This window comes from Adlercreutzia equolifaciens DSM 19450 (assembly GCF_000478885.1).
GTDB lineage: Bacteria > Actinomycetota > Coriobacteriia > Coriobacteriales > Eggerthellaceae > Adlercreutzia > Adlercreutzia equolifaciens.
Map to the genome: position 1 here is coordinate 1,841,667 of NC_022567.1, position 230,686 is coordinate 2,072,352.

The window sequence follows — 230,686 nt, forward strand, 5'->3', positions numbered from 1 at the left end:
AAGTCCATGGAGGACTGGGAGGCGCCCACCTTGAAGCCCGTGGCGATGACTGTGATGCGCACGGCGTCCTTCAGCTCCTCGTCGATGATCTGGCCGTAGATGATGTTGGCGTTCTCGTCGGCACAGGCCTCCACCGTGCGGGCCGCCTCGGAGACCTCGGTCAGCGTGAGATCCGGGCCGCCGGCGATGGAGAACAGCACACGCGAGGCGCCGGCGATGGAGGACTCCAGCAAGCTGGAAGAGGTGGCCTGCTGGGCCGCGTCCAGCGCGCGGTTCTCGCCCGTGGAGATGCCGATGCCCATCATGGCCGTTCCGGCATCCTTCATGACCGTGCGGATGTCCGCGAAGTCGAGGTTGATGAGGCCGGGGATGGTGATGAGGTCGGTGACGCCCTGGATGCCCTGGCGAAGCGTGTCGTCGCAGATGCGGAAGGCGTCGATCATGGACGTCTTCTTGTCGACGATCTCGAGCAGGCGGTCGTTGGGAATGACGATGAGGGTGTCGACCTTCTGGGAGAGCAGATCGATACCCTGGTCGGCCTGATTGCGGCGAAGGCGCCCCTCGAAGGAGAAGGGCTTGGTGACGACGCCCACGGTAAGGGCGCCGATCTCCTCGCGGGCGATCTCGGCCACGATGGGGGCCGCGCCGGTGCCCGTGCCGCCGCCCTCGCCAGCGGTGACGAAGACCATGTCGGCTTCGGCCAGCGCCTCGCGAATCTCCGCACGGCTCTCCTCGGCGGCCTGACAGCCCACCTGGGGGTTGGCGCCGGCGCCGAGGCCACGGGTCAGCTCCTCGCCGATGTGGATGGTCTTGTCGGCATCGGACATGAGAAGGGCCTGGCGGTCAGTGTTCACGGCGATGAACTCCACGCCGCGCACGCCGGCTTCCACCATGCGGTTCACGGCGTTCGTGCCGCCGCCGCCGACACCGACGACCTTGATGACGGCCAAATGTTCAGAGCCTGGAATGTTCGGCATTTCGTCCTCCACACCTGTTGCGTTTTACTGCTGCGTTTGTCTCGTTTCCGCGCGCCGTTGCTCGGGCGCGCCCTGCGGTCCGCTCAAAGGCGGCATTTATGCAGGACATTGTACACGATGCCCATTCGTTTGCAACGCAAATCACCGCCAAAGGAGTCTGCAGATACACGAATACGACAAGAAACCCACCGCATCGCGCTTCGCGAAACGGCAAAGCGGAGCCTCGGGCTATGGATTCTTCTCGAAATCGGAAGGACGTGAGCCCCCCGCTCCAAGTCATTCGGGCTCCTCGGTCGACGAAGGGGTCATTTTCTGCAGCAAATCGCGAGTTATGAGCGTCTCGATGCGGGAGAGAAGGCCCGCAGAAGTTTCTATATTTGCAAAACCCCAGGTCACGAACATTCGCTGCGGGGGTTTCAAAGAGCTCCGTACCCCCTAGACGCTTATAACTCGCGATTTGCTGCAAAAACGGGGGTGTTCGCCGACCGAGAGCCGCGACACCTGTACGGTAGGCGCGGCCGAGAGGGGCGACCAAGGTCGCCCCCTACGGGAAAGATCGCTCGCGGGTTCGCCCAAGGGAGTCAGCGAGGGGCCGACAGGCGCCTGTCGGATCCGCAGTGTCGGCGGGGCTTGTCCCCCGCATGGCGAGCGGAGGCACCCGTCGAAGAAAAAGCCTCAGCTGGGCGAAGTATCCTCGATGCCCGCGAAAGGGAACCCTAGACGGCGCGCCAGGTGGGGCGGTCGGGGACGCGGACGTTGATGTAGGAGACTTTGCCGGGGTTGTCGGCCATGATCTGCAGGACGATACGCTCCTTGTCGCGGATATCCTCGGCGGTGCCGAAGGCGATCTCGATGCCGTTGTCCAAGGTCAGGCACGTGGAGGCGGCATCAGTGGCCGTCACCGTCTTCACCTGGTCGGCAAGTTCCGTGGAAAGGCCGTCCAGAATAGCCAAGGCGTTGTTCACGTTGCCGTCGGCGCAGTAGGTGCCCACCTCGGGCGTGAGGCCGAAGGGCACGCCGGTGATGTGCAGCACCCGGTCGGCGTCCTCGTAGATCTGCGGGGAGATGGTGGCACCCAGCTCGGAATCGCGAGCCGGAATCTCCATGAGCCACATGCCGTCGGAAGCGATGGCCCACATCTGCGTGACCTTCGCGTTGTCGGCAGCCACTTCCACGATGGCGGCGATCTCGCGCTCGGTGACGTTGATTTCCAGCGTATCGGGGAAAATGCGGTTCACGGACACGTCGGCGACCCAGGCGTCGCGGTCGACGCTGTTGGCCACCGAGGAGGTGTCCACGTTCAGAAGCGTCGTGCCCTGGGGCACGGCAGCGAGAATGGCCATCTCGTCGTTGGTGAGGTGGTCGGCACCGTTCACCTTCACCGACGTGATGGCGAAGGCCCCGCCGAAATAGAGGGCCGCGTAGGCGATGCCCAGCACGCAGGCGAGCACGAGCGCCACGATTGCGGCCTTGAAGGCTCCGGAGCGCTTCGGTCGCGCGATGGCCCTAGCCGCCGGCGCGCGTCGGTCGCCGCGCGACGCGGGCAAATCCCCCAGGCGCACCGACGTGGTCACCGTGCGGGGCGCGGGACGGGCGCCCGAGGCGCGGCCGCCGGCAGCGCGGCCGACCGTCGCGGGGCTTGCCGCGCTGCGGCCCGAGCGCGAGGCCGGGCGCGACGATGGGGCCTGGCGGGAGGAGGCCGGGCGCACCGGCGCCGCCGCAGGGCGCCGCGATGGCGAGACGCCGCCGCGCGCGCTCCCGCGCGAGGTGGTCCCCCGGGGCACCGAAACATTACGATTGCCGGATCTTCTAACCACGGCGACCATCCTCGCCGTGTTCCTCGCTCGCAAAGGCTACTCGGCCCTCGCCGGCGCTGACGCGCCTGCGTTCGCCAGCAAGCGTGCCGTCGACGCCGCCCGCAAAGACAGCATTCGCCTCGGACTGAACGGCGCGCCCGCGTTCGCCGATGCGCACGCCGTCTACGTCCGCATCGGCGCTTGCATCGGCAGACACGTCGCCAGCACCACGTGCAGCAGCCGGAAAATCTTCCTCAAACCCCAGCAGGCGCACCTCGGGCGCCAGCTCGATACCGGCACTCGCGAGCACCGCCGCGCGCACCCGCTCCATGAGCGCGCGCACGTCGGCGGCCGAAGCACCGCCGCAGTTCACGATGAAGTTGCCGTGCACATCGGACACGCGGGCGCCCCCCACCTCGGCGCCCTTGCATCCCGCCGCCTCGATGAGACGGCCGGCCGAGGCTCCCTCGGGGTTCTTGAACACGCTGCCGCAGGTGGGTTCGGAAAGCGGCTGGCAGCCCTTGCGCCGGGCGAGGTTGCCCTCCATCTTGTCGCGCACCCGATAGGGATCGGCGGCCTCGGCGGCCAGCTCGCATTCCAGAATCACCTCGTCCGCCGCAAAGGAGCTCACGCGATAGCCCCATGCGATCTCGTCGCCGCGGCGCCGGACCAGGCCGCGGCCCGGCCGGTAGGTGGTGACGGAAACGACGCGCTGCCCTATCCACTCGTCGGCTGTGCCGGCGTTCATGCGCAGGGCGCCGCCTATGGTGCCCGGGGTGCCCACGGCGAACTCGAAGCCGCCGATGGCGCGCTTGAAGGCCTCCTGCACCACCGAGGAGAGCGAGGCGCCGGCGCCCACGACGAAGCGATCCCCATCGAAGCGCAGGGTGCGGAAATCACGTCCGAGGGCGATGGCCACGCCGGGGAAGCCCCCGTCGGCCACGAGCACGTTGGAGCCGCGGCCGAGCACGACCCAAGGCGTGCCCTCGGCCGCGCACACATCGACCAGCCCCGTGAGCGCCCCCACGGAATTCGCGCGCACGAAAAAGCGCGCCGGGCCTCCGATGCGGTAGGTGGTGTGGCGACTTAAGGGCTCGTGGGCGTAGACGTCGCCGTCGAAGCGGTCGTCCACGAGCAGCGATTGCACGGGCGAGGCGTGGCGGGCCATGGGACTCCCTTAGCGGCCCAGCTCGTCCACGAGCTGCGGCGCGATGGCGGTCACATCTCCGGCGCCCATAGTAATGACAAGGTCGCCGGGCTCGGCCACTTCCAGCATATGGGGCACCACGTCGATGCGCCGGGGCACGAAGACGGCATGGGGATGGCCGTGATCAGTGACGACGTTCAAGAAGGTCTTGCCGGTAACGCCCGGCACCGGTGCCTCGCCGGCGGAGTACACGTCCATGAAGGTGACGGTGTCCGCCTCGTCGAAGGCGCTGCCGAACTCGTCGCGCATAATGTCGGTGAACAGGGCAACGCGGGAATAGCGGTGCGGCTGGAACAGCACGTGCACACGGTTGAAATCCAGGGCCTTGGCCGCCTTGATGGTGGCGGCGATCTCCGTGGGATGATGGGCGTAGTCGTCCACCACGGTCACTCCCCCGGCCTCGCCGATAAGGTCGAAGCGGCGGCGAACGCCGGCGAACTCCTGCAGCTTCTCGGCCGCCAGATCGACATCGAGGCCCAGAAGCGAGATGAGCGTCAGCACCGCGGCGCCGTTGGAGACGTTGTGCAGCCCCGGGTTCTGCTTGATGCGGCTGGCCACCACGCGCCCGTCGGGCAACCGCAGGGTGAAGCGGGTGCCCACGCCCTGAGCCTCCGTGGCCAGGATACGAGCGTCGCAATCCTCGGAAAAGCCGTAGGTGGTCACCGCACGACCGGTGCCGCGGGCCACCTCCGCCAACTTCGGATCATCGCCGCACACGACGATGGGGCCGTCTTCGCGCACTCCGGAAAGGAAGGCCGCGAACTGGGCGTAAATCTCGTCGAGCCCCTCATAGTGGTCCAGGTGATCCGCCTCGATGTTCGTGACGATGGCCGCCGCCGGGGAGAGGTAGGTGAAGGACTTGTCGGACTCGTCGGCCTCCACCACATAAGAGCGCCCCCGACCGGAATGGGCGTTGGTGCCATAGGCCCGCACAATGCCGCCGATGAGGAAGGTGGGATCGTAGCCCATGGCATCCAACGTGCTGGCGAGCATGGAAGAGGTCGTCGTCTTCCCATGGGTGCCCGCCACGGCCAGCGTGTCCAGATCGCGCCCGAGGCGGGCGAGCATCTGGGCGCGGTGCACGATGGGAAGGTTGCGCCGGCGAGCCTCGATGAGCTCGGGGTTGTTCTCCAGGATGGCCGTGGAGACGACCACCGTCGCATCGCCGTCGGGGATGTTCGCGCCGTCCTGGCCGATGAACACCGTGACGCCCGCATCGCGCAGCTGCTTGGTGTAGCGGCTCTCCTTGATGTCCGAGCCCGACACGGCCATGCCCTGGTCGTGGGCGACCCGGGCGATGCCGCTCATGCCGACGCCGCCGACCCCGATAAAGTGAAGCTGCTCTTGTTCGCTATTCACGTCGCCTCGCCTTTCGTCCTCGTTGCAATCCCGCTATTGTAAAGCATCAGCGCGCCGTGGCGACGCCGACCACAACATCTGCCAAGGCGGCCGCCGCCTCGCCGGTCTTCTGGGCCCGGGCCGCCGCGACCATGCCCTCGCGCACCGACGCGTCGTCGATGAGCGCGAAGAGCTTGGCTTTGAACTCGTCGCTTCCCAGCTCGTCGTCGGGCATCATGAACGCGGCGCCCGATTCCACCCACGCGCGGGCGTTGGTGGTCTGATGGTCGGCCGTGGCGAAGGGATAGGGCACGAGCAGCGCCGGAATGGCCAGCGCGGAAATCTCCGCGAGCGAGGTGGCCCCGGCGCGCGACACGATGGCGTCGGCCGCGGCCAAAGTCTCCCCCATGCGATCCTGGTAGCCCAGAAGGTGCCAGCGGCGCGCCTCGTCATCCGTGAGCGCCAGCGCCTCGGTCACCGCATCCAGCTCCTTGGGGCCCGTGATGTGCACGATGTGCAGGTTCGGGCGCGCGAGCAGCTCGTCTTTCAGGGCGACAACGGCCTCGTTGATGTGGCGCGCGCCCAACGAGCCGCCGAAGACGAGCAGCATGAAATCATCCTCGGTAAGGTCGAACATCGCCCGGCCCGCGGCGCGATCGGCCTCGATGACCGAACGGCGCACGGGATTGCCCGTCACGGTGACCGGCGCGGCCGCGCCCAGGCTCTCCGCCGAGCACTCGTAGGTCACGCAGACGGCGTCGGCCCGCCGGGCCAGATACTTGTTTGCCATACCCGCCACGGAATTCTGCTCGTGCAGCACCACGGGCACGCCGGTCTTCTCGGCCGCTCGGGCCACGGGAATGCACACGTACCCGCCGAAGCCCACGACGACGTCGGGCTTGATGTCGGCGAACCACTTTTTCGCCTTGCCCGTGGAGGCGGCGATCTTCGCCACGCCCTTCGCGAGGGAGGCCGGATGGGACCGGTCGAACCCTGAGGCCTCGAAGGCCGTGAACGGGATGCCGGCGGCAGGCACGAGGCGCGACTCCACCCCGCCGGGGGTGCCGGCGAAGCGCACGTCCCAGCCGCGGCTTACCAGCTCGTCGGCCAGGGCGAGGGCGGGGTTGATATGCCCGGCGGTGCCTCCGCCGGAAAGAACGGCCAACATGGGCTTACCTCCTGTAATTGGAACGGTTAGATGGGCGCGCGGAGCGGGATCGGGCCGAAGCATCGATGCGGCCGGATCCGCCGCGGCCCGAGGCGGCCGCGGAGCGCGAGCGCGAAGACTCCCCCGACCGCGCCCGGCCCGACGGCGCAGGGGGCGCCGACTCCCGGCGCACGAGCCGCAGATCGGCCCGGCGCTGCTCGTAAACGGACGGGGCGGCCGGCGCCGCGGACACGGAGAGCACGAGCCCCACCAAGATGAACGAGGCGATCATGGACGTGCCGCCCGACGAGATGAAGGGCAGCGGCTTTCCCGTCGTGGGAAACACGCCGATGACGCAGGCGATGTTCAGAAACGCCTGGAACACGAGCATCACCGTGGCACCGCCGGCGATCATGGCACCGATGTCGTCGGAGGCCCGCTCGGCGATGGCGAGCCCCGCGTACAGCACGCAGAAGAACAGCCCGATGACGAAGAGCGCCCCCACGAGCCCCAGCTCCTCGCCGATGACGGCGAAGATGAAGTCGCTCTCCGAGGCGAACAGGTACTGGAACTTCTCGTGGGAGTTGCCGAGCCCTACGCCGAAGATGCCTCCCTCGGCCAGCGCGTAGTAGGAGCGGATGATGTTGTAGCCGGTGCCGTAGCCGCCCTCCCCGTCGTTCCACGGATCCATGAACACGAGGCGGTCGGAACGGTAGCCGGTGCCGAAAATGGCCACGAGTCCGCCGAGCACGGCCACGCCCAAACAGGCGAAGATGACCCGGCGCGACACCCCGCCCATCCACATGACGGCGAGAATGCCCACGAAGCAGATGGCCGTGGTGCCCAAATCGGACTGGGTGCGGTACATGAGCGCGATGGGGGCGATGATGAAGATGAGCGCGCGCACCATGGTGGCGCGGCTCTCCACGAGCCCCGCCCGCCAATCGACGACGAGACGCACCGCCACCAGAATAAAGGCGATCTTGCAGAACTCCGAGGGCTGTAGCCCAATGGGCCCGATATAGAGCCAGCGCTGGGCGCCGTAATGGTCGGTGCCGGCGAGCCACACGGCGAAGATGAGCGCCACGGCCACGGCCCACACGGCCCACACAATCGGCCCCACCCAGAAGCGGTAGGGCACGACCTTCCACAAGAAGAGGGCGCAAGCCGCGCCAAAAACCACATACAGGAGCTGGTCGGTGAAGAAGTCCGTCGCCGGCTTGCCGGCATCCAGCGCCTTGACCATGGAGGCGGAGTACACCATGACGAGCCCCACCAGCACGAGCGCCAGCACGCACAGAAGCAGCAGAACGCGAGGCCCCTGACTGGAGGGGCCCGCGGACGTCTCGCTATGTCGGGAGGAACGGCTCAAAGGCCTAGGCCTTCCCGGCCCGGTCGGCCACGAGGCGCTTGAACACGTCGCCCCGCTCCTCGAAGCAGCTAAACTCGTCGAAGGAGGCGCAGGCCGGCGAGAGCACGACCACGTCCCCGTCCTCGGCGATGGAGAGGGCCGCGTCCAGCGCCTCCTCCATCGTGCCGGCGGAGAGCACCGGGGAGACCGCCGAGTCCGCGAAAGCCGCTAGGAACCGCTCGCGCGCCTCGCCGAAGCAGACCACGGCCCGGGCGTTCTCTTCGCAGGCCGCCACGAGCGGGGCCAAATCGGTGCCCTTGTCGCGGCCGCCGAGCAGCACGATGGGGCGCGTCGGCAGAAAGGCGGTGAGCGCCACCAGCGTGGCGTCCACGTTGGTGGCCTTCGAGTCGTTGTAGCAGGCCACGCCGTCCACGAGCCCCGCCGGCTCGATGCGGTGCTCCAGGGGGCGGAAGGTGAGCAGGCCCTCGCCCACCGCCGTGTCCGTGGCGCCCAGCACGAGCGCGCATGCGGCGGCGGCCAGGGCGTTCTGTTGGTTATGGCCGCCCTTGATCTGCAGATCGTCCACGAAGACGAGATCGGAGACGTGGCCGTCCCACGCCACGACGAGCTGACCGCCGGCGCCGCGGAAGGCAGCGGCATCAGCGCCGCAGGTGGCGCGCATGTCGGCGCCGAGACCGGCAGCGCCCCCGATGGGGATGTAGCGGAAGGGAACGCCGCCTCGGGCCCGCAGCTCGCGGATCTTCGCGCGCACGGCGTCGTCGCAGGCATCGAGCACGGCCACACCGCCGCTGGCGCCCAGATTGGCGAGCACCTTCCACTTGGCCGCGGCGTAGGCCTCAAGACTGCCGTGCCAGGACAGGTGGTCCGGCGTGATGTTGAGCACCACGGCCACATCCGGCGCGAACAAGCGCGTCGAGGCCAGCTGATAGCTGGAGGTCTCCGCCACGTACACGTCGGTGTTCCCGGCGGCCACCGCATCGATGCAAGTCTCGCCGATGTTGCCCACGGCGGCCGCGTTCGCGCCCGCCTCCCGCAGCAAATGGCAGGTGAGCGCCGTCGTAGTGGTCTTGCCGTTGGTGCCGGTGATGGCGACCCACTTCGAGGAAGCGTCGCTCTCGCGCCAGGCGAATTCCACCTCGCTGATCACCTCGGCGGAGGCCGCAGCGGCGCTCCGATAGAACGGAGAATTCTCGGAAATGCCGGGGCTCGCGATACACAGATCGTAGGCGCCCTCGATGGTCTCGTGATCGAAGAGCACCACGGCCCCGCGCTCGCGGGCGCCCTCGGCCCAGGCCAGCGCTGCCTCGCCCGGCGCGCCGGCGGCCACGGCCAGCGCCTCCACGCGGCTGCCCAGCACATCCAGGCAGTACTCCGCCGCCGCCGTGCCCGACTTTCCCAGCCCTAAGATAAGCACGCGCCCGAGGAACTTCGGGGCGTGTTTCTTGCCTGCGATCATCTCCACGTTTTCCATGCCTTCCACCGTCATAGCCCTTACGCCCCCAACGTCGTCGCGAAGTACAGCACAAAGCCGCAGGCGGCCAGCATGCCCGAAACAATCCAGAAGCGCACGACCACCTTCGTCTCCGACCAGCCCTTCTTCTCGAAGTGATGGTGCAGAGGCGCCATGAGGAAGATGCGCTTCTTGGTCTTCTTGTAGTAGAACACCTGGATCATGACCGAGAGGGCCTCGGCCACGAACAGACCGCCGATGATGATGACGACGAACTCCGTCTTGGTCACCACGGCAAGGCACCCCAGCGCCATGCCGAGGGCGAGCGAGCCGGTGTCCCCCATGAAGATGTCGGCCGGGTGCGAGTTGAACCAGAGGAACCCGATGCAGGCGCCGGCGAGCGCCCCGGCGAACAGGGCCGGCTCCAGCACGCCCGCGCGGAAGGCGATGGCGGCCATGACGAGCATGACCACCATGACCGTGCCCGCGGCCAAACCGTCAAGCCCGTCGGTGAGGTTCACGGCGTTGCAGAGCCCCACGAGCAGGATGAGACAGTAGATGAGGTAGAGCCAGGGGATGGCGATGCCGTCGCCCACGGGCACCACCGTGGTGAGCACGCCCAAATCGAGGGTGGCCACAAACGGGATCTCCACGGTGGGCTTGATGTCGAGCAGGTTCACCGCCACCAGCACGAAAACGGCGGCAATGAGAAACTGGCCGATCAGCTTCGCCTTGGGCGTGAGCCCGAGCGATCGCTCGTGGGCCACCTTCGAGGCGTCATCGATGAGCCCGAGGATACCGGTGGCCACCGTGGCGCCGAGCAGAAGCCACAGCTCCGCGGTAGGGGCGCCCACCGAGGCAAGCAGGGTGAAGACGATGACGGCGATGAGCATGATGACGCCGCCCATAGTGGGGGTTCCCTGCTTCACCAGATGGCTCTGGGGGCCGTCGGCGCGCACCTGCTGGCCGATGTGGCTCGTCTTCAAAAAGCGGATCCAGGCGGGCATGAGCACCATGGTGATCACCATGGCGATGGCCACGCCGAGGAAGATCATGAACGTGGGGTAGGCGGAGAACAGAGAGAACATCAGTTGACCAATCCTTCGACGATACGGGTAAGGCCCATGAAGTGCGAGGCCTTCACGAGCACGGCGTCGCCCGGCTCGAGCAGCGCGTCCAGCTCCTCCAGCACGTCGGCGACGGTGTCGGCGCGGCTGATGCGCGCCGCGTCCATGCCGGCGGCCTCGGCGCCTGCAGCGATATGCCGCGCCAGCTCGCCGATGCAGATGAGCTTATCGAGATAGTGCGAGGCAGCAGCGGCGCCGACGCCCTCGTGGCAGGCGGGGGCGAAGCTGCCGAGCTCGCCCATGTCGCCGAGCACGGCGATGCGCCGGCCGGCCACATCCGTGGCGGCGAAGGTCGCAAGCGAGGCGCGCATGGAATCGGGGCTCGCGTTGTAGGCGTCGTTGATGACAGTGAAGCCGCCGCGGGCGGCGATGATTTCCTGGCGGCCCGGCTCGGGCACCGACGCGCCCAGCGCGGCGGCGATGGTGGCCAAATCGAGCCCCAAGGCGAAGCCCACCGAGGCGGCGGCGCAGGCGTTGTCCACGTTATGGGCACCGGTGAGGGAGAGCGCGCAGGGCACGCGTTCCACGGTGGCGAACAGGGCGCCGTCGTCGTGGTCGGCGGCATCGCGGGCGCACAGGGTGAAGCGGGGGCGGCCCTCGGCGTCCAGCGACACGTCCTCGGCCCAGACCGCCTGATCGCAAGCGGCGCTCTCGCGCTCGAGCGCCTCGCGGAGGGCCGTATCGGGATGCCCGGCGAAGCCGGAGAGGGCCACGGAGCGCTCGGACAGGCGTCCGCGTTCGGCCATGAAGGTGGCGAAATCGTCGTCCAGGTTGGCGAAGGCGCGGCCCACGCCGGCGGGAAGCGCCTCGAAGAGCTCGGACTTGGCCCGGGCGATGTTCTCCCGGCTGCCCAGAAGCTCGATATGGCTCTCGCCCACGTTGGTGATAAGGCCCCACACCGGCCGCACGAAATCGCACAGCTCGGCGATCTGCCCGCGGCCGCGCATGCCCATCTCGACGACCACCACGGCGGTCTCGGGATCGGCATTGAGCAGCGTGCGGGGAACGCCCAGCTCGTTGTTCTGGTTGGCCTTGGTGGCCACCACGCTGCCGTAGGCGGCGCACACATCGCGCGTGAGGTTCTTGGTGGTGGTCTTGCCCACCGAGCCCGTCAGCCCGATGACGCGGCCTCGCAAGTGGGAGCGCCAGGCCCGGGCCAGATCGGTGATGGCCGAGGCCGTGTTGGGCACCTCGATGATGGCGGCCCCCAGCTCCCGGGCCAGAAGAGCGCAGGACTGCGAGGGGGCATCGGTGACCAGCGCGCCCGCGGCGCCGGCGCGCAGGGCGGCTTCCACGAACGCGTGGCCGTCGACGCGCTCGCCGGGCAGGGCCACGTAGAGCCAGCCCGGGCGCACTTCCCGCGAATCCCAGGTGATGCCCGTCATGAGGGCGCTGGCGTCGATGGGGTCTACAAGGAACTGGCCGCCGGTGTATGCTGCGATTTGTTTTGCGTTGAGGCGCACGCCGAGTCCTTTCGCCTAGTTCGAACACGCACCGCCGAAGGCGCGCTCCAACTCCTCGGCCGCCACGACGCGGTCGTCGAAGGAGAGCACTTCATCGCCCACGAGCTGGTAATCCTCATGGCCCTTGCCGGCCACGAGAATGGCATCGCCCGGGCGTGCGAGCGCGATGGCGGCCGCGATGGCACTACGGCGATCGGGCTCCACGGTGAAGCGCTCGGCGTCTTCCATACCCGCCACGATATCGGCGATGATGGCATCGGGCTCCTCATGACGCGGGTTGTCGCTCGTCACCACGGCGTAGTCGGCGGCCAGCGCCGCAGCTCCCATGATGGGACGCTTGGTGGCGTCGCGGTTGCCGCCGCAGCCGAAGACGACGATGGTGCGTCCGTGTGAGAGCTCCTTGATAGAGGCGATGGCCTTGGTGAGCGCGTCGGGGGTGTGGGCGTAATCCACGTACACCGACACCGGCGCGTCCACCGCAGGGCGCACGCGCTCCAGGCGGCCGGGAACCGCCGGCATGGTGGCCAGGGCCTCGGCGATGATCTGGGTGGGAATCCCTAAGGCCAACGCGCAGCCGAAGGCCGTCATGACGTTCTCTACGTTGAAGCGCCCCACGAGCGGGTACTCCACCGCGATGCGCGTCCCGCGCACCTCGAGCACCGCCTTGGTGCGGGCGGCCTCGTAGGTGACTTCCACCGGATGGATCTGGGCGGAGACGTCGAAGCCCGTGGTGATGACCTCGTCACCAGCGGCGGTGCAGCGGCGCAAAAGCTCGCGCCCCCAGGAGCCGTCGATGGAGATGACGCGGCGGGCCGGGTAGTCCTTCGAGAACAGAAGCGCCTTGGCCTCGAAATAGTCGTCGAAGGTGTGGTGGTAGTCCAGGTGGTCCTGGGTGAGGTTCGTGAACGCCGTCACGGCGAAGTCGGTGTCCCAGGTGCGGCGCAGATCCAGCGCGTGCGAGCTCACCTCCATGGCCACCACCGTGCAGCCGGCGTCGCGCATCCGCGCGAACAGCTTCTGCAGGTCGGGCGATTCCGGCGTGGTACGCTCGGCGTGCTCCATGACGCCGGCGATCTTGTTGCCCACGGTGCCGATGACGCCGCAGCGGTTGCCGGCCACGCTCGCGATGTGCTCCACCAGATAGGTCGTGGTGGTCTTGCCGTTGGTGCCCGTGATGCCCACGAGCGAGAAGGCCCGGGAGGGGTTGTCGTAGTAGTTCGCCGAGGCGTAGGCCATGGCCTTGCGCGAGTCGGAGACGACGACCTCGGTGACATCGGTGGCGTCGGCCAGGTACACCTTGCGCTCGGCCACCAGCGAGGTGGCCCCACGGTCGATGGCGTCCTGGGCGAAGGAGTGGCCGTCGACGACGGTGCCGACGATGCAGAAGAACATATCGTTCGGGCGAACCTCGTCGCTGCGGAACGCCAGCCCTGCCACCTCCTCGTTCCCGTTGCCGATGATGGTGCAATCCATCCCTTGGAAGAGCTCTGAGCAGGTCTTGGTCATAACGGTATCGTTCCTCTAATTCGACGGCATCGAAGTAATGTTGTACTGCTTGACAGCATTCTCCATTATATCGTTGAAGATCTGCGTGGTCTGGCGCATGGCGTAAACCTCGTTGGCTCCTACAAAACAAACTAAATTGCTTGACGAGTTGTCAATGAAGCCGCAGAAGCCGATGTTATAAACTTCCTTCTTGTAGCCGCCCTCTTCCGAGGCGATTTCCGCCGTGGACGTCTTGCCGCAGACCTCGTAGCCCTCGATGTCGGCGGCGGCTCCCGTGCCGTCGGTGACCACCGAGCGCAGCATCGAGCGCATATCGGCGAGCACCGTTTCATCGACGCCCGTCTCGGCGCTTTCCCATTCGGCCACCTCCCCGCTCTGGGGCTTCGAGATGAGGAAGTGCGGGGTCACGAGCGTCCCGTCGTTGGCGATGGCGCTGTAGAAGCGCACCATCTGCAGCGGCGTCACCGCGATGCCCTGGCCGAAGCTCACGTTGTAGCCGGTGATCTTGGCCCAGTTGTCGAAGTCGAGCACGTTGCCGCCCGCCTCGCCGGGATAGTCCACGCCGGTGGGCTCGGTGAAGTGGAAGCGCTTGATGTTGTCGTAAAGCTTGTCGAAGCCCGCCTGTTCCGTGGCCAGCGAGATGCCCACGTTCGACGAGTGGTTCAGGATCTCGCGCAGCGAGTAGGTCTCGCCGTCGCGCTCGTGGGAGTCGGAGACGTCGTAGTCGTCGGCGGAGATGGAGCTCGGGCAGAACATGGTGTCCTCGGGGCCCATGGTGCCTCGCTCCAGGATGGTGAGCGCCGAGACGGACTTGAAGGTGGACCCGGGCTCGTAGGCCTGGGTGATGGCCTTCACCGATTCGCTGCCCACCTGCGACGAGGACATGTCGGCCGGGTTCATGTAGGGCAACGAGCATGCGGCGTAAATCTCGCCGGTGGCGCCATCCATGACGATGGACGAGCCCTCCTCGGTCTCCAGATCCTTCACGCCCTCGGCGAGCGCCTGTTCCACGGTGTCCTGCAGCTTGATGTCGAGGGAGACCATGATGTCCTGGCCGTTGACGGCCGGCGTCTCCTCCTTCACGCCGCCGGGAATGGGGAATCCCTGCTCGCCGCGCTCGGCGGTGTAGGTGCCCGGCGTGCCGGAAAGGATGTCGTTGTACTGCAGCTCGAGGCCGGTGATGCCCTCGCCGTCGACGTTGCAGTAGCCGATGACCTGGCCGCCGATGGAGCCGTTGGGGTACTCGCGGCGGGTATCGGCGATGAAGTAGACGCCGTCCAGCTTCAGTTCTTTGACCTTATCGGCCACTTCCACGTCGGCTTGGCGCTTGATGTAGACGAAGGTGGTGGAAGGAGTGGACAGAAGCTCGCGGTAGTCGGCCGCATCTCCCCCGAGCACCGAGGCCAGAGACGCCGCGTCGGCCGCTGCATCGGTCACCTCCACGGGGTTCGCGTAGATGGTGGTGGCCTCCACCGAGGTGGCCAGCACGATGCCGTTGCGGTCGTAGATGGTGCCGCGGCGCGGCGTCGTCTCGAAGCTGACCGTGCGGGACTCCTCGGCCATGGCCGAGTACTGATCCGATACGATGACCTGCAGAAACACCAAGCGCAGGAAGAACACGGCCGCTATGGCGGCGAAAGCCAGCAGCAGCACCTTGGCGCGCCCGGAGACCGTCGGCATGGCCGCGTCGATGGCGGCGCCCACGCCTGGGCGGCCCGGACGAGCGGCGCCCGCACGCCCCGAGGGGCGGCCGGACCGGTTGCCGCCTGCAAAGCCACGACCCTGCGAGGAGGCCGAGGCCCGACCCGTGCGCGAGGAGGCGCGCCGGGGCTCGTCGAAGGCGCGTCCGCGGACGCGCCCGGTGCGCGAGGCATCGGCGCGGCCGCCGCGGCCGCTTTTGTCGGGGTAGCGGTAGCGTTCCATGGGATTAGAGCCCCTTCATGCGCGCCACCGACTCCGACAGCGACAGGCCGCCGGCGCCATCGGTGGCGACGATATCGGGAGCCAGCGTGATCTGCTCGCTGTATTCGGGGGCCGGGGCCGCCATGCCGAGGGCCGTGGCCTGGGCCTTGATGCGCGAGGGGTTCGCCAGCACGCTCTGGGACACCTCAAGCTCGTTGCCCTCGGCCCGGGCGGTCTCGATGCTCGTCTGCAGCGAGCGCGTCTCCAGCGCGCAGGAAGCGGCAGCCGAGGTGATGGCCACGCGGGCCATGGCGATGAGCGCTATGACGATGCAGATGACGGCGCAGGCCTTCGCCAGGGAAAGCGCCGCCGTCGAGATGCCCTCGCTCTGGGCGCGGCGACCGGCACCGGGCACCACCGAGATGGAGGGCGCCTCTTCGAAGGAGAGTTCCTCGGCCAGAGACGAGGAGACGTAGCGGGCGCCGCGGTAGCTGGAGGCAGCGCCGGCGCGTCCGGCGGAGGAGCGACCGTAAGAGACGCGGTCGGTGCGAGGGCGCGACGTGCGCGAATATGATGCGGCGCTCATCTTGGCCCTCCTCACTCATTCTGCGGCTCAAGCGTCCATTAAGGCTTAACAAGCCCGATGACAGCGTCCTCGGGCTTGCTTTTGTTCTCTTGTCGGGCGACTCCCCTAGCGCTTGCGCGCCACGCGCAGCTTGGCACTGCGCGAGCGGGGGTTCCGCTCGATTTCCTCTGTCGTCGGAAGCAGAGGCTTGCGGGTGATAAGATCGAGTACCGGCTGCTTTCCGCACACGCACACCGGGATGTCCGGCGGGCAGGTGCATCGGTTCGCGAATGCCGCGAAGGCGTCCTTCACGATGCGGTCTTCCAAAGAGTGGTAGCTGATCACCGCGATGATGCCGCCCGGATTGAGCCAGCGGACCGCCGCATCAAGGCCGCGACGCAGAACGGTCAGCTCCGAGTTGACTTCAATCCGAAGGGCTTGGAAGGTGCGCTTGGCGGGATGTCCCCCCGCGCGCCTCGCCGAGGCGGGTATGGCCGCCTTGATCACATCGACCAGCTGACCACTCTCGGTTATCGGAGCGTCCGCCCGCGCCTTCACGATGAAGTCCGCGATGCGGCTCGCCCACTTCTCGTCCGAGTAACTGCGAATGATCCGAGTGAGATCTGCTGCGTTGTAGGTGTTGACGATCTCTTCTGCGGTTAGGGTTTGTTTCCCCGGATCCATCCGCATGTCGAGGGGGCCGTTCTCCTTGAAGGAGAAGCCACGTGATTGCGTGTCTATCTGCACCGACGAGACGCCCAGATCGAACAGTATCGCGTCGATGCCGGGGATCTCGCAACTCGCGAGCAGCTCATCGAGGTCGCCGAAGTTGCCGCGCAGAAGCGCGAGTTCGGGACGATCGCCCGCAGGTATCGTTTCCAGCTTCGCGGCGGCCTCGGTGAGCGCCACCTCGTCCTGGTCGATGCCGATGAGCAGGCCGCCTGGGCCCAATTGCTTGGCCGCCTCGAAGGAGTGCCCCGCGAAGCCGAGCGTGGCGTCCACGAACACCGGATGGTCCGGAAGGTCGAGGGCGTCGATGCATTCGGTGAGAAGAACGGGTATGTGCCGGTATTCGCTTGTCACGGTTCGCTCGCTTTCCGCCTAGCTGTAGAACAGCCCCAGATCGACTTCGTCGCTCATGGCCTTGAAGCGGTCAGCGTCCCAGATCTCGAAGCGGCCCGTGTTGCCCACGACCACGACTTCCTTGTCGATGCCGACGGCGGCGCGCACTTCCGGGGACAGCATGATGCGCCCCGAGGCGTCCACCTCGACATCGCGGGCGCGGCTCTTCAGCACGCGGCGAAGCTTGACGTGCTCGCGGTCGGACTCCTTGTACTCGCCGAACCGATCGATGAACAGCTTCTCGACCCATTCGTTGAAATCGGGCGTCTCGAACACGTACACGCACTCGTTGGTCAGCTCCGGCGTCACCACGAGATCTTTGGAAAGAACCTTGCGGAACTTCGCGGGAAGGGCCATGCGACCTTTGCCGTCGACCTTGAAATGGAACTCGCCGTTGAGATCTACCCCATGTTGGGGCAGCTCGCTTGTCCCTTCGGTGTCGGCAGTGGCGGCCACGTGTTCCTTTCCGTGCTGCGTTTTGAGGGGGATTTGATTTCGTTTGGAGTGCGTTTCGAAATCCCGCTCGGTCGTTTTCCACAGCACGCATATTACCCCACAATGCCCCACTTCGCAACATTTTCTCCCACTTTTGCCCTATTTTCGCCCCACTTGTCATCCTCAAGATATGGAAGGGTAACCAAAGGAAAATGAGAGTATTTCCCATATCTTGTATTCGTATTGAGGTATTGCGCACAATGGCCACTAGATATGCCCGACCCATGGGGATGGTGGGGCGCGATGGGGCATGTACCCGTGCACGCGCCACCTGTGAACGAGATTTGAAGAGGCGCGCCAAGACGGGCGCTGAGCGGCTACAATGAGGCCCGCGCACCCTGCGCCGAGTCCTGCGCCGCCCCGACCGGAGGCGCAGCGAGAAGTCGGAAGATCTCCCGAGAGAAGGAGCCCCGTGTTCGAATTAGAGAACGCCCTGGACGAGTACTTGTCCCATCTGCGCATCGAGCGCGGGGCATCGCCGCGCACGGCCGAGGCCTACCGACGCGATCTGGAGGACTACCTCGCCTTCCTCGACGGCGAGGGCGTGGAGGGCTTCGACGACATCGACCGCGAGAAGGTGGCCGCCTTCGAGCGCAGCCTCATGGAGCAGAACCTCGCCGTCACCACCGTGCGCCGGCGCATCTCCGCCGTGCGCGGCTACCACCGGTTCCTCGTGCGCGAGGGGCTCACCGATGCGAACCCGGCCGACGCCGTGGACATTCCCAAGGCCGCCGACCGGCTGCCGGACGTGCTTTCCATCGAGGAAGTGGGCGAGATGCTGGACGCCTTCGTGGGCACCCGGCCGAGCGACTTGCGCGACCGGGCGCTTCTGGAAGTGCTCTACGGCTGCGGGCTGCGCGCCAGCGAGGCCGTGGGGCTCGATATGGAGGCCGTCAACTTCGACGACGGCTTCCTGCGCGTGTTCGGCAAGGGGTCCAAGGAGCGCATCGTGCCCATTGCCGGCGCGGCCGAGCGCGCGCTGCGCCGGTATTTGGCCGAAGGGCGCCCGGCCCTCGCGCGCGCGGCCGCCAACCCGACCGCCGATGCTCTGGCTGCGGTGTTCCTGAACCAGCGGGGCGGCCGCCTCGGGCGCCAGAGCGTCTTCAACCTGGCGCGCAAGGCCGGCCGCGTCATCGGCCGCTACGATCTGCACCCCCACACCCTGCGCCACTCGTTTGCCACCCACATGCTGAAGGGCGGCGCCGATCTGCGCGTGCTGCAGGAAATTCTGGGCCACGCCGACATGTCCACGCTGCAGGTGTACACGCACCTCGACCGCACCCACCTCCACGAGGAATACGCCCACGCCCATCCCCGCGACAAAATGAATATCTAGACCGTCATCTCCCCGGCGAGGGGGCGCGCCACGGCGGCGGCCACCTCGGCCGCCGTGAGGCCCTGGCCGAACAAGTGCATGAGCTTGGTGAGGGCCGCCTCGCAGGTCATGTCGTAACCGGACACGACGCCGGAGCGCGCCAGAGCGTCGCCGGTGGCGTAGCGTTTCTCCTCCACACCGCCCGCAGGGCACTGGGTCACGTTCACGACCACCTTTCCCGCGCGCACCGTATCGGTGATAAGCTCGGTGAACCACGACTCGGTGGGCGCGTTGCCGGCGCCGAACGTGCGCAGCACGACGGCCTTCACGGCCTTCGATTCCAGCTGGGGCCGCAGCACCGCCTCGGTGATGCCGGGATACAGAAACACCACCGACACCGCATCGTCCATGGAAAGCGCCGGCGCCAGCGTCCCTCCCGCAGCGGGCCGGGCGAGCAGGCGCTCGCGGAACACAATGTGCAGGTCCATGTCGGCCAAGGGCGGATAATTGAACGATTGGAAGGCGCCGAAGTTCGTGGAGCTGACCTTCGTCGCGCGGTTGCCGCGCCACAGATGGCGCCCGAAGGAGATGGTCACCTCCTGCACCATGGGCGCGCCGGCCTCGGTGCGGGCCGCGGCGATCTGCAGCGCCGTGATGAGGTTCTCGGTGCCGTCCTCGCGGATCTCGCCGATGGGCAGCTGGCTTCCCGTGAGCACCACCGGTTTGGCCAGACCGGGCAGCATGAACGAGAGCGCCGAGGCGGTGTAGGCCATGGTGTCGGTGCCGTGCAGCACGACGAAGCCGTCGAAGTCCTCGTAGCGGTCGGCGATCACGGACGCTATCCGGGCCCAGCAGGCCGGGTTCATGTTCGAGGAGTCGATGGGCGGATCCATCTCCACGTGATCGAGGTTAAAGCCGAGACGCCCGATCTTCGGCACGTTCTTCATCAGATGATCGAAGCTGAAGGGCACGAGCGCGCCGGTGGAGAGATCCTCGGTCATGCCGATGGTGCCCCCCGTGTACACGATGAGAATGCGCGGTTGCATAAGCTAATCCTTTCGATGGCGAAACCACGAGGCGCGGGTAGCGGGCTCCTTCTTGCGATGCAGGGTGGCGCGGCGAAACAGCTCGGCGCAGAAGTGCTTGGCCGTTCGCGCGCCACGGGCCACCTTCGGCGTGAGGTCGGCCTCGTCGGAGGTCTTCCAATCGTAGTACACCGACAGGTAACGCAGAAATACCACAGTGAACACGCAGGCTGCCGCCGCCAGCACAAGCGGTGCCTTCGCGAAAGCCATGGCCGCGAACACGAACGCGCCGCCGAATCCGGCCACCGCGTAGAAGTTCGAGCGCTGGAACACGCCCGGCGTCTCCCCCACCGAGATATCGCGCAGAGCGCCGCCGCCCACGCTGGTAAGCGCGCCCAAAATGACCACCATCACGAAGCCCTCCCCGCAAGCGAAGGCCTTGTTGGCCCCGGCCAGAGCGAACAGGGCCACCGAAAGCGCGTCGGCGAAGAACAGCACCTGGCCCGTGTGGCGAAACAGCCCCCGGAAGTAGAACACGAACACCGCCAGGCAGATGCATATGAGGATGACCTCGGGATATTCCATGAAGTAGACCCCGTGATCCTGCAGCAGCAGATCGCGGATGATGCCGCCGCCGTAGGCCGTCACGAGCCCCAGCACAATGGTGCCCACGATGTCCAGCTTGCGATCGCAGGCGAAGATGGCCCCGGTGAGAACGCCCACGGCGACGCTGAAGAAGTCGGCCCCGAAGGGCACCTGCAGGGCGCCTCCCCCGGCGAAGAGCTGCTCCATGGCTTATTTGTGGTAGTAGCGATGCTGCTCGTACTTCGGCTCGCAGCACACGTTGATGCCGAGCGTGCGGTAGAGCTTCTCGTCGGCCGCCGAAATGATGACCGAGAAGTAGGCGTCGCAGCCGCGCAGCTTGTCCACGTTGTCGATGAGCCTCTCCGCCAGCGGGTTGTGCACCGAGGAGATGGACAGCGCCAGCAGCGTCTCGTCGGAGTGCAGGCGCGGATTGTGGCTGCGCAGATGGGCGGTCTTCAAGTGGCAGATGGGCTCAAGCACGTCGTCGGAGATGACGTACAGCTCGTCGTCGACCCCCGAGACACCCTTGAGCGCATTCATGAGCAGAGCCGACGCCGCGCCGAGCAAATTGCCCGTCTTACCCGTGACCACGCGCCCGTCGGGCAGCACCATGGCGCCGGCGGGGCCTCCGGTGGTCTCCTCCTTCAGCAGCGCCGCGGAGCGGGCCGGCGAGAGGTTCTGGTTGATGCCCGCCTGGTTCATCAAAAGCTCGATCTTCTTCAGGGCCGCCTCGCCCACGCCCGTGCGCTTGATCTCCTCGGCCGTTTGGAAATAGCGGCGCACGATCTCGTTGTTGCCCGCCTCGCGGCACACGGCGTCATCGGAGATGGCGAGCCCCGCCATGTTCACGCCCATGTCCGTGGGCGACTGGTACGGGCATGCGCCGGAGATGCGCTCCATCGTGGCGCGCAGCACCGGGAAGATCTCCACGTCGCGGTTGTAGTTCACCGTGGTCTCGCCATAGGCCTCCAGATGGAAGGGATCGATGATGTTGTCGTCGTCCAGATCGGCCGTGGCCGCCTCATAGGCGATGTTCACCGGATGGGTGAGCGGCAAATTCCAAATGGGGAACGTCTCGTACTTCGCATAGCCGGCGGTGACCCCGCGCTTGTGCTCGTGATAGAGCTGCGAGAGGCAGGTGGCCATCTTGCCCGAGCCCGGACCGGGGGCTGTCACCACCACGAGCGGGCGCTCGGTCTCGATGTACTCGTTCTTGCCGAAGCCCTCATCCGAAACGATGTGATCGATGTCGTTGGGGTACCCCGGAATGGGATAGTGCAGATAGCTCGTGATGCCCATGGCCGTGAGGCGGCGGCGGAACAGGTCGGCGTTGGGCTGGTTGGCATAGCGAGTGATGACGACCGAGCCCACCTTGAATCCCATGGAGCGGAAGATGTCCATGAGACGCAGCACGTCCTCATCGTAGGTGATACCCAAGTCCCCGCGCACCTTCGAGCGCTCGATATCGTTGGCGTTGATGGCGATGACGATCTCCACCTCGTCCTTCATCGACTGCAGCATGGAGATCTTCGTGTCAGGCTTGAAGCCGGGCAGCACGCGGGAGGCATGGTAGTCGTCGAAGAGCTTGCCGCCGAATTCCAGGTACAGCTTGCCACCGAACTGGTTGATGCGCTCGCGGATGCGCTCCGCCTGCAACTCGATGTATTTGTCGTTGTCGAAACCTTCGCGCATAGGGCGACACTCCTTCGCATGAATGGGACCGCGGCGGCGCCTCCGCAAACGGGCACCGGCAACCGCCAGCGTCGATGACCGATCCAGTATAGCGCAGGCCCTCGTTTCGCCTCCGTTAAATCATCGCGTTCGCGTCTTTTGCACAGACGGCGCAACGCCCGGAGTTGGGGGCACTTGCCGACTATCGGACCGATCGCCGACACTCTACCGATCGGTAGCGCGTTCTATGAGGGTGATGAGCTCTTGGCGGGAATGGACGTCGCATTTTCCGTAGATGTGCTTGATGTGAGAACGCACGGTGTTGGTGGTGACGAACTGCAACTCCGCGATGAAGGCGGCAGAGCGACCTGCGGCGAACAGCCGCAGCACCTCGGTCTCCCGCGGCGACAGCCGGAACCGCTCGGCCACGAGGGTCACGCCCTGGCCGTAGGGGCCCGATGCCGCCGGATCGCGCACTGCTTCCGCATCGCCGACCTCCGCACTGGACACTGCACTGCCCGCGTCACATTCTATACCCGCAGCCTCCAAGGCTTCCGCACTCGCACCGCCCTCCGGCTCCCGCGCGGCGACCCCAGCCGCAGGTTCGCCGCCACGGCCCCACAGCAGATCGTTCACGTGCTTCTCGGTGAACACCCACACGGCGCACACGAGCAGCGCCAGGGCCAGCACCGCCGCCACCATACGCCCGTCGAGGGCGCCGGCATCGGCGGCCGCTTCCAGTGAGCAGCCCACCAGATAGCCCACGGTCTCGATCAGATAGAAGGCCGCGAGCAGCGACAGCGGCCGCACGCGCAGGGACAGAGCCAGCTCAGCCAGCACCAGATAGGTCGTCATCTCGAAGAGGGAATAGCCCGTGGACATGAGGGCGCTCGACAGGGGCGAGTAGCCGCCCTGGGCGAGGAACACGAGAAAGGCCGCAGTGGCGAAAGTGATGAGCGTCTTGGCCAGCATGGCGACGAAAGCCGATCCGAGCAGCCCCGCCACGGCCACGAACAGCAGCACAGCGGCGAACTTAGTGCCCGTGATGACGCCGACGACCACCTCGATGTCCTGCTGGTAGAGCAGCTGCTGGAGAAAGCCGAAGCCCGCGGACACCACCGCCAGGCCCGCTACGAGGGAGGGCGGGAAGGAACCGATCCGCTTGAACACCGGGTCCGCACAGGGAGCCCACGCACCGCGCCTCCACGCTCGATAGGAAAGCCCTAAAGCCGCCGACCCGGCGACGAGGAGCGCGATGGCTCCGCCGAAGGGCGCCCCATCCCCAATAGCGGCCAGCGGCGCGTTGACGAGCGCACTGCCCACCACCGCACGGAGAACCCACAGAGACGAGCAGGAGCACAGCAGCTCGAGCACCATCACGGTAAGGAGCGCCGAGGCTCCCTGCACGCACGTAACGCCGATCCACGCAGAAGCGATGCCGTAAGCGCTGTCCGACGCACCCGCGCACAGCAGCATGCCGAGCACATTGGCAGCGGGCGCCACCGCGAAGAGCCACGGATGAGCGATTGCGCTGCCGATAGGTCGTGCTGCCGCGAACAGCAGCCCGTAGGCGGCTACCGAGAGCAGCTCCGGGCCCCCGAAGGCCGTAAGCGGCGGCCCCGGCGTTCCCGAGAGCGCCTGCAACGCCCCCACGGGAAAGGCCGAGGATGTCTCCATGGCCGCGAACAGCAGAGCCATGGCCCACACGAGGGGCATGGCCAGTGTTGCACGCGCTGTTTGCCAAGCGTTGTTCACCACGTTCCTCCTTCCAGGGGCATTATGCCAGATAACGCCCCTCCCCTTTCTCAATTTCACCCAAAAGTGGGGATGGCCGAACACCCCGGTTAGCGACATTTTCATCAGTTTCGCGGTCTGGGCGACCAACCGCGATCGCCATAGGATGACGAAGGCACCCGCGCCAAAGCGACACGGATCCTTGCAAGGAGGCTCCGAAGCTGAAAACGGCGCAAGCCCCTTACGCTCAACGAGAAAGGATATGGGAGGATGAGCACGATGCACGAAACCCGAAACGATACAGCGCTCTCGCGGCGCGGATTCTTCAAAGCGGCGGCCCTCGGCGGAGCCGGGCTGGCCGGCGCTGCCATGGTAGGCGGCTGCGCAGCCCCGTCTCCCTCGTCGGCCGGCGCCGCAACCAGCGACGACGGCCTCGCCGCCACTGGGGAGCCCTCGTTCCTCACGGCTCCCACGCCCATCGACGCCAGCGAGATCACCGAGACCATTGACACCGACGTGCTCGTCATCGGCTCGGGCATCGCCGGCGCCGTCACCGCAAGCAGCTGCACCGAGCACGGCCTAAAGGTACTCCTCGTGGAGAAGGCCGAGGCCCCGCGCAACATCGGCCTCGACTACGGCCTCGTGAACCCCAGCATCATGGCCGAAAAGGACATCGAGCCCGTGGACGTCTACGAAGTGGCGCGTGACCATATGGAGAAGTCTTGCCATCGTTGCCGTGGCGACAAAGTCTATCGTTTCATGACCGAGTCGGGCGCAGCCGGCGACTGGTACCTCGAGAAGGCCCGCGGCTACGGGTTCGTGCCCGAGGTCATCGCCATGAAGAGCAACAGCGACCACTTCAAGAACTATGTTCACGTCGTGGAACTGTGGCCGGACGAGGGCACCGTCACTGACGACGGAGATTGGTACGCGGCCACGAAGGCCATGATCGCAAACCTCCAGCAGGAGGTGGTGGACGGCGGCGGCGAATACCGCAATCTCACCGAGGCTGTACAGCTTCTCACCGAAGACGGTCGCGTGACCGGCGCCGTGTGCAAGGGCAAGGACGGCTACCTCCAGGTGAACACCGCCAAGGGCGTCGTGCTGGCCGCCGGCGACTACGCAGCGGACCCCGAGATGCTGGACTACTACACTGCCTGGGATTTCGACAGCTTCGATCCCGACTTCTTCATCAATGAGAGCACCGGCACCGGCGACGGCCACAAGATAGGACTATGGGCCGGCGCCGCAATGCAACCCGGGCCGCATCCCCTCATGACCTTCATGGCCTACGCCTATTCCTACCTGCGCGTGAACAACCTGGGCCAGCGCTATGTCAACGAGGACACGGGTTACACCGGCGGTGGCAACGCGCAACTGATTCAGCCCGCGGGCGCCTCATGGGCCATTTGGGACGATAAGTGGCGAGAGGAGCTGCCAGCCCAGATGCCCTATGCTGGCGGCATGAGTTGGGATCAGGACGGCCGGCGCATCCAGGATCCGTGGACGCCGGAAGGCGAGGAGGAGCTCGCGTTCTCCTGGGAAATCGAGAGCGGCCTGCTCGTACAGGCCGATAGCTTGGAAGAGCTAGCCGGCGCCATGGGCCTTGCCCCCGAAGCCACGGACACCTTCCTCGCCACAGTGAAGCGCTACAACGAGCTCGTCGACGCGGGCGACACCGACTTCGGCAAACGCCCCGAGCTTATGGCGAAGATCGAGCAGCCGCCCTTCTACGGCCTGCGCATGAACGTGGAACTCGGCGTAAGTGTTGGAGGCCTCACCACGAACGCCGATTCCGAGTGCCTCACCGCAGCCGGCGAGGTCATCCCCGGGCTGTACGCCGTGGGCAACAACGCCGGTGGCCTGTTCGGCATCGACTACAACGAGGTGACCATCCCGGGCATCTCCCTGGGCCGCTGCGTCACCTTCGGCTGGCTCCTCGGTCAGCATCTCGCGAAGTAGCCCCGACTTCGGACGGCTTCGCGGGCAGTTTCGCGCTCGGCGCCGCGGGCGACCCCATGTCCCGCGCCCCGAAAGCAACCTGCCTCCCCACGCGGCCGCGCCCCTCCGCTCCAGGGGCGCGGCCGTTTTGCGTGCCACGAGACCGCCATGGACCTTACGGGCGCTTTCGCAGTTGCTAGCCATAGAAAAGGGCCCCGATGGGGGCCCTTAAAGAGCTCAGTCGCGACAAACGCTAGCACTTGCCGAGCTCGCACTTGAGCTCTTCCTCGTCCTTGATGGACAGCGAGGTCTGCAGGATGTCGCCGCCGAAGGGGCGCATGGCCTCGGCGAACTTGTCCTCGGTCATGGAGCTGACCACCATGAACACGGCCGCCTCGTCCTTCTGGGTCAGCAGGTTGCGCACACGGTCCTGGAAGTCCTCGTCCACGCCGCGCTTCACGAAGAAGCCCGTGAGCGCGCCCAGGCCCGCGCCGATGGCGGCGCCCCAGAAGGGGATGAGAAAGATGAGCCCGAACAGCATGCCCCAGAACAGACCCCACACGGTGGAGTTGCCGATGGGCTGGCCCGGCGTGACCACGTCGAACTTGTCGTTGTCGCGGCGGGCGACCACGGCCACCGACTGGAGGTTCACGATGAAATCGTCGCCGAGGCTCAGCACCTCCTGATAGGCCTCCTTGGCCTTCTCCTCGGTGGGATAGCCCAAAACGAGCAGCGTAGACATAAGCGCGTCCTTTCTCTTGGAAACTGCGTTGACGCCCAGTCTAAAGATGACCCCGCAGCAAAGCGCAACGCGCCCGCGAACCGTCACTGCGCGGAAGGCACGCCGTTGTCGGCCCGTTATAGGATGCGCGACCGGATGGCGCGCGCCCATCTGCGCCTCCCTCACTGGCCGCCCGTTGCCCCGGTGCTCCCGACTCGTGTTTCGAACGCGTTACAACGTCGGCGCGTTTCATGTCGGAAACATTGGGGGCGTAGGCTGGTTAAGCGTTGGGAAGTCGCGCGGGCGCACGGCTTCGAGGCGCATGTTTCATGCCCGGGCGCGAGCCTGCGGCGGAAGGAGGCCGGCATGGCCAAGCACATCTTCGTTACCGGCGGCGTTGTCTCGTCGCTTGGCAAAGGCATCACCGCCGCGTCCCTCGGCCAGCTTCTGAAGGCGCGCGGCTATAAGGTGACCATGCAGAAGATGGACCCGTACCTGAACGTGGATCCGGGCACCATGAGCCCGTTTCAGCACGGCGAGGTATTCGTCACCGAAGACGGCCACGAGGGAGATTTGGACCTGGGCCACTACGAGCGATTCATCGACGAGAACCTCTCCCGCGAGAGCAACTTCACCCAAGGCTCCATCTACCAGACGCTCATCGCCCGCGAGCGGCGCGGCGACTTCCTCGGCGGCACCGTGCAGGTCATCCCGCACGTGACCGAGGCCATCAAGGAGCGGATCCGCCGCGCGGCCGAGCAGTCCGGCGCCGACATCGTCATCTCGGAAATCGGCGGCACCATCGGCGACATCGAGGGCCTGCCCTTCATCGAGGCGGCGCGCCAGTTCAAGAAGGAGATGGGGCCGGGCAACGTGCTGTTCGTCCACGTGACGCTCGTGCCGTACATCGCCGCAGCCCACGAGGTGAAGACGAAGCCCACCCAGCACTCGGTAAAGGAGCTGCGCAGCTTGGGCGTGCAGCCGGACTTCATCGTGTGCCGATCCGACCACGAGATCACCGATGGGGTGCGCGAGAAAATCGCGCTGTTCTGCGACGTGGACACCGACGACGTGCTCGCCTGCCCCGATGCCCCCTCCATCTACGAGGTGCCCATCAGCCTCTACGAGCAGGGATTCGACATCTCGGCCCTGGCGAAGATGGGCCTGGCGCCCCGCAAGATCAAGCTCGCCCCGTGGCGGGCCTTCCTGAAGGCGAAGGACGCCTGCGCAGGCGAGCTGGACATCGCCGTGGTGGGCAAGTACGTGAGCCTGCCCGACGCCTACCTCTCCATCAACGAGGCGCTCGTGGCCGCCGGCATCGCGGCAGGGCGCCACGTGAACGTGCACCTCATAGATGGCGAGGAGCTCACCGACAAGAACGCTGAGAAAGTGCTCGGCGCCATGGACGGCATCCTCGTGCCCGGCGGCTTCGGCGCCCGCGCCTTCGAGGGCAAGATCGCCGCGGCCCGCTACGCCCGCGAGAACAACGTGCCGTTTCTGGGCATCTGCCTGGGGCTGCAGGCGGCCGTCTGCTCCTTTGCCCGCGACGTGTGCGGCTTGGACGGCGCCACTTCCGCCGAGTTCGCCGACGCGGCGCCCGCGGGCACGCCCTTCGTCATCGATCTGATGCCCGAACAGGAGGACGTGGAAGAAAAGGGCGGCACCATGCGCCTGGGCGCCTACCCCTGCAAGGTGGTGCCCGGCACCCGCGCGGCGGCGGCCTACGGCGAACCCATCGTCTACGAGCGGCACCGCCATCGCTTCGAGGTGAACAACGCCTACCGCGACGCGCTTGTGGGAGGCGGCCTCGTGATTTCGGGCCTCTCCCCCGACGAGCGCCTCGTGGAGATGATCGAGCTGCCCGACCATCCCTTCTTCGTCGCCAGCCAGGGCCACCCCGAGTTCAAGAGCCGTCCCGGCAAACCCCATCCCCTCTTCGCCGCCTTCGTGGAAGCCGCCAACGAACGCAAGGGAGCGTAGAGCCTACACGGGGCGCGGATGGCCTTCCTCGGTGGTGAGGACGACCGGGCCGTCTTCGGTGATGGCGACGGTTTTCTCGAAGTGCACCGAGGGCTTCCCGTCGCGGGTGCGCACGAGCCAGCCGTCAGAGCATTGCTTCACCTTGCGGGTACCCATGTTCACCATAGGCTCGATAGCGAGCACCATGCCCGGCAGAAGCTTCAGCCCCGTGCGGCGACGCCCGAAGTTCGGGACGTTCGGATCCTCGTGCATCTCGCGTCCGATGCCGTGGCCCACGTAGTCGCGCACCACCGAGTAGCCGGCCGCCTCGGCCAGCGACTGCACCGCGTGCCCGATGTCGCCGAGGCGCTTGGTGGGACGCGCGTTGTCGAGCCCCTCCCACATGCAGCGCTCCCCCACCTCCAGCAGGCGCTGCACCTCGGGTGCCACCGTGCCCACCGGATACGTCCAGGCGTTGTCGCCCACCCAGCCGTCCACGATGGCCCCGGTGTCGATGGAGATGAGGTCGCCCTCGCGCAGGACGAGCTTCCTCGAGGGAATGCCGTGCACCACGGCGTCGTTCACCGAGGCGCAGATGGAGCCGGGAAAGCCGCCGTAGCCCTTGAAGGACGGAACGCCGCCCTCGGCGCGGATGACCTTCTCGGCGATGGCGTCCAGCTCGGCCGTGGTGATGCCGGACTCGACCGCCTCGCCCACGCGCCGCAGCGCCAGCGCCGACACGCGGCCCGCCTCCTTCATGGCCTCGATCTGAGCCGGGGACTTCAACTTCACTGCCATGGAATCACGCTTTCTGCTTGCTGATCTTATCTGCCCGAGGCCCTGCGACCTCGCACGGCGCGCACCGTGCGCGCGGACGCGTCGCGTTATCGCCTCAGCTTCCGGGCGACTTTGCGGACGGCGCCCGAAATGAAGGACGCCTCGGGCCAATCGCCGCGCACGGCGGGGCCGAACGTCACGACGAGGGCCGCGCACCCGCCGGCAACCACGTAGGCGAAGGCGCGGACGACGCTGCCGTCCATGGGCCCGAAGCCGAGCGTGAGCCCCACGAGCACCCCGTAGCCCACCACGGCTCCGGCGCCGCCCAGGGCGAGCGCCACGATAAACGAGCGCATCACCGCGCCGAGCCCCATGGGCCCGAAATGCAGCCGCAGGTACGCGAAGGCGATTACGTCGCCGATAACGTAGGAGACGATGGTCGAGGCCGCAATGGACTCCAACGTGACGTCCAGTCCCTGCTGGTAAGCCCAGGCCGCCCCCAGCGTGACTGCCACCTGGGCCGCCACCGCCGCAAAGTTGATGACCGAGAAGACTCCCATGCGCCGAATGGAGCTGAATATCTTGTTCAAGTAGGCGTTCACCCCGTAGAACGGCAGCGCCACGGCCATGACGGCCAGATAGCTCGCGATCTGGCCTATGGCATCGGCGGTGAACGCGCCGATATGGTACAGCGTCACGAGCGGTGTCGCGAACACCATGAGGTAGAGCGCCATGGGGATCATGAGGAAGAGAATCTGCCGCGTGCCGTCGATGATGCCCGCGATGACACCGCGGGTGTTCCCATCGGCCTGCATGTCCGATAGCTCCGTGAACAGCGTGGTGGTCACGGGCACTGCGAGGAACGAGTACGGGAACGTGAACCACAGCCGTGCGTAGGCGATGACCGAAGGGCCGTTGTCCGCGAACACGTAGGAGGCGGCGTTCTGGGCCGACACCGTGGCGAACGAGCACACCGTGACGAACACCGCGGGCGCGCCGAGGCGCAGCGTGTCGACCAGCGCCGGATCGCGCCAGTCGATGCGGGGGCGCAGGCGGATGCCCACCTTCTTGAGCGCGGGAATCTGGAAGGCCATCTGCACGAAGACGCCGAGGGGGTTGCCGATGGCGATGGCGAGAAAGGCCAGGTTCTGATCGGTCTGGGCGATGACGGCGTATAGGATGAACGAGGCGATGACGATGAGGTTGTTGAACACCGGTGCGAAGGAGGACCAAAAATATTCGCGGTTCGCGTTCAGAAGGCCCGACACAATGGAGGAGGCGCCGTAGAAGACAATCTGGATGGAGAAGAACTGGAAGAAGAACACCGCCAGCGCCATCTCGTCCTGGTTCGAGTAGAAGCTCTGGGTGTAGATGATCTGCCCGGCAAACACCATGCAGAGCACCGAGACGATAGCGAGCAGCACCACGACGATGGTGAGCAGATTCGATGCGTACTCGTTGCCCCGCCTGTCGCCGAGCTGCTTTTTCACCGAGAGGTACACCGGTAGAAACGCCGTGATGAGCATGCCGCCCATGACCAGCTCGTAGAGCATGTTCGGCAGGTTGTTGGCCACCTGGTACGAGCTGGAGACGAAGGTGGAGCCCAACGCGAAGGCCATGGCCCAGGTGCGGGCGAAGCCGGTGATGCGGGAGATGATGACACAGATGGAGATGAGGGCCGCGCTCGCCCCCACCGATTCGGCCGACAGCTCGCCGGCGTTCGCGCCACCACGGCCCGCAGCCTCGGCCTCGGCGGCCTCGGCGACGATCACCTCCTGCTGGCGGATGGACGCCTCGGACGTGGCGCCGGGGATGGTGCGGTCGAGGCCCGCATGGGAGCCGACGACGGGGATGAGCCCCGTAGCGCCCGGGTCGGTCGGGGGACGCAGAAGCGTCTTGTCCACGCCGCGATGGCGACCGCGGGCGGGAATGCGCGCCTCGGCGTTCGCCCGCGGGTTGTTGCGGGGCGCAGCATTCCTATCCGTCGGGTCGGGCGGATTCGAGCGTATATGACGGGCTCGTTGGAGCTTGTCGGACATGGGCGAACTCTTCGATGATGAGCGGTATAATTCATCCATCATAGCAAACTCGGAAAGCAGAGCCCCATGCACATACTTGTCGTACGCAATAACTCCAACCCGCAAGCTGTTGACGCCTCGCTGCTGCTCACCGCCTATCTTACGAGCCAGGGAATCGAGGCGCTGCTCGTCGATTCCTCGTCGCTTGGCACCGACCAAGGGCGCCGTGACGTGCGCGCGCAGCTGCCCGGGCAGCTGGCGCTGGTCGTCGTGCTCGGCGGCGACGGCACCGTGCTGCATACCGTACACCTGCTCCATGACCGCCAGGTTCCCATCCTGCCCATCAACTTCGGACGGCTGGGGTTTCTCGCCAACGCCGATACCGATGGCGTGGTGCCGCTGGTGGCCGAGGCCCTGGCCGGCGACTTGCGCGCCGAGCGCCGCAGCATTCTCTCCATCGAGGTGGTTTGCGAAGGCGAGCACGATCCGTACGGGGAGGCGAACGGGGCCGGAGAAGGCGCCGCCTGGGACAGGCCCGACGTGAACGCGAAGCCGAGCGCCGCCACCCCTCCTTCGGTTCGCAGGCCCGGGGAGACCGAAGGCGCCCCCTGGACGCCCGTCCCGGGCCGCTTCGGCGTCAACGGCCGGGGGCTCTCCGGCGCACGGCAGTTCTTCGCCCTGAACGAGGCGGCCATCACCCGCGGTGCCATGGGACGCATCATCGAGCTGACCCTGAACGTCTCGGGGGTGGACGTGGCCCGCATGCGCGGCGACGGCCTCGTCGTCTCCACGGCCACCGGCTCGACGGCCTACGCGCTCTCGGCCGGCGGCCCTTTGGTCTCCCCCGGCTTCAAGGGTATGATCGCCGTGCCGCTTGCGCCCCACACCCTGCGTTCCCGCGCCGTGGTCACCGATGCCAGCGACGTTATCGAGGTAGGCTTCGACGACACCGACGAGTTCCGCGAGGCGACCTTGTTCGTCGACGGCGATATCGTTCCGTTCGACGCGCCCCTGCGGAAGATCTACGTGCAGTGCGCGCCCTTCGACGTCACGCTCCTGCGCGCCGACGGCGCCTCCTTCTACGACCGCATCAGCAAGGACTTCTTCGGGGAGTAAACGCAAAAGGGCCCCGCCGAAGCGGGGCCCTTGCTCTTCGATAGAGAATCGTCGATTTACTCGGCGGACTCGGTGTAGGCGCGGGTCACAGAGGAGTCCACGGAAACACCGGGAGTCATGGTGCCGGACACGGTGATGGACTTGACGTACTTGCCCTTGGCCGCGGCGGGCTTCATGCGCAGGATCTCGTCGTAGACAGCGCCGTAGTTCTCGGCGAGCTGCTCGGGGGTGAAGCTCACCTTGCCGAGGACGACGTGCGCGATGCCGTAACGGTCGGCGCGGTACTCCACGCGGCCGCCCTTGAGCTCCTTGATGGCCTTCGCCACATCGTTGGTGACGGTGCCGAGCTTCGGGTTGGGCATGAGACCGCGGGGGCCGAGGATCTTGCCGAGACGGCCGACCTTGCCCATCTGATCGGGCGTGGCCACAGCGGCGTCGAAGTTGAACTCGCCGGCCTGAATCTGCTGCATGAGCTCGTCGGTGCCCACGATGTCGGCACCGGCCTCCTCGGCGGCCTGGGCAGCGGCGCCCTCGGCGAAGACGGCCACGCGGACGGTCTTGCCGGAGCCGTTGGGCAGGCTCACGGTGCCGCGCAGCTGCTGGTCGGCCTGACGGGTATCGATGCCCAGGCGGAAGTCGCCGGTCACCGTCTCGTCGAAGTTGGCCACGGAGATCTCCTTCAGCAGCTTCATAGCGGCGAGCGGGCTCACCGGCTCGGCCGGAATCTGCTTCTCGGCCTCAACGTACTTCTTTCCGTGCTTAGTCATTGCATTTCCTTTCGTGGTAATGGCGGGCGCTTCTCACCCTTCCACTGTTGAATCAAACTTAGTCGACGGCCTTGCCCTGAAGCATGGCGGCAACCTTGCGGCTGGGCACGTACTTCTTCTTCATCTCGCGGCCCTCGATGCGCACACCCATGGAGCGGGCGGTGCCGGCCACGATCTCCATGGCCGCCTCGATGTCGTTGGCGTTCAGGTCGGGCATCTTGATCTCGGCGATCTCGCGGAGCTGATCCTCGGTCAGCGTGCCGGCCACCTGAATCTGCGGAATGGCGGCGCCGCTCTTAATGCCGAGCTTCTCCTTGATGAGCACGGCCGCGGGCGGGGTCTTGCACACGAAGGTGAAGGACTTGTCCTCGTACACCGTGATCTCGACCGGGATAATGGTCCCGGCCTGGTCCTGCGTCTGGGCGTTGAACGCCTGGCAGAACTGCATGATGTTGACGCCCTGGGCGCCAAGGGCCGGGCCTACCGGCGGGGCCGGATTGGCAGCGCCGGCGGGGATTTGCAGCTTTACAAATCCAGTGACTTTCTTGTCAGCCATCTGTGACTACCTTTCAGATGAATCGACGTTTACTTCTCTATCACTCAAAACTCGAAGGCCGCGAGAAGCCCCGGTCCACGCGGGCACGACGATCGAGTCAAAGTGCTTGCAAAATTAGATCTTGGCCACCTGGTCGAAGGAAAGCTCGACGGGGGTCTCGCGGCCGAAGATGGAGACCATGACCTTGACCTTGCCCGCATCGGGCATAACCTCGGAAATCGTGCCGTCGAACTCGGCGAGAGGACCGTGGGTCACCTTCACCGACTGGCCGACCTCGAGGTTCGTGGAGGTCTTCTTCGGAGCCTCGCGGCTCGTGCGCTTCATGATCTTGTTGTACTCGTCGCGGGTCAGCGCCTGGGGGTTGCCCTGGCTACCCACGAAACCGGTAACGCCCGGCGTGTTGCGAACGGCGGCCCAGCTGCGGTCGTCCAGCTCCATGCGGACGAGCACGTAGCCCGGGAACACCTTCTTCTCGCTCTCCACGCGACGGCCGCCCTCCTTGATCTCGGTGACCATCTCCGTGGGGATCTCGATGCCGAAGACGTTGTTCTCGAGACCCATGGCCTCGATGCGCTGCTCGAGATTCGACTTCACCTTGTTCTCGTAGCCCGAGTAGGTGTGCAGCACGTACCATTTCTTAGCCATCGATTACGCCCCAATCCCAGAGATGAACACGAGCAGCGGCGTGATAATCACGTTATCCAGCAACGCCACGAAGATGCCGAAAAACAGCAGGGCCACCACCACGACGCCGCTCCAGCGGAGCACATCGGTGCGGGTCGGCCACGTCACGCGCTTCATCTCGGACTTCACGTCACGGAAGAACTGGAAGCGCTTCTTCTTCGGCTTGTCGTCCTTCTTGGAGGACTTCGCGGTATCGTTGGAAGACGCAGACTTGTCCTCGGAGCCCTTCTTGAACAGGCCGCCCTTCTTCTCTTCCGTCGCCTCGGCAACGGAAGTCGGGTTCTGCTCTTCCAGCTCGCGGTTGGCCTTGCGCTGCTGACGGGCAGCGGAGGCCTTGGCCTTCTGTGTCTTGGATTTCTTTGCCATGGAATTCCTTATGGAAAGTCTCTTGTCTAATCGCCAAAAAAGCAGCCTCTAGGCTGCTCACGAAAACAAGCTGGCAGGCCAGGAGGGACTCGAACCCCCAACATGCGGTTTTGGAGACCGCCGCTCTACCAATTGGAGCTACTGGCCTATGCCTGTTTCTTCCTTAACCTCTTATCGGGTCTCTTTGTGCACCGTGTGGGCGTTGCACCACTTGCAGTACTTCTTGAGCTCGATGCGGTCAGGATTGTTCTGCTTGTTCTTCTTGGTCGTGTAGTTGCGGCGCTTGCACTCAGTGCAGGCCAGAGTGACCAGAGTACGCATGAATTCTCCTTTTACCTATAAAGCGAAACGCAGGGTTGATCATACACATGAAGCGCAGGGGGCAGGGCCTGCCTCGCAAAAGACAGGCCCCGCGAAATCACTCAGTAAGAAGGACTTACTTGAAGATCTTGGTCACGCGACCAGAGCCCACGGTACGGCCACCCTCGCGGATAGCGAACTTCAGGCCCTCTTCCATGGCGATGGGGTGAATGAGCTCGCCCTTGATCGTCACGTTGTCGCCCGGCATAACCATCTCGGTGCCCTCGGGGAGGTGCGCCACACCGGTGATGTCGGTGGTACGGAAGTAGAACTGCGGACGATAGCCATCGAAGAACGGGGTATGACGGCCGCCCTCTTCCTTGGTCAGGATGTAGACCTGGCCCTCGAACTCGGTGTGCGGGGTCACGGAACCGGGCTTGCAGAGAACCTGGCCACGGACGATCTCCTCGCGCTTGATGCCGCGCAGCAGGCAGCCGATGTTGTCGCCGGCCTGGGCCTCATCGAGCAGCTTGCGGAACATCTCGATGCCGGTGCAAACGGTGTTCTGGGTCTCGCGGATACCCACGATCTCCAGCGGGTCGTTCACATGGAGCACGCCGCGCTCCACACGGCCGGTGGCAACGGTGCCGCGGCCGGTGATGGTCATGGTGTCCTCGACAGCCATCAGGAACGGCTTGTCGACGTCGCGGTCGGGGGTCGGGATGTAGGAGTCCACAGCCTCCATGAGCTCCCAAACCTTCTCCTGCCACTCCTTGTCGCCCTCCAGGGCCTTCAGAGCGGAGCCGCGGATGATCGGGGTGTCGTCGCCCGGGAACTCGTAGCTGTCGAGCAGCTCGCGAACTTCCATCTCGACGAGCTCGATGAGCTCCTCGTCGTCGACCATGTCGCACTTGTTCAGGAAGACCACGATGTAGGGCACGCCCACCTGACGGGCGAGCAGGATGTGCTCGCGAGTCTGGGCCATGGGGCCGTCGGTAGCAGCGATAACCAGGATGGCGCCGTCCATCTGGGCCGCACCGGTGATCATGTTCTTCACGTAGTCGGCGTGACCGGGGCAGTCGACGTGAGCGTAGTGACGGGTATCGGTCTCGTACTCGATGTGAGCGATGGAGATGGTGATGCCGCGCTCGCGCTCCTCGGGGGCCTTGTCGATCATGTCGAAGGCAGTGAAGTCAGCGTGCGCCGTGCCGTGGGAGCCGTCGTTCTCGGACAGAGTCTTGGAGATGGCGGCCGTCAGCGTCGTCTTACCGTGGTCGACGTGACCGATGGTGCCGATGTTAACATGCGGCTTCGAGCGCTCGAACTTCTCCTTAGCCATGTTTCATCCTCCTTCAAGGGTGATTGCGAAACGAATTGCAACAAAATAAACGCGCCCAGAAAGGACGCGGTAAATCTAAATGGTAGCGGTGACTGGATTTGAACCAGTGACGCCACGGGTATGAACCGTGTGCTCTGACCAACTGAGCTACACCGCCAAGTGGAGCCTGCGACCGGACTTGAACCGGTGACCTCTTCGTTACCAACGAAGTGCTCTACCGACTGAGCTACACAGGCAGAAATGGTGGGCGCGCTAGGATTCGAACCTAGGTAGGCATAACCAACGGGTTTACAGCCCGTCCCCTTTAACCACTCGGGCACACGCCCATTTCGGCGCTTAATTCATGTGTACTTTTCAAGCTGCCACCCGTCTTTCGCGTTGTTCCGCGAAAAGCGAGCGAACGGAATAATACGCTACGGCAACAAGCGTGTCAACCATTTACACGCCCCCGGGCGTGTCTCCACGATTCCTCCCCAACCTCGAACGAGGAACTCGGCAACCGCGCTTTCTTCTTACTATATATAGAGACACTTGGACACCATATGTTGGATGAGAAAGCGCACCTCTCCCCCAAGGTATGGAAATCCTCCCTCACTCATGATTTTTTTCGGCCGCGAACGGCGCGAATTCCCGCGCGGATGGGCTGAGGTCGGCTTGTGAATCCCTTCTGTGGGGGTCGTGAAGAGGCGCCATCCGTGCTATGATATGAAACTAGTTTGCCCCAACGCACTAGATGCTCAACCAGGAGGATACTTTTATATGAGTGAGCATACACGTCCCTTCAGCAGACGCGCCTTCGTCGGCGGAGCGGCCGCTTTCGGCATCTCGCTGTGCCTGCCCCCGCTCATGCCCGCCAAAGCCCACGCCGTCACGGCCGCCGAGAAGCAGGCCGAGGCCAACGCGGCACTTGAGAAGCTCAACGCCATGCAGGAGAAGCTCGACCGCGCCGAGGTCTCCCTCTATGCGGCTGAAACCGAGCGCGACGATGCCCAGGCCCGCATGGACGAGGCTCAGGGTCGCATCGATTCCGCTTCCTCGCGCATCAGCGAGCTGCAGGACAAGCTCGGCAACCGCGCCCGCTCCATGTACCGTTCCGGCTCGTCTACGTTCCTCGATCTTCTTCTGGGAGCCACCACGTTCCAGGCCTTCGCCTCGAACTGGGACCTCCTGAACGATATGAACCAGAACGACGCCGACATGGTGGAGGAAACCAAGACCCTGCGCTCCGAGGTGGAATCTGAGAAGGCCGTCTACGAGGAGCAGCGCAACGTCGCCGCCCAGAAGGCCGAGGAGGCCGAGGCCGTCAAGAAAGAGGCCGAGAGCCTCGTCTCCCAGATGCAGGACACCTACAACTCCCTGTCCGAGGAAGCGGCCCAGCTGCTCGCCGAGGAAGAGGCGGCCCGCGAGGCCGCGGCACTCGCCGCCGCCCAGGCCGCTGAAGAAGAGGCCCGTCGCCAGGCCGAGGAGGAAGAGCGCCGTCAGCAGCAGAGCAACTCCGGAGGAAATTCGGGTGGCGGATCTGGCTCCGGCGGAAATTCCGGCGGCAGCTCGAGCGGTGGCTCCGGCAGCTCCGGCGGCGGCTCGTCGAACAACTCGAAGCCCCAGACCGTTGGCGGCACGGCCGTCGATCGCGCCTACGGCGAGCTGGGCAAGCCCTATTCCTGGGGCGCCGTGGGGCCGGATTCCTACGACTGCTCCGGCCTGGTGAGCTACTGCCTGCTCGGCCGCCACAGCCGCTTGGGCACCGCCGCCAGCTTCATGGGCTACACGCGCGTCTCGAACCCCAAGCCGGGCGACATCTGCTGCAACGATCACCACTGCGGTATCTACATCGGCGACGGCCAGATGATCCACGCGCCGCGCACCGGCGACGTCGTGAAGATCTCCGCCGTGCATTCCGGCATGATCTACACGCGCTACTAGGGCGCATCTGCCAGCTAGCGAAGGGGCTCCCGACGGGAGCCCCTTTTTCGTGCCGGTCTTTAAGCCTTCCCGTGGAAGAGGCTCACATAGTCGACAATAGCGTCGTGCAGGGCATTCAGGCCCTCCTCATCTTCCACCCATTGGTGGGTAAGCGGAGCCTCCGGCAGGGTGAACTTGCAGCTCTCCAGGGCCTGGTACACCTCGTTGGGGCCCATGGGCGCCCAGCCGTAGCTGCCGAAGGGAATGCCGACGCGCCCGGCCGGCGCCAAACCGCGCATGTAGCAGAGAAACGACGCCACCGTGGGCATCATCGTCTTGTTGAGCGTCGGCGAACCCACGGCGATGTAGCGCGCATCCAGCACCTCAGCCATGATATCGGAGATGTGGTTCACCTTCAGATCGAGCAAGCGCGCGGGAATGCCCATCTCGATGAAGGCCTCGGTGATCTCCGTGGCCATGGCCTCGGTGGTGTGCCACATGGAATCGTAGACCACGAGCGCGTACTCCTCGGGGATGCCGCTGCTCCACTTCTCGTACATCTCCAAGATCTCCGGCACATGGCTGCGCCAGATGATGCCGTGGGCCGGGGCGATCATATCGAAGGCAAGACCGGAGAGCGCCTTTAGGGCCGCTTCCACATTCTTGCCGTAGGGCATGACGATGTTGGCGTAGTACTTCTGCGCCTGAACGAGCACCTCCGGCAGCCCCACCTCGTCATCGAAGCGTTTCGAGGAGGCGTAGTGCTGGCCGAAGGCATCGTTGGAGAACAGGATGCCGTCGAACTCGTCATAGGTAACCATGGAATCGGGCCAGTGCACCATGGGCGTCTGCACGAAGGCGAGCGTGCGCTTGCCGATGTTAAGGGTGTCGCCGGTCTTCACGCCCACGAGGTTAAGACCGTCCCCGTAATGGGCGCGAAGCCCCTGGACGCCCTTGGGCGCGCCGGTGACGATGGCGGCTGTCGGGGCGATTTCAGCCAAAGCCGGAAGGCCGCCGGAATGATCCATTTCCACGTGGTTCGACACGATATAGTCGATGGAGGCAGGATCAATGATGTCGGCGATGCGGTCGATGAGCTCGCCGGTGAAGGGCTTCTTGCAGGTGTCGATGAGCGTGATCTTCTCGTCGAGGATAAGATAGGCGTTGTAGGTGCTTCCGCGCTCGGTGGTGTAGCCGTGGAAGTTGCGCTCGTTCCAATCGATGCCGCCCACCCAGAACACGTCGGGCTTGATCTCGATGGCCTTCAACATATCGCTCTCCTTGTCTCGCGGTTGACGTTCGCATGGTAGCCCGAAACGCGACCACGAAGCCACGCAAACAGCCCCTGTTGGAGAATCGTTTGGATCTGCGTTGCATAAACTTTGGAGGTATTGGCCACAAAAGCGACTTTTGGGTTTTCCGAATCCGCAATAATCTAACCTACCGCATCTTCTTTCAAAAACTAATATCGTTTCTCGTGTATTCTCTCGACTGATTCTTCATCCTACAGCGCCATATGCCGCAAAGAGAGGAGAAGAGAAACCCAGAACTAGAGTTTGTGACCATTTTTTCAGAAGTTTTTGCAACGTGAACCAAAAGAGCCGCCCGGAGGCGGCTCAAAGGCAGGACGAGAGACGATCTACACGTCAAGCTCCATATAGGTGTCGAAGTCGTCGGTGACTTCCTTGCTGGGCTCAGGCGTGAGCTTGGAGACCACCACGATCACGAGCAGCGCCAGCAAAAAGCCGGGGAGCAGCTCGTACACGGCGAACCAGCCGCCGAGCGGGGCAATGAGGTTCTTCCAGGCCACCACCGTCACTGCACCGGTGAGCATACCGGCCACCGCGCCCGGCAGCGTTGTGCGGCGCCAATACAGCGAGCACAGCATGAGCGGGCCGAAGGACGCGCCGAAGCCGGCCCAGGCGTAGGACACGATGTCGAAGATGGAGGAGTTCTGATCCATGGCCAAGAAGATGCCCAGAAGCAGAATGACCGTCAGCGTAATGCGGGCCACGATCATGACCTGGTTGTCGGTGGCATCGCGCTTGATGAGGCCCTTGAAGATGTTGGTGGCCACCGCGGAACCGGAGATGAGCAGGTAGCTGGAAGAGGAGCTCATGGCCGCCGCGAAGATACCCGAGACCACCAGGCCGCAGAAGAAGCTCGGCAGCAGCATCTTCGACAGCACGATGAACACGGACTCGGCCGCCGACTGGGTGAGGAACTCGGTCGGGATGACCGCGCGGCCGATAAGGCCGATGCACACCGCTGAGGACAGGGAGACCACGAGCCAGATCATGGCGATGATGCGCGACTTCTTGATCTCGTCGGAGTGGCGAATGGACATGAAGCGGATGAGCACCTGGGGCATGCCGAAGTAGCCGAGACCCCATGCCAGGCCGCTCACGATGGTGATGATGCCGTAGGTGCCGGCCGGACCGAACATGGGCTCGTTGCCCTCGATGAGCTGGTTGCCCGCCTCATCGAGCAGGGGCGTGGCAATCTCGGTGCCGGAGAGGAAGCCGGGAATGTTCTGCAGGAAGGTCACCGTGTTCTCAACGCCGCCCGCAGCGGTGACGGAGCCGATAAACACCGTGGCCAGGGCCAGAAACATGAGCGTGCCCTGCACGAGATCGGTGGTGCACACCGAGAGATAGCCGCCCATGAACGTGTAGAGGAACACGATGATGGCGCCGATGATCATCATCACGCCGTAGTCCCAGCCGAACAGCGTCGCGAACAGCTTGCCCACGGTGACGAAGCAGGAGGCGGTGTAGATGGTGAAGAACAAAAGGATGATGACCGCGGCGATGGTCATGAGGATGTGCTTCGTGTCATGGAAGCGGTTGGAGAAGAAGTCGGGCACCGTGATGGCGTTGCCGGCCTTCTCGGAGTACTTGCGCAGGCGTTTGGCCACGAACTTCCAGTTCAGATAGGTGCCGATGGCCAGGCCGATGGCCGTCCACATGGCATCCGACGCGCCGGTGAAGTAGGCCACGCCGGGCAGGCCCATGAGGAGCCACCCCGACATATCCGACGCTTCGGCCGACAGGGCCGTGAGCCACGGTCCCAGGCCGCGGCCGCCGAGGAAGTACTCCTCGGACGACGAGTTGGAGCGCTTGGCGTACACAAAGCCGATGACTACTACTACGACGAAGTAGAGCAGCATGGCAAGTACGACTTGCATATCGCTTTCGATCATGTTTCCCCTTCCGCGAGAATCCTTGCAACACGTTTGGAACTCCCAGGGTCGGTTTCGGCAAGAGGCGCCAGCGGGCCAGCCCCCAACGCCGCCCTGCCGAAACCGACACCGTATGGCCAGCCATTCTTGCGAAGCGCCATATTCCGTGTCGTTTCACTGACCTTTGGGATTATACTTTACCGCGATGGAGTGACACTCCGTATCTTATGCAGACGAGCAGTTTTACGGCGAAAGGACGGGATATGCCGCGCTACGCAGAGATGTCCAAGGCGGAATTGGAGGCCGAGCTAGCCGAGGTGCGCGCCCGCTACGGCGAGATGGCGGCCCGGGGCCTCAAGCTGAACATGGCCCGCGGGAAGCCTTCGGCCGCACAGCTGGAACTGTCGCTGCCCCTGCTGGATGTGCTGGACTCCGCCGCCGACCTTGCCGCCGAGGACGGCACCGACTGCCGCAACTACGGCGTGCTCGACGGCATCCCCGAGGCGAAACGGCTCATGGCAACGCTTCTGGACGATGAGCCAGAGAACGTCATCGTGCTCGGCAATGCGAGCCTGACGGCCATGTACGACGCCATGGTGCGCTACCTGGTGTTCGGCGCCTTGGGAAGTACGCCCTGGGGGCGCTTGCCCGAAGTGAAGTGGCTCTGCCCGGTTCCCGGCTATGACCGGCACTTCTCGATTTGCGAAGATCTCGGCATCGAGATGATTCCCGTCCCCCTTTGCGAGGACGGCCCCGATATGGAAGAAGTGGAGCGCCTCGTCGCCGCCGACGACACCATCAAGGGCATCTGGTGCGTGCCGAAGTACTCGAACCCCTCCGGCATCACCTACTCCGATGAGACGGTGCGCCGCCTCGCCGCCATGGAATGCGCCGCCCCCGACTTCCGCATCTTCTGGGACAACGCCTACGCCGTGCACCATTTCTCCGACGATCCGGCCGAGCAGGACATCGTGCTCGATATCGCCGAGGCCTGCCGTGAGGCGGGCAACCCCGATCGCTATCTGAAGTTCGGCTCCACGTCGAAGATCACCTTCCCCGGCGCGGGCGTGGCCGCTTTGGCCGCAAGCCCCGCCAATATAGCCGAGATCAAGCGGCACTTGGGCGTTCAGGCCATCGGTCACGACAAGCTCAATCAGTTGCGTCACGCCCGCTTCCTGGAAGAGGGCGCGCGCCTGCCCGAGCATATGGCCGCTCACGGCGCCCTCATGGGCCCGAAGTTCGAGCTCGTCGAAAAGAAACTGGCCGAAGAGCTTGCCGAGGCCGGTATCGCCACGTGGACCTCGCCGCGCGGCGGCTACTTCGTGAGCTTCGAGGGACCGGCCGGCACGGCGCGCCGCATCGTCTCCCTCGCCAAGGAGGCGGGCGTGGTCATGACGGGCGCCGGCGCCACCTGGCCCTACGGCGACGATCCGGCCGACTCCAACATCCGCATCGCCCCGTCGCTGCCGCCTCTGGAGGAGCTGGAAGAGGCCATGGACGTCTTCACCTGCTGCGTGAAGCTGGCCGCCCTGGAGCAACTCGTCGAGGGATAGGCCCCTCCTCTTCGAGCAGGCTCGCGCTGCGGCTCGTCGTAAGGAAAAGTTACGCCCTCCTTACGCTTTCGTCAGCTTTTGCTATGGGAAGCGTAATGGAGGGCTTTCCTATCATTTCTCCTGAACGAAAACGAGCGATGTTCAGGAGATGAGTTTCATGGAGAAGACGGACGCCCCCGATGTGCTGCCGGTGATCCTCGGCGGAGACATCGGCGCCTACAGCCTCGCCCGGGCCTTCCACGAAGCTTACGGCATCGTGCCCTTGGTACTTTCCCAGGCCGACTGCCACATGTGCGGCGACTCCTCCATCCTCGTAAATCGCGTGGTGCCGCACCTTGAGCGGCCGGCGGTGCTCCTCTCCACCTTGGCCAACACTGCCGAGTGCTTCGGCAACCGCCCGCTGCTTTTGCTCGGCTGCGGCGATTGGTACGTGCGGCTCATCGTCGAGAACCGCGCCGTGCTGGAGAAGTCCTTCATCATCCCCTACATTGGCGAGGAATTGCTGAACCGACTCACCGAGAAGGATCGCTTCTATGAGCTGTGCGCGGAAGTCGGCGTGCCCGTGCCGCGCACCGTGGTGTTCGACGCCAGCGCAGACGGCGACGACCCGGCCACCGTGACACTTCCCTTCCCCTTCCCCGTGGTGGCGAAGCCCGCATCCTCGGCCGCCTACCACTACGCCGACTTCCCCGGCAAGCAGAAGGTCTTCTTCCTGCGCGACGCGGCGGAGCTTCGGGCGACGCTTGCGGCCGTGCAGAGCAGCCGCTACGAGGGGAAGCTCCTCATCCAGGAGATGATCCCCGGCGACGACACGAGCATGCGCATCCTCACCACCTACTCCGATCGGGACGGAAAGGTGCGCTTCGCCTCTTTCGGCCAGACGCTTTTGGAGGATATGCGGCCCATGGGCGTGGGCAACCCGCTCGCCATCGTGAGCCGCACCGACGAGACGATCGTGGCCGAGGCCGCGCGCCTTCTGGAGGCCGTGGGCTACACCGGTTTCGCGAACTTCGACATCAAGGTGGACCCGCGCGACGGCAGCCACCGTTTCTTCGAGATAAACACGCGTCTGGGTCGCAGCAACTACTACGTGACCGCCGCCGGCGACAACGTGGCCCGCTGGCTCATGGACGACCTCGTGCTGGGCCGACCCCTGCCCGAAGGGCTCACGGTGGCACGGGGCGAGTCGCTCTACACCGTGGCGCCCAAGGCCATCCTGCTCGACTACATCCGCGACGACGCCCTGCGTCGGGAGGTGCGGGGGCTGTACGCGCTCGGCCGCGATGCCGATCCGCTGGACTATCCGGCCGAGAAGAGCCTGCGCCGGCGCCTGTACCCCCTCGTCTTCGCGTTCCGCCAATGGAAGACCTGCCGGGCCGCCATGGCGGATAAGCGGGCCCGGGAGAAGGCGGCGGAGGATTTGGAAGGCGCCGGGGCCACAGCCGATCACCGCACGAAGGGGACTGCCTCCGGCAAAGACGACGAGCATGTTGCCTCCGCCTCGCCGGAGCTCCCGTTGGCAGACGGGCTGGCGGCCTGTGCGAAAGCGGCATCGTGAGCGGGCGCTTGGTAGGCGTGCTCGGCGGCACTGGACCTGCGGCCACGGCCTACTTCCTGCAGCGGCTCGTCGAGCGCACCGAGGCCCGCTGCGACCAGGATCACGTGCGCACCCTCGCCTTCAACGACACGGCCATCCCCGACCGCACGGCGTTTCTGCTGGGACGAAGCGACCGCTCTCCCCTCGAGGCGCTCATCGAGGATGGGCGTCTTCTGGAAGCCTGCGGCTGCGATCTTCTGGCGCTGCCCTGCAACACGGCCCACGGCTTCTTCGACGAACTGCAGGGCGCCTTGGGCATCCCCGTCGTCCACATGGTGCGCGAGACTGCCGCCGCCGCATCCGCTGTGGGCTTGGCGCGCATCGGCGTGCTCGCCACGAGCGGCACCGTGGCCGCCGACCTGTACGGGCGCGAGGCCGCACGGCTCGGCGTGGACTGCCTTTATCCGGACGCGACGACCCAGGGGCAGGTGAACCGCGTCATCTTCGACGAAGTGAAAGCAGGACGGCCCGTGGATGCGGCGGCACTCGAGCGGCTGGCGGCTCCCTTGCGGGCTGCGGGCTGCGACGGCGTCGTGCTCGGATGCACCGAGCTGTCTTTGGCCTTCGGCGGCGTGACGCGGGCGGCAGGACTTCCCGTGGTAGACGCCTTGGACGTACTAGCCGACTGCGTCATCATGCGTGCCGGCCGGCCGTCGAAAACCTCGAAAAACTTGTCACTTCAAAACTAGCCATTTGACCTGCAGTTTTCTTTGATATCACCAGGTCAGGAGCTTGGCAAGTTTTCCGCGCTTTGCGACACGAGCTTTCAGGAAGGATCCCTTATGTGCGGCTTTGTCGGCTTTATCGACGAGAACGACCAGACCTACGACCACCGCGCCGCCATCGTCGCCATGGCCGATGCCATCGCCCATCGCGGGCCCGATTCGGAAGGGTATTTCGAAGACGGCCGGGCCGCCTTGGGTTTCCGGCGTCTGGCCATCATCGATCTCGCCGGGGCGAACCAGCCCCTCTACAACGAGAATCGCTCGCTCGTGCTCGTCTTCAACGGCGAGATCTACAACTACCGGGAACTGCGCCGGCAGCTGATCGCTGCGGGCCACGCCTTCTCTACCCAGGGCGATGCGGAAGTGGTGCTCCACGGGTTCGAGCAGTGGGGCGAGGCAGTGCTCGACCGCCTGCGCGGCATGTTCGCCTTCGCCCTGTACGACACCGCCACGGGCGAGCTTTTCTGCGCCCGGGACGCCTTCGGCATCAAGCCGCTCTACTACGCCGTGGAAGGCGGCCGCATCCTGTTCGGCTCGGAGATCAAGGGGCTTCTCGCGCACCCGAACGCACGCCGGAGCCTGAACGAGCGGCGGCTCGCCCACTGGCTGTGCATGGAATACCTGCCCGACGAGGAGACCCTCTTCGAAGGCGTTCGCAAGTTGCCCGCCGGCCATTGGCTGCGCTGGCGCAACGGGCGCGCGGAACGCGGCCGCTGGTTCGTCCCGCGCTTCGCCCCCGACGCGGGACGCAGTCTAAAGGAGAGCACCGAGGCCATCGAGGCTGCCTTACGGGAGTCGGTGACGGCCCACGCCATCGCCGACGTGGATGTAGGCTGCTTCCTCTCGGCCGGGGTGGATTCCAGCCTCGTGGCCCGGGAGACCGCCCGCATCATGGAGGCGCGCACGTTCACCATCGGCTGGGGCGAGGGGCGCTTTTCGGAATTGGAAGCCGCCGCAACCTTCGCCCGGGCCACAGGGTTGCCGAACGAGGGGCGCATTCTCGACGCCGAGCAGTTCTTCGCCTCGGTGCCCGCCGTGCAGTACGCCATGGACGAGCCCCTGCCGAATCCCTCGGCGGTGCCGCTGTACCACCTGTGCGCGATGGCGGCCGAGTCGGTGAAGGTGGTGTTGTCGGGCGAAGGGGCCGACGAGCTGTTCGGCGGCTACCCCTACTACCAGGAGTGCCTTGCCTTTGCGCCTTACATGACGGTGCCCGCGCCCGCCCGCCGCGCCCTGGCCGCCGCAGCCCGGCACCTGCCCGAAGGCACCCACGGGCGGCGCTTCCTCATGCGCGGAGCGCACCCGCTTCCCGAGCGTTATATCCGCCTGGAATACAACTTCCCATGGGCCGAGGCGCTCGATCTTCTGGCGCCCGAGCTGGGCGCGCGCTGCGCCGCGGCTCCGACTCCTTGGGAACTTGCGGCGCCCCTCTTCGCGGAAATCGAGGCGGATGAAATCACCGCCATGCAGACCGCCGACATCCTCACGTGGATGCAGCAAGACATTTTGCTGAAAGCGGACAAAATGTCCATGGCGTCGTCGCTGGAGCTGCGCGTTCCCTTCCTCGATCGCGAGGTGTTCGCCCTGGCAAGCACGCTGCCCGCCTCCCAGCGCGTCGGACGCCGCGAGACGAAAATCGCCCTGCGCGCCGCCGCAGCCCGCACGCTGCCGCAAGCCACGGCCGCCATGCCCAAGCAGGGCTTCGTCACCCCGCTCGCCCAGTGGCTGCAGGAAGAGCCCTGGCGTTCCCAGGTGCGCGAGATACTGAACGGCGAGCGTGCCCGTCGTTTCTTCCGCACCGACCGCTTGAATGCACTACTTGACGAGCACCAGCACGGCGCCCGCTCCCATATGAAGAAGATCTGGTCGGCCTACTGCTTCCTCATCTGGCACGAGCAGTACTTCGACTGACGATCCCTTTGGCTTGCGGGAATGCCCAAAGCCAATCCTCATGGAAGATTGCACGAGCATCGCAGATGCCTAAGCGCTTTTACCTGCCAGAAGTAAGATGGGATTGCATAAACAAGAAAACGACTGAAGTTCGTCTAGAGAAAAGACAGGGTTTGAAACAAGACAGGCGAGGCACCGGGCAAATCGGGAGGGAGGGGGGTGAATCTGTCCGGTGCCCGCCTCTACGTGGGATTATACAGACTGGAAGAGTATTCTTCGCGACATTAGCGAGGTTCATGAAAGGGTCACAGTTCGATCACCTGGAGGAGAGTCGCGAAAATCACTCCCGACTAAAAAGAGGTAAGCATCTTCAGAACGCCCCGCAGTTTGCAACTACTCGAAATCACGCCGCCAGAAATGACAAATGTTTTGCTGACACGGCAACCCACCCTATGCTACTGTGACAATCAGAAGAGAAAAGTTCGATCCCGATCGAACGACCCGAGGAGGCCTTATGAGATTTGTCATCGCCCTTGTCGTTTCCTTCGCGCTGGTCTGGCTGTGCGCCAAGCCCCTCAAGAAATACCCCGTGCCCTTCTACTTGGGTGCCGTCGCGCTTCTCGGGCTGTACTTCTGGGGGTCGGCCACCGGCGTGCGCAACGAGGTATGGTCGTACTTCCAGCCGCTCATGCAGCGGTGCGCCCTGGCGTTTCTGCTGTTCTCCATCGTGATGTTCGTGGGCGTGCTCGGCGAGAAGAACCCCCTGCGCACCCACCTCATGCCCATCCGTCGACAGCTGTCCATCCTCGCCTGCATCTTCGCCGTGGGCCACATCGCCTTCTACGCCGCATCCTACGTGCCGCGCCTGACGAGCGCCTTTACGGGCAATCTCGCCTTCTCGCTAGGACTTGCGGCGCTGATCACCGCGCTCATGGCGGTGCTGTGGGTCACGTCGGCCCAGCGCGTAAAGCACGCCATGAAGGCGGCCAGCTGGAAGCGCGTGCAGCGGCTCGCCTACCCCTTCTACGTGCTCACCTACGTGCACCTGGCGCTGCTGCTCATGCCAAGCGCCCTTGCGGGCAACGATGTGGCCGTGCTAAGCATCGCCGTATACTCCATCGTCATGGGCGCCTACGTGGTCCTGCGCCTCCGCAGAGCCCTCGCCGACCGCCGCACCGAGGCCACCGCCGCAACCCCCGACCTCGACCTGGAGGCCGTTGCAGCTTAGCGTCAAACCACCAGTCTGAAATCACTACTGTGTCTAAAACGGCTAGTTTTTCTCCAAAATATGCCTCACGCAGAAAACTGCGACTGCTTACGCGGAAACGGCTTGAACAATGGCTTCTTTAAGAGCGGCCACAAGGGGCTTTTCCGGAACGCCGAGCTTAGTGGCCAGCCCAAGAGTGAGCGTGAAATCATCTCCACTCGCAAGGGGCCGATAGGCAATTCCCTCATGAGGTCTTTCGGCATTGTGCGCTGGCGAGAAATCGACACCCTGGCCCGATCGTACGAATTCCTGAGCTGCTTCCAAACTAAAGGGGACGGGGGCGTAACGGGGCGTGAGGCCATAACGGGCAAACCCTTCGACAATATGCCGGTAGGTCACATCCAGATCAGGCGTGGGAAACAGGTCAATCTCGGCCAAATCGGAGAAACTAATCGCCTCCTGCGTTGCAAGCTTGTGCCTTTCAGGCACAGCGACAAGGAGGCGCCCCTCCATCAGGGGCGTGAATTCGAACACCGCAGAATCGGGACGACCCGCAACCAACGCCATATCCACTGTCCCGCGCTCCAACGCCTTCAGACAAGCATCACTCGTCAACTCGAACAGCCGCAGATCCGCATCGTCGTAGGAGGCACGGAACCCTCGCAGGGTTGCCAGGGTGAAACCGGGGCCGCTTTCCCGCAAGCTTGCGGTGGCGTAGGCAAAAGTGGCCGTATGGCGCGTGCTCTCATGCCACTGGAGGGCAAACCCCTCAGCTTCCCGCACGGCTTCCAGAACGCGTTCGCACTTCGGCAGAAAGCGGGCGCCGAAGTCGGTCAACTCGATACCCTGACGCCGGCGATGGAATAACGGCGTCTTCACCTCGCCTTCAAGGGACGCCACCGAAGCCGACAACGTTTGTTGAGTGACGAAGGCGCTCTTCGCCGCTGCAGAGAACGAGCCGGCCTTTGCCGCCAGAACGAAATACTCAATTTGCCGCACATCCATCGCTGCTCCCCTTTCCCTTGTCCCCATCATACCCCAAAGCGGCTAGTAAACCGATTTCCAGCGCGCAAAAGAGCGGACGCCGCGCAAACGGCGCCCGCCCGTGGGGAGGCGATAGCAATCGGCGCTGGTTCGCAGATCGCGCCCTCGGGAAGAGCGCAAACCAACTGCCGCCAAGACGACCCCGATTCTTAGCCCTGGGCGGCCGTCACCCCGGCAAGATACCCGGAGCCCACGCAGAAGCCCTGGGCCGAGCCGCCCTCGAAGTAGGGAACGGCCCAAAAATCGCCGTCGACGCCGGCCACGAACAGACCAGGGATGGGATTGGCATCGGCATCCACGGCGCGGCAGTATCCGTCAGTCTTGATGCCGCCCAAGGTCACCCAAGCCGCGATGTCGAGCTCCACTACATACAGCGAGCCGGTGTCCACGGCGCGCAGGAATTGGGCCTCCTTGAACATTTCCTCGTCCACGCCAGTGGCGCAATAGCCGTTGTAGGCCTCCAGGGTGTCGGCAAGGTTCTCCATCCCGCAGGCCTCAGCCAGCGCCTCGGCCGAATCCGCCTTCCAAATCCAGCCCTCGTCGATGCCCTGCTGAACCTTTTCGGGAAGCGCGGTCAGCGTCTTGTCCATGAAGCCCATCTGAACGCCCGGCGCCATGTTGCCGAAAGCGTCCTCGGAAATGAAGTCCATAATAGGCGTGGTGGCCAGCTCGTCGATGAGCCCGTCGTCGATCACCATGTAGTATACGCCCTCGCGCAGAAGCGGCTCGCCGCAGTACATGGTGTGCTTGGCCATGGTGCCCTCGTCCATGAAGCGCGACCCGTGCTTATTCACCATGAGGCCGCCGAACAAAGGCAGGCTGAACACCGGCGTGTCGTTGCAATCCGACAGGCTCACGAAGCGGTCGGCGGACTTCATGTTGCAGGCGCCGGACTCATTGATAGAGGTGCTGAAGTTCTTGCCCATCTGGGCACCGGCCGACTGGGCCAGCCTGATGCCCGCGCCGTCGTTGTACTGGTTGCCCGTGCCGTACATGACCGAGCCGGAGTAGTAGTCGCGCAGCATGCCCTCGTTCTGAATAAAGCCGCCGGTGGCGATGATGACGTTGCTCGCGCGCACGTCGGTCACGATAGATCCGCTTTCATAGCGCACGCCCACCACAACGCCGTCCTCGATGAGCAGGTTGGTGACCTCGGCATCCCAACGGGAATCGACGCCGAACTTGTCGAGCATGCCCTGCAGCGCCTCGGCGCGCTCCGCCCCACTGGTGGCATAAATGTGACCGCCGCGGTTCAGCATAAGCGTGCTCTCGTCAGCGCCCTCGAAAGCGAACATGAAGGGCACGCCGCCCTCGATCATAAGATCGATGCCCTTGCCTGAGGCCGGCAGCACATTGCGCAGAAGCGGGGCGTTGGTCTGGTAGTGAGTCGACGTCCAGATGAAGTCGAACATATCCTTAGTGGTCAGGTGGTTGTCGTACTGAAGCTCGGGGCTGGATTCCACGGCCCACACGCCAGACACCATCGCGGCATTCGTGGCGCCCATGGAGGCCGAGCGATCGAGGCCGATGACCTTCGCGCCCTCCTTAGCCGCGGCAGAGGCCGCCACCAGCCCGCTCGTTCCCAGGCCCACCACGACCACGTCACAGCTCTCCTCGGTATCGGCGGCGGGAAGCTCCTCCGCTGTCGGCGCCTCGGCCGCCACATCGGCCGAACCGGCCTGCGCGGCATTGTTCGCTTGAGGGGCGCAGCCGGCAAGCCCTAAGGCCGCCAGCCCCGCCGCGCCTAAGGCGCCAAGGCCGAGGAACGAGCGCCGGGAGATGCCCTCGCCCATCGGCGCTGCATCTTCCATCGCGCAGCTGGCCTTTTCCATCGCGTTCGTGTTCTTTTCCACGGGAACCCTCCTTCGTCGTTGCCTGTTTCCCTGGGAAAAGCATACGCGCCGCCCGGCTCCTTGCATAACAAACGCTGCCGAGGGTTCTTCAGGAAGATTTTGTAGGTGCGTTCGTCAGCGAAACCCCTCCTTTTTGCATGAGATCGCCGCTTATGAGCGTCTCGAGTGGAGGGAATCTTGTATAACGCGGCTAACCAATACTAACGACCTGGGGTTTTGCGAAAGTGTCGGCTGGCCAATTTGGAGTCCGCACCCCCGAGACGCTCATAACCGTCGATCTCATGCAAAAACCGAGGGTTGAGTTGACCGACAGACCCCCAGAGGCTGAAACGCTCCAAATCAAGAGAAGAGCATCGGGAAAACTAGCTCTTGCTGTCGCAGAAGTGCCGCAGCCGCGATCTCGCTGTCTCAGAGATTCCGCAGTTGACGCTCTTACTATCGCAAACGCGGTGACAACCAAAGAAAAGGGAGCCCGGAGGCTCCCTTTCGGTTGCGGCCCAAGGCGGCCGACAAGCTCTGGCGTACGCTCGCGCTACTCGGCGGCGTAGAGGTCCTTGAGCTTCTGCAGGTGCGACCAGCGGGCCATGGCGGCCTGCTCGTTCTCGGCAAACAGCTCCTCGGCGCGCTCGGGGAACTCGCGGGTCAGGCGGCTGTAGCGAGCCTCGTTCATGAGGAAGTTCTGGTACTCGCCCTCGGCCGGATCCTTCGAGTCGATGACGAGCTTCTTGCCCGGAGCGCCCTCGGGGTTGAAGCGCAGCAGGTTCCAGTAGCCGCAGTCGACGGCCTTCTTCATCTCGGTCTGGCAGTTGGTCATGCCGCCCTTGATGGAGTGCATCTCGCAGGGGCTGTAGCCAATGATGAGCGAGGGGCCCGGATAGGCCTCGGCCTCGGTGATGGCCTTGATGGTCTGGTTGAGGTTGGCGCCCATGGCCACCTGGGCCACGTACACGTAGCCGTAGGTCATGGCGATCTCGGCCAGCGACTTCTTCTTCACGTCCTTGCCGGCGGCGGCGAACTGCGCCACCTGGCCGAGGTTGGAGGCCTTCGAGGCCTGGCCGCCGGTGTTGGAGTACACCTCGGTGTCGAACACGAACACATTCACGTCCTTGCCGGAGGCGAGCACGTGGTCGAGTCCGCCGTAGCCGATGTCGTAGGCCCAGCCGTCGCCGCCGAAGATCCACACGGACTTCTTGGTCAGATACTCCTTGTTGGCCAGGATGCCGGCCGCCAGCTCGGCCACCTCGCCGGTACCCTCGGCCGCCGCCGAAAGGGCCGCCACATAGGCCTCCGCCGCCGCCTTGGAGGCCTCGGCGTCGGCACGGGCCTCGAGCCACGCGCGGGCCGCGTCGGCCAGATCCCCGGCCGCGCCGCCGCACTCGATGAGCGCCTCGGAGTCAACGACGACCTTGTCCTGCACGGCCTCGTAGCCGAGCAGCATGCCCATGCCGTGCTCGGCGTTGTCCTCGAACAGCGAGTTCGACCAGGCCGGGCCATGGCCGTCGGCGTTCACCGTGTAGGGCGACGTCGCTGCCGGACCGCCCCAGATGGAGGAGCAGCCCGTCGCGTTGGCGATATACATGCGATCGCCGAACAGCTGGGTGACCAGGCGGGCATAGGAGGTCTGGGCGCAGCCGGCGCAGGAGCCGGAGAACTCGAGCAGGGGCTGCTTGAACTGGCTCGCCTTCACCGACGTGCCCTCGAGCTCGGGCTTGCGGGCGACCTTGCTCACGCAGTAATCGAACACCGGCTGCTCGTCGAGCGTATCGGCGATGGGCTTCATGGTGAGCGAGTCGGTCGGGCACTGGATGACGCACAGGCCGCAGCCCATGCAGTCGAGCGGCGAGACGGCAAGCACGTACTGCATGTCAGCGCCCACCTTGCCCTTGACGGGAACATGCTTGGTCTGAGCCGGGGCCGCCGCCAGCTCCTCGTCGGTCAGCGCGAAGGGACGGATGGTGGCGTGCGGGCACACGAACGCGCACTGGTTGCACTGGATGCAGGTGTCGGGCGTCCACTCGGGCACCGACACGGCCACGCCGCGCTTCTCGAAGGCCGCGGCGCCCAGCGGGAACTGGCCGTCCTCGTAGCCGACGAACGCGGACACGGGCAGGGAGTCGCCGTCCATGCGGCCCACGGGGAACATGATGCTCTCCACGAGCGAGACCGTCTCGGGACGGCCCTCGATGCCGGAAGCCTTCGGCGCATCCTCGGCCGTCTTCCACGCCTCGGGCACCTCCACCTGCACGAAGGCAGTGGCGCCGGCGTCGATGGCCTTGTGATTCATGTCCACGATGTCCTGGCCCTTCTTGGCGTAGGACTTCGTGGCGGCATCCTTCATGTACTGGATGGCCTCCTCCTGCGGCATGACCTTCGCCAGGGTGAAGAAGGCGGACTGAAGGATGGTATTGGTGCGCTTGCCCATGCCGATCTCGATGGCCAGGTCGATGGCGTTGATGAGGTAGAGCTTGATGTCGTTTTCGGCGATGTAGCGCTTGGCCGCGGCCGACAGGTGCTCCTCCAGCTCGTCTGCCGTCCACTGGCAGTTGATGAGCAGGGCACCACCGGGCTTCACGTCGCGCACGATCGGGAAGTCCTTGGTGATGTAGGAGGGATTGTGGCAGGCCACGAAGTCGGCCTTGTTCACATAGTAGGGGCTGCGGATGGGGCTATCGCCGAAGCGCAGGTGCGAGATGGTCACGCCGCCGGTCTTCTTCGAGTCGTACTGGAAGTAGGCCTGCACGTACTTGTCGGTGTGGTCGCCGATGATCTTGATGGAGTTCTTGTTCGCGCCCACGGTGCCGTCGCCGCCGAGGCCCCAGAACTTGCACTCGATGGTGCCGGGAGCGGCGGTATTGGGGGCGGGAACCTCGGGCAGCGACAGGTTCGTCACGTCGTCGACGATGCCGATGGTGAACTGGCGGCGCGGCTCGTCCTTCTCAAGCTCGGTGTACACGGCGAACACGGAGGACGGCGGGGTGTCCTTGGAGCCGAGGCCGTAGCGGCCGCCGATGACGGTGATGCCGTCGCGGCCCTCAACGGACAGCGCGTTCACGACATCCATGTACAGCGGCTCGCCGATGGAACCGGGCTCCTTGGTGCGGTCGAGCACGGCGATCTTCTTCACCGTCTCGGGCAGAGCGGCCACGAACTTCTCGGTGACGAAGGGGCGGTACAAGCGCACCTTCACGAGGCCCACCTTCTCGCCGTTGGCGTTGAGGTAGTCGATGACCTCCTCGGCCACGTCGCAAATGGAGCCCATAGCCACGATGACGCGGTCGGCGTCCGGGGCGCCGTAGTAGTTGAACAGCTGGTAGTTGGTGCCCAGCTTCGCGTTCACCTTCTCCATGTACTCCTCCACCACGGCCGGCAGGTCGTTGTAGATGGAGTTGCAGGACTCGCGGTGCTGGAAGAAGATGTCGCCGTTCTCGTGGGAGCCGCGCATGGCCGGGCGCTCCGGGTTCAGGGAGTGCTCGCGGAAGGCGCGCACGGCGTCCATGTCGCACATCTCGGCCAGATCGTCGTAATCCCACACCTGGATCTTCTGGATCTCGTGGGAGGTGCGGAAGCCGTCGAAGAAGTTCAGGAAGGGAACGCGGCCCTTGATGGCGGCCAGGTGCGCCACGGCGGACAGATCCATGACCTCCTGCACGTTGCCCTCGGCGAGCATCGCGAAACCGGTCTGGCGGCAGGCCATGACGTCGGAGTGGTCGCCGAAGATGTTGAGCGCCTGGGTGGAGACGGTACGGGCCGACACATGGAAGACGGTCGGCAGCTGCTCGGCGGCGATCTTGTACATGTTGGGAATCATGAGGAGCAGGCCCTGGCTGGCCGTGTAGGTGGTGGTCAGCGCGCCGGTGGCCAGAGAGCCGTGAACCGCGCCGGCCGCACCGCCCTCGGACTGCATCTCGCACACCTTCACCGTGGTGCCGAAGATGTTCTTGCGGCCCTGGGCGGCCCAGATGTCGACGAAGTCGGCCATGGGGCTCGAAGGCGTGATCGGGTAGATGCCGGCAACCTCCGTGAACGCATACGAGACATGCGCTGCGGCGTTGTTGCCGTCCATCGACTTGAGTTCTCTCGTCATGTTCCTCTCCTTTGCATCTGGCCCGCACGGAATCGGCCGGCTTGCGGCCTCGTCGCTCAACGCGCGGGTGGTACTGTCGCGGAGAGGTCGGAGGGACGAAGCGCGTCCGACGATGCGGGTCGGATTTGCTCTGCGAACAGAAATACCTGTCCGATATTAGCAGCCCGGCAACGCTGACGCGCCGTCAATGCCCCCGCGCGCCGCACTAGGCTTATCCCCGTCGGTCGGCGGGGCACCTGCAGCTTTGTCATGGGGTTTCTTCGAGCTGCTCCAACTTTCTATATAATAGGCTGCGGAAAACGAAGAAGGAGCCTTTACGATGCTGAACTTCCCCCTCACGCGGCGGGCCTTTGTGGCTGGGACAGCGGCGACGGCGCTGGCGTTGGCCGGCTGCTCGGTGGAGCAGCCCATCGAGCCCGGGCCCGCGCCGGCAGATCCGGCCGACGACAATGCCCCCACCGAGCCCGTGGCCGCGCAGAGCGGCGTGGCCCGCACGCTCACGGCCGCCGTGGCCTACGAAGGGAGCGATCCGAACCCCATCGGCACGAGCTCCGGCGTCTTCCTCGCGGCCGGCTGGCACGTCTTCGAGGGGCTCTACGAGCTGAACATGCACACCTACCGGGCCGAGTGCGGCCTGGCAGCCGACGCGCCCGTTCAGATAGACGACTTGGAATACGAGGTGACCCTGCGCGAGGACACCGTCTTCTCCGACGGCTCGCCGCTCACCTCCGCCGATGTCGTGAACGCCTTCGAGCGCAACGGCGAAAGCGACCTGTACGGCGCGTTCCTCTCGTTCATCACGGCAGTGTCGGCCCCCGACGAACGCACGGTGCGCTTCAAGCTGAACGCCCCCATGGGATCGGTGCTGCAGGAGCGCCTGGCCCTCGTCCGGGTGTTCCCGGCAACGCTCACCGACGAGGAGCTGGCAAGCAAACCCGTCGGCTCGGGTCCGTGGTGCTACGAGACCATCAACGCCGCCGACGGGGGCCGCATCTCCTTCACGGCGAACCACCGCTACACCGGCCCCTGGCCGGCCACCTGCGAGCGCATGGAATGGTCGGTGCTGCTGGACGATACGCGCCGCACTGACGAGCTTATCGACAAAGACGTCATGGTCATGGAGGCCGCCCCGGTCGTGCGCGCCGAGGAGCTGGCCGATGCGGGGGCCACGGTGGAATGGGTGCCCGGGTTCAACCTCCCCTTCCTCATGTTCAACTGCGAGAAGCCGCCCTTCGACGACGTGCGCGTGCGCCAGGCGCTGCTGTACGCCATCGACGTCGACTCGCTCATCGGCACGTATATGGCGGCCCACGCGCGGGCGGCCACGTCCCTTCTGCCCGATTACTTCCGGCATTACCACCGCGCGGCCACGGTCTACAGCTACGACCCGGAGAAAGCGCGCAAGCTTCTGGCCGAGGCCGGCGTCGACGAGCTGGCGCTGACCCTGCGCGCGAACGACAACTGGGTGAGCACGCTCGCCCCCGCCATCGCAGAGGACTGGAAGGCCGTGGGCGTCACCGCCGAGGTGGTGCTCCTGGACACGACGGCCCTGTTTGCGGACCTATCCACGGAACCGGAGCCGGGCACGCTTCTGCCCTTCGACGTCGTGCTCTCCCCCGGCGACCCGTCGTGCTTCGGAAACGACGCCGACCTCATCATCAGCTGGTGGTACGGCGACAACGTATGGACGCGCGCCCGCAGCCGCTGGGCCACAACGCCGGCCTTCGCGGAGGTGGCAGAACTTCTGGCCGAGGCGCGGTCGAAGACCTCCGAGGACGAGCAGCAGCCCCTGTGGAACCAATGCTTCGACATCATCGCCGCCGAGGTGCCCCTCTATCCGCTGTTTCATCGCGAGACGGCCACGGCCTGGTGGACGGCCCAGCTGGACGACTACGACCCCATCTCGGCCACGGGACTCAACTTCCTCGGCACGACGCCCATGCGCGACGCCGATCCCATTTAGCGCCAGAAGACCACCGCGTCGAGCAGCCCCTGGTAGGCCCACGGGTAAACATCCGAGTACCAGCCGGTTTCCGGGGCAAGGCAGAGCAGCGCGCTGTAGGCCACCGATACGCCGACGAGCACGAGCAGAAGCTTCAGCATGAGATCATGCAGGGCCGCCCGCTCGGCCAACGACTCGTTCACCACGAAGCACAGAAGCACGGCGGCGGCCAGGAACATGAAGCTGAAATCGGCGTAGTACCGCTGCAGGATGCCCGCCAGCTCCGCATCGAGCAGCGCCACGAGCACGCCGGAGACCACCAGCACCACGATGATGCCGAAGATGGTACGCGTCTCGGCCTGACGCGCCCGCATCCCCAAAATGCGTCGCGTGAAGGCGAGCACCCACAGAATCGGAAGGCAGGCGAGGATGCCGCCGAAGGTCACTTCCTTGATGGTCTGCCCCATGTAGGTGGTCTCGAAAGGCGCCGGCTGCAAAAACGGGAAGACGCCGGTCATGCAGGGCGGCTGCAGGAAGTAGGTGAAGAACGCCGGGGCCAGACGACCGACGTTCATGCCGCGCTTGGTCATGTCGTTCACCGTCAGATTGTAGTTCGCGCCGAAATCGGTCAGCGAGCCGAAGCGCGCGTAGTTGTAGGCCATGATGCCCGCGGCCACCAGAACGTAGGGGGCCACCAGGCAGGCGAACTCCACGACGCCCCGGCGGGTGGCCAGCCGGCGCTCGGTGATGTAGGTGCGCCAGAACAGCGGGAAGGCCAGAAGCGACAGCACGAGCAGCTGGGGACGGCAGCCGGCCACGAGCGCCATGCACAGCGATCCGGCGAACAGCCAGCCGCACTTGTGCGCGGCGAGCCGCGAGCGCATCCAGCAATACAGGCCCCACACCGAGAACGCCAGGCCGCACATGATGGGCAGGGAATAGAAGGTCGGGAATTTCACCAGATACATGATGCCGCAGCAGAACACGAGCGGTATCTGAAGCAGCAGGTACACACCGAGGCTCACCGAACGGAAATGGTAGCGGGCGAACCGGTCGAGCAGGGCCGTGGCTCCTAAGATGAACAGCAGCGCCATAACGAGCACACCGATGGCCGTGGGGAAATTGGCCCCGGTGAGCAGATAGAAGGGCAGGTAGAACAGCAGCACCGGCACCACGCCGAAGTAGACGTAGTAGTGCCCGTCATGATAGGCCACGTCGAACAGATAGGGCTCGCCGGTCTCCTTCTGGGCCTCGTCGCGGGCGCCCTTGTCGTAAGGGTCTTCCATATCCTTGAGCCACTGGGGCGGCTCCTCCTCCAGGTACAGCTGGCCTTTGGCCATGGCCTGGGCCAGCATGGCGTACTGCTGCGCGTTGTCGCCGCCCACCTCGAAGGTGTTCACGAGCGACGTGCCGTTCCAAGCGCCGTAGTTGTAGGAAGAGGTGGCCACGCCCACGAGGTTCGAGCCGTAGAAGAGGAACGTCGTCGTAAGCGCCAGCTCGATGGCCACGGCGAAGATGATGCCCGCCTTCGACTTGCGCGGGTTCTCGACAATGCGAATGCGGTAGATGGCCGACTTGGGACGGAACGCGTAGCCCAAAAGCAGCAGCCCGAAAACGGCCACAAAGCGCAACGGGTTGAAGGCGAAGGGGCGGTGGGCATTCAGGGAAACGCCGTTCAAGAGGATGGGGTAGGAGACGTCCTCCCCCACTACCTCGATGCGCAAGTTCTCCACGTACCCGGCGGTCTGCAGGTTGATGAACTTGCTCGGATCCACCACCGTGGACACGCTCGCATCGGGGATGCCGACGGTGTACTCCGTGGTGTCGAAATAGGTCTGGTGGGCCGAGTCGGTGAACTGGATCTTCACGGCGATGTTCTGGGCCGGCTGATCGGCATTGAAATCGATGCGGATGTTGCGCACCTCGGTGTTCAGGCTGGAGAACTCGAGCGTGTGATCCACATCAGTGAGCAGAAAGGCACCCTCGTCGTTGCGCTGGAGCTGAATACGGTCGTCCAAGTTGATGGTTCGATAGCCCGACGAAGTGAAGAAGTTGATATTGAAGACGAAGACCTCCAACGCCAGGGCGATAAGAGCAATGATCGCCACCGCCCGGGCCACCTTCAACAAGGTACCGCGGTAGACGAGCATGAAATGCTCGAAGGTGTAGGCTATGTTCTCGCGCACAGTGGGCATGAAGGGAATTATACCGTAGGGGCATCACTTGGTCTGCTCTCACGAAGGAAACGGAAGCGCATTCCCTCTCGTAGGGGCTGACCTTGGTCAGCCCTCGCAAGCAGAACGACAGCGCACGACAAAAAAAGGGGCGACCAAGGTCGCCCCCTACGGGTTTGGCTGTGCGTCCTCCGGCCTACAGGTCGAGGGCCTCCTTGACGTCGGCGTACACCACGTTCGGGTCGCGGTCGCCGTCGATGGTGACGAGCAGCTCGCAGCCGCGGTAGTAGTCGATCAGCGGGCTCGTGGACGTCTCGTACACGTCGAGACGGTTGCGCACCGTGGCCTCGTTGTCGTCGTCGCGCTGGTACATCTCGCCGCCGCACTTGGGGCAGGTGTCGCCGTCGGCGGCGCTGCCGATGTAGCCGCAGTCGCGGCACATGCGACGAGAGGTGAGACGGGCCACAATGACCTCGGGATCCACATCGATGAGCAGGGCGGCGTCCAGCGGACGGCCCAACTTGGAGAGCTCCGCGTCCAGCGCCACGGCCTGGGCCGAGGTGCGCGGGAAGCCGTCCAGGATGAAGCCAGCGGCCGTGTCGTCGTCCTGCAGGCGCTCGGTCACCAGACCGATGATGACGTCGTCGGGCACCAAGTCGCCGGCGTCCATGTAGGACTTGGCCTTCTGGCCCAGCTCGGTGCCGGCGGCCACGGCGGCGCGCAGCATGTCGCCCGTAGAGATATGGGGCGTGGAGAACTCCTCCACCAGCTTGGCGGCCTGAGTACCCTTGCCGGCACCCGGCGCCCCCAAAAGCACGATGTTCATAGCAAACATCCTTTCCTATTCGGACTGCGCGTCCGCCTTACTTAAAGAAGCCTTCGTAGTTGTACATCTTCAACTGGCTCTCCACCTTGCTCATGGTGTCAAGCGCCACGCCGATCATAATGAGGATGGACGTACCGCCGAAGGCCTGGATGAGCTGGTTGTTGGTGAAGTAGAAGATGATGGTGGGCACAACCGCGATCAGCGCGATGAAGATGCCGCCGGGCAGCGTCACGCGGTTGATCACGTTCTTGATGTACTGCACCGTGGCCGTGCCCGGACGCACGCCAGGAATGAAGCCGCCCTGCTTGCGGATGTTGTCCGCCGTCTCCTCCGGATTGAACACCATGGAGGTGTAGAAGTACGCGAAGAACACGATGAGGGCAACGGTGAGCAGCCAGTTCAGCCAGCCGGTGGAGCACCAGTTCGCGAAGGTGGTCAGCCAATCGACGTTGAAGATCGCCGCCAGCTGCGCCGGGAAGTAGATGATGCAGCTCGCGAAGATGATCGGGATAACGCCGGCCGCGTTCACCTTCAGCGGAATGTAGGTGGACTGGCCACCCATCATCTTGCGGCCCTGGACGCGCTTGGCGTAGTTGACCGGAATGCGGCGCTGGGCGCGCTCCACGAAGATGATCAGCGGGATGCAGACGAGCACCACGGCCAAAATCACGATGGTGAGCGCGATGCCCGTGCCCAGATCGTTCGTCAGGGTAGCCGACGAGAAGATGGCCGACGGCACGCGGGACACGATGCTCACGAAGATGATGAGCGACATGCCGTTGCCGATGCCGCGCTGGGTGATAAGCTCGCCCATCCACATGATGAAGGCGGTACCGGCGACCAAGGTGAACACGATGATGATGTTCGTGAGCGCCTCGGGCACCTCCGTGGAGAACTGCACACCGTAGGCCGGCGACTTGAACAGCAGCAGGTAGCCCACCGCGTTGATGAGGCCGAGACCCAGCGTCAGGTAGCGGGTCACCTGGGTGATCTTGCGACGGCCCGTATCCCCCTCGCGAGCCCAACGGCCCACGGCGGGGATGACGCCCTGCATCAGCTGCATGATGATGGATGCGGTGATGTAGGGCATGATGCCGAGCGAGAACACCGAGAAGTTCGACAGCGCGCCACCGGTGAACAGGTCGAGCATGGTCATAGCCACGCCCGTGTCCTGGAAGGCCGTGGCAAACTCATGGAAGGGAATGCCAGGCACCGGCACGTAGGCACCGAAGCGGTACAGCGCAAGGATAGCCAAGGTGAAGAGGATCTTCTTGCGCAGCTCCGGAACCTTGAATGCGTCAATGATTGAGCTTAGCAAGGCTCTTCGACCTTTCCTCCGGCCGCCTCGATCTTCGCCTTGGCGGAAGCGGATACCTTATCAACGCGGACAGTGAGAGCCTTGGTGATCTCGCCGTCGCCGAGCACCTTCACCAGCGCGTCGGCATGCTTGATGATGCCCTTGGCCTTCAGGGACTCGCCATCCACCACGTCACCGGCCTCGAACTTGGCATCGAGACGGCTGACGTTCACGGGCAGGTACTCCACGCGGTTGAAGTTGCGGAAGCCGGGCAGCTTCGGCAGACGACGGGCGAGCGGCGTCTGGCCGCCCTCGAAGCCGGCACCCTTGCCGCCACCGGCGCGGGACTTCTGGCCGTTCATGCCGCGACCGGCGGTCTTACCGGTGCCGGAAGCGGGGCCGCGGCCCACGCGCTTGCGGTTCTTCGTCGAGCCCTCGGCCGGGCGCAGATCCTTGAGTTCCATGTAAGTAAATCTCCTTTTCGCTCTCTGACCGGGGATTTTCTCTTCCCTCAGTCAGTGCTAGCAGCTCGCCGCTAGCAAACTTCCATCTATCATGGCAACGGCGTGTCTGTTCAGACACGCCGATTGTCATCTTTCATCCCGACACATTATTAAATTCATAGACTCACTGGTTCGCCCAAGGGAGTCAGCGAGGTTGCGACAGGTGCCTGGAATTGCCCCGCCTTGGGGCCAAGTTGGCTTAGGCCAACGCCGTGCCCCAAACAAGGGGCAAGGCCAGGTGCCTGTCGGAACCGCAGCGTCGGGATTGAAGTTGGGGAAATTTAGATTTCCTCAACTTCAATCAAGTGCTTAACCGTGAAAATCATGCCACGGACGCTCTCGTTGTCCACCTGCTCGGTGGTGCTGCCGATGCCGTGCAGGCCCAGCGCGCGCAGGGTGCGACCCTGGTTCGGCTTGCGGCCGATGGCGCTCTTCACCTGGGTGAGGCGCAGCGTCTTGTTCGTCTCAGCCATTAGTTCTCCTTCCCGCCGAACATCTCGGCCACGGAGATGCCGCGGCGCTCGGCGACCTGGACGGGGCTCTCCATGTTCTTGAGACCCTCGGCGGCAGCCTTCACGATGTTCATGGCGTTGTCCGTGCCCAGCGACTTGGTGATCACGTTCTGAACGCCGGCAAGCTCCATGATGGCGCGAACCGGGCCACCGGCGAGCACACCGGTACCGGGAACAGCGGGCTTGATCAGCACGCGGCCGGCACCGTACTCGCCCATGATCTCGTGGGGCACCGAGCCCTCGGCGGTCACGGGGACGGTGAACATGTTCTTCTTCGCGTCCTCGACGCCCTTCTTGATGGCGGTGGGCACCTCGGCGGACTTGCCCATGCCCACGCCCACGCGGCCGTTGCCGTCGCCGACGACGACCAGGGCCGAGAGCTGCATGCGACGGCCGCCCTTGACGGTCTTCGCGACGCGATTGATGAAGACCACGCGCTCCTGAAGCTCAGGAGTCGTGCTCTCCTGCTGACGGTTGTTGTTACGAGCCATAAGCTAAAACCCCTTCTAGAATTTCAATCCTGCTTCACGGGCAGCTTCGGCCAGAGCCTTCACGCGCCCATGATACAGGTGGCCGCCACGGTCGAACACAACTTCCGTCACGCCGTTTTCCTGAGCCAACTTGCCAACGATGGTGCCGAGCTCGGCTGCGCCCTCGACGGTCGCGCCGGACTTGCCGGTGGCCTTGAAGGCCTCCCCGAGGGTAGAGACGCCGCAGATGGTGGTGTGGGCCACGTCATCGATGACCTGCACGTACATGTTGCTGTTGCTCCGCGTCACGCACAGACGCGGGCGAGCTGCAGTGCCGGAGATCTTGCCGCGCACGCGACGATGGCGACGGGCAAGACGGGCCTGCTTCTCCTGTTGCTTATTCATAGGTTTAATCCCTTCAATCAGCTACCGAATAGGCACTTAGTCTTTGCCGGCCTTGCCAGCCTTGCGGCGGACATGCTCGCCCTCGTAGCGAATGCCCTTGCCCTTGTAGGGCTCCGGCTTGCGCCACTTGCGGATGTTCGCGGCAACCTGGCCGACCTGCTCCTTGCTCGGACCGGACACGACGATCTCGGTCTGAGAGGGCACCTCGAAGGTGATGTTCTCGGGAGCCTCCACCAGCACGGGGTGGGAGTAGCCGAGCTGCATCTCGAGATCCTTGCCCTTGAGTGCGGCACGATAGCCGACGCCGACGAGCTGCAGCTTCTTGGAGAAGCCGTTCGACACGCCCTCCACCATGTTGGCGAGAAGGGTGCGGGTCAGGCCGTGGGCGCTCTTGGACTCACGGGTGTCGTCGGGACGGGTGACGATGAGCTCATCGCCGTCGCGGGTGATGGTCATGGACGGCAGGAACGTGCGGGTAAGCTCCCCCTTGGGGCCCTTCACCGTCACCGTCTGGCCGTCGATGGTCACATCGACGCCGGCAGGAACGGGGATGGGCATCTTGCCGATACGAGACATACTAGATACCTTCCTTTCCTACCACAGATAGGCGATGACCTCGCCGCCGATGCCCTGCTTGCGGGCATCGCGGTCGGTCATGACGCCGCGACTGGTCGAGATAATTGCCGTGCCGAGGCCGCCGAGCACGCGGGGCAGATCGTCCTTGCCGGCATAGATGCGCAGACCCGGCTTGGAGATGCGCTTGATGCCGCGGATGGTCTTGGCCTTCTTCGGGCCGTACTTGAGGGTGATCTCAAGGGTGCCGCGGGGCTCGCCGTCGATGACATCGAAGCGCTGGATGTAGCCTTCCTGCTCCATGATGCGCACGATCTCGACGAGCTTCTTGCTCGTCGGCATGGACACGGTGTCCTTGCCGGCAGACTGGGCGTTACGCACGCGCGTAAGCATGTCTGCGATGGGGTCGGTCATTGTCATGTTTGTTTTCTCCTTTGATCCGTGATGAACCGGCGTTCGGTTCGTCGGCGCCCATAGCGCCTCCGCCTTTAACGTCGGCACACCCGCGTGTCCGCGTCTTCTACCAGGAAGCCTTGGTCACGCCGGGCAGCTCGCCTTTGTTAGCCAACTCACGCACGCAGATACGGCACAGGCCGAACTTGCGATAGTAGGCGCGGGGACGTCCGCAACGGGTGCAGCGGTTGTGCTGACGCGTAGAGAACTTCGGCTCGCGCTTGGCTTTGGCGATCATCGATTTCTTAGCCATGCATGTCCTTCTTTCTTTATGTCCTTAAGCCCGCAGCCTTATCGCGGACTTGTGACCGAGGTTGCGCGACGCGGGGCCCTATGCGCCCCGGTCGGTTTACTTGCTCTTGAACGGGAAGCCGAGGGCGGACAGAAGAGCGAACGCGGAATCGTTGTCGCCGGCATTGGTCACGAAGGTGATGTCCATGCCGCGGGTGCGGTCGATCTTGTCGTACTCGATCTCCGGGAAGATGAGCTGCTCGGTGATGCCCAGGGTGTAGTTGCCGCGGCCGTCGAAGCTCTTCGGCGAGATGCCGCGGAAGTCGCGGACGCGCGGAAGGGCGGTGGCCAGCAGGCGATCGAGGAACTCCCACATGCGGTCGCCGCGCAGGGTCACCTTGCAGCCGATGGCCTGGCCCTCGCGCACATGGAAGCCGGCGATGGACTTCTTGGCGCGAGTCACGCAGGGCTGCTGGCCGGTGATGATGCGCATGTCGTTCATGGCGGCATCAAGCAGCTTGGAATCGCCGGCAGCGGCGCCGACGCCCATGTTCACGACGATCTTCTCCAGCTTCGGCACGCAGTTGATGTTCTTGATGCCGAGCTGCTCGACGAGCGCGGGGACGATCTCGGTCTGGTACTTCACCTTGAGGCGGGGGGTATCAGCCATCTTTCTTCAAACCTTTCTCCGATGGATTAAACGCCGGATTTCCGACCCGGCGTCCCTGGGACCTTCCCAGGGCCATGGCGCTTGCGCGCGATTGGAAATTGTCCCACAAAACGAGACACTTTCCAAGTAAAAACCGCCCGCTACACAAATTCGGTAGCAGGCGGTCTGTTCAGAGCCTCGAGTGCCTTATCTTAGGCCTCGACGGCGGGGATGTCCTTGCCGCACTTCTTGCAGACGCGGACGAGCTTGCCGTCCTCGCGGCGACGGGCCACGCGGGTGGCCTCGCCGCAGCTGGGGCACACGAGCATCACGTTGGACACGTGAATGGGCGCCTCGACGGTGGAAATGCCGCCCTGGGGGTTGGCCTGGGTCGGGCGCATGGCCTTCTTGACCATGTTCACCTTCTCCACGACAACGCGGGACTTCTCGGGCACCGAGCGCAGCACCTTGCCGGTCTTGCCGCGGTCCTTGCCGGCGATGACCTTGACGGTGTCGCCCTTGCGGATCGTCATCTTGTTCTGAGCCATTCTGACACCTCCCCTACAGCGTTTCCGGTGCCAGAGACACGATCTTCATGTACTTCTTGTCGCGCAGCTCGCGGGCGACGGGCCCGAAGATACGGGTGCCGCGCGGAGAGCCGTCGTTGTTGATGAGCACGGCGGCGTTCTGATCGAAGCGGATGTAGGAGCCGTCGGCGCGACGGACTTCCTTCTTCACGCGCACGATCACGCAACGCACGACCTCGCCCTTCTTGACGTTGCCGTTGGGCATCGCTTCCTTGACGCTGCAGATGATCACGTCACCGAGGCCCGCGTAGCGGCGCTTCGAGCCGCCCAGGACCTTGATGCACTGCACCTTGCGAGCGCCGGAGTTGTCGGCCACGGCGAGCATGGATTGCATCTGAATCATGTGATGTTCCTACTTTCCTTATCAATAGTCCTCGTGCCGGAGCACTCAAACTATTTGGCCTTCTCGACGATCTTCAGCAAACGCCAGCGCTTCATCTTGGACAGCGGGCGCGTCTCCATGATCTGAACGGTGTCGCCGACGCCGGCCTCGTTGTTCTCGTCATGGGCATGGAACTTCTTGGTGGAGGTGATCATCTTCTTGTAGATGGGATGGGGCTTGCGCTCCTCGACGGCCACCACGATGGTCTTGTCGTTGGCATCGCTGACGACGACGCCCTGACGTACTTTACGCAGATTGCGCTCTTCAGTCATTTCTTGCACCTTCCTTAAGCTACGCGCTCAGCTCGCGAGCCCGCATCTCAGTCATGATGCGCGCGATGTCCTTCTTAACCTGCTTGACGCGGGCAGTATTGTCCAGCTGGCTGGTGGCCATCTGGAAGCGAAGGTTGAACAGCTCCGCCTTGGCCTCCTTCAGCTTCACCTGCAGGTCTTCGGCAGAAAGTTCACGAATCTCTGCTGCTTTCATTATTGCTGCCCCTCCGTTTCACGAGTGACGATCTTGCACTTGATGGGCAGCTTGTTGATGGCCAGACGCAGAGCCTCGCGGGCGGTCTCGTCATCGACGCCGGCGATCTCGAACATGATGCGGCCGGGCTTCACGACAGCGACCCAGCCCTCGGGGTTGCCCTTACCGGAACCCATGCGGGTCTCGGCGGGCTTGGAGGTGATGGGCTTGTCGGGGAAGATCGTGATCCAGACCTTGCCGCCACGCTTCATGTGACGGGTCATGGCAATACGAGCTGCCTCGATCTGACGGTTGGTGATCCAGTGCGCCTCGAGGGCCTGGATGCCATACTCGCCGTGGTTCAGACGGGTGCCACCTTTGGCCTTGCCCTTCATGGAACCACGCTGCACCTTGCGGTGCTTAACGCGCTTAGGTACGAGCATTTACTTGTCACCCCTCTCGCGGCGATCGTTACGACGGGAACGGTTCGGACGGGACGAACCCTCGAGCGCGGGCTGGGGAGCCTTCTGGCCCGGCAGCACCTCGCCGTGGTACACCCACACCTGCACGCCGATGGAGCCCATGGTGGTGGCGGCGGTGGCGAAGCCGTAGTCGATCTTCGCGCGGAGGGTGTGCAGCGGCACGCGACCCTCGCGGTACCACTCGCGGCGGCTCATCTCGGCGCCGCCCAGACGGCCGGAGCACTGGATGCGGATGCCCTTGGCGCCGGACTTCATGGCGGACTGCACGGCCTTGCGCATGGCGCGGCGGAAGGCCACGCGGCCCTCGAGCTGCTCGGCCACGGACTGGGCGATGAGCTCGGCGTCCAGCTCGGGGCGCTTCACCTCGACCACGTCGATGGAGACCGGGCCGTCGGCGACCTTCTCGAGCTTCTTGCGCAGAGCGTCGATCTCGGCGCCCTTCTTGCCGATGACCACGCCGGGGCGGGCCGTGGTGATGGTCACCTTGATCTTGTCGCCGGCGCGCTCGATGTCCACGCGAGACACGGAGGCACGGGCGAGCTGCTTGTCGAGAAACTTGCGGATGGCGATATCGTTCTCGAGCGTCTTGGCGTAATCCTTACCGGCGTACCAGCGGCTGCGCCAATCCTCGGTGATACCGAGGCGGAATCCGGTAGGGCTGACTTTCTGACCCATGGACCTTATGCCTCCTCTCGGGGTGCGACGACAATGGTGATGTGGCACGTGCGCTTGTTGATGCGCGACGCGGAGCCCTTGGCGCGGGGACGAATGCGCTTCAGGGTCGGGCCTTCGTCGACGTAGGCGGCCTTGACCACCAGGTTGTCGCCGCGAAGGTGATTGTTGTGCTCGGCGTTGGCCACGGCGGAGTTCAGCGTCTTTGCGACGGTCTCAGCGGCGGCGCGCTCACAGAAAGCCAGGATCTCGCGGGCCTGGGGCACGGACTTGCCGCGAACCAGGTCGACCACGATGCGGGCCTTGCGGGGAGCGATGCGGACGTAACGCGATACTGCTTTAGTTTCCATGTAACTTCTCACCTATGCCCTATCGCTTCTTCTTGTCGGCCGCATGACCCTTGAAGGTACGGGTCGGCGAGAACTCGCCCAGCTTGTGACCAACCATGGACTCGGTAACGTAGACCGGCACGTGCTTGCGGCCATCGTACACGGCGATGGTGTGACCCACCATTTCCGGGAAGATGGTGCTCGCGCGGGACCACGTCTTGATGACTTCCTTTTCGCCGGCCGCGTTCATTGCCTCGATGCGGGCAAGAAGGCGCGGTTCTACGAAAGGACCCTTTTTCAAACTTCTGCTCACTATGACTCCTTACGATTCCGCTACTTCTTGCGACGACGGATGATGAGACGGCTCGAGGCCTTCTTCTTGTTGCGGGTGCGATGGCCCTTGGTCGGCACGCCCCAGGGGGTGACCGGGTGACGACCAGCGGACTTGTTCTTGCCCTCGCCGCCGCCGTGCGGATGGTCGACCGGGTTCATAACCGTACCGCGGACAGAGGGGCGAACGCCCATCCAGCGCTTGCGGCCGGCCTTGCCGATCTTGATGTTGGAGTGCTCGGCGTTGCCCACCTCGCCGATGGTGGCGCGGCAGGTGATGAGCACGCGGCGCATCTCGGAAGAGGGCATGCGCAGGATGGCGTAGTTGCCTTCCTTGCCCATGAGCTGGATGGAGGTGCCGGCGGAACGGGCGATAGCGGCGCCCTTGCCCGGCTGCAGCTCCACGTTGTGGATCAGCGTACCGACGGGGATGTTCGCCAGAGGCAGAGCGTTGCCCGGCTTGATGTCGGCTTCCGGACCGGAGACCACGATGTCGCCCACCTTCAGGCCCTTCGGGTGAATGATGTAGCGCTTCTCGCCGTCAACGTAGTGCAGCAGAGCGATACGGGCCGAGCGGTTGGGATCGTACTCGATGGTGGCAACTTTGGCGGGCACGCCGTCCTTGTTGCGCTTGAAGTCGATGATGCGGTAGCGCTGCTTGTTGCCGCCGCCCTGGTGACGGGTGGTGATGCGGCCATAGCAGTTGCGACCGGCCTTCTTCGGCTTCGGGGCCAGAAGAGACTTCTCCGGCTTGGACGTGGTGATCTCCGAGAAGTCGGAGACCGTCTGGAAACGTCGGCCGGGGCTCGTCGGCTTGTACTGTTTGATTCCCACAGTAACAACCTTTCTTGACTTCGGGCTTCCGCGCTCGCCGGCCGGTAACGGCAACCAGCGGGACACGTTCGCCCCTTTCCTTTGGAGTTTCCGCTCGCGCGCCTCTCCGCACACCGGAACCTCCCCTACGGTAGTGGCCAGGCGATTGCCGACCGGCGCAGATGGAGGCTCTACGCTGCGACGCCGTCTTGCCACGCGCCCGGGTGTATCCATCGCTGGGCACACAGACGCAAAGAAGCATTATAGGGATGGGGGGCAACCGCCTCAAGAACTTTTTCGACAAGCGGCCAACCGTCACATTTCCCGCACACTTGCCTCGGGGCGGGGCCGAACGTCGAGATCGCAGGTTTGGCCCCCTCGCGATGCGACCCCGCAGACAGAATCGCGGGGTTTGGCACCTTTAAGGTGCGAGCCTCGGGCAGAATCGCGGGGCTTGGTACCCGCGCGGCCTGGGCTACGGGCAGAATCGCGGGGTTTGGTATCCCCGAGCGCTTTTTTCGCCCCAAGATCGGCAAATTGGGCGATTTGGTACCCCGTTTTCTGCCAAGATCGGCGATTTGATCCCCAACGCCCGAAGAAAGCCCAGGTAACGAAAGCCGTGTGAGTGCTTCGCGGGTACCAAACCTCCGTTCTCGCCATAAGGCGGGTATCAAACCGCACATGTTGGCCGAAAAGGATACCAAACTCCTCGATATTGTCGCCCCTTTTCCGCTTGGAGGTACCAAACGGGGCGTTTTTGCCAAGGCGACATCGACCAACTCGACAGCAGAGAGCAGGAGCGCCGATTCGAGCACCGAAAACTACAAGAGAGCGCGGCAGCACGAGACCCTGCGACAACGCAAAAAAAGAGCACCGCAGCCCGAGGGGGCATTTTGCCAGTCGACTTCGCGCTTTGCGGCATTAGGGCGCCTCTGGCTACGGGTTCGCGCTCCCCTGACGTTCTTTGCTAAAGAGAAGCCCTTGTTCAGAGCTTTGTGTTTTCGTCAGAAGAACCGGCGACCCGTAGCTCGGGGCGTGAAAACGCCTCCAAACCTTCCATCGACCGGCAAAATGACCCTTCGGGCTGCGGGCTGAGGGCTGAGGGCTGCGGCGCCATCTCTTTCAGAGAGCGTAAACGGGTGACGAGCGGCAGCGCCCCTCGCGAGGGGGATCGCGAGGGGCGCTGCCATGGGAAAGACGAGGCCCTTTGGAGGGAGGGGAACGAAAGGGCCTCCGGAGTTGATCGTGAAAACGAGACGGGGCACGGTCGGCCACATCCTGGCCGATGCGTGGTCACGCGAGGCCTGCCGCGCGCCTCGTCACCTTAGTCCTGTTTCACGAGGCCGCGCTCAGTAGCGGCATCGCGCAGCTTCTGCCAAATGGCAAGATGATCGATCTCGAGCTGGTTGCAATGGGCCGTGCACGTGCCGCACATAGTGCAATCCCACAGCCCGCCCTGGACGGCCTCCACGATACGGTCGGCCTGGTCGTAGGGATCGAAGTGGCGGAAGGCCACGGCCAGCATATGGGAGGGCCCGATGTAGTCGGGGTTTATGGCGCGGGCCGGGCAGCCTGCCGTGCACACCTGGCAGCGAGCGCAGTAATTGATGCCGAACAGCTCATCGGCGTCTTCCATATTGTAGGTCTGGAGATCCTCTTCGGTCAGCGGGGCCACGCGCACGCGCTTATAGGTCTCGGCGATCTTCTCCTGCACCTGACTCTTGTCCACTACCAGGTCTTTCACCACCGGCAAGCCCGCAAGCGGCTCGACCGTGTGCGAGCCGTCAGGCAGGGGCTCCACGCAGGCGAGTACAGGCTCGCCGTCGAGCATCATAGCGCAGCGGCCGCACATGCGCCCGCGGCAGGAGAAGTCGAAGGCCAGCGGCTCCTCGTTCTCGTGAATGTACACGAGGGCTTGTAAAAGCGTCATGTACTCGTCATCGTGGGGAACCTCGTAGGTGGTCTCATAGGGAGCATTGTCCTTCGAGGGATCGTAGCGCTTAACAGTTATCTTCATGGTCTATCTCCTTGGAACTCGCAGAATGGCACCGATTAGTAAGCGATCTTCTCGCAGGACAGGCTGCCGTCCTCGGCGCGCGTGTAGGCCAGCGCGCACTTCCAATTCTCGTCATCAGTCTCAGGAAAGTCGGGGCGGATGAACGCATCGCGGCTCTCCTCGCGCGCAAGCGATGCCTCCACGGTCAGCCGAGCGATATCAAGCAGGTTCACCACCTCGATGGCGTCCTTCCAGTCGGCGTTCTGCACCAAGCTGTCGTCGGCGCACGCCATGCGGGGAATATCCTCCGCCATAATGCGGTCGAGTTCGGCTTTGGCCGTCTCCAGCACATCGGTGGGACGCACGGGACGAGCGGCCTCGGCGCAGGCGTACTGAATGTTGCGGCGCACGGTGATGGGGCGCAGCGGATCGTCCACGGTGCGCGTCCGCAAATCCTCGAGACGGGCGATCTCGGCCGCCACTCCTTCGTAGGTCACGGATGCGGGCTCCTCATAGGCCGCCAGATATTCCAAGGCCCTCTTCATGGCGTAACGGCCCATGCGACGATTGGTAATGTTCATCATGCCGCCCTCGCTGCCGGCGTTGGCGCGAACGCAGAACAGACCCTCGGCATCAACGCACATGGCGTTGTCATCGGTGATGGGTTCACCGCCGTGCTCGTACATTTCGGGTACCACCTCGGTCGGCTGGGCAGTGAAGTCGTAGCCGAACTTCTCCTTCAACAGCTGGGCATTGCGCTGGTACATCCATCGCATGGTGGAGAGGGATTCCTGCTTGCAGTCCAGGTACACGCCGCCGTTCTCGCTGCCCTTGCCAGCACGCACCACCACGTCGACCGCCTGCATAACGCCCGACTGGGTGGTCAGGTACTCCTTCTCGGCGATTTCGGGGTAGTCTTTCAGGTAGGTTCCCTCGGAATCCATCAGGTCGCCTGAATGCACGCTGTCAGCGCCGACCATGGAGCCCTCCGAAGCCGTGAAGCTGCGCGGGAAGGCGCCCATCATGTCGTAGCTGCCGAACTCGGCGTTGGCGATTTTGCCGCCATGGCGCAGGAGGGCCATCTCCACATCGGCGGTATTGTCGAGCACGTTGTTCGTTGTCGCCGAGGTGGAGTTCCAACCGTAGAACTGGGTGCAGCCGCCCGTGGCCGACAGCGTCACCTTCGCGCGGTAAACACGGTACTCGCCCGTGGGCAGGTGCAGGCCCACGGCGCCCAGGCAGCGGCCGTCCTCGATGATGAGGTCGGTGATCATCGTGCGGTCGTGAACCGTGACGTAGTCCTTGGAGCGGAAATAATCGGACCAGTGACGCGTCATGGAATGCTCGAAACCACGCGTCGTCGGGAAATCGTAGATATAGAAAGGAGTTCCGTCCTCGTTGCGTGCCGAAAGGATCTCGCCCCAGTTAGCGACGACCACATCGGGATTCAGCTCGACCTCGTTCTGGACGCCCGTCTTGCGGTAGAGGCTATCGTTACGAATTTTCGTAGCAACGGGCACCTCCTCCTCGGTCTCATAATAAGCGCCGGGAACCCACGTTTGCATGATGTCGAAGCTCATGCCGAAAGCGCCTCCGAAGCCATAGGGCGCTTTATCGATCACCAACATGTTCTTGCCAGCCTTGCAAGCTTCCTGCATAGCGAAACTGGCACCGAAGCCGCCGCCAATGAGGAGGATGTCGGTGTCGTAGACCGCGTAGGGCACCGATGCGGCCACCGTCTCGTTCTCTCCGCCCGTCTGGGCCATCTCGGTCGGGTTCTGCGGCGCGCAGCCGGCCAGCATGCCGCCCGTCAGCGCCGCCGCGCCCGCAGTCAGGCCGCCCAGCTTGAAAAACGAGCGCCGGTCCATGCTGCGAGGCGTGTTCTCCCCTTGCTTGCTTCCCATCCCTCTTTCTCCTTTCGATCGGGATCAGACGGGCCGAAGAATACGGAGGAAACGGAAGCGTGGCAAAAGTTGCGCCGCTAGAGCAACTGTTGACGAGACGACACCGAAGCGCGCGGCAAACCGTTGAGCGTTTGGAGCATGTCCCCGAAACGCCACAGCCGGCGTATCATGAAACATACGCAAAAAGGGAGGGGCGATGGACAACGAAAGAGACGATTGGGCGCAAGACTCGGAGACGGCCCTGATCTTCGACCAATGGATGCGCGCCATCGTCAGCGCGCTTCGGGCCGAGCGCGGCGCCACCATCAACCAGTTCTGGCTGCTGCTGCTCATCAGCGAGCATCCCGAGCATTCCGCGGCGACAGCCGCCGCGACGCTCGGGCTCAACTACACCACGGTGGCCGCCTGCGCCGCTCAGCTCGTGCGGGAGGGAGCCCTCGAGAAGCGAACCTGCGACGATGACGACCGATGCTCCCCTCTCGCCATAACACCCTCCGGCCAACGGCTCCTCGCATCTCTCGACCAAAGTTTGATCACCACGGCCAAAAGCGCCATGGATCCTCTGCAGGGCGACGAGCGGACACAGGCCCTGCAACTTTTCTTCGAAGCCTGCGTGCGGCTCAACAAGAAGCGGATGATGGGCGATCTGGTGCGCGGGGACAGCGCCTTCATCATTGTCTGCCAGCAAACGGCCCTCGATTTCAGCCGTCTGTGCCGAAAGCAGCACCTGGGCGCCACCCAGGGCCATCTGCTTTTGGCCCTGGGAAACAGCGGGCGCACGGCGGCCAAAGAGCTGCGGCGGCACCTCTGCCTGGACGCCCCCACCTTCTCGCGGGCGGTCTCGCGCCTCGCAGATGCGGACCTCGTCACCCGCATCACCTGCGCCAGCAAACGAGAGATCGCAATCGCACTCACCCCGCAGGGCCTCGCCTGCGCCGCGCGCATCGCTAAGGAGACCACCGAGATGCTGGAGGCGCTGCTCGGGGACGGTCTTCGCAGCCCCGTGGGCATCCGCACCATCGCCGCCCTTCGCGCGTCGCTGGAGGAACGGCTCTAACGGCCCTTGCGGATGCCGCCTTTGCGACCGTTGGCCTTCGGGGGCTTGCCCTGGCGCTGCGATTTCGGGGTAGCTCCTCCCGCACCTCTACTCCGCTCGGATGAGGCGCGTCCTTTGGCGTTCTTTCCGTTGCTGGATGAAGCGCGCCCTTTATTGCCTCTCCCCTTCCCTTTCGGGGCGCCGCCGTCCGCATCGCGCTTCTTGGGACGGATGGGGCGGATGAGGCACTGCTTGTCCCAGCCGATGAGGTCGGTTCGCCCGGCCTTCGTTAGCGCCTCGCGCACCAAGTCGTAGTTGTCGGGGTTGCGGTACTGGATGAGCGCCCGCTGAAGGGCCTTCTCGTGCGGGGTCTTCGGCACGTAAATGGGTTCCATAGTCAGGGGATCGAGGCCCGTGTAGTACATGCACGTGGAGATCGTCGAGGGCGTGGGGTAGAAGTCCTGCACCTGCTCGGGGTTGAAGCCCATGTCGCGCACGTACTCGGCCAGCTCGATGGCCTCGGCTAACGTGCTGCCCGGGTGCGACGACATGAGATAAGGCACGACGAACTGCTTCTTGCCCGTCTCCCGATTGATTTCCTCGAAAGCGCCGCAGAATGCGTCATAGACGGCCCGAGGCGGCTTGCCCATGGCAGCAAGCACGGTGTCCGACACATGCTCGGGGGCCACGCGCAGCTGGCCGGATACGTGGTGCTCGACCAGCTCGCGCAGAAACGTGCGATCGGGATCGGGATCGGCCATGACGTAGTCGAAGCGAATGCCAGAGCGCACGAACACCTTCTTCACGCCGGGCAACTTCCGCAGCTTGCGCAGAAGACCCGTGTAGTCGCGATGATCGGCCTTCATCGCCGGGCAGGGCTTCGTGCCCAAGCAGCGGCGGTCTGTGCAGGCGCCTCGCGTGCGCTGCTTGGCGCAAGCCGGCCCGCGGAAGTTGGCCGTGGGGCCTCCCACATCGTGGATGTAGCCCTTGAACTCGGGATCGGCCGTCATGACGCGGGCCTCGTCGAGCAGCGACTCGTGGGAGCGGCCCGTGACGATGCGCCCCTGGTGGAAAGTGAGCGCACAGAAGGCGCACTCGCCGAAGCAGCCGCGACAGGAGGTGAGCGAGAACTTCACCTCGGAAAGCGCCGGCACGCCGCCGGCCTCGTCGTAGGAAGGATGCCACGTGCGCGCATAGGGCAGGCGATAGACGGCGTCCATCTCATTTTGGGTCAGCGGCGCAGCCGGCGGGTTCTGCACGACATACACGCCATGGGGATAGGTCTCCACCAAGCGACTGCCACACACCGGGTCGCTCGCGCGGTACTGGGTGGCGAAGCTCTCCGCGAAGGCGCGCTTGTCGCCCGAAACCTCTTCCCAGCCGTGCAGCATCTCGTAGTCAACCACGTGTTCCAGCGAACGGGTGCGAAACACCGTGCCATCGATGAAGGTGAGGTCGCTCACGGAAAGGCCCGCGGCGAGGGCATCGGCAATCTCGACGATAGAGCGCTCCCCCATGCCGTAGGAGATGAGGTCGGCCCCGGAATCAAGCAAGATGGAGCGCTTGAGGGAATCGGACCAGTAGTCGTAATGGGCGAGCCGGCGCAAACTCGCCTCGATGCCGCCCAGGATAATGGGCGTTTCCTTGAAGGTGCGGCGAATGAGGTTCGAATAGACCACGGCCGCGTGGTTGGGGCGCGCGCCGCCCTTGCCGCCCGGCGTGTAGGCGTCGTCGTGGCGGCGCTTCTTGTTCACCGTGTAGTGGTTCACCATGGAGTCCATGTTGCCCGCCGACACGAGGAATCCCAGCCGCGGCTCGCCGAACACCGCGACGCTTTCCGGGTCGTTCCAATCGGGCTGGGCGATGAAGCCCACCTTGTAGCCGTGGGACTCCAGCACCCGCGTGATGATGGCGCTCCCGAAGGAGGGATGATCCACGTAGGCGTCGCCGGAGACGTAGACGAAGTCGAGCTGCCCCCAGCCGCGCGCATCGGCCTCGGCCCGCGTGGTGGGCAGGAACGCCGAAGCCGGCAAGGAGGGACGCGCGTTTTTCGGGGCGCCCTTTTCCGGGCGCTTGGGGCTGCGATGAGATTGGGGCGCGGGCTTCTTAGACACAGAGAGTACGTCCTTCATAGAAACGGGCGGGGAAGCCCCCGCCCTGGCGTGTGGTTATGGCGCAAGGCCGATATCGGCCCGTAAGCTAGTTCTCGTCGGCCGCCTTCGCCTCGTCGGCGGGCGCCGCGGGCGCGTCAGCGGGTGCCGCGGGCGCGTCGGCTACGGTGATCTTCGCCTGGGAGGCCACGAAGCGGGCGGCCTTCAGGCGTTCGGCCGTCTCGCGCAGAGCGAAGCCGCGACCCGAGTCCTCCAGCTGCTGGCGCATCATCTTGGGATTGCCCTGGGGATTCATGCCCAGGCAGGCGTCCTCCAGATCCTTGTCGGTCAGCGTCATGTGCTCGTGGCGGTACACCGCGTCCAGGCAGAAGCCCTGCACGAGCACCTCGCGGGTCTGCATCATGAGCATCATGCCGAACTGCTGCTCGCCGCCGTTTTGGGCCACGAACTGCTCCCAGGTCATGCCGGCCTGCTGAAGCTCCATGCGCAGGTTCTGCATGAGCTGGTCGCGCGTGGCCTCGTAGATCTCATCGGCGATGCGGCCCTCGAAGCGGCGCGTGAGCTGGCCCACGGCCATCTGCTGCACGTAGCCCTCGTAGGCCTCGCGCTGCTGGGCCTCGAAGACGCGGCGCATATCGGCCACCAGGGCCTCCTTGCTCGCGAACATGGGCATGTTCGCCTTCACCCAGGCATCGTCGATGACCGGCACGACCTCCTGCTGAATCTCCTTCACGGTCACCGTGCAGGAGATGGGCTTGTTCACCACTTCCCCGTTCTCGGTGCCCAAGGGGGCCTCGAAGGTGAACTCCTTGGTCTGGCCCGGCTCCATGCCCAGGAGCGCCTCGTCGAAGCCTTCGGGCATGTACCCGCGGCCCATGAGGTAGGTGCGGTCCTCGCAGGTGAGCGCTTTGATCTCCTCGCCGTCGTCGAAGCACTTCATGGCGATGGAGCAGGCGTCTCCCGCCTCAAGCGGCTTCGCGTCGGCCACCACGTAGGTGACGGAGTTCTTGGCAATCTCCTCCAACTGCTGGTTGATGGGAGTCTCGTCGAAGGCGAAGGGGGGCACCGTGATCTCCACCGGCTCGTAGGAGGTGAGCTCGTAGGTGGGCTTCACCGTGACGTTCAGGGTGAACGTGAACTTCTTGCCGCGCTCGAACTTCACCGTGGGCGTGGCCTTCGGCGGAAACGCCGGCACGAGGTTGCGGCGGTCGAGCGCCCGGGGCACGAGTACCTCGATGGCGTTGGGCTCGACGATCTTGTCCAAATCAGCGATGCCCAGCTGTTCTTTCGCCAGCTCCTCGATGGATTTGCCCGGTGCGGGACGGACGCCCATGGACAGCGCGAAAGCCTCGGCGGCCTCCTTCAGCGCGTTGTTCACCTCGATGGCCGTGGCCTCGCAGTCGAGCTTGATGACGCCGTCAGCGAGCTTCTTCTCGGTTACCTTCATAAGTTCGGTACTCCTCCTTCGCGAAGAGGGCCGCCTTATGCGGCCCGTAAGGTTTGCCCGCTATAGTAGCACAGGGCGCACCGCACAGCTCGAACACGCCGCGAAGCCCACAATTCCAGAAGGGCCGACGCCGGTGCGGCCGTCACTCGTTGGACTTCAGGCTCTCCACCATGTCGATGCGGGCGAGCTTGGGGCGCATGACGAGCATGACGACGGCGGTGAACACCATGGTGAGAACGAAGGCGATGACGAAGCTGTCCCAGTGAATGGTACGCCCGAACATGACCTGGTCCACCTCGGCCGTCACCACGACGAAGCCCTCTAGCACGATGCCGAGGGCCAGGCCCACGAGCGCTCCCAAGATGGCCAGAAGCACGATCTCGCGGAAGATGTAGGCGTTCACCTCGCGGGGCGTGAAGCCGAGCACCTTCAAGGTGGCGATCTCGCGGGCCCGCTCGGTGATGTTGATGTTCGTCAGGTTGTACAGCACGATGAACGCCAGTGCCGCCGCGGCCACCACGAGCACCACCACGACCATGTTCACCGAGCGCAGCATCTGCTTGTAGGAGTCGATGACCTCGTCGTTGAAGGCCACGGTATCCACCGCGCCGGTGGCGCGCAGGGCCTCGGAGAGGGCTTGGCGCTCCCCCTCGTCGGCAGTGGCCCGGGCGTACACCGTGAGGTTGTCCGCCTCCTCCCCGAAGGTGCGCTCGTAGGTTTCCGGCGTCATGAAGGCGTAGTCGCCGATGTAGTTCTCGATGATGCCCGCCACGGGCACGGAGTAGGTCGTCGCCGTGGCGTTGCCCAGATCGTCCTGCTCGGCGAACACGATGGCATCGCCCACGCCAAGGCCCAGTTTGGTCGCCAGCTTCTCGGTGACGACGGCGCCGGCGTCGGCGAGGGCCACCTCCTCGTGGCCCTCGCGGGTGCGGAAGTGCCACAGCTCCTTAAACGCCGCCGGGTCCGACGGCGCCACGATGGTGGTCATGGCCTCGGTGCCGTCTGTGCCCTGGGCGATCATGGAGGTCTCGGTGGCACGCACGGCCACTGGCAACGAATCCGTGTCGGCCAGAAGGGCATCGGCGGCGGCGCGATCGTCATCGGCCGCGTCGTCCTTCTCGGAGATGACGACGTTGTAGTCCACCAGCTCGCCGTACTGCACATCGATGATGTCGTTGATGGAATTCTGCAGCCCCAGGCCCGTCAGCAGAAGCGCCGTGCAGCCGGCGATGCCCACGCACGTCATGACGAGACGGCGCTTGTAGCGGAAGATGTTGCGGAACGTCACCTTCCACGAGAACGAGAGACGGCGCCACAGGGGCCCGACGCGCTCCAGCAGAATGCGCTTGCCGGCCTTGGGCGCCGGCGGCTGCATGAGGGCGGCCGGGGTCTCGCGCAGGGTGGCCGCGGCGGCAGCCCAAGTGGCCAAGAGCGTGATGCCGATGCCGAGTCCGGCCGCGGCGAGCGCGATGGGCCAGTCGATGGGCATGGCGGCGCGGGGCACGTAGTAGACGATGGAGTAGGCCTCCATGATGACCCAGGGCAGCACCTGGGAGAGCACCGCGATGCCGAGAACGCTGCCGAGCCCTGCGGCCAGGGCGGCATAGATGAGGTACTTCGAGGTGATGCGCGCCCGCGAGTAGCCGAGCGCCTTGAAGGTGCCGATGAGCATGCGCTCCTCCTCCACCATGCGGGTCATGGTGGTAAGAGCCACAAGCGCCGCCACGAGGAAGAAGATGAAGGGGAAGAACGACGCGATGGCGTCGATGCGATCGGCATCGGAGGCGAAGCTCACCACGCCGAAGTTCTTCGTGCGGTCCATGACGAGCCAATCCGGCGGCTCGATGTCGTCGATCTCCTTCTGAGCGTCGGCGAGCTCCTGCTCCGCTTTGTCCAACTCCTCGTTGGCCTCGGCCGCGGCGGCGTCGTAGTCGGCCACGCCCTGCTCGTACTCGGCCCGGCCCGCCTCCAGGTCGGCTTTGGCCTGTTCGTATTCCGCCTTGCCCTCTTCCAGCTGCTTCTTGCCTTCCTCGACGCTCGTCTTGGCCTGATCGAGCTGGGTCTGAGCCGCGGCGATCTGCGCGTCGGCGGAGGCGCGCTCTTGCGCGAGCTGCGCCTTCGCCTCCTCCAAGGCCGTCGCCGCAGCGGCGATGTCGGCGATCTTCTGCTCCAGGTCGGCGCGGGTCGCCTCAAGCTCCGCGCGCTGCTCGGCGGGGAGGTTCGGCACCTGCAAGGCGGCCTCGGCCTGGGCCAGGGCGTCCTGCAGCGTCGGCAATGCCGCATTGGCCTCGGCGAGGTTCGCCTCGTTGGCGGCGATCTGCTGCTCGGCCTCGGCGAACTGCGCCTCGGCGTCGGCCTTGCGCTTGGAAAGCGATTCCGTGCCCTGGGTGTACTCCTTCTCGCCGTCCTTGATCTTCTTCTCGCTCGCGGCAAGGGTGGAGGCGGCCGCGTCCAGCTTGCGCTGGCCCTCGTCCAGCTCTTCCTTGGCCGCATCCAGCTCGGCGCGGGCATCGGCGAGCTCGGTCTTCGCGCGGGCCTCCTCTTCTTCGTATTCCGCTCGCGCCTCGTCCAGGTCGGCCTGGGCCTCGGCCTTCAGGCCATCCACCCGGGCCTGCTCCCGGGCCGGCGCGATGCCCTCGATGGCGGCCACAACGCCGGCCACGCGATCTTCGTAGGCGTCGCTGTCGGCGGGAAGCTCTGCCGCCCCTTCCACGGAGACGTAGGCCTCCACGTAGGGCATGTCCGCATCGAAGGCCTCCGGCAGCACGTACATGAACTGCTCGATGGTGCCCGAGCCGATGGTGGAGGTGCCCATGGACGTCGAGCTGACGTAGAGCGGCGAGTGCACGCGCCCCACCACGGTGAACTCGGTTTCCGCCAGCGTGTCCCGCACATTGCCCACCGACGGATCAACCGTCACCGTGTCCCCCAGCGAGGAGGGACCGCTCATAACGCGGTCGTTGAAGATGACGCACTCGTTGGCCGAGGTGGGCCAACGGCCTTCCACCAGATCGAGCCGGTTGAGATAATTCGCGTCATCGGAGGAGATGGCGCCCGCGTCCGTCTTCACCGCCGTCGCCGCCGAGGGCGACAGCGAGTGCACGCGCATCACGTACTGCTCGTCGTTCAAAGTGGCCAGCACGTCGGCCGAATAGGCCGCCTCCACGCCCGAGACGCCGGGCACATCGCGCAGGGCCTCGATGTCCTCATCCGTGAGCCCCAAGGTAGAGACGACGCGGATGTCCATGAGATCGGTGCCGTCGTAGTAGGCGTCGGCCGCCAGCTTCATATCCGGCGCCGTCATGCGCAGCCCGGCGTAGAAGCCGCAGCCCAGCGCCACGATGGCGGCAATGGCGACAAAGCGCCCGAGCGAGTGGCGGATGGAGCGGACAATATCTTTGTTGAACGCCTTCACGCTACCACTCCAGCACGTCGGCGGACAGGGGCGTCTCGTTCAGTTCCACCGCGGCCACGGAGCCCTCGCGCACGTGGATGACCCTATCGGCGATGGCGGTGAACGCGCTGTTGTGGGTGACGACGACGACCGTGCGCCCCGTATCGCGGCAGGTGTCCTGCAAAAGTTTCAGGATGGCCTTGCCCGTCTCGTAGTCCAAAGCGCCGGTGGGTTCGTCGCACAAAAGGAGCTTGGGGTTCTTCGCCAGGGCGCGGGCGATGGCCACGCGCTGCTGCTCGCCGCCGGACAGCTGCCCGGGGAAGTTGCGTACCCGGTCGGCCAGCCCCACCGCTGCCAGCACCTCATCGGCATCCAGCGGATCGCGGCAGATCTGGCTCGCCAGCTCCACGTTCTCGCGGGCCGTCAGATTCTGCACCAAGTTGTAGAACTGGAAGACGAAGCCGATGTCGTGGCGGCGGTACTGGGTGAGCTGCTTGCGGTTGAACGAGCTCACACGCGCGCCATCCAGCATGATGGTGCCGGAGGTGGCCGAGTCCATGCCGCCGAGCATGTTCAGAAGCGTCGTCTTGCCGGCGCCGGAGGGCCCCACGATGACCACGAATTCGCCCTGCTCAATAGTGAAGCTCATGTCGCGCACGGCGGCCACTTCCACCTCGCCCATCTGGTAGATCTTGCTCACGTCGGCGAATTCCACGAAGGCCATGGTTCCTCCCAACACCCGGCGCCCCGCCCGGGCGCTTTTCTCTCGATCCTTAAGATACACGATAAGGAACCAAGAGGGCACCCCCGCAAATACCCTCCACACCTACTTTTCGTCCAGAAGGTGCATCAACTCGCCATGGGAGTGAACCCCGGTCTTCGCGTAAATAGCTCGCACATGAGACCGCACCGTGGTGATGGACACCACCAACATTTCACTGATTTCCTTCGGCCTCTTTCCTGCGACTAGGTACTCGAGTATCTCCGCCTCACGGTCGGTCAAGCCAGAAGATCGGGCCAGACGGCGGCAGCACTCCGCCCGCCGGCTCGCCAACTTTCCATGGGCGTCCTCGTGAGGAAGAAGGCCCCAAACCGTTTTGGCAAACTTCTCCGAATTGGTGTGGAAAGTGACCAGGGACAGTATCACGAAGATGGCAGCACCGATGACGCTGAAAGCGGTCTCGTCGAGAACGACGCTCTCATGCACACCGAATCCCACTAAGCACCCCAGAAAGAATCCCGCTGACTTGACGAGAAACGCGCGGGCGAACACTTGCGTCGGAGAGGCTTTGATGACACGAGCAATGGTATAGCTCGCAACGGCGAGCAGAACATCGAAATAGTACAGGGCGCACGCCTGCAAAATGAGAAGCGGAAGAAACTCCGTGTCCATGGTAAGAGGACCGAGGAGAGCCGCCACCGTGACGATGGGGAAAACGTATTGATAGAAACGGTTCCAGAGACGCACCACATCAGTGCCGTCACTTTGCCGAAGCGTCGCCGAGAACAGCCCGAGGGCCGCTACCGCACCGAAGAGGAACGCCGTGACACGGCTCGAGACATCTAGGGACAGAGCTAGAGGTACCACGTGGAGGAATCCGAACACTGCCCCGTAGGCGCCTATGATGAGGAACAGGGCGAAAGAGGGCGCTCCACGATGACGACCCTGCGATTCCCCCCTGCGTCGCGGCGCTCCCATCGGAGCATAGGGCTCGCGTTCGAATTGCACTCGCAAGCAGGCACCCGCCCCCATAGCCCGAACAAAACAGGCGGCAGATCCGGCAACAAGCGCCATATGGAGTATTTCGGAAACCAAAGCCGGGGCACCGGCCTCCAAGATGCTGAACAGTCCTTGGACCGTGAGCGTGGTAAGAGCCACAAGCGCTACGACGGTCGCAAGGAACACTCGCGCGCCCACTCCGGCAGTCGCCTGACAGCTCAGCGCGAAGAAGAAGGCACCCGAAGCAGCCCCCGCCACCTGCACAATTATCATAGTCATCACATTGGAGGTCCCCACCGACCAATAGAACGCCATGACATTGGCCGTCTGCAGCGCGAAGAAAAACACCCAGAAGCGGTCGTTCAGAGCGATAGCCCTCAGTCGGTCGGGGCGCATCTGAGCCAAAGCGTAGCCCAAGATGAGTCCGACGGCGTGGGCGTTGCACGACTGGGCGCGCAGATTGATGAACGTCCCGAGCACCGTGCCGTAGTCCAGAGACCAGCTCGCCGACTCGTGCAGCAGCTGGGCCGACGAGACGAGCAGGACACAAGCGCCGAAGGCGGCCCAATAGCCCTTGGGGCGCGACGCTGACGATTTCCCGCTCTTGCGCTCTTCCGCCTTTCCCAACAAAGCTTCCACAACCCTCGTCCTCCTCGTCACCAGCGCATTCGAGCCCTATCGCACAAGAGGAGACTACCACACAACCCCAGCGAAAATACGGCTCAGGCATAGGCTCTCATCAGGCTTTTCTCGATATCCTCAAAAATTGAGGAGGAGATTTTGCCATCTCCGCATTCTTTGGCGATCACGGCGAGGGTGCCCTCTCCCTAGACTTTTAAGCACCGCCTCCCGCAGCTGCGCCACCAAGCAGCCAGGCGAAGGCGGACAGAGTTGGTTCCTAACAAGGAAGGAGAAGAGGATGGACACGACAGCAAACCAGCGACGCAGGCACCTGCTCGCAGCCCTCGGCGTCATGGCGGCCGTCATCGGCCTCGCCCTGGCCCTTTGGGGCTGCGCGCCCCATGCCGAGCTCAGCAGCACAGGAGGCGCCGAAGAAGCAGCGGCGAGCGAGGAGGCAGTAGTCGGATTGTACCCCGACTTTACCGAGAAGAGCTCGGGGCTCTTCAACGACACCTATCAGACTACCGAGCTTCTGAACGCCGGCAACCGCGGATGCAACTCGTGCCACGAGGATCTGTGGGACATCATGAACACGAAGGAGGGCTACAACCACATCCTGACCCACGTGGGCTACGACAAGGCGCTCACCTACCAGGACTGCGAGCCCTGCCATCGCGGTCACACGACGCTCACCGGGCCCTACCTCGGCGACTTGCTGCATGCCGCCCATTACGGCAGCGAGCAGTTTGTCGAGGCCAACGGCAACTGCTGGAGCTGCCACGCCATGGATTCCGCCGGCTCCCAAGGCGACTACCAGTTCATGCTCTGGGACGACTTCTACGACAGCCCGGCGCTGGGCGGCTACCCCAACATCGCCAACGACGAGACCACCCGCTACTGGCTGAGCGTTCGCGGCAAGGATTCCAGCGATGCCATAGGATTCAACAATCGCATGGACACCGAGCAGAACCCCACCATATCCGTCAGCTTCGCCCAAGACGTCACCGATCATGAGGATGTCTTCATCGTGAACAACTGGGGCGAGGAAGTGACCGAGAAGAACGGCGAGCCCTTCGACTTCAACGAAGTGTGCAGCGAGGACAATACCTTGACGATCACCGGCGTGAAGAATCCGAAGACGTGGACGAAAGAAGAGCTGCTCGCCATGCCCCAGACCGAGTTCTCCATGGCCTTGGCCTGCGGCACCAACGGACGCGGCGGCTCGCTCGTGTCGAACATCCCCATGTCGGGTGTTTCCATGGAATACCTCATCGAACAGTGCGGCGGCCTTCTCGACGACAGCAACGCCGTTGTGGCCACCGCCTCCGACGGCTGGAAGTCCTTCGCAATGCCCGTAGAGGCCAGCACCTATTCCAAAGATGCTTACATCGCCCTCAAGTACTACGGCGAGGAGCTCTCCAAAGACGACGGCGCCCCCATGGTACTCATCTCCCTTGGCAATATCGGCGCATGGCAGGTCAAGCACGTCGAGCAAATCGACTTCATGCACGATGACGAGCCGTTCACGGCCGCACTCATGGGCGCATCGGACGAGCCCACCCCCAACTACGCCATCAACGGCATGTGGTTCCAGGAGCACGGCGTCGAGGCCAAAGTTGGCGAGCCGGTGAATCTCACGGGTGCCATGTACAGCTGGAACCGCATGTGGGGCAACCTGGATACGATCAAGTTCAGCTTCGACATGGGAACCTCCTGGGTCGAGTACGACGTGGACAAGGAAGTGCCCGATTTCGATCCCTACCAATGGGTCAACTTCTCCATGGACTGGACGCCCGCAAAGGCCGGTACCTACTTGGTCAAGATGGCAGCCACAGACGACCTTGGCAACGAGATGCCCTTCTCCGTGCCTCTGTTCGTCCATGTTTCCGAGTAAGAAAGGGACGGTGACGTTCATGAAATCCCAAACGATTAAGACACTCGGCGGCGTGATGAGCGCCGTGGCCCTCATCTCCGGGGGCGCCGGCGTGGCCCAGGCCGCCACGGTAGATTCGGCCGCGCCCGCGCCGGCCATGCCGGTCGTCACGGCTGCCTCGGACTCCGCGGCCCCCGAGGCCCCCGGCGCACGCACCGTGGAGGGCTCCTTCAGCTACGATCAGGACGCCGTGACCGCCAACGCCGAGATCAGCGGAGTGTTCTGCAAGGCGGCGGCCACGCTGTGCGCGTCGCTGCCCACCTACGGCTGCGAGACCGCCAAGGCCGCGGCCATCACCGTGGCGGGCCCCGGCGCCTCGTTCACGGCCACCGCGGACGAGCTGGCCGGCGAGGAGGGGGCGGCCTCCTACGTGATGGCCTGCTCCTGCGCCACCAACGTCGCCGGCGGCGGCGCCATCGCCAACGCCGAGGTCGAGGGCGTCTCGCTGGAGACCCTTGTGCAGATGGCCTGCGTCTAGAGCGCCTCGCACCAAACCTTTCCTTACCCCTCCCCTACGGGCCCCGGAAGCCTCCCCCTTCCGGGGCCCGTTTGCGCGCTGCGCGGATATTACGGCCCTATTGCGGCCCTGCAGAAAGATCGAGTCGCGTCATCGAGAGATACCCCTCGTTAGCATAGATCAACGCAGCTCGCGTCTTACAACACCTCGAAGGTGTGCACGGCGGCGATAGGGGACGCGTCGCCGTCCTCGTTCACCGAGCGCACCTTCATCTGGTAGGCGCCAGAGGCCTCGGGCGTCCAGGCGAAGGTCCAGGACACCCAGCGGTCGGCCGTGGTGTCGCCCAAATCGTAGCGCGTCCAATGCTCGCCGTTATCGAGCGAGAACTCCACGGCGATGATGCGCTTGTCGAAGTCGTGGGCCCAGCCGGAAAACTCCATGGGTTCGCCAACGCGCCCCACGTACTCCGCCTTCGCCGCCACGTTGGGGCGGTTGGTGTAGTCGTGGCCGTCGTCGACGAACGGGCCGATGACCGGCGGCACTTCCTCGTTGGTGAAGCGGATCTCGCGGATGTCGCGCACGAAGTACTTGGCCGGCAGCCCCGGCACCCACAGCTGGTTGGTCGCACCCATGACGCTCATGATGTCCTCGCCGTTCACGCGGTTGGCCACGATGGCGCCGCGCTCCAGCAAAAAGTCCAGAGGGAAGCTCTGCTCCATCCCGTCGGCCCCCACGAACGTGACGGTGTTGCACTTCTCCGGGTCGCTAACGACCGCGGCCTCCTCAGCGCCTTCGGCAGCCATCGGGGCTGTCACGCCTTCCACTCGTTCCTCTTCCACATCACACCCCTTCTCTAGCTTTTGTCCTGGAGACATTCTACAAGCTTGGCCAGCTCGGCAGCCGAATGCACGCCCGTCTTCGTGTAAATGGCATGAACGTGCGAGCGCACCGTGGCCACCGACACCACCAGCACGTCGCTGATCTCCCGCGGACGCTTGTTGCGAGCGAGCAGGCGCAGCACCTCGGCTTCGCGCTCGGTCAGGCCGAACTGGGCCGCCAGGGCCGAGCAGCGCTCGTCGCGGGTGCGCTCGTAGCGGCCACGCGGATCCTCGTGGGGCAGAAGGCCCCAAACCGTCTTGGCGTACTTCTCCGAGTTCATGTTGAAGGTGACGAGCACAAGCAGGACGAACACCGCCGTGCCGATGACGGAGAAGGCCGCGGTATCCAGCACCACGTGCTCGTACACCGTGCTGCCGATGAGGTTGCCAAGCAGAAAGCCGACCGACCGAATGAGGAAGGCGCGTCCGAACACCTGGGAGGGCGCGGCGTTAATGATCCGGCTGATCACCGAGCAGGCCATGGCAAGCAACGCGTCGAAGTAGTAGAGGGCGCAGGCCTGCATGATGAGGGCCGGCAAAAACTCGCTGCTGTTGGTAAGCGGACCGAGGAGCGCCGCCACGCAGACGACGGGGAACACGAAACGATAAAAGCGGTTCCAAATGAGCGAGACGTCCACGCCGCGGCCGTGGCGCAGCGTGACGGCGAACAGGGCGAGCGCCACCACGGCGCCGACGAGGAACGACGCCACCCGCGCCACCACCCCCAAAGGCAGCGCCAAGGGGATGACGTGGAGGAAGCCGAACACCATGCCGTAGACGCCGACGATAATGAAGAGTCGCGCGCACAGCGGCACCGCGCGGTTGGGCCCGGTGGATTCGCGCGCGCCGGCGGCATCGTCGACGCTGGCCGCCGCGCCCGAACCTCCGTCCCCTTCCGCCCCTGCCGTCTTCCCGCCATCGGGTGCGGTGCGGATGGGAGCGAAGACGACGGCAGCGTAGCCTTCGCGGAAGCACGAACCGGGAACCATGGCCCGCGCCAGACAGAAAGCCGCCGCCGGCACGAGGGCCAGGTGCAACAGCTCGAAGACCACCGGGGCGACCGTGGCCTCCAGCATGCTGAAGAGTCCCTGCACCACTAATGTCGTGCAGCCGATTACCGTCACGATGGTGGTCATGAACAGCCTTGTGCCCACCGCCCAGGCCACTTGGCTTAGGGCCACGAAGAACCAGGCGCCGGCCGCCGCCCCGAAGAACTGCACCGCCACCACGGCGAAAAGGCCGCGCGGCTCTGCCAAACACCAGTAGAACGCGAGCACGTCGACGAAGACCGCGACGAAGAAAACGACCCAGAATGCGCCGTCGCCCACGAGGCGGGAGAAACGCCGGCTGCTGATCTGGGTGAAGGCGTAGCCGAAGACGAGGCCGAGCGAATGGGCGTCGCAGGAGAAGGCCCTCACGTTGACCGGCGCGCCCCACAGCGGCGCCATATCCAGCACCCAGCTGGCGGCCTCATGCAGAAGCATCGCCGCGGATGCCAGGGCTACAAGCGCCCCTACGGCCCACCAGTAGCCAGCCGGCGCCTCCCCCGGCCTCTGCCCGGAACGATTTTTCCGTGCCGTCTCCTCTTCCATGCGCATCTCTCCCTCCCCTTGCTCGCCCTCGCGTCCCGCCGCGGCCGCACGCGACGCGAGGATCGCCGTCGGCCGCTGACAATACGCACTCTGCGGTCCGTAATGCGCTAATCAGCCAACTCAATCATATCACTAGGCCTTCCTTTGAAATCAACAAGAGTTGTTGAGATGGCTCGGCAAGCTCAACAAACGTTGCTGATTTCCCGAAAGGCTCGCCTCTCTAAAGTGATGCTTGCCGGACGGGGCCCATCACACCTCCCTGGGTGCGCCCCGTCCGACGAGTGGCTACATCTTCAACGGAAAGGAAGGAGAAGAGGATGAAAGCACAAGAGAGCAAGGGCACGTCCCGCCTGCTTGTGGCCATAGCCGTGATGGCGGCCGTGGCGGCGCTGGCGCTCGCGCTGTGGGGGTGCGCACCCCAGGCCACCACGACCATGGCGGCCACGGGCGGCGACGGGGAGACGACGGAGGAGACCGCTGCGTCGTCGATGTACCCCGACTTCACCGACAGGACCTCCGGCAACTTCAACGACACCTTCAGCACCACGGACATGCTGAACGCCGGCAACCGCGGATGCAACGCGTGCCACGAGGATTTGTGGGACGTCATGAACATGAAGGACGGCTACAACCACATCCTGACCCACGTGGGCTACGACAAGGCGCTCACCTATCAGGACTGCGAGCCGTGCCACCGCGGCCACACAGCGCTCACCGGCCCGTACCTGGGCGACCTCATTCACGCGGCCCATTACGGCAGCAAGGTCTTCCAGGAGGCCAACGGCAACTGCTGGAGCTGCCATGCCATGAACTCCGCCGGCAACCAGGGCGACTACCAGCTGGTGCTGTGGGACGACTTCTACGATGAGCCGGCGCTGGGCGGCTACCCGAACATCGACGGCAACGAAGCTGAGCAGGCCTGGGTCGACTCCCGCGGCTTCTTCGGCGGCTTCATCAATGGTATGACCCAGGATGCGGCGCCGTCCATCGATGTCACGCTGGATCAGTCCATCACCGACCACGACGACGTGTTCATCGTGAACAACTGGGGCCCCGAGGTCTCCGAGAAGAACGGCGAGCCCTTCAGCTTCGACGCCGTGTGCAGCGAGGAGAACACCGTAAGCCTCACCGGCGTGAAGAACCCCCGCTCGTTCACGAAGGCCGAGCTTGAGGCCATGCCCCAGACCGAATTCACCATGGCGCTCGCCTGCGCCACCAACGGCCGTGGCGGCTCGCTCGTGTCCAACATCCCCATGTCCGGCGTGTCGGTGGCCTACCTCATCGAGCAGTGCGGCGGCCTGGTCGATGGCGTGAACGCCGTGAACGCCACGGGCTACGACGGCTGGCAGGCCTTCCCGCCCATGAACCTGGAGGCGAGCACCTACACCGAGAACGCCTATATCGCCCTGAAGTACTACGGCGAGGACTTAAGCCAGGACGACGGCGCACCCATGACCCTCGTGTCTTTGGGCAATCCCGGCGCCCGCCAGGTGAAGCACATCAAGTCGATCGACTTCACCCAGGACGAGGCGTTCTTCCAGGGGCCGATGATGGCCGAGTCCGACGAGCCCTCCCCAAGCTATCCCATCAACGGCATGTGGTTCCAGGAAGACGGTGTCACCGCCAAGGTGGGCGAGCCGGTGACCCTGACCGGTGCCGTGTACAGCTGGAACCGCGTCGTGGGAGACCTGGCCAGCGTCAACTTCAGCTTCGACATGGGCAAGACCTGGCAAGACGTGAAGATCGCCGATCAGGTCACCGACTTCGATCCGTTCCAATGGGTCACCTATTCCCTGGATTGGACGCCGAGCAAGGCGGGCAAGTACCAGGTGAAGCTGCAGGCCACTGACGCGAACGGCGTCCAGATGAAGAAGCCCGTCACGCTGTTCGTGAACGTCGAGGAATAGAAAGGGACGGTGACATTCCATGAAATCTCAGACTGTTAAGACCATCGGCGGCGTGATGAGCGCGGTGGCCCTCATCTCCGGAGGCGCCGGCGTGGCCCAGGCCGCTACCATCGAGCCCGCGGCAGCCGCTCCGGCATCTGCGACCACCCTGGCTGCCGCAGATGCCGCAGACACCGAGGCCCCTGCGCGCGCCGTGGAGGGAACCTTTAGCTACACGCAGGACGCCTTGTCCTCCAACGCCGAGATAAGCGGCGTTTTCTGCAAGGCGGCCGCCACGCTGTGCGCGTCGCTGCCCACTTACGGCTGCGAGGCCGTCAAGGCCGCGGCCGTCACCGTGGCGGGCCCCAACGCCTCGTTCACGGCCACCGTGGACGAGCTGGCCGGCGAGGAGGAAGCGACCTCCTACGTGATGGCCTGCTCCTGCGCTACCAACGTTGCCGGCGGCGGCGCCATCGCCAACGCCGAGGTCGAGGGCGTCTCTCTGGAAACCCTCGTTCAGATGGCCTGCGCCTAAGAAAGAGCGCGCTGTCGCCCGAAACTTGAAGGGCTCGACGCGCCCAGCGCCACCCGCCTCCCCCTCGGCCCGGAAGCCCTCGCTTCCGGGCCTTTTCCATAGGCAAAGGATGCAAACCCGTAGCACGAAGCCGCTTTTTGCCTTCCGCTTCAACGCAGATCGACATTTTCCCGCCTCTGGCTATTGTGTTACCTAGGCATAACTTTAAGCTTATCAAGAAAATGCCTGGTCACAGCTTCGCAAGAAAGCCTAGTCCTCAATACGCCCGTAGCCAGAGACGGAAAAATGTCGGAGACGACCGAGCGACAGGGCAAAAACCCGCCTCGGGCTACGGCTCGCAGCAAAAAGGCCGGCCCCTTTGCGGGAGCCGGCCTTGGTTTCTCGGGCTTTCGGCCCTTGGCGCGATGAGCGCTTGAAGCTAGGAAGCGAAGATCTCGATGGTCTCGCCCTCGGCCAGGGTGACCATGGCCTTCTTCCAGGTGCGGGTGCGACCCTCCTGGTAGCGAACGCGCTTCGGCTTCGACTTCACGTTCAGGGTGTTCACCTTGACCACCTTCACGTTGAAGATAGCCTCGATAGCCTGGCGAATCTCAACCTTGTTGGCGTCCTTGGCCACCTCGAAGGTGTAGACGTTGTTCTCCATAGCGTCGTAGCTGTGCTCCGTGATGACGGGGCGGATGATGACGTCGCGGGGATCCTTCTCCATTATGCAAGCACCTCCTCAATGCGGGCCAGGCACGGCTCGGCGATAACGAGGGCCTTGTTGTCGACCAGCTCGTAGGTGTTGATGTCGCCCACCGGCAGAATGTTCACCTCGGGGATGTTGCGGAAGGAGAGGAAGGCCTCGATGTCCTCGTTGCCGATGACCACGCAGATGCGCTTACCCTCAAGGCCGAGCGCCTTGATGAGCGCCACGGCGTCCTTGGTGCAGGGCTTCTCGAAGTCCATGTCCTTCACGATGTAGAGCTCGCCGTCGGCCAGCTTGCCGGAGAGAGCCGAGCGCATGGCCAGCTTGATCTCCTTCTTGTTGACCTTCTGGTCGTAGCTGCGGGTGTGGGGGCCGAACACGGTACCGCCGCCGACCCACTGGGGAGCGCGGATGGTACCCTGACGGGCACGGCCGGTGCCCTTCTGACGCCACGGCTTCTTGCCGCCGCCGCGAACCATGCCGCGGGTGCGCGTGTTGGCGGTGCCCTGGCGCCAGGATGCCTGCTGCGCCTTCACGGTGCGATGCATCACAGGCACGTTCGGCTCGATGGCGAACACGGCGTCGGAAAGCTCGACCGTGCCGGCGGCAGCGCCCTTCACGTCCTTAATCTCAATAGTTGCCATAGTTGCTGTAACTCCTTGTTACCGATCGTTCCAATTAAGCCATGCGGACGCGGACGATGCCGTTCTTGCCGCCGGGCACCGCACCCTTGACCAGGATGAGGTTCTGCTCCTCGTCGATGCGAACAACCTCGAGGTTCTTCACGGTGACGGTGTCGCAGCCCATGTGGCCAGGCAGGCGCAGGCCCTTGAACACGCGGGACGGCGTGGCGCACTGGCCCACGGAACCGGGGGCGCGATGGAAGTGCGCGCCGTGGCCGCCCGGGCCGCCGGCAAAGCCGTAGCGCTTCATGACGCCGGCGAAGCCCTTGCCCTTGGACGTGCCGGTCACGTCGACCTTCTTCACGTCGGCGAAGGCCGCGACGGTCTGCTCGTCGCCCACCTTGTACTCGCCGGCGTTCTCGACGCGAACCTCGCGCAGGTAGCGCTTCGGCTCGGCGCCCTGGGCGTCGAAGTGGCCCTGCATGGGCTTGTTCACGCGACGGGGCTTGATGTAGCCGAAGCCCATCTGCACGGCCTCGTAGCCGTCGGTATCCACGGTCTTCACCTGGCACACGGTGTTCGGCTCGGCCTGGATAACGGTGACCGGGACGATGCGGTCCTGGTCGTCGAAGATCTGGGTCATGCCGATCTTCTTGCCATAGATAGCGTTAATCATGCCCAAACCTCCTTACAGCTTGATCTCGATGTCAACGCCAGCGGGGAGATCGAGACGCATCAGGGAGTCAACCGTGTTGGGGGTCGGCTCGAGGATGTCGATCAGGCGCTTGTGGGTGCGCATCTCGAACTGCTCGCGGGAGTCCTTGTTCACATGGGGCCCACGGATGACGCAGTACAGGTTGCGCTCCGTCGGCAGCGGAATAGGACCGGAAACCTTGGCACCCGTCTTCTGGGCGGTATCGACGATGAGGCGCGTGGACTGATCCACGATCTCATGATCGTATCCCTTGAGGCGGATGCGAATCTTCTGACTTGCCACTTACATTACCTCCAAATAGAAGTTTCTCTGAGGACGCCTTAGGCGTTGCCGCCGGCCTTGCTGATGATCTCGTCCTGCACGGACTTGGGCACGGGCTCGTAGGAGTCCATCTGCATGGTGTACACGGCGCGGCCCTGCGTACCGGAACGCAGGTCGGTCGCGTAGCCGAACATGTTGCCCAGCGGAACCTTCGCCTCGATGACGACGGCGTTTCCACGCTGCTCCTGGCCCTGAATAAGACCACGACGGCTGGGAATGTCACCCATGACGAAGCCGGTGTACTCCTCGGGCGTCTCAACCTCGACAGCCATGACGGGCTCCAGGATGACCGGGTTGGATTTGCGCAGGGCGTCCTTGATGGCCATGGAACCGGCCACCTTGAAGGCGGCCTCGGAGGAGTCCACGTCGTGGTAGGAACCGTCGATCAGCTCGACCTTCACGTCCTCGACCGGGTAGCCGGCCAGAACGCCGGAGTTCAGCGCCTCCTGGATGCCCTTGTCGATGGAGGGGATGTACTCCTTGGGCACCACGCCGCCGACGATCTTGTTGACGAACTCGTAGCCCTTGCCAGCCTCCTGCGGGTACATGTTGATGACCGCGTGTCCGTACTGGCCGCGGCCGCCGGACTGGCGAACGAACTTGCCCTCGGCGTTCATGACCTCGTGGCCCGGACGCTCGCGATAGGCTACCTGCGGCTTGCCCACGTTCGCCTCGACCTTGAACTCACGCAGCAGGCGATCGACGATGATCTCGAGGTGCAGCTCGCCCATGCCGGCGATGATGGTCTGACCAGTCTCATGGTTGGTGGACACGCGGAAGGTCGGGTCCTCCTCGGCGAGCTTCTGCAGGGCGATGGCCATCTTGTCCTGCTCGGCCTTGGTCTTGGGCTCCACGGCGATGTCGATAACCGGATCGGCGAACTCCATGGACTCCAGTATGATGGGAGCGTCCTCGGCGCACAGGGAGTCACCGGTGGAGGTGTCTTTCAGACCCACAACAGCAACGATGTCGCCAGCGGACACGGCGTCGATGTCGACGCGCTGGTTGGAGTGCATCTGCAGCAGACGGCCGATGCGCTCTTTCTTGCCCTTCGTGGCGTTCAGCACGTAGCTGCCGGCGTCCAGATGGCCGGAGTACACACGCAGGTAGGTGAGCTTGCCCACATAGGGGTCGGTCATGATCTTGAAGGCCAACGAAGCGAACGGAGCCTTCGGATCGGCCGGACGCTCCTCTTCCTCGCCGGTGTCGGGGTTGGTACCCTTGATCGGCGGGATGTCCACCGGGGAGGGCATGTAGTCGACCACGGCATCCAGCAGCTCCTGCACACCCTTGTTCTTGTAGGCGGAGCCCACGAACACGGGGTTGATCTGGCAGGCGATAACACCCTTGCGGATGGCGGCCTTCAGCTCGTCGACGGAGATCTCCTCCTCCATGAGGACCTTCTCCATCAGCTCGTCGTCGCAGTCGGCGGCGGCCTCAAGCAGCTCCTGGTGGTACAGCTCGGCATCTTCCTTGAACTCGGCCGGGATCTCGTCCATCGGCTCGGGGTAGGTCATGCCCTTGTCGTCGGCCTTGAAGTCCCAGGCAGTCATGGTCACGAGGTCCACGATGCCCCAGAAGTTATCCTCGGCACCCATGGGAATCTGGGCGGCCACGGCCTTCGCATCCAGACGGTCGCGCATGGTCTGGATGGCATGGAAGAAGTCGGCACCCACGCGGTCGTACTTGTTGATGAAGGCGATGCGGGGCACGCCGTAACGCTCGGCCTGGCGCCACACCGTCTCGGACTGCGGCTGCACGCCGGCAACGGCATCGAATACGGCGACGGTGCCGTCGAGCACGCGCAGGGAGCGCTCTACCTCGGCCGTGAAGTCCACGTGGCCGGGGGTGTCGATGATCTGGAAGCGGTACTCCTTGCCGTCGGCCTTGCCGCCGGGGTACTTCCAAAAGCAGGTGGTGGCTGCAGCGGTGATGGTCACGCCGCGCTCCTGCTCCTGAACCATCCAGTCCATGGTGGCAGCGCCGTCGTGCACCTCGCCGATCTTATGAGTTTTGCCCGTGTAGTAGAGGATGCGCTCGGTCGTGGTGGTCTTGCCTGCATCGATGTGGGCCATGATGCCGATGTTGCGCGTATCCCTCAGATCGATTTTAGCCATGTATCTTCACCAGCCTTAGAAGCGATAGTGCGAGAACGCACGGTTAGCCTCGGCCATCTTGTACATGTCCTCGCGCTTCTTCACAGCGGCGCCCGTGTTGTTGGAGGCGTCGATGATCTCGTTGGCGAGACGCTCGCGCATGGTGTGCTCCTTGCGCTTGCGGGAGAAGTCGACGATCCAGCGGATCGCCAATGTGGTGGCACGACGGGAGTTGACTTCCATCGGCACCTGGTAAGTGGCGCCGCCCACGCGCTTCGGCTTGCACTCGAGGGTGGGGCGGACGTTGTCCATGGCCTTCTTGAACACGGTCAGCGGATCCTCGCCGGTCTTCTCCTGGACCAGGTCGAAGGCGCCGTAGACGATGTTCTCGGCGATGGACTTCTTGCCGTCAAGCAGAACCTTGTTGATGAGCTGCGTGACGAGACGGTTGTTGAACTTTGCGTCCGGCTGCGTTTCGCGGCGGACTGCTGCTGCACGACGCGGCATGTAGTTACTCCTTTTGCTTCTGCGCGCTTCGGGGCACCGGTTCGGCGTCCATTAGGTCGGTGGGGCTCCTTACCCAGACTCTACCGGCCCGCGCGGCTTAACGAACGTTATTTCGGGCGCTTGGCGCCGTAGCGGCTGCGGGCCTGCTTGCGGTTGTCCACCGCAGCGCAGTCGAGCGCCGCGCGGATGACCTTGTAGCGGACACCGGGAAGGTCCTTTACACGGCCGCCGCGGATGAGCACCATGGAGTGCTCCTGGAGGTTGTGGCCCTCGCCGGGGATGTAGGCCGTGACCTCCATACCGTTGACGAGACGCACACGGCAGACCTTTCGAAGAGCGGAGTTCGGCTTCTTGGGGGTCGTGGTGTACACGCGGGTGCACACGCCGCGCTTCTGCGGGTTGCCCTTGAGCGCCGGGGTCTTCGACTTGTCGACCGTCTTCTTGCGGCCCTTGCGGACCAGCTGGTTAATTGTAGGCAAGACTCTTTTCCTTTCCTTTTTCCACGGGCTTGCACTGCACAAAACAAGCGCCTCTGTGAGGCGCGAGGGGGTATATTACGAGGGTTTCCGCTGTGTGTCAAACGCCACGCACCCGGGCGTATCCATCCCCTCCGGCGAGCGGCACAATTTGTCCATAATCGCAGGAAGTGCAGGCAAGGAAGCCCCACGCACTTCCGACCGACAAGGACTGGCACGCTTTCTCGTAGAGGCCGACGAGGACTGACGCGCTTTTCCCGTAGGGGCCGACCTTGGTCGGCCCTCCCGACCGATGAAGGCCAGCGCCCTCGGTCATCTAAACCGACTTCAATCGTCATCTATCCCATCATCTCCGAAGCCGGAGACGAGATCGATGAGCTCGGCCTTGGAATGGACATCGAGCTTCTGATAAATGTGCCGACGATGAGTAATGGCGGTTCCCTCGGCAATGAAAAGCACCTCCTGAACGCGACCCAGCCCATGCCCGCGCGCCAGAATGCCCAGAACCTCTGCCTCTCGCTCAGTCAGCGCGTAGACCTCAGCCACGGCCGCGACCCGCTCATCGAAAGGCGTACCGCCGTCAGCAGACTCCGCCTCTTTGCCCCCTGCGGCAGTTACGGCCCTCTTGTAGGCCCGTGCCAAACTTCCGCGCGTCAACACCACATCCGACGCGATAACAGCAAGCACCATGGCCGCGATGGCCGTCACGCTCACGTGGCCCTGGAGATCGAGGCTCTCCATCATTAGCGCCAAACTCGACCCCAAAGCCGCGCCCAGGGCAAGCGCGCCCAGAGCCACACCCCACACGATAGCAAAAGGTACGCGAATCTGCCCGGCCGCCTCCGCCGCGACTCCCACCACCAAGGAAAGGTACACCCACAGAGCCACCGCCGAGGCCCCCATGGCAAAGCGCAGGGAGAACTCGCTTCCGGCATCGAAGGGGTAAAAAGCCACAAGTATCGGTATGGCCGCAAAGCGCAGAAGGAGCAGCCAGCTGAATCCCTGTTTGAGCAGCGCCTTTGCCACAACCTCGACCACGAGGGAGATAACGACGCCCGAAAGGCTCAAAAGCCACGTCCACGACAGGGCGTGACCGTGACGCGCAATGAGAAACTGCGTGATCATCAGGGCGAAGACAAGGCCGAACAGGCCATAGGACGCGATAATGCGAACAAAAGCCCCCTGCAGATGCGTCACTGGCGAAGAGGTTTTAGCAGGAGCCTCGCCGCGAGACGCCGACACCATGAACAAGGCGCTGGACACCGCCGAGAACACGGCGACCACTGCAAGCAGCAACCAGTGGATGCCTATGGACTGAGCGAAGGCCGCCAGCAGGCAGGCAGCGAGTACGACGAGAAACGAAACCCGGGAGCGCGCCGGAGCATCCAGCCGTCCAAAGCGTTCGCTCCATACCATGGTGAGCAAACCGCCGCCCAAGCCGAGCAGCGCGCCGGACACGACGCGTAGAACCGCAACTGCCACAGAGGCGCCCCGTTCGGGAACGAGCAGAAGCGCTGCACCGGCGATGGCAGCCAACGCGCCCGCAAACGCCCCGAAGACGCCTCGATACCATTCGTCCCTCCAACGCGCGAAAGACGCTGCGCACGCCGTCGTCCCCAAAACAACAAGATAAGAAAAGAGAAGGGGGTTCAGCCCCGACAGCGCCAGATCGCCCCCGCGATACATATCGGCTACCACGCCGACAATGGGAAGCCACGTTTGGGCGCCAATATACCCGAGAACCACCAAAAGCCCGCTCTTCTCGGAAGCCCCTCCGAGCCCCTGAGACGGTAGCGCGCCATCGTCCTTCGTAATTCCTACCATCGCCGACCCTCCCGTATCGATGTGCGGTCAAGGGCAGTATAGCAAGGGCAAGGCCGAGAACCACCCACAATCTGTCCTTCGTCATCCCTTATCCCACCTGGCCTTTCATCCTTTTCAGATGATGGCTTGGCAGCAAAATAATCTGTCTCCTCCCGCGAAGCATCGGCTTTGGATGATGGCATTTCGGCGACGAGGACGCACAATGCCGCCCATCGAATTCAATCCGGCGGGACGACGAGAGAGCCGCCGGAGCCACTTGGAAGGAGAGGAGCATGGCTCACGTATCCCTGCGCAAGATCGTTCTTGCCTCCGCTGTCGCGGGTGTCATCGCACTTATGTCCCTGGGCACTGTCGGCTGCGCCCCGAAAACGGCAGATCTCAGCGAAACGGGCAGCGGCTCACAGGCTGAAGCCGACGAGAACGCCGCAATGACAGGGGACTTCGCGTTCTCCGCAGATGCCGACTGCACCACCTGCCACAGCACCGAGGGCGACTCGCTCGGCGACGCGACGATGCCCGCATCTAACCATGCGACGCAGGAGTGCACCACCTGCCATAGCGACATCGACAGCCTGGCGACCGCCCACGATGGCGTGCAGTTCGGCGACAAGGCGCCCAAACGGCTGAAAAAGACCACCATCGATACCACCGCCTGCTTCAGCAGCGGTTGCCACGGCAGCCAGGAGGACCTGGCCGCCAAGACTGAAGCCTGCGCCATCCTCACCGACGCCAACGGCACGGTAGTGAACCCCCACGCCCTGCCCGAGAACGAAGATCATACGACCATCGACTGCGGCAGCTGTCACAGCATGCATTCCGACGACACCATCGAGGACACGGCAAAGAAGGCATGCAAGGGCTGCCACCACATGGACGTCTACGAGTGCAACACCTGCCACGAGTAAGGCCCGGCGCATTTAATTGACTCCGGTTCCGCCCGGACCCCGTCAATCCCTCCCCCTACGGGGCCCGAGTGCGGCCATTCCCATCTCAGCATCATCCGCACTCCGGCGGATGACATAGCAAGCCTTATTAAGGAGGAAAACATGGAGGAAGTATCTCGCCGCTCTTTTTTGAAGGGCTCCGCCCTGGCTGCCGCCGGCGCTGCCGGCGCCGCCGCCCTGGCCGGGTGCGCCAACAACGACGCTGCGCTCTCTGAGACTGGCAGCACCCCCGAGTGGATGCCCGAGACCTGGGACCACGAGACCGACGTTTTGGTGATCGGCTACGGCGGAGCGGGCCTGTGGGCCGGCATCACCGCCTTCGACGAGGGCGCTCAAGTGCTCTATCTGGAGAAATCGCCGTTCCGCGGAGGCGGGTCCTCGTCTATCAACATGGGTCAGTGGACTGCCCCCCACGATGCCGACGCGGCCGCTCAGTTTGCTTTCGAGGCCTTCCATGGGCAGACACCTATGGAGGTCTGCCAGGCCTGGGCCGAGGAAGCCGTGCAAAACCCCGACTACGCCGACGAGTACGGCCTCGAGTACACCCTGGGCGATAGCCCCCGTGCCGAGTACAACATCTTCACTGGCTACGAGGAGATGTACGTCGGTTCCGGCGACGGCTACGGCGCGGGCTTCTTCGAGGCCATGGACCAACATCGCGCCGACCGCGGCATCGAGGTGCTGTTCGAATGCCACGACGAGGAGCTCATCCAGAACCCCGTCACCAAGGAGATCGTCGGCTGCTACACCCTCATGGGAACCGACGAGACCCCCAAGGCCGTGAAGGCCTCCAAGGGCGTCATCCTGTGCACTGGCGGCTTCGAATTCAACGAGGAGCTGCAGGCCAAGTATCTGAAGTGCTACCCGATGCGCGGCTTCTACGGCTGGAAGTACAACACCGGCGACGGCATCACCATGGCCCAGAAGGTGGGTGCCGACCTGTGGCACATGCAGCAGGTCTGTGGCGGCGACGACGCCTGGTTCGACGATCCGGAGATCGTGCCCGGGGGCGTTTCCGTGCAGAGCCCCACGCCCAATTACATCAAAGTATCTCGCCTAGGCGAACGCTGGGGTAACGAGGAAATCTTCAGCCCCCATGGTGGCTGGAAGCCCTACGCCAATTTCGATGAGGAGATCTGCGATTTCGACCGTATTCCCTCTTGGTACATCTTCGATCAGACCTCCTTCGACGGCGGCTCCTGGGGCGGCATGGTCGGCGGCGCGGCCACCGAGAACGGTGGCATGGGCATCGGCTACATGACCGAGGGTCTCGATCCCGAACTCGGTGGCTGGGCCGGATGGTCTGCCGACAACAAATGGGAGCTCGAGCGTGGCTGGATTACCACCGGCGCCACCCTGGACGAGCTGGCCGCCAACATCGCCGCCAGCAAATGGGACGACAAGATGGACGCTGAGAAGCTGAAGGCCTCCGTTGCCCGCTGGAACGAGCTGTGCGACAAGGGCGCTGACGAGGACTTCGGCCGCCAGCAGCTGGCAAAGGTCGAGACCGGTCCGTTCTACGCCATTCCGCTGTACCCGGGCATCTGCAATACCATCGGCGGTGCTCGCCGCAACGAGAACGCCAACATCGTCGATCCGAGCGGCAACCCGATTCCGCGCCTGTACTCCGCCGGCTCGTTCGGCAACATGAATGGCCACACTTACGCCATCACCGGCGGCAATGGCTCCGAGAACTGGTGCGTTGGCCGTATCGCCGGCCGCAATGCCGCCGCCCTCGAACCCTGGGATGCCGCGACCGAGGCCTAGACCCGGCCTGGCGCCGATGAGCACAAGCGGGCCCGCTCTTGAAAAGCGGGCCCTTTTTCTAAACGAGAGAGGAAGGAGGGGCTCTGTGGCTCAACTCGAGTTTTCCGTTCCTTACAACGGAGACGCCGCCACGCTGCGGCAGCTGATCGCGCTTCAAAAACGCAACGGCAACGTTATTCGGGAGATCTACCTGAATGCGCCGCAAGCCATCACCGGTTCGGGCCGCGTTGGAAACGTGACGACCCTCGACGAGTTCGTCGGAGTGGTCAGCGTCATTCGCGAGGCGGGCATCCGCGTCGACATCACGATGAATTCCACGTGCGATGGCGGGGATTGGTACGCCGAGGAGACCCTCAATCGCCAAATCGGATTCATTCGCGATATGCACGAGCAACACGGCATTGAGGCAGTGACACTGGCCAACCCCTTCCTCATTGAACAAGCGCGCCAAACCTGTCCGAACCTTGAAATCAGCGCCTCAGTCCTCGCTGACATCGATTGCTTTTCCCGCGCCGAAGCCTTCGCACTGGCAGGTGCCACCACTATGACCGTGGACACGAGCATCAACCGCGACCTGAAGCTCTTGCGGCAAATCCGCGAGAAACTTGGCGTAGAGCTCAAACTCATGGTGAACGAGGGGTGCTTGAACAAATGCCCCTTCCGTAAATTCCACATGAACCTGATCTCGCACAAGTCCCAAGAGGCGCGCGACGAGGGAAACTCATTCTCCTTCGCTTGTGGCAGCATCATCGAGCGGGATGCTGGGCAAATCTTCAAGTCGAACTGGATTAGACCCGAGGATCTGCGGCGCTACGAAGACATCACGCGCTTCTTCAAGATCGTCGGCCGCGATATGATGCCGAGCAAGGTGCTTCGCTGCACGGAAGCCTACTTGGACGAGTCTTACGACGGTAACCTCTTCGATCTGCTGTGCAGTTCCATCGGCTACTACGGCATCGAATTCCGCGCGCACATCGACAACAAGGCACTTGGCAGGACAAATTTTTTCAAACGCACTTCCACCTGCAACCGGCAATGCCAGCGCTGCGCCTACTGCGCCGAATTGGCCGACGAGCTTCTGGGATATGGCTGGATCACCCGCGAGATGCTCGAGGATATGGGGCAGACGTCGATGATCGCCGCCATCGAAGCGCAATTCGGAGGCAGCTACCCTGTTTGCCGCTCCTTTTCAAAGACGCCCCTTGAAAACCCATTCCAATCTCTGTAAACGCGAGGAGGAACCCTATGTCTACCCAAGTCAGAACCTGGACCGAGTATTGCGGCGCCGAGGGCGAGCCCTCGCGCTGGGATCTGTCCATCAACGACCGCCCCGTGCCGGGCGGCTATATCGAGAAAACCGCCGAAGGGTTCGAGATCCATTATCCGCACCTTCCCCTCAAAACGCTCACCACCCTAGAGGAGGCAAAGCGCAGCCTGGAGCTGGCTCCACCGATTTCAACAGCTGGCCTGAAAGTGGGAAGGATGGCCGACGAGAACAGCGACCTCATCTCGTCTGCCGAAGCTGGCGAGATACTCGGCGTGAGTCGTTTTCGCGTGAACGCCATGGTGGCCTCGGGCGTGCTGCCCGGCCGCCGCGACAACGGCAAGATTCTCGTCGATCGCGCCGCTGCGGAGCAGAAGGCCGCCCAAGGCCTCTCCGAGGGACCTCAAGGGAAGTTCACCAACCTTTTCCTGTTCTACGCGCCAGCAGGCGAACGCACGCAATATGTGGCTGAACTCGAAACCGACGACGCCGACTCCATCGAACGCGCCCGCGCCTTCGCCCAAGAAGTCATGGAGGACGAGAGCGAAGACGCCGTAGAAGTGCGCGACTACCTGCGCATGCGCAACTTCTTGCGTCGCCACGAAAACGAATTTGAGTTTGCTCGCAGCGTCTTTGGCGATCTCGTCGAAGAGCGAGCCCGACGCGCATCCCTACGCATACCGGAAACTGAAGCATAGCCTTTCACGCGATCTTGTCTTAGACGATACCAAACCTCGGATTTTGGCAGTCCACGGGTACCAAACCTCCAGTTTCGCCCGAAGCTCTGATCTGGGAAAACTTCCTATAATGCCTGGTAGATGGCTTGTCGCAGTTCAGCCAAAACGAGCGGTTTGGTTCCCTGCGCCTGGCAAAACAGGCGGTCTGGTACCCGCATCTGCCAAAATCCGAGCCTTGTCCCCACAGGTGCCGGGACAAGGCTCTCCCTGCCGGAAAAGTCTGCCGTTGCAGAGAGGGGCGACCAAGGTCGCCCCCTACGGGGTCGCTTCTAAAGTTACATCGCGTACTCGGCGATGATGGCCTCGACGTAGCGGGCCATGTTCTGGAGGTCGGCTACCTCTATATACTCGTCGACGGAATGGAAGTTGGTCATGCCGATGCCGAGGGTGATGGCGTCGGCGCCCTTCGTGCCGAGGATGTTCGCGTCGGCCCCGCCGCCGGAGGTGGCGTGGCGGGACTCAAGACCGCAAGTGGCCGCAGCGGCCTCCAAATGCGCGACGATGGCGTCGCCGGGCTCGTGCACGACAGCCGGGTAGTCCAGCTCCCAGGCCACTTCCACCTGGCCGCCGAAGCGGGCGGCGGCTTCTTCCAAGGCGCAGGTCATGACATCGCGCTGGGCGAGCACGCGATCCTCGTACAGCGAACGGCACTCCCCCATGAGCGTCACGACGACGGGCACGATATTCACGGCAACGCCGCCCTCGATGCGGCCGACGTTGGCCGTGGTGCACTCGTCGATGCGCCCAAGCGGCATGGCGGCCACGGCGGCTGCGGCGATCTGAATGGCGGAGACGCCCTCCTCCGGTTCCACGCCGGCATGGGCGGCACGGCCCTCGATGCGAGCGCGCAGCGTCCAGTGGTAGGGCGCGCCCATGATGATGGTGCCCGGCGCCCCGTCCGCATCGAGCACGAACAGCGGGAAACGTCCGTCGCGCTCGGCTTCCGGGGTAGCCGCCGGCAGATCCTTCGGCCACGCGAGCGCGCCCTCGGCCAAGGCACCGGCCCCTAGTAGGCTCTGCTCCTCGCAGGTGGTGAGCAGCACCGTGATGTCGGGCCGGGGCGTGCCGGACTCCAGCACCGAGCGCAGCCCCTCGAAAATGGCGGCGATGCCGGCCTTGTCATCGGCCGAGAGGATCGTCTCCCCCGCCGAGCAAACGACCTCGGCCATGCGGCAGGTGATGTCGTCGCAGATATGGCGCTGCTCGATGACCGCCTCGATGCCCGCGCAGGGCTTCACCGTGTCCAGATGCGCCGAGAATCCGATGCGCCCCGGCACCGTGCCGGGCAAATGCGCGATGAGGTTGCCCGTATCCGACCCCGTTTCCGCCGCAGAAGCGTCGAAGGTGACCGTGAATCCCATCTCCGCCAGTTTTTCTGCACAATAAGCTGCCATGGGAGCCTCGTGCCATGACGGGCTCTCGATGGCCACCATTTCCAAAAACGATTCAAGCACGCGATCGGGGTTCATAAGGGTCCTTCTTTCAAAATTTCTAAATTTTTTGTCGCAGGGATGCGCCCAAGGAAAACAGCGAGGGTCCGACAGGTGCCTGGATTTGCCCCGCCTTTTGCCCAAGCGGCCTTCGTGCCGCGCCGTGGCAAAAACAAGGGGCAAGGCCAGGTGCCTGTCGGACCCGCAGCGTCGCGTAATAATTCCTCAAGGAATTATTACGAGGCAAGAATGGGGGCCGCCACCTGCTTCTTGCGGGACAGCACGCCGGGCATCCAGTTGCCGCCCTCGCAGCACTCGATCTCGAAGACGCGGTTCACACGGGCCGGGTCGCCCTCCACGATGAACTGCGAGCCCTCGGCCAGAATGTCAGTGACGAGCAGCAGGGCGAACTCGTAGCCGTTGTCTTCCACGAGCTTCTTCATGTGATCGCGAATCTCCGCCTCGCGGGCCATCACGGTCGGGAGGTCTACCGTCTCGCGCTGGGCGATGAGCACCGTCACGTCGTCGTTGACCTTGAACTCCTTGGAATCGGCCTCGACCAACTTGGCGATGGGCATTTTGTCCTCGCCGCCGCGGGTGCGGAAGATGTCCATGCCGTACTCCACCGCGTCGATGCCGAGCTTGTCGGCGAGGAAGTTCACCTGGTCGACGTCCACCTGGGTGCAGGTGGGAGACTTCATGATGACCGTGTCGGTGAGGATGGCCGACAGGAGCACGCGGGCGATGGAATCGGGCAGCTCGATGCCGGTCTGGCGGAACTGAAGCGTGACGATGGTGGCCGTGGAGCCGATGGGGAGGTTCAAAAAGAGGATGGGGTTGGCCGTGGAAACATCGGCGATGCGATGGTGGTCGATGATCTCGACGACATCGGCGTTCTCGATACCCGGGGCCGCCTGGCCGATCTCGTTGTGATCCACGAGGATGACCTTCTGCTTGACTTCCTCGCCATCGCGCTCGACAGGGTTCACGTTTTCGATGAGCACCGGCTCGGCGATGTCGTTCTGCTCCAGAATCCAGGCGCTTTCCACCGGCAGCGGCCCCAGACGGGCGGGCACGTACTCGACGGCGTCGGCCTCGCCGTCGCGGGCGGCCAGCGCATTCTTCAGATGCGCGTAGCCCACGGCTGCGGCGATGGAGTCGTTGTCGGGGTTGCGATGGCCCACGACGAGGATTTTGGAAGACATGAAGGTTCCCCTTTCTCACCAACTTACGGTTTTGAGGCAGTATAGCGCCTCTGCGCCCGTTAGGCGATGGGCTATGATAGGCTTCTTCGATGAAATGAAGCCCTGAACTGCTCTGCGGATGGGAAACGCGAAAGGAGCTCTTGTGAAAACCTATGGTCTGAGGGACATTATCGGCCCCATCATGGTGGGACCGTCCAGCTCGCATACGGCGGGGGCTTTGGCCCTCGCCTCCATGGCGCGGAAGCTCTTCGGCGAGCAGCCCGAACGCGCCGTCTTCACCCTGTACGGCTCCTTCGCCGCCACCGGATCCGGCCACGGCACCGACAAGGCGCTGGTGGCCGGCATCCTGGGGCTTGCGACCGACGACCCGCGCGTGGCCGACGCCTTCGCCCTGGCGAAGGCAGCCGGCGTGCAGGTGGACATCGTCTGGGACACGACCACCGAGGTGGCGCACCCCAACACCGTGGACATCCGCTGCGAGAGCCGCGAGGGGCGCACCCTGGAGATGCGGGGCGTCTCCATCGGGGGCGGCGCGGCGGTCATTCGGCGCATCAACGGCATCGACGTGGACATCACCGGGGAACGCACGAGCGTGGTCGTGCACCAGCGCGATGAGCGCGGGGTGCTCGCCCACATCGCCGGCGTGCTGGCCGACTGCGGCATCAACATCGCCAACGCGAACCTGCACCGCACGGCCAAGCGCGGCGACGCCTACACCGTCCTTGAGACCGATAGCGCCGTGGATGCGAGCGTGCGCGAGCTTCTGATGGACCACCCGGACATCATCAACGCGCGCGTCGTACCCGCCACCTGCGCCGGCGACGGCGAGGAGGTGCCCGTGCCCGAGGATGCCGAGGAGCGGTTCGCCCGCTGGGACTACGCATCCGGCGAGGAGCTTCTGGCGCTGTGCGAGCGCGAGCACGTCACCATCGCCCAAGCCTTCCGCGCCCGCGAGGAGGCACTGTGCGCCAAGCAGGGCACCGAGGCCGGCATCGACGCCTATCTCGATCGCGTTCTGGAAGTGATGGGCAACGCCGCCACCGAGCCCTTGGGTAACCCGCAGCCCTCCGTGGGCGGCCTCATCGGCGGCGAGGCGGCGAAACTGCGGGCGGCTTTGGAAGATACCGATCCCCGGCACCGCTTGGTAGATCCCCTGGCGGCCCGGGCGGCCCAGTACGCCCTGGCGACCCTGGAGACCAACGGGCGCATGGGCGTCATCGTGGCCACCCCCACCGCGGGCTCGGCCGGCGTGCTCCCCGGCGTGCTTCTGGCCCTGCGCGACGAGCGCGGCTTCTCCCACGACCAGCTGCGCGAGGGCATCCTCACCGCCGCGGGCCTGGGCTACCTCATCGCCCGCAACGCCAGCGTGTCCGGCGCCGAGGGCGGCTGCCAGGCCGAGGTGGGAAGCGCGGCGGCCATGGCGGCCGCGGCGGCCGTCGCGCTTGCGGGCGGTGCCCCCGACCGCTGCCTGGCCGCCGGCGCGAACGTGATGATGTCGCTGCTCGGCCTGGTATGCGACCCGGTGGGGGGCCTTGTGGAAGTGCCCTGCCAGAAGCGCAACGCCACGGCGGCCTCCGTCGCCTTCGTCAGCGCCCAGATCGCCCTTTCCGGCGTCCAGAACCTCATCAGCTTCGACGAGGCCGTGGCCGTCATGGACGAGGTGGGCCGGGGCCTTCCCCCCGAGCTGCGCGAGACGGCCCTCGGCGGCATCGCCAAGGCCCCTTCCGCCTGCGCCTTCTGCGCGGGGTGCTAGGGTAACGCGACAGACGCTTCCAGCACGGCGGCCCAGATCGACGCGATCCGGGCCGCCGTCTTTTTGGCAGGGCGCCTACCCGATCTTCACAATGGGGGCGTAGTCTTTCAGCAGCTTCTTGGTCTGGCCGGTCTTGGCGAACTTGACGTGCAGGGTGTCGCCGTCGACCTTCACGACGGTGCCGCGACCGAAGGTCTTGTGATCCACGGCATCTCCCGCTGCGAAGGTGGCCCGGGCGCCCTCCTTCTTCCCCGCGTTCGGGTTCGCCCCCGCACCGATGCGGCCCGAGCCTGCGCGGGATGCGCCGCCGATGCTGCCCGCCGCACGCCCCGTACCCGTGGCCGCGCGGTACTCGGCGAACGAGCGACCCTGAGCGCCCGAGGCACTCGAGCGACCGAACACGCGGCCCTCCCCCGCCTCGGTGCCCGAACCGGCGATGCCCCGGCGGCTGCCGCGCTTCTCCCAGCCGGTGCCGGAAAAGCCCGCCGAGCCCAGCCCGCTCGTCTGGCGCAGCTCGCTGGGGATCTCGCCGATGAAGCGTGAGACGGGGTTCGCGTGCGTCTGGCCGAAGATCTGCCGTTGCTGGGCGCAGGTAAGGCACAGGCGCTTGCGGGCGCGGGTGATGGCCACGTAGGCGAGGCGCCGCTCCTCTTCCACGGCCGCCGCGTCGCCCACGGAGTTCATGTGGGGGAACAGAGTCTCCTCCATGCCGGCCACCCAGACGCAGTCGAATTCCAGGCCCTTGGACGAGTGCACGGTCATGAGGGTGACGGCCTGCCCGTCCTCGGTCACCGTGTCCAAGTCGGTACGCAGCCGCACCCACTCGATGAAGTCGGCCAGCGAGTCGCCGCGCAGCACGCGCACGGGCTCGGCGGACTCGTCCTCGCCCACCGTCGGCGCGGCGAAGTCGGACTCCTCCGCATCGTGGGTCTGCACGAACTCGTCCACAACGCCCAGAAACTCCTGGATGTTCTCGACGCGCCCGCGCGCCTCGTCGGTACCCTCGTCCTGCAGGGCGCGAATGAGGCCGGCCTTGTCGATGATCATCTCCACGACCTTGCGCAGATCGCCCCCGTAGGTGGCGCCGTCCTTGATGACCTGGATGAACTCCCCCACGGCATTGCGGGTGGAGGCGCGGATGTCCGGATCGACCACCGCCAGCTCGGCCGCCGTGAGAAACGGCATGTTCATCTCGCGGCCGTACTGGTCGATGCGCTCGATGGTGGTCTTGCCGATGCCGCGGCGCGGCACGTTGACGACGCGCTTGGCCGCGATGTCGTCGGCGGGGTTTACCACCAGCGTGAGGTACGCCATGACGTCGCGGATCTCGGCGCGATCGAAGAAGCGCGTGCCCCCGACGATGCGGTAGGGCACGCCGGCGCGTAGCAGCATATCTTCGAGCATGCGCGACTGGGCGTTGGTGCGGTAGAACACGGCCATGTTGTTGTAGGAGGTACCCTCACTGCGGCGCCGGTCGATCTCCCCGGCGATCCAGCGGCCCTCGTCGCGCTCGTCGGTGGCCAGATACACCGAGATCTTCTCCCCGTCGCCCGAGTCCGTGAACAGGCGCTTCTCCTTGCGGTGCTGGTTGTTCGCGATGACGGCGTTGGCCGCCGCCAAGATATTGCCCACGCTGCGGTAGTTCTGCTCGAGCTTCACCACCTTGGCTTCCGGGTAGTCGCTTTCGAACTCCAGGATGTTGCGCAGATCGGCGCCGCGCCAGGAGTAGATGGACTGGTCGTCGTCGCCCACCACCATGATGTTGCGGCGCTTGGCGGCGAGCAGCTGAGTGATGGCGTACTGGGCGCGGTTGGTGTCCTGGTACTCGTCCACCATGAGGTAGCGGAAGCGGTCCTGATAGGCCTCGCGCACGTCCGCGTGGTTCTTCAGCAGCAGGTAGCCGTACAAAAGAAGGTCGTCGAAGTCGAAGGCGTTGGCTGCGCGCAGGCGCTCCTGCAACCGCTCGTACACGCGCTCGGCCACCTTCCCCACCGGGTCGTGCGCGTCGAAGTTACCGGGGGTAACGAGGTCGTTCTTCGCCTGGGAGATGCGGTTCATCAGCTGGTTCACGGGAAAGCGCTTCGGGTCGATGTTCAGCTCGGCCATGATGTCCTTGTACAGCCGCTTCAAATCGTCCGTGTCGTAAATGGTGAAGTTCTTCGTGAAGCCCAGCCGCTCGGCGTCGGCCCGCAGCATGCGCACGCACATGGAGTGGAAGGTGGACACCCACATGCCTCGCGAGCGCGTGCCCACGAGCTGCGCCAGACGCTCGCGCATCTCGGCGGCCGCCTTGTTGGTGAAGGTGATGGCGAGGATCTCCCACGGAGCTGCCAGGTCCTGCTCCAGGATGTTGGCGATGCGGTACGTGAGCACGCGCGTCTTGCCGGAGCCGGCGCCGGCCAGCACCAGAAGCGGTCCTTGGGTGGTAACGACCGCCTCTCGCTGGGGGCCGTTTAAGGTGTCGATGTCGATGGGCACGGTTCGTCCTTTGCCGTCGTCTCGTTTCAGGTGCCCCGCGCGGCCCGCTCGCAGCGCGCGGGCGGTTCGTCGGAGCGCGATATCCCGCGAAAGCCAGCAGCTACACTGCCGTCGCAGGCATGAAAAGAGCCGCCCGATCGAGCGGCTCGACTATTCTAGCTTGCCAGTGCGTTTCTGGAACCATAGGTCACGAAGGTTTCACGGCCTTGCCGAAAAATAACCGGCGAAGGGATGCTTTCGGGACAGCTAGGCGCCGGTCGAGTCCTGCACCGCCTCGCCTGCTGATCGTGTGGCCGTGCCTCGCTCGGGTGCAGCCCCGAACCAGCTCTCGCACAGCTCGTCGTATGAGCCGTCAGCCCTAAGCGCCGCCAGGGCCTCGTTCACCGTCGCCAACAGCTCGTCGTTGCCTGCGGCGACGACGAAAGCATAGTCCTTGTCGGACGCAATGGTCTCCACGGCCTGCAGATGCGGCTCCTTCACCTGCACGTAGCGGAGGTAGCGCGGCTCGTCCACAATGGCGGCCTGAGCGCGCTCGGAGTTCAGCTCCATAAGGGCATCGACGCCCGCGTCGAACGTGACAACCTGGGCGGCAGGCAGATTCTCGGCCACCCAGGCGGCAATGGCGGGATCGCCCTGCACCGCCACCACGATGCCGTCTCCTTGAATGCTGGCAAGGTCGTCGTAGCCGGTGTCCATCTTCGTCAGCACCGAGAAATCGGCATGCAGGTAAGGATCGCTGAATACAACTCCTTCAAGGGCATCGGCCGTCGTGATGGAGGAAGCCCCGAGGCCGGCATCGCCCGCGGCAACCTTGGCCGCCACATCTCCCGGCAGCCCCGCCGTGATGTTCTGCTCGGCATCCTTATGGTTGACCGCTTTGGTGAATTGGATCTCGCGATCCGATTTTTCGCCGATGAGCCGAAGCAGCTCGACGGTGAAGCCGATCTGGTTGGTGCTGGTAGCTTGCTCGTAGGGCTCGCTGCATAAGGCCGATGCGACGACGATAGCGCCATCGGCATCGCTGGTGGCGACCCCTGCCGCATCTTTTTCGCTCGTCGGCTCTTCGGCCGCGCAGCCAGTTAGGGCAGAAACGGCGGCTGCCGCAGCGACGGTCAGCAGCAAAACGAGCAGCGCGGCACCTAGGGCGCGGGCCGCCGCCGCTGTCGTCCGGCGATCCCGGGCCGCAAGGGAAGTTTCAGTCATGGGGAATTCCTCTTTCTCGCGAAACGCTTTCCGCCCGTCAGGGCGAAACCTCTTCTCCCCCACCATAGCCAGCCGCGCCGCTGCAGCATCATCCCGCAGCGGCCAGCGGCATCATCCCCCGAGGGGGAATTTCAACGAAAGCGAACCAATTTGCCCAACAATTCCTTTCCCATGGCCCGCCAAGGAACTCTTCGCCCCCAAGCGCCCTACCATGGAAGAAACGCGATGCGCGAGCGCGCTTGAAGAGCACGAGAACTCGCGAGAAACCGATAGCGCATCCGATGAGAGAGGACGCACCATGAGCGAGCACAAGCACAACGAGCACGAGCAGGACCGCGAGGGCCGCACGCACCACGAGACCTTCGCCGAGCGCGACCCCTTGGCCGCAGAGGAGCCCGACGTCCTGGAATCTTCCGCGAGCGATCCGGAGTTTCCTGCCATGCAGGAATTCGAAGTCGATCGCGGCGGCCCGAAAGCGAACACGCGCAAGCACCCGGGCCTCATCTGGATTATCATCGCCATCGTAGCCGTCATCGGGCTCGTCATAGCCTTTGCCGCCAACGGCGACTGGATGAACCCCACCCAGGCCGAAAAGGTGCAGCAGACCGAGTTCGAGGAACAGACCGTCCCCGAGGACCTCGGCGCCAACGAGAACCCGGAAGCGGCTTAGCTTCAAACCACCTGCGCGCCGAAGGGCAGCAGGGAGAGCTTCGCCATCTTGAAGCACTGCAGGCCGACGGGGATGCCGATCACGGTGATGCAGTAGACCACGCCCAAACACGCATAGGAAAAGGCCATGGGCAACCCGGCCAAAATCAACCAGAAGATGTTGGCGATAAGCGACGGAGCGCCTCCGCCGTAAACGATGCTCTTGCCGAAGGGCGCCAGGGTCAGCGAGGCCATCTTGAAGCACTGCCGCCCCAGCGGAATGCCGATGATGGTGATGGAGAAAATAATTCCCGCCAAGCACCACGCAATGGCCGTAAACAGGCCACCGAAGATAATCCAAATGATATTCGCGATAGTAGACATAGGCTTCTGCTCTTCTCTGCGATCGACGCTTGTCGAAGCATTATACCTAACCAGCAACCCGAGACTCGACAAACCACCCTATGGCGTACAGAGGCAGATCCCCAATCGCGTTCGATTGCGCCGTCGCGCCGCGGAGGAAGCGCCAACGGCGTCAAACGAAAGCGCGACATCCTTCACAATCGGCAAGGGGGCTGGTATTCTACCCTCATGGAAACACTTTACGATATGCACTGCCATTTGGGATTTGCCCCCTCCCCCGATGCAACGGCCAAAGACGGCGCGGAGGCGGGCATCGGCGCTTTCTCGTGCACGGTGGAACCGGCGGAATACGAACAGCTGCAACTCATCTTGGCCGACGCGTCGAATGTCGCCCTCGGGTTGGGCGCGCACCCTTGGTGGATCGCCGACGGGCGCGTGGGCGAAACCGAGCTGGCCCGGTTCTGCGAGCTTGCGCGCACGACCCGATTCATCGGGGAGATCGGGCTCGACTTCGCCGGCCCGCGCGATACGGAAGAGAGCCGTGCCCTGCAGACGAGCGCTTTCGCCTGCATTCTGGCCGCATGCAACGAGCCTGTATCGTCTTTAGCATCTATCGACCCCGAAAGCGCAGCAGCAACCAGCGGGCAAGGCCGAACCCGTACCGCAACCACGAACCTCCAGGCGAGCCCGCCCATAGGTGGCGCTCCCGTCCGCAGCACCACCGACACTGCGCCGAAGCTCATCTCCATCCACGCCGTCAATGCCGCCGCTGCGGCACTCGATGCGCTCGAACAAGCCGGCGCCTTTGCGCTGCATCACGTGATCTTCCACTGGTTCTCGGGCACTTCCGACGATTTGCATCGAGCCGTCGAACTCGGCTGCTTCTTCTCGGTAGGGCCGCGCATGCTGGCCTCGCGGCGTGGACGCGAATACGCCCGGCAGATTCCCCTAGGTCAGCTGCTCCTGGAGACCGACATGCCCGCCCGCAAGGACGACAACCTACCCGCCGAAGTTTGGCGCGCCGAGCTGAACAACGCCCTTTCCGGCATCGCGCAACTGAAGGGCATCGACCGTAAGGCTCTTGCGAATCAGCTCTCTTCCACAAGCCGCGAGCTGCTGATGCGCTAAAAGATGCGTCGATTTCGCGCTCCACCCAGCGCGGCTTGCGTCCTTATCGCCGAAGCCCACTCCCACCATCGCGACTGCACCGCAGCAAGGGCAATCGCCGACGCGCGAGCCCTGCGCGCCCCTCTCGCGTATAATGCTCGCTATGAATGCTAAGCCCAAAAAAATGCGCCTGGACGACCTGTTGGTAGAGCGAGGGGAGTTCCCCGATCGTGATGCCGCGCTGCGCGCCGTCATGGCGCGCGAGGTGCGGGTAGATGACATGTACGCCACGAGCGCCGCGATAAAGGTCGCGCCCACGGCCGACATCTTTATTCGCGGCCGCAAGCAATTCGTCTCCCGCGGCGGCAAGAAGCTCCAGGGGGCGCTTGACGCGTTCAAGCAGGACGTCGCCGGCATGAACTGCCTGGATATCGGCTCGTCCACCGGCGGCTTCACCGACTGCCTGCTGCAGGCCGGCGCCTCGCGCGTGGCGGCCCTCGACGTGAACTACGGACAGCTCGCCTGGAAGATCCGCCAAGACCCGCGCGTGGCCGTCTTCGAGCGCACGAACATCAAGGACGCCGATCCCGCCGAGCTCGGCGCGCCCTTCGATCTCATCGTCATCGACGTGTCCTTCATCGGCCTGGCGGCGCTCGCTCCCCTCTTCCCCCGCTTCAGCCGACCGGACACCATCTTCATCGGCCTAGTGAAGCCGCAGTTCGAATCAGCCCACGACGAGACCGACCGCGGCGTCGTCCGCGACGAGGCCGTGCGGCTGCGCACCGTGGAAGAGGTGAAGGCCGCCCTCGCCGCCGCCGGATTCGATGCAACCGGCGTGGCCACATCCCCCATCACCGGTCCCGAGGGCAACGTGGAATACCTCGTCCGCGCCGTATACCGCAACGACCTGGACAGCTGACGGCCCACTCGGTCAACGAACCCCTTGATTTCTGCACGAGATTGACGGCTATGAGCGTCTGGGGGGCGAACCCCCGAGGCGCTTCACGGGGCGTCGTTGACAAAACCCCAGATCGGTTGCCTTTAGACAGACGGACACAGGCTCAGGCCTTAACCAGCGACGCTCATAACCGTCAATCTGCTGCAATTTCAGGCAGTTCGCCGACCGGAGCCTCAATGGTCATCCTTGCCTCAGCCACACAAAGCGCCTTCCTGTTCGAATCCCACTCCAGCAGATCAAGCGCTTCGCGCGCCGAGCACCATCGGTATTCCGCATGCTCTTCGCTAAGCCGAACGACGACGCTAGTATCAACATCAACGCAGAATGCATACTCCGGAATCTCCAGAACATCATCGCCCCATCGATAGCAGCCCACCACATCGAGAACGGGAACCATGGCGACAGACTCAAGATCGATCAGCCTAGTCACGCTGACCCCCACCTCCTCCATCGTCTCCCTAATTGCAGCCTCGCGGGGTGGTTCGTCGCCCTCCCCGCCGCCGGCGACGCCTTGCCAAACTGACAGATCGGCACGCTTCAATACCAGGTATTCAGGGCCGTTGGCATCAAGCCTTCGCAGGAAAACAAGCACTTGGAACGGAACGCGGCTCATCAGGCTCTCATTCTCCAATCAGAGGGCTGCAGTTCAAAATGCCCTTCAAGAGGTTCTACCACGGTTTACTTCACACCGCCCGGCCGCCAAGCTGCATCCTCGGAAGCAAGGAGATCCTAGAGAAGTATCGCCGTCCTAGAAGCAGGGCCCCCGCCCCTACTAACACTGCAACCCGCGAATACGAGCTAGGCCTCGCCTTCTTCCGAAGGATGGGCTGGTGGGAAGTGCTGATGATGGAACGCACGCAGCTCATGACGAAGCTGCAGGTGGCGGTCGAGAAACGAGGCGGGGCGCGCAGGAGCTCTGCCTCTTGTTTTGCGCGAAAGGGCATCGGCTATCTCGATGAACTCGGAGACGCTATCGATCTGCGAGGACGTGACCGTCACGACGTCGAAGCCGTCGGCAAGCAGGGCATCGCGGCGCCGAGAATCGCGCGCCTGCTGATGTCGCTCACCATGGAAGGCGAGACCGTCGTACTCCGCCGCGACACGCGTCTGCGGCCACAGAAAGTCGCAGACCACCCGATCACCCCGCGCGATGCGCACTGCCTTATCTGAAAGAGCGACGGGCTCGTTAGCAAGTGCGGGAGGCAGCCCCAAACCGCCACGGCGCATCGGCGTAAGGAGCAGCGCGCCCATTTCAGTCTCTTTCACCGATGCTGATTTCGCGCAAAGGAAAGGAATGATGGAGCGCGCTTTCTTCGACCCCTTAATGCGCTCGGCGCGCTTCGCGAACGCAGCAAGTCGCCCTGGCGTTGCAAGCTGCGTCCGCACAAGTGCACTCGACCGTCCTGCATCCAAAGGGTAGCACCCGCAGAGCTCATAGCCCAAGGCAATGAGCTCACCGGCAGAGAGGGACTCGGCCATCTGAACAAATACGAGCTCCGGGGAGCACAGGGCAATACCTGGAGCAATCTCCAGAAAGGCTCCGCGTGGCAGAGGCACCGCAATCTGATGGAAGCGAACGCGCTTCGTAGGATGGCGCCCCTCTTTCGGCCGCGCGAGAACATGGAGAGGGCGCTCGACCGTGGCGTTGTCCCATAGCTCTTCGAGCATTCGCTTCAGGCTGGGCCTTTTCGCACTCTCGATGGCTGCACGAACAGCAGCCTCGGTATCAGCAGCATGAGCAAGCGAGCTGAAGCCCTTCAAATGGGAAGAAGGAAGGTGCCCCACATCACGCGAACGCAGATCGTGGAAGGCACGCAAAGCCAGAGGATGGTTGCACGACCAGATCCTGAGAAGATCCAAAGCTGTTGTATGACTGAAGATCACTTCCATGCGCTGCAAGATAACAAATTTCGGGCGCCGTTGATGGCTGGCACGACAAATCTGCTGAATGGACATTCCTGAGCAAAATAGTTGTCTTTGGGATGACTTCGCTTTCGCTTTTCGAGAATGAAACCTGGGCATTCTAGTCCTCTTGGAAACCTCGGCCCCCTTCAGCTTGTTTCCATTTACGGGGACTGCAGCACAATGACTATCCTGGGGTCTTGAGTACCCGTATGAAAGGTTGCCTAATGGGCTTGGTCAACGGGGACGCCTCATTTTGCACGAGATTGACGGTTATGAGCGTCTAGGTGTCTCGGTAAAGAATAGGGCCGCGAGTGGTTTTAACAAAATACCTGGTCAGCGAACTGAGCTGGATGAAAATGTTGACGCGATAATTTACAAGCACATCTCGAGACGCTCATAACCGTCAATCTCATGCAGAAAAGCACCTTTCAAACACCGAGCATCAGTTTGCTGGGAACGAGCCGTCCGCAGGAAGCCGACGACTGCCCAATGCGTTCCACAGGCGACGCAGATCTCGAGCCTGAATAGAAAACGGAGCCCCGAAGTGGGGCTCCATTGGAGGATTCTCCGGCTCGCTTCGCTTGCTCGGAACGACACGTGCTCTACGGCAGGAGCAGCTGGGCGATTTGCACGGCGTTCAGGGCCGCGCCCTTGCGGATCTGGTCGGCCACGTCCCAGAAGGCGATGCCGTGGGGCACGGTCGGATCCTTGCGCAAACGTCCGACGAAGGTGCCGTCGGTGCCGGCGAGCAGGCCCGGCATCGGGTACACCTTGTTCGCAGTGTCGTCCATCACCTCCACGCCGGGGGCCGCCTCGAGCGCCGCGCGGGCCGCCTCCACGGTCACTTCGTCGGCGAACTCCACGTTGATGGCCTCGCCGTGGCAGCGCAGCACGGGAACGCGCACGCACGTGGCCGCCACCTCGATGGCGGGGTCGCCCATGATCTTCTTGGTCTCGACGACCATCTTCCACTCCTCTTTGGTGGAGCCGTCATCCAAAAAGACGTCGATATGCGGAATGGTGTTGAAGGCGATGCGGTGGGCGAAGGCGGAGATTTCCAGCTCGTCCTCGGGAGTGCCGTCCAGGAAAGCGCGGGTCTGGTCGTACAGCTCGGCCATGGCCGGCGCGCCGGCGCCGGAAGCGGCCTGGTAGGTGGACACCACGACGCGCTTGATGGGAGAGAGGTCGTAGAGCGGCTTCAGCGCGACGACCATCTGGATGGTGGAGCAGTTCGGGTTCGCAATAACGCCGTTATGCCACGCCACATCCTGCGGGTTCACCTCGGGCACCACCAGGGGCACGTCCTCATCCATGCGGAAGGCGCTGGAGTTGTCGATCATCACGGCACCGGCGGCGGTGACCGCCTCGCGCATCTCCTTGGACACGGAGGCGCCGGCCGAGAACAGCGCGATGTCGACGCCCTCGAAGGACTCCGGCGTCATCTCCTGCACGGTAAGCTCGCCGGCCGGCACGAGTCCGCACCCCTCGAAGGGCACCTTCTTGCCAGCCGAGCGCGCGCTCGCAAGAGCGCGAACCTCACTCGCCGGGAAGTCCACGTCATGCAGCACGCGCAGAAACTCCTGTCCCACCGCACCCGTCGCTCCCGCTACGGCCACCACAGGATTTGCCGGCATTTCCTTCGTCCAGGTCATTTAACGTCCTTTCTTCATTTTGGCGGCGATCTCTTCCGCTGAAAGCTGGGTTTCCACGAACACGTCGTCGGAATCGAGCCCGAAGGCGGTGTGCAGGCACTGGACGGCCTGTACTGCCTGGGCCGCGTCCACGATCATGGACAGGCGGATGGGCGACGTGGAGATGGCCACGATGTTGATGTTGTTGTCGCCCAAGGTCTGGAACGTGCGCGAGGCCACACCCGGAGAGGACTTCATGCCCGTGCCCACCAGCGACACCTTCGCGATGTCCTCGTCGACGATGAACTCGCGAGCGCCGATCTCGGGCACGATGCGCTCCATGGTCTCCTTGGCGCGGGGCAGATCGGCCCCAGGAGTCGTGAAGGAGATGTCGGTGAAGCCGGCCTCGGACACATTCTGGATGATCATGTCCAGGTTCACGTTGGCAGCGGCCAGCGCCCCGAACACGCGGGCGGCCACGTTCGGCGCGTCGGGCACCTGGCGTATGGTCACCTTCACTTCCGACGTGTCGCTGGCGATGCCGGTGATGACGGCTTCTTCCATTTCGTACTCCTCCTTGACATAGGTTCCCTCGGCCTCCGAGAATGCGGAGCGGGAATGGATGACCACTTTCCATTTGCGGGCGAACTCCACCGCGCGGCTCTGCAGCACGCCTGAGCCGGCGCTGGAGAGCTCCAGCATGTCGTCATAGCAGATGGAATCGAGCTTGCGGGCCCGGGGCGCGATGCGCGGGTCGGTGGTGTAGACACCATCCACATCGGAGTAGATCTCGCAGACGTCGGCATTAATGCCCCAAGCGATGGCCACCGCCGTCGTGTCCGACCCGCCGCGACCGAGCGTGGTGATGTCGCCGTTGGCATCGATACCCTGGAACCCGGCGACCACGGGAATGGCGCCGTCGTCCAGCGCGTCTAAGATGCGCTCGTTGTGCACCTTCACGATGCGCGCCTTGTTGTGCGTGCCGTTGGTCTCGATGCCCGCCTGGCGTCCGGTGAAGCTGATGGACTTGTAGCCCAAAGCCTCGATGGCCATGGCCAGAAGCGTCATGGAAACCTGCTCGCCGGTGGACAGCAGCCGATCCAGCTCGCGGGCCGGGGGCGCCGTCGTGATGGCGGAGGCGAGCCCCATGAGCTCGTCGGTGGTCTTGCCCATGGCAGACACCACGGCCACCACCTCGTCCCCGCGCTGGCGCATGCCCACCAGGCGCTTGGCGACGTTTTTGATGCGCTCGGGGGAGGCGACCGACGTGCCCCCGAATTTCGCGACGATCAGAGCCATTGCGCTTGCTCTCCTTCGATACGGAACTAGTCGAAAATGCAAGTGGGCACCACTATAGCAAAGTTGCAAGGTCAATGAGGGCGAGCGCAGCCCGTACGGGCGCATCTTCGGTTGGAATGCCATCAGCGGCCACGGGCGGCGAGCGGCCGTCCGGACCGGGGACGCCGGCCACCCCGCCACGTGGCGCCGTCCACCCCGCCAGGTGACGCCGTCCGTCCCGCCACAGGAACGCCGTCTGCTCCATCTACCTAGTATGTCGGTTTTCCGACGGACGACACCCACCGTCCGCTGGCGGCCGCACCATTGTTTATGATGGCCTGTGTACCTATCATGATCGCTTTGCATTCAACATCGGGCAACGCCATCGGAGAGGAGAAGCCATGCCGGCCATCATCACGCACGACCTGTTCGGGAAAGACGTGTACGGCGAGACCTTCGATACCATCGGGGGCTCCCGCGATGCGGCCGAGGCCTTCCTTTTGGGCAACCAGGGCCCCGATCCTTTGTTCTTCGTCGCGCCCGATCCGCGCTACCGCCGCGTGGGAAAGCTGGCCTCAACGCTGCATCGGGCGCGCCCGGCAGAATTCCTCGTGGCCCTGAAGAGCGCTGTGCGCGAGCTGCCGGCGCAGGAGCGCTCCGTCGGACGCGCCTACGCGCTGGGCTACGTGTGCCACTACCTGCTGGACAGCACGGTGCATCCACTCGTCATAAGCCAGGTGAACGCCTTGTGCGGCGCCGGCGTGGAAGGCCTCGCGGCCGAGGACGCCCATGAGGTGCACGCCGTTATCGAGACCGAGCTGGACGAGCTTGTGCTGACGGCCAAGCGCGGCGAGACCGTGGCCACCTACCACCCCGCCACCTCGGTGCTGCGCGGCCGCGACAGCATGCTGGATACCGTGGGCCGCCTGTACGCCGGAGCCGTCGACAACGCCTTCGGCCTCGCCATGCCCAAGGGCATGTTCAAAAGCGCCGTGCGGGCCGAGCGCGCGGCCCAGCGGGCCCTCTACTCCCCCACCGGCGCCAAGCGCGCCGTGCTCTCCGCTGCCGAGCGCCTCGTGCGCCCCCATGCCATGACCGGGGCCATGAGCCACCGAGCCGCCGAGCGCGCCACTTCCGCCTTCGCCAACGGCGAGCGCGCTCCCTGGCGCCATCCGGCCACCGAGGCCGTCAGCCGCGCCAGCTTCTGGGATCTGTACGACCAGGCGCGCGCAGGCGCCCTGGACGCCATTAAGGCCATGGATGCCGACGACTTCGACCTGGCCGCTTCCCACCGCCTCACCGCCGACGTGAACTTCTACGGCGAGCCCGTGGTGGCCCTCGTCGTGGCCGTGGAAGACGCCGCGGCCGGCGACGACGTCCCCGACGTGCGGAATCGGTAGGAACGCCCATGACCCTCGAGACCGCCTTCGACCTCCCCTTCTGGTTCGAGTTCGCCGCCACCGTCACCGGCGGCCTGTCCGGCGGCATGTCCGCCGTGCGCGCCCGCTACGACATCTTCGGTACCGTGGCCATCGCCTGCATCACCGGCATGGGCGGCGGCATCATCCGCGACATCCTGCTGCAGAACTACGGCCTGTACGCCTTCCAAAGCCCTTGGTTTCTCCTTTCCTGCGCCCTGGCCGGCGTGGCGGTGTTCTACTTCGGCAAGCTGGCCACCTACCTGGACCCCATCGTCGACCTCCTGGACAACATCTCGGTAGCCCTGTGGGCCATCATCGGCGCGTCGAAGAGCCTCTCGGCGGGCCTTACCGTCATCCCCTCGGTAGTGCTCGGCACCATCACCTCCATCGGCGGGGGCATCTCCCGCGACGTGCTCATGAACCGGCCGCCCGTCGCCTTCCAAACCGGCCCCATCTACGGCAGCGCGGCCCTCATCGGCTGCATGGTCTACTGCCCGCTGAAGGCCAACGGCATCCTGCCCGACGCGGCGGGCATCCTGTGCGCCGGCCTCATCATGGTTCTGCGCTACCTGTCCCTCATCATGGGCTGGCGCACCAAGCCGCCCCGCGACTACTCGGACACGGTGGTGGAAAGCGTGGCGCGACCGATGCGCTTCATCGCGCGCAAGGTGCACGTGCCCATAGGCAAGACGGCCCGCGAGCGCCAGGGCACAACCAAGTTCGATCGCTTCAAGAGGAAGGGCAAGAAGCTTTACGATCGCCTGAGCGGCCGCTGGATGGACGACGACGGCGAGCACTTCCAGCCCACCGTGCTCATGGACAAGCTCGTGGTGCCCCTGGCCGATGAGGACGAGCATGCCTCCGAACCGGCCCCCGATCCCTCCGATCGCCTGTTCGTCGACCGCGACGAGCTCTACCGCATCATCGGCCTCGACCACGAGCCCCGCCGCACCGGCCCGCAGGCGGCGGTGAAGGATTCCGCCGCGGAAGCCAAGGATTCGAAGAGCGCGGAAGGCGCGGAAGGCGCCGACGCAGACACGGCACGAAAAGCCGACGACGAGCCGGCCTTCGACCCCTTCGAACCGCAAACCCCCGACCCGAAGAAGCCCCAGCACAACCCCCGCGACCAGAAGAAGCGTTCATGACGCTCTCCCGTCACCGGGTACACCAAATTCGTGCAGGAATTTGCGATAGGGAGAGGCCGAGGCGATCCTACAACCGATTTAGAGTCTCCCTATCGCAAAATCCTGCACGAATCGCCCAGACACACTCTCTCTAACGAAAAATCTTGCACGGAAATACGGCGACCGTCGCCGCGCACTGAACAAGCCCGCCGCTTGGCCTGCAGACATCCCCGTAGGGGCCGGCCTCGATCGGCACTCCCGAGCCAGAACGTCCGCCAATGCAGAAAGGGCGGCGCAAGCGCCGCCCCTACGTAGGTGTACCGATTCCCCGATCCTGAGCCTACATATTCTTCAACAGAATCGTGCTCATGAGGTCGGCGGTGTGCTCGCAGGCGTCGCAGCAGCTCTCCATGAAGGCGTACAGGCGCGACCACTTCAGCACGTGCATGGGCTCGTCGGCGTGGTTCACATGCAGGTTGCGGATGACCTCCACGTACAGCGCGTCGGCCTCTTCCTCGTTGTCGGAGACCTGAATGACCAGCTGCTTGAAGTTCTTCGACTTCTTGAAGTTGCGGAAATCCTCCATGGCGGCGTCCACGGCCTTGCACGACTTGCGGATGAGGGTGGCGAAGCGCAGGGCGTCCTCGGGAATCTGATGGATGTCGAACATGTAGAAGTACTGCAGCACGTCCTCGATCTCATCCAGAATCTCGTCCAGCGCGCCGGCCAAAGCCACGATGTCCTCGCGATCGAACGGCGGCATGAAATCATTGCCGACGTGCTTGTAGATGTCGTGGTTGATCATGTCGCCGGCGTGCTCGAGCGCATGGGCCTCATCGAGCACCGCGCGCAGGGCGGCGGCATCGGTGAAGTTCTCCATGGCGCGCACAAGGACGCTCGCCTCTTGCACGGCCAGATCGGACAGCTCTTCGTAGGCGTCGAAGTAATCGTACTTGTGTTTCTTGGCCACTGGACTTCCCTTCTCGTGTTACAGGATCATAAGGAACAACTTGGCGCAGGCGAAGCCCAAGATGCCGCACCCGGGAAAGGTGAGCACCCACGTCTTCACCATATCGATGGCGATAGACCATTTCACGGACTTGGGGTTCTTCGCGGCCCCCACGCCCATGATGGCCGTCGTGTTGGTGTGCGTCGTGGAAACCGGCAAGCCCCCGAAGGTGGCGAGCATAAGACTCACGAACGTGGAGAGGCTGGCGGCGAATCCTTGGAACGCCTCGAGCTTCACCATGTCCATGCCCACGGACTTGATGATGCGCTCGCCGCCCACGGCCGTACCGAGGCCCATGTTGAAGGCGCAGAAGAGCATGAGCCACATGGGCATCGCCACGCCCGTAAGATCCATGCCCATGCCGGCGGTCATCATGATGGCCAGCATGAAGATGGACATGAACTTCTGGCCGTCTTGGGCGCCATGCATGAAGGCCACGCCGGCGCCGGAGCAAATCTGCGCCCACTTGAAGAACGAGTTCGCCTTCTGACGGTTCACATGCCGGCACAGCCGCCCGATGAGCTTGTAGTTGAGCCAGCCCAGGCCGAAGCCGAGCAGCGTCGAGAGCAAAATGCCGTAGATGACCTTCATCCACTCGGCCCCGTTGATGGCATCGAGACCGCCCTGGACGGCGATGGCAGCCCCCGTGAGGCCGGCGATGAGCGAATGGGACTGGGAGGTGGGAATGCCGAACCACCAGGCCGCCGCACCCCAGACGATAATGGCGACCATCGCTGCCATGAGCGCCGTCAGGGCCTGATGGGAGTTGCCGCCGAAATCCACCATGGAGAAAATGGTATGGGCCACCGCCGTGGAGACCAGCGACACGAGCAAAAGCCCCAGAAAGTTGAACACCGCCGCCATGATGATGGCGTGCCGAGGCTTCATGGCCCGGGTTGAGACCGCCGTGGCAATGGCATTGGGCGCATCCGTCGCGCCGTTCACGATGATAACGCCGATATTAAGCAGGGTCACCACCAGAAGGATGGGGTTCTGCATAAGCTCGGAGAGGAAAAAGGTCCACTCGATCGTCACGGAGTTCCTTCCAACAGATAAACTGCACCCAGAAAATGCGCAGTGGCCCAAGTCTACCCTATGACACGCCGTCAGCAAGACAGACTGCTGTGTTTTTTTTGAAAAAGCTCCTACTCGGGGTCGCCGTAGAGGGCGAAGACGCGACGGCGCTCGGCGCCGATGGTGGTGAGGTTGTTGTGGCCGGGAAGAACCGCCGTGTCATCGGGCAGGGCCGCGAGCTTCTTCAAGGAAGCGCGCATGTCGGCCATCGATCCACCTGCGAAATCGGTGCGGCCGACGGTGCCGGCGAACAGCGTGTCGCCCGAGATGAGCACCGGCAGCCCCTTGGGATGGTTGCCGAACTGCGGTATGTCGAACAAGCAGATGGAGCCGGGAGTGTGGCCGGGTGTCGCGATGACCTTCCACTTCATGTTCCCCACTTCCACGACATCGCCGTGGGCAACCGTGCGATCCACGGGGCAGGGAACGCCGCGGGTTGAGAGATCCTCGTCGCGAGGCTCCTCAATAAGCGGCGCGTCTACGGCCGAGGCGATGACCGGAGCGCCCGTGGCCTCGCGCAGCTCAGCAGCGGCGCCGGTGTGGTCGAAGTGGGAGTGGGTGAGCACGATGGCGTCCAGCTTGCGGTCACCCAGGGCCGCGAGAATCTTGTCGACCGAGCAGCTCGGATCCACCACCATAGTGCCCTCGCCGTCGGATACGATGTACACGTTGTTGGCGAGCACGCCCATGATCATATACTCGACATCGACGCACAATCCGCTGATCTCATACAAATCCGTCGCCATTTCTCAACCTTTCTTGCTTGATCCTTGGGGCATCATTCTACGGGCATCGAAGACGCCGTCGATGGCGGACAGGCGCTTTGTCATGCGCTCGATAACCGCCAAGTCGGACAGCTGGAAGAGGAAGCGCATCTCCACCATGCCATCGCGGTGGGTGGTGGTGTTGCAGGACAGCACATTGGCGCCCATCTCGGAAATGACGCGCGTCACATCCAGAAGCAGGTTCATGCGGTCGAGCGCCTCGATGTAGATCTCCACCTGGTAGGTGGCCGCCGTGGGCGTCCCCTCCCATTCCACCTCGATGATGCGCTCGGGATGCCGCTTCAAATCGAGCGCGTTGGGGCAGTCGGCCCGGTGCACCGACACGCCGCGGCCGCGGGTCACAAACCCCAAGATGTCATCGCCGGGCACGGGGTTGCAGCAGCGCGACAGGCGCACGAGCACGTCGTCGACGCCCTTCACCACGATGCCCTGGGACGAGTGGGTCTCGTGCTTCTTCGGGCGCTTCACGGACGTGAGCATGGGGGCCATAATGCCCGTGGAGGAGGCCGATGTGCCCACCGTGGGCTTCTCCGCCTCCTCGTTGCCCTTGTCCACCAGGATCTTCAGCAGACGGTTCGTGACGTGCTGGGCCTTCTCCTTGCCCGTGCCGATGTGCACGTACATCTCATCGGGGTCTTTGAAGCCGAGCGCCTCGGCCACCAGCTTCAGCGCCCGCATCGACTGGGCGCTGGAAAGCCCCAGCCCGTGCTTGCGCATCTCGCGCACGAGCATGTCGCGGCCCATCTGCATGTCGTCGGAGCGGGTGATCTTCGAGAAGTAGGAGCGGATCTTGCTGCGGGCCGAGGGCGTCTTCACGATGTTCAGCCAGTCGCGGGAGGGGCTCGCGCTCTTCTGGGTGAGCACCTCCACGCGGTCGCCCACCTGCAGCTGGTAGGACAGAGGCACGATGGAGCCGTTCACCTTGGCGCCCACGCAGTGGTTGCCCACCTCGGTGTGGATGGCGTAGGCGAAGTCCACCGGCGTGGAACCGGCACGCAAGCTCATGACCTCGCCCTTCGGCGTGAACACGAAGACCTCCGTGTCGTCGAGGTCCATCTTCAGCGACTTTAGGAACTCGCGGGAGTCCTCGGTCTCGTCCTGCCAGTCCACCATCTGGCGCAGCCACGCCAGCTGGGCATCCAGGTTGTCGGCGGCGCCGGGGCGCGAGGCGCCGGTCTCCTTGTAGCGCCAGTGGGCCGCCACGCCGTACTCGGAGTTGCGGTGCATCTCCTCGGTGCGGATCTGCACCTCCAGGGGACGTCCGGCCGGCCCCATGACCGTCGTGTGCAGCGACTGGTACATGTTGAACTTCGGCATGGCGATGTAGTCTTTGAAGCGGCCGGGCATGGGGTGCCACAGCGTGTGCACCGCGCCCAGAGCCGAGTAGCAGTCCTTCACCGAGCTGGTGATGATGCGCACGGCGATGAGGTCGTAAATCTCCGAGAATCCCTTGCCCTTCTTCGTCATCTTCTGGTAGATGGAGTACAGATGCTTCGGACGCCCCATGATCTGGGCCGAAATTCCCACCTTCCCCATCTCCTCGTGGAGCACGGCGATGACGTCGGCCAGGTACTTCTCACGCTCGGCGCGGGACTCGGTCACCATGCGGGAGACCTGCTTGTACTTGTTGGGCTCCAGGTAGAAGAAGGAGAGGTCCTCCAGCTCCCACTTGATGGAGTTGATGCCAAGGCGGTGGGCGATGGGGGCGTAGATCTCAAGGGTCTCGCGGGACTTGAAGATGCGCCGATCCTCGCGCAGGGCCGCCAGTGTGCGCATATTGTGCAGACGGTCGGCCAGCTTGATGACGATGACGCGGATGTCCTTGGACATGGCCACGAACATCTTGCGGATCGTGGCCGCCTGCTCGTCGGTGAGCGACTCCACCTCGATGCGGGTGATCTTGGTGACGCCCTCCACCAGCGCCCGCACCTGCGGGTTGAAGGTGCGCTCCACCTCCTCGGCCGTCACCTTCGTGTCCTCCACGGTGTCGTGGAGCAGCGCCGCCGTGATAGTCTCGGCATCCATGCGCAGATCGGCCAGGATGATGCCCACCTCGATGGGATGGATGATGAACGGCTCGCCGGACTTGCGGCACTGGCCCGCGTGGGCGTCGCGGGCGAACTCGAAGGCGCGGCGCAGCATGGCCTCCTCCGGCGCGTCCATGTAGGCACTCGTCAGGCGCGCCAGCTCGGCGAAGCGGTCCTCGGGCGTGGCGGGCCCGCGTTCGATGGCCGAATCGGCCGTGGGATGCGGGCGGCCCAGAAGCGCGTCCACGGTCTCTTTCGTGGCCTTCCCGGCGCTGACGGCATCGGCCGCCGCCCGGACGGAATCGTCTCTCTCGGCGCTCATGGGCGCCTCCCTTCTCCTGAACGCGGATGGTCCGCGGATCGTTATCGGTTAGTGCCCCTGGCCCGGTCGGTTCCTCGGCACGATGGGGTGGCACAGACGCACCGTGAGCGCGGGCTCGTCGGTGCCCAGCGCCCATCGGCAGAAGCCGCCGAACAGCGTGCGCTCGTCGATGCCCTCGCGGTAGCGCACCGAATCGGTCAGTTCCACCTTCGACGCCCCCTCGCGCACCCGCACCCACAGATGCGGGCGGCCGGCCTCGTAAACGGTGCGCGTCTCGATGAGCCCGAGCTCGCGGAACACGGCCAAGCCGCAGGCCGCCGAGGTGGGACTCACGGCGCGGAAGGCGTCGGAGGCGGCCTCGGCCAGATCGGCGTCGGCCACGCAGAAGTAGTCGTCGGGAGTGTTGCGCTGCAGCGAGCGCAGCTTGCGGTACACCTGGGCCATGACGTCATGATCCGGCGTGGCGTCGGCCAAGATGCGCTCGTTGATGGAGGCATCCCCGCGCCCGTAGAGCAGATGCACCCACGCCGGCTTCCCATCACGCCCGCCCCGGCCGCTCATCTGGTTGAACTCCACGTCGCTGAAGGGCAGATGGTACAGCACCACGTGCCGGATGTTGGGAATATCGACCCCTTCCCCGAAGGCCGAGGTGGCCACGAGCACCTTCAGGTCGTCGCGACGGAACAGCTCTTCGATGCGCTTGCGCTCGTCGCGGGAGAGCCCCGCGTTGTAGAAGCCGATCATGCAGGCGAGCTGCGGCACCCGCCGGCGCAGCATGCGCGCGAGCGCCACGGAATGCTCGCGGGAGTTCACGTAGATGACGGTCTTCTCGCCCGTGGCCACCAGGGAGGCCAAATAGTCGTCGCGGTGCGGGATGTTGCGCTGGTCGTCCAGGTACAGGTTGTCGCGGGCCGTCTCGTCGATGACCGAGTCCTGAATGGGCAGCACCGCATCGATGTCGTCGGCCACGGCGTCGTTGGCCGTGGCGGTCACCGCGAGCACCACGGGGTCTCCGAGCCGGGTCAGCGCCCGGTCGAGCTGGGTGTAGGCCACGCGCTGGCCAGCCTTGGCCTGGCCGATGTGGTGCGCCTCGTCCACGACGACGAACCCGACGCGCCCCGAGGCCGCCAGCTCGTCGGTGTGGAACATGAGGTACTCCGGCGTGGTGAGCACGATATCGAGGCTCCCGTCGGCCAGCCCCGCGTACACCGCCGCGCGCTCCTCGGGCGTCGACTCGCCGGTGATGACGGCGCTCGCAATGCCGAAGCGCTCGAGGCTCGCCCGCAGATGGAATACCTGGTCGGCGATGAGCGCCCGCAAGGGGTAGATGAACAGGCTCGCGGCATGGTCGGTCAGCGCGCGGAAGGCGGCGTAGGTTTGGAAGCACAGCGACTTGCCGCGCCCCGTGGCCATGACGGCGAAGGTGGACTTCCCCGCCCGCAGCCGATCGAGAATCTCTCGCTGGGCCGGATGCAGCGGGCGGTCGCCGATGATGGCCTTCACAATGGCCGCCTCCAGGCCGTCCGGGTCGCGCCGGGCCGTCTCCTCCCACTGGGCGCGGCGGGGCGCCAGATCGGGCAGCGCCGGCTCGGGCGCCTCGTCGGCGGCCGCAAGATCAGGCTCCCCTTCCGCTTCGGCGAACAGATCGGCGGTGAACGACACGGCGTCCGGGTCGAGGCAGGCCTCCAAAGCGCAACAGCTGCGCGCCGGGGCCACGGTTTCCAGCATGGCCTTCACCGAGCGGCGGCCGCGCCATTCGTCGATCTGCACCGTGAAGGCGGCGTCCACCACCGCGTCGTTCACGAGCAGCGCGTCGATGGCGGCGCAGTGGAACATGATGCCGGCCACCGATGCGCGCCCGTTGGTGAGCGTGCAGGCGAAGTGGTCCTTGGTCTGGCCCACGGCCCGGGTGTTCACGAGCGTCACGTTCCGGGCGAGGAACGTGGGCTGGGGGTTCTCCTGGCCGAAGGGGGCGAGCCGCTCGACCAGCGCCACGGATTCGAGCGTCAGCTCGTCCAGGCTCACGAGCGCGTCCACCTCGGTCAGCGGGTGGAAGGCCGCCTCCGGCAGCTTCTGCATATAGGCGTCGAGACGCTGGGCGAAGGCCTTCAAATTTTTGGTGGGGATGGTGACGCCCACGGCCGCCCCGTGGCCTCCGAAGCGCTTGGTGAGATACGAGATCGACTCCACCGCCTCGAAAAGGTTCACGTTGCCCACGGAGCGTCCGGAGCCGCGGGCCTCGTCGCCGTCGATGGTGAACAGAAGCGCCGGCACCCCGTAGGTGTTCACGAGGCGGGAGGCCACGATGCCCTTCACGCCCTCGTGCCAGCCCTCGCCGGCCACGACGAGGGCCCGCTGGCCGTGGTAGATTCTGCTGGCCTGCTCCTTCGCGATGTCCGACAGCTCCGCCTCAATGGCGCGGCGCTGGTTGTTCACGTCCTCCAGGGCCTCGGCCATGGCGCAGCACTCGCCGTAGTTGTCGCACATGAGCAGATCGAGCGCCAGATCGGCGTTGCCCATGCGCCCGGCGGCGTTCAGGCGCGGAATGAGGGAGAACGACAGGTTCGTGGCCGAAAGCGGTTTTCCGGCCTGGCCCGTGGTGGCCAGAAGCGCGGCGATGCAGGGACGCGGGTTGGTGTTCATGCGCGCGAGGCCGTCGGCCACGAGCGCTCGGTTCTCATCGCGCATGGGCATGAGGTCGGCCACAGTGCCCAAGGTGGCGAAGTCGGTGTAGCTGCGCCACAGGTGCGGGAAGCCCAGACGGCTGCCGAGCACCTGCACGAGCTTCAAGGCTACGCCCACGCCGGCGAGGATGGCGCTCGGGCAATCATCGGCCATCTTCGGATCGGCCACGGGCACGCCCTCGGGCACGAGATCGGCCGCCTCGTGGTGGTCGGTGATGTAGACCTCCACCCCCGCCTTCAGAATGTCGGCCACCTCGTTTTTGCAGGCGATGCCGCAGTCCACGGTGACGATGACGTCGGGCTCCAGAGCTCGGGCGCGCTCGAAAGCGGCCGCGGTGATGCCGTAACCCTCCCCGAAACGGCGGGGAACGAAGGGGAACGCGCAGGCGCCGAGGGCCCGCAGGCCCCGGGTGAGCACGGTGGTAGCGGAGATGCCGTCCAAATCGAAGTCGCCGAACACGACGATGCGCTTCTTCTCGCGGATGGCGTCGATGAGCCCGTCGGCCACTTCTGCCAGCCCTGGGATCTCCAAGGGATTGCGCCAGTCGCGGTCGAGCGAGGGGTTCAAGAAGCGCTTGGCGGCCCGCACCGTGGTGATGCCGCGGGCCACGAGGGTCGTCGCGATGAAGCGGGGCAGGCCGAGGTCGTGCGCCAGACGCGCGACGATCTGCGGATCGGCCTCCCGGATGCTGAATTGGGCGGTCATAATGTGCTAGCTACCTTACGTGCGTTCTTCTTCGTAGTTCGGAGGGTATTTTCGCACAAAGCTCGCATTCTGTCACCGCAGCACGACGGCGGCGCGGCAATTTCCCACGGCACCGCCCGGGCAGCTCCTCGCAAGCCGTCAATCGACGCTCGGCAGCGAGTCGCACAGCACCTAGCGGTTGTCCACTTTCTCGGGGTACAGGTCGTGCTGGGACAGGCGCGTCCAGGCTACTTCCTCCCAGCGGGTGCCGGGGCGTCCGTAGTTGCAGTAGGGGTCGATGGAGATGCCGCCGCGCGGGGTGAACTTGCCCCAGACCTCGATGTACTTCGGATCCATGAGCGCGATGAGATCCTTCATGATGATGTTCATGCAGTCCTCGTGGAAGTCGCCGTGGTTGCGGAAGCTGAACAGGTACAGTTTGAGCGACTTGCTCTCCACCATGCGCACATCGGGCACGTAGGAGATGTAGATGGTGGCGAAGTCGGGCTGGCCGGTGATGGGGCACAGGCTCGTGAATTCGGGGCAGTTGAACTTCACGAAGTAGTCGTTGCCCGGGTGCTTGTTCTCGAAGGTCTCCAGTACCGACGGGTCGTAGTCAGTCGGGTACTGGGTATGCTGGTTGCCGAGCAGGGTGACGCCGCCGGCGCGGGTTTCGACCTCGTCGCGGCCAGCCGAGGCAGCGGCGGGAGCAGTCGCTGGCGCGGGGCCGGCATCCTCGCGAGCCAGATGGGCCGCGATGGCGGCCATAGCCGAAGTATCCACCGATCCCTCGGGCTTTCCGATTGCATCATCGTCGCTGCCAAACAGCGCTTCAGCCATGTCCATTGGTTTCATTCCCAGCTCCTCTTCTTTAGCAACTCCTTGGGGGCGGGCTGCGGGGTACCGCTCAGTCGCTCAGACAGTCCTCGCTCGGCGAAACAGGACGTTTAGTCCTGTTTCGAACGCTCTCGGAACTCGCTTGGTGAGCAATACCCCACATCCCGCTACACTCAACTCTGCTTGATTATCTCATAGCCGGATCTTCGACGCCGTTGGCGGCGAAGGCGGCGGCACGGTCGAGGCAGGTGGCGCAACGACCGCAGGGCGCCTCTCCCCCTTCGTAGCACGACCAGGTGAGCTCGTAGGGCACGCCAAGGGCCAGCCCCTCGCGCACGATGTCGGCCTTCGACCAGGTGACGAACGGAGCTTCCAAGCACAGCTCGCCGCCGGTACCCTCCACGATGGCGCGATTCATGGCCTCCACGAACTCCAGCGAGCAATCGGGGTAGGCGTTGCCGGCCCAGTCGTCGTGATGGGCTCCGTAATAGACCGTCGAGCAGCCGAGCGAGAGGGCCATGGAGGCCGCCGAGGAGAGGAAGAGCCCGTTGCGGAAGGGCACATACGTGCTCACCGGACCGCCGTCGCCTTCGGCCTGCTGATCGGCGTAGCTGGACTCGGGGATGGCCGCATCGGAATGGGCCAGAAGCGAGCAGTCGCTGTCGGCGAAGATGGCGCCCAAATCGAGGAAGCGCTGCTCTACACCGTAATGGGCCGCCACGGCGCGGGCCGCTTCAATCTCGCGAACGTGCTTCTGCCCGTAGCTGATGGAAAGCGCATACACGTTTTCCGCTCCGTACTTGCTCACGGCCCGCGCCAAAAGCGTCGTGGAATCCACGCCGCCGGAGCACAGCACCAGGGCTTTGTTGTTGGTCATGGTTCCTATCCTTCCAGATCCTTAAACCCCGCGCGTCTCGTCGGGCCAGATGATCTTGTGCAGCTGCAACTGCAAACGGGCGCGGTCCAAGCCGTGCTCGATCAGATAGGCGGCGATCTCCGCCGACTCGATGGCGCCCCATACCGGACTTGCCAGCACCGAGCAGCGATCCCACAGCCCCGCCTCGTCGGCGCAGCGCTCCATGAAGACCAGATCGTCCTCGGTGCCCACGACGAACTTTACGGCATCGCGCGTATCCAGCAGATCGTAGTTCTCGCGGCGCATGGCGGCGGACACGGCCTCGCCGGCCGTGGGCGTCTTCCAATCCACCGTGAAGTGCAGGCTGCCGGGAAGCCCCGCCTCGGCGCACGCCTCGCGCAAGTGCGCCATGGGACTCAGGTCGCGCGAACCGTTCGTCTCGATTTCCACGCGCAAAGGGCGCGGGTCGTCCACCGCGAGCAGAGTCTGCACCAGATCGGGCAGATAAGGCTGCAGAAGCGGCTCGCCGCCGGTGAGCGTCACGCACGACACGCCGGTCTCGGCCACCCAGGCCACCAGATCGGGCACGCTCCACCCTTCCACTTCCACCAACGGATGGTTCGCCCAGCGGGTGTCGCAGTAGGTGCACCACATATTGCAGCCGGCGAACCGGATGAAAGCGGCCGGCCGCCCCGCCGCCAGGCCCTCCCCGTTCACGGACACAAATTTCTCCGCCACGGGGAACAGCTGGGCACGGGGGGCGATGGTATGGCGCGCCTGGTGCCGCTCGGCATCCAGCAGGCCGTCGTTCTCCTCCTCGGGCACCATGGGCTATCGCTGCTCCCGGTAGTAGGCGCAGTTGTTGGGGGTCTCGTAGACCTCCACCTGGGCCACGGGCAGCCCGCGGGCGGCCAGCGCGTCGAAGAACCACTTCGCGAGGTTCTCCGCCGTGGTGCGGAAGGGCACAATGAACAGGGCGAAACCCTCGCGCTCGAGGCACGCCAAGGTGTCGGGGGCAAGGGAGCCCTCCTCCACGATGAAATGGTGGTCGAGCCGCTCGGTCAGCGCGCGCAGCTCGGTTTTGAACTCGCCGAAATCCACCACCATGTCCTTGCAGGTGCCCTCCGTCTGCAGGTGCTCCACCTCCAGATAGGCCACCACGCGCCAGCGGTGCCCATGCAGGTTCTCGCACTTCCCATGATAATCGGTCAGAAAATGAGAGGCATCGAACGAGCTCTCTGTCTTCAATCCGTACATATCGAATTCTCACCAATCTACGAACATTTGTATGATATAATCAACATCGCAGGGAGCAAACGCCCTCTGCATTCACCCCGCCACGATGCTAGCTAGAGAGGGGGTGATGCAGATGAGCGATATGCTGGCCTTAATCCAAGTCCTTGTTGGAGTTGCCACATTCATTGTAGCTGTTTTGACGCTACAAAAAGAGAACCCGCCGAATAACGGCGGGAACTCCAACAAAGAGGGCGAGGATTAGGCGCCCTTCTTTAGGCAAAACGATTATAGCACAGGTTCACCCATCAGAACGCGGCGTCGAAGGGGGCGGTCACGATGATTTCACTTTGGCCGCGGGTGAGCTCGGTGAGCTTTTCCAGGAAGGAGGCCTGGGTGCCGTCGAGCATGCGGAAGGTGAGCAGGACGTTCTCGGCAAAGTCGCTCTCCTGCAGCTTCGCGCCGCAGGCCTCGGCCACCCGGCACAGCTGCTCGTACAGACTGTAGGGCACCTCCAGAACGATGTCGACGCAGACCGACACCGTGACGATGTCCGCCGCTTCGATGACCGCTTTCGTGGCGTCGGTATAGGCGCGCACCAGGCCGCCGGTGCCGAGCAGGATGCCACCGAAGTAGCGGGTGACGACCACGGCCACGTCCTCCAAACCCGCATGCTGGATAGCCTGGAGCGTCGGCATGCCCGCCGTTTTGGCCGGCTCGCCGTCGTCGGTGTAGCGCACACGTCCCCCGCGCAGCACGTAGGCGTACACGTTGTGGCGCGCCATGCGATGGGCCGCCTTCACCTCGGCGATGAAAGCGAGTGCCTCTTCCTCAGTGGCGACCGGCGCGATTTGCCCGATGAAGCGGCTCTTCTTCTCGACGATCTCGGCCTCGGCACGAGCGGCTATGGTTTTGTATGCGGCCACTACTCCCCCAGCTTCTCGGCGGCTTCGAACCATTCCAGCTCGAGGGCTTCTATTTGGGTTTCGAAGTCGGCGATTTCCTCTTGCATGGCGGTGAGCACCAGATAGTCAGATTGGTCGGCGGCGGCCATTTCCAGCTGCTTCTTCTCGATCTTGCCCTTCAGGGTCTCGATCTTCTTCTCGTTGGAGGTCATGAGCTTGCGCAGGGCGCGCTGCTCGCCGCCGGAGAGGACGGGGGCGCAAGAGGCGGCCGCATTCCCGGGATTGCTGGAGGTCGCGAGCGAGGGGCGACCAAGGTCGCCCCCTACGGAGCCGACCCCAGAGTCATTTCCGCGGCCGCCGCCGGCGCTCTTCGCGGCTTCGCGGTCGGCCTCTTCGGCGAGTTTCAGGTACTCGTCCACGCCACCGGGCAAATGGCGCACCTTGCCGTCGATGAGGGCGAACTGGTGGTCGGTCACGCGTTCCATGAGGTAGCGGTCGTGGGTGACGAGCAAGAGTGTGCCCGGCCAGCCGTCGAGCAGGCTCTCCACCGCCGCAAGCATATCGGTGTCCAGGTCGTTTCCCGGCTCGTCCAAGATGAGCACGTTCGGCTCATCCAGCAAAATGAGCATGAGCGCCAGCCGGCGCTTCTGGCCGCCGGACAGGTCGCACACCGGCTCGTTCTGGTCGTCCTTCGTGAACCCGAGCCGTTCCAAGAGCTGTCCCGGCGTCATCTCCTTGCCGTCGAGCATCGTGCGCCGCGAGTAGCGCGAGATCACCTGGCGCACCCGGTCGTCGCCGAGCTTGCGCAGCTCGTCCAAATGCTGCGACAGCACGGCGAACCGCACGGTCTGGCCGATTTTCACGCGCCCGGAATCGAGCGGCTGCAGCCCTTGGATGATGCGCAGAAGCGTTGTCTTGCCGATGCCGTTGGCGCCCACAATGCCGTAGCGATCGCCCGGGCCGATGATCCAGTCGACGTCGTCCAAGATGACGCGATCCCCGAAGCGCAGCGATGCGCCCTTAAGGTCGACCACTTGCTTGCCGAGACGCGCCATGGCCATGCGCTTGAGCTCCAGCTCGTTGCGCAAGGGCGGCACGTCGGCGATGAGCGCCTGGGCGGCGGCCACGTGGAACTTGGGCTTCGTAGCCCGCGCACGGGCGCCGCGGGAGAGCCACGCCAGCTCGCGGCGCAGGGCGTTCTGGCGCTTCTGCTCGGCCAAAGCCTCCAAGCGATCCCGTTCCACCCGCTGCATGATGTAAGCGGAGAAGCCTCCCTCGAAGGGCCAGACGCGCCGACCGTGCACCTCCCACATGGCCTCGCAGACCTCGTCGAGGAACCAGCGGTCGTGGGTCACCACGAGCAGCGCCCCCGCTCCGCGGCGCCAGCGGGTCTTCAAGTGCTCGGCGAGCCAGGTGATGGCGCGCACATCCAGGTGGTTGGTGGGCTCGTCCAGCATGAGCACGTCCCAGTCGCCGATGAGCAGCCGGGCCAGATCGACCCGCCGACGCTGGCCGCCGGAAAGGGTGCCCACCGTCGCATTCCAATCCACATCCTCGAGCAGCCCCGCGATAATGGCGCGAACCCGAGGGTCGCCGGCCCACTCGTATTCGGGGACATCCCCCACCACGGCCCGCTCCACGGTGTCCGCGTCGCGCAAATCGTCGCTCTGGCCGAGTACGCCCACCGAAACGCCGCGGGTGCGGATGACACGGCCGTCGTCCACTTCCACATCGCCCGAAAGCACCCGCAAAAGCGTGGATTTCCCATCGCCGTTCTGGCCCACGATGCCGATGCGAGCCCCCTCGTCCACCCCGAGGGACAGCCCCTCGAACACCGTCTTCGTGGGGAATTCCACGCTCACTTTTTCACAACCGAGAAGAAACGCCACCAAGGCCGCCTTTCACTTCCATTCGCTTCGGAGCAGATTATACGCTAACGGATTTTCCAAACGGCAACAATGAGCACCGCTAGCGAAAGCGCCGCCGACAGAGCGAAGGCCGCCCGATAGCCCCACACGGCCGCCTCCGCGCCGCCCACACCCGCCAGAGCCAGCGATGCGGGCACGCTTGCCACGAGCAGCATCATGAGCGCCGTGCCGAGCGAGGCGCACACCTGGCGGGCCGTGGCGAAAAAGACACTGCCGTCCATCGTGTTCGCGGGAAGCAAGCCCGAAAGACCCCAGGAATTCAACGGCCCCACGAGCGTGCTCACGCCCAAAGCGCGTACCGCTTGCATGGCCGTCAGCAGCCATAGCGGAGTCGCTGCATCCACGAACATCATGGAGGCCGCACCAACGACGAGCAGTACGGCGCCCGTCACCGTAACCGCGCGTGCGCCCACCCGATCGGTGAGCAGGCCAGCTAGCGGATTCAGGAACAGGGCTATCACCGTAGCCGGCACGAACACGATGCCGGCATCGAGCGCCGAGAGCCCACAGATGCCCTGCACGAACAAGGGAACGATGAGCGTGATGCCCATGAACGAGGCGAACAGGCAGTTCTGGGCCACGAATGCCGCCCGGTACTGGCGAGCGCGAAACACGCCCAGATAAATAAGCGGATGGGAAATACGGTTCTGCCGCACGAGGAACGCGGCCACGCAGCAGGCACCGCTCAGCGCCGGCACCCACACGCCCTCGCTGGACAGCGGCATGTTCGCCGCATTCGATGCCGCCAAGAGCAGCCCGCCGAAACCGAGCGTGGAAAGCGCCAGCGACGGCACGTCCAGCACGGCGCCGGCACTGCCATCTCCCTCCTCGCGCACCAACAGAGCGCAGGCCAACGCGAGCAGCACCAAAATGCCGATTAGCAGCCCGTAGAAGCTGCGCCAGCCCCAGGAGTCTACGAGCGCGCCGCCGATGATGGGCCCGATGTTGGGGGCGAACCCCATGGCAATGCCGGCAATGCCCATGGTCGTGCCCGTGCGCTCTCTCGGAAAGCGCGTCATGGCCAGCGACTGCACGAGCGGCAGCGTGATGCCCGTAGCCACCGCCTGCAGCACGCGTCCCAGCACGAGCGTGAAGAAGGTTCGGGCAATCAGATCAACGGCTGAGCCCGCCAGAAAGAGCCCGAGGGCCAGACACACCAGGCGCTTGACCGACATACGCCGGGCGAGGAACGTCACCACCGGCACCGTAATACCCATAACGAGCATGTAGACCGTGGTCAGCCACTGCCCCTCGCCGGCATCGATGAAAAACTCCGCGCAAATGCCCGTGAGCATGGAGTTCGTAGCGGTTTGGGAAAGCGATCCTAACGCGCAGGTGATGACCACGATGGCGAACAGGGCGTAGGTGTGCCCCTTCTCGGAAAGACGCATGGGAGCTTCCGGCCCTCAGTTGAACCGCTGCTGGGTCTTTTCCAGCCCGTTGTCGATGAGCGAGAGCACCGCCTCAGCGCCCTGCGCCACCGCATGCTCGAAGGCCTCGGTATCGTCCTTGCTGCGGGGGCGCGAGAGCACCCAGTCGACCACGGGCTTTCGTCCCGGCGGCCTCCCGATGCCGATGCGCACCCGGAACCAATCGCGGGTGCCCAGCTTGTCGCAGATGGAGCGCAGCCCGTTATGGCCGGCATGTCCCCCGCCGAACTTCACCCGAATAGTGCCTGGGTCGATGTCCAGCTCGTCGTGGATGACGATGAGATGGTCGGGGGGCGCCTTGTGCGTCCGCATGAGCTTGCTCACCGGGCCTCCCGAGGTGTTCATGAAGCTCTGGGGCTTTACGAGCAGAAGCTCGTGGCCATGGCAGCTCGCCTTCCCCACGAGCGCCCCGCCCTCGTTCTTCCAGTAGCGCACGCCCAGCTCATCGGCCAGCGCATCCACCGTATCGAACCCGGCGTTGTGCCGCGTGTGCTCGTACTCCTCGCCCGGATTCCCCAGGCCCGCGATCATATACAACTTGTCACCTATTTCCGTCATTCATCTTTGGAAGAGTAGGCCCGAGTCCCCGGAGAGGGGGCCCGCGCGCAGTTCATTGAAGCGCAAAGAAAAAAGGCCCGAGACCCTCGGAGAGACCCGCGCTTCAATGCTGTTTGAGCACGGGCTTCCTCCCCGGGAACTCGGGTCGGACAGCCAAGCAGCTATTCGAACAATTTCCCAATAGAGCCGTTGTTGTACACCACATCGATGGTCTGCGCGAACAGCGGCGCGATGGAGAGCACCTTGATCTTGCCGGTCTGGCGCGCGAGCGGCACGGGCACGGCGTTGGTGACCACCACTTCCTCGATGCAGGAGTTCTCCAGACGCTCGTAGGCCGGGCCGGAGAACAGGCCGTGGGTAGCGCAGGCGTACACCTCGGCGGCGCCCTTGGCCTTCAGCGTGGCGGCCGCGGCCACAAGCGAGCCGCCCGTGTCGATCATGTCGTCGTTCAGGATGCAGATCTTGTCGGTCACGTCGCCGATAAGCGCGGTGATCTCGGCCTGGTTGTGCTTCGGGCGATCCTTGTGCATGATGGCGATGTCGCAATCGAGCGCCGTGGAGAACTTCTTCGCCGCCTTCGCGCGGCCCACGTCCGGCGAGACCACGCACAGACGCTCGGGGTCGAAACCCTTGTTGCGGAAGTAGTCCACGAAGATGGGCATGGCCGTCATGTGGTTCACGGGGATGTCGAAGAAGCCCTGGATGGCATCCTGGTGCAGATCCACCGTGATGATGTTGTCGATGCCGGAGACCTCGAGCAGATCGGCCACGAGCTTGGCCGTGATGGGCTCGCGCGGGGCGGCCTTGCGGTCCTGACGGGCGTAACCGTAGTGCGCGATGACCGCCGAGATGGAGCGGGCGCTTGCGCGCTTGGCGGCATCGGCCATGATGAGCAGCTCCATGAGGGCGTCGTTCACGTCGAAGGTCTCGCTCGCGCACACCGACTGGATGAGGAACACGTCGGCGCCGCGGATGGACTCCTGGTAGCGGGCGTAGATCTCGCCGTTGGCGAACTTCTCGTGCTTGATGTTGCCGAGGTTCACGTTCAGGTACTTGGCGATCTCCTCGGCCAGCTCCGGATTCACCGAGCCGGAGAACAGGATCATGCGCTTGGTCATCTCGGTCATAGGGTGCGTCCCTTCTGCGACGGGTCTTTCAGCTTCGGTTATTGTAGTACGGCGCGCCGCTTCATGCGGGCTGAAGCGGCGCGACCGACTATTTCTTCTTCTCGATGGGGTGGGCCGCCACCCAGCCTTCTATCTCCTGCTGTCTGGCGCGGCCGAGGGCCAGCGCTCCCGGCGTCACGTCCTTAGTGATGGTGGAGCCAGCACCCACGTGCGCCCCGGCGCCGATGGTCACGGGCGCTACCATCATGGTATCGGATCCTACGAAGGCGCCGTCCTCGATGACGGTGGCGTGCTTGTTCGCGCCGTCGTAGTTGCAGGTGATGGAACCGGCGCCGATGTTCACGCCCTCCCCCATGGTGGTGTCGCCGATGTAGGACAGATGCGGCACCTTCGAGCCCTTGCCAATGGTAGATTTCTTGATCTCCACGTGGGTGCCGGCCTTGGCGCCCTCGCACAAGTGCGCCGCCGGACGCAGGTAGGCGCGCGGACCGCAGGTGGCGCCGTCATCGATGAGCGCCTCCACCGCCACGGTCTCGTCGATGCGGCAGCCGCACCCGACGCGCGTGTCGGTCAGGCGGCTGTTCGGGCCCACAACACTGTCCTCGCCGATCGTCGTCTTACCCAGCAGCATGACGTTGGGCAGAAGCTCCACGTCGGGGGCGATCTCCACCTCGGGGCCGATGTAGGCCGTGGCCGGATCCCACATCGTGACGCCAGCGGCCATGTGCGCGTCGTTGATGCGCCGCTGCATGACGCGGGTCGCTTCGGCCAGCTGGTCGCGGGAGTTCACGCCCAGGCACTGCTCCGCATCGCTCGTCTTATAGGCGAGCACGGGCCGCCCGGCGGCGCGGCTGATGGCCAGCACGTCGGTAAGATAGAACTCGCCCTGGGCGTTGTCGGAGTTCACCTGGGAAAGCGCGTCGAAAAGGGCGCGGGCGTCGAAGCAGTAGACGCCGGAGTTGCACTCGGTGATGGCCGCTTCCTCGGGGCTCGCGTCCTTCTGCTCGACGATGCGGGCCACCTCCCCGGCGCCGTCGCGCACGATGCGGCCGTAGCCGAAGGGGTTTTCAAGCTCCATGGTAAGCACGATGACCGCCGCGTTGTGCTCCTCGCGCAGAGCCGCCATCTGGCGAATGGTCTCGGGCTGAATGAGCGGGGAGTCGCCGGAGAGCACCACGACGGCGCCGTCGAAGCCGGCCAGGGCATCGGCGGCGGCCAGCACCGCATCCGCCGTGCCGCGCTGGGCCTCCTGCACGACGACCTCGGTATCGCCTTCCACCAAAGGGATCACCTGGTCGCGCATATGCCCCACCACGGTGACGACCCTATCGGCGCCCGCCTCCTTGGCCGCTTCCACGACCCACCGCACGAGCGGGCGGCCCAGCACCTCGTGAACCACCTTCGGCTTCTTCGACTTCATACGGGTACCGGCCCCCGCGGCCAAAATAATCGCAGCAGTTTCCATGAAACGCCTTTCTATAGCTATACGTGCGCTCGTTCGCGCCCATTTCCAATTGGCCTAGTATAGCGCAAGGAGCCTATAATCGAGCAGGTCGACACTAGGGAAAGGAGGCGACCATGGCCCAAGGATTGGATGCGCTGACCCGTGAAGAACTGGTCGAGCTTTTGGAAATCACCGCGAAGGACCTCATCGCGCTGGACGGAACATGGTTCCAATCGCTGGAACGCGAGCAGGGCATGGACACGGCCATGGAGCACGACCGTGCTGCCTGGCGACGCTTCGTGCCCAGCGAGGCCCGACGGCTGAAGAAGCTGCTCGGCCTTTCGGATAGATGCGGACTTGAGGGACTCGCCGAGGCGCTGCCTTTGCGCTGCACCTCACTGGCAAACGAATGGGAGATTTGCCGGGAAGACGACGGCTCTCTCGTCTTCCGCATCACCGACTGCCGCGTGCAGAACGCCCGCGCGCGCAAGGGGATGGAGTTCCACCCCTGCAAGAGCGTGGGCGAACTGGAGTACGCCGGCTTCGCCGCCGCCCTGGACGACCGCATCCGCTGCGAGTGCGCAAGCTGCTTTCCCGACGTCACCGACAACACCTGCAACTGCGCCTGGCGCTTCCGGATGGAGGGGTAGACCGCGCCCCCTTCTACTTGAACCGTTTCAGCAGAAGGGAGTTGCTGACGACGCTGACGCTGGAGAGGGCCATGGCGGCGCCGGCGAGGGCCGGGGCGAGGATGCCCACGGCGGCCAGCGGGATCATGATGCAGTTGTAGATGAGCGCCCAGAACAGGTTCTGCTTGATCTTGCGCATGGTGGCCTTCGACAGGCGCAGGGCCACGATGAGGTCGGACAGGCGGTTGCGCATGAGTACCACGCTTCCGGCATCCAGGGCCACATCGGTGCCCGAGGCCAGCGCCACGCCGATGTCGGCGGCGGCCAGCGCCGGGGCGTCGTTGATGCCGTCGCCCACGAAGGCCACGACTGTCTTCGCGCCGGCGGCCGCATCCTGGGCGGCGCTCGCGGGCGACTCGAGGGGCACCGGCTCGGCAGGAATGCCCATGTCGGGGTCGGAGGCGGCCATGAAGGCGGGGTCGGTCGCTTCCATTTCCAAAATGCGCTCGTCGTCCTTCTCGGTATCGCGGGCCTCGGCGGCGGCCTTGCCGAGCATGGAGACGTCGGCGGCGCCCCGCACGGCGCGCACGCAATCGGCCTTCTCGAGCGGTTTCACACCGGCGAACACGTGGTCGGGCGCGATGCCCACCTCCTCGGCGATGGCCCGGGCCGTGGGCGCCGCGTCGCCGGTGACCATGTAGGAGGTCACGGCGAAGTCGCGGGACAGCTCGCGCACCGTGGCCGCCGCGTCCGGCTTGGGCTCGTCGCGGAACTGGATGCGGCCCGCAGGCACGCCGTCGATGGACACGAGCGAGCCCGAGGCCCCGGCCCCATCACCCTCGGCCTTCCCGACGCCCACGAACACCTCGTGGCCTTCCACGACGCCGCGCACGCCCTCGCCGACGACGGCCTCGAAGGACTCAGCCGCGGGCAGCGGCGCCAGGTCGCGCCCGGTTGCATAGGCCACGACGGCGCGGGCCAGGGGATGCTCGCTCTTCGCCTCCAGAGCGGCGGCCAGACGCAGGGCGTCATCGGGAACATCGCAGGCCACAACGACCGGCTCGCCCTGCGTAAGGGTGCCCGTCTTGTCGAAGACGGCCGCCGTGAGGTTGCCCATGGTCTCCAGCACGGTGCCGTCCTTGATGAGCACGCCGAGCTGGGCGCCCTTCCCCATACCCACGGTGAGCGCCGTGGGGGTCGCAAGGCCCAGCGCGCAGGGGCACGCCACGCAGATGACGGCGATGGCCGGCATGAGCGCCTGCACCAGGCGGCCGTCGGGGCTAGCCGGCACGAGGAAGAACCACACGCCGAACACAGCAAGCGCGATCAGCAGGATGGCGGGCACGAACACCGCCGCGATGCGGTCAGCGATGCGCTGGATGGGGGCTTTGGTGCCCTGGGCGTCTTCCACGGCGCGCACGATGCGGGCCAGCGTGGAATCGGCGCCCACGCGCAGGGCGCGCACGGTTACCGCACCAGTGGTGTTCTGGGTGCCGCCGGTCACCGCGTCGCCTTGGGCCTTCACCACGGGCAGCGTCTCGCCGGTCAGCATGGACTCGTCCACTTCCGTGGCGCCTTCCACCACCACACCATCGACCGGCATCTTCTCGCCCGGCCGCACGAGCACCGTGTCGCCGGCCACCACCTGGGCCAGCGGCACCTCGCGCTCCTCGCCGCCGCGGACCACCCGCGCCGTTGGCGGGGTGAGGTTCATGAGCGACTCGATGGCCTGGTTCGTGGCGCCCTTGGCGCGGCTTTCCAGCATCTTGCCAAACAGCACGAAGGTGATGAGCATGGCACAGGTCTCGAAATAGGGCATGCCGTCGTTGATGGCGAGCGCCGCATGGCTTTCCCAATCCCCCGTGATCACCGGCAAAAACGTGATCCACAGCGAGAACAGAAACGCAATGGAGGTACCGAGCGCCACGAGCACATCCATGTTCGCCGAGCCGCCCTTAAGGGAGCCCCACGCGCCCTTGTAGAACCGCGCGCCGCAACCGAACTGCACCGGGGCCGTAAGCGCCAGCAGCAAGAGGTTCGCCGCGAACATGGCCTGCACATGGGTGGGCTCGGGCACGAACAGCCCCGCCAGGGCCGCGCCCACCCCCATGTGCCAGCCGGGAATCATGCCGATGGCCACGATGATCACCGTGAGCACGGCCGCCACGCCGAACACCTTGCGATCGCGGCGGCCCCGGGCGGCCTCGCGGGCGCGGCGCTTCTCGTCCACGAGCGGTGCGTCCTCGGGAATGATCTCGGCCGTGAAGGACAAGTTGTCGAAGACGGCGAGCATGTCGTCCACGCTGGCCTGGGCCGGGTCGAACACCACGCGCCCCGTGTTGTTGGCCAGGTTCACCGCCACATCGACGACGCCGGGCGTGGCGCGGTAGTGCTTCTCGATGTTGGCCGCGCAGTTCGCGCAGTGCATGCCGTCGATGGCCAGACGCAGGTTGGCCCAGGGCGCTTCGCCGTCGTGCTGCGGCGCCTCTTGCCGAGTCGTCTCCTGCTGTATCGTCTCCTGCTGGATTGTCTCTCGTTGGGGCATAGCTTGCCTTCCTTACTTCGAGAAGCGGCTCATGAGCGCCATCACTTCGTCGATCACCTCGTCGTTGCCGGCGCGCACCTCTTCCACCACGCAGGTGCGCATATGCTCGGCCAGCACCATCTCCGACACGCGCCGCACCGCCGCCTCGGCGGCGGCCAGCTGGGTGAGCACATCCCCGCAATAGCGGTTGTCCTCGATCATGGCCTTCACGCCGGTAAGCTGCCCGATGGCCCGGTTCAGCCGCTTCTGCATATCCGCCTGCAGCTCGGTGCTGCGCGGTGTGTTCTTGTGCCGGCAGGGGCAATCGGGCACGTGGCCCGTTCTACCTGCACCAGTCTTGGCCGCCGCCTGGGCCGCCCCGGCCTTCGGCATTGTCTGCGCCGTCCCTTCCCCGCTGCATGCTTTCTCGTTCTTCATAGCATTCCTTCGCTCATAGCTCCGGCTTTCATTCTCGAAAAAAAACTTATACCCCTAGGGGGTATTTTCGTCAAGCAGGAAAAACCGCAGTCAACGAAGACCCACGATTTTGCATGAGATTGACGGTTATGAGCGTCTGGAGAATCTAAGTTCACTCGAAATTGTCAATTATCGTTAATTCTAATCACTATAGCTGCCCTTCAGACGCTCATAACCGTCAATCTCATGCAGCGACAGGAGCCTTCATCGACTAAGCGAGACGAGATGAAGCGCGAAGCGGCCATTACCGAAAAGGCCGATCGGAATCGGTTCCCATAGAAGTGGAGCGCGACCGCTCTTATCGAACGGGGCTCAGACACGTTTCCTCCGGCAGAGCGGCACGAGCCCACACGGGGCCTCTTTCGGCACAGACGCAGGGAACTAGGCAACAAAAGGCCCCGCAACCTGATGGCTGCGGGGCCCCAGTTCTGCTGAAACGCGACGGGCGCTTACAGCGAGTCGATGTAAGCAACCAGGTCGCCCACGGTGACAAGCCCCTCGGGCTCGCCGAAGTCGACCTCGCAGGCCTCCTCCAAGTCGCAGATGAGCTCGACCATGTCCAGCGAGTCGATGCCGAGGGACTCGAAGGTCGCCTCGGTGGTGACGGTGGCGGGGTCGATGTCGAGGTTGCTCTCGAGAACGCCGGCGATGGTGTCGATAGTGGCCATGAACTAATCCTCCTTTTGGGTGAGCAGACCGTAGCCGCCGTCCTCGCGGCGGTACAGGATGTGCACCAGGTTGGTGTCGCGATCAGTGTACGCGAAAAAGTCGTGACCCAGCAGATCGATCTGGATGAGCGCCTCTTCTTCGGTCATGGGCGTGAACTCCGTCTCCTTGCGGCGGATGATCTCGTCCTCGGACAGCTCGTCCATCAGACGGTCGAGATCCAGCTCGCTCTCCGGGTGGGCGTCCTCGTGGGCGTAGTCGACGATGCGCTCGGTGGCGCGAACCTTCTTGTCCAGCACGCGGGTCTTGTACTTGCGCAGCTGGCGGGCGACCTTGGCGGCAGCCACGTCGATGGCGGCGTACATGTCCTCTTCGCTTTCCTCCACGCGCACGATGTGGCCCTTGACGCGGACGGTAACCTCGCAAATAGCCGGCAGCGGGTTGGCCGGGTTCTTCTCGGTGTAAAGAACAATTTCCGTGGAGACGGTGTCGGCGTCCACAGCCTTGATCGCGTTACCGACCTTCTCCTCAGCGTACTGACGAAGGGCGTCGGTGACGGGCATTTTGCGTCCGGACACGGTGATCGTCATGATTTCCACCTCTTTTACCTCGTTGCTTGCACAATCAGCGTGGAAGGCGCGAGCCCGCTGGGGCACCTGAGCGCACCATGCGTAAAACGCACCCTTCCAAACTGGAAAAAACAGCATAGCGCACTTTTCGCTAGATTGACCGAGCAATTTGAGGTTGCAAGAAAACGATTGCCGTCTGAGGACTGTTTTCGGAATGCAGCGCCTTTGAAGTCGAACGGTTCTCGTTTTCGTGTGAAAAAGGCTGCTACGGGGACTTTACAGATAGGGATTTTCGCTGAAGCGAAAGGGAAAGCGGTTACAATTAACGGATATCTGTGAAGCCGTCTTGCTCGCAGGCGGCTGAGTCGGTAAGAGAAATTGAGGATGTAAGGCATGGAACCCACTGCGAAGAATCCCGATCCGCATCATATCTTCATTGATGAAGTCCAGGGGCATCAGCGTCGCTGGTTGAAAGTCATCCAATTTACGAGTTCGTCCACGAAGGCGGCGGCCATCATGCTGGCGGCGGCTATTGTGGCCCTCGTTATCGCGAACTCGCCGTTCTTCGAGCCCTTTGAGGAGTTCTGGCACACCCATGTAGTGGTGGGCGTCGGCGGCTTTATCGGCGAGATGTCGCTGGCCCATATCATCAACGACATCTTCATGGCGGTGTTCTTCCTGCTCGTAGGGTTAGAGATCAAATACGAGATGACCGTCGGCGAGCTCACGAACATCCGCCAGGCGGCGCTGCCCATCATCGCGGCCTGCGGCGGCGTTCTGGCCCCTATCGTCATCTACTCCATCTTCAACGCCACCAACCCTGAGACCTCCCACGGCTGGGGCGTGCCGACGGCGACCGATATCGCCTTCGCCTTGGGCATCATGGCGCTGCTCGGCAACCGCGTGCCCAACGGCGTGCGCGTGTTCCTCTCCACCTTGGCCGTGGCCGACGACATCATCGCCATTCTCGTCATTGCCATCTTCTACGGCCAGAGTCCCTCGCTCATGTGGCTTGCCATCGCTGCGGCCATTCTCGTGGTGCTCGTACTGATGAACCGGGCGCACGTGTACGCCCTGACGCCTTACATGCTGGTGGGTTGCCTGTTGTGGTTCGCGGTGTTCATGTCCGGCGTCCATTCCACCATCGCCGGCGTGCTGCTCGCCTTCACGATCCCCACGGGGTCGCGCGTCGATCTGCAGAAGTTCATGACCTGGTCGGGCGACCGGGTTCGCGAGGCGCGCGCCGCCTATGTGGAGACCGAGCCGGTGACGCTTCAGAAGGATTACATGTTCACCGTCACCCGGCTCTCCAGTGTTGCTCGTCAGGTGGTACCCCCGGCCACGCGCTTGGAGCATATGCTGTACCCGTGGGTGTACTTTGCCGTGCTGCCCCTGTTCGCGCTGACCAACGCCGATGTGAGCTTCCTTGGCGGCGATGTTCTCGCCATGGTCTCGAGCCCGGTGTTCTTCGGCGTGTTCTTCGGATTGCTTCTGGGCAAGCCCATCGGCATCCTGCTCTTCAGCTTCTTGACGGTGAAGCTGAAGATCGCCAACCTGCCCGATCATGTTAACTGGATCCATATGCTGGGTGCCGGCATCCTGGGCGGCGTGGGCTTCACCATGGCCATCTTCGTGGCGAACCTCGCCTTCCCCGAGGCCGTGCTCATCGCCGATGCGAAGATCGGCATTCTGTCGGCCTCGCTTCTGGCCGGCGTGATCGGCTTCCTCTTCCTGTTCATGCAGGCGAAGGCGGCCGAGCGCCAGGGCATCTCGTACGTGTCCGCCTCGCTGGATGAGGTGGTGCGCCAAACGGCCGGGGAAGAGGCCGCCGACATGGCCGACGACGTGGTTCTCGGCTGCGGCGACGAGGATCTGGTCGACGATGTGCGCGAGGTGCTGGAAGCCGAGGGCGGCGTGGCGGAGTTCGTCGTGCACGAGATCCGCGACGAGGCCGAGGCCGAGGAAGCCGAGGACGTCACCGGTACGCGGCCCTAGGGGACGCGTCGGTCCGCGGGCTTTTCGTACTTTCGGAGGGCGCTCTTTCGGGGGCGCCCTTTTTCATGCATCAAGTCGTTTTCGCAAACAGCAAGCTCGCTACAACGCGCCCATGAGATCGGCGATGGCGTAAAGGGTGCCGAAGGCGACGACGCAGCCTTCCGGGCCGGCGGCGGCGCGGGCTGCGCGCAGGGCATCGGCGGGAGCGCCGCACGTGCGCACGGGCACGTCATCGGCCCGGCCCTCTTCCACCATAATCTCGCGCACGCAAGCCGCCAGCTCGTCGACCGCCAGGGCGCGAGGGCTTTTCGGGGCGTACACCGAGAAGCTGCGGGCCCACGGCGCCACGGCGCGCACCATGGCCGGGTAGTCCTTGTCGGCCAGCACGCCCAAAGCAAAATCGACCGAGGCGCGTCCCTCCTCCCCCAGAAGATCGGCGAGCGAGGCGGCCAGGGCCTCGGCCCCCTGGGGGTTGTGACCACCGTCCACAACGGTAAGCGGCGCGGTATCCACCACTTCGAAACGGCCGGGCCAACGGGCGGAGGCGATGCCCGCGAAAGCGGCCTCGTCGGAGATGGCCCACCCGCGCCCGCGCAGCACGTCGACCGCCGTGAGGGCCAGCGCCGCGTTGAAGGGCTGGTAGCTGCCGAGGAGACGCGTCTCGAACCCCCTCCCCTTCCACGAGAACCGGCGCAGGGCCGCTCCCGCGAGCGGCTCCACGGACAAGTCGCCGAAGTCGGGCACGAAAAGCTCGCAACCGCGCTCGGCGGCCACGACCTCGATGACCGCCATGGCCTCGCTCTCCTGGGGCCAGCTCACCACGGGCGCTCCCGCCTTCACGATGCCGGCCTTCTCGCCGGCGACGGCGCCCAGGGTATCCCCGAGCAAATCGGTATGGTCGAGCCCGATGCGGCAGATCACGCTCGCCTTGGGAGTCTCGATGACGTTGGTGGCGTCCAACCGCCCCCCGAGCCCCACTTCCAGCACCACGATATCGCAGCCCACGGCGCGGAAATGCTCGAAGGCCACCGCCGCCATGAGCTCGAACTCCGTAGGATGATCCCCGCACGCCGCCTCCACGGCCGCGGCCGCCGGGCGCACCGCCGCCACGGCCCGGGCGAGCTCCTCGCCCGTGATGTTCTCGCCGTTCACGCGGATGCGCTCCTCGAAGCAGAGGATGAACGGACTCGTGAACAGGCCCACCTTGTAGCCGGCCGCCTGCAGCACCGAGGCCACATACGCGCACACCGACCCCTTCCCGTTGGTACCCGCCACGTGCATGAAGCGCAACTCGTCCTGGGGGCGCCCCAAGCGCTCCAGCAGATCCACCATGCGCGAGAGCCCCAGGCGCGAGGCCTGCCATCGCGGGGTGTTTATCCAGGCAACGGGATCGAAGTGGCGCGCATCTTCCACGGCACGTTCTCCTTCAAGGACGCGGCTACCGTTTTCTTACAAACCCGGTAACCGATGGGGCATATCACGGCTCCATTCTATACTAGGTTCCGGGCACGAGAGGCCGCGCGACGAGAGGAGGAGCCATGGCAGCCATTTACGACCTGAACCGGCCGAATCCGCTGGCGACGCCCTGCGATGAGGAAAGCTGCAAGCCGCCCCTGGTCAAGATCCTCACCTCCCACGAGTTCAGCCAGCTCACGCATATCGCCCCGGAGGCGCGGGCAGAGCTGGCGGCGCTCGAGCTGGCGGCGGCCAACTTCGTCGAGCTGTACCCCTCCTACATCATCGGCTCGTTTTCGGTGCCGGACAAATCCGACCCCACGGGCGATCCGGACACCATGTCGTTCTACCTGGAAGCCGACCACCTCATCCTCATCGACGACGGCGACATCGCGCAGAAGACCCTGGACAAAGTGGCCGCCACGGGCATCCTCACGAAGCCCACCACCTCGCATACCCTGTACGCCTTCATGAAGACGCTCATCGCCGACGATTTCAGCTGGTTCTCCTCCATGGAAGACGCCATGGAAAGCCTCGAGGACGCCATGATCGGCCACCATGCCGACATCTCGTCGCAGACCATCATGAGCTACCGGCGCGCCGCCATGCGCATGGGCTCCTACTACCAGCAGATCGGCGTCATGGCCGACCTCATCGCCGACAACGAGAACAAGGTCATGAGCCGCGAGGAAGCCCGCACCTTCGGGCACATCACCACCCACGCGAATCACCTGTCCGACCGCGCCGACATGCTGCGCGAGTACAGCCTGCAGCTTTACGAGCTGCATCAGACGCAGATCGACTTGAAGCAGAACTCCACCATGCAGATTCTCACCATCGTCACGGTGATGTTCGCGCCGCTCACGCTCGTCACCGGCTGGTTCGGCATGAACCTCACCGTGCTGCCGGGACTCGATTGGCCTTATATGGCGGCCACGATCATCACCCTGGCCCTGGTCATGATCGTGGTGATGGTGCTGTTCTTCAAGCGGAAGAGATGGCTTTAAACCTCGCCGCGCAGCAGCTCGCCTAAGGTGGCGAAGTCGTTTTCCAAGGCCTCGCGCTTCTTGCTGTCGTAGAGCGCGGCCGCGGGGTGGAAGATGGGGAACACCTTGAAGCGCCCCGCCCGCTGCAGCGTGCCGTGCAGGCGCGTGATGCCCACATCGGTTTTCAGGATGAACTTCGTGGAGAAGTTGCCCAGCGTGACGATGTACTCCGGGTTGATGGTGCGCGTCTGCTCGCGCAGAAACGGCGTGCAGGCCTGAATTTCCTCGGGACGCGGATCGCGGTTGGAAGGGGGACGGCACTTCAGCACGTTGGCGATGTAGACGTCCTCGCGGGACAGCCCGGCGATGGCCAGAAGTTCGTTGAGGTACTTGCCGGCGGCGCCCACGAAAGGCTCGCCCTGCAAATCCTCGTTCTTGCCCGGGGCCTCGCCGACGATGAGCACCCGGGCCTCGGGATTGCCCACGCCGAACACCGTCTGCGTGCGGCCATCGCACAAGGGGCAGCGGCGGCAGGCGGCCACTTGGGCTTGCAGGTCTTCTAGCGGAATGTGGGGGTGCTCCATCGGGCGTCCTTCTTTCTTGAATTCCTTTTTGGGACTCACCTCGGGCGAGCGCCGGGAGGGGGTGCCGTGCTCAAACAGCATTCTATGGCATTTCCCGCCGAGAGTCGCGGCATTTTCGTATGCCATAGAATGAACTGCGCGCGGCACCCCCTCCCGGCGCTCGCTGCGCATTGCTGTTTTTTCAACCTGCTGCACAGACTTGGTACTCGCTGCGCATCGCCTTCTATACGTACAGCCTCGGCAAGCGAGAGCAGCCGAAGCCGATGGCCACCTCGTGCTGGATGGTGCCCAAGGTCTCAGCCATCTGGTCGATGGTGACCGAGGCCTCGCCCTGCTCCCCTACGATGATCACCTCGTCGCCGATCTGCGGATCGATGTCGTTGCGCTGGCGCAGGTTCACTTCGAACATGGACTGGTCCATGCAGATGTTGCCCACCTGGTGGAAGCGGCGGCCGGCCAGCAGCACGTCGATACGACCGGAAAGGCCCCGGCGGAAGCCGTCGGCGTAGCCGATGGGCATGGTGCAGATTTTCACGGCGCCGGGGCTGCGGTAGTTCAGGCCGTAGCTGACGCCCTCGCCCACCGGCAGCGTCTTCACATCGGTGATGCGGGCCTTCACGCTCATGGCCGGCTTCAGATCGATCATCGGGTAGGCCTCGGGGCACGGGTAGAATCCGTACAGCGAAATGCCGAGGCGCACCATGTCCAGCTGCACCTCTGGGTAGCGGATGGCGGCCGCGGAGTTCGCCGCGTGCACGATGCCCGGGTTGATGCCGGCCGCGCGCAGGGCGTTCACGGCTTCCGAGAAGCGCTTGACCTGACGCTCGAAGTCGATGGTGCCGGGGCAGTCGGCCGTGGCGAAGTGGGTGAAGGTGCCCACCAGATCGAGCGCCCGATGGAACGATATCTGTCGCGCGAATTCCACGACCTCGTCCCAACGCACGCCGATGCGGTTCATGCCCGTGTTCACCTTCAGATGGAAGGGCGCGGACACCCCGAAGGCGTCGGCGGCCTCGGCGTAGCGGATGGCGAACTCGGCGGTGTAGACCGCCGGCATGATCTTGTAGGCCAGAAGCAGCGGGATGGCCGTAGCCGGGGGCTCGCCCAGAATGAGGATAGGGGCGTTCACGTAGGCCTCGCGCAGGGCGATGGCCTCGTCCACCGTGGCCACGCCCAAGTACTCGGCCCCGGAGTTCAGCGCCGTTTTGGCGCACTGCACGGCGCCGTGGCCGTAGCCGTCGGCCTTCACCACGGCCATGAGCCGGGTACCCGGATTCAGGCGCTGCTTCACGGCCGAGGCGTTGTGACGGATGGCGTTCAGGTCGATCTCCACCCAGGCCCAGCGCCGATCCACCTCGGGAATGCGGGCGAGCTTGTCCGGATCGAAGCGCGGAGCGCCGGCAGCCGCCGTGCCCTGCTCGGCGAAGCGCAGCACGTCGCTGGCCGCCGAGGACAGCTGGGACAGGGGGCGTGCTCCGGCCCCGCGAGCTGCCACATCTAAGCCGCCCTCGGCAGCGATATTCGCGCCGGCGCGCTCGGCGCCGGCCGGCGACCAAGCCTCGGCCAGATTGCGGGCCTGGGCCTGCTTGCGCGCCGCGAACGGCGTGTCGTCGTACCGCGAGCCGCGCAGGGCGTCGCCCGCGGACACGAAGTTCGGGTCGCGGTGCGAAAACCCCGTGAACCCATTGGGAAGATCAGTCATAGTGCTACCGCCTCAAACAGCCGCGCCCTATCGAGCGCGGCCGCATCTAGAACACGTTCCTCATGAAGTATAGCGCAGACCCGACGCACGGGAACGCGCTCTTTTGGCATGGGGCAAAGACTTCCGACCGCGAGAACCCAGTCCCAGAAAGCCATACGGCAAGCGCATCCGCAGCCAACCCTCCATCGCGACTTCGAAGCCAAAGGCCCTTGCGTACCCGCTGCCTTACCCGAGTTCGCCCCGGGCCGCGGCGGCGGCGAGTTTCTCCGAGAGATCCTTCTGCGTGCTATGGCCCTCGCCGGCCATCATCTTCACGGCATGGGGCAGCGCCTCCACGATACCTTCCCAGTTCTCGGTGGCCGCCTTAGTGGAGCCGGGCAGGTTGATGATGAGCGTGTGCCCGCGCTGGGCGCAGATGGCGCGCGAGAGCATGGCGAAGGGCGTGATGGCGACACTGTGGGCGCGCATGGCCTCAGCGATGCCGGGCACCTCGCGGTCGGCCACGTCGCGGGTGGCCTCGGGGGTCACGTCGCGCAGCGAGAGACCCGAGCCACCGCAGGTGAGCACGATGTCGGCGTCGGTGTTGTCGCAGGCGTCGATGAGCGCGCCGGCGATGAACGGGCGCTCGTCCATTTCCACAACGCGGCGGACGCACTCCCAACCCTGCTCGGCAATGAGCTGCTCCAGCTTCTGCCCCGCCTCGTCAGTTTCCAAAGTGCGGGTATCGGAGCACGTGATGATGGCGAATTTGATGGTCATGGCTTCTCCTAGAGAACGACTTCTTCCGGAATATCGAGCAGCAGGCAATCGACGATGGAGCCCGCAGGTTGAGGCTCGATGCCCTCGGGCATGACGGCCAGACAGTTGGTCTTCTGGATGGGGCCGAACAGCCCCGAGCTCTGGTTCTTGGCCGGCGTCACCTCATAGCCCTCGGCGGTGCGCGTCAGGTTCGCCCGCAGGTAGATGCGGCGCGGGTCGCGGTTCTTCTCGTCGGCAGTGAGGCGCGCCTTCACGACGGGATGATCCATGAAGCGGTAGCCCTGCATGGTGCGCAGCGCCGGGCGGATGAGCATTTGGAAGCCCACGTAGGCGGCCGCCGGGTTGCCGGGCAGGCCGAAGACGGGCGTGCCCTCCACGATGCCGAAGGTCTGGGCCTTGCCGGGACGCATGTTCACCGTGGTCATCAGAAGCTCGCCGAGCTCGGCCACCACCGGCTTGATGAAGTCGAAGTCGCCGTTGGCGGCGCCGCCCGTGGTGACGACGAAGTCGTACTCGCGGGCCGCTTGCGCCACGGCGTCGCGCAGGGCCTCGAAGGTGTCCTGGACGATGGGGAGCATATGGGCCTCGGCGCCGGCCTCCCGGGCGCAGGCGGCCATGGCGTAGCTGTTGGAGTTGCGGATCTTACCGGGGCCGGGCACCTCGGAGGGCGGCACGAGCTCGCTGCCCGTGGCAATGACGGCCACGCGCGGTCGGCGGTAGACGGGCACCTCCAGCACGCCGCAACCGGCCAGAAAGCCGACGCCGGCGGCGGTGAGCACATCGCCCGCCTCCACGACCACATCCCCCGCATGGGCTTCCTCGCCGGCGGCGCGAATGTTGGAGCCCACTTTCGTCGGGGCCGAGAACGACACCACCGAGCCGGGTTTGCCGTCGCCTTCCACCACGCCCACGATCTCGTACTTCACCACGGCATCGGCGTCGGCAGGCAGGCAGGCGCCGGTCATGATGCGCACGCACTCGCCTTCCCCGATGGTTCCCTCGAACACGTCGCCGGCGCCGATTTCGGCGATGGCCCGCAGCATCGCGGGACTCTCCTCGGCGGCATCGGCAATCTCGGCGGCGCGCAGGGCGAAGCCGTCCATGGCCGAGTGCGCGAAGGGCGACACGTCGATGTCGCTTGTCTGGTCGGCCGCCACCACACGCCCGACAGCGTCCAGCAGCTCCACCGTTTCCACGGGCAACTTCTCCACAGCCCCGCACACGAGCGCACGGGCCTCTTCCAACGGAATCATTTCTCTCACAGGATCGGTCCTTCCCTTCCACGCCACCACACCACCGCGCTGCAGCAATGCCGCGGCCGCGGAATCCAACCGTCGTCATTTCACTGGGAATCATTATAACTATTGCAGGATAACCGCGACTAAAAAGAGCGACGTTTTCACCTTCGATCCAAGCCGGGCACGCGACGGTCGCCCCTTCCGTGTCTGCGACAAGCCAACCGAGCTTCGGCATCTTCCGCCCTCAAGAAGCTAGCATCCCGCAAAACCGTCTCATACCCCCTTCGTGCAGAAAAAAGTGCGATTGTGCGAGTCGAAAACCCCCGAAGATCTTCTTCGTGCAGAGTAAAGTGCGATCGTGCGAGTATTTGATCCCCCAGAACTCGCACGATCGCACTTTTTCCTGCACGAAACCGATGATTTTGTTTTCTAGAAAGGCGAACGCGTCCTCAAGCGAATCTCGGCTCCCGTTCTAATCGCCGAACTGCATACGGTAGTAGCGGGCGTAGACGCCGTCGCGGGCCAGCAGCTCGTCGTGGGTTCCCTGCTCAAGCACGCGGCCGTCCTCCATCACGGCGATGAGGCTCGCGTTGCGAATGGTGGACAGGCGGTGCGCGATGGTGATGGTGGTGCGCCCGCGGGAGAGCTCAGCCAGCGACGCCTGGATGGCGCGCTCGCTCTCGTTGTCGAGCGCGCTCGTGGCCTCGTCCAAAATGAGGATGCGCGGGTCGCGCAGGAACACGCGCGCGATGGAGATGCGCTGCTTCTGACCGCCGGACAGCCGCGCGCCGCGCTCGCCCACGAGCGTGTCGTAGCCGTCGGGCAACGAGCAGATGAACTCGTGGATGTTGGCCTTGCGCGCCGCTTCCTCGATTTCGGCCTGGGTGGCGCCGGGGCGGCCGTAGGCGATGTTCTCCCCCACCGTGCCGCCGAACAAGTACACGTCCTGTTGCACGATGCCGATGGCCTCGCGCAGGCTTACCAACGACACGTCGCGCACGTCCACGCCGTCGATGGTCACCGCGCCGCCGGCCACGTCGTAGAAGCGGGGCAGAAGCGAGCAGGTGGTGGTCTTGCCGCCGCCCGAGGGCCCCACGAGCGCCACCGAGGTGCCGGCGGGGATGGAAAGCGTGAGCCCGTCGAGCACCGGGTGGGTGCCATCGTAAGAGAACGTCACGTCGCGGTAATCCACAGCGCCGCGCACCTCGCCGCCGCAGGCCTCGGCCAAGGTGGGCGCGCCGGGCTTGGTGGCCACGTCGGGCCGCTCGGCCAACACCTCGATGAAGCGGCGGAAGCCCGCGTAGCCCTTCTGCAGAGTCTCGGTGAAGTTGATGAGCTGCTCTACCGGTGCCATGAAGATGCCCACGTACAGGGCGTAGATGGCCAAATCGGTCACGGCGAGCGTTCCGGCGGCCACGAAGTAGCCGCCGCCCACCACGACGATGGTGTACAGAAGCCCCGTGAACAGCGAGTTCAGCCCGTGGAAGGCGCCCATGAACTTGTAGGAGCGGTTCTTCGTGTCGAGGAACGCCTCGTTGGCCGCGCGGAACTTCTCGCGCTCGGCGTCCTCGCCGCCGAAGGACTTCACGACGCGGATACCGCCGAGGGAATCCTGCACCGCGGCGTTGATGCCGGCCATGCGCTCGCGGTTCTCGCGGAATATGCGGCGGCGCCAATAGTTCAGCGCGAAGGACAGCGCTGCCATGACGATGGTGACGACGAGCATAATGGCGGTGAGCGGCCCGTTGATCATGAACAGCAGCACGAAGGAGCCGACGATCTTGAGCGTGCAGATGAACAGGTTCTCCGGCCCGTGGTGTGCGAGCTCCGATATGTCGAACAGATCGGTGGTGATCTTCGACATCATGACGCCGGTGTTGTGGCGGTCGTAGTAGCCAAAGGAGAGGCGCTGGTACTGCTCGAACAGATCGCGCCGCATGTCGGCCTCCATGCGCGCGCCCATGACGTGGCCCCAGTAGGTGATGAACCACTGGCAGCCCGTGCGCGCGGCGTACAGCGCGATGAAGAGCAGCGCGATGAGCCCGAGGCTACCCAAGATGACCGAGGGCGACTCGGTGAAGAACTCGCGGGTGAAGAAGTTCAGCAGCTGCGGAAAGGCCAGATCAACCCCAGCCAAAATGCAGGCGGCCACGAGATCGGCGAAGAAGAGCGCCTTGTAGGGCTTGTAGTAGCCAACGAACCGCCGCAGCACCTCGGCGGCGGCGACGTCGGCGTGTGTTTCCTTGGATGTGTCGATAGCAGTAGCCATAGGCCCATTCTAGCCCTCTGGGAATAATTTCGATGCCGAAGTCATCACGCTTTCACAACCCTTCGACGAATCACCGCTCCCCGTCCTCCCTGCATGAGATCTCTTGCATGCGCAACTTCACATTCCTTGGGAACCAGCGGCCGAAGCGCTACAATGGCCTCAGCCAACCAGAGAAAGAAGGCGACTATGCCCTTTACGCCCACGCCCTACACGCCGCCCGACTTCACGCTCCCCCATCTCGTCGCCGCGCCCGACGTGACGCTCGTGCCCGCGCCGAAGGATTTCGTGGCCCCGGAGGGCTACCACGCCATGTCCATTTATCCGGAGTATCTGAAGATCAGCGGCCAATGGACGCTCGCCCGCGATTCCCGCATGGATTGCGTGGCCGTCGTGGAAGGCGACGACGTGTTCGTGCGCGAGTTCCGTCACATCCGCGCTGGAGACCTCATCGCCTGCGGGCGCACCGAAAACGGTGAGGAGGGCATTCTCGTCTACACCGACGGCTTCCGCGGGCTGGCGACGGCCGAGGACGGCGCCCCGCATCCGGGCGGCCACGACAACTTCGCCTTCCGCCTGGGCCGCTCCCGCGAGACCGCGTTCTCGCGGGACTATGACGAGCTCTACGAGCTTCTGCGCCACGACCGCGACCACGGTTCCATCGTATGGGTCATGGGGCCGGCCTTCACCTTCAACGGATTCTCGCGCGACGCCTTCGCGAAGATCATCGACGCCGGCTATGCCGATGCGGTCTTCGCCGGCAACGCCCTGGCGACCCATGATTTGGAAGGCGCCTACTTCCACACGTCCCTCGGCCAGGACATCGACACCCAGGAGAACCGCCCCAACGGCCACTACCACCACCTGGACACCATCAACCGCGTGCGTTACTGGGGATCCATCGAGCGGTTCATCGAAGAAGAGGGCGTGCGCGACGGCATCATGAACGCGCTCGTGCGCAACGGCGTGCCCTACGTGTTGGCCGGATCCATCCGCGACGACGGCCCCTTGCCCGGCGTGTACGGCAACGCCTACGAGGCGCAGGACGCCATGCGCGACCACATCCGCAGCGCCACCACGGTCATTTGCATGGCCACCATGCTGCACACCATCGCCACGGGGAACATGACCCCTTCCTACCGCGTGCTGGCCGATGGCACCATACGCCCCGTGTACTTCTACTGCGTTGACATCGCCGAATTCGCCGTGAACAAGCTGGTGGATCGCGGCAGCCTCGCCAGCCGCGGCATCGTCACCAACGTCCAGGACTTCATCGCCAACATCGCCAAGGGCTTGGGGCTTTTGGGTTAAAAGGTTGCGCAACATCGATCCTCCCCTAGGAAAGAAAATCCGCGCGCGCCGCCGTTTTTCTTTCCGCCTCGGCAGAAGACCTGCCCCAGGCGCTGCTTTCCCTTCTCTTTCGCTCACTGCGAGGCTCATAGAATGGAGGTGCCCAAAAGGGCGAGACCTATTATCAAGGAGGGAATTATGGAAACGCAGCACCACGACCCCGTCGACGAGCCTACCTGTCTCAGTCGACGCAGCTTCTTCAAGACCGCCGCTGCCGCCACGGTGGCCACGGCGGCCGGCGCCGCCCTGGCCGGTTGCGCCCCATCCACGGAGCTGGCCCCCACAGGCTCCGGCGACAATGCCGAGCGCGAAGCCTTCGAAGCGGCCGCAGCCCCCATTGAGCCCGTGACGCCCCCCGACGCCTGGGACGAAGAGGTCGATGTGGTCGTCGTGGGCTCGGGCGGTGGAGGCATCACCGGCTCGGTGCGACTGGCCGACGCCGGCAAGCAGGTCATCCTGCTCGAAAAGAACGAGAAAACCGGCGGCACCACCTCTTATGGCGGCATGTTCGTCAACTTTGGCGGCCATCGCCTTGCCAACGAGGCGCAATGGGCCATACCGGTATTCCCCTACGACCCCAACGCCGTCGTCACCTACGTCAACGACATGCAGCAGATGACCGTCGATCCGGAGCTTCTCTACGCCATGGCTGTCAAGGGCCCCGAATGCATCGACTGGATGGCCGACGTCCTCGAGGTACCCTGGGCCCCCGCGTCCGCCGGCCCCGCTGGATGCAAGAGTCTCTACTGGGAGGGCCAGATCACCAAAAAGAACTCGATCGAGATCAACTACTTCCCCTTTGAGATGATGACCGAGACCGCCAAAGAGCACGGCGTAGACATTCGCACGAGCACCACGGCAACCGCCCTCGTCGTCGACAACGGCTCTGTGGTGGGCGTCAAGATCGTCACTCCCGAGAAAGAGGAGCGCTACCTCAAGGCGCGCGATGGCGTTCTGCTCACCGCCGGCGGCTTCGAAATGAACCGCGCCATGCTCGCGAAGTACACGCCGACGTGCCTGCGAGGGATCGTCAACGTGGCGACTCCCCCCTACAACGACGGCGCGTGCATCCGCATGGGTCTCGGAGTCGGTGCCGACATGTCGGGCTACAATTCCGTCGCATGCTTCGATGGCAGCGTGGAATGGGAGCCCTACGGCGAGTTCGATACGACCATGTACGCCCATGTTAACAAGGACGGCAACCAGGCCGTGCGCCAGCCGTGGCTGCTCATTAACCGCATGGGCCAGCGCGTTCCTTACCTCAGCACGGCCGGCACCAACTACCCCTTCGCCAACACGAGCCCCGATTCCCTCGTGACGGCTCTCACCGATCAGGGCGCCGTTGAAATGAGCCAGCCGGGCGGCCGCACCTACGTCTGCTTCGATTCGAAGTTCGAGGATCTCGTCAACGAGAACTACTTCAAGCAGTCCGTCTGCCGCGTCGGAAAGGTCGTCCCAGATGACGACCCCCTCATCGAGCGCGTTCCCGAATGGCAGCGCGATTGGCGCAATGCCTTCCAGATGATGGTCGATGCCGGCGCCGTCAAGGAATGCGATACCATCGAGGAGTTAGAAGAGGCCCTCGGATTGCGCGAAGGCGTGCTCGTGCAGGCTGTTAAGGACTGGAACGCCGCCTGCGAGGCCGGAGAGGACACCGTTCCCACCTACAAGTACGACCCCTCGTGGCTCATCCCCATCAGCGAGCCGCCCTACTACGGAGCGAAACTCGGCGGCAACCTGTTCGCCACCAAGTGCGGACTGCGCATCAACCCCAAGATGCAGGTCATCGATACCGAAGGCGCCGTTATTCCCGGGCTTTACGCTGGCTGGCACACCGCCGGCGGCTCGAACGGCGAGAACAACCTCGCCGGCAAGCCCTTCAACGGCCTGTACGGCGACGTGGGACTGTCGTTCCTCGGCGGGTATATGGCCGCAGGCTCTATCATCGGCGAGATCTAGTCAGCCGTCTTTCGCCACAACCTATCATTAGCCCTCCCCTGGCGCCCCGTCCAACCGACGGGGCGCCGTCATGTTGCGCCGCCAACGGAGGCGCCAGCGCACCCTGGCACCAGCCGAGGCATCATCACCCCCCAGAAGACATTATTCCAACGAAGAAATGCTCTCCTTCAGGCAGTCGACGAACAGCTGCCCGTTCTCCCCAATGCGCTCCTCGTTGTAGATCACGTAGAGGTCGCAGGGCACCGTAAAATCGTCGACCGCGAATATCTTGATATCAGAGCTCGCCCGCAGACCCGAGTGCACTCCCCCAAGCGCAATGCCGAACGTCTCGCCCGCTGCCGATAGGTACAGATCAAGGTAGTTCGAGCAAGGCTGGTTGTCGGGTTCCACAGCTACCCCGGCCCCCGCAAACCACTCAACAAGCACACGGCCCGCACGTTCCATATTTGCGGAATTCCCAAGGAGCATCGTGAAGCCGTCCAAGTCGGCTGCCGTCACATGATCGCGTTCGAACAGGGGGCAGGAACGGTTCATCCAAAAGTGGCATTCCCCCTCACCGAAAAGGAAGGCTCCCACTCCGGCAGGCAGCCCATCGGGCACCACCCCTTTCCCGCCGTCTCGCCGCCTCACCCGAACAAAGATGGAAAGATCCGCCTTGCCACTCGCCACTGCTTCCATATTCGCGTAAGCGCCCGACGCCATAAGCATCTCGAGGCACCGACCAGGGTGCTCCTGCCGGAAAGCGTGCAGCGCGCGCGTCAGCAATTCCTCGAAGGGAGCGTAATCGAGTGTGCCCACCATTATGGACGACGAAGCTTCCGCCAGCGCTCGACATTCCTCTGCGCTCTCCTCTGCCAGCTTCACGATGGCCCGGGCGCGCTTCAAGAAAAGACGGCCAGCCGGCGATAACTCCAGCTGACCGGCGCGCTTGGCCGTGAGAGGCGCCCCCACTTCCTCTTCCAACGCGTGAAGATGGGCACGCAACGTCGGTGGCGACACAAATAAATCGGCAGCCGCTTGGGCGAAATTGAGAGAGCGCGAGAATTCTATGTACTCGCGCAGATATGCGGTATCCACGGACAGCTCCTTCCCCACCCCTGAATCGCGGAACGCAACCTGCAACCAGTATACCCCATCAGTTCCTCGCAGCAGGACAGCAGCCGCTGGAGCCGGACTCAACCTATGTTGCGCAAATACGGCTTTTCTGCTACCACTCTTTTGAGGCTTCAGGGCTCCTCGATCCGCAGCAAGGCACCCGCTTCGCATAGCGTAGCGAGGCGAAGACGCTGCTAGCGCACGTTTGAGCCTTAAAAGTCGTTCCGGAGAGAGCCCGGTCAACGAACTACCCGATTTTTGCACGAGATCTTGAGTTATCAGCGTCTCGAGCATGCCCGCAACCCGGTGCCGGGAATGCGCCTCCTGAGCGCAATGCTCTGACCAGGCGTTTTCCAAAAGCCGTTCTCAGCCGCGAGTCCCGTTGCAGATTCCGGACGCTTATAACACGAGATTTCGTGCAGAAACAGAGGGGTTCGTCGACCGAGAACGGGCAAAAGCGATCCCAACCGGCTGCCGCGAAACAGAAGAAGGGCCGCCTCGATATGAAGCGGCCCTTCTTTGGTCGTTTGTGCGCTCGCCTCCCAAGGCGAACCTTGTGGAATGCGAGCCCCGCTCGGCCCTCTAACGCTTAATGTTGTAGAAGGCTTTCATGCCCGCGTACTGGGCCTGGCCCTCCAGCTGCTCCTCGATGCGGATGAGCTGGTTGTACTTGGCCACACGGTCGGACCGGCAGGGAGCACCGGTCTTGATCTGGCCGGTGTTGCAGGCCACGGACAGATCGGCGATGGTCACGTCCTCGGTCTCGCCGGAGCGGTGGCTCATGACGCAGGCGTAGCCGGCCTGCTTGGCCATCTCGATGGCCTCAAGCGTCTCGGTGAGCGAGCCGATCTGGTTCACCTTGATGAGAATGGCGTTGGCGCAGCCCAGCTCGATGCCCTTGGCGAGGCGCTTGGAATTGGTAACGAACAGGTCGTCGCCCACCAGCTGCACGCGGTCGCCGATGCGGTCGGTCAGCTTCTTCCAACCGTCCCAGTCCTCCTCGGCCATGCCGTCCTCGATGGAGACGATGGGGTACTTGTTCACGAGCGCCTCCCAGTAGTCCACCATCTCGTCGCTCGTCAGCTCGCGGCCCTCGCCGGCCAGCACGTACTTGCCGGTCTCGGCGTTGTAGAACTCCGTGGAAGCCGGATCCATGGCGAACAGGATGTCGGTACCCGGCTTGTAACCGGCCTTCTCGCAAGCTTCCACGATATAGGCCAGCGGCTCCTCGTTGGTCTTCAGGTTGGGGGCGAATCCGCCCTCGTCGCCCACGCCGCCGCCAAGGCCCGCATCATGCAGCACCTTCTTCAGGGTGTGGTAGATCTCGGCGCACCAGCGCAGGGCCTCGGCAAAGGTGGGAGCGCCCACGGGCATGATCATGAACTCCTGGAAGTCCACGTTGTTGTCGGCATGCACACCGCCGTTCAGGATGTTCATCATGGGCGTCGGCAGAAGATGCGCGTTCGCACCGCCCACGTACTTGTACAGCGGCAGCTCGGCAGCCTCCGCGGCGGCCTTGGCCACGGCCAAAGACGCGCCCAGGATGGCGTTGGCGCCGAAGGCCCCCTTGTTCTCCGTGCCGTCGGCCTCGATCATGGCGGCATCCACCATGCGCTGATCCTCGGCCTCAAGGCCGATGAGCACGTCGGCGATCTCGTTGTTCACATGGGCCACGGCATCCAGCGTGCCCTTGCCCAGATAACGGCTCTTGTCGCAGTCGCGCAGCTCCACGGCCTCGAAAGCGCCCGTGGAAGCGCCCGAGGGAACCGCCGCGCGGCCGAAGGCGCCGTCTTCCAGCACGACTTCCACTTCGACGGTGGGGTTGCCGCGAGAATCGAGAACCTCGCGCCCGTACACATCGATGATGACGCTCATGTAGTGCCTCCTTGAAGGTTGGTTGATGCTTCTAATCAGCGTTCACCATCATAGCACGAACGACGCACGCGCAAGCGCCCCGCGCGGACTCATTCCGCACGGGGCGCATAAAACAGGCTGGGCCGCTGTTTTCCGAACCTAGTGGATGCCCGGCCACACGGCACCCGTAGCGGGCACGGGCACATCGCGGTTCTCGTCGGTGGTCGGAATGACGCCGAACTCCTTCAGAAGACCGTAGATGTCGGTATGCTCGATCTCCTTCAGGCCGCGCGACAGCAGCAGCTTCTCCAGCACGTTCATGTTCATGTCCGTTGCCGGCTTGCCGTCGCGCAGAAGCACCGTCGCGTTCAGCAGCACGCGCAGGTCGAATACGCTGCCCCACACCTCGGGCACACCGCGGTCGATGTCGAGCAGCGTATACACCGCCTCCATGCCAGTGCGCATGGAGTACTCGGTGGTGAAAATAGTGTCGCGCGGCGTCTCGGCGAACTGCCCAATGAAGGCGAAGTTCACGGCGCCCTCAGGCACGACGAGCGGACGGTCGCCATCGGCGCGGGGCATGAAGAAGGCCGTGATGTAGGGCATCATGCAGGGCACCGTGTTCGCGGAATGCTCGGCCAGCTCCTCGATTTGCTCCTCGGGCACGCCCAGGTGGTACAGCCACTCCTCGCAGATTTCCTTGCCGGTGCAATCGCGCATGGGCTTCTTCACGTAGTCGCCGGGCACGTCGGTGAACAGGCCGTAGAGCCACACGCACACCTGCCCCTCGGGCTGGGCGCGGAACTGCGGCTGGCGGTTGATGGTCCAGGAGAGCAGCCAGCTGGAGTCCTTCACCGACACGATGCCGCCCGTGACAACGCCGCCGGAAAGCGGGTCGCGCTTGCAGATGGCCTCGATGTAGGGCAGGATCTTCTCATCCAGCGTGGTCACCGTGGCGCTTTCCCAGTTGCTCTTCTCCGGGTCGCCGCAGAACTTCTCAGGACGGCCGAACTCCGGCGATTGGGCCGCGATCTTCTTCCACAAATCCCAGCCATCGCCAGGGGTGAGCTCGGGCGCGAAGCGGGCCGGGGTGTCCTGGCTGCCGAAAGAGGAATGGGCCACCAGGCTGCCGGGGGTGATGAAGACGAGGTCGTTCTCCGTGAGCGGAATGGTCTCCTCGCGGCCCGTATCGGCGGCGGGAGCCGTCTTGCCATCTTCGGGCAGCCCCTCGGCGGCATCGATGGCCGCAGGGTTGTTCTCGCGCACGAGACGAATCTCCGTGGCCAGCTTGCGGTCGTCGTCTTTGGCGTCGTCGCAGCTGAAGCGCACGTCGGTCACGTGGGTGTTGAACTGGAAGTCGACGCCGTGGGCCTCAAGGTAGTTCACCATGGGCAGGATCATGGACTCGTACTGGTTGTACCGGGTGAAGCGCAAGGCCGAGAAGTCGGGCAGGCCGCCCAAATGGTGCACGAAGCGGGTGACGTAGCGCTTCATCTCCAGCGCCGAGTGCCAATTCTCAAAGGCGAACATCGTGCGCCAGTACAGCCAGAAGTTCGAGTTCAGCACCTCATCGGAGAAGTACTCGGTGATGACCTTGTCCTGCAGCTCCTCCTCCGGGGTGAAGAACAGGTTCATGATTTCCATGCAGGCCTTGTCGGACAGGTTGAACTTGTTGTCGGTATGGGCGTCCCGGCCGCGATCCACCGTGGCGCGGCACAGCGAGTAGTTGGGGTCGCGCTTGTTCAGCCAATAGTAGTAGTCGAGCACCGAAACCGACGGATCCTCGATGGAGGGGATGTCGCGGAACAGATCCCACATCACCTCGAAGTGGTTGTCCATCTCGCGGCCGCCGCGCATGGTGAAGCCGAGCCCCGGGTACTCCCAGCCATCGCAACCGCCGCCGGCGCGCGGGTCGCGCTCCAGAATGTGGATCTTCTCGCCGGGCATTCGGCCGTCGCGCACAAGAAAGCACGCCGCAGCGAGTCCCGCCAGGCCGCTGCCGATAATGTAGGCCTGCTTGTTTTCCACGCCCTCGGGCGGAAGCGGATGAGCGAAGGCCTCGTAGTTGCCGCTGGAATAGTACATAGCGCACGTCCTCTCTGGTCGGGTTTAACGCTTACCCACCATCATGCGGCCACCGTGCACACCCACGCCCGTCAACAGGATTCCGTTGCGCCCCCGTTGGCTGGCAGTAACCTGGCGAAACGCGAAAGGCCGAACTATAATGGCAGGCTGTGACTGAGAAGAGACATATCCCCGGCTTCGTGTACAAGCTCATGCTGTTGGCGGCCACCATTATTTGGGGGTTCGCCTTCGTGGTGATGAAGGACGCCGTCGACGTGCTGCCGCCGGCCCAGCTCATCGGCGTGCGCTTCTTCCTGACGGGGCTGCTCATGGCCGCCGTGTTCCGCCGCTCGCTGGCGGGCACGCTGAACGGGCCGTGCCTTAAGGCGGGACTAGTGCTGGCCGCCGTGACCTTCCTCGCCTTCTGGGTGCAAACCGTGGGACTCGCCGACACCACGCCGGGGAAGAACGCTTTCCTCACTGCCACCTACTGCGTCATCGTGCCCTTCATGCTGTGGGCCGTCGCCGGCAAGCGCCCCACTCTCGCCAACGTGGGAGCGGCGGGGATGTGCATCGTCGGCATCGGGCTCGTATCGCTCACGACCAGCTCCCTTTCCTTCGAGTTCGGCGATGCCATGACGCTTCTGTGCGCCGTTTTCTTCGCGGCGCAGATCATCGCTATCTCACGCTACTCCGAGCACTTCAACGTACTCGCCCTCACCGTGTACCAGTTCCTCTTCGGTGGCCTCATGGGGCTCGTGGTCGGTGCACTCACCGAGCCGGCGCCGAACCTGGCGGCTCTCACGCCGGAGTTCGCCTTCAATCTGTTCTACCTCGTGGTGTTTGCCTCGGGGCTGTGCTATCTCTTCCAGAATGTGGGGCTCGCCCATGTGTCGCCAGCCCAAGGCTCGCTTCTGCTGTCGCTGGAATCGGTGTTCGGCGTGCTGGCCAGCGTACTGTTCTACGGCGAGGTGATCACGGGGCGCATGGCCGCGGGCTTCGTCCTCATCTTCGCGGCCATTCTGATAAGCGAGCTGGCGCCGGCACGGGCAAAGCGCGAGAAGCGACCGGAGACGAACGAACCGCTCGGCATCCTGGGATCGCGCAACGTCCCGATAGCCAACGAGGACGACGCCGAGCCCGTTGCGAACCCCTAGGGAACGAGCGCGAAAGCGACACAGGCGGCAACGCCGACGAGAAGAACCGCTCCGTCGCCGGCGGAGAAACGGCGCTCGACAAGCGAGGTCGGCTCTCCCGAGGCCCCGTAGCATCGCGCCTCCATAGCTGCGGCCAGACGATCGGCCCGGCGAAAGAGCCCTACGAGCACCGGCACCATAAGCCCCCCGTAGGCCCGCAGGCGTCGCACGAGCCCTGCGTCCTCGAAGGCAGCTCCCCGCGAGGCCTGGGCGGCTCTCACGGCTCTCAGCTCCTCGGAAAGCAGCGGCATGAACCGCAGAGCGATGGAAAGCGACGTCGCGAAGTCGCGTACGGGCAGGCCCAAGCGACCCAAAGGGGAGAACAGGCGGCGCAGCCCCTCGGAAAGCTCTGCGGGCGTGGAAAGCGCCATGAGCAAAAGACTCGCCCATACCAGCAGAAGCAGCCGGAGGGCGACCGCGATTCCCGCAAGCCATCCAGAGGCTGCAACGTTGTAGACGAGCAGGAAGCCGACAATGGGATAGGCGAAGGCTCCTTCGCGCAGCAGACGTGCGACGGGGACGCCCCCGACGAACGCCACCGCCGCCAACAGCGCAGTCGCCACGCCCAGGCCCAAGAGGTTTCCCGTGCAGAAAAGCGCCACAGAATAGGCCACGAGCAGCCCGATCTTCGCGCGGGCGTCCACGGCGCGCAGCATCCCTTTCGCACCGATACGCGCAGCACGCCGAGCTTCGCCGCCGCTGCATCTCGCACCGCCTGCGTGTTCCGCAGCGCCAGCGCGAGCAGCACATGCATCCCCTTTCTCGGATGCGGCAGAATATGTCGGGGCTTTTTCCATGTCGCCAGTATCCCACAGAGCTTCCACCGTCAAGCATACCGCCCCTTCCCTATCGGCCAGACTCCCGTAAGCACTCGTGTTTTGTGCACGGACGCAAAAGAAGGCGCCCCCATGCTCAAGGGGCGCCTTCTTTCAATTCCGTCAAGCCATCCCGCGGGCTCCTGTTAAGGAAGAGCCCAGGCTTGGTGGAGTCATCGCGAAGCCGGCGAGTTAGCGAACCGGCCTCAAATTGGCGAGCCGCACGGCTCGCATGCGAGTTTTAGAGCGATTGCTCGGCCGCAATCTCGGCCTGCTCGAACTCGAAGGCAGTCTCCGCATCCTCGGCGGCAGCCTGCTCGTTGCCCAGCGCGTCATCGTACTCGGTGGACATGGTGGCCTCGGCCACGATCTCCTGCTCGACGCGCTCCAGATCCTTGGCAGCATCTTCGTTCTTGGCGGCCTCGGTCGCAACGAACTCCTCCATCAGCGTATCCTTGTCAGCCATGATCCGGCTCCTTTCAATCGGTGCGATACCCGTGTACTTACACTGCAGGAGCAAGATCGGTTGCCCTTGCAAGGAGTATTCTATGGGCCTGCGCAGCAACCTAAACTTGAGCGAGCCGATAGTAATTCACTGGTTGGACGCGCGTTGCTTTGCCGTCACAGAGCCGCGTCGCGAGTCATACCGTGCTTGCGGCAAGGGGCGACCAAGGTCGCCCCCCTACGGGGAGAGAACGCAGAGAAGCCGCCCTCAGGCGGCTTCTCCGGTATAGAACGATGCTTCCGCGCCCCGCGTTTGCGGCTGGCGGGCGCGCGGCGCATCCGAAGTTCCCAGTCGAACGATTACTCGCTCTTGACGTCGGCCTTCTCTTCCTCGGCCTTCTCCACCTCGGAGGTCTCGGCCTCCTTGGCAGCCTCGGCCTCGGCCTTCTCGGCCTCCTCCTTGGCAGCCTCGGCAGAATCGCCGGCGGTCTCCTCGGTCTCGCGGAACGCCTCGGCCTCTTCGGCCTTCTTCTCCTCGACGGCCTCAACCTTCTCGGCATCGGTCATCTCGGCGCCGTTCTCGGCAACGGCCTCGGCGGCGTCCACAGCCTCGATCTGCTCGACAGTGCCGTCGGCCTCAAAGCCCAGATCCTCGGCGAGCTCCTCGGACTTGTCGGCCTTCTTGGCGACCTTCTTCGGGGCAGCCTTCTTGGCAGCGGCCTTCTTCTCGGCCGCGGCCTTGCGCTCGGCCTTGGGCACGCAGGGCTCGGTCACGAGCTCCATGATGACCATGGGGGCATTGTCGCCCTTGCGGGGCCCGAGCTTCATGATGCGGGTGTAGCCGCCGGGACGATCCTGGAACATGCCCTGGGCGACCTTCTCGAAGATCTCGCGGACGAGCTCCTTGTCGTTCAGGTAGGCGATGGCCAGACGGCGGGAGTGCAGATCGCCGCGCTTGGCCCAGGTGATCACCTTGTCGACCTGCGGGCGGATCTCCTTGGCACGGGACTCCACCGTCTTGATGCGGTCGTTCAGGAACAGGGCGGAAACCAAGCTGCGCTTCATAGCCTTAGTGTGGCTATAGTCGGTACCGAGCTTGCGACCCTTCTTGTTGTGTCTCATAACTCTTTGTCTCCTAAAGCTTCAAATTGAGGTCCATGGAAATGAGCTTGTCCTTCACTTCCTCGATGGACTTCGCACCAAAGTTCCGAATGTTGAGCAGGTCGTTCTCGGAGAACTCGACGAGCTGGCGCACGGAATGGATGCCCGCGCGCTTCAGGCAGTTGTAGGAGCGGACGGAAAGGTCCAGATCCTCGATCTGCTTGTCAAGCTCGGCGTTGGACTCCTGACCCTCCGGCGCGAAGATGGAGGGAGCCTCGCCCTCTTCCTCCTCGCCGGTGGAAGCCAAAGCCAAAAACGCGCCCATGTACTGGTTGATGATGTTGGCCGCGCGGCACACTGCCTCCGTGGGGGCAAGCGAGCCGTCGGTCTCAACTTCCAGAACCAGCTTGTCGTAGTCGGTGCGCTGGCCCACGCGGGTGTCCGTCACGTTCATCGTGCAACGGCGCACCGGCGAGAACAGCGAGTCCACATGGATGATGCCGATGGGATCCTCCGTGCGCTTGTTACGCTCGGCGGACACGTATCCGCGACCGACACCGATGCGGATGGTCATGTCCAGCTGGCCGCCGTCGGCAACCGTGGCGATGACGTGATCGGGGTTCACCAGGTTGAACTGGCCCGGCACCTCCAGATCGGCGCCGGTCACCGTGCAGGGGCCCTCGGCGAACACGTGCGCGGTCGCCTCGTCGGCCTCGTCGGACACCTGGGAGAACACCAGGCCCTTCACGTTCAGCACGATGTCGGCGATGTCCTCGATGACGCCTTCCGCGGTAGTGAACTCGTGCTGGACGCCCTCGATCTGGATGGCGGTGGCCTTAGCCCCGTCCAGCGAGGAGAGCAGCACGCGACGCATGGAGTTGCCCAGCGTGTTGCCATAGCCGCGCTCGAGCGGCTCGACGATGTAGCGGGCAACGGTGTCGTTGACTTCCTCCGTGGTAACGGTAGGCCTCATGAACTCTGTCATGTATGGGTAGCCTCCTAAAAAAGTCGCGATTATTTCGAGTACAGTTCGACGATGAGCTGCTCGTTGATGTCCAGATCAATCTGGTCGCGCGTCGGGAGGGACAGCACGCTGCCCTGCAGCTTCTCGATGTCGATCTCCAGCCATGCCGGGACCTGAACGCGCTCGTTGGAAACCAGAGCGCTCTTCACCACGAGAAGCTCCTTGGCCTTGGGGGCCACCGAGACGAGCTCGCCGGGACGCACGCGGAAGGACGGGATGTCCACGCGGCGGCCGTTCACGCAGATGTGGCCGTGAGTCACCATCTGGCGGGCTTCCTTGCGGGTGCGGGCGAAGCCCAGACGGAAGACCACGTTGTCGAGACGGGTCTCCAGGATGGTCATCAGGTTCTCACCGGTCTGACCCTCCATGGACTTGGCGCGCTTGAAGTACCCACGGAACTGCTTCTCGAGCACGCCGTAGATGAACTTGGCCTTCTGCTTCTCGCGCAGCTGCATAGCGTACTCGCTCTCCTTGCGGCGACGCTTGGGCTGGCGGATGGATTCCTTCTTGCTGGAGTAACCGAGCACCACAGGATCGATGCCCAGCTGACGGCAGCGCTTGAGAACCGGAGTTCTGTTGATTGCCATAATGTACGATCCTTTCAGTTACACGCGGCGACGCTTCTTGGGGCGGCAGCCGTTGTGCGGAATGGGGGTGCAGTCCTGGATGCTGGCCACTTCGAGGCCGGCAGCCTGCAGGGAGCGGATGGCGGTCTCGCGACCGGAACCCGGGCCCTTCACGTAGACGGCAACCTTCTTCAGCCCGTGCTCCATGGCCGTCTTCGCGGCGGCCTCGGCGGCCATTTGCGCGGCGAACGGCGTGGACTTGCGAGAGCCCTTGAAGCCCACGGTGCCCGCGGACTGCCAGGAGATCACGTTGCCCTGGGGATCGGTGATGGAGACAATGGTGTTGTTGAACGTAGACTTGATGTGAGCGGCGCCCACGGCAATGTTCTTACGCTCAGAGCGCTTGATGCGCGTAGTACGTACTTGCTTCTTAGCCACGGTTTGCTTACCTCACTACTTCTTCTTGCCGCCGATTTGCTTGCGCGGACCCTTGCGGGTACGGGCATTCGTGTGCGTGCGCTGGCCGCGAACGGGCAGGCCGCGACGATGACGCAGACCGCGATAGCAGCCGATCTCCATCAGGCGCTTCACGTTCTGAGAAACCTCGCGATGCAGGTCGCCTTCGACCTTGAGGTTCTGCTGGATGTAGTCGCGCAGCTTCGCGAGGTCTTCCTCGGAAAGGTCCTTCACGCGAATGTCGGGATCGACGCCGGTAGCGGCGATGATCTCTTTGGCCGTAGTGAGGCCAATGCCGTAAATGTAGGTCAAGGCGATCTCAATGCGCTTATTGCGGGGAAGATCGACACCAACGAGACGTGCCATGTTTGTTCAGAGTCCTTTCTTCCTAGCCCTGACGCTGCTTATGGCGCGGATTCTCGCAGATGACGAGGATCTTGCCATGGCGTCGGATGATCTTGCACTTGTCGCACATCTTCTTGACCGAGGGACGTACCTTCATGTCGTTTCCTTTCGGTATGCGGATCGTTCTATACGTGCACGCCCAGCCGCTGGCGAGTGTTTTCTCAGCTGTGACCGCGCGCGAAGGATCCGGGTCTTCGCGCGGGGGCGCCCTACCGGGCCGGAGGGGGATTACTTGAAGCGGTAGGTGATGCGGCCGCGGTTCAAGTCGTACACCGACAGCTCCACGGTCACGCGGTCGCCGGGCAGGATCTTGATGTAGTGCATGCGCATCTTGCCGGAAATGTGGGCGAGGATGGTGTGGCCATTCTCGAGTTCCACCTTGAACATCGCGTTGGGCAGGGCTTCGAGCACCGTGCCCTCGAGTTCGATTACATCTTCCTTAGCCAAAAGTTGCTCCTCCAAAACGGACTGATAAAGCAGCAACGCAAGATAGTACCAAAAAGGCAAGAGGATTTGAAGAAAAAATCGCACAAGGGCGTAAAAAACCAAAAAGCGGATTTGGCTTTGGAAATGACCTGCTTGTCAGGCCTGCGGTCGAGCCGCGCAGCTCTCAGTGATCAACCGGAGCCGCCAGGTATTATTTGCGCTGCCTAAGCGCTGCCGCCTTGTCGGCAAGAGGGCATGATAGCACAGGGTTAGCAGAGGCGCAAGGGCGCACACCGATGCGGACGACGGCATACGGGAGCCCAGCGCACCGCCGAGAAGGCGCAGCCAACTCTCCCGGCGCCCAAAGGCACACAAACCCCCGCGTTTTGGCTACCATCGTGGACGATCAAGCCAAAACGCGGGGGTTTGCGAGGGGTAAAGCCGCATTCAATCAAGCTGCTGCATAGAGCAGCACCTCGTCCCGTTGCACGCGCTTTCGGAAAGTGGAGCCGCAAAGCCCGCTACTCCTCCAAATACTCCCGCTGGCGCTGGCGGGCGAGCTGCAGGCCGCGGGCTACGAAGCCCTGGCCGTACTGCTCGCGGATCTTCCACGCGTAGCGGCACTCGGGCTCCTCGAACTTGCGGCGCTGGAAGGCGAGGCAGTCGTGCACCGACTCGCCGAAATCGGCGTAGAACTCCTCCATGGCGGCAATGATGCGCTTGGCCGCCTTCACCACGGAGTGCGCGGAGCCGTCGGGCATGACGATCTTCACGGTCTTCAGGTCGTAGTGGGCGGCGTTCTTGAAGTTCTGCACGGCCTGCACCTGGTCCTTCACCGTGAGGTCCGCCGGAGGAAGCGAGGCGGCCCACACCAGGAACAGCTGGCTGAACAGCACGTCGCGCTCGTCGATGCCGGCACGCACGAGCGGGTTCAAGTCCACCATGCGCAGCTCGATGTGGCTGATTCCCTCACGCAGGCCGTCTAAGCTGTAGGGGCCGAAGTTCTTCAGGCGGATGGGATAGTACAGCTCGGAGGGATAGCGGATCATGCCGCTGTCGATGTAGCTCTGAATGGAATCCGCATAGGCCTTCGCGCTCGTGTAGTCCAAGATGGGGGCGAAGAAGTTCCAGTAGCCGAGCTCCGAGCAGCGCACCGTAGCGAGCCCCTGAAACAAATCGCCGCCGATCTTGCCCTTCTCCACGAAGGAGGAGTCCATGACGGGACTGGCAGCCATGACCGCCGTGAGGATCCAGCTGTACGCCACGCAGTTCTCGGCCAGACGCACGTAGAACTGGTCGCGATAGGCCTCGAAGGTGGCGGGGGCGTCGGGGCTCTCCGTGCGGGCGACCTCGTAGTCGGCGCGCAGCAGCGCCTCGCCGAAGGAGTAGTTAAGATGAATGCCGGAAAAGGCCATCTTGTAGCGGCCGTAGCGGTCGGAGAGGTACTCGCGGTACTCCGTCTTGCTGGCGTCGTCGCCGAAGTACTGGGCGATGGGGATGTCCTTCTCGTTCAAGATGTAGGGCGGGTTCGAGAAGGGCCATAGAAGCTCGCGCTCCGGCAAGTTCGCGATGGCCCGCTGCACGAGGCCGTTGTAGTGCTCCAGCGATTGGATGGCCTCGGCCGGCGTGGCGCATACCGGCGTGTTCACCTCCACCTGGTTCTCGGAGAAGTCGCGCACGATGTGCACGTCGTCGGCGAAGTCGGCCGGCGTGTGAGCGAGAAAACCGCCGCCGTCGATGCGCAGGGATTCCTTTTCCAGGCCGAAACCGCCCTCCAGCAGGTGGGCGCGAACTGATTCGTCGTGGGCGTGCAGCATAGTTGCCTCCCGAAATGCGTCGGGCGTCGGCGCGACGCCCTGAAGCGGCGGCCATGCGGCCCCGCCATCCCTGATGTTCGCGGTTAAGTTTACCAGTTGCGACTTGCGCGTCGCGAAACAACATGGCATCGCTACTATTCTGCAACCCTGCAACCCTGCATCCCGGCACTGTGTCGCACCGACGCGTCGACGCCCCGGCACACCGGCACGTCGACGCTCTGGGCTTCCGATGCCTCCAATTGTGCAAAACACAGTAGTTCTCGTAGTGCGGAACGCACGTTCTTCAAGAATGAAGACACGTTTTCCCAGGTCATACTTTTCACAAACCCCTCATCCAACACCTCCAATTACGAGATCTGCCGTGTTTTGCACAAAAACGGGGATGCCCCGTGGGCCGATTGCTCATTGACCGGAATCGCACGGAGCGGTAGACTATGCGATTGCGTAAAGAAGTGGGCCTTTAGCTCAGTCGGTAGAGCAGGGGACTTTTAATCCCAAGGTCGCGGGTTCGATCCCCGCAGGGCCCACCACTTCTCGTTCGATACGGCACTGGGGTATCGTCCAACGGCAGGACTCTGGTTTTTGGTACCAGCTACCTAGGTTCGAATCCTAGTACCCCAGCCATTTTTCGCACAAGCAAGCCGCTCTTCGGAGCGGCTTTTTCATTGGGCATCTGCATCATGAGGCAAAACGCAGCTTCGGTGCACATGCCCCCGCGTTTTCATTTCATGGCGCGATTTCCCGATTTTCACCCTTTTCTGCGCGGTTTGGAACAAGCCGTCGGTTGCGCGGGATTCTGATCTGCGGTTTCCTTAAACGCACGTTCTCGGGCCCAGGCTATGAAACTCCGAAGTGGTGGAAATCAGGAAATCGCGCCGCAAAATGCTGAACCTGCTACTCAACCGATTCTAAAAGCTCGGCGGCCTCGGCCTTCGAATGGACGCCCAGCTTACCGTAGGCATGGCGCAAATGAGTCTTCACCGTGTTGGCCGAAAGGTACAGCTCCTGTTCTATCTGAGAGCGCGTCTTGCCCTGCAGGGCCAGCGTCAAGAGTTCGCTCTCTCGCGCTGTCAGGCCATAGCGCTCAGCCAAGGCCTCGCAGCGGGCCAGAAACACTTCCTGGGGCCCCGGCTCATGCACGTTGGTGGCGATGCCCACCCCTTGAGCGCCCCAATCGGCGTTCACCGAGGCCTCGCTCTTCCAAATGACCACGCACACCAGCACAAGCACCAAACCCACCAGGGCGACGATAACGCGCATAGACAGGCTATCGAGAACGCCCGACCCGCGAACAGCGCGCATGAGCAGCAGCCCTAGCAGAAGTGGCAGCTCCGTCGCAATGCGAGTGACGGCAAACAGGCGCAGGCTCGGCACCTCGAAGCGCCGGACGATACCGACAACGACGAGCAACACAAAGAAGGTGAAGAAAACGAAAGCGAACTTCGCCGTGAAGGAAACAGCGCCTCCGAGCGAGCCACGGGCAAACGGCACGAGCACAAGCGAGAAAACCGCGAGGCCCAGGGCGGCCAAAGCCAGCGTTCGGGCGTCAAGCTTATCGCGGTGCAGCCACGCCAACCCAAGCACCACTGTTCCAAAGACCCCCGTGGCAAGCACCCGATGGATAGATCCCATGTAATCAGCATTGTCCATGAACAGGCCAGAAGCGCCCATGATGAAGCTGCCGATGGCCATGATGGCCAGCAACTTCCACGGCATGGGGTAGCGCTGAGAAAGGTCGGCAGGACGCTCCAACGGAAGTACCCGGAGCGAAAGAGCCGCCGCAATCATAGAGACCAGCGGGAGCAGCGCTGTGGCGATCACCGCGAAAGGCGGCTTCAAGACCGCCACCAAGCCCGACATAGCTAAAGCCGTAATGCAGGAAAGGGCCCCGTCGACGATAGCCTGGGTCATGCCCATGGAGCAGTACACCTGTCCCCACAGGCAGAACAGCACCGCTCCCCCAATGGCCGTCGGAACGGAGAACGCGAATATGAGGTTATAGTGCAGTCCTGCGGGCATGGCGACAAGACCGATGAACGCCGTTCCCGCAGCGCACAGCGCGGCAAGCGCGAAGCAGGTCGACGGATGTCGCGAGAGCACTCCAATACGGCGAGCGAGCAGAGCCAGCATGACAAAAGTGCCGATATCCCCGACACGCATACCCATGTCGAAAGCCGTACGGGCATCCAGATCGCAGCCAGGGCCGGGAAAGATAAGGGAGATGTGGGTGCAGCTCAGCCATGCAATAAACAGGCCCATGCCCAGGAAACGCACAGGGAAGACGCGAGCCGACGAGGTCTCCTGCTCGAAGTCGTAGGCGACCTCTTGGGCGCCCATCGCCGTCCTTTGCTGCGTCCCACTCATGAAGCTCCCTTCCTTTCCCCCTCTTATCGGGCAGTATACCAACCCCCTACCGCAATTGCCATTGCCCCCTTTTCGAAAATGGTCCGGAAATACCAGTTGGGACCGCTTTGGCGCGGCCGGCACGGAAAAACGGCTCCAAAAGGGCTAAAAATGCCAGTTGGGGGCCGGTTTGGCAATCTGCCGCCGCCAAAGCGGCCCCCAACTGGCATTTCCAAGCGATTTCGCGAAAACGGGCGGCCGCAATGGACCGCCCGTTGACGCATGAGCATTTCGAAATCGAAGCTCCTAACCGACCATCTCCTGGCCGCCGTTGGGATGGCACTCGCCGCAGATGTCGACCTGCTCGGCATGACCTTTGTGGCACTCGTTGCAGTCTTCAATGGTGCCATGGATGGAATCGTGGGGGTTGTAGTCACCCAGATCCGCCGTGCGCTCAGCCAGCTTCTCCCACGAGACATGGCACTCGGAGCTCAGGCAGGTGGCCGTGTCGTTGTAGAAGGTGCTCGCGCAATCGGGCTCACCGTCCTGGCCGGCAGCAGCCAGCTGGGCGCCCAAGTCGCCCTTGTGGCACGACTCGCAATCCTGGCCGAGGGCTGTGTGATAAGCGGCCAGACCCGCACCACCTGCAGCATTGTCGGCATGCACGGTATACGTAGCAGCCAGATCGCCCGCACCCGTATCAGCCAATTCCATATCCGACGCGCCACCTGACGGCGTGCATCCGGCGGCAAAGCATAGGCTGAACGCGGCGGCGACGCCTGCAGCGACCAAAGTCTTCAAACGCAGTGATTTTCTCATTGCTTACACCCCCTGAGCGGCGCTTTGGCCGGAGACGAAACCGAAGGTTACACAGCGGCCGATGGACGGCCCGAAGATATGGCGCGGGTAGTTCGTATGGAAGAATCCGCCTGAAGCGCCGCCCGCCGCATAGAGGCCCGGAATGACCTCATTGTCGTAATCGAGCACGCGACACTCGTAATCGACTACAAGACCAGACACCGTCGCAAGGATAGAGGACTGATGCTTGATAGCGTAGTACTTCTCGCCCTCAATCTTCACCGCCTTCTCCATAGGACGGTTGAAATCCTCGTCCAGCTTGTTGTCCACGAAGCCGTTGAAGCGGGCCACCTCGGCGACAAGGGTGTCGGCGGCCACTTCCATCATGCCGGCGAGCTCTTCCAGGCTATCGGCCTCAAAAGCCCATCCCTTTTCCTTGAACGGCTCCAACGCCTCCAGCACTGCCGGGGCTGGCACCTGGGCGGAGCTAGCCACGCGCCAGCAGTTCTCGCCATAGTGGCGCTGGGCGGTGATGGCGTTGGAGCGCGCCTGGAACGGCAGCGACTCGGAGGCGAAGCGACGCCCTTCCTCGTTGATCATAATACCGCCGGCCACCAGCCCCGTGATACCGAGGTTGGATGAGTAGAAAGACTCCGGGCTGCCGAAGTCGAAGTTCATGACCGCAGCGGGCAGGGGGTCCATCTGACCGCCCACGGCAAGGCCCATGAGCTGACCGTCGCCAGTGGTGCCGTAGTTGGGGCACCAGGAAGCGGCGTTGGCGATATCCTCGGGGCGGCACCAGGCCTTCAGCATGGCCGGGTTCGCATCGAAGCCGCCCGTGGCCAGCACCACGCCGTTTTTGACATTCACGCGGAAGTAGCCGTCTGCGTCCTTGCAGATGGCGCCGGTCACCCGGCCACCTTCTTCGCGCTCGAGCTTCACCACGGCGCTACGGTAGCGAACCTCGGCGTTCGCACGCTTCGAGAGGGTGTTCGCCAGATCCTTCACGATATAGATGCCCGCACCGCCGGCATTCTTGATGGTCTGCTCGGACCACTGCGGAGAGGTGAAGGTCACCTCGGTCTGGGGAACGTCGAAATGATGGGCGTTCTCGTTGTTGATCTTAAAGCCCTCGGTGATCTGGCCGTCGCCCTCGTCGAACTTCGCCTGCAGCCAGTCGGCCGCCTCCGGCGAGCGATCGGCCCACAGCTTGATGGGATCGATGGGCACGCGGTAATAGGCGGCGTGGCGCATGCGATCCATCATGAGCGGCTTGTCGCACACATAGTCGGCGGCGGCCATGGCGGCGCCGCCGGTAACACCCATGCCCTCGAACATGCCGCGACCCTCGCTCATCTTTTCGAGGCAGAGCACCTGGGTCGTACCGTCGTCAGACGCGGACAGTGCGGCGCACACACCGGTGATGCCGCAGCCGGCCACGAGCACGTCGGTCTCCTCCGTGCGCGTGATCTCGTCCTCGCCGATTTCGCGCAGTTCAAAGGCCACTTTGCCCTGACGATCCATGTCCGTCGGCGCGTCGATAACCGGGATGTAGCGAACGCCCGTAGGGAACACATCGCTGTACATATCGGTCTCGAAGTTCGCAATGCCCGCTTCCGCCGGGGCCGCAGCAGCGGCATCGCCTTCAGCATAGGCGCTCGCCGTCGGAACAGCACCGAAGGCGCCCGCAGCGGCCGCTGACCCCAGAAGGGCCAGACCGCTTGCCTTCAGGAAGTCGCGACGGCTCGACGTGAGGCCTTTCGCCTTCTCCATCATTCACTCCTCCTTCAACGTCTCTCCCTGGCGCCCGGTTCGCACGTATTGCGGCAACCGACGCCCTTATGGGAGGCCATTGTGGAGAACTCGCGATGAGATGTCGCGGGTGAAAAGAGCCACCAGCAGTGCGAAACCAGCTCACCCCTCCCCTCACCCCCTTGGTGAACTGGCGATTTACCGTGCGCCCTTTTCGGTTTTGGCGACGACGAGGAACAGAGCCAGGGCCAAAACGCCCACGACGGCCATGCAGAGGTACAGGTTCGCGTACCCCAAAAGCGGCGCCACGATGCCCAGCAGGATGGGGCCGATGCCCACGCCCACGTCGAGCAGCATGTAGAACGTGGCGTTGGCCACCGACAGCCGCGCGTCGCTCGTCACACGCACGGCCATGGCGAGCCCGCACGACTGCACGGTACCCACGCCGAAGCCGAGCAGGGCCGCGGCACCCAGGATCATCCAATCGTTGGCCGCAAAGGCGAGCACCACCATGCCCGCAGCAAACGACACGAACGCCGGCACCATGACCGGGTGCGGCCCCACGCGGTCGAAGGCGCGGCCGGTGAAGGGGCGCGTGACGAACATGGCCAGGGCGTACACGACGAAGAACACGCTAGCGGCCCGAGCCAGGCCGATCTCGGTGGCGTATGGCGTGAGAAACGTGAGCAGGCTGGAATAGCCGAAGAACAGAAGGCCGCACACCACCGAGATGGGCAGCACACCGGCTTCCACAAAACGGGCGAGCGGCGAATGCTCCACCTTGGCGGCGACCTTCTCTTCCAAGTGGGTGGAGGGCACGCGGGTAGAGGCCGCCAGCGCCTCGTCGCGATTGGCGGCGGCATCTTCGCGCGCCTCTTCGTCCGGGGCCTCCGCCACCGCACCGGCCACAGCATCGGTAGCCGCCTTTACCTCAGCCTCGGCCGCCGCTTCGCTCCCCTTCACCTTCGTGGCAGGCGCCGGGCGCAAAAGCAGCGCAGCCGGAATGGACAGCGCCACGAGCACGCTCGCCACGGCGAACACCACCGGGTAGCCGAAATTGTTCGCCAGAAAGATGCCCGCGAAGGGCCCGATGGCGCTGCCAAGCGTAATGGAAAGCATGAAATACCCGATGCCCTCGCCCTTGCGCTCGGCTGGCACCACGCTGGTAATGACCGTGGCGATGGTGGTGGAGCACACGCCGTAGGAGAACCCGTGGGCCAGGCGCACCCCGATAAGGGCGCCCACCGGCTCGTTCAGCAGGTACAGCGCCGAGAGCGCCACTTCCGCAATGCAGCCGACAACGAGCAGGGGCATGCGCCCGAAGCGTTCCATCATCGGCGCGGCGGCGAAGCGCGAGAACAATGTGCCCACGATGAAGGCGCTCGCGCAAAAGGCGGCCACGGCGGCCGGCGCTTGGTGAACCGTGAGCGCATAGGCGGTCATGACCACCATAAGCATGAAGTAATTGCCGGCAATGAAGAAGTTCAGGAAGGTGCCGGCGACGAAGTTCCGCGTCCAGAGCGGTGCAGGCGCGGGCCTTTCGCAACGAGACGCGGGGGCGACCTTGGCAGCAGACGAGACCATTAGCGGCAGTCGCCCTCTTTCGCAATGAGCACCGTCATAGGCGACTCCTTGGTGACGGCGTAGCTCACCGAGCCCAAAAAGCCCTTCACGCCGCCCTGGCCGCGGCTGCCCATGATGATGAGGTCGCAGCCCTCCTCCTTCGCGCAGTTCACGATGAGGTCGGCCGGCGAGGTGCCCTTGAGCACCTTCACCTCCGTGGGGTTCACCATGTCGGCGGCGATGGCCTCCAGCTCCTCACGGATGGCCATGGCGTCGTCCACCATGACAGTGTCCATGCCGGCGGCGGCCGAGCCCGAAGAGAACAGGCGCATGACATGCACGAGCACCACTTCCACCTCCGGGTTCTGGGCGGCGATCTCGCGCATCACCTCCAACGCGCGATGGGAGGGAGCGCTGCCGTCATAGGCCACGAGAATCTTCTTGCACCACATGGGCGTCCTTTCTGCTCACGTATCCGCCCCGCACCTCCGCCAGGTGCCAGCGCGGCCGAATAAAGTCCGCCTGCCATTGTAGACCTGCCAGCCTGCCGCCACCGATTCTTTGCAAAGTTGTTGCAAACGGAAGGGCCGTCCCACCTGACAGCGAGACGACCCTGCTCGATCGGTCAACCTGCTAGACGTCCGACAGCTTCTACGCCTCCGGTTGGAACGTGTCGCGGTCGGGGGCGAAGGACTGCATGGCCTCGATGGTGCGGGCAAACAGCTCGTCGAGCTCCCAGCCGAGCATCTCGGCGCCCGAGGCGATGACCTCGCGGCTCACACCGGCAGCGAAGCGCTTGTCCTTGTATTTCTTCTTGAGCGACTTCACGTTGAAGTCCATGACCGACTTGCTCGGGCGCATGACGATGGCCGCTCCGATGAGGCCCGTCAGCTCCTCGGTGGCGAAGAGTATCTTCTCCATCTGCAGTTCGGGCTTGGGCAGATCGGTGTTGTAGTCGGAGGTGTGCGATTGGACGGCGCGGATGAGTTCCGGCGTACCGCCCGCCTCCTCGATGAGCGGCGCGGCGTACAGCGTGTGCTTCTCGGGCTCGTCGTCGTGCTCTTCCCAATCCAAGTCGTGCAGAAGGCCCACGATGCCCCAGAACTCCTCATTTTCCGGGTCGTACTCGCGGGCGAAGTAGCGCATGGTCTGCTCGACGGTCTCGCCGTGCTCGATATGGAACGGATCCTTGTTGTGGGCGGCGAGCAACTCGGCGGCCTCTTCGCGGGTCATGCCGGCGGAAAGTGCGGTCATGGGCGTCTCCTCTCGTTTCGTTTTTCGCTTCCTGACACTATAACGGGCCAAGCCCTCTGCACGCTATGGGGTGCGAAACAAAATTCTCTATGCCCACTTTAGTGCTCGAACAATCCACGCCCTTGTTTCGGGCAAGAATTTTGAGTTGTTAGACTCTCGCTGTCGAGCAAAACGATCGTTCCGCCGTAGCATAATCTCGCTGCAGAGCAGTGGCGAGGTTGCGACCTGGGCTTTTGCCCAGTTGCGCCGGGGCGCGCAGTCGCCAAACCGATCGACAGACCTGTTAGCGCGCTCCCTTATGTCTAACAACTCGAAATCATGCCCCAAAACGAGCCCCAGGATTCCCGGGTGCCCGTTCTGGGGCAGCAATGCGAGGAGATCGGCAGCAGGATGCTTGCAGCTGCGCGACCCGATTCTACGCGACCCGATTCTACGCGACCCGCTTCTTCCCGAAGATGGTCTTGCAACCCTTGACGGCCAAGATGACGGCGAACACCATGAGCAGCACGCCGATGACCAGCTGCAGCACCGTGGCGGCATCCACCGTGCCGGCCGCCAGAAGGCCGATCTTGGCCCACACCGTCAGCGCCAGCGAGGTCAGCGTCACCACCATCATGAACGCCATGGGGAAGTAGAACATCTTGTTGTTGCGGCCCGCGTTGCCCAGCCACGCGCACACGGCCAGTAGGCCCAAGGCGGCCAGAAGCTGGTTGGCGGCACCGAACAGCGGCCACACCAGCTGGTAGCCGGTCATGCCCAGCCCCACGCCGAGCACCACCGTGATGATGGTGGCGACCCAGGGGTTCACGAGCACCGCGCGCCATCCGGTAAGCTCGCTCGCCTCCATGCCGTGCGGCGTGAAAAGCTCCTGGAACATGTAGCGCCCCAGGCGCGTCGCGGTGTCGAGCGAGGTCAGGCAGAACACCGATACCGCCAGCACGAGCAGCGCGTAGGCGACGGACTCCGCCCCGGCGAGTCCGGGCACGCAGGCGAGCATCTGGGAAAGGCCCGCGGCGAAGACCTGGGTCGGCGAGGCGTAGGTGCCGTCCATATAGCCGGAGAACACGAAGGCCACCGCGCACAGCGAGATGACCGCCACCAAGCACTCGAGCAGCATGCCGCCGTAGGCGATGGGCTGCGCCTCGGCCTCGCGGTCGAGCTGCTTGGAGGTAGTGCCCGAGGCCACGAGGCTGTGAAAGCCGGAGATGGCGCCACAGGCGATGGTGATGAACAGGGCCGGGAACAAAAAGCCCGAGGCGGCCACCTTGGATGTGCCAGCTGTGGCGGCAAAGCCCGTGAATGCGGGAATGTCCAGCGAGGCGGCGTTGCCCATGATGCCGGCGCCGATGATGCCGACGAGCGCCAGGGCGATCATGCCGTAGAGCAGATAGCTCGACAGGTAGTCGCGCGGCTGCAGGAGGATCCAAACCGGGGCCACGGAAGCCACGAGGATATACAGGCCCACAAGGATCATCCAGGTGGTGTTGTCCAGCGCGATGACCGGCAAGTTGTAGCCGAGGGCCACGACGACCACGATGATGGCGATGGCCGACAGGATGTTGACGGCCGTGGGCAGCTTGCGCCCGCGCGTGACCACGCCGTAAATGACGGCCACCACGATGAACAGTACCGAGATCATGGCCGTGCGCATGTTGGCCATGTTGGCCGCCTCGGTCGAAGCAGCCTTGGCGGCGTCGTCTGTCGGCACCGGCACCACGGCGAAGGTGCTCGCCACAATGGAGGCGAAGGCGGCCACCACCAAAATGAGCGTCAGATACGCGAAGATGCAGAACAGCTTCTTGGCCGTGTCATCGATGTTCTGGGCGATAACCGTCGCGAGCGTCTGCCCCTTGTGGCGGATGGAGGCGAACAGCGCGCCGAAATCGTGCATGGCGCCGAAGAAGATACCTCCGAGCAGCACCCACAGAAGCACGGGCACCCAGCCGAAGATGGCCGCCTGAATGGGCCCGTTGATGGGGCCGGCGCCGGCGATGGACGAGAAATGGTGGCCGAGCACCACATAGGGCGCGGCGGGCACATAGTCCTTGCCGTCCTCGAACTCGTGCGCCGGCGTGGGACGGTTGGGGTCGATGCCCCACTGCTTGGCGAGCCAACCGCCGTAAAAGACGTAGCCACATACGAGAACCACGATGGCTACCAAAAGGATGATCAGGGCATTCATAGCTTACTTCCTCTCTTCTCGCCCTGGGCCTCAAAGAGAGGGCGCGCGCCATCGCAGGCTCGGCCCTCCCTTCCTTCCGGAAACGCCGAGGCGGACGCGTCAAGCCGATGCCCATCGCGAACAGCGCCGCGCGCGGTGTTACGCGCAGCATCACGCGCGCCGCCGCAAGCAGCGTCGCGGGCGCCGCTGCAACCAGCAGCGCAAACAGCAGCACCGTCGTCGATGAACGCATTGGCCTGGAGCGTTTTTCCCAGCGGTTTTCCCTGCGAATTGGTCGTCACACGCCCACGCGACAGGTCGGCCACTGCCAGGCGCAAATCGGCCCATCCCCGCCAGCCGAGCGCGAAGTTCTTGCGGAAGCGGGTGCGGCGCACGCGCTCCCACGCGAGATCGTCCACGGCGTCGGCGACGATGGCGAGCGACAGATAGGTCGTCATATGATCGGGTGCGGGCTGCACGAGGGAGAGCCCCACGCCGGTGATGCAGCCGACCAGGTCGTCCAGCTCGGCGGCCGTGAGACGAGGCGTGTCCCAGAAGAACAGGTGCTCGTGACTGGCCGCCTCCCACAGCTTCGCGCGCTTGACGAGCACGTACTGGGAGGCGCAGGAATGGAACTCGGCGTAACCTGGGAAGGTGCGTCCGGCGAAACGGTGGTCGCGATCGATGTCGAACCATGCCTCGTGGGCGGCAAGAAGTCGCTCGATGACTTCGCCGCGGCCTGCCAACCCCATCGCCTTCTTCCCATTGATGACCAGAAAAGTTAACGTTGCGAGCGTAGTACTAACGAGAAGGCGGCGCAAGGACAATTTTGACGGGCCGTCAGATTTAACAAAACGGCAACGAGGCCGAAAACCACTTCGCGGTCCCCGGCGCAGCACGGCCCACCGAGCGGACGGCAACGGGGCCGCTAGAACACGACACCCAGCCCATTGCAGATAAGGCCCCAGAACACACCCGTAGCATACAGCACCACGATGATGGCGACATTCTGCTTCCAGGGGCGGTTGGCCCGGGCGAGCACGAGCAGTCCCACGCCGGCGCTCACCAGAAGCCCCGCGAGCATGGCGCCGGCCCCCAGCACGCCCTCCACGTACAGCTGGGCGATGACCACGCTGGCGGCGCAGTTCGGGATGAGGCCCACAAGCGCGGTCGCGAACACCGAGAAATTCGGGTTGTCGCCGAGGAACTGGGCGAGCGCGTCCTCCCCCACCGTTTCCAGCACGACGTTCAGCGCAATGGTGATGAGGAAGATGAACAACGTCACCTGCACCGTGTGCTTCGTGGCGCTCTTCAGGATGCCCTTCCAGCCGTGCCCGTGCTCGTGGGTGTGCTCCACGTCGTCGTGGTGCTCGCAGGCGCGTTCGGGAGCCTGCTCGCAGGTGTGACAATCGTGGTTGCAGCCGCACTGGTCCTGCTCGCAGAGCTCGTGGATGCGCAGGCGCTCTTTGTCGCGGCGCGCCAGGCGCAGCACGGCATCCACGATGAAGCCCATGACCATGCCGATGACCACCTTCGCCCCCATGATGGATAAGATGGTATTGCCGGGTACCGCCTCGGCCAGGAAAATGGGCAGCATCTCGTCGGAGGTGGAGAGGAACACGGCGAACAGCGTCCCCAGCGTGATCACGCGACCCGCGTACAGCGTGGCCGCCACGGCCGAGAAGCCACACTGGGGCACCACGCCCAGAAATGCGCCGACGATGGGCCCGGCCGCGCCGGCGTGGCGGATGGCCTCCTGGGTCTTGCCGCCGGTCTTGTGCTCGAGCCACTCCATGGCCAGGTAGGTGACGAACAGAAACGGGATGAGGTACAGGGTGTCGGCCAGAGAATGCTCCAGCACGTGCCCGGCTATGTGCGCGATGGTTTCCATGGGCCTAAGATTCTAGCGCGTCTGCGGCAGCATCCACCGAATCGTTGCCCTCCTCCACGATGAGCGGCCCCTCCACCTTCTGATCTTTGGGCAAAAGCAGGCTCGCCAGAATGGCCACGACGAAGACCACGGCCACGCAGTTGTCGGCGAAGACGCTCTGCACCAGTTCGGGGAAGATGGCGAAGATGTCGCCCATCTGGGTAAACCCGATGCCCACAGCCAGCGACAGCGCGGCGATGGTGATGTTGCGCTGCGAGAAGCCGGCGTTGGCGATCATCTGGAAGCCGCTGACGATGATGTTGCCGAACATCATGATGGTGCAGCCGCCGAGCACGGCCTCGGGAAGGGAGGCGAACACGAGGCTCACCACGGGCACGAAGCCGGCGAGCACGAGCACGACCGCCCCCGTGGCGATGGCGCGGCGGTTCACCACGCCGGTCATGGCGATGAGGCCGACGTTCTGTGAGAAGGAGGTGACCGGCGAGCAGCCGAACGCGCCGGCGAGCGAGCTAACGAGACCGTCGGCCGTCACGGCGCCGGAGAGCTCCTTGTCCGTGGGGTTGCGGCGCAGCGCGGCGGCCGTGAGCGCCGAGCAGTCGCCCACCGTTTCGGTGGCGGACACGAGGAAGATGAGCGTGACGGTGATGATAGCGCCCAGGTTGAACTCCGGCGTCACGGGCAGCACTCCCGGCAGCGAGAAGAGCTGCGCCGAAGCGAAGCCGGAGAAGTCCACTTTGCCCAGCGGAATGGCCACCAGATACCCCACGATGAGTCCGAAGAGCACCGAAAGCTGCTTGGTAGCGCCCTTGGCGAGGCCCTGGAACGCGAGGCACGCCAGGAGCGAGACGGTGCCGAGGATGAGGTTCGTGGCGCTGCCGAAATCTTCCGCGCCGGAACCGCCGCCGAAGGAGGCCGCCCCCACGCCGAGCAGCGAGAACCCGATAGAGGTCACCACCACAGCAGCCACAATGGGTGTGATGATGCGCCGCCACCAGCGGGCGAACAGGCCGAGCACGCCCTCGATGAGGCCGCCGACGATGACCGCTCCCACGAGCGCCCCGTAGCCCTGGGTCGCCGCGATGGTGCAGGCCACGGAGACGAAGGTGAAGCTGATGCCCATGACGATGGGAAGCCCGCTGCCCACGCGCCAGACGGGGAACAGCTGCACGAAGGTGCCGATGCCGGCAATGAACATGGCGTTCTGAATGAGCGTGGCCCGCAAGTCCTCGGGAAGGCCGGCCGCCGCGGCGATGATCGCGATGGGCGCGAGGTTCGCCACGAACATGGCCAGCACGTGCTGCAGGCCATAGGGGAAGGCCGCAAGCCAGCCGATCTCGCCATCAAGGGACGAGAGCGCCTTCATCTTCGGGTCGACGAACGCCACGCCGCCCTCGCTTTCCACGTTTCTCTTGCGGCTCATGAGCGGAACTCAATGGCGCCGGTAGCAGGGTCCATGGCCTCGACGATGGCGAGGGACTGCAGGTCGTAACCTGCCTCGCGCAGCTCGTCGCCACCGGGCTGGAAGCCCTTCTCGATGGCAATGCCGATGCCCTCCACGGTGGCCCCGGCGCTCTCGCAGATCTCGAGCAGCCCGCGCAGGGCGCAACCGTTGGCAAGGAAGTCGTCAATGATGAGCACGTGATCGTCGGGCCCGAGGAAGCGGGTGGAGACGATGACGTCGTAGATGCGGTTGTGGGTGAAGGACTGGATGCGCGTGGAATACATCGTGCCGTCCAGGTTGATGGACTGGGTCTTCTTCGCGAACACCACGGGCACGCCGAAATGATGCGCCACCACGGCGGCGATGCCGATGCCCGAGGCCTCGATGGTGAGGATCTTGTTAATGGGCTTGCCCGCGAACAGGCGCTTCCATTCCTCGGCCATCTGGGAGAACAGCTCGATGTCCATCTGGTGGTTCAAGAAGGCGTCCACCTTCAGCACACCGCCCGCCTTCACCACGCCATCGCGGCGAATGCGCTCTTCCAACAATTCCACGGAAACCTCCTTGGGCTTCGGGGCCATTTTCGCGTATCGCACTATCTTAGGAGATCGCGCCCCTCTTGGGAACGACTGCCGAAAACGCCCATAGAAAAGGATGTGACCGCGAATTGGCTGTTAGCTCAGCTTGGAGAATGTGCTTTTTTTGAATAGGGGTTTGACCTGGTATTTCTTGAGTTTTACCAGGTCAAAATGGGTGTTACCCGAAAACAAAAAAGCACATTTTCCAAGCTGAGCGATCCAAAAAAGCACGATTTCCAAGATGCACAGCAAAAACCTGCGCACAACAGAAAGGGCGCCCTGATGAGGCGCCCTTCTGCGATTTAGTTGGTTGTGCGGTTAAGCCACGTGCAAGTTTTCCTTGCTTGGGGCCTAGTACATTCCGCCGCCGCCCTGCATGCCGGCAGCCAGAGCGCTCAGATCGGGACCCTCCTTGGGGATCTCGTTGATGGTGGCCTCGGTGATGAGGATGAGGGCCGCCACGGAGGCCGCGGACTGCAGCGCCGTGCGGGTCACCTTCACCGGGTCGTTCACGCCCATCTCGATCATGTTGCCGTACTCGCCGTTGGCGCAGTTCAGGCCCTCGCCCTTCGGCAGGCTCTTGACCTTCTCCACCACGACGGAGCCCTCGAAGCCAGCGTTCTGGGCGATGGCGCGCATCGGGGCCTCAATGGCCTTGCGGATGATGTCGATGCCGACTTCCTCGTCCTTGTCATCGGCCTTGACGGCGTCCAGGGCGCCGATGGCGTCCACGAGCGCCACGCCGCCGCCGGCGACGATGCCCTCTTCCACGGCCGCGCGGGTCGCCTGCAGGGCGTCCTCGATGCGGGACTTCTTCTCCTTCAGCTCGGACTCGGTGGCAGCACCCACCTTCAGCACGGCAACGCCGCCGGAGAGCTTCGCCAGACGCTCCTGGGCCTTCTCGCGGTCGAAGTCGGAATCGACGCGCTCGAGCTCAGCGCGGATGATCTGGATGCGGTTCTCGATGTCCTCCTTCTTACCGGCGCCGTCCACGATAAGGGCGGTGTCCTTGGTGACCTTCACGGTCTTGGCGGTGCCGAGCATCTCCATAGTGGCGTCGGCCATGGTCATGCCGAAGTCCTTGTCGATGACCTGGGCACCGGTGACCACGGCGATGTCCTCGAGGATGCGCTTGCGGCGGTCGCCGAAGCCGGGGGCCTTGATGGCCACGACATTCAGGGTGCCGCGCAGGCGGTTCAGAAGGATGGTGGACAGGGCCTCGCCCTCGACGTCCTCAGCCACGATGAACAGCGGGCGCTGGGCGCGCATGACTTCCTCCAGCAGCGGAACCATGTCCTGGATGGAGTTGATCTTCATGTCGGTCAGCAGGATGAAGGGATCCTTCAGCACCGCTTCCATCTTCTCCATGTCGGTGGCCATGTAGGGGGAGATGTAGCCGCGCTCGTACTGCATGCCCTCGACGATGTCCATGTCGATGCCGAAGATGGTCTGGGACTCCTCCACGGAGATGGCGCCGTCGTTGCCCACGGCGTCCATGGCCTCGGCGATCTTGTCACCGATGGCGGCGTCGCCGGCGGAGATGCGACCGACGTTGGCGATCTGCTCCTTGGTGGACACCGGGGTGGCGTCGGCCTTGATGGCGGCCACGATGGCGTCGGTAGCCTTCTCGATGCCGCGGCGGATGCCGAGCGCGTCGGCGCCGGCGGTCACGTTCTTCAGGCCCTCGGAGACGATGACGTCGGCGAGAAGCGTGGCGGTAGTGGTGCCGTCGCCGGCCACGTCGTTGGTCTTCACGGCCACCTCGCGCACCAGCTGGGCGCCCATGTTCTCCACCGGGTTCTCCAGCTCGACCTCTTTGGCAACGGTCACGCCGTCGTTGGTGATGAGCGGGGCGCCGTAGGACTTCTCCAGGGCAACGTAGCGGCCCTTGGGGCCAAGCGTCACCTTGACGGCGTCGGCCAGCTTGGAGACGCCCGCGGCCAGGCCGGAGCGGGCATCGGTATCGAACTTGATTTCCTTAGCCATAAGTTCGCGTTCCTTTCGTGTTCTATCTATTCTTAAAAATCAACAAGGGAAACAGCAGGCTTTTCGTGGTGAGTCGCATCGTGCTGAAGGTTCTGCGGTCTTGAGCTAAGCAGCCTTCGCGCTGTGTGCGAAAGACCGCAGGTTCTGAAGCGCGAGGCGGCCGCCACGGAAAGCCGTCGGGCGTGGTTGAATAAATAATTATTTATTCAACCACGGCGTAAATGTCGTCGGCGCGCAGGATAAGCACGTTCTCGCCGTCCAGCGTCACCTCGGTGCCGCCGAACTTACCGTAGATGACCTTGTCGCCGACCTTAACAGGCATAGGAAGCAGCTTGCCGTCCTTGTCCATCTTGCCCTCGCCCACGGCGATGATGGTACCGGTCTGGGGCTTCTCCTTGGCATCGGAGGCCAGGAACAGTCCGGAGGCGGTGGTAACCTCGGCCTCGTCCTGCTTCAGGATGACGCGGTCGCCCAGAGGCTTCAAATTCATAGCTTGCCGTCCTTTCAATGGTTGTTGTAGCGCCTTCGCGCAACTTCCAATTTAACCACTCGGTTAGGTTAAGTGCTAGCACTCGGTAGCAACGAGTGCTAAACAGTTACGCATCATAACAGCTACGGGAAGGAATGCAAGAGGGGACGGAGAAAAACTTGAGTTTTTTTCACTCAAGTTTCCTGTGATTATAATCTTGATCAGGGATTACTTTCCAAGTTGGAATTTGTGCAGGTGAACAGTCTCCCTAGGGGGCAGGCGTCACCAAACCCGTCTCGTAGGCGAAGACGACAAGCTGGGCGCGGTCGTGAGCATCGGTCTTAGCCATGACGCGGGCCAGATGCGTCTTCACCGTGGCCGGCGAGATGAACAGCTCCTCGGCGATCTCGTCGTTGGAAAGGCCCCGGGCCACCAGCACGAGAATCTCGCGCTCGCGGTCGGTGAGGCTCGTCAGCGCGGCGCGGCGAGCCTCGGCCACATCGGCGGCGCCCCAGCCGCCCCGCGGGCGCGCGGCCACGAAAGTCTCCACGAGCCGGCGCATCACCGAGGGCTGGATGAGCGCGTCGCCTCGGGCCACGACGCGAATGGCCGCCACGATCTCGTCGGGGTCGGCGTCCTTCAGCAAAAAGCCGCTCGCCCCGGCGCCCAGAGCATCGTAAACGTACTCGTCCACGTCGAAGGTGGTGAGCACGAGCACCCGGGTTTTTGCGAGCAGAGGATTCGATGTGATGGCGCGGGTGGCCTCGATGCCGTTCATTTCGGGCATGCGGATGTCCATGAGCACCACGTCCGGCTTGAGGCGCTGGGCCTCCTGTACCGCATCGGCCCCGTTTCGGGCCTCGCCGACGATCTCGATGCCCTCGTAGGTGCCGAGAATGGCCTTGAAGCCGCCGCGCACGAGATCCTGGTCGTCCACGACGAGCACGCGGATGGGATCGGCCTCACTCATGGGTCTCCTCCTTCTGGCTGAGGGGAACGCTCACGGCGATGCGCACGCCGCCGAGCGGGCTTGGGGACGCGGAGAACGTGCCCTGCAGAAGCCGCGCGCGCTCGCGCATGCCGAGCAGGCCGTGGTGACCGGCCGCGGCGGCCGGGGCAGCGAGCCCCTTCCCGTCGTCGTCGACGACAAGCTCGGCGAAGCCCTCCCGTTTCGTGGACAGTGCCAGCGTCGCACGGCGCGCCCCGGCGTGGCGCACGATATTCGTAGCTGCCTCGCGCGCGATGCCGAAGAGGGCCACGTCGATGAACGCCGGCACGCAGGCGCGGTCGTAGGCGGTCTCGTCCAGCGTGACCTCGATGTCGGCGCCTTCCAAATAGGACACCAAATCGCCCATGCGGTCGGTGCCCTGGGTGGGCGTCGTCTCGGCCGGCCCCTCCCCCGCGCGCAGCACGCCGATCATGGCGCGAATCTCCTCCAGGGCGCCTTTGGCGGTGCGGCGCACCTCGGCGATGGCCTCTTTGGCCGCCGCCGGATCGCGATCGACCAAGCGCTCGGCAGCAGCGGCTTGGATGCTCACGGCCGACAGCGAATGGGCCGTGATGTCGTGCACCTCCCGAGCGATGGAGACGCGCTCGGCCTCCACCCGGCGACGCGCCTCGGCCTCGCGGCTGCGCTCGGCGGCGACCGCGCGCTCCTCGATGGCGCGCGTGCGTTCCTGGTGCTCGTGGAGGGCATAGCCGGCGAAGGCGGCCGCCAGGGCCAGCGCCATGTTCTGGAGCACGGTGAGCTGCGTTAAGATGCGCGACTGCTCCGGGGGCGCCGGGGCAACGAGCAGCACCAGGCACATGACCGCGCACGCGATGGCCGCCTCGGCCCGCGAGCGCGCAGACGCCAGCGTGAACAGCGCGATGAGGGGGCCCGCCACGGACAGGGCGATGCCGTTCAGCTCCGCTTGAAGCAGGCCCCAGCTGACCAGGCACCACACGAACACGGCCCAGGGGAACTTGCGCCGCAGCACGAGAGGCAGCGTAGTGAGCGCGATGGCCAGAAGCGAGAGGCCCGAGGGCACCATGGCCTGGATGCCCATGAGCCGGCGCATGAACTCATCGGGAATGAGCAGGTTCACGGCCACGGTGAGCTGCAGGCAGCAGAACCCGAAGGCCCCCGCCGCGATGACGGCGTCGATGAGCCAGTCGGTGGCCGTAAGCTTCGGGGTATTTCGGAAGATCTTATCCATGACCGCTATGGTAAACGACTGCGCCGCCGCGCGCCATACACCGTGGGGTGTATGAAACGAGCCTGTTGAACAACGCCGGCACCAGACGGGGCTCGTTCGCCAGCGGGACGCGGGATCGCCAGCGGGACGCAGCTTCGCTAACGGGACGCGGGAGCGCCGTAGAACGACGCGTCAGGGTACGGAGGCTCCAATGCGCGTTTGAAGGCGTTGGCGTCGGTGCGGGCGATGACGTAGTCCACCAAATCGCGGCTCAGGCCGCTCTCGGCGACGATGGCCGCCGCGTCCCTCCCCTCTTCCACATAGGCGATGAGAATTCGATCCAGCGTGGCGTAATCGACCCCTAAGGACTTCTCGTCCTCCTGATCGGGCGCGAGCTCCGCGCTCGGCGGTTTCACGAACACGTTCACGGGAATGGGGCCGCACGCTCCCTCCTCCACGGCCCGGCGGTTGCGCCAGCGGGCCATGGCGAAGACGTCGGTCTTGTACACGCCGCCCAAGGGCGCGAAGGCGCCGGCGGTGTCGCCGTAAAGGGTGGAGTACCCCATGGCCGCCTCGGACTTGTTGCCCGTGTTCAACATGAGCCAGCCGTGGGCGTTCGAAAGCGCCATGAGGCACACCATGCGGCAGCGAGCCTGAGTGTTCTCGGCGGCCAGCCCGATGAGCGCCCCGCCGCAGGCCCGGGCGAGCACCGCCTCGAAGGCCTCGAAGGGCTCGCAGATGGACACCGTGATGTTGGAGATGCCGAGGTTGGCGGCGAGCGCCTCGGCGTCGTCGATGGACGACTCGCTGGAATAGGGGCCGGGCAGCATGACCCCGTGCACATGGTCGGCCCCCAAGGCGTCGTGCGCCATGACGGCCACGAGCGTCGAATCCATGCCGCCGGACAATCCGATGACCACGTCGGTGAAACCGGCGCTGCGCACGAAGGCGCCTAAAGCGTCGGTGCAGGCCTCGTACATCTGCTGGGGGTTCATAGGCGTCCTCTCGGGTTGGCGCAAGGGGCGACCCTTCGCTGCGCTCAGGTTGGAACGGTGACAGCATAGCAAAAGCGCTGCCACGAGTATGGCAGCGCTTTGTTTCGGGCCGATTGCCGGCATGCGTCATTCCGGCGACACGCGTGGCCGTTACTCCTCGGGAAGATCCACCTCGATGGAGTCGATCTGCAGCTCGCGTCCGGCCAGAAGCTCGGTGGCGAACGAGTCGCAGACGGGACAGAAGCGGTTGTAAAGGTCGTGCTCGAACTCGTGGCCGCATTCCAGGCAGACGCTGCGCGGGCGGATCATCGTTAGGCCTAGCTTGGCACCCTGGGTGAATGGGTCGGACTCGGCCAGGGCCTCGAAGGCGAACACGAGCGCGTCTTCCACCGCCTCGGTGGCCTCGCCGATGGAGACCTTCACGCCGAGCAGCCGCGTGGCCCCGGCCTCCCGGGCCGCCTCCGCTGCGGCGTCCATGACGCCGGTCATCAGTCCCAGCTCGTGCACTTACTCGTCCTCTTCCGCGGCGAGCTCCTCGTTCTGGCGCTTGATGCGCCGACGCAGCACCACCCGCGCGATGAGCAGGCTGCCCTCGTAGAGCATGATCATGGCGGCGAACATCAGCAGCATGGTGACCGGCGAGGCGTCGGGGGTGACCACAGCGCAGATGACCATGAGCACCACGTACACCGTCCGCCAGCTGCCGCGCAACTTCTTGTAAGGGATGACGTCGAAGATGACGAGGTAGAACACGATGAGCGGCAGCTCGAAGGCGAAGCCGAAGCCGAGCTCGAACTTGATGATGATATCGATGTAGGAGCTCATGCGCGGCGCCACGTAGCCGAGGCCCAGGGCCTGGTCGGTGAGCCACTGGAACGCCGGGTTCAAGATGACAAGATAGCAGAACACCGTGCCGATGATGAACAGGGCCACGGCGGCGGCGAAGGTGGGCATGAACCACTTGCGCTCGCTGGGCTTCAGCGCCGGCAGGAAGAACGCGAGCAGCTGCCACAGAATGACGGGGGACGTGGCCACAATGCCCGCCCACAGCGAGATTTGGAAGCGCACGGAGAACGCCTCGAAGGGGTCGATGGCCTGAAGCGAGGCCATGCCGTCGACGTTGGGCAGAAACTCCGCGATGGGCATGAGGAGGAACTGGCCCATGGTGGGGGTGGCCATGTAGAACACGACCACGGCCACGGCGAGGCAGGCAACGATGCGCACGAGGCGCATGCGCAGCTCGCCGAGGTGGTCGAATAGCGGCATGCGTGCCGGTCCGATAGGCATCGTTACGCCTCCTTCTTCTCGTCGGCAGCACCGGCGTCAGCGGCACCAGCGTCAGCGGCCTCGGTCACGGCCTTGGCCTCTTCGGCGGCCTTCTTGGCCTCCGCCTCGGCCTTCCGCTTGGCGGCCGCCTCCTCGCGCTTCTTGGCCGCCTCCGCCTTGCGGGCTTCGGCAGCGGCCTTGCGCTCCTCTTCTTCCTTCTTCTTCAGCTCCGCCTCCTCGGCGGCCTTGCGCTCGGCGCGCTCCTTGTCGTAGCGGGCCTTGCGCTCGGCGAAGCTCTCGGGCTTGGCCGGAGCGGCATCGGCCTTATCGGCCTCGCCCGCGTCCTGCTCGGCCTTGGCGGCCGCTGCGGCAGCGGCGCCGGCGGCAGCGGTTGACGTGCTCTTCTTGGTGGTTGATGCCGCCTTCTTCGACACGGCGCTCGCGGCCTTCTTGGCGCTATCGGCGCCCTTCTTGGCCTTGGCCGCCGCCTCGTCCAAGGCATCGAGCGGATTCTTGAAGGGATCCTCGGCGTCCTTATCGAACACCATCTCCCCCTTCAGCACGCCGCTCATCTCCTCTTGGGCGTTGCGGAACTTCGCGATGGCCTTGCCGATCGTCTTCGCCATGGCAGGCAGCTTGTCGGGCCCGAAGATGAGGAACCCGAACAGCAGAATGAGAAAAAGCTCGAATCCGCCGATTCCAAACACGACTCGTTTCCTTTCAACAGCTCTACAGCGAGAGCACGGTCAGCGCCATAGTGGGGATGCCCAGGGCGAGTACGAGGATGACGCACACGACCACGGTGAAGATCTTCTTGGTGCGCGCCTTGGCCTCGGCGGCCTCCTTGGCGCGGCGCTCGCGCTCCTCGGTCTGCTTGATGCGCTCGGCCTGCTGCTTGCGCGTGGGATTCTTCGCGCCGGTCTTGTTCTTCTTGCTCGACATCGCGGGTACTCCTCAGGTTCCCAACATTAGGTATACGCAAATATGGCATTATCGCAGAAGCAGGCGCGCCGCGCCAGCGAAAATGCCTGCCGCGGCGCGCCCTCCACGAATTCACAACTGCGCCGAGCGCCCCGCTCAGCGATTGCGGCCGCTAGGCCTCGGGGCGCAGCTTGGAGCGGATCTCGATGACGCGCGCGATGCTCTTCGCCACTTCCACCTTCACGTGCCAGCGGTTCTTCTCGTACAGGACGCTGCCGTCGACCATGGTCATGAGCACGTCGGCCGTCGTGCAGGTGTTCACCACAGCGGCCACCGGATCGGTCGTGAGGGACTGGTGCGAGCTGGACAGATCCACGGCGATCATGTCGGCGCACTTGCCGATCTCCAGCGACCCCACCTTGTCAGCAATGCCGAGGGCCCGCGCGCCGCCGAGCGTGGCCACCTCGAGCATCGTATGGGAGTCGAGGAAGCGCCCGGGGTTCACGGCGCGCTGCAGCAGCATGCCCAGGCGCATCTCCGAGAGCATGTCGGTGGATTCCGTCGCCGCCGGCGAATCGGTGCCGAGGCCCACGCGCAGGCCGGCGCGGATGTACTCGTCAAGCGGCGCTACGCCCATGCCCAGCTGGGCCGAGGCCCGCGGGCACACGCAAACGGCGACGTTGTGGGAGCGCAGCTTCTTCAGATCCTCGTCGTCCACGTAGACCGCGCCGACGATCATGACGTTGTCGGCGTCGAAGGCGTTCCAGTTGAGAGCGTAGCGCACCGGGCTCACGCCGGTGGGCAGCCAGGGCGGGATCTCCACGTAACCGCGCTTCACATCGCCGCCGTGCACTTGGAAGGGCGACGAGCCGTAGCGCACGAAGTCGGACTCCTCGCGGCTGCCGGCGAGCCACAGGGCCACGGGCAGATCCTCCTTGAGGGCGAATTTCGAGATGGCGGAGAGCATGGCCGGGTGGTTGGTGAACAGGGGCGCCGCGGCGATGCCGATGGTAACGCGGTCGGAGTCGACCTCCTCGCGCCAGTGCAGGATGTCCTTCTGGGCGAACTGCATGGCCGCGTCGATGCGGTTCTTGTCCATGGCGCCCACCTGGCGGTAGATCACCGAGCGCAGGCCGAGCTTGTTCACGGCCGTGCAGGAGGCGCCGGTCAGCGTGATGTCGGCCACCGTGGTGATGCCGCTGGAGAGAGCATCCAGGCCGCCCAAGATGGCGGAGTCGAACCAGTCGGAAGCTTCCATGCGCCCGCTTTTCTGGGCCACTTCCGCAAGCCACTGCACATAGGGCGCATCGTTGACCACGCCGCGCAGCACCGACTGCTCGAGGCGGGTGTGCAGATCAACCAGGCCGGGCATGACGGCGGCCAGGCCCTGGTCGACGACCTCTTCCTCGGGGTAGCGCAGGCGCAATTGCTCGGCCTTCCCGATGTCGCGAATGACGCCGTCGCGCACAAGGACCGCGCCATCGATGATGGGCTCGGAAGAAACCGGCAGGATATACTGGGCACACAGAAGCATGGTACCTCCCAATTCATGAGGGGCGTGTTCAATTAGCCACCCATGATAGCACGGCGCCGCGCCGCCTAGGGATATGCGCCCTCGATTTGCGGGCGAGTGCCCTATACTGGGGCCAAACGACGATACGAAAGGCGCGATCTTGCGGGATCGGCACGCCGCACGAGGGAGTTTTACACCTATGACCATCGACACCGCCACCGGGCTTGAGGCCCCGGCCGAGCTTTCCAGCGAGCGCGTGCGCGACATCTTCTCGCATATCGCCCGGAAATACGAGCGGTTCAACGCCCTCTCCAGCTTCGGCGCCTACAAGCTGTGGCTCGCGGGCATGATGCGCCAGGCCCCCATCGATGAGAGCCACGACGTGCTGGACATCGCGGGGGGCACCGGAGACGTCACCTTCACCGTGGCCCGCACCAAGCACCCGCGCCATATCCAGTGCACCGATTTGGTGCCCGAGATGCTGGACGTGGCGCGCATGCACATCGACGAGGGGGACGGCGCCGGCGTGCCCATCGATTTCGAGGTCGTGGACGCCCAGAACATCCCCTACGAGGACGCCTCCTACGACGTCATCACCATGGCCTACGGCATCCGCAACATGCCCGACCGGCCCCGGGCGCTCTCCGAGATGTTCCGCGTGTTGAAGCCGGGCGGCTCGCTTGTGTGCCTGGAGTTCTCCACGCCGCCCAATGGCGCATGGCGGGCGCTGTACCACTTCTACCTGCGCCATCTGATCCCGTTCTGGGGCGGGCTTATCACCGGCGACAAAGAGGGCTTCGTGTACTTGGCGAAGTCGATCCGCGCCTTCCCCGACCAGGAGGGGCTGGCAGAGATGATGCGCGATGCCGGCTTCACCGACGTCACCTGGAAGAACTACACCGGCGGCATCGCCGCCGTCCACGTAGCGAAAAAGCCGGAGTAAGACCCGGGTCGAAGGCGCGCCAAACGGTCGCGAGCATGCGAAACCGCGCGTTTTTCTCAGCAGGCAAAACGAGGCGAAAGATCTCCGAGAAAGGTGAGACGATGTTCGGGTTCGTGGTGGCGGATGCGGGGGCGCTTTCCGAGGAGGAGAAGGAGCGCTACCGAGCGGTGTACTGCGGGCTGTGCTTTGCCCTGCGCGACCGGTACGGACAGCTGTCGCGGGCGTGTTTGACCTACGACCTCACTTTCTTCGTGCTGCTGTGCAACTCCCTGCACGAGCCTGCCGAGACGCAGGGTGCGAGCCATTGCGTGATGCACCCGGCGCCGGCGCCCCCGCGACCCTGGGCGCGCTCGGCGTGGACCGACTATGCTGCCGACCTTTCCGTGGCACTCGCCTACCACAAGGTGCTCGACGACATAGCCGACGACGGCGACTTGAAGGCCCGGGCGGCCGAGCGCCTGCTCGCCGGCGCCTACGAGCGGGCCCGGACACGCATCCCCGAGCAGTGCGCCGAGATCGAGCGGGCTATGGCGGCGATTCGGACTATCGAAGAGGCCGGGCGCAGCAACGAAGATGCTCTTTCGGGCGGCGCCGGAACAGCTTGCGACTCTCCTTTTAGTGCAGACGCAACCGATGCCGTCCTCGCATTCGACCCCGATGCCGCGGCCCACGAGTTCGGGCGCATGCTCGGGCGGCTATTCGCCCATAACCAGGGCTTCTGGGCCAAAACCATGGAAGAGCTGGGGCGCGGCCTCGGGCGCTTCATCTACCTGATGGACGCCGCCGTGGACTTCGCTGACGACACCGCTTCGGTCAGCTACAACCCCTTCGTGGCGCTCGGCTCGGACGCCGAAGCCATGCGCGCCACGCTGGCCCTGGCCGCCGCCGACGCGGCCATCCCCTACGAGCGCCTGCCGTTGGTACAGGACGCGCACCTCATGGACGCCATTCTCTATTCCGGCGTCTGGGCCCAGTTCAACAAAGTCTATCCGCCCCAAGACGCCCTCGCGCAAAATGAAGGGAGCCCGCAGAGCGAGCCCCCTCGAAACTGACCGATGCGCGCAACCGCGTCGCCGTTAATTGATGAAGGCGGCGAGCAGGCTGGCGGCCTGCTTGTAGAACGGCACGCGGGAATCCGCCTCGCAGGCCTCGGCGAACTGGGGCATCCACGTCTTCGCGTGGTCGGTCATGAATTCATCCCAAGCCGCCTCAGGCGAGCCGCCGGGCAAGTCGGCCGAGGCCACCACGTCGCCGGGCTCGGGGCCGTCGTCCTCCGCGTCGAATTCGTCAATCTCGTCGCCGATCTCCTTGTACTGCTCGGCCTGCTCCTCGGTGGGAGCGCCGTCGCCGCCAGCGGCGAGGTCGTCCTCGGCCGCTGCGTCCATGGCATCGGCCGCCGCGCGCAGGGCCAGATACTCCAGCAGTTCCAACTCAGTCCACACAGCATCGAGCGGCTCGTTGGTGCCCTCGGGACGGCCCAAGCCGCAGGCCTTGCAGAAGCGCTCCACGGCCATGGAGTGCGGGTTCACGAACAGCAGCGGCTGCACGCCCTCGGCCTTCGCACGCCACACGCCCTCGTACGGGCTGCACGCCGCCTCGGGAGCGCCCACGAACAGGCGCGTGGCCTCGGGACGCAGCTCCTTCTGGATGTCGTCCGGGTCGGGCAGCGCGGCGGCCTCAGCGGCACCGGGAGCCGCGGCGGCCGTCCAGTCGATCCCGAGCGCGCCGGCGATCTCGTCGGCGGCCTCACCCCACTCGCCCGAAGCGATGGCCTCGGCGAGCACCTTGTCCTCCGGGTAGCGGAACGACAGCGCCAAAAGCTCGCACATCGCCGCGCGAGCCTGCCAGATGTCTGCGGATACGGTCATGGAAGTTCCTCCTTCGCGGATGGGTTTTATCAGAAAGAAGCATAGCATTGCATGCGCTCATTGGCAGCGCGGCATCGCAGCCAGCGTCGCAACTCCATGCTTGGCGCCAATAAGCCTCGTAGACGGCCGAGTTCGCGTCCCCGCATCATGCCGCCTCTGCAAGGCGCCGAAACAACAGGGCTTTACTGCGCGGGAGCCACATCCATATCTACGAACCGATAGGGCACGGCGCGATCTTGAAACAGCGCCAGCAAATCGGACAGAGGCACCCGCAGCGTGGCCGTGTTGTCGTTGGGATGCACGCCCACGGCCGGCCAATCGCGCAAAGCCTCGTCGAATACCACTTGCACTTTCCCCTCCTCGTCGTTCAACACGCCGAAGGGCGACACCGCGCCGCCACGCAGACCGAGAATTCCGTGCAAGTCCTCTTCCGAGGCAAAACGCAAGGGCCGCGCCTCAAGGGCTACCCTGAGCGCCTTCAGGTTCGCGGGCTTGTCCTCGGGCATGACGACCAAATAGTAGTTGCGTTTCTTGTCATCGCGCAGAAAGAGGTTCTTCACCACGGCCTCGGCGAAGGGCAATTCCAGCGCATCCATCGCCTCCATGGTGAACACCGCTTCATGATCGACCCGATCGTAAACGACCCCGCGCTCGTCCAGATACGCGCACACCTCTTCTTTTCCAAACGCCACGCCTCGCTCCTTTCTCCCGCCAATGTCCCCGCTTACCAGCAAGGCCGTCGAGCGCCTGCGGCACAGTATAGCGAAAGAAGCAGGGCGCTGGGACAACTTGCGTCGGTTGCTATGCCGGGCAATCCCCGCCCTCGCCGCAAAGATCCTTGCGACGACGAAGCACCGCTAGCGCGGCGGGGCCGCGCACGACCACGTGCACGAGCAGGGCCGCCAACATTACCTTGGCCGCCACGGCGTGCAGCGGATCCCAGAAATGGTAGCCCGAGGCGTACAGCCCCATCGAGGGCAGCACCGTCCCCGACACCATGACGCCGGACACGACGCAAGCGGCCAACGACAGCAGCAACACTGCGTTCAAAGCGAGCCGCCCCATACGTCCGCGGCCACCCAGGCCGTCGGCGCTTACGACCACATGGGCAGCGACCACGATGAAAGCGCCAAGACCAATGAATTCGTGCAACGGGATGCCCGTAAGAGCCGGATTGGCTGCCAGCAAGTACACGACGAGCGCGGCGACATCGAACAGCACATGGCTACGCTTCATAACAGGCCCCCTCTTCGCCAGCGGTCATCAAGTTTTCCGCGCAATGCCGCTCGGACGGTGCGACGGGCGACGACGCTTCAGCCATCCCGTCATCGGCCCTACTATCGTCATGGACGCGGCCCGGGCGACTCATGCGGCGCACAAGCAGCCACAGACCCAGCACCAGCGCCACGGGCATGAGAATCCACACGTTCAGCGACATGTCGGAGGCCTGGTGGTAGCGCCCGATGAGCGAGTCCCACCCATGGCACTCCACCGACGTGCAGCCGGCCTCAGGGCACATCATCTCGTGCACGCCGTCGGGCTCGGGCACCGCGTCGAACCCGTGGCACAAGCCCGATGCGCACCCCGCGGCGGGACACAGGGAATCCGCGGCGATAGGTCGAATCGCCGAACTCGGCGCCAGCGCAAAGCCGACTGTCGCCATCGCGACCACAAGCGCCGCCAGCACAGCGGCGGCGACCAACTTCTTCGGCATCGCGAGTCTCCTCCCCTTCGCTGAGCCAGACAATTTTCGAACCATTTTGGACCAAGATTTTCGAGTTGTTAGGGGTTTGCCCACGCATTCGGAAGGACCGCGGAGAAAGCGGAGAGGCAAACCCCCGGTCGCAGAGTTTTCTCCTTGTCGATGCGGCCGACGACGCGCACATCGACACCTAACAACTCGAAAATCTCGCCCCCGCGCTCCACTTTTATTTCCCGCGAGCCCCTTTGGGGAGCATTTCTTCCGAAACCACGCTCTCGGGCGTGCTGCGCCTATACCGCCAAAAAAAGGGGCCCGCACCGGGAAGGGGCGGCGCGGGCCGGCATGTAAGGGAACGGCTACCTGGAGGGCGCCTCCTCGCCCTTCGGGCGCAGGGGCAGGAACTTGATGCCCAGCAGGAACACGAGCGCGCCCAGGGCCACCACGCCCAGCGTCACACCGAACTCAAGCGGCGTCGGCCAGTAGACCATGCCGCCGTAGATGCCGGAGAGGCCGGAGTCGAAGGCCGTGTGCTGCATGGGAGTGAGCGGGCCAGCGTAGTCCAGGTTGGCGATCTGGAAGCCGCCGACGAGCAGCTGCACGCGCTTGCAGAAGATGCCGAGGATCGCGAGCAGCGAGCCGGCGACCAGCAGGGCGTTGGTGCGCAGCGCCGGCGTGAAGCAAATGACGGCGCAGAGGGCGCAGCCGACGACCTCCGTCCAGAAGTAAGGGGCGAGCGGGCCGGCCGTCAGCATGGCGACCACCTCCGCGCCCGAGCCGCCGGGGAACGCCTCGGTGAGCAGATCGCAGCCGAAGAAGTACAGATCCACCATCACGAAGGCGCCGAGGAGCTTCGCGAGCTTCACCATATAGGACTGGTCGAGCGAGAGATAGCCGACCTTGCGAAGCGCCATGACCACCACCATGACCAAAGCCGTGCCGCAGACGAGAGCCGAGGACACGAACCAGGGAGCGAGCAGGGCCGTGTGCCACATCTCGCGGCCCTGCTGCAGGCCGAAGATCCAGGCGGTCACGGAGTGCACGAGCACAGCGCATACGAGCGCCACCACGCTGATGACGCGCAGGGCGGTATGGGAAACCTTCCCGGCGTCGGCCCGCACCTGGGCCCAAAGGTACACGCAGGAAAGGATGAGGTAGGTGCCCAGCACGACGATGTCCCACATGAGGGGCGAGCCCAGGTTGGAGTAGGCGAACAGCTCCCACAGGCGAGCCGGCTGCCCCAGGTCCACCACCACCAGACCGATGGCGGCCACCGTGCAGGCGATGGAGCTCATGACGGCCACCTTGGAGATGCCGCCGAAGCCGGCGATGCCGAAGGCCTTGGGCACCGACGAGATGATGAGGCCGCCGGCCGACAGGCCCACGAAGAACATGAACGACGTGATGTAGAGGCCCCACGAGTTCAGATTGCGCATGCCGGTCTGCACCATGCCGCCGGCAAGCTGCATCGCCCACAAAGCGATGCCCGCAACCATCACCGCGGCCGACACGCCGATGGCGATGCTCAGGCCACGGCCGCCCCAGGCGACTGCTTTCGCACCAGCTGCCTCCTGGCCCTTTGCGCGGTTTTGAGCCGCACTGAAGTCGAGGTCATCATCAACGATGGCCCCAGAAGAGAAATCAGACATGAGAATCTCCTAGAAGTAGGCGGGCGACGCAACCACGCCCCGCCCGCAATATCGCATGACAAGGAAAAGCGCCCTAAACCAGGTAGTACACCGACGGCTTCGTCCCCTCTTCAGGAAGCAGCTGCTTGTACTCGCGCGAAGCAATGAGCTTGGAAATTTCCGAATTCGGATCGTCCAAATCGCCCCAAATGCGAGCACGTCCAGGACACGCCCTCACGCACTCAGGTTCTCCGCCACCAGCAACTCGGTGCCAGCACATGGTGCACTTCTCAACCGTATGCCGCTGATGTTCCGGCGAATCTTTCGCACCCAAGGTATAGTCGAGCATGTACTCAGGCTCTTGCCAATTAAAGGACCGCACGCCGGTGTAGGGGCACGCCGCCATGCACATACGACACCCGATGCACTTGTCATAATCTTGGCGAACAATACCCGTTTCCTCGTCCTTGTAGGTAGCTCCCACCGGACACACCCTCACACAAGCTGGATTCTCGCAGTGCTGGCAATTTACAGGCAGGTAGTCGATGGAGTTGTCAGGGAACGAGCCTCTGGGAATGTCCATTTCGTTGCTGCCGCCATCAGTCAGGATGCGATTCCACCAAATCTCGTTAGGAAGATTATTCTCAATCTTGCAGGCCACGGCGCAGGTATGGCATCCGATGCACCGCTCTTGGTCAATTGCGAATCCGTAGTGCATAATGCCACCCTACCTCTTCTTTACGTCGACGCGAGTATCGTAAAAATTGAAGGCCACCGACCATTCATCATTGTGCGGGTAGGTGAGCTCCTGGTAACCGCCTTCAATGAACTGGTCACGCTGCCAACCCTTAGGCATGCGGGTCATGCCCTTTGGCAGACTCGGGTCGATGATGGCCTTCACCACCATATGGCCGCGATCGTTGAACACCTCGACGACGTCTCGGTCAGCGATTCCGCGGTCCGCTGCATCTTCAGGACTCATTTTGAAGAGCGGCTCGGGATCGAGCTCTCTCAAGATAGGAGAGTTAAACCACTGGGAATGGGTGCGCCAACGCGTGTGCTCCTGGATGAATACGAGCGGGTAGGTCTTGGCAGCTTCGCTGCGCTCGTTCACCTCGGCTGAGGGCTGATAGTACACCAGATGCTCCTTGGGGAAGCGCTCTGTGACGTCTTGCCCATACATGACGCGAGGGGCCGGCTTCTCGGTGTAGAGCTGGGCCAAGCCGGATTCCGTGGGAAACTTCTCCCGCCCGACAATACCAGGCTTGCCAGGTGCCGTGCACAACTCGATATAGCCGTCTTTGCGTAAGCGATCGAGGCTGACACCGAACGCCTCCACTGCAGGGCCCGACAACAGCATGTTTGCGTAGTCGTCGAAAGTGTACTCCTCGGGAAACGCTTCGGCATAGCCCAGGGCGCGACCGATCAAACCCGCAATCTCAACATCGTCTTTGGCCTCAAAGGGCGGATCTATCACCTTATCCTGATGCACGATATAGGGCAGGTTGTGCGCCTTGCGGAAGTCCTCGTTTTCGTAGAAAGAAGCGATGGGCAGAATCATATCGGAGTATCGAGCGGTGTCGGTCATCTCCATGTCCATAGCAAGGAGGAAATCGAGATTGGGCAGAAGTTCTTCGAGGTAGTTAGTCTGCGAGGGCCAGTTGCTTGCCGAGTTGGAGAGAATGGCCACCATGGCCTTAATCGGATACGGCTCGCCGTTGTATTCTTGATCGCGCGCCACCTCATGCAGCAACGTCATCGGGAACGCCGTGGTCATTCCCTTGAACCCGGGAGCGGCCCACAGTCCGGGGATATTCAGGGCGAGGGCGGTATTCAGGTAGATGCCCGTGAAGCCGGCGCCATCGCGGCCCACGTTGCCCGTCAGCGCCATAAGGATGGCAATAGCCCAGCAGGACTGGTAGCCATTGTTGTAATGGTCCATGCCGAAGGAGATGTTCACCGAAATAGCATCGCCCTCCGCGAACATGCGGGCTAAATGCTCGATGGTTTCCTCCGTCATGCCCGTTTCCGCAACGGCGTCGGCTACGACGTACTGGGACAGCTGCTCCTTCAACAGAGTATACGACGTGGTTACCGTAATTCCTTCATACTCGTAAGACCCCTCGAGTGCCGGACCGGCACCGGTGCCGTACAGCACGGCAGTGTTCCTCTCGGGATCCCATACGTAGAACTCATCCTCGGCGTCTTCGGGCACCTCTTCGAAATCGCTCTTACGCAGCAGCATGCCAGTGTCCTGGCGCACCAGGAAGGGCGCCGTGGTGCGTCTTTTGATGAATTCGACGTCCTGCAGATCGTTCTCAATGATGTAGTTCGACATGGCCAGGGCAAGATAGCCGTCGGTCGTGGGCTTGATGGGATAGTACTCATCAGATTTCATGGCGGTGGCAGACTTCACCGGATCGATGGTGATAATGCGCGTGCCCTGCTCCTTGGCGCGCTGCATCCATCGCCAGTTCTGCGGTGTGCTGTGCACGGGATTCGAACCCCAAACCACAATATGCGAGGAATCGAGCACGCTCTTTGCCTCGTTAGCGAAATACATCAGGCCGGTGCCGAGCACGCGATCGATGCCGTAGCCAGTGGAAAGGTCGTTCATGCCCGCAGGCTTCGAGACTCCCATGACACTACCCAGGCGATTGAAGATGCCCGTCTGGCCCTGAATCTCGCCATAGTTGCCCGTCCCAAAGTCGAAAACCACGGCCTGGGGACCATACTCCTCAGCGATGCTGGAGAACTTTTGAGCAATTTCAGCGATGGCCTCGTCCCATGTGATGCGCTCCCACTCGCCAGCGCCACGCTCGGTACCATCGACCCGGCGCAAAGGATACTTGATGCGGTTTTCTCCGTAGATGCGATGCATGTACGACATGCCGCGCAGGCAGCTGCCGCGATAAAGATCCTCGCCATAATCGGCAGGCTCCAAACGAACAATCTTACCGTCACGCACATGGGCAGCGTAGCGACAGGATTGCATACAATTCGAACGGCAGACGCCATAGCCAGCAATTTCATCCTCTGTCGGCTCTCCGGCATTCGCGGCATCGAAGGCGCAGCCAACCAGATTGGATCCGACAACAGCAGCGCCAGCAGCTGCACTCGTGGCTTTAAGGAAGCCTCGGCGAGTCAGACCGCCTTGCGCGCTATTCCGATTCGACATCTCTCCTCCTCTTGCGAGTAAGGGAGCACGCAATTCAAACGGATAGCTACTCCGCAGAGTTGACGCATGCATCCCTCTCTTTCCCATCCCCCATGGGCGAATCCGGTTGCATCGCTGCACGATTGATGGGATTCCAACATTGTCTTTAGAATCGGCCGGATTCTGATGAAATTAGTCTGCCATACTCTGTCATAGGTTGTCAAGAGAAAATGTAGGACAATCTATGACAAAAAGAGTTGGAGTTGCACTTTTGGCTCTAGAAAGCCGCGACCCGCCGAAGAACGGCGGGTCATCCAATCAAAGCGAGAACTAGGCGCTTTTCACGGCTTTCGTTACTGCGTCAGCCGCATCGGGGTCGGTGAAGCCCTCGCTGAAGGCACTGGGGATGACGAGCGTGCCGCCGGATTGCTTCACGGCCTCGTAGGCCAGATGCATGGTGCGCAACCTCATGGCCTCGGGGTCGCCCTCGTAGTTGGCGCTCGCGTCCTTCAGCATGTCGGAGATGTCCGCCTCCGCCTCGGCAAGCGTCATGCGGGCGTCGCGCTCGCGGGCCGCAATGGCACCGGCGGCCATCGCCGGTTGCAGCTCGCGGGGCACCACGATGTCGCGCACCTCCACGTCGATGACGTCGATCCCCCAACCGTCCAGCTTCGCCTCCAGCTCATCCTTCAGCTCGGCATCCAGCTGGTCGCGCCGACAGGCCACCTCGGCCAGGCTCGCGCGGCCGATGGCCTTGCGCAACATGGCCTGGGCCATCCACGCCACAGCGCTTGCGTAGTCTTCCACCTCTACGGTCGCCTTCTTCGGGGAGAACACCATCCAGAACACCACAGCATCCACGTTCACGGGCACCAAATCGGACGTGAGCGTCTCCTCGGCACCGAAGTAGGTGGCCGCCACGCGCTGATCGATGCGCACCGTGTAGAACTCGATGACCGGCCAGGTGAACACGAGGCCAGGCCCCGCCACGCGGTTGAAGCGGCCGAAGCGCATGACCACGGCGCGCTCCCATTCCATGACGATGTGCACCGACGAGGCGGCCAGGGCGCCGACCGCCACGGCGATCACGAGGGCCGCAAGGCCGATGCCGCCGGCAAGCAGCTGGGCGCAGGCGAGCACGAGCGCGCAGACGGCGGCGAACACGATGATCGTGAACGCCACGGCGCCGTTGCGGGAAGTGCGTCTACGCCCCGTTTCCAGCCGCGCGCCCGTCTGCGGCATCCTCCCCTGCGGGCTCGGGGAACTTGACGAGGCGTCCGCGCCGTGTTTCTTGCGGGTCATGAGCTGCTCCTTCACTTGTGCCGTCCTTCTCGCGCTTGGCCTTGGCGGCCACGAGCGCCGCCGTGAACTGCGCGTCAATATCCTCCAGCGACATGCCGAGCTCCTGGCAGCGCTGCAGGTACTCGGCGGTGACGATCTCCGCCGTCACCTCGGCCGAGACGCCGGGCTTGTCGGACACATCGGCCACGAACGCCCCAAGCCGCCGTTTCGACACGATGTAGCCGTCCTCCTCCAGACTCTGGTACACCTTGCTCACGGTGTTGTAGTTCACCTCCACCTCGGCGGCCAGGCCCCGCACCGTGGGCAGCTGATCGCCCGGCAGGTAGAACCCCGAGGTGATGAGGTAGATGAAGCGGTTCTTCAGCTGAAGCCAGACGGGAATGGAGCTGGCGGCATCCAGCTCGAACAAATCCCCGGCAGGTATCGTCTTGCCTAGTTTGACCACAAGGTCACATCCTCTCTTTCGGGCGCGGCACCATCTTGCCCGCCGTCTTTTTCGGAAGGCGTGGAAAGCAAGCCTGCCGCCGCCTCGTTTTCGGAAGGGACGGAAGCGGACGCTTCCGCTTCCTGCAACTCCAGCGGGCGCTGGGCGCCGGCCTCCACCACCGCCGCCCGCAGGCCCACAGCGCCCACGAGTACAAGAGCGGCCGCCAGAGCCATAACCGTAGCGGGATACGCCCGAGGCTCCGAAACCGGAACCCCGAGGGGATACGCCCTCGCGTCCCGGCCCACGCCCGAGCGGGAGCGCCACCGCTCGCGAACGAGGCAGCCGACCTCCACGGCGAACGGCGCCGCAAGGCCGCAGGCCGCGAAACCCGCCCACCAGGGCAGCGCCGCCGAGCCGCGCAATAGGCTCTCAGCCGAGAACCCCACGCCCGGATGATCGCTGCCCAGCACGAAGGCGAGAAGTCCCGCAGCCGCCGCTGCTTCTGCGACAATGACGACCGCATCGGCGCGGGCAGCGGCCTGCGCCACTTTCCGAACGCCCTCGTCACCCTCCGCAAACAGCGCCCCCGCCATGAGCAGGGCGCAGCCGCAGGACGCCGCCGACAGCACGAAGAGCACGGGCACCCACGGCGTCGACCACAGCCGCACGCCGGCGAGCGTCTGCAGCAGCAATCCGGCATAAACCGCCACGACCACAGCCAGCCCGCAGGCGACGACCTCCGCGACCACCACCGCACGACGATCCGCCCAGGGCAGGTACATAAACCGCACCAGGGCGAGCGCCGCCGCCAGCACCGTCAGCAGCGCCACGGCCCAGGCGCCCAGGTTCATGAGCGTTACGGGCGGCGCCAAAAACAGCGACAACACGCGGTCGATGCGCCCGAGGTCGGCGGCGAGGCAGCCGGCGCCCAGGGCCAGCGCCCCGCACGAGAGGGCCAGCACACCGGCAACCAGGCGCTCAGCCGGGCACTTCTCAGCGAAGTCAGGCACCACATCCACGCCGAAGGGCTCGCGCACGAGGAGCAGGTCGGCCACAGACGCCACGGCCACACCGCCCCCGCCGACGCCGGCCAAGAACAGATAGGCTGTCACCAGCTCCCCGAACAACGCGCCCCCTTCGATTCCGTTTCCCGAAGTATGACACAAACGCTCGCCAATGTATATGACAACATGGGGCAGAAGCGAAAACCTATTCCACGCGCAGCATGCGGTAGCCGATGCCAACGTGGGTTTGGAGATAGACCGGGCTGGCAGGATCGGGCTCGATCTTTTTGCGCAAGGTGGCCATAAACACGCGCAGACTGGGCAGATCGCTCGTCAACGCCTGCCCCCATACCTCTTTCAGGATATAGTTGTGGGTGAGCACCTTGCCGGTATTGCGGGCCAAAAGCACCAGAAGCTTGTACTCGATGGGAGTCAGATGAATCTCGTCGTCGCCCCTCACGACAACCTTGGCATCGAAGTCGATGGCGAGATCGCCATTGCGATACGTCTCCCCCGCCTCTTCCTCGGTCTCGTCGAAGGCGACGCGACGCAGCGCCACGCGCACTCGGGCAAGCAGCTCCGCAACCGAGAAGGGCTTTGTCAGGTAATCATCGGCCCCCGCATCAAGAGCCGTCACCTTATCGGCATCCTCCTGGCGCGCCGACAGAACGATGATCGGCACGCGCGACCACCCGCGCACCGCTCCGATGACCTCCGTCCCGTCGCGATCGGGCAGTCCCAAATCCAAAATGACGAGGTTGACATCCCTCGCGCACGTAAGGTCAGCGAGAGCCGCCGTAGCCGTGGATGCCTCACGCGAACGATAGCCGTGCACGTCAAGGGCACACGTAACCAGATTGCGCACCGCCGGGTCATCCTCCACAACGAGGATAACGCCCTCATCTCTATCGCTCAACGTCCGCACTCCCTTCCTCGACGACGCCAACCGGAGCCTCTTCGCGCAGCTCTGCCGCGGGAAGAGCGAACGAGAACACGCAACCGTGCGGATAGGCATCGCGCAACACGATATCACTGCCGTGCGCCCTTAAGATAGAGCGGCAAAGCGAAAGACCCAGCCCCATTCCTCGACGCGCATCGCCCCCTTCGCCGTCCTCGCAGCCTGTGCCCACCCGTCCCCCGTGGTAGAACAGATCGAACACGCGCGCTTGCTCGGCGGGAGGGATGCCCGGACCGTCATCGGCCACCGCGACAACCACCCTGTCGCCGGAAGCGCTGCGCTCGCGATGCGCGGTGAGGCGAATGGACGACCCCGCGGGCGTGTAGGCGATGGCGTTGTTCAAAAGGTTCACCACCACCTGCACAATCAAACGTCCGTCCATCTGAGCCAGGAGAAACTCATCCTCGATCTCCACCGTCAGCCGATGCTCGCTCACAGAGCGACTGACATGGCGCAGCGCATCGGCCAGCACGTCGGAAACCAGTTCGGGGGCGCGCGACACTTCGACGTCGCCATCGTCGAGCCGCGTCACCGACAGCAAATTTTCCACCAGATTGATCAGCCAATTCGCGTCCTCATGGATATCCGACGTCAAACGCTTCCTCTGCGCCTCGTCCAGGACGTCCCCCGAGGCGAGCAACATATCGGCGTCGCCCGAGATGCTCGTGAGCGGCGTTCGCAAATCATGGGAAATGGCACGCAGCAGATTCGAGCGCAGCGCCTCCTTCTCGGCCTTGACGGCGAGGTTCTTCCGCTCGCTCGCCAGCGCCAGAGCCTCCGCCGCCTGACCGCATTCGTCAAGCAGCGCTACGAGCAGATTGCGCTCGAAGGAGCCGAAGTCGTCGTCGCCTTGCTCCATCACCAATCCCGCCACGCCGAACACGCGATCCTTCGAACGAATGGGAAGGTACAGGCAGCGCGCCTCGCGCAAGGTGTCCGTCGTTGCGCCGGCAGCCTCGCCATTGGCGGCGACCCACGACGCAACGGCCATCTCGCCCGGAGCCGCGAGATCCAGCTTCTCGGCGTCTCCCCCGCCGCTGCCGGGGACATCGAAGACCCGCGGCGGAAGAAGGCCGCCATGCGCCGCCCCATCGACCTGGTACATCACCACCGGCCGATCGAGAATCTTCACCACTTGGGCCGCCGCCGTCTCCAAACAAGCGCCGAGGCTCACGACCGCCTGGAACTCCCGACTGCTCTCCAAGAGCACCTCGGTACGGTAGGCCCGTCGCGCCGCCGTCGTCGCCTGACGCTTCAGCCGGATGGCCAGAGACGAGGCCCCCAATGTTCCTATCAGCAGAACCGTGAAGATGATGGGAGCCGATAGGCTATAGGCATGGAAGGTGTAGCGCGGCGCCGTGAAGAAGAAGCTGTAGGCCACGACACTGCCCAGCGCCACAAGCACGGCATACAGAAAACCATCCGCACGCGTGGCGAGCAGCAGCGCGACCAGCAGATAGGTCATGAGGATGATCGAGGGCGTAGGGCTTGCCAGCCACGCCACTTCCCCCAGCGCCGTCGCAACGGCTATCGCGAGAAGCGCTCGAAAAACATCGGAGGCCGTGAGGCGAAAGCTCGCGTAGGTGCGCAAACGCTCGAGCACCGAGGGGGCATCCACCGCGGGGACGGCCGTCACCATGGCCTCGGGAGCGGCCCGCATCAACCGCGACGCCACGTCCCCGCATCCGAGCAGGCCGATGCGACCGGGCATCGAGGGCACCACGATACGGCGAATACCCGCCGCTGCGGCGTAAAGGGCCACGGGCTGCACCGGATCGTCCCCCGTCAACGTGACGATGTGCGCACCCATCTCCTCCGCAAGGGCGATCGAGCGGGCAAGGGCCGCATCGCCTTTCGATCGCCCCTCCGCGCCCTCGCCGCCCGATTCGACCACAAGCGCCGTGCACGAGCCGCCAAACGCCTCGGCCATACCCGCTGCCGCGCGAATAACCCGCGGCGCCGCCGCATCGGCGGTCACCAGCACCAAAACGTCTTCGCCGCCGGCCGCATGAGGCACCGTAGCCGCAGAGGCGCGCGTGAGGCGGTCGGCAGCGCGACGCAGGGCAATTTCGCGCAGCGCCGCCAAATTCGATCGCGAGAAAAAGTGCGAAAGCGCCGACCCGATCCGCTCGGGCGCGTAGATTTTGCCCGAACGCAGGCGCTTGATGAGGTCGGCAGGCTCCAAATCGACGACTTCGACCGAATCGGCCGCGTCGAAAACGCGGTCGGGGATCCGCTCGGAGGGCGCCACAGCCGTCACGGAGGCAATCTTGTCGTTAAGCCCCTCGAGATGCTGCACATTCACCGTCGTGTACACATCGATACCCGCACGGAGCAGCTCTTCGACATCTTGATAGCGCTTGCGATGGCGGCACCCCGGCGCATTGGTATGCGCCAGCTCGTCTACCAGCACAACTTGGGGACGGCGCTTCAGGGCGACGTCGAGGTCGAACTCGCGCAAAGCGACGTTTCGGTGCTTCACCGATTTCACGGGCAGCACTTCCAGGCCATCGAGCAAGGCAAGGGTGTCGGCACGCGTGTGCGGCTCAACGTAGCCCACCACCACATCGACGCCCTCATCCTGGACACGATGCGCCTCGGTGAGCATGGCGAAGGTCTTTCCCACGCCGGCGGCGTACCCGAAGAACACCTTGAGCCGGCCGCGCCCCTCGAAGCGCTCCGCCTCACCCGCTTCCTCTTCCTCCCGGATTCGCTGCAGGATGGCATCGGGGTCGCCGCGGCCGCCGCCGATCTCCCACCTCTCTCGAACTTCCGCCACGTCACTTGCCCTTTCGCGTCGTCCCGACAGCACCCCTGCATCCTAGCACGCCCCATCCCTCAGCCGCATCTCATTCGCTATCCGTTTCCCTCAGGTTTTCTCCAAGCGCGCCAAGCTCCACTTACTCCAGCACGCCGTCGAGCATGAGGTTCACCTTCAGCACGTTCACCCGCGCCTCGCCGATAATGCCCAACAGGGGGTACTCGGTGCACTGAGCAATAATGGCGCGCACCTCTCTCTCGGGCCGTCCCGTTGCCGCAGCGATACGTTCCACCTGGTAATCGGCAGCGGCCGGCGAGATATGCGGATCGAAGCCCGACCCCGACACCGTCACCAAATCACTTGGAACGGGCTGCGCGGCACGGTCGGGATGGGCCGCCCGCACCTGCTGGATGCGTTCGTCCACCCGCGCGGCAAACTCGTCGCTCGCGGGACTGAGGTTCTCGGGGCTGTACCACAAAAGCGGCTGCCCCTCCGCACCGGAAAAGGAGTTGGCGTCGACCACCGTGGGCCGACCCCACAAATGGGTGTCGCTCCTAAAGGGCTGTCCCACCAACTCGCTGCCGTACTTCACCCCGTCAACCTCGATAATAGAGCCTGTCGCCTGGTACGGGAACGCTATAGCCGACAGCCCCGTCACAGCCCAGGGGTAAACGATCCCGCACAGCACACTTGCCGCGATAAACAACGCCAGGGCACTCGCGAAGCACCGCGTCACCATCTTTCCACTCATAATGCGTTCTTCCTGTTCTCGAAAATTGCCTTCACAGCGGTTCAAACGAAGGCCGCCGCCATGTTGCGGCCCGGATGCCTTTACGCAACGCCGACAAGTACCATGAGCGCATCGAGCGCCTTGATGGCCGCAAAGGGAACGATCACGCCGCCCAGGCCGTACACTGCCAAATTGCGCGCGAGCAGACGGTGCGGCGACGCCTCGCGGTACTTCACCCCGCGCAGCGCAAGCGGAATGAGCGCGACGATGATAAGAGCGTTGTATATGATGGCCGCAAGCATCGCCGAGGCGGGTGTGGCCAGATGCATGATGTTGAGCACCTCCAAACCCGGATAAAGGGGCACGAGCAGCGCCGGGATGACCGCGAAGTACTTTGCCAGGTCGTTGGCGATCGAAAACGTGGTGAGGCTGCCGCGGGTCATGAGCAGCTGCTTGCCGATACGCACGATTTCGATGAGCTTGGTGGGCGAGGAGTCCAGATCCACCATGTTGCCGGCCTCCTTGGCCGCCTGAGTGCCGGAGTTCATAGCCACGGCCACATCGGCTTGGGCCAGCGCCGGAGCGTCGTTGGTGCCGTCGCCTGTCATGGCGACCAGATGCCCCTCGGCCTGGTAGCGGCGGATGGCCGCAAGCTTCGCTTCGGGCGTGGCCTCGGCAATAAAGTCGTCAAGCCCCGCCTCAGCGGCGATGGCAGCGGCCGTGAGGGGGTTATCGCCCGTGACCATCACCGTTTTAATGCCCATGGCGCGCAAGTCGGCGAAGTTGTCGCGAATGCCCGACTTGATGATGTCCTTCAAGTGAATGACGCCGAGCACGCGCGCATCGCGCGCCACCACCAAAGGCGTTCCGCCCGATCGAGACACCTCCTCGGCCACGGCGGCCACCTCCGCGCCAAAGACGCCCCCGCGCGCTTCCACGTAAGCCCGCACGGCGTCGGCCGCACCCTTGCGAATCTCGTGACCCTCGAAATCCACACCGCTCATGCGCGTTTGGGCCGTGAAGGGAACCACCGCAAAGCCGGACTGCGCCAACTCGCGCTCGCGGATGCCGAAGCGCTCCTTGGCGAGCACCACCACGCTGCGTCCCTCGGGCGTCTCGTCGGCCAGGCTTGCCAGCTGAGCCGCATCGGCAAGTTCGCGCTCGCTAACGCCGCCAACGGGCAGAAAGGCCGCAGCCTGACGGTTGCCGAGCGTGATAGTGCCCGTTTTGTCGAGCAGGAGCACATCTACATCACCCGCCGCCTCGACGGCACGTCCGCTGGTGGCCAGCACATTGGCCGCATTCAGTCGGCTCATGCCGGCAATGCCGATAGCGGACAGCAGCGCGCCGATGGTGGTAGGCGCCAGGCACACGAACAACGCCACCAACGAGGTGATTCCCAGAGGATTTCCCGCGCCGTGCTGCGCGGCGGTAAATGCTCCGAACAGGTACAAGGACAGCGACACCGCAAGAAACACCAACGTCAGCGCGATGAGCAGCAGCTCGAGAGCCTGCTCGTTGGGGGTCTTTTTGCGCGCGGCCGACTCGACCATGGCGATCATCTTATCGAGAAAGCTCTGACCCGCCTCAGCGGTCACCCGCGCTACCAGCCAATCGGAGAGCACCGTCGTGCCTCCGGTAATCGACGACCGATCGCCGCCGCTCTCGCGCACGACCGGCGCCGATTCGCCGGTAATCGCGCTTTCGTCCACGCTTGCCGCCCCCATGATGACCTCGCCGTCGGCGGGCACCTGCTCGCCCGCGCGAACAAAGTACACCTGCCCCCGCTTCAACGTAGCCGATCCCACCGCGCGGCCTCGATCGGCAAGAAACGCCGACGGGTCTTCCATCGTGGCGGCATCAGCGAGAGCGGCGTTGTCTATGAGGCACGCCTCGACATCGCGTTTGGCGGAGCGCAGCGCATCGGCCTGCGCCTTGCCGCGACCCTCGGCAAGCGACTCGGCAAAGTTTCCGAACAGCACCGTCGCCCACAGCACCACGCAAATTGCCGCAATGTAGCCCCACGGAGCGTCAGATATGCCCGCGAGCGCCAACGCAAGCAGCACGGTGGTCAAACAGGCCGACAGATACACCATGAGCATAACCGGATTTTGAGCCTGGCTGCGAAAGGACAGCTTGGCAAAAGCGTCGCGAATCGCTCGTTTCGTTTCCTTTTTCATAGCTCACGCACCTTACCTAGAACGCACCCATGAACTGCTCGGCCAGAGGTCCCAGCGCAAAAGCCGGAAGAAGGGAGAGCGCGCCGATGAGCACGATGATGACCAACAGCAGCACGGCGAACAAAGCGCTTGAGGTGGAAAGCCCGACCGCTCCCGTCGCCTGAACCTTGCGCTGCGCCAAATTCCCGGCGAGCACCAGCGCCGCAGCGAGCGGAGCCAGGCGGGCAAAGAGCATTTCCACCCCCAGCACCACATTGATCAGCGGCGTGTTCGAGCTCAGACCGGAAAGGCCGCTGCCATTGTTTCCGCCGGCCGAAGTGGCCGCATACAGCAACTCGGTAAAACCGAAGGGAGCCGGAGTTCCCACCGCCGCCGCGCTGGCGGGGCTCATCACAAGCACCGATGCGGCAAGCAGGATGGCAAGCGCCGGCGCCACCACGATAACGACCGCCATGCGCATCTCGGCCGGACCCAGCTTCTTTCCCAGGTATTCAGGAGAGCGCCCTATCATCAAGCTCGCAACGAACACCGCCAACACCGTGAAGCCAAGCAGGCCCACCAACCCCGTGCCGACACCGCCGCCGACCACCTCGCCAAGTCCGATGAGCGCCAGCGGCACCAGCGTTCCGATAGGAGTCATGGCCTCGATTGATGCGTTGGACGAACCGTTGGAAGTAGCGCTCGTGAGCGCCGTCCACGCCGCCGATTCTCCGACGCCGATACGACATTCCTTTCCCTCCATATTGCCAGCCGACTGATCCAAGGCGCCCAGACACACTGCCCCATCGGCTGAAAGCTGGGGCGTGGCCGCCGTCTCGGCGGCGATAACGGAGAACAGACCCGCCGCGAGAAGCGCGAGGACAACCGTCATGAGCGCGCGACTCTGCCGACGGTCGCCCACCATGCGCCCGAAAGCAAATACCAGAGCGAAGGGGATGAGCGGCATCGCCGCGCATTGGAGGAGATTCGTAAGCGGCGTGGGGTTCTCCAAAGCCGAGGCGGAATTCGCGCCGTTGAAGCCGCCGCCGTTTGTTCCCAGCTGCTTGATAGCCACCTGGGACGATTGCGGACCGAGCGGCACGACCGCCTCGGTCACCTCCTGCACCGCCGTCGGATCATCGGCATCGACGAGAGTCCCCTCGGCATCGACGCTCACCGGCTCCAAAAGCTGCACCGTCTCGTAGCCCTGAAACGTCTGGGGGGATCCCTGCCACACTCCCACCAAAGCGAGCACCAGCGACAGGGGCAGCAGCACGTAGAGCACCGCGCGCACGACATCGACGAAGAAGTTCCCGAGCTTGCCGCCGTCCGAAGATGCCAGGCCCCTCAGCAACGCGAATGCCACCGCGATGCCGACGGCCGGCGAAAGGAAGTTCTGCACCGCCAGACCAACCGCCTGTGAGAAGTAGCTCAGATTCGTCTCACCGGCGATAGGCTGCCAATTGGTGTTCGTCACAAAGCTCGCCGTCATATTGAAGGCCGTATCGAGCGCAAGCCCCGGAAAGCCCTCGGGGTTCCAAGGCAGTGCGCCTTGGCAGATCAGCAGGATGAAGAGGCCGATAAAGCTTACCGCCGTAAAGGCGAGCGCACTGGCGAGAAAACGCCTCCAATCCATGCCATCGTCCTCGCGCGCGCCCACAAGACGGCACGCAGAGCGCTCGAGCGGGCCCAGCGCACGCCGAATGAGAAGGGGCCGACCTTCCATCACGTCAACCAAGTACCCCGAAAGCGGGAGGGCGCAGGCCACGACGAGCGCCACCAGCACGCCTGCCTGCAGAAACTCCGACCCCGCGATCGCGCTCATCGCTGCTCACCGCCCCGCAGCAGCAAAACTGCCAAATACGCCATTGCGGCGAGCGCCAACACGCCCACGATAGGTGTCACCACGAACATGATCTTGCCCTTGTCTCTCAAGATCCCGCAGGACCGCTTGCCAACATCCGGGAGGCAACGCGCTTCGCGCGCAAGAGCACCACCCGATGAATGTCAGCATAATCAGCAAGGGCTAAAGACGCCGTTAAGGTTCATGCGCCCGCATTAAGACGGTATTAAGATTGCAGTCCGGCAGCTCGTCTCTGCGTCTGCGTCGCATCCACCCCGCTATTCAGCTTTCAACGGATCCAGCGCGAGCGAGCTAGAAGCAACGGCGCCTCGAACGCTGGTGCACCGGACGCCGCTTCGGAGGTCATCGCCGATTTTCAACGCATGTTTGACGCAGCTCAAGCTATAATTCGCCCTGAAAGACACGTATGACTTGCCCGAGCAAAGGACAAGTCGCAACAGCAAAGGAGCATTCGCATGAAGATCGCCATCCCCAGCGAAACCGACGCCGGCCTCGAGAGCATCCGCAGCGGGCACTTCGGCCATGCCGCGTACATGACCGTCGTCGAATTCGATGACGATATGAACATCGTCGGCGTCGAGTCGGTGAAGAACGCCGATCACGATGCCGTGGGTTGCGGCGGCGTGATCGACTTCGTCTCCGGCATCGGCGTCGACGGCATTCTCACCGTGGGCATGGGCATGCCGCCGTTCACTCGCTTCACCAACGCCGGCATCAAGGTCTACTCCGACACCACCGAGCCCAACGTCGGTAACGTGGCCCGCCTGTTCGCGGAGGGCAAGGTCGCGCTCATGGATCCCGCCAACGCCTGCCGCCACTAGAAGCGGTCTCGGCCTGCAAAGGTCACGGGGCATTTGCCTCATCGCTCGCCCAGCCCGAAGAGTCGCTGAAAAGCCGACTGCTCTTCGGGCTTTTGTTTTGGGTTCGGCGCTCCGGGTCGCCGAGGGCAATCGGCAAACGCCCGAACCCTGACGCCCGGAACCGCTAGTACGGCACCTCCAAGTCGCCATGGGCCAAAGCGTCGGTGCTAAGCGGCGAGAATGCGCCGGCCCGATAGCGATCGAGCGCCACCTCGGCGATCATGCCGGCGTTGTCGCCGCAGGAGGCGAGCGGCGGCATCACGAGGCGCACGCCCTCCTCGGCGCACATCTGCTCGTAGGCGGCACGCAAGGTCGGATTGGCCGCCACACCGCCGCCGAGGCAGAAGGTGGGTGCCCCCGTCTCGCGCAGGGCCGTGCGAGCCTTGGCCACCTGCACGTCCACAACAGCCGCCGTGAAGCTCGCGCAGATGTCGGGCACATTGAGCTCGCGCCCGGCGGCGCGCTCGTTGTTGATGTAGGTGACCACGGCGGTCTTCAGGCCCGAGAGCGAGAAGCGCAAATCGCCCGAATGCAGCATGGCCCGGGGGAACGGAATGGCATCCGGGTCGCCCTCGGCGGCGAACTTCGAGACGACCGGGCCGCCGGGATACCCGAGACCCAGCGCCTTGGCCACCTTGTCGAAGGCCTCGCCCACCGCATCGTCGATCGTCGCGCCGAGCACGCGATAGTCGCCCCAGTCGGCCATATGCACGAGCAGAGTGTTGCCCCCGGACACGAGCGAGACCACCGCCGGCGGCGCGAAGTCCTCCAGCCCGATCTTGTTGGCGTACAGGTGCCCTTCCAAATGGTTCACCACGATGAAGGGGATGTCGGCGCCCCAGGCCGCGCCCTTGGCGAAGGCTACGCCCACCACGAGCGCGCCCACGAGTCCCGGTGCATAGGTGACAGCCACCGCGTCCAGATCGCGCCAGCGGAGATGAGAGCGCCCCAGGCTCGCCGCGGCAACGTCCAGCGCCTCGTCGCAGACGCCACAGATGGCCTCGATGTGCTTGCGGCTGGCGATCTCGGGAACGACGCCGCCGAAGCGGGCGTGGAAATCCACCTGGGTCGCCACCACATCCGAGCGCAACACTTCCCCGCCGTCGATGACGGCGGCAGCCGTCTCGTCGCAGGAAGACTCGATGGCCAGAATAAGAGGGCGACGCACCGTAACTCCGTCGCTCTCGCAGCCGAGGGCGGCGCAAGCGCCGCCCCTACGGGATTCGTCCGCAACGTCATCGTCGGACGCGTCCTCCCCGTAGGGGGCGACCTCGGTCGCCCCTGGGCCCGAAACATGGCCAGGCCGCGCGTCGGCCACCGCGCCGTTCGGAACCGCCGCTAGGGTGATGGTGGGCAGAGGCCCCTGCATAATGAGGGCATCCTCGCCGTCGGAGTAGTAGCGCGGGCGACGCCCCAACGCCTCGTAGCCGAGGGCCGCATACAGCGCCTGGGCCCCGGCGTTTCCGGCGCGCACCTCCAACGAGCTCGTGCGCGCGCCCAGGTTGCGGGCGTCATCGGCCACGCGGGCGAGCAGAACCCGGGCGATGCCGTGACGGCGCCACGCGGGATCGACGCCCACCTTCAGAATCTGCAGGTCGCCGTCGACCACCCAGCCGCCGGCGTAGCCCACCAGCGGGGCCTCGGCGGAAAGCGGCATCTTCGGGTCGGCAGCGTAGGCGGCCCACCACACGCGGTCGGCGCGCCCCAGCTCGTCGGCCACGAGCGCCTCGTTCCACGCATCAGTTCCCATCACCGCCGCTTCCAAGGCCGCCACCTCGGCCACATGGCGCGCATCCAGCGGCTTGTAGGCGATGCCCTCGCCGTTGGCCCGGGCGTTGGCGATGGCCGTATCGTTCATGGTCACGTGCCTCGAGCCGCGCTTGCCCGCCAGACTCCCATCGACGCGCGCCAACCGCTGCCGCTCGTTCTCCTCGGCATCGGACAGGCGCGTGTACACGGGCAGCGCGAAAGCCGGGTCATGCCACGCGGCATCGAAGGGGTCGCACTCCCCCGCTTGCCAAGCGGCCTGCAGCGCCAGCAAAAGCCCCGCGCCCGTCGGCGTCCACAGCGCCTCGGGCAGAAGCGCGCCCGCACTTTCGAAAAACTCCGCGTACTTGCGCAGGCCGTCGCCGGTAATCAGGCGATCGGGGTGCACGTCGGCCTCAGTTGGGAGGGCAGACCAAGGTCTGCCCCTACGGGAGGGGTCGCCAGCATTGCCGCCATGGCGAGAGTCGCCCGCATCACCGTCATCAGCCATCGAGCGATCGGAGCTGCCCGTCGCGCCGAGCTCTTCGGCGAAGGCCTCGGCCTTGATCACGCGGTCGGCGGTCAGCCGCGCAGCACCGCTGTCGTCCAAGCGGTATTCCACGGGATACACCTCGCGGCGCATGGCGTCGGCCACAACGAGCAGCTCCCCGCGCTCGGCCGCCTTCCACGCGCCCCAGGCCACTGCGTCCAGCGAGGAGACGCCCACAAGCCCCACCTCGAGCGCGCTTGCGATGCCCTTCGCCGTCGCCAGGGCGATGCGCACGCCGGTGAACGACCCCGGGCCGCGCCCCACGCATACGCAAGCGATCTTCTCACGCGCCACACCGGCCCGGGCGCATAGCTCGTCGATGCGCGGCACAAGCTGGGTGTTCGACGCCCGCCGCGCCTCCACTTCCACGCTCGCCACGAGTTCAATCGACCGCGCAGCAGCATCCAACCGCCCCAAGCCGATGGCGATGACCTCGTTGGCCGTATCGAAAGCAAGTACATATGATGGCGTGGCGTCATCCACGAGGCATTCTCCTTCAGCGCGCAGGCTTTCCGCCGCGCAAACTTCTTGTCGTGCGGATAGCCGTCAGATTTTCGTCCCGTATTCTACCGCAGCGACCAATACGACTACGACTGTGTCAGGCAAGATGGCTCATTTGTGCAGGATTTTGCGATAGGGAGAATCTCCTGGACACAAAGTGTGCGAAAAATTACGTTTGGGAGAGTTTAGACAGGAAGAAACCAGCCTCGGGACTCTCCCTATCGCAAAATCCTGCACCTATCCCGAGCGAGGCCCGACACGAAGAGCCCCGCAGGATAGCGAGCCGCCCAGAAGCCTCGCTACAGTCGGCACTTCCCCAAGCGTGACTTGGAATCGTTGGCCCAGACGCACAGAAGCTGGCGCGAGCGGGAGCCGTAGGAATGGGCGACGATGCGCCGCGTCCCGTTGCCGTCGGCCGTGATGGTGATCTCCAGGTAGTCGTAGGGCATATCCTCGGGGAACTTCTCGGCCCATTCCACGAAGGCCGCCCCGTCGCCATCGCCGTCGATGGCGCTGTAGTAGTCGATGTCCTCCAACTGCCAGCGCTCGTCCAGCCGGTAGAGGTCGTAGTGGTACAGCGGGAGGCGCCCGTCGTGGTACTCCAGAAGGATGTTGAAGGTGGGACTCGTCACCGCCGCCCGAACGCCGAGGGCCGCAGCGACCCCCTGGACGAACTGGGTCTTTCCCGCGCCAAGGTCACCGTCGAGCACGATCACATCACCCGCATGCAGATACGGCGCCAGCGTCGCCGCCAACTGCTTGGTTGCCTCGGGGGTGGAAGTGGTGCGCTGGTATGTCAGTCCGTTTGCCATGCCCCTATCATAGGCCGTCGGCCGTGCTTCGCAAGAGCACCCGCAGGGAAGCCGCAAAACCTGACCGAATTACCCACATTCCTGAAGAATTCTTCAACACCAGCAACGTAGGGTCTTCCCGCGGCAAGGCGACCCGCGCGCAGGTTGCGCAGCGAACGGAACAGGACTCAATGTCCTGTTCCGCCGTGCGAGCCATTGCTTGAGCACGGGCCGTTCCGCAATCCGGGCGATCGGACGAAGCTCTGACTACTTGCGAGAATCTCGTTTCGTCCCGTGGCAGGCGTACATGACCAACCCCACGGCCACGCCGCCGACGATGTTGCCCAAGGTCACAGGGATGAGATTCGCGAAGATGAAGTCGCCGAAATTGAGCAGGGCCACGTTGATGCCCGCCGCATCAATCATGCCCGTATAGGCCGGATTCATATAGGCGAAGATGCCCGCGGGCACGTAGTACATGTCGGCGACGCAGTGCTCGAAACCGGCCAGCACGAATCCCATGATGGGGAAGAAAATGGCGAGCAGCTTGCCGGCGGTGTCCTGGGCCGTGTTCGCCAGGTACACCGCGACGCACACCATGAGGTTGCAGAAGATGCCCAGCACAAACGCGTTTATCCACGGAAGGCCGTTCTTCGCGGCCGCCACCTTCGCCGTGTACACCGCCAAGTCGCCCCCGCCGATGTTCAGCTGGCCGAAGAACGCCATGAGCGCTGCCAAAACCACCGCCCCCGCCAGGTTGCCGAGAAAGACGATGCCCCAGTTGCGCAGCAGAAGCTTCCACGAAATTTTGCCGGACACGGCCGCCGTCACCATGAGCGCGTTGCCGGTGAAGAGCTCCGTGCCCAAAAGAATGACCATCATAAGGCCGATGGGAAAGATGAGGCCCGACACGAGGCGCACCATGCCGGCATTTTCCAGAGCATGGGCGGCCGTCGAGGACGTGACCGCGCCCAGGCCGATAAAGACACCGGCGGCCACGGCTAGAAGAAATAGCCGCCAGGCGGGTGATTCCGCCTTGGCGATGGAGGCCTTGGCGTAGTTGTCGGTGATCTCGGTGGGAGTGAAAAGAGCCATGGAAGTTCCTCCTTACGAAAGCGACGCCTCTGCGGCTCGCACCACATGGGCCATGGTGACGCTCGTGGTAACGCCGCCGAGGCCCCGGGGCACCGGCGTGATGGCGCCCCCATCGCCGAGCACGGGAACGACAGCGTCGAAGTCGACGTCGCCGCATAAGTTGCCCGCCTCGTCGAAGTTGATGCCGACGTCGAGCACCGTCTGGCCCGGCGAGAAGTACTCGGCCCCATACGCCCGCGCACGCCCCGTGGCGCACACGACGATGTCGGCCTCGCGGGTATGGGCGGCCACGTCCGCCGTGCGGGAATGGGCCAGCGTCACCGTGGCGTGGCGCGCGAGCAGCATCATGGCCACCGGTCGGCCGATCACGAGGCTGCGCCCGAGCACCACCACGCGCTTGCCCGCAACGGGAATGTCGTAGAAATCGAGCGTTTCCAGGCAGGCTTGGGCTGTGGCGGGCGGGAAGCCCTCGCCGGTGTCGGCGAACACGCCGGCGAGAGACGCCGACCCGATGCCGTCGATATCTTTGGCCGGGGACAGGCGATCGCACACGGCGCGCTCGTCCATCTGCGGGGGCAGCGGGCGGAACATGAGGCAGCCGTGAATGCGCGGGTCGGCGTTCACGGCATCGATGACCGCTTCCAGCTCGGCCTGCGTCGCCTCCGCCGGCAGCACGAAGCGGCGCACAGCGATGCCGTGGAGGTCGGCCTGACGGGCGCAGGTGCGCTCATAGGACAAATCGTCGGGTCGCTCCCCCACGCGCACGATGGCGAGCGTGGGCGCTGCGCCGACCGCCCGCAAACGATCGATGCGGGGCAGCAGCCGCTCCCACAGAGCCGTGGACACCTCCTTGCCGTACAGAATCCGCGCCATCAGCTGAGCCTCTTCACGACATCGGCGTACACTTCGTCGGCCATGGCGCAACCGGCAGCAAGAAGGTCTTCCATCTGGTTGCGGTAGCCCTCGGCGCGTTCGGCGTCGTCCATGGAGCCGATGTTGATGACCACGTTCAGACTCGCGGCCTGAAGGGCGGCTTTGGCGAGCACCGCGGCCGCTCCGGCGTCCGAAAGGGCCAGAACCGAGCCGTGCCGGGCCATGAACACGCACGATTCGATGACCTGCACCGAGGTGGCCATGATCTCGAGGGGCACCTCGCAGGCATCCACGAGGGCCGCCTGAAGTGCCGCGCTCTGGACCGCTCGCTCCTCGTCGCTGCCCTTGGGCATGCCATAGGCGGCGGCCAGGGGCCCGAAGGCGCGGGCATCCTCATCGATGAGCGCGAGCAGATGCCCGCGCGTGTCCGCAAGCTCGACAAGCTCCGCCTGCATCCGCTCCTCCACATCGGCGTACTTCTTCTTCCCCACGGTGAGGTTGCCCACCATGGAAGCCAGCGCCGAGGCGAGCGCCCCCGCATAGGCCGAGGCCCCGCCTCCTCCCGGCGTCGGCGCCTTCGAAGCCAGCGCCTCAATGAACTCGGTATCGACCATCTTGCCGTTCACACCACCCTCGCAAACTATTGATTCTCGCAAAGTGCCGCGTTATAATACAGGAGCACTGACAAAGCCCGTAGGTTGCTAGCCTTGGTACGGGCGGCGCGGTGTTAACGGATAAGCCCGGTTGCCGCCGGGCTTTTTAGTTACCTCCCGCTCCATCCGATTGCTTATTCTTCCAACGCTCGTACCGGTCGAGCCCCATAAGCACCAGGGCCAACCAGTTGGGCAGTGCCGTCAAAACGAGGGTGAGAACTTCTTTCAGCATAAGGCGTCACTCCTTTCGCAAGAAGCGCCGCCCGCATCGGACTTTGCCAGTGCTAGCATTCTAGCACGAAAGCGACCGCCAGCCTTGCATTGGCGGTCGCTTTTAAATTTCTTATCTAAAACTTAGAACAGCCCCGTGATGGTGCCGTCTTCCATCACATCGATCTTGTGGGCGGCCGGCGTCTTGCCGAGGCCCGGCATGGTCATGATAGAGCCCGTGAGCGCCACCACGAAACCGGCGCCGGCAGACACTTTCACCTGGCGCACCGTAATGGTGAAGTCGCGGGGCGCACCGAGCTTGGTAGCATCGTCCGAGAACGAGTACTGGGTCTTGGCCATGCACACGGGCATGTTGCCGAAGCCCAAGGCCTCCAACTGTGCGATCTCCTTCTGCGCGGCCGGCTCGAACACCACGCCGTCGGCATGGTAGACGCGCTTGGCAATGGCCTCGATCTTCTCGGCGATGGACAGGTCGTCCTCGTATGAGAACGTGAACGTATCAGCCGAGCGCCCGGCCTCATCGCCGTCCTCGCACAGGGCGACCACTTCGTCAGCCAGAGCCAGACCGCCCTCGCCGCCCTTCGCCCAGACCTCGGACAGGGCCACGTTCACGCCCAGCTCGCGGCACTTGGCCTCCACGAGGTCGAGCTCGGCCTTCGTGTCGGTCGGGAAGGCGTTGATGGCCACCACGCAGGGCAGGTTGTACACGTTCGTGATGTTCTCCACGTGCTGCAGCAGGTTCGGCAGGCCCGCCTCCAGCGCCTCGAGGTTCTCCTCGGCGAGATCGGCCTTGGCCACGCCGCCGTGGTTCTTCAGCGCGCGCACCGTGGCAACGACCACCACCGCGTCGGGCTTAAGGCCAGCGAGGCGGCACTTGATGTCGAGGAACTTCTCCGCGCCCAGATCGGCGCCGAAGCCGGCCTCGGTCACGCAGTAGTCGCCGAGCGCCATGGCCATGCGCGTGGCCATGATGGAGTTGCAGCCGTGGGCGATGTTGGCGAACGGGCCGCCGTGCACGAAAGCCGGGGTGCCCTCGAGCGTCTGCACGAGGTTCGGCTTCAGAGCGTCCTTCAGAAGCGCGGCCATGGCGCCCTCGGCCTTCAGATCGTGGGCCGTGACCGGCGCATCATCATAGGTGTAGCCCACCACGATGCGGCCCAGGCGCTCCTTCAGGTCGGTGATGGAGGTGGCCAGGCAGAAGATGGCCATGACTTCCGAGGCCACGGTGATGTCGAAGCCGTCCTCGCGGGGCACGCCGTGGGCTTTGCCGCCCAGGCCATCCACGATGTGGCGCAGCTGGCGGTCGTTCATGTCGACCACGCGCTTCCACGTGATCTTGCGCACGTCGATGTTGAGCTCGTTGCCGTTCTGGATGTGCGCATCAAGCAGCGCCGCGAGCAGGTTGTTGGCCGCTCCGATGGCGTGGAAGTCGCCGGTGAAGTGCAGGTTGATGTCCTCCATAGGAACCACCTGGGCGTAGCCGCCGCCAGCCGCGCCGCCCTTGATGCCGAACACCGGCCCCAGCGACGGCTCGCGCAGCGCCACGACCACGTTCTTGCCGCGCAGGGACAGCGCATCGGCCAGGCCCACCGTCGTAGTGGTCTTGCCCTCTCCGGCCGGCGTGGGGTTGATGGCGGTCACCAGGATAAGCTTGCCCGGGGCGTGCTCCTCCTCGCGCAGCAGGTTGTAATCGACCTTCGCCTTATAGTTTCCGTACAGCTCGAGGTACTTCTCGTCGACGCCGGCAATGGCAGCGATCTCGCCAATGGGTTTCGGTTCGGTCGCCTGGGCAATTTCAATGTCGGTCAACACGTCGGGCCCTTCTTTCTCATGTCGCGGCGCGCAGGCGTACCTGGCAGCCTCATCGATAGATGGCGCAGCGCCGGCGGAAGGAATCGTCCTGCCGGCCAAACGCTGACGCTCCCATTCTAGCGATGCGGCCGCGCCCCGTCGCCCCTCTATCCCCAAAGGGCGCAACTTCCCCTCATTGCGGGGATTCCCGAAGGCATCCGCGCCCAACAGCCCCTACCGGTAGGCGCGATCGGCGATGAGGCGCAGGCCCTCCAGGGTCAGCTCGGTATTCACCTCGTCGATGGTGCTCGAGTAGCGCTCGACCACCGCCGCCAGACCTCCCGTGGCGATGACCTTCGCCGAGTATCCCAACTGGTCGAAAATGCGGCGCACCAGGCCATCCACACGGTCGGTCTCTCCCAGCATGATGCCCGACTGGATGGCCTCCACCGTGTTGGTGCCGATGACCGCCGGCGGCGCCACCAGCGCGATATCCGGCAGCTGGGCGCCATGGGTGAACAGCGCGTTGGCCGAGGTCTGCACACCCGGCGCGATAACCCCGCCGCGGAAGCGGCCTTCGCGATCGATGACCTCGATGTTCGTGGCCGTTCCGAAGTCGACCACCACCACCGGCGCACCGTAAAGCGTCCGAGCCGCCACCGCGTCGGCCACCCGGTCGGCGCCGATCTCGCGGGGATTGGGGTAATCGGCGTCGAAGAGCCCGGCGGCCGTCTCGGCGTTGCACACCAGCGAGAGCGCGCCGGTGGCATCCTTGATCGCCTGCATCCACTCACGGGTCAGTTGGGGCACCACCGAGGCGACCGCCGAGGCGCGCACTTGGCGCAGGTCAAGTTCCTCGAGGGAGAACAACGTGGAGAAGACGATGCGCAGCTCGTCGGCCGCCGCCTTCCGATTGGTGGCGATTCTCCACATCGCGCGCAGCGAATCCCCAGCGTACACCCCGATTACGGTATGGGTGTTACCGATGTCAATGGCAAGTAACATAATTATGACAATCTTCCTCAGTTTTCCAGTGAAACGCCCTTGTTTGCGTATAGTTAACGCGTAAGAGATTATAGCAATGTCTCAACGATATGCCCCCGACGGGCATTCGTCGATATGACGAGAGAAAGGCAAGACCATGATAGAGACACCGAGCCGCATCCTTGTCGTTGACGACGAGCCTTCCATCACCGAATTCGTCAGCTACGCGTTGAAAAAGGAGGGCTACGAGACCGACGTCGTCGACAACGGCGAGGACGCCTTCGCGTTGGCAAGCGCCAACAACTATGATCTGTTTATCTTGGACATTATGCTGCCGGGCATGGACGGCTACGAGCTGTGCCGTCGGCTGCGTTCGAAGACCACGGCCCCCGTGCTGTTCCTTTCCGCCCGTGACACCGAGCTGGACAAAGTCGTCGGCTTGGAGATCGGCGGCGACGACTATCTCGCCAAGCCCTTCGGCGTGCGCGAGTTGATCGCCCGCGTTCGCGCGCTTCTGCGCCGCGGGCAGGGCGGCGAGTTCCCCGGCGCGAGCAATTCCATCACCGCTTCGGGCATCACTCTGGACGAGGACGCCCACACCGCCGCCGGTGACCACGGCGAGATCGACCTGACGCCCCGCGAGTTCGAGCTTCTAGCCTCGCTCATGAAGAACGCCGGCAAGGTGGTCTCCCGCGAGGATCTGCTCCGCGACGCCTGGGGCTGGGAGTACCTCACCGAGACCAAGACGGTGGACACCCACATCAAGCGCTTGCGCGACAAGATTCACGCCGCCGGCTACGACCCCGCCCTCGTGGAGACGGTCCGCGGCTACGGCTACCGCTTCAAGGCGTAAGCCGACTCGCGAGAAATCAGCCCCCATAGAGGAAAGGCTCCCGAACGGGAGCCTTTCCTCTTAGCGACGGGTTTCCACCGACCGTTTTTCGATTTTCTAGGGGTAAATGCCAGTTCGGCCCCGTTATGGCGTGCTGCGATGCCAGTTAAGGGGTGAAATGGCAAGCAAATGCCAGTTAGGCCCCGTTATGGCAACGCGCGGCCGACCATTTCGGGGCCTAACTGGCATTTGCTCGAGGATTTAGCGGCAGCGAGACGCCTACCGCACGGCTGCGCGGACGGCGTCGGCGCAGATGACCGCCGCCACGATCTTGCAGAAATCCACCACCACAAACGGCGCCACGGCCACGAGAAACGCCGTGGCCAGATCAACCTGGCCCACCACCATGTACTGGGCGCACCCGCACGCGTAAGCGATGGCCGTGAAGATGACGCCGGCGACGATCTCCACGCCGAAGCTGCGCAGGAAGGCGCCCGCGCGCTGGGCCCTCGTCAGAGCCGCCTTCTCCGCGCGGGTAAGCCGCGGCGCATTCTTGCCGCCGGCCACCCCGAGTTTCGTGCGCACCGCATACAGGAACAGCACGGCCGCCGCCACGCCGAACAGGTACCCCCACAGAAAGCCGCCCGTGGGACCGGCCAAAACACCGATGCCACCGCGCATCCCCGAGAACACGGGCACCCCCACCGCGCCCAGCAGCAGATAGCCCGTGATAGCCGCGATGGCCTCCTTGGGGCTGAGCACCACGATGGCGAAGGTGATGGCGAACATCTGCAACGTGAAGGGAATGGGGCCGATGGGCACCACCACCCAGGCCGACACGGCTATAATGGCGATGGTCAGCCCGACAAAAGCCACCGACCGCGTCCGCTGAGCCGGCATACTGCGCGTTTTCGTTGATTCCATAGGTCTCTCCTTCCGTTCGAAGGAGTCCATAGTAGGTGCCGAAACGAGTCCGCAACCCCCTCGACGCGCTCCGAGCGGCTAGCGGGTCGCCTATTCGCTATTTTTGTGCAAGTGCATAAAACCTATGAAGCCTATGCGTACATCGCTGAGAGCCGGCGCAGACGCGCCATCTCCCACGCCACGAAGACGGCCGTGGTGAAGATGGAGAGAAAGTCCGCCACCGGTGCCGCGAAGTACAGCGCGTCCAGCCCTGTGAACTGCGGAAACAGCTGCGGCAGCACCACGGGCATCAGGTACAGCAAGGGCACGAGGAACAAAATCTGCCGCGTCAGCGTGAGGAACACCGACTTGGCCGGCTGGCCCGTGGCCTGGAAGTAGTTCGAGCTGACGATCTGGAAGCCCACGAAGGGCAGCATGAGGAACTGCACGCGGATGGCGAAGGCCGTGAAGTCCACGAGGCCATCGTGGGAGATGCCGAAAGCGTGGGCGATGGGCACGGCGAACACCTCGACGATGACGAACATGAGCAGCGAGATGGACGAAGCCGCTCCGATGCCGTACCACAGCGTCTTGCGCACGCGCTCGACGTTGTGGGCGCCGTAGTTGAACCCGAGCAGCGGCTGCAGGGCGATGGCGATGCCGATGAGCGGCATGACCGAGAACTGCCCGATGCGCTGCACCACGCCGATGGCCGCCAGCGCGTCGTCAGCGCCGATGGGCGTTGCCGCCCCGTAGCGCACCAGCTGGAAGTTGATGACGAAGTTCACGATGGCCATGCCCGCCTGCACGCAGAAGCTCGGCAGCCCGAAGGCGAGGATGGTGCGGTCCATGGAAAAGCTCAGGCGCATGGCGGGCAAGCGCAGCCGCATGGGAACGTCGCTGCGCAGGCAGAAGTACTGCAGCACCGCCAAACACGAGCAGGCCCAGCCGAGCACCGTGGCCAGGGCGCTGCCCATGACCCCCCAACCGAGCGCCAGCACGAACAACGCATTGAAGGCCACCGAGCCTACCAGGCCGATGACCATGGTGCCGAGCGCCCGGTTGGGAGCGCCGCAGGTGCGGATGAAGTTGTTCACGCCGAGGCCGATGCACTGCAAGATGAAACCGGCACAGAGAATCTGGATGAACGTCTGGGCGTAGGGGCGCACCTCCGGCGTGGCGCTCGCCAAATCGAGCACCCAGGAAACCAGCGCCGGATTCCATCCGATAACGAGCACGATGACGGCAGCAACAAGGCTCAAGGACACCACATTGCCCAGGGCGCGCTCGGCATCGTCGCGCTTGCCCTCGCCCAGGCGCAGGGCCGCCAGCGCGTTGCCGCCGTTGCCGATGAGCATGGCGATGGCCATGAACACGATCATGATGGGGTTGGCCACAGTCATGGCCGAAAGGCCGATCTCCCCTACCGCGTGCCCCAGAAACACCGAGTCGATGATGGCGTAGGAGCCGTTGATGAGCATGCCCACCACCGACGGAATGGCGAACTCCGTGATGAGCCGCGGAATAGAGGCCGTCCCCATCCGCAGCACCTTGTCGTCGCCGGACGTGCCTTTCTCAAGCTTCTTCTCGTCACTCATACCCTCGCGCCTTTCTACCTTTCCGACGCTATTGTAGCCCTGGCGAACGCCCCGCGCAGACCCCGCACGACAAGACAGAGCATCGGCACCGCCAACGGCACCGCCCTAGCCGCGTTCGCAGGCGCAGCCTCATCGCCCCGCAATACGAAACGGCCGACCGACTGGGGAGTCGGCCGGCCGTCTAAGGGAGGGAGGGCTAGGGAACAGGACGCCGCATTACACGAGGTAGTACACCGAGGGGGACGTGCCGGCGTCCTCGGACAGGCGCATGGTGTCGCGGCTGGCAATGAGCTTGCTCACGTCGGATTCCGGGTCGTCCAGATCGCCCCAGAAGCGGGCGCGGCCGGGGCACAGCTGCATGCAGGCGGGCACTTCGCCGCGGGAGGTGAGGTTGCGGCAGAACGTGCACTTCTCCACGGTGTTGCCCGGGTGCGCCGGGGCGTCGAACTCGCCGACGGCCACGTCCTGGAACCACTCGGGCTCGTCGCTCACCAGGGTGCGCACGCCCTCGTAGGGGCAGGCGGAGATGCAGGCCTTGCAGCCGATGCACAGCGTGTCGTCCACGTAGACCACGCCGGTTTCCTCATCCTTCATGGTGGCGCCGGTGGGGCACGCCTCCAAGCAGGACGGGTTCTCGCAATGCTGGCAGTTCACCGGCAGAAAGCTCAGGGAGCAGTTGGGGTAGGTGCCGCTGGCCGTGTCGTAGGCCACAGGCTCCGTCTCGCCGATGGCGCCCACGGTGTAGATCTTGTTGTAGGCCACATCGGCCGGGTTGTTGTTGGCCACCTTGCAGGCCACCTCGCAAGCGTGGCAGCCGAAGCAGCGGGTGAGATCGATGGCCATTCCGTAATGAGTCATGGTTCTTAAGCCTCCGTCTTCTCGAGAGTTACCACCAC

The 230,686-nt window shown here is 64.3% G+C and carries 200 protein-coding genes, 6 tRNA genes and 1 pseudogene (2 of these 207 only partly in view); 39 read left to right on the top strand and 168 right to left on the bottom strand.

Annotation, left to right across the window (positions count from 1 at the left end; translation table 11 throughout):
* The 14 genes from ftsZ to AEQU_RS07300 all read right to left on the bottom strand — a co-directional run.
* Positions 1-977, bottom strand: partial view of a cell division protein FtsZ gene (gene ftsZ / locus AEQU_RS07235; protein ID WP_022740276.1) — the 5' portion only. It extends 145 nt beyond the left edge of the window; only the first 977 of its 1,122 coding nucleotides appear in the window; it begins with the start codon at positions 975-977; the stop codon falls past the left edge of the window.
* Positions 978-1,693: 716 nt separating this feature from the next.
* Positions 1,694-2,794 (bottom strand): cell division protein FtsQ/DivIB, encoded by a 1,101-nt coding sequence (locus tag AEQU_RS07240; protein WP_244874818.1) that lies wholly within the window; start codon positions 2,792-2,794, stop codon positions 1,694-1,696.
* Positions 2,787-3,941 (bottom strand): UDP-N-acetylmuramate dehydrogenase, encoded by a 1,155-nt coding sequence (gene murB / locus AEQU_RS07245; protein WP_022740278.1) that lies wholly within the window; start codon positions 3,939-3,941, stop codon positions 2,787-2,789. Before murB ends, AEQU_RS07240 begins: the two co-directional genes overlap by 8 nt.
* A 9-nt stretch (positions 3,942-3,950) precedes the next feature.
* Positions 3,951-5,339 (bottom strand): UDP-N-acetylmuramate--L-alanine ligase, encoded by a 1,389-nt coding sequence (murC, locus tag AEQU_RS07250; protein WP_022740279.1) that lies wholly within the window; start codon positions 5,337-5,339, stop codon positions 3,951-3,953.
* A 46-nt stretch (positions 5,340-5,385) separates the two neighbouring features.
* Positions 5,386-6,486: an undecaprenyldiphospho-muramoylpentapeptide beta-N-acetylglucosaminyltransferase gene (gene murG / locus AEQU_RS07255; RefSeq protein ID WP_022740280.1), complete on the bottom strand. Its 1,101-nt coding sequence runs from the start codon at positions 6,484-6,486 to the stop codon at positions 5,386-5,388.
* Positions 6,487-6,490: 4 nt separating this feature from the next.
* Entirely contained in the window at positions 6,491-7,837 is a 1,347-nt protein-coding gene (locus AEQU_RS07260) for an FtsW/RodA/SpoVE family cell cycle protein (RefSeq protein ID WP_070098393.1), read from the bottom strand.
* Between the two features lie 4 nt (positions 7,838-7,841).
* The gene (murD, locus tag AEQU_RS07265; RefSeq protein WP_022740282.1) at positions 7,842-9,323 is read right to left on the bottom strand and encodes a UDP-N-acetylmuramoyl-L-alanine--D-glutamate ligase; all 1,482 of its coding nucleotides are present in this window, start codon (positions 9,321-9,323) and stop codon (positions 7,842-7,844) included.
* Between the two features lie 5 nt (positions 9,324-9,328).
* Complete coding sequence (gene mraY, locus AEQU_RS07270; protein ID WP_022740283.1) at positions 9,329-10,375, bottom strand: phospho-N-acetylmuramoyl-pentapeptide-transferase; 1,047 nt, start codon at positions 10,373-10,375, stop codon at positions 9,329-9,331.
* A complete protein-coding gene (locus AEQU_RS07275) occupies positions 10,375-11,877 on the bottom strand; it encodes a UDP-N-acetylmuramoyl-tripeptide--D-alanyl-D-alanine ligase (RefSeq protein WP_022740284.1) in 1,503 nt (500 codons plus the stop codon). Before AEQU_RS07275 ends, mraY begins: the two co-directional genes overlap by 1 nt.
* A gap of 15 nt (positions 11,878-11,892) precedes the next feature.
* Positions 11,893-13,383, bottom strand: a complete 1,491-nt coding sequence (locus tag AEQU_RS07280) for a UDP-N-acetylmuramoyl-L-alanyl-D-glutamate--2,6-diaminopimelate ligase (protein ID WP_022740285.1) — start codon at positions 13,381-13,383, stop codon at positions 11,893-11,895.
* A 15-nt stretch (positions 13,384-13,398) separates the two neighbouring features.
* Entirely contained in the window at positions 13,399-15,306 is a 1,908-nt protein-coding gene (locus AEQU_RS07285) for a peptidoglycan D,D-transpeptidase FtsI family protein (protein ID WP_022740286.1), read from the bottom strand.
* Positions 15,307-15,310: 4 nt separating this feature from the next.
* Complete coding sequence (locus tag AEQU_RS07290) at positions 15,311-15,871, bottom strand: cell division protein FtsL (RefSeq protein WP_022740287.1); 561 nt, start codon at positions 15,869-15,871, stop codon at positions 15,311-15,313.
* A gap of 105 nt (positions 15,872-15,976) precedes the next feature.
* Positions 15,977-16,933, bottom strand: a complete 957-nt coding sequence (gene rsmH, locus AEQU_RS07295; RefSeq protein WP_022740288.1) for a 16S rRNA (cytosine(1402)-N(4))-methyltransferase RsmH — start codon at positions 16,931-16,933, stop codon at positions 15,977-15,979.
* Between the two features lie 18 nt (positions 16,934-16,951).
* Entirely contained in the window at positions 16,952-17,428 is a 477-nt protein-coding gene (locus AEQU_RS07300; protein ID WP_022740289.1) for a division/cell wall cluster transcriptional repressor MraZ, read from the bottom strand.
* Between the two features lie 451 nt (positions 17,429-17,879).
* On the opposite strand from AEQU_RS07300, the gene AEQU_RS07305 reads away from it, so the two are divergent.
* Positions 17,880-18,803, top strand: a complete 924-nt coding sequence (locus tag AEQU_RS07305; RefSeq protein WP_022740290.1) for a site-specific tyrosine recombinase — start codon at positions 17,880-17,882, stop codon at positions 18,801-18,803.
* On the opposite strand, the gene AEQU_RS07310 is transcribed toward AEQU_RS07305, so the two are convergent.
* The 4 genes from AEQU_RS07310 to AEQU_RS07325 form a co-directional block, all read right to left on the bottom strand.
* Positions 18,800-19,828, bottom strand: coding sequence for an asparaginase (locus tag AEQU_RS07310; protein WP_022740291.1), 1,029 nt, complete (start codon positions 19,826-19,828; stop codon positions 18,800-18,802). The genes AEQU_RS07305 and AEQU_RS07310 overlap by 4 nt on opposite strands.
* A 3-nt stretch (positions 19,829-19,831) precedes the next feature.
* Complete coding sequence (locus AEQU_RS07315) at positions 19,832-20,599, bottom strand: trimeric intracellular cation channel family protein (protein WP_022740292.1); 768 nt, start codon at positions 20,597-20,599, stop codon at positions 19,832-19,834.
* Positions 20,600-20,602: 3 nt separating this feature from the next.
* On the bottom strand, positions 20,603-22,084 hold the full coding sequence (locus AEQU_RS07320; RefSeq protein ID WP_022740293.1) for a DUF1846 domain-containing protein: 1,482 nt from the start codon (positions 22,082-22,084) through the stop codon (positions 20,603-20,605).
* A gap of 204 nt (positions 22,085-22,288) precedes the next feature.
* Positions 22,289-23,821: a helix-turn-helix transcriptional regulator gene (locus tag AEQU_RS07325; protein ID WP_022740294.1), complete on the bottom strand. Its 1,533-nt coding sequence runs from the start codon at positions 23,819-23,821 to the stop codon at positions 22,289-22,291.
* A gap of 255 nt (positions 23,822-24,076) precedes the next feature.
* On the opposite strand from AEQU_RS07325, the gene AEQU_RS11910 reads away from it, so the two are divergent.
* The gene (locus AEQU_RS11910; RefSeq protein WP_158318405.1) at positions 24,077-25,759 is read left to right on the top strand and encodes an FAD-dependent oxidoreductase; all 1,683 of its coding nucleotides are present in this window, start codon (positions 24,077-24,079) and stop codon (positions 25,757-25,759) included.
* A gap of 232 nt (positions 25,760-25,991) precedes the next feature.
* On the opposite strand, the gene AEQU_RS07335 is transcribed toward AEQU_RS11910, so the two are convergent.
* Positions 25,992-26,480: a DUF1269 domain-containing protein gene (locus AEQU_RS07335; RefSeq protein WP_022740296.1), complete on the bottom strand. Its 489-nt coding sequence runs from the start codon at positions 26,478-26,480 to the stop codon at positions 25,992-25,994.
* 345 nt (positions 26,481-26,825) lie between these two features.
* Here AEQU_RS07335 and AEQU_RS07340 point away from each other — a divergent pair, with 345 nt between their 5' ends.
* On the top strand, positions 26,826-28,439 hold the full coding sequence (locus AEQU_RS07340) for a CTP synthase (protein ID WP_022740297.1): 1,614 nt from the start codon (positions 26,826-26,828) through the stop codon (positions 28,437-28,439).
* Positions 28,440-28,442: 3 nt separating this feature from the next.
* Here the strand turns inward: AEQU_RS07340 and map are convergent, their stop codons facing one another.
* Together map and murJ are read right to left on the bottom strand one after the other, a co-directional pair.
* Positions 28,443-29,216 (bottom strand): type I methionyl aminopeptidase, encoded by a 774-nt coding sequence (gene map / locus AEQU_RS07345; RefSeq protein WP_022740298.1) that lies wholly within the window; start codon positions 29,214-29,216, stop codon positions 28,443-28,445.
* A gap of 86 nt (positions 29,217-29,302) precedes the next feature.
* Complete coding sequence (gene murJ / locus AEQU_RS07350) at positions 29,303-31,234, bottom strand: murein biosynthesis integral membrane protein MurJ (protein WP_022740299.1); 1,932 nt, start codon at positions 31,232-31,234, stop codon at positions 29,303-29,305.
* A 66-nt stretch (positions 31,235-31,300) separates the two neighbouring features.
* On the opposite strand from murJ, the gene AEQU_RS07355 reads away from it, so the two are divergent.
* Positions 31,301-32,329 (top strand): NAD(+)/NADH kinase, encoded by a 1,029-nt coding sequence (locus tag AEQU_RS07355; RefSeq protein WP_022740300.1) that lies wholly within the window; start codon positions 31,301-31,303, stop codon positions 32,327-32,329.
* A 56-nt stretch (positions 32,330-32,385) separates the two neighbouring features.
* On the opposite strand, the gene rplA is transcribed toward AEQU_RS07355, so the two are convergent.
* The 10 genes from rplA to AEQU_RS07405 form a co-directional block, all read right to left on the bottom strand.
* Positions 32,386-33,096 (bottom strand): 50S ribosomal protein L1, encoded by a 711-nt coding sequence (gene rplA, locus AEQU_RS07360; RefSeq protein WP_022740301.1) that lies wholly within the window; start codon positions 33,094-33,096, stop codon positions 32,386-32,388.
* 58 nt (positions 33,097-33,154) lie between these two features.
* Entirely contained in the window at positions 33,155-33,652 is a 498-nt protein-coding gene (rplK, locus tag AEQU_RS07365) for a 50S ribosomal protein L11 (protein ID WP_022740302.1), read from the bottom strand.
* Between the two features lie 114 nt (positions 33,653-33,766).
* Entirely contained in the window at positions 33,767-34,297 is a 531-nt protein-coding gene (nusG, locus tag AEQU_RS07370; protein ID WP_041714608.1) for a transcription termination/antitermination protein NusG, read from the bottom strand.
* Between the two features lie 3 nt (positions 34,298-34,300).
* Positions 34,301-34,702 (bottom strand): preprotein translocase subunit SecE, encoded by a 402-nt coding sequence (secE, locus tag AEQU_RS07375; RefSeq protein WP_022740304.1) that lies wholly within the window; start codon positions 34,700-34,702, stop codon positions 34,301-34,303.
* A 71-nt stretch (positions 34,703-34,773) separates the two neighbouring features.
* Positions 34,774-34,850, bottom strand: a tRNA-Trp gene (locus AEQU_RS07380).
* 23 nt (positions 34,851-34,873) lie between these two features.
* Entirely contained in the window at positions 34,874-35,023 is a 150-nt protein-coding gene (gene rpmG / locus AEQU_RS07385) for a 50S ribosomal protein L33 (protein ID WP_022740305.1), read from the bottom strand.
* Positions 35,024-35,138: 115 nt separating this feature from the next.
* Positions 35,139-36,341 carry an elongation factor Tu gene (tuf, locus tag AEQU_RS07390; RefSeq protein ID WP_022740306.1) on the bottom strand — a complete coding sequence of 401 codons (1,203 nt, stop codon included), beginning with the start codon at positions 36,339-36,341 and terminating at the stop codon, positions 35,139-35,141.
* Positions 36,342-36,421: 80 nt separating this feature from the next.
* Positions 36,422-36,498: transfer RNA gene (locus AEQU_RS07395), tRNA-Met, on the bottom strand.
* Positions 36,499-36,501: 3 nt separating this feature from the next.
* Positions 36,502-36,577: transfer RNA gene (locus tag AEQU_RS07400), tRNA-Thr, on the bottom strand.
* A 5-nt stretch (positions 36,578-36,582) separates the two neighbouring features.
* Positions 36,583-36,667, bottom strand: a tRNA-Tyr gene (locus AEQU_RS07405).
* Positions 36,668-37,100: 433 nt separating this feature from the next.
* On the opposite strand from AEQU_RS07405, the gene AEQU_RS07410 reads away from it, so the two are divergent.
* Positions 37,101-38,264 (top strand): coiled-coil domain-containing protein, encoded by a 1,164-nt coding sequence (locus tag AEQU_RS07410; protein ID WP_022740307.1) that lies wholly within the window; start codon positions 37,101-37,103, stop codon positions 38,262-38,264.
* 59 nt (positions 38,265-38,323) lie between these two features.
* Here the strand turns inward: AEQU_RS07410 and AEQU_RS07415 are convergent, their stop codons facing one another.
* Both AEQU_RS07415 and putP read right to left on the bottom strand, forming a co-directional pair.
* Positions 38,324-39,514: an FprA family A-type flavoprotein gene (locus AEQU_RS07415; RefSeq protein ID WP_022740308.1), complete on the bottom strand. Its 1,191-nt coding sequence runs from the start codon at positions 39,512-39,514 to the stop codon at positions 38,324-38,326.
* Positions 39,515-39,882: 368 nt separating this feature from the next.
* The gene (putP, locus tag AEQU_RS07420; RefSeq protein ID WP_022740309.1) at positions 39,883-41,445 is read right to left on the bottom strand and encodes a sodium/proline symporter PutP; all 1,563 of its coding nucleotides are present in this window, start codon (positions 41,443-41,445) and stop codon (positions 39,883-39,885) included.
* A 242-nt stretch (positions 41,446-41,687) separates the two neighbouring features.
* Here putP and AEQU_RS07425 point away from each other — a divergent pair, with 242 nt between their 5' ends.
* From AEQU_RS07425 to AEQU_RS07445, 5 genes are all read left to right on the top strand, one after another.
* Positions 41,688-42,977 carry an aspartate aminotransferase type Ic gene (locus AEQU_RS07425; protein WP_022740310.1) on the top strand — a complete coding sequence of 430 codons (1,290 nt, stop codon included), beginning with the start codon at positions 41,688-41,690 and terminating at the stop codon, positions 42,975-42,977.
* A 157-nt stretch (positions 42,978-43,134) separates the two neighbouring features.
* A complete protein-coding gene (locus AEQU_RS07430; RefSeq protein ID WP_022740311.1) occupies positions 43,135-44,535 on the top strand; it encodes a carboxylate--amine ligase in 1,401 nt (466 codons plus the stop codon).
* The gene (cuyB, locus tag AEQU_RS07435) at positions 44,532-45,263 is read left to right on the top strand and encodes a cysteate racemase (RefSeq protein WP_022740312.1); all 732 of its coding nucleotides are present in this window, start codon (positions 44,532-44,534) and stop codon (positions 45,261-45,263) included. The genes AEQU_RS07430 and cuyB overlap by 4 nt, the downstream gene beginning before the upstream one ends.
* 93 nt (positions 45,264-45,356) lie before the next feature.
* The gene (asnB, locus tag AEQU_RS07440) at positions 45,357-47,210 is read left to right on the top strand and encodes an asparagine synthase (glutamine-hydrolyzing) (RefSeq protein WP_022740313.1); all 1,854 of its coding nucleotides are present in this window, start codon (positions 45,357-45,359) and stop codon (positions 47,208-47,210) included.
* Between the two features lie 493 nt (positions 47,211-47,703).
* A complete protein-coding gene (locus AEQU_RS07445; protein ID WP_022740314.1) occupies positions 47,704-48,417 on the top strand; it encodes a ferric reductase-like transmembrane domain-containing protein in 714 nt (237 codons plus the stop codon).
* An 87-nt stretch (positions 48,418-48,504) separates the two neighbouring features.
* Here the strand turns inward: AEQU_RS07445 and AEQU_RS07450 are convergent, their stop codons facing one another.
* The 3 genes from AEQU_RS07450 to nifJ form a co-directional block, all read right to left on the bottom strand.
* On the bottom strand, positions 48,505-49,401 hold the full coding sequence (locus AEQU_RS07450) for a LysR family transcriptional regulator (protein ID WP_022740315.1): 897 nt from the start codon (positions 49,399-49,401) through the stop codon (positions 48,505-48,507).
* A gap of 188 nt (positions 49,402-49,589) precedes the next feature.
* Entirely contained in the window at positions 49,590-51,293 is a 1,704-nt protein-coding gene (locus AEQU_RS07455; protein ID WP_022740316.1) for an FAD-dependent oxidoreductase, read from the bottom strand.
* 532 nt (positions 51,294-51,825) lie between these two features.
* Positions 51,826-55,377, bottom strand: a complete 3,552-nt coding sequence (gene nifJ / locus AEQU_RS07460; protein WP_022740317.1) for a pyruvate:ferredoxin (flavodoxin) oxidoreductase — start codon at positions 55,375-55,377, stop codon at positions 51,826-51,828.
* A gap of 319 nt (positions 55,378-55,696) precedes the next feature.
* Between nifJ and AEQU_RS07465 the strand changes: the two genes are divergently transcribed.
* A complete protein-coding gene (locus AEQU_RS07465) occupies positions 55,697-57,340 on the top strand; it encodes an ABC transporter substrate-binding protein (RefSeq protein ID WP_022740318.1) in 1,644 nt (547 codons plus the stop codon).
* Here AEQU_RS07465 and AEQU_RS07470 read toward each other — a convergent pair.
* The 22 genes from AEQU_RS07470 to AEQU_RS07575 form a co-directional block, all read right to left on the bottom strand.
* The gene (locus AEQU_RS07470) at positions 57,337-59,514 is read right to left on the bottom strand and encodes a hypothetical protein (RefSeq protein WP_022740319.1); all 2,178 of its coding nucleotides are present in this window, start codon (positions 59,512-59,514) and stop codon (positions 57,337-57,339) included. The genes AEQU_RS07465 and AEQU_RS07470 overlap by 4 nt on opposite strands.
* Positions 59,515-59,689: 175 nt before the next feature.
* Complete coding sequence (locus AEQU_RS07475) at positions 59,690-60,319, bottom strand: adenylate kinase (protein WP_022740320.1); 630 nt, start codon at positions 60,317-60,319, stop codon at positions 59,690-59,692.
* Positions 60,320-60,356: 37 nt separating this feature from the next.
* The gene (gene secY, locus AEQU_RS07480) at positions 60,357-61,637 is read right to left on the bottom strand and encodes a preprotein translocase subunit SecY (protein ID WP_022740321.1); all 1,281 of its coding nucleotides are present in this window, start codon (positions 61,635-61,637) and stop codon (positions 60,357-60,359) included.
* On the bottom strand, positions 61,631-62,080 hold the full coding sequence (gene rplO / locus AEQU_RS07485) for a 50S ribosomal protein L15 (RefSeq protein ID WP_022740322.1): 450 nt from the start codon (positions 62,078-62,080) through the stop codon (positions 61,631-61,633). The genes secY and rplO overlap by 7 nt, the downstream gene beginning before the upstream one ends.
* A 320-nt stretch (positions 62,081-62,400) precedes the next feature.
* Positions 62,401-62,592: a 50S ribosomal protein L30 gene (gene rpmD, locus AEQU_RS07490; protein ID WP_022740323.1), complete on the bottom strand. Its 192-nt coding sequence runs from the start codon at positions 62,590-62,592 to the stop codon at positions 62,401-62,403.
* The gene (gene rpsE, locus AEQU_RS07495; RefSeq protein WP_022740324.1) at positions 62,592-63,122 is read right to left on the bottom strand and encodes a 30S ribosomal protein S5; all 531 of its coding nucleotides are present in this window, start codon (positions 63,120-63,122) and stop codon (positions 62,592-62,594) included. The genes rpmD and rpsE overlap by 1 nt, the downstream gene beginning before the upstream one ends.
* Before the next feature lie 15 nt (positions 63,123-63,137).
* On the bottom strand, positions 63,138-63,506 hold the full coding sequence (gene rplR / locus AEQU_RS07500) for a 50S ribosomal protein L18 (RefSeq protein WP_016309207.1): 369 nt from the start codon (positions 63,504-63,506) through the stop codon (positions 63,138-63,140).
* Positions 63,507-63,542: 36 nt separating this feature from the next.
* The gene (gene rplF, locus AEQU_RS07505) at positions 63,543-64,082 is read right to left on the bottom strand and encodes a 50S ribosomal protein L6 (RefSeq protein WP_022740325.1); all 540 of its coding nucleotides are present in this window, start codon (positions 64,080-64,082) and stop codon (positions 63,543-63,545) included.
* 18 nt (positions 64,083-64,100) lie between these two features.
* Positions 64,101-64,499, bottom strand: a complete 399-nt coding sequence (gene rpsH / locus AEQU_RS07510) for a 30S ribosomal protein S8 (protein ID WP_022740326.1) — start codon at positions 64,497-64,499, stop codon at positions 64,101-64,103.
* A 100-nt stretch (positions 64,500-64,599) separates the two neighbouring features.
* The gene (locus AEQU_RS07515; protein WP_013980746.1) at positions 64,600-64,785 is read right to left on the bottom strand and encodes a type Z 30S ribosomal protein S14; all 186 of its coding nucleotides are present in this window, start codon (positions 64,783-64,785) and stop codon (positions 64,600-64,602) included.
* A 96-nt stretch (positions 64,786-64,881) separates the two neighbouring features.
* A complete protein-coding gene (rplE, locus tag AEQU_RS07520; protein WP_041714614.1) occupies positions 64,882-65,433 on the bottom strand; it encodes a 50S ribosomal protein L5 in 552 nt (183 codons plus the stop codon).
* Positions 65,434-65,624: 191 nt separating this feature from the next.
* The gene (gene rplX / locus AEQU_RS07525; protein WP_022740328.1) at positions 65,625-65,960 is read right to left on the bottom strand and encodes a 50S ribosomal protein L24; all 336 of its coding nucleotides are present in this window, start codon (positions 65,958-65,960) and stop codon (positions 65,625-65,627) included.
* A 13-nt stretch (positions 65,961-65,973) separates the two neighbouring features.
* Positions 65,974-66,342: a 50S ribosomal protein L14 gene (gene rplN / locus AEQU_RS07530; RefSeq protein WP_022740329.1), complete on the bottom strand. Its 369-nt coding sequence runs from the start codon at positions 66,340-66,342 to the stop codon at positions 65,974-65,976.
* A 50-nt stretch (positions 66,343-66,392) separates the two neighbouring features.
* Positions 66,393-66,653 (bottom strand): 30S ribosomal protein S17, encoded by a 261-nt coding sequence (gene rpsQ, locus AEQU_RS07535; protein ID WP_016309213.1) that lies wholly within the window; start codon positions 66,651-66,653, stop codon positions 66,393-66,395.
* Between the two features lie 19 nt (positions 66,654-66,672).
* Positions 66,673-66,867 (bottom strand): 50S ribosomal protein L29, encoded by a 195-nt coding sequence (gene rpmC, locus AEQU_RS07540; protein ID WP_016309214.1) that lies wholly within the window; start codon positions 66,865-66,867, stop codon positions 66,673-66,675.
* Complete coding sequence (gene rplP, locus AEQU_RS07545) at positions 66,867-67,289, bottom strand: 50S ribosomal protein L16 (RefSeq protein WP_016309215.1); 423 nt, start codon at positions 67,287-67,289, stop codon at positions 66,867-66,869. The genes rpmC and rplP overlap by 1 nt, the downstream gene beginning before the upstream one ends.
* Complete coding sequence (rpsC, locus tag AEQU_RS07550) at positions 67,290-68,003, bottom strand: 30S ribosomal protein S3 (protein WP_022740330.1); 714 nt, start codon at positions 68,001-68,003, stop codon at positions 67,290-67,292.
* Between the two features lie 5 nt (positions 68,004-68,008).
* On the bottom strand, positions 68,009-68,350 hold the full coding sequence (gene rplV / locus AEQU_RS07555) for a 50S ribosomal protein L22 (RefSeq protein WP_022740331.1): 342 nt from the start codon (positions 68,348-68,350) through the stop codon (positions 68,009-68,011).
* A 19-nt stretch (positions 68,351-68,369) separates the two neighbouring features.
* Entirely contained in the window at positions 68,370-68,642 is a 273-nt protein-coding gene (rpsS, locus tag AEQU_RS07560) for a 30S ribosomal protein S19 (RefSeq protein WP_022740332.1), read from the bottom strand.
* Between the two features lie 20 nt (positions 68,643-68,662).
* Positions 68,663-69,493, bottom strand: a complete 831-nt coding sequence (rplB, locus tag AEQU_RS07565) for a 50S ribosomal protein L2 (protein ID WP_022740333.1) — start codon at positions 69,491-69,493, stop codon at positions 68,663-68,665.
* A 1,303-nt stretch (positions 69,494-70,796) separates the two neighbouring features.
* Positions 70,797-71,489 (bottom strand): succinate dehydrogenase/fumarate reductase iron-sulfur subunit, encoded by a 693-nt coding sequence (locus tag AEQU_RS07570; RefSeq protein WP_022740334.1) that lies wholly within the window; start codon positions 71,487-71,489, stop codon positions 70,797-70,799.
* A 35-nt stretch (positions 71,490-71,524) separates the two neighbouring features.
* Positions 71,525-73,372: an FAD-dependent oxidoreductase gene (locus AEQU_RS07575; protein ID WP_022740335.1), complete on the bottom strand. Its 1,848-nt coding sequence runs from the start codon at positions 73,370-73,372 to the stop codon at positions 71,525-71,527.
* Between the two features lie 196 nt (positions 73,373-73,568).
* On the opposite strand from AEQU_RS07575, the gene AEQU_RS07580 reads away from it, so the two are divergent.
* Positions 73,569-74,429, top strand: coding sequence for a MarR family transcriptional regulator (locus AEQU_RS07580; protein WP_022740336.1), 861 nt, complete (start codon positions 73,569-73,571; stop codon positions 74,427-74,429).
* On the opposite strand, the gene AEQU_RS07585 is transcribed toward AEQU_RS07580, so the two are convergent.
* From AEQU_RS07585 to AEQU_RS07605, 5 genes are all read right to left on the bottom strand, one after another.
* Positions 74,426-76,522 carry a YgiQ family radical SAM protein gene (locus AEQU_RS07585; protein ID WP_022740337.1) on the bottom strand — a complete coding sequence of 699 codons (2,097 nt, stop codon included), beginning with the start codon at positions 76,520-76,522 and terminating at the stop codon, positions 74,426-74,428. The genes AEQU_RS07580 and AEQU_RS07585 overlap by 4 nt on opposite strands.
* Positions 76,523-76,607: 85 nt before the next feature.
* Positions 76,608-77,966 (bottom strand): trigger factor, encoded by a 1,359-nt coding sequence (locus tag AEQU_RS07590; protein ID WP_022740338.1) that lies wholly within the window; start codon positions 77,964-77,966, stop codon positions 76,608-76,610.
* Between the two features lie 142 nt (positions 77,967-78,108).
* The gene (locus AEQU_RS07595) at positions 78,109-81,381 is read right to left on the bottom strand and encodes an FtsX-like permease family protein (RefSeq protein ID WP_022740339.1); all 3,273 of its coding nucleotides are present in this window, start codon (positions 81,379-81,381) and stop codon (positions 78,109-78,111) included.
* Position 81,382: 1 nt separating this feature from the next.
* The gene (locus AEQU_RS07600; protein WP_041714617.1) at positions 81,383-82,084 is read right to left on the bottom strand and encodes an ABC transporter ATP-binding protein; all 702 of its coding nucleotides are present in this window, start codon (positions 82,082-82,084) and stop codon (positions 81,383-81,385) included.
* Between the two features lie 102 nt (positions 82,085-82,186).
* On the bottom strand, positions 82,187-83,719 hold the full coding sequence (locus AEQU_RS07605) for a response regulator transcription factor (RefSeq protein ID WP_022740341.1): 1,533 nt from the start codon (positions 83,717-83,719) through the stop codon (positions 82,187-82,189).
* 280 nt (positions 83,720-83,999) lie between these two features.
* Here AEQU_RS07605 and AEQU_RS07610 point away from each other — a divergent pair, with 280 nt between their 5' ends.
* Together AEQU_RS07610 and AEQU_RS07615 are read left to right on the top strand one after the other, a co-directional pair.
* On the top strand, positions 84,000-85,595 hold the full coding sequence (locus AEQU_RS07610) for a molybdopterin-dependent oxidoreductase (RefSeq protein ID WP_022740342.1): 1,596 nt from the start codon (positions 84,000-84,002) through the stop codon (positions 85,593-85,595).
* Positions 85,596-85,605: 10 nt separating this feature from the next.
* Complete coding sequence (locus tag AEQU_RS07615) at positions 85,606-86,112, top strand: molybdopterin-binding protein (RefSeq protein WP_041714619.1); 507 nt, start codon at positions 85,606-85,608, stop codon at positions 86,110-86,112.
* A 176-nt stretch (positions 86,113-86,288) separates the two neighbouring features.
* Here the strand turns inward: AEQU_RS07615 and AEQU_RS12925 are convergent, their stop codons facing one another.
* Both AEQU_RS12925 and AEQU_RS07625 read right to left on the bottom strand, forming a co-directional pair.
* Positions 86,289-86,930 (bottom strand): molybdopterin-dependent oxidoreductase, encoded by a 642-nt coding sequence (locus AEQU_RS12925; protein WP_022740344.1) that lies wholly within the window; start codon positions 86,928-86,930, stop codon positions 86,289-86,291.
* Between the two features lie 14 nt (positions 86,931-86,944).
* The gene (locus tag AEQU_RS07625) at positions 86,945-88,561 is read right to left on the bottom strand and encodes a helix-turn-helix domain-containing protein (RefSeq protein ID WP_144079478.1); all 1,617 of its coding nucleotides are present in this window, start codon (positions 88,559-88,561) and stop codon (positions 86,945-86,947) included.
* A gap of 317 nt (positions 88,562-88,878) precedes the next feature.
* On the opposite strand from AEQU_RS07625, the gene AEQU_RS07630 reads away from it, so the two are divergent.
* Both AEQU_RS07630 and AEQU_RS07635 read left to right on the top strand, forming a co-directional pair.
* On the top strand, positions 88,879-90,468 hold the full coding sequence (locus AEQU_RS07630) for a molybdopterin-dependent oxidoreductase (protein ID WP_022740346.1): 1,590 nt from the start codon (positions 88,879-88,881) through the stop codon (positions 90,466-90,468).
* Between the two features lie 19 nt (positions 90,469-90,487).
* Entirely contained in the window at positions 90,488-90,982 is a 495-nt protein-coding gene (locus AEQU_RS07635; RefSeq protein ID WP_022740347.1) for a molybdopterin-binding protein, read from the top strand.
* A 418-nt stretch (positions 90,983-91,400) separates the two neighbouring features.
* Here AEQU_RS07635 and rplW read toward each other — a convergent pair whose 3' ends face one another.
* The 8 genes from rplW to AEQU_RS07675 all read right to left on the bottom strand — a co-directional run bounded on the left by rplW (position 91,401) and on the right by AEQU_RS07675 (position 98,232).
* Complete coding sequence (gene rplW, locus AEQU_RS07640) at positions 91,401-91,688, bottom strand: 50S ribosomal protein L23 (protein ID WP_022740348.1); 288 nt, start codon at positions 91,686-91,688, stop codon at positions 91,401-91,403.
* On the bottom strand, positions 91,688-92,314 hold the full coding sequence (rplD, locus tag AEQU_RS07645; protein ID WP_022740349.1) for a 50S ribosomal protein L4: 627 nt from the start codon (positions 92,312-92,314) through the stop codon (positions 91,688-91,690). The genes rplW and rplD overlap by 1 nt, the downstream gene beginning before the upstream one ends.
* 34 nt (positions 92,315-92,348) lie before the next feature.
* Positions 92,349-92,969 (bottom strand): 50S ribosomal protein L3, encoded by a 621-nt coding sequence (rplC, locus tag AEQU_RS07650; RefSeq protein ID WP_022740350.1) that lies wholly within the window; start codon positions 92,967-92,969, stop codon positions 92,349-92,351.
* Positions 92,970-92,981: 12 nt separating this feature from the next.
* A complete protein-coding gene (gene rpsJ, locus AEQU_RS07655; RefSeq protein ID WP_016309237.1) occupies positions 92,982-93,290 on the bottom strand; it encodes a 30S ribosomal protein S10 in 309 nt (102 codons plus the stop codon).
* 38 nt (positions 93,291-93,328) lie between these two features.
* Complete coding sequence (gene fusA, locus AEQU_RS07660) at positions 93,329-95,446, bottom strand: elongation factor G (RefSeq protein WP_022740351.1); 2,118 nt, start codon at positions 95,444-95,446, stop codon at positions 93,329-93,331.
* 15 nt (positions 95,447-95,461) lie between these two features.
* Complete coding sequence (gene rpsG, locus AEQU_RS07665; RefSeq protein ID WP_022740352.1) at positions 95,462-95,932, bottom strand: 30S ribosomal protein S7; 471 nt, start codon at positions 95,930-95,932, stop codon at positions 95,462-95,464.
* A gap of 107 nt (positions 95,933-96,039) precedes the next feature.
* Positions 96,040-96,411: a 30S ribosomal protein S12 gene (gene rpsL, locus AEQU_RS07670; RefSeq protein ID WP_022740353.1), complete on the bottom strand. Its 372-nt coding sequence runs from the start codon at positions 96,409-96,411 to the stop codon at positions 96,040-96,042.
* Positions 96,412-96,735: 324 nt separating this feature from the next.
* Positions 96,736-98,232, bottom strand: coding sequence for a response regulator transcription factor (locus AEQU_RS07675; protein WP_022740354.1), 1,497 nt, complete (start codon positions 98,230-98,232; stop codon positions 96,736-96,738).
* 272 nt (positions 98,233-98,504) lie between these two features.
* On the opposite strand from AEQU_RS07675, the gene AEQU_RS07680 reads away from it, so the two are divergent.
* From AEQU_RS07680 to AEQU_RS07695, 4 genes are all read left to right on the top strand, one after another.
* Complete coding sequence (locus tag AEQU_RS07680; RefSeq protein WP_022740355.1) at positions 98,505-99,137, top strand: cytochrome c3 family protein; 633 nt, start codon at positions 98,505-98,507, stop codon at positions 99,135-99,137.
* 141 nt (positions 99,138-99,278) lie between these two features.
* The gene (locus tag AEQU_RS07685) at positions 99,279-100,943 is read left to right on the top strand and encodes an FAD-dependent oxidoreductase (protein WP_022740356.1); all 1,665 of its coding nucleotides are present in this window, start codon (positions 99,279-99,281) and stop codon (positions 100,941-100,943) included.
* Between the two features lie 85 nt (positions 100,944-101,028).
* Entirely contained in the window at positions 101,029-102,171 is a 1,143-nt protein-coding gene (locus AEQU_RS07690; RefSeq protein WP_022740357.1) for a U32 family peptidase, read from the top strand.
* Between the two features lie 104 nt (positions 102,172-102,275).
* A complete protein-coding gene (locus AEQU_RS07695; RefSeq protein ID WP_144079479.1) occupies positions 102,276-102,905 on the top strand; it encodes a MerR family transcriptional regulator in 630 nt (209 codons plus the stop codon).
* Between the two features lie 314 nt (positions 102,906-103,219).
* Here the strand turns inward: AEQU_RS07695 and AEQU_RS07700 are convergent, their stop codons facing one another.
* A complete protein-coding gene (locus tag AEQU_RS07700) occupies positions 103,220-104,413 on the bottom strand; it encodes a M20/M25/M40 family metallo-hydrolase (RefSeq protein WP_022740359.1) in 1,194 nt (397 codons plus the stop codon).
* A gap of 197 nt (positions 104,414-104,610) precedes the next feature.
* A complete protein-coding gene (locus AEQU_RS07705; protein ID WP_022740360.1) occupies positions 104,611-105,579 on the bottom strand; it encodes a manganese-dependent inorganic pyrophosphatase in 969 nt (322 codons plus the stop codon).
* Positions 105,580-105,721: 142 nt separating this feature from the next.
* On the opposite strand from AEQU_RS07705, the gene sdaAA reads away from it, so the two are divergent.
* Positions 105,722-107,332, top strand: coding sequence for an L-serine ammonia-lyase, iron-sulfur-dependent, subunit alpha (gene sdaAA, locus AEQU_RS07710; protein ID WP_022740361.1), 1,611 nt, complete (start codon positions 105,722-105,724; stop codon positions 107,330-107,332).
* A 75-nt stretch (positions 107,333-107,407) separates the two neighbouring features.
* On the opposite strand, the gene AEQU_RS07715 is transcribed toward sdaAA, so the two are convergent.
* Together AEQU_RS07715 and AEQU_RS07720 are read right to left on the bottom strand one after the other, a co-directional pair.
* On the bottom strand, positions 107,408-109,810 hold the full coding sequence (locus AEQU_RS07715; RefSeq protein WP_022740362.1) for an ATP-dependent helicase: 2,403 nt from the start codon (positions 109,808-109,810) through the stop codon (positions 107,408-107,410).
* A gap of 246 nt (positions 109,811-110,056) precedes the next feature.
* Positions 110,057-111,013: a transporter substrate-binding domain-containing protein gene (locus tag AEQU_RS07720; protein WP_022740363.1), complete on the bottom strand. Its 957-nt coding sequence runs from the start codon at positions 111,011-111,013 to the stop codon at positions 110,057-110,059.
* 298 nt (positions 111,014-111,311) lie between these two features.
* Between AEQU_RS07720 and AEQU_RS07725 the strand changes: the two genes are divergently transcribed.
* Positions 111,312-111,683: a hypothetical protein gene (locus AEQU_RS07725; RefSeq protein ID WP_041714622.1), complete on the top strand. Its 372-nt coding sequence runs from the start codon at positions 111,312-111,314 to the stop codon at positions 111,681-111,683.
* A gap of 2 nt (positions 111,684-111,685) precedes the next feature.
* On the opposite strand, the gene AEQU_RS07730 is transcribed toward AEQU_RS07725, so the two are convergent.
* Positions 111,686-112,045 carry a YccF domain-containing protein gene (locus tag AEQU_RS07730; protein ID WP_022740365.1) on the bottom strand — a complete coding sequence of 120 codons (360 nt, stop codon included), beginning with the start codon at positions 112,043-112,045 and terminating at the stop codon, positions 111,686-111,688.
* Between the two features lie 207 nt (positions 112,046-112,252).
* Here AEQU_RS07730 and AEQU_RS07735 point away from each other — a divergent pair, with 207 nt between their 5' ends.
* Both AEQU_RS07735 and AEQU_RS07740 read left to right on the top strand, forming a co-directional pair.
* Positions 112,253-113,152 (top strand): TatD family hydrolase, encoded by a 900-nt coding sequence (locus AEQU_RS07735; RefSeq protein WP_041714624.1) that lies wholly within the window; start codon positions 112,253-112,255, stop codon positions 113,150-113,152.
* 142 nt (positions 113,153-113,294) lie between these two features.
* Positions 113,295-114,050, top strand: coding sequence for a TlyA family RNA methyltransferase (locus AEQU_RS07740; RefSeq protein WP_041714625.1), 756 nt, complete (start codon positions 113,295-113,297; stop codon positions 114,048-114,050).
* 172 nt (positions 114,051-114,222) lie between these two features.
* On the opposite strand, the gene AEQU_RS07745 is transcribed toward AEQU_RS07740, so the two are convergent.
* From AEQU_RS07745 to AEQU_RS07760, 4 genes are all read right to left on the bottom strand, one after another.
* On the bottom strand, positions 114,223-114,702 hold the full coding sequence (locus AEQU_RS07745) for an NUDIX hydrolase (protein WP_070098421.1): 480 nt from the start codon (positions 114,700-114,702) through the stop codon (positions 114,223-114,225).
* 185 nt (positions 114,703-114,887) lie between these two features.
* On the bottom strand, positions 114,888-116,111 hold the full coding sequence (locus AEQU_RS07750) for a hypothetical protein (protein ID WP_022740368.1): 1,224 nt from the start codon (positions 116,109-116,111) through the stop codon (positions 114,888-114,890).
* A gap of 485 nt (positions 116,112-116,596) precedes the next feature.
* On the bottom strand, positions 116,597-117,646 hold the full coding sequence (locus AEQU_RS07755; RefSeq protein ID WP_022740369.1) for an aspartate-semialdehyde dehydrogenase: 1,050 nt from the start codon (positions 117,644-117,646) through the stop codon (positions 116,597-116,599).
* Positions 117,647-118,924 (bottom strand): aspartate kinase, encoded by a 1,278-nt coding sequence (locus AEQU_RS07760; RefSeq protein ID WP_022740370.1) that lies wholly within the window; start codon positions 118,922-118,924, stop codon positions 117,647-117,649.
* A 380-nt stretch (positions 118,925-119,304) separates the two neighbouring features.
* Here AEQU_RS07760 and AEQU_RS07765 point away from each other — a divergent pair, with 380 nt between their 5' ends.
* Both AEQU_RS07765 and AEQU_RS07770 read left to right on the top strand, forming a co-directional pair.
* On the top strand, positions 119,305-120,303 hold the full coding sequence (locus AEQU_RS07765) for a zinc dependent phospholipase C family protein (RefSeq protein ID WP_022740371.1): 999 nt from the start codon (positions 119,305-119,307) through the stop codon (positions 120,301-120,303).
* Between the two features lie 8 nt (positions 120,304-120,311).
* A complete protein-coding gene (locus AEQU_RS07770; protein ID WP_022740372.1) occupies positions 120,312-121,469 on the top strand; it encodes a trimeric intracellular cation channel family protein in 1,158 nt (385 codons plus the stop codon).
* A gap of 319 nt (positions 121,470-121,788) precedes the next feature.
* Here AEQU_RS07770 and AEQU_RS07775 read toward each other — a convergent pair whose 3' ends face one another.
* From AEQU_RS07775 to AEQU_RS07815, 9 genes are all read right to left on the bottom strand, one after another.
* Positions 121,789-122,418 (bottom strand): DUF47 domain-containing protein, encoded by a 630-nt coding sequence (locus AEQU_RS07775; protein ID WP_022740373.1) that lies wholly within the window; start codon positions 122,416-122,418, stop codon positions 121,789-121,791.
* An 18-nt stretch (positions 122,419-122,436) separates the two neighbouring features.
* The gene (locus tag AEQU_RS07780) at positions 122,437-123,492 is read right to left on the bottom strand and encodes an inorganic phosphate transporter (RefSeq protein WP_022740374.1); all 1,056 of its coding nucleotides are present in this window, start codon (positions 123,490-123,492) and stop codon (positions 122,437-122,439) included.
* 110 nt (positions 123,493-123,602) lie between these two features.
* Positions 123,603-124,277, bottom strand: coding sequence for an MBL fold metallo-hydrolase (locus tag AEQU_RS07785; protein ID WP_022740375.1), 675 nt, complete (start codon positions 124,275-124,277; stop codon positions 123,603-123,605).
* Between the two features lie 3 nt (positions 124,278-124,280).
* Positions 124,281-126,665, bottom strand: coding sequence for a RelA/SpoT family protein (locus AEQU_RS07790; RefSeq protein WP_022740376.1), 2,385 nt, complete (start codon positions 126,663-126,665; stop codon positions 124,281-124,283).
* 48 nt (positions 126,666-126,713) lie between these two features.
* The gene (gene recJ, locus AEQU_RS07795) at positions 126,714-130,055 is read right to left on the bottom strand and encodes a single-stranded-DNA-specific exonuclease RecJ (protein WP_022740377.1); all 3,342 of its coding nucleotides are present in this window, start codon (positions 130,053-130,055) and stop codon (positions 126,714-126,716) included.
* Between the two features lie 171 nt (positions 130,056-130,226).
* Positions 130,227-130,889: a preQ(1) synthase gene (queF, locus tag AEQU_RS07800; RefSeq protein WP_022740378.1), complete on the bottom strand. Its 663-nt coding sequence runs from the start codon at positions 130,887-130,889 to the stop codon at positions 130,227-130,229.
* A 169-nt stretch (positions 130,890-131,058) separates the two neighbouring features.
* Positions 131,059-131,748, bottom strand: coding sequence for a 7-cyano-7-deazaguanine synthase QueC (gene queC, locus AEQU_RS07805; RefSeq protein WP_022740379.1), 690 nt, complete (start codon positions 131,746-131,748; stop codon positions 131,059-131,061).
* Positions 131,749-131,769: 21 nt separating this feature from the next.
* Positions 131,770-132,555 (bottom strand): radical SAM protein, encoded by a 786-nt coding sequence (locus AEQU_RS07810; RefSeq protein ID WP_022740380.1) that lies wholly within the window; start codon positions 132,553-132,555, stop codon positions 131,770-131,772.
* Positions 132,556-132,558: 3 nt separating this feature from the next.
* Positions 132,559-132,984, bottom strand: a complete 426-nt coding sequence (locus AEQU_RS07815) for a 6-pyruvoyl trahydropterin synthase family protein (RefSeq protein WP_022740381.1) — start codon at positions 132,982-132,984, stop codon at positions 132,559-132,561.
* Positions 132,985-133,096: 112 nt separating this feature from the next.
* Here AEQU_RS07815 and AEQU_RS13040 point away from each other — a divergent pair, with 112 nt between their 5' ends.
* On the top strand, positions 133,097-133,225 hold the full coding sequence (locus tag AEQU_RS13040) for a hypothetical protein (protein ID WP_270356267.1): 129 nt from the start codon (positions 133,097-133,099) through the stop codon (positions 133,223-133,225).
* 43 nt (positions 133,226-133,268) lie between these two features.
* Here AEQU_RS13040 and AEQU_RS07820 read toward each other — a convergent pair whose 3' ends face one another.
* The 6 genes from AEQU_RS07820 to glmU all read right to left on the bottom strand — a co-directional run bounded on the left by AEQU_RS07820 (position 133,269) and on the right by glmU (position 140,373).
* Positions 133,269-133,886 carry a YigZ family protein gene (locus tag AEQU_RS07820; RefSeq protein ID WP_022740383.1) on the bottom strand — a complete coding sequence of 206 codons (618 nt, stop codon included), beginning with the start codon at positions 133,884-133,886 and terminating at the stop codon, positions 133,269-133,271.
* Positions 133,886-135,754 (bottom strand): ABC-F family ATP-binding cassette domain-containing protein, encoded by a 1,869-nt coding sequence (locus tag AEQU_RS07825; RefSeq protein WP_022740384.1) that lies wholly within the window; start codon positions 135,752-135,754, stop codon positions 133,886-133,888. Before AEQU_RS07825 ends, AEQU_RS07820 begins: the two co-directional genes overlap by 1 nt.
* A 44-nt stretch (positions 135,755-135,798) precedes the next feature.
* Complete coding sequence (locus AEQU_RS07830; RefSeq protein ID WP_022740385.1) at positions 135,799-137,184, bottom strand: MFS transporter; 1,386 nt, start codon at positions 137,182-137,184, stop codon at positions 135,799-135,801.
* 15 nt (positions 137,185-137,199) lie between these two features.
* Entirely contained in the window at positions 137,200-137,760 is a 561-nt protein-coding gene (pth, locus tag AEQU_RS07835; RefSeq protein WP_041715268.1) for an aminoacyl-tRNA hydrolase, read from the bottom strand.
* A 182-nt stretch (positions 137,761-137,942) separates the two neighbouring features.
* Positions 137,943-138,908, bottom strand: a complete 966-nt coding sequence (locus tag AEQU_RS07840; protein WP_022740387.1) for a ribose-phosphate diphosphokinase — start codon at positions 138,906-138,908, stop codon at positions 137,943-137,945.
* 88 nt (positions 138,909-138,996) lie between these two features.
* Positions 138,997-140,373: a bifunctional UDP-N-acetylglucosamine diphosphorylase/glucosamine-1-phosphate N-acetyltransferase GlmU gene (gene glmU / locus AEQU_RS07845; protein ID WP_022740388.1), complete on the bottom strand. Its 1,377-nt coding sequence runs from the start codon at positions 140,371-140,373 to the stop codon at positions 138,997-138,999.
* A 113-nt stretch (positions 140,374-140,486) separates the two neighbouring features.
* Here glmU and AEQU_RS07850 point away from each other — a divergent pair, with 113 nt between their 5' ends.
* On the top strand, positions 140,487-141,002 hold the full coding sequence (locus AEQU_RS07850) for a DUF6125 family protein (protein WP_022740389.1): 516 nt from the start codon (positions 140,487-140,489) through the stop codon (positions 141,000-141,002).
* Positions 141,003-141,015: 13 nt separating this feature from the next.
* Here the strand turns inward: AEQU_RS07850 and AEQU_RS07855 are convergent, their stop codons facing one another.
* The 4 genes from AEQU_RS07855 to hpf form a co-directional block, all read right to left on the bottom strand.
* Positions 141,016-143,526 carry a heavy metal translocating P-type ATPase gene (locus AEQU_RS07855; protein WP_022740390.1) on the bottom strand — a complete coding sequence of 837 codons (2,511 nt, stop codon included), beginning with the start codon at positions 143,524-143,526 and terminating at the stop codon, positions 141,016-141,018.
* Between the two features lie 12 nt (positions 143,527-143,538).
* Positions 143,539-143,943, bottom strand: a complete 405-nt coding sequence (locus AEQU_RS07860; protein ID WP_022740391.1) for a metal-sensing transcriptional repressor — start codon at positions 143,941-143,943, stop codon at positions 143,539-143,541.
* A gap of 488 nt (positions 143,944-144,431) precedes the next feature.
* The gene (locus tag AEQU_RS07865) at positions 144,432-144,650 is read right to left on the bottom strand and encodes an acyl carrier protein (RefSeq protein ID WP_022740392.1); all 219 of its coding nucleotides are present in this window, start codon (positions 144,648-144,650) and stop codon (positions 144,432-144,434) included.
* Positions 144,651-144,653: 3 nt separating this feature from the next.
* Positions 144,654-145,238: a ribosome hibernation-promoting factor, HPF/YfiA family gene (gene hpf, locus AEQU_RS07870; RefSeq protein ID WP_022740393.1), complete on the bottom strand. Its 585-nt coding sequence runs from the start codon at positions 145,236-145,238 to the stop codon at positions 144,654-144,656.
* A 372-nt stretch (positions 145,239-145,610) separates the two neighbouring features.
* Between hpf and nhaA the strand changes: the two genes are divergently transcribed.
* The gene (nhaA, locus tag AEQU_RS07875; RefSeq protein ID WP_022740395.1) at positions 145,611-147,212 is read left to right on the top strand and encodes a Na+/H+ antiporter NhaA; all 1,602 of its coding nucleotides are present in this window, start codon (positions 145,611-145,613) and stop codon (positions 147,210-147,212) included.
* Positions 147,213-147,311: 99 nt separating this feature from the next.
* Here nhaA and AEQU_RS07880 read toward each other — a convergent pair whose 3' ends face one another.
* Positions 147,312-148,625 (bottom strand): bifunctional folylpolyglutamate synthase/dihydrofolate synthase, encoded by a 1,314-nt coding sequence (locus AEQU_RS07880; protein WP_022740396.1) that lies wholly within the window; start codon positions 148,623-148,625, stop codon positions 147,312-147,314.
* 125 nt (positions 148,626-148,750) lie between these two features.
* On the opposite strand from AEQU_RS07880, the gene AEQU_RS07885 reads away from it, so the two are divergent.
* Positions 148,751-149,674, top strand: a complete 924-nt coding sequence (locus tag AEQU_RS07885) for a magnesium transporter CorA family protein (RefSeq protein WP_022740397.1) — start codon at positions 148,751-148,753, stop codon at positions 149,672-149,674.
* On the opposite strand, the gene AEQU_RS07890 is transcribed toward AEQU_RS07885, so the two are convergent.
* From AEQU_RS07890 to AEQU_RS07910, 5 genes are all read right to left on the bottom strand, one after another.
* Positions 149,671-150,237 (bottom strand): uracil-DNA glycosylase, encoded by a 567-nt coding sequence (locus AEQU_RS07890; RefSeq protein WP_041714628.1) that lies wholly within the window; start codon positions 150,235-150,237, stop codon positions 149,671-149,673. The two genes, AEQU_RS07885 and AEQU_RS07890, sit on opposite strands and share 4 nt — an antisense overlap.
* 223 nt (positions 150,238-150,460) lie before the next feature.
* Positions 150,461-151,939 carry an alanine racemase gene (gene alr, locus AEQU_RS07895; protein WP_022740399.1) on the bottom strand — a complete coding sequence of 493 codons (1,479 nt, stop codon included), beginning with the start codon at positions 151,937-151,939 and terminating at the stop codon, positions 150,461-150,463.
* 225 nt (positions 151,940-152,164) lie between these two features.
* Entirely contained in the window at positions 152,165-152,698 is a 534-nt protein-coding gene (locus AEQU_RS07900) for a MogA/MoaB family molybdenum cofactor biosynthesis protein (protein WP_022740400.1), read from the bottom strand.
* An 8-nt stretch (positions 152,699-152,706) separates the two neighbouring features.
* Complete coding sequence (locus AEQU_RS07905) at positions 152,707-153,960, bottom strand: molybdopterin molybdotransferase MoeA (RefSeq protein ID WP_022740401.1); 1,254 nt, start codon at positions 153,958-153,960, stop codon at positions 152,707-152,709.
* 448 nt (positions 153,961-154,408) lie between these two features.
* Positions 154,409-156,205, bottom strand: coding sequence for an ABC transporter ATP-binding protein (locus AEQU_RS07910; protein ID WP_022740402.1), 1,797 nt, complete (start codon positions 156,203-156,205; stop codon positions 154,409-154,411).
* A 186-nt stretch (positions 156,206-156,391) separates the two neighbouring features.
* On the opposite strand from AEQU_RS07910, the gene AEQU_RS07915 reads away from it, so the two are divergent.
* Complete coding sequence (locus tag AEQU_RS07915; protein ID WP_022740403.1) at positions 156,392-157,513, top strand: putative NPN-dependent ornithine cyclodeaminase; 1,122 nt, start codon at positions 156,392-156,394, stop codon at positions 157,511-157,513.
* Positions 157,514-157,690: 177 nt separating this feature from the next.
* Positions 157,691-159,511 (top strand): FAD-dependent oxidoreductase, encoded by a 1,821-nt coding sequence (locus AEQU_RS07920; protein ID WP_022740404.1) that lies wholly within the window; start codon positions 157,691-157,693, stop codon positions 159,509-159,511.
* Positions 159,512-159,652: 141 nt separating this feature from the next.
* Here the strand turns inward: AEQU_RS07920 and AEQU_RS07925 are convergent, their stop codons facing one another.
* The 3 genes from AEQU_RS07925 to AEQU_RS07935 all read right to left on the bottom strand — a co-directional run bounded on the left by AEQU_RS07925 (position 159,653) and on the right by AEQU_RS07935 (position 164,545).
* On the bottom strand, positions 159,653-160,588 hold the full coding sequence (locus AEQU_RS07925) for a LysR family transcriptional regulator (RefSeq protein WP_022740405.1): 936 nt from the start codon (positions 160,586-160,588) through the stop codon (positions 159,653-159,655).
* A 600-nt stretch (positions 160,589-161,188) separates the two neighbouring features.
* Positions 161,189-162,481 (bottom strand): phosphopyruvate hydratase, encoded by a 1,293-nt coding sequence (gene eno, locus AEQU_RS07930; protein WP_022740406.1) that lies wholly within the window; start codon positions 162,479-162,481, stop codon positions 161,189-161,191.
* 138 nt (positions 162,482-162,619) lie between these two features.
* Positions 162,620-164,545, bottom strand: coding sequence for an oleate hydratase (locus tag AEQU_RS07935; protein WP_022740407.1), 1,926 nt, complete (start codon positions 164,543-164,545; stop codon positions 162,620-162,622).
* A 149-nt stretch (positions 164,546-164,694) separates the two neighbouring features.
* Here AEQU_RS07935 and AEQU_RS07940 point away from each other — a divergent pair, with 149 nt between their 5' ends.
* Positions 164,695-165,681: a DMT family transporter gene (locus AEQU_RS07940; RefSeq protein WP_022740408.1), complete on the top strand. Its 987-nt coding sequence runs from the start codon at positions 164,695-164,697 to the stop codon at positions 165,679-165,681.
* Here the strand turns inward: AEQU_RS07940 and AEQU_RS07945 are convergent.
* From AEQU_RS07945 to AEQU_RS07990, 10 genes and pseudogenes are all read right to left on the bottom strand, one after another.
* Complete coding sequence (locus AEQU_RS07945; RefSeq protein WP_158318406.1) at positions 165,678-166,364, bottom strand: energy-coupling factor transporter transmembrane component T family protein; 687 nt, start codon at positions 166,362-166,364, stop codon at positions 165,678-165,680. The two genes, AEQU_RS07940 and AEQU_RS07945, sit on opposite strands and share 4 nt — an antisense overlap.
* A 412-nt stretch (positions 166,365-166,776) precedes the next feature.
* On the bottom strand, positions 166,777-167,001 hold the full coding sequence (locus AEQU_RS07950; protein ID WP_022740411.1) for a hypothetical protein: 225 nt from the start codon (positions 166,999-167,001) through the stop codon (positions 166,777-166,779).
* Positions 167,002-167,666: 665 nt separating this feature from the next.
* Positions 167,667-168,101 (bottom strand): annotated as a pseudogene (gene rplQ, locus AEQU_RS13145) (50S ribosomal protein L17); the annotation flags it as partial.
* Between the two features lie 13 nt (positions 168,102-168,114).
* Positions 168,115-169,065 carry a DNA-directed RNA polymerase subunit alpha gene (locus AEQU_RS07960; RefSeq protein WP_022740413.1) on the bottom strand — a complete coding sequence of 317 codons (951 nt, stop codon included), beginning with the start codon at positions 169,063-169,065 and terminating at the stop codon, positions 168,115-168,117.
* Positions 169,066-169,094: 29 nt separating this feature from the next.
* Complete coding sequence (gene rpsD / locus AEQU_RS07965; RefSeq protein ID WP_022740414.1) at positions 169,095-169,691, bottom strand: 30S ribosomal protein S4; 597 nt, start codon at positions 169,689-169,691, stop codon at positions 169,095-169,097.
* Between the two features lie 18 nt (positions 169,692-169,709).
* Entirely contained in the window at positions 169,710-170,108 is a 399-nt protein-coding gene (rpsK, locus tag AEQU_RS07970) for a 30S ribosomal protein S11 (protein ID WP_022740415.1), read from the bottom strand.
* 15 nt (positions 170,109-170,123) lie between these two features.
* On the bottom strand, positions 170,124-170,492 hold the full coding sequence (gene rpsM / locus AEQU_RS07975; RefSeq protein WP_022740416.1) for a 30S ribosomal protein S13: 369 nt from the start codon (positions 170,490-170,492) through the stop codon (positions 170,124-170,126).
* A gap of 22 nt (positions 170,493-170,514) precedes the next feature.
* On the bottom strand, positions 170,515-170,628 hold the full coding sequence (rpmJ, locus tag AEQU_RS07980; protein WP_016309305.1) for a 50S ribosomal protein L36: 114 nt from the start codon (positions 170,626-170,628) through the stop codon (positions 170,515-170,517).
* Between the two features lie 131 nt (positions 170,629-170,759).
* Complete coding sequence (gene infA, locus AEQU_RS07985; protein WP_016309306.1) at positions 170,760-170,978, bottom strand: translation initiation factor IF-1; 219 nt, start codon at positions 170,976-170,978, stop codon at positions 170,760-170,762.
* Between the two features lie 500 nt (positions 170,979-171,478).
* Positions 171,479-172,774, bottom strand: coding sequence for a hypothetical protein (locus AEQU_RS07990; protein WP_022740417.1), 1,296 nt, complete (start codon positions 172,772-172,774; stop codon positions 171,479-171,481).
* Between the two features lie 454 nt (positions 172,775-173,228).
* On the opposite strand from AEQU_RS07990, the gene AEQU_RS07995 reads away from it, so the two are divergent.
* Together AEQU_RS07995 and AEQU_RS08000 are read left to right on the top strand one after the other, a co-directional pair.
* A tRNA-Lys gene (locus AEQU_RS07995) sits at positions 173,229-173,304 on the top strand.
* A gap of 20 nt (positions 173,305-173,324) precedes the next feature.
* Positions 173,325-173,398, top strand: a tRNA-Gln gene (locus AEQU_RS08000).
* 270 nt (positions 173,399-173,668) lie between these two features.
* On the opposite strand, the gene AEQU_RS08005 is transcribed toward AEQU_RS08000, so the two are convergent.
* The 21 genes from AEQU_RS08005 to AEQU_RS08105 all read right to left on the bottom strand — a co-directional run bounded on the left by AEQU_RS08005 (position 173,669) and on the right by AEQU_RS08105 (position 195,903).
* Entirely contained in the window at positions 173,669-175,138 is a 1,470-nt protein-coding gene (locus AEQU_RS08005; RefSeq protein WP_041714632.1) for a helix-turn-helix transcriptional regulator, read from the bottom strand.
* 285 nt (positions 175,139-175,423) lie between these two features.
* Positions 175,424-175,831, bottom strand: a complete 408-nt coding sequence (locus AEQU_RS11915; RefSeq protein ID WP_022740420.1) for a cytochrome c3 family protein — start codon at positions 175,829-175,831, stop codon at positions 175,424-175,426.
* A 108-nt stretch (positions 175,832-175,939) separates the two neighbouring features.
* Entirely contained in the window at positions 175,940-177,691 is a 1,752-nt protein-coding gene (locus tag AEQU_RS08015) for an FAD-dependent oxidoreductase (RefSeq protein ID WP_022740421.1), read from the bottom strand.
* Positions 177,692-177,865: 174 nt separating this feature from the next.
* Positions 177,866-179,251: an MFS transporter gene (locus AEQU_RS08020; RefSeq protein WP_022740422.1), complete on the bottom strand. Its 1,386-nt coding sequence runs from the start codon at positions 179,249-179,251 to the stop codon at positions 177,866-177,868.
* Positions 179,251-179,682, bottom strand: coding sequence for a universal stress protein (locus tag AEQU_RS08025; RefSeq protein WP_022740423.1), 432 nt, complete (start codon positions 179,680-179,682; stop codon positions 179,251-179,253). The genes AEQU_RS08020 and AEQU_RS08025 overlap by 1 nt, the downstream gene beginning before the upstream one ends.
* A gap of 199 nt (positions 179,683-179,881) precedes the next feature.
* Complete coding sequence (locus tag AEQU_RS08030; RefSeq protein WP_022740424.1) at positions 179,882-180,484, bottom strand: HD domain-containing protein; 603 nt, start codon at positions 180,482-180,484, stop codon at positions 179,882-179,884.
* Between the two features lie 430 nt (positions 180,485-180,914).
* Entirely contained in the window at positions 180,915-182,666 is a 1,752-nt protein-coding gene (locus tag AEQU_RS08035) for a carbon starvation CstA family protein (protein ID WP_022740425.1), read from the bottom strand.
* Positions 182,663-183,397, bottom strand: coding sequence for a DUF8052 family protein (locus AEQU_RS11920; protein ID WP_051353412.1), 735 nt, complete (start codon positions 183,395-183,397; stop codon positions 182,663-182,665). The genes AEQU_RS08035 and AEQU_RS11920 overlap by 4 nt, the downstream gene beginning before the upstream one ends.
* A gap of 176 nt (positions 183,398-183,573) precedes the next feature.
* A complete protein-coding gene (locus AEQU_RS08045; RefSeq protein ID WP_022740427.1) occupies positions 183,574-184,536 on the bottom strand; it encodes a putative manganese transporter in 963 nt (320 codons plus the stop codon).
* Between the two features lie 4 nt (positions 184,537-184,540).
* Complete coding sequence (locus AEQU_RS08050) at positions 184,541-185,956, bottom strand: uracil-xanthine permease family protein (RefSeq protein WP_022740428.1); 1,416 nt, start codon at positions 185,954-185,956, stop codon at positions 184,541-184,543.
* Positions 185,953-186,531 (bottom strand): xanthine phosphoribosyltransferase, encoded by a 579-nt coding sequence (locus tag AEQU_RS08055; RefSeq protein ID WP_022740429.1) that lies wholly within the window; start codon positions 186,529-186,531, stop codon positions 185,953-185,955. Before AEQU_RS08055 ends, AEQU_RS08050 begins: the two co-directional genes overlap by 4 nt.
* A gap of 375 nt (positions 186,532-186,906) precedes the next feature.
* Positions 186,907-188,541, bottom strand: coding sequence for a chaperonin GroEL (gene groL / locus AEQU_RS08060; RefSeq protein ID WP_022740430.1), 1,635 nt, complete (start codon positions 188,539-188,541; stop codon positions 186,907-186,909).
* 202 nt (positions 188,542-188,743) lie between these two features.
* Entirely contained in the window at positions 188,744-189,031 is a 288-nt protein-coding gene (locus tag AEQU_RS08065) for a co-chaperone GroES (RefSeq protein WP_022740431.1), read from the bottom strand.
* A gap of 247 nt (positions 189,032-189,278) precedes the next feature.
* Positions 189,279-189,980, bottom strand: coding sequence for a response regulator (locus AEQU_RS08070; RefSeq protein WP_022740432.1), 702 nt, complete (start codon positions 189,978-189,980; stop codon positions 189,279-189,281).
* Positions 189,973-191,208 (bottom strand): sensor histidine kinase, encoded by a 1,236-nt coding sequence (locus AEQU_RS08075; RefSeq protein ID WP_022740433.1) that lies wholly within the window; start codon positions 191,206-191,208, stop codon positions 189,973-189,975. The genes AEQU_RS08070 and AEQU_RS08075 overlap by 8 nt, the downstream gene beginning before the upstream one ends.
* A gap of 137 nt (positions 191,209-191,345) precedes the next feature.
* Positions 191,346-192,182 (bottom strand): NAD(+) synthase, encoded by an 837-nt coding sequence (gene nadE / locus AEQU_RS08080; RefSeq protein ID WP_022740434.1) that lies wholly within the window; start codon positions 192,180-192,182, stop codon positions 191,346-191,348.
* Between the two features lie 150 nt (positions 192,183-192,332).
* Positions 192,333-192,689 carry a hydrogenase maturation nickel metallochaperone HypA/HybF gene (locus AEQU_RS08085; protein ID WP_022740435.1) on the bottom strand — a complete coding sequence of 119 codons (357 nt, stop codon included), beginning with the start codon at positions 192,687-192,689 and terminating at the stop codon, positions 192,333-192,335.
* Positions 192,690-193,469, bottom strand: a complete 780-nt coding sequence (tatC, locus tag AEQU_RS08090) for a twin-arginine translocase subunit TatC (RefSeq protein ID WP_022740436.1) — start codon at positions 193,467-193,469, stop codon at positions 192,690-192,692.
* Between the two features lie 2 nt (positions 193,470-193,471).
* A complete protein-coding gene (locus AEQU_RS08095) occupies positions 193,472-194,155 on the bottom strand; it encodes a twin-arginine translocase TatA/TatE family subunit (protein WP_022740437.1) in 684 nt (227 codons plus the stop codon).
* Between the two features lie 22 nt (positions 194,156-194,177).
* Positions 194,178-194,390, bottom strand: coding sequence for a hypothetical protein (locus AEQU_RS08100; protein ID WP_022740438.1), 213 nt, complete (start codon positions 194,388-194,390; stop codon positions 194,178-194,180).
* A 151-nt stretch (positions 194,391-194,541) separates the two neighbouring features.
* Positions 194,542-195,903: an amidohydrolase family protein gene (locus AEQU_RS08105; protein WP_022740439.1), complete on the bottom strand. Its 1,362-nt coding sequence runs from the start codon at positions 195,901-195,903 to the stop codon at positions 194,542-194,544.
* Positions 195,904-196,081: 178 nt separating this feature from the next.
* Here AEQU_RS08105 and AEQU_RS08110 point away from each other — a divergent pair, with 178 nt between their 5' ends.
* The gene (locus tag AEQU_RS08110; protein WP_022740440.1) at positions 196,082-196,825 is read left to right on the top strand and encodes a class I SAM-dependent methyltransferase; all 744 of its coding nucleotides are present in this window, start codon (positions 196,082-196,084) and stop codon (positions 196,823-196,825) included.
* 101 nt (positions 196,826-196,926) lie between these two features.
* Complete coding sequence (locus tag AEQU_RS08115) at positions 196,927-197,877, top strand: DUF5685 family protein (RefSeq protein WP_022740441.1); 951 nt, start codon at positions 196,927-196,929, stop codon at positions 197,875-197,877.
* Between the two features lie 24 nt (positions 197,878-197,901).
* On the opposite strand, the gene AEQU_RS08120 is transcribed toward AEQU_RS08115, so the two are convergent.
* From AEQU_RS08120 to kdpA, 15 genes are all read right to left on the bottom strand, one after another.
* Complete coding sequence (locus tag AEQU_RS08120; protein WP_022740442.1) at positions 197,902-198,693, bottom strand: TorD/DmsD family molecular chaperone; 792 nt, start codon at positions 198,691-198,693, stop codon at positions 197,902-197,904.
* A 182-nt stretch (positions 198,694-198,875) separates the two neighbouring features.
* Positions 198,876-199,385: a prolyl-tRNA synthetase associated domain-containing protein gene (locus tag AEQU_RS08125; protein WP_022740443.1), complete on the bottom strand. Its 510-nt coding sequence runs from the start codon at positions 199,383-199,385 to the stop codon at positions 198,876-198,878.
* Positions 199,386-199,494: 109 nt separating this feature from the next.
* Positions 199,495-199,929, bottom strand: coding sequence for a DUF4405 domain-containing protein (locus AEQU_RS08130; protein ID WP_051353413.1), 435 nt, complete (start codon positions 199,927-199,929; stop codon positions 199,495-199,497).
* Entirely contained in the window at positions 199,919-200,407 is a 489-nt protein-coding gene (locus tag AEQU_RS08135) for a hypothetical protein (RefSeq protein WP_022740445.1), read from the bottom strand. Before AEQU_RS08135 ends, AEQU_RS08130 begins: the two co-directional genes overlap by 11 nt.
* Before the next feature lie 344 nt (positions 200,408-200,751).
* The gene (nrfD, locus tag AEQU_RS08140) at positions 200,752-202,041 is read right to left on the bottom strand and encodes an NrfD/PsrC family molybdoenzyme membrane anchor subunit (RefSeq protein ID WP_022740446.1); all 1,290 of its coding nucleotides are present in this window, start codon (positions 202,039-202,041) and stop codon (positions 200,752-200,754) included.
* Positions 202,042-202,114: 73 nt separating this feature from the next.
* Positions 202,115-202,741 (bottom strand): 4Fe-4S dicluster domain-containing protein, encoded by a 627-nt coding sequence (locus AEQU_RS08145; protein ID WP_394336859.1) that lies wholly within the window; start codon positions 202,739-202,741, stop codon positions 202,115-202,117.
* Positions 202,742-202,747: 6 nt separating this feature from the next.
* A complete protein-coding gene (locus AEQU_RS08150) occupies positions 202,748-205,198 on the bottom strand; it encodes a molybdopterin-containing oxidoreductase family protein (RefSeq protein ID WP_158318407.1) in 2,451 nt (816 codons plus the stop codon).
* A gap of 309 nt (positions 205,199-205,507) precedes the next feature.
* The gene (locus AEQU_RS08160; RefSeq protein ID WP_041714641.1) at positions 205,508-206,479 is read right to left on the bottom strand and encodes an SPFH domain-containing protein; all 972 of its coding nucleotides are present in this window, start codon (positions 206,477-206,479) and stop codon (positions 205,508-205,510) included.
* Positions 206,382-206,924 carry a GntR family transcriptional regulator gene (locus AEQU_RS08165; RefSeq protein ID WP_022740451.1) on the bottom strand — a complete coding sequence of 181 codons (543 nt, stop codon included), beginning with the start codon at positions 206,922-206,924 and terminating at the stop codon, positions 206,382-206,384. Before AEQU_RS08165 ends, AEQU_RS08160 begins: the two co-directional genes overlap by 98 nt.
* Positions 206,912-208,033, bottom strand: a complete 1,122-nt coding sequence (nrfD, locus tag AEQU_RS08170) for an NrfD/PsrC family molybdoenzyme membrane anchor subunit (protein WP_022740452.1) — start codon at positions 208,031-208,033, stop codon at positions 206,912-206,914. The genes AEQU_RS08165 and nrfD (AEQU_RS08170) overlap by 13 nt, the downstream gene beginning before the upstream one ends.
* 82 nt (positions 208,034-208,115) lie before the next feature.
* Positions 208,116-208,826, bottom strand: coding sequence for a response regulator (locus AEQU_RS08175; protein ID WP_041714643.1), 711 nt, complete (start codon positions 208,824-208,826; stop codon positions 208,116-208,118).
* Entirely contained in the window at positions 208,816-211,647 is a 2,832-nt protein-coding gene (locus tag AEQU_RS08180; RefSeq protein WP_022740454.1) for a sensor histidine kinase, read from the bottom strand. Before AEQU_RS08180 ends, AEQU_RS08175 begins: the two co-directional genes overlap by 11 nt.
* A gap of 121 nt (positions 211,648-211,768) precedes the next feature.
* Positions 211,769-212,380, bottom strand: coding sequence for a potassium-transporting ATPase subunit KdpC (gene kdpC / locus AEQU_RS08185; protein WP_084280577.1), 612 nt, complete (start codon positions 212,378-212,380; stop codon positions 211,769-211,771).
* A gap of 80 nt (positions 212,381-212,460) precedes the next feature.
* On the bottom strand, positions 212,461-214,539 hold the full coding sequence (kdpB, locus tag AEQU_RS08190) for a potassium-transporting ATPase subunit KdpB (RefSeq protein ID WP_022740456.1): 2,079 nt from the start codon (positions 214,537-214,539) through the stop codon (positions 212,461-212,463).
* Between the two features lie 16 nt (positions 214,540-214,555).
* Positions 214,556-216,343 (bottom strand): potassium-transporting ATPase subunit KdpA, encoded by a 1,788-nt coding sequence (kdpA, locus tag AEQU_RS08195; protein ID WP_022740457.1) that lies wholly within the window; start codon positions 216,341-216,343, stop codon positions 214,556-214,558.
* Positions 216,344-216,837: 494 nt separating this feature from the next.
* Between kdpA and AEQU_RS08200 the strand changes: the two genes are divergently transcribed.
* Positions 216,838-217,203, top strand: coding sequence for a NifB/NifX family molybdenum-iron cluster-binding protein (locus AEQU_RS08200; RefSeq protein ID WP_022740458.1), 366 nt, complete (start codon positions 216,838-216,840; stop codon positions 217,201-217,203).
* 163 nt (positions 217,204-217,366) lie between these two features.
* Here the strand turns inward: AEQU_RS08200 and tsaD are convergent, their stop codons facing one another.
* From tsaD to AEQU_RS08235, 8 genes are all read right to left on the bottom strand, one after another.
* Positions 217,367-220,021: a tRNA (adenosine(37)-N6)-threonylcarbamoyltransferase complex transferase subunit TsaD gene (tsaD, locus tag AEQU_RS08205; protein WP_022740459.1), complete on the bottom strand. Its 2,655-nt coding sequence runs from the start codon at positions 220,019-220,021 to the stop codon at positions 217,367-217,369.
* A gap of 317 nt (positions 220,022-220,338) precedes the next feature.
* A complete protein-coding gene (gene tsaE / locus AEQU_RS08210; RefSeq protein ID WP_022740460.1) occupies positions 220,339-220,851 on the bottom strand; it encodes a tRNA (adenosine(37)-N6)-threonylcarbamoyltransferase complex ATPase subunit type 1 TsaE in 513 nt (170 codons plus the stop codon).
* Positions 220,852-221,097: 246 nt separating this feature from the next.
* Positions 221,098-221,925, bottom strand: a complete 828-nt coding sequence (locus AEQU_RS08215; protein WP_022740461.1) for a formate/nitrite transporter family protein — start codon at positions 221,923-221,925, stop codon at positions 221,098-221,100.
* A gap of 12 nt (positions 221,926-221,937) precedes the next feature.
* Positions 221,938-222,798 (bottom strand): bifunctional 5,10-methylenetetrahydrofolate dehydrogenase/5,10-methenyltetrahydrofolate cyclohydrolase, encoded by an 861-nt coding sequence (locus tag AEQU_RS08220; RefSeq protein WP_022740462.1) that lies wholly within the window; start codon positions 222,796-222,798, stop codon positions 221,938-221,940.
* Positions 222,798-223,424, bottom strand: a complete 627-nt coding sequence (locus tag AEQU_RS08225; protein WP_022740463.1) for a cyclodeaminase/cyclohydrolase family protein — start codon at positions 223,422-223,424, stop codon at positions 222,798-222,800. The genes AEQU_RS08220 and AEQU_RS08225 overlap by 1 nt, the downstream gene beginning before the upstream one ends.
* A gap of 133 nt (positions 223,425-223,557) precedes the next feature.
* On the bottom strand, positions 223,558-223,683 hold the full coding sequence (locus AEQU_RS13045; RefSeq protein ID WP_278981759.1) for a hypothetical protein: 126 nt from the start codon (positions 223,681-223,683) through the stop codon (positions 223,558-223,560).
* A gap of 122 nt (positions 223,684-223,805) precedes the next feature.
* The gene (locus AEQU_RS08230) at positions 223,806-225,494 is read right to left on the bottom strand and encodes a formate--tetrahydrofolate ligase (protein ID WP_022740464.1); all 1,689 of its coding nucleotides are present in this window, start codon (positions 225,492-225,494) and stop codon (positions 223,806-223,808) included.
* 213 nt (positions 225,495-225,707) lie between these two features.
* Positions 225,708-226,478: a type III pantothenate kinase gene (locus tag AEQU_RS08235; protein WP_022740465.1), complete on the bottom strand. Its 771-nt coding sequence runs from the start codon at positions 226,476-226,478 to the stop codon at positions 225,708-225,710.
* Between the two features lie 136 nt (positions 226,479-226,614).
* On the opposite strand from AEQU_RS08235, the gene AEQU_RS08240 reads away from it, so the two are divergent.
* Complete coding sequence (locus AEQU_RS08240; protein ID WP_022740466.1) at positions 226,615-227,310, top strand: response regulator transcription factor; 696 nt, start codon at positions 226,615-226,617, stop codon at positions 227,308-227,310.
* A 258-nt stretch (positions 227,311-227,568) separates the two neighbouring features.
* Here the strand turns inward: AEQU_RS08240 and AEQU_RS08245 are convergent, their stop codons facing one another.
* The 4 genes from AEQU_RS08245 to AEQU_RS08260 form a co-directional block, all read right to left on the bottom strand.
* A complete protein-coding gene (locus AEQU_RS08245; protein ID WP_022740467.1) occupies positions 227,569-228,213 on the bottom strand; it encodes a biotin transporter BioY in 645 nt (214 codons plus the stop codon).
* A gap of 131 nt (positions 228,214-228,344) precedes the next feature.
* Positions 228,345-229,790 carry an MATE family efflux transporter gene (locus AEQU_RS08250; RefSeq protein ID WP_022740468.1) on the bottom strand — a complete coding sequence of 482 codons (1,446 nt, stop codon included), beginning with the start codon at positions 229,788-229,790 and terminating at the stop codon, positions 228,345-228,347.
* A gap of 216 nt (positions 229,791-230,006) precedes the next feature.
* Entirely contained in the window at positions 230,007-230,648 is a 642-nt protein-coding gene (locus AEQU_RS08255; RefSeq protein ID WP_022740469.1) for a 4Fe-4S dicluster domain-containing protein, read from the bottom strand.
* 5 nt (positions 230,649-230,653) lie between these two features.
* Positions 230,654-230,686, bottom strand: partial view of a molybdopterin-dependent oxidoreductase gene (locus tag AEQU_RS08260; RefSeq protein WP_022740470.1) — the 3' end only. The gene runs 2,475 nt beyond the window's last position; only the last 33 of its 2,508 coding nucleotides appear in the window; its start codon lies beyond the right edge, outside the window; it ends in the stop codon at positions 230,654-230,656.

Bases quoted from the DNA above. Each gene is read 5' to 3' on its own strand.
- murB (WP_022740278.1), bottom strand. From the start codon at position 3,941: ATGGCCCGCCACGCCTCGCCCGTGCAATCGCTGCTCGTGGACGACCGC.
- murG (WP_022740280.1), bottom strand. From the start codon at position 6,486: ATGTTGGCCGTTCTTTCCGGCGGAGGCACCGCCGGGCATATCAACCCC.
- murD (WP_022740282.1), bottom strand. From the start codon at position 9,323: ATGACGGTGGAAGGCATGGAAAACGTGGAGATGATCGCAGGCAAGAAA.
- mraY (WP_022740283.1), bottom strand. From the start codon at position 10,375: ATGTTCTCTCTGTTCTCCGCCTACCCCACGTTCATGATCTTCCTCGGC.
- AEQU_RS07280 (WP_022740285.1), bottom strand. From the start codon at position 13,383: ATGACCAAGACCTGCTCAGAGCTCTTCCAAGGGATGGATTGCACCATC.
- AEQU_RS07285 (WP_022740286.1), bottom strand. From the start codon at position 15,306: ATGGAACGCTACCGCTACCCCGACAAAAGCGGCCGCGGCGGCCGCGCC.
- AEQU_RS07290 (WP_022740287.1), bottom strand. From the start codon at position 15,871: ATGAGCGCCGCATCATATTCGCGCACGTCGCGCCCTCGCACCGACCGC.
- AEQU_RS07310 (WP_022740291.1), bottom strand. From the start codon at position 19,828: ATGCAACCGCGCATTCTCATCGTGTACACGGGGGGCACCATCGGCATG.
- AEQU_RS07315 (WP_022740292.1), bottom strand. From the start codon at position 20,599: ATGGAGCAGCTCTTCGCCGGGGGAGGCGCCCTGCAGGTGCCCTTCGGG.
- AEQU_RS07320 (WP_022740293.1), bottom strand. From the start codon at position 22,084: ATGCGCGAAGGTTTCGACAACGACAAATACATCGAGTTGCAGGCGGAG.
- AEQU_RS11910 (WP_158318405.1), top strand. From the start codon at position 24,077: ATGCACGAAACCCGAAACGATACAGCGCTCTCGCGGCGCGGATTCTTC.
- AEQU_RS07335 (WP_022740296.1), bottom strand. From the start codon at position 26,480: ATGTCTACGCTGCTCGTTTTGGGCTATCCCACCGAGGAGAAGGCCAAG.
- AEQU_RS07340 (WP_022740297.1), top strand. From the start codon at position 26,826: ATGGCCAAGCACATCTTCGTTACCGGCGGCGTTGTCTCGTCGCTTGGC.
- map (WP_022740298.1), bottom strand. From the start codon at position 29,216: ATGGCAGTGAAGTTGAAGTCCCCGGCTCAGATCGAGGCCATGAAGGAG.
- murJ (WP_022740299.1), bottom strand. From the start codon at position 31,234: ATGTCCGACAAGCTCCAACGAGCCCGTCATATACGCTCGAATCCGCCC.
- AEQU_RS07355 (WP_022740300.1), top strand. From the start codon at position 31,301: ATGCACATACTTGTCGTACGCAATAACTCCAACCCGCAAGCTGTTGAC.
- rplA (WP_022740301.1), bottom strand. From the start codon at position 33,096: ATGACTAAGCACGGAAAGAAGTACGTTGAGGCCGAGAAGCAGATTCCG.
- rplK (WP_022740302.1), bottom strand. From the start codon at position 33,652: ATGGCTGACAAGAAAGTCACTGGATTTGTAAAGCTGCAAATCCCCGCC.
- nusG (WP_041714608.1), bottom strand. From the start codon at position 34,297: ATGGCTAAGAAATGGTACGTGCTGCACACCTACTCGGGCTACGAGAAC.
- secE (WP_022740304.1), bottom strand. From the start codon at position 34,702: ATGGCAAAGAAATCCAAGACACAGAAGGCCAAGGCCTCCGCTGCCCGT.
- rpmG (WP_022740305.1), bottom strand. From the start codon at position 35,023: ATGCGTACTCTGGTCACTCTGGCCTGCACTGAGTGCAAGCGCCGCAAC.
- tuf (WP_022740306.1), bottom strand. From the start codon at position 36,341: ATGGCTAAGGAGAAGTTCGAGCGCTCGAAGCCGCATGTTAACATCGGC.
- AEQU_RS07410 (WP_022740307.1), top strand. From the start codon at position 37,101: ATGAGTGAGCATACACGTCCCTTCAGCAGACGCGCCTTCGTCGGCGGA.
- AEQU_RS07415 (WP_022740308.1), bottom strand. From the start codon at position 39,514: ATGTTGAAGGCCATCGAGATCAAGCCCGACGTGTTCTGGGTGGGCGGC.
- putP (WP_022740309.1), bottom strand. From the start codon at position 41,445: ATGATCGAAAGCGATATGCAAGTCGTACTTGCCATGCTGCTCTACTTC.
- AEQU_RS07425 (WP_022740310.1), top strand. From the start codon at position 41,688: ATGCCGCGCTACGCAGAGATGTCCAAGGCGGAATTGGAGGCCGAGCTA.
- AEQU_RS07430 (WP_022740311.1), top strand. From the start codon at position 43,135: ATGGAGAAGACGGACGCCCCCGATGTGCTGCCGGTGATCCTCGGCGGA.
- asnB (WP_022740313.1), top strand. From the start codon at position 45,357: ATGTGCGGCTTTGTCGGCTTTATCGACGAGAACGACCAGACCTACGAC.
- AEQU_RS07445 (WP_022740314.1), top strand. From the start codon at position 47,704: ATGAGATTTGTCATCGCCCTTGTCGTTTCCTTCGCGCTGGTCTGGCTG.
- AEQU_RS07450 (WP_022740315.1), bottom strand. From the start codon at position 49,401: ATGGATGTGCGGCAAATTGAGTATTTCGTTCTGGCGGCAAAGGCCGGC.
- nifJ (WP_022740317.1), bottom strand. From the start codon at position 55,377: ATGACGAGAGAACTCAAGTCGATGGACGGCAACAACGCCGCAGCGCAT.
- AEQU_RS07465 (WP_022740318.1), top strand. From the start codon at position 55,697: ATGCTGAACTTCCCCCTCACGCGGCGGGCCTTTGTGGCTGGGACAGCG.
- AEQU_RS07470 (WP_022740319.1), bottom strand. From the start codon at position 59,514: ATGCCCACTGTGCGCGAGAACATAGCCTACACCTTCGAGCATTTCATG.
- AEQU_RS07475 (WP_022740320.1), bottom strand. From the start codon at position 60,319: ATGAACATCGTGCTTTTGGGGGCGCCGGGTGCCGGCAAGGGTACTCAG.
- rplO (WP_022740322.1), bottom strand. From the start codon at position 62,080: ATGGAACTCAAGGATCTGCGCCCGGCCGAGGGCTCGACGAAGAACCGC.
- rpmD (WP_022740323.1), bottom strand. From the start codon at position 62,592: ATGGCTGAGACGAACAAGACGCTGCGCCTCACCCAGGTGAAGAGCGCC.
- rpsE (WP_022740324.1), bottom strand. From the start codon at position 63,122: ATGGCTCGTAACAACAACCGTCAGCAGGAGAGCACGACTCCTGAGCTT.
- rplR (WP_016309207.1), bottom strand. From the start codon at position 63,506: ATGAATAAGCAACAGGAGAAGCAGGCCCGTCTTGCCCGTCGCCATCGT.
- rplF (WP_022740325.1), bottom strand. From the start codon at position 64,082: ATGTCTCGTATCGGCAAGATGCCCATCCCCGTTCCTGCCGGCGTCGAT.
- rpsH (WP_022740326.1), bottom strand. From the start codon at position 64,499: ATGACAATGACCGACCCCATCGCAGACATGCTTACGCGCGTGCGTAAC.
- AEQU_RS07515 (WP_013980746.1), bottom strand. From the start codon at position 64,785: ATGGCTAAGAAATCGATGATCGCCAAAGCCAAGCGCGAGCCGAAGTTC.
- rplE (WP_041714614.1), bottom strand. From the start codon at position 65,433: ATGGCTGATACCCCCCGCCTCAAGGTGAAGTACCAGACCGAGATCGTC.
- rplX (WP_022740328.1), bottom strand. From the start codon at position 65,960: ATGGCTCAGAACAAGATGACGATCCGCAAGGGCGACACCGTCAAGGTC.
- rplN (WP_022740329.1), bottom strand. From the start codon at position 66,342: ATGATTCAGATGCAATCCATGCTCGCCGTGGCCGACAACTCCGGCGCT.
- rpsQ (WP_016309213.1), bottom strand. From the start codon at position 66,653: ATGACTGAAGAGCGCAATCTGCGTAAAGTACGTCAGGGCGTCGTCGTC.
- rpmC (WP_016309214.1), bottom strand. From the start codon at position 66,867: ATGAAAGCAGCAGAGATTCGTGAACTTTCTGCCGAAGACCTGCAGGTG.
- rplP (WP_016309215.1), bottom strand. From the start codon at position 67,289: ATGCTCGTACCTAAGCGCGTTAAGCACCGCAAGGTGCAGCGTGGTTCC.
- rpsC (WP_022740330.1), bottom strand. From the start codon at position 68,003: ATGGGTCAGAAAGTCAGCCCTACCGGATTCCGCCTCGGTATCACCGAG.
- rplV (WP_022740331.1), bottom strand. From the start codon at position 68,350: ATGGAAACTAAAGCAGTATCGCGTTACGTCCGCATCGCTCCCCGCAAG.
- AEQU_RS07570 (WP_022740334.1), bottom strand. From the start codon at position 71,489: ATGAAGATAACTGTTAAGCGCTACGATCCCTCGAAGGACAATGCTCCC.
- AEQU_RS07575 (WP_022740335.1), bottom strand. From the start codon at position 73,372: ATGGGAAGCAAGCAAGGGGAGAACACGCCTCGCAGCATGGACCGGCGC.
- AEQU_RS07580 (WP_022740336.1), top strand. From the start codon at position 73,569: ATGGACAACGAAAGAGACGATTGGGCGCAAGACTCGGAGACGGCCCTG.
- AEQU_RS07590 (WP_022740338.1), bottom strand. From the start codon at position 77,966: ATGAAGGTAACCGAGAAGAAGCTCGCTGACGGCGTCATCAAGCTCGAC.
- AEQU_RS07600 (WP_041714617.1), bottom strand. From the start codon at position 82,084: ATGGCCTTCGTGGAATTCGCCGACGTGAGCAAGATCTACCAGATGGGC.
- AEQU_RS07610 (WP_022740342.1), top strand. From the start codon at position 84,000: ATGGACACGACAGCAAACCAGCGACGCAGGCACCTGCTCGCAGCCCTC.
- AEQU_RS07625 (WP_144079478.1), bottom strand. From the start codon at position 88,561: ATGGAAGAGGAGACGGCACGGAAAAATCGTTCCGGGCAGAGGCCGGGG.
- AEQU_RS07630 (WP_022740346.1), top strand. From the start codon at position 88,879: ATGAAAGCACAAGAGAGCAAGGGCACGTCCCGCCTGCTTGTGGCCATA.
- AEQU_RS07635 (WP_022740347.1), top strand. From the start codon at position 90,488: ATGAAATCTCAGACTGTTAAGACCATCGGCGGCGTGATGAGCGCGGTG.
- rplW (WP_022740348.1), bottom strand. From the start codon at position 91,688: ATGGAGAAGGATCCCCGCGACGTCATCATCCGCCCCGTCATCACGGAG.
- rplD (WP_022740349.1), bottom strand. From the start codon at position 92,314: ATGGCAACTATTGAGATTAAGGACGTGAAGGGCGCTGCCGCCGGCACG.
- rplC (WP_022740350.1), bottom strand. From the start codon at position 92,969: ATGATTAACGCTATCTATGGCAAGAAGATCGGCATGACCCAGATCTTC.
- fusA (WP_022740351.1), bottom strand. From the start codon at position 95,446: ATGGCTAAAATCGATCTGAGGGATACGCGCAACATCGGCATCATGGCC.
- rpsG (WP_022740352.1), bottom strand. From the start codon at position 95,932: ATGCCGCGTCGTGCAGCAGCAGTCCGCCGCGAAACGCAGCCGGACGCA.
- AEQU_RS07675 (WP_022740354.1), bottom strand. From the start codon at position 98,232: ATGGTAGGAATTACGAAGGACGATGGCGCGCTACCGTCTCAGGGGCTC.
- AEQU_RS07680 (WP_022740355.1), top strand. From the start codon at position 98,505: ATGGCTCACGTATCCCTGCGCAAGATCGTTCTTGCCTCCGCTGTCGCG.
- AEQU_RS07685 (WP_022740356.1), top strand. From the start codon at position 99,279: ATGGAGGAAGTATCTCGCCGCTCTTTTTTGAAGGGCTCCGCCCTGGCT.
- AEQU_RS07700 (WP_022740359.1), bottom strand. From the start codon at position 104,413: ATGAACCCCGATCGCGTGCTTGAATCGTTTTTGGAAATGGTGGCCATC.
- AEQU_RS07705 (WP_022740360.1), bottom strand. From the start codon at position 105,579: ATGTCTTCCAAAATCCTCGTCGTGGGCCATCGCAACCCCGACAACGAC.
- AEQU_RS07720 (WP_022740363.1), bottom strand. From the start codon at position 111,013: ATGACTGAAACTTCCCTTGCGGCCCGGGATCGCCGGACGACAGCGGCG.
- AEQU_RS07725 (WP_041714622.1), top strand. From the start codon at position 111,312: ATGAGCGAGCACAAGCACAACGAGCACGAGCAGGACCGCGAGGGCCGC.
- AEQU_RS07730 (WP_022740365.1), bottom strand. From the start codon at position 112,045: ATGTCTACTATCGCGAATATCATTTGGATTATCTTCGGTGGCCTGTTT.
- AEQU_RS07735 (WP_041714624.1), top strand. From the start codon at position 112,253: ATGGAAACACTTTACGATATGCACTGCCATTTGGGATTTGCCCCCTCC.
- AEQU_RS07740 (WP_041714625.1), top strand. From the start codon at position 113,295: ATGAATGCTAAGCCCAAAAAAATGCGCCTGGACGACCTGTTGGTAGAG.
- AEQU_RS07745 (WP_070098421.1), bottom strand. From the start codon at position 114,702: ATGAGCCGCGTTCCGTTCCAAGTGCTTGTTTTCCTGCGAAGGCTTGAT.
- AEQU_RS07750 (WP_022740368.1), bottom strand. From the start codon at position 116,111: ATGCCCAGGTTTCATTCTCGAAAAGCGAAAGCGAAGTCATCCCAAAGA.
- AEQU_RS07755 (WP_022740369.1), bottom strand. From the start codon at position 117,646: ATGACCTGGACGAAGGAAATGCCGGCAAATCCTGTGGTGGCCGTAGCG.
- AEQU_RS07760 (WP_022740370.1), bottom strand. From the start codon at position 118,924: ATGGCTCTGATCGTCGCGAAATTCGGGGGCACGTCGGTCGCCTCCCCC.
- AEQU_RS07765 (WP_022740371.1), top strand. From the start codon at position 119,305: ATGCCGGCCATCATCACGCACGACCTGTTCGGGAAAGACGTGTACGGC.
- AEQU_RS07770 (WP_022740372.1), top strand. From the start codon at position 120,312: ATGACCCTCGAGACCGCCTTCGACCTCCCCTTCTGGTTCGAGTTCGCC.
- AEQU_RS07785 (WP_022740375.1), bottom strand. From the start codon at position 124,277: ATGGCGACGGATTTGTATGAGATCAGCGGATTGTGCGTCGATGTCGAG.
- AEQU_RS07790 (WP_022740376.1), bottom strand. From the start codon at position 126,665: ATGAGCGCCGAGAGAGACGATTCCGTCCGGGCGGCGGCCGATGCCGTC.
- recJ (WP_022740377.1), bottom strand. From the start codon at position 130,055: ATGACCGCCCAATTCAGCATCCGGGAGGCCGATCCGCAGATCGTCGCG.
- queF (WP_022740378.1), bottom strand. From the start codon at position 130,889: ATGAAACCAATGGACATGGCTGAAGCGCTGTTTGGCAGCGACGATGAT.
- queC (WP_022740379.1), bottom strand. From the start codon at position 131,748: ATGACCAACAACAAAGCCCTGGTGCTGTGCTCCGGCGGCGTGGATTCC.
- AEQU_RS07810 (WP_022740380.1), bottom strand. From the start codon at position 132,555: ATGGTGCCCGAGGAGGAGAACGACGGCCTGCTGGATGCCGAGCGGCAC.
- AEQU_RS07815 (WP_022740381.1), bottom strand. From the start codon at position 132,984: ATGTACGGATTGAAGACAGAGAGCTCGTTCGATGCCTCTCATTTTCTG.
- AEQU_RS13040 (WP_270356267.1), top strand. From the start codon at position 133,097: ATGAGCGATATGCTGGCCTTAATCCAAGTCCTTGTTGGAGTTGCCACA.
- AEQU_RS07830 (WP_022740385.1), bottom strand. From the start codon at position 137,184: ATGCGTCTTTCCGAGAAGGGGCACACCTACGCCCTGTTCGCCATCGTG.
- AEQU_RS07840 (WP_022740387.1), bottom strand. From the start codon at position 138,908: ATGACCGAGATGACCAAGCGCATGATCCTGTTCTCCGGCTCGGTGAAT.
- glmU (WP_022740388.1), bottom strand. From the start codon at position 140,373: ATGGAAACTGCTGCGATTATTTTGGCCGCGGGGGCCGGTACCCGTATG.
- AEQU_RS07850 (WP_022740389.1), top strand. From the start codon at position 140,487: ATGGCCCAAGGATTGGATGCGCTGACCCGTGAAGAACTGGTCGAGCTT.
- AEQU_RS07855 (WP_022740390.1), bottom strand. From the start codon at position 143,526: ATGCCCCAACGAGAGACAATCCAGCAGGAGACGATACAGCAGGAGACG.
- AEQU_RS07860 (WP_022740391.1), bottom strand. From the start codon at position 143,943: ATGAAGAACGAGAAAGCATGCAGCGGGGAAGGGACGGCGCAGACAATG.
- AEQU_RS07865 (WP_022740392.1), bottom strand. From the start codon at position 144,650: ATGGCCACTATCGACACCATCGCCGGCGTTCTCGAGAGCAACCTCGAC.
- hpf (WP_022740393.1), bottom strand. From the start codon at position 145,238: ATGACGATCACCGTGTCCGGACGCAAAATGCCCGTCACCGACGCCCTT.
- nhaA (WP_022740395.1), top strand. From the start codon at position 145,611: ATGGAACCCACTGCGAAGAATCCCGATCCGCATCATATCTTCATTGAT.
- AEQU_RS07885 (WP_022740397.1), top strand. From the start codon at position 148,751: ATGGCAGCCATTTACGACCTGAACCGGCCGAATCCGCTGGCGACGCCC.
- AEQU_RS07890 (WP_041714628.1), bottom strand. From the start codon at position 150,237: ATGGAGCACCCCCACATTCCGCTAGAAGACCTGCAAGCCCAAGTGGCC.
- alr (WP_022740399.1), bottom strand. From the start codon at position 151,939: ATGACTGATCTTCCCAATGGGTTCACGGGGTTTTCGCACCGCGACCCG.
- AEQU_RS07900 (WP_022740400.1), bottom strand. From the start codon at position 152,698: ATGACCATCAAATTCGCCATCATCACGTGCTCCGATACCCGCACTTTG.
- AEQU_RS07910 (WP_022740402.1), bottom strand. From the start codon at position 156,205: ATGGCTACTGCTATCGACACATCCAAGGAAACACACGCCGACGTCGCC.
- AEQU_RS07915 (WP_022740403.1), top strand. From the start codon at position 156,392: ATGCCCTTTACGCCCACGCCCTACACGCCGCCCGACTTCACGCTCCCC.
- AEQU_RS07920 (WP_022740404.1), top strand. From the start codon at position 157,691: ATGGAAACGCAGCACCACGACCCCGTCGACGAGCCTACCTGTCTCAGT.
- eno (WP_022740406.1), bottom strand. From the start codon at position 162,481: ATGAGCGTCATCATCGATGTGTACGGGCGCGAGGTTCTCGATTCTCGC.
- AEQU_RS07935 (WP_022740407.1), bottom strand. From the start codon at position 164,545: ATGTACTATTCCAGCGGCAACTACGAGGCCTTCGCTCATCCGCTTCCG.
- AEQU_RS07950 (WP_022740411.1), bottom strand. From the start codon at position 167,001: ATGGCTGACAAGGATACGCTGATGGAGGAGTTCGTTGCGACCGAGGCC.
- AEQU_RS07960 (WP_022740413.1), bottom strand. From the start codon at position 169,065: ATGACAGAGTTCATGAGGCCTACCGTTACCACGGAGGAAGTCAACGAC.
- rpsD (WP_022740414.1), bottom strand. From the start codon at position 169,691: ATGGCAATCAACAGAACTCCGGTTCTCAAGCGCTGCCGTCAGCTGGGC.
- rpsM (WP_022740416.1), bottom strand. From the start codon at position 170,492: ATGGCACGTCTCGTTGGTGTCGATCTTCCCCGCAATAAGCGCATTGAG.
- rpmJ (WP_016309305.1), bottom strand. From the start codon at position 170,628: ATGAAGGTACGTCCCTCGGTCAAGAAGATGTGCGACAAGTGCAAGATC.
- AEQU_RS07990 (WP_022740417.1), bottom strand. From the start codon at position 172,774: ATGCTGCACGCCCACGACGAATCAGTTCGCGCCCACCTGCTGGAGGGC.
- AEQU_RS08005 (WP_041714632.1), bottom strand. From the start codon at position 175,138: ATGAGTGGGACGCAGCAAAGGACGGCGATGGGCGCCCAAGAGGTCGCC.
- AEQU_RS11915 (WP_022740420.1), bottom strand. From the start codon at position 175,831: ATGGAATTGGCTGATACGGGTGCGGGCGATCTGGCTGCTACGTATACC.
- AEQU_RS08015 (WP_022740421.1), bottom strand. From the start codon at position 177,691: ATGATGGAGAAGGCGAAAGGCCTCACGTCGAGCCGTCGCGACTTCCTG.
- AEQU_RS08020 (WP_022740422.1), bottom strand. From the start codon at position 179,251: ATGGTCTCGTCTGCTGCCAAGGTCGCCCCCGCGTCTCGTTGCGAAAGG.
- AEQU_RS08025 (WP_022740423.1), bottom strand. From the start codon at position 179,682: ATGTGGTGCAAGAAGATTCTCGTGGCCTATGACGGCAGCGCTCCCTCC.
- AEQU_RS08030 (WP_022740424.1), bottom strand. From the start codon at position 180,484: ATGACCGCACTTTCCGCCGGCATGACCCGCGAAGAGGCCGCCGAGTTG.
- AEQU_RS08035 (WP_022740425.1), bottom strand. From the start codon at position 182,666: ATGAATGCCCTGATCATCCTTTTGGTAGCCATCGTGGTTCTCGTATGT.
- AEQU_RS11920 (WP_051353412.1), bottom strand. From the start codon at position 183,397: ATGGGGTTGGCAGGCCGCGGCGAAGTCATCGAGCGACTTCTTGCCGCC.
- AEQU_RS08045 (WP_022740427.1), bottom strand. From the start codon at position 184,536: ATGGAAACCATCGCGCACATAGCCGGGCACGTGCTGGAGCATTCTCTG.
- AEQU_RS08050 (WP_022740428.1), bottom strand. From the start codon at position 185,956: ATGAGCCGCAAGAGAAACGTGGAAAGCGAGGGCGGCGTGGCGTTCGTC.
- groL (WP_022740430.1), bottom strand. From the start codon at position 188,541: ATGGCTAAGGAAATCAAGTTCGATACCGATGCCCGCTCCGGCCTGGCC.
- AEQU_RS08065 (WP_022740431.1), bottom strand. From the start codon at position 189,031: ATGAATTTGAAGCCTCTGGGCGACCGCGTCATCCTGAAGCAGGACGAG.
- AEQU_RS08070 (WP_022740432.1), bottom strand. From the start codon at position 189,980: ATGAGTGAGGCCGATCCCATCCGCGTGCTCGTCGTGGACGACCAGGAT.
- AEQU_RS08075 (WP_022740433.1), bottom strand. From the start codon at position 191,208: ATGGATAAGATCTTCCGAAATACCCCGAAGCTTACGGCCACCGACTGG.
- nadE (WP_022740434.1), bottom strand. From the start codon at position 192,182: ATGAACCCCCAGCAGATGTACGAGGCCTGCACCGACGCTTTAGGCGCC.
- tatC (WP_022740436.1), bottom strand. From the start codon at position 193,469: ATGCCTATCGGACCGGCACGCATGCCGCTATTCGACCACCTCGGCGAG.
- AEQU_RS08100 (WP_022740438.1), bottom strand. From the start codon at position 194,390: ATGTCGAGCAAGAAGAACAAGACCGGCGCGAAGAATCCCACGCGCAAG.
- AEQU_RS08105 (WP_022740439.1), bottom strand. From the start codon at position 195,903: ATGCTTCTGTGTGCCCAGTATATCCTGCCGGTTTCTTCCGAGCCCATC.
- AEQU_RS08110 (WP_022740440.1), top strand. From the start codon at position 196,082: ATGACCATCGACACCGCCACCGGGCTTGAGGCCCCGGCCGAGCTTTCC.
- AEQU_RS08115 (WP_022740441.1), top strand. From the start codon at position 196,927: ATGTTCGGGTTCGTGGTGGCGGATGCGGGGGCGCTTTCCGAGGAGGAG.
- AEQU_RS08120 (WP_022740442.1), bottom strand. From the start codon at position 198,693: ATGACCGTATCCGCAGACATCTGGCAGGCTCGCGCGGCGATGTGCGAG.
- AEQU_RS08130 (WP_051353413.1), bottom strand. From the start codon at position 199,929: ATGAAGCGTAGCCATGTGCTGTTCGATGTCGCCGCGCTCGTCGTGTAC.
- AEQU_RS08135 (WP_022740445.1), bottom strand. From the start codon at position 200,407: ATGCCGAAGAAGTTGGTCGCCGCCGCTGTGCTGGCGGCGCTTGTGGTC.
- nrfD (WP_022740446.1), bottom strand. From the start codon at position 202,041: ATGTCTGATTTCTCTTCTGGGGCCATCGTTGATGATGACCTCGACTTC.
- AEQU_RS08150 (WP_158318407.1), bottom strand. From the start codon at position 205,198: ATGTCGAATCGGAATAGCGCGCAAGGCGGTCTGACTCGCCGAGGCTTC.
- AEQU_RS08160 (WP_041714641.1), bottom strand. From the start codon at position 206,479: ATGACCCGCAAGAAACACGGCGCGGACGCCTCGTCAAGTTCCCCGAGC.
- kdpC (WP_084280577.1), bottom strand. From the start codon at position 212,380: ATGAGTGGAAAGATGGTGACGCGGTGCTTCGCGAGTGCCCTGGCGTTG.
- kdpB (WP_022740456.1), bottom strand. From the start codon at position 214,539: ATGAAAAAGGAAACGAAACGAGCGATTCGCGACGCTTTTGCCAAGCTG.
- kdpA (WP_022740457.1), bottom strand. From the start codon at position 216,343: ATGAGCGCGATCGCGGGGTCGGAGTTTCTGCAGGCAGGCGTGCTGGTG.
- AEQU_RS08200 (WP_022740458.1), top strand. From the start codon at position 216,838: ATGAAGATCGCCATCCCCAGCGAAACCGACGCCGGCCTCGAGAGCATC.
- tsaE (WP_022740460.1), bottom strand. From the start codon at position 220,851: ATGGCAAACGGACTGACATACCAGCGCACCACTTCCACCCCCGAGGCA.
- AEQU_RS08215 (WP_022740461.1), bottom strand. From the start codon at position 221,925: ATGGCTCTTTTCACTCCCACCGAGATCACCGACAACTACGCCAAGGCC.
- AEQU_RS08220 (WP_022740462.1), bottom strand. From the start codon at position 222,798: ATGGCGCGGATTCTGTACGGCAAGGAGGTGTCCACGGCTCTGTGGGAG.
- AEQU_RS13045 (WP_278981759.1), bottom strand. From the start codon at position 223,683: ATGCTGAAAGAAGTTCTCACCCTCGTTTTGACGGCACTGCCCAACTGG.
- AEQU_RS08235 (WP_022740465.1), bottom strand. From the start codon at position 226,478: ATGTTACTTGCCATTGACATCGGTAACACCCATACCGTAATCGGGGTG.
- AEQU_RS08240 (WP_022740466.1), top strand. From the start codon at position 226,615: ATGATAGAGACACCGAGCCGCATCCTTGTCGTTGACGACGAGCCTTCC.
- AEQU_RS08245 (WP_022740467.1), bottom strand. From the start codon at position 228,213: ATGGAATCAACGAAAACGCGCAGTATGCCGGCTCAGCGGACGCGGTCG.
- AEQU_RS08250 (WP_022740468.1), bottom strand. From the start codon at position 229,790: ATGAGTGACGAGAAGAAGCTTGAGAAAGGCACGTCCGGCGACGACAAG.
- AEQU_RS08255 (WP_022740469.1), bottom strand. From the start codon at position 230,648: ATGACTCATTACGGAATGGCCATCGATCTCACCCGCTGCTTCGGCTGC.